Origin of the sequence: Halomonas sp. IOP_14 (genome assembly GCF_021021315.1) — a bacterium.
GTDB lineage: Bacteria > Pseudomonadota > Gammaproteobacteria > Pseudomonadales > Halomonadaceae > Vreelandella > Vreelandella titanicae.
Map to the genome: position 1 here is coordinate 1 of NZ_JAINWD010000010.1, position 170,446 is coordinate 170,446.

At 54.7% G+C, this 170,446-nt stretch carries 135 protein-coding genes, 7 tRNA genes and 1 pseudogene; 89 read left to right on the plus strand and 54 right to left on the minus strand.

The window, feature by feature from the left end; all coding sequences use genetic code 11:
• Positions 1-53 precede the first annotated feature (53 nt).
• Entirely contained in the window at positions 54-1,994 is a 1,941-nt protein-coding gene (locus tag K7H09_RS09790; protein WP_230804539.1) for an exoribonuclease II, read from the minus strand.
• 173 nt (positions 1,995-2,167) lie between these two features.
• Between K7H09_RS09790 and K7H09_RS09795 the strand changes: the two genes are divergently transcribed.
• Positions 2,168-2,965 carry a Cof-type HAD-IIB family hydrolase gene (locus K7H09_RS09795; RefSeq protein WP_039859313.1) on the plus strand — a complete coding sequence of 266 codons (798 nt, stop codon included), beginning with the start codon at positions 2,168-2,170 and terminating at the stop codon, positions 2,963-2,965.
• A 221-nt stretch (positions 2,966-3,186) separates the two neighbouring features.
• Here K7H09_RS09795 and K7H09_RS09800 read toward each other — a convergent pair whose 3' ends face one another.
• Together K7H09_RS09800 and K7H09_RS09805 are read right to left on the minus strand one after the other, a co-directional pair.
• Entirely contained in the window at positions 3,187-3,327 is a 141-nt protein-coding gene (locus K7H09_RS09800; protein WP_155705729.1) for a hypothetical protein, read from the minus strand.
• 64 nt (positions 3,328-3,391) lie between these two features.
• Positions 3,392-4,177 carry a hypothetical protein gene (locus K7H09_RS09805; RefSeq protein WP_230804541.1) on the minus strand — a complete coding sequence of 262 codons (786 nt, stop codon included), beginning with the start codon at positions 4,175-4,177 and terminating at the stop codon, positions 3,392-3,394.
• A 280-nt stretch (positions 4,178-4,457) separates the two neighbouring features.
• Here K7H09_RS09805 and K7H09_RS09810 point away from each other — a divergent pair, with 280 nt between their 5' ends.
• The 6 genes from K7H09_RS09810 to K7H09_RS09835 all read left to right on the plus strand — a co-directional run bounded on the left by K7H09_RS09810 (position 4,458) and on the right by K7H09_RS09835 (position 11,259).
• Positions 4,458-5,183, plus strand: coding sequence for a response regulator (locus tag K7H09_RS09810; RefSeq protein ID WP_009287305.1), 726 nt, complete (start codon positions 4,458-4,460; stop codon positions 5,181-5,183).
• Positions 5,180-6,691 (plus strand): ATP-binding protein, encoded by a 1,512-nt coding sequence (locus K7H09_RS09815; RefSeq protein WP_230804543.1) that lies wholly within the window; start codon positions 5,180-5,182, stop codon positions 6,689-6,691. The genes K7H09_RS09810 and K7H09_RS09815 overlap by 4 nt, the downstream gene beginning before the upstream one ends.
• A 111-nt stretch (positions 6,692-6,802) precedes the next feature.
• Entirely contained in the window at positions 6,803-8,062 is a 1,260-nt protein-coding gene (locus K7H09_RS09820) for an ABC transporter substrate-binding protein (protein WP_027959702.1), read from the plus strand.
• A gap of 93 nt (positions 8,063-8,155) precedes the next feature.
• The gene (locus tag K7H09_RS09825; protein WP_027959701.1) at positions 8,156-9,082 is read left to right on the plus strand and encodes a carbohydrate ABC transporter permease; all 927 of its coding nucleotides are present in this window, start codon (positions 8,156-8,158) and stop codon (positions 9,080-9,082) included.
• The gene (locus tag K7H09_RS09830; RefSeq protein WP_009287309.1) at positions 9,075-9,953 is read left to right on the plus strand and encodes a carbohydrate ABC transporter permease; all 879 of its coding nucleotides are present in this window, start codon (positions 9,075-9,077) and stop codon (positions 9,951-9,953) included. The genes K7H09_RS09825 and K7H09_RS09830 overlap by 8 nt, the downstream gene beginning before the upstream one ends.
• A gap of 184 nt (positions 9,954-10,137) precedes the next feature.
• The gene (locus K7H09_RS09835; RefSeq protein ID WP_230804545.1) at positions 10,138-11,259 is read left to right on the plus strand and encodes an ABC transporter ATP-binding protein; all 1,122 of its coding nucleotides are present in this window, start codon (positions 10,138-10,140) and stop codon (positions 11,257-11,259) included.
• Between the two features lie 96 nt (positions 11,260-11,355).
• On the opposite strand, the gene K7H09_RS09840 is transcribed toward K7H09_RS09835, so the two are convergent.
• The 5 genes from K7H09_RS09840 to K7H09_RS09860 form a co-directional block, all read right to left on the minus strand.
• Positions 11,356-12,996: a BCCT family transporter gene (locus K7H09_RS09840; RefSeq protein WP_190373684.1), complete on the minus strand. Its 1,641-nt coding sequence runs from the start codon at positions 12,994-12,996 to the stop codon at positions 11,356-11,358.
• A 109-nt stretch (positions 12,997-13,105) separates the two neighbouring features.
• Entirely contained in the window at positions 13,106-14,143 is a 1,038-nt protein-coding gene (locus K7H09_RS09845) for a YcjF family protein (protein WP_230804546.1), read from the minus strand.
• Complete coding sequence (locus K7H09_RS09850; RefSeq protein WP_230804548.1) at positions 14,140-15,543, minus strand: YcjX family protein; 1,404 nt, start codon at positions 15,541-15,543, stop codon at positions 14,140-14,142. The genes K7H09_RS09845 and K7H09_RS09850 overlap by 4 nt, the downstream gene beginning before the upstream one ends.
• A 188-nt stretch (positions 15,544-15,731) precedes the next feature.
• Entirely contained in the window at positions 15,732-15,923 is a 192-nt protein-coding gene (locus tag K7H09_RS09855) for a hypothetical protein (protein ID WP_022520445.1), read from the minus strand.
• Between the two features lie 61 nt (positions 15,924-15,984).
• Entirely contained in the window at positions 15,985-16,854 is an 870-nt protein-coding gene (locus tag K7H09_RS09860) for a D-hexose-6-phosphate mutarotase (protein ID WP_022520444.1), read from the minus strand.
• Between the two features lie 138 nt (positions 16,855-16,992).
• On the opposite strand from K7H09_RS09860, the gene K7H09_RS09865 reads away from it, so the two are divergent.
• The 4 genes from K7H09_RS09865 (at position 16,993) to K7H09_RS09880 (ending at position 21,824) form a co-directional block, all read left to right on the plus strand.
• Positions 16,993-17,235: a GlsB/YeaQ/YmgE family stress response membrane protein gene (locus K7H09_RS09865; protein ID WP_008958536.1), complete on the plus strand. Its 243-nt coding sequence runs from the start codon at positions 16,993-16,995 to the stop codon at positions 17,233-17,235.
• 165 nt (positions 17,236-17,400) lie between these two features.
• On the plus strand, positions 17,401-19,878 hold the full coding sequence (locus K7H09_RS09870) for a DUF1266 domain-containing protein (RefSeq protein WP_230804550.1): 2,478 nt from the start codon (positions 17,401-17,403) through the stop codon (positions 19,876-19,878).
• A gap of 95 nt (positions 19,879-19,973) precedes the next feature.
• Positions 19,974-20,606: a C40 family peptidase gene (locus tag K7H09_RS09875; protein WP_041157870.1), complete on the plus strand. Its 633-nt coding sequence runs from the start codon at positions 19,974-19,976 to the stop codon at positions 20,604-20,606.
• Positions 20,607-20,633: 27 nt separating this feature from the next.
• A complete protein-coding gene (locus K7H09_RS09880; protein ID WP_041157871.1) occupies positions 20,634-21,824 on the plus strand; it encodes an MFS transporter in 1,191 nt (396 codons plus the stop codon).
• A gap of 125 nt (positions 21,825-21,949) precedes the next feature.
• On the opposite strand, the gene K7H09_RS09885 is transcribed toward K7H09_RS09880, so the two are convergent.
• The 5 genes from K7H09_RS09885 to K7H09_RS09905 form a co-directional block, all read right to left on the minus strand.
• Positions 21,950-22,564 carry an ABC transporter ATP-binding protein gene (locus K7H09_RS09885; protein ID WP_230804552.1) on the minus strand — a complete coding sequence of 205 codons (615 nt, stop codon included), beginning with the start codon at positions 22,562-22,564 and terminating at the stop codon, positions 21,950-21,952.
• On the minus strand, positions 22,557-23,381 hold the full coding sequence (locus K7H09_RS09890; RefSeq protein WP_041157873.1) for an ATP-binding cassette domain-containing protein: 825 nt from the start codon (positions 23,379-23,381) through the stop codon (positions 22,557-22,559). Before K7H09_RS09890 ends, K7H09_RS09885 begins: the two co-directional genes overlap by 8 nt.
• Before the next feature lie 63 nt (positions 23,382-23,444).
• Positions 23,445-24,245 (minus strand): ABC transporter permease, encoded by an 801-nt coding sequence (locus tag K7H09_RS09895; RefSeq protein ID WP_009287317.1) that lies wholly within the window; start codon positions 24,243-24,245, stop codon positions 23,445-23,447.
• Positions 24,242-25,222 carry an ABC transporter permease gene (locus tag K7H09_RS09900; RefSeq protein ID WP_039859319.1) on the minus strand — a complete coding sequence of 327 codons (981 nt, stop codon included), beginning with the start codon at positions 25,220-25,222 and terminating at the stop codon, positions 24,242-24,244. The genes K7H09_RS09895 and K7H09_RS09900 overlap by 4 nt, the downstream gene beginning before the upstream one ends.
• A complete protein-coding gene (locus K7H09_RS09905; protein ID WP_230804554.1) occupies positions 25,213-26,802 on the minus strand; it encodes an ABC transporter substrate-binding protein in 1,590 nt (529 codons plus the stop codon). Before K7H09_RS09905 ends, K7H09_RS09900 begins: the two co-directional genes overlap by 10 nt.
• Before the next feature lie 107 nt (positions 26,803-26,909).
• On the opposite strand from K7H09_RS09905, the gene nikR reads away from it, so the two are divergent.
• Positions 26,910-27,311, plus strand: coding sequence for a nickel-responsive transcriptional regulator NikR (gene nikR, locus K7H09_RS09910; RefSeq protein WP_027959689.1), 402 nt, complete (start codon positions 26,910-26,912; stop codon positions 27,309-27,311).
• 53 nt (positions 27,312-27,364) lie between these two features.
• Here the strand turns inward: nikR and K7H09_RS09915 are convergent, their stop codons facing one another.
• Positions 27,365-27,847 carry an FKBP-type peptidyl-prolyl cis-trans isomerase gene (locus K7H09_RS09915; protein ID WP_022520436.1) on the minus strand — a complete coding sequence of 161 codons (483 nt, stop codon included), beginning with the start codon at positions 27,845-27,847 and terminating at the stop codon, positions 27,365-27,367.
• Between the two features lie 176 nt (positions 27,848-28,023).
• Here K7H09_RS09915 and K7H09_RS09920 point away from each other — a divergent pair, with 176 nt between their 5' ends.
• Positions 28,024-28,305: a hypothetical protein gene (locus K7H09_RS09920; protein ID WP_027959688.1), complete on the plus strand. Its 282-nt coding sequence runs from the start codon at positions 28,024-28,026 to the stop codon at positions 28,303-28,305.
• Between the two features lie 86 nt (positions 28,306-28,391).
• Here the strand turns inward: K7H09_RS09920 and K7H09_RS09925 are convergent, their stop codons facing one another.
• From K7H09_RS09925 to K7H09_RS09965, 9 genes are all read right to left on the minus strand, one after another.
• Entirely contained in the window at positions 28,392-28,862 is a 471-nt protein-coding gene (locus tag K7H09_RS09925) for a glycine zipper 2TM domain-containing protein (RefSeq protein ID WP_022520434.1), read from the minus strand.
• Between the two features lie 318 nt (positions 28,863-29,180).
• Entirely contained in the window at positions 29,181-30,779 is a 1,599-nt protein-coding gene (locus K7H09_RS09930) for an isocitrate lyase (protein WP_041157875.1), read from the minus strand.
• Positions 30,780-31,179: 400 nt separating this feature from the next.
• Positions 31,180-31,605 (minus strand): GNAT family N-acetyltransferase, encoded by a 426-nt coding sequence (locus K7H09_RS09935; protein WP_027959685.1) that lies wholly within the window; start codon positions 31,603-31,605, stop codon positions 31,180-31,182.
• On the minus strand, positions 31,605-32,795 hold the full coding sequence (locus K7H09_RS09940) for a cupin domain-containing protein (protein ID WP_022520430.1): 1,191 nt from the start codon (positions 32,793-32,795) through the stop codon (positions 31,605-31,607). The genes K7H09_RS09935 and K7H09_RS09940 overlap by 1 nt, the downstream gene beginning before the upstream one ends.
• A 63-nt stretch (positions 32,796-32,858) precedes the next feature.
• Positions 32,859-34,244 carry an adenylosuccinate lyase gene (gene purB / locus K7H09_RS09945; RefSeq protein ID WP_041157877.1) on the minus strand — a complete coding sequence of 462 codons (1,386 nt, stop codon included), beginning with the start codon at positions 34,242-34,244 and terminating at the stop codon, positions 32,859-32,861.
• Between the two features lie 83 nt (positions 34,245-34,327).
• On the minus strand, positions 34,328-34,966 hold the full coding sequence (hflD, locus tag K7H09_RS09950; protein ID WP_039860134.1) for a high frequency lysogenization protein HflD: 639 nt from the start codon (positions 34,964-34,966) through the stop codon (positions 34,328-34,330).
• Positions 34,963-36,150, minus strand: a complete 1,188-nt coding sequence (gene mnmA, locus K7H09_RS09955; protein WP_141439641.1) for a tRNA 2-thiouridine(34) synthase MnmA — start codon at positions 36,148-36,150, stop codon at positions 34,963-34,965. Before mnmA ends, hflD begins: the two co-directional genes overlap by 4 nt.
• Positions 36,151-36,232: 82 nt before the next feature.
• Complete coding sequence (locus K7H09_RS09960; RefSeq protein ID WP_230804555.1) at positions 36,233-36,673, minus strand: NUDIX hydrolase; 441 nt, start codon at positions 36,671-36,673, stop codon at positions 36,233-36,235.
• Complete coding sequence (locus tag K7H09_RS09965; protein WP_009288039.1) at positions 36,673-37,308, minus strand: pseudouridine synthase; 636 nt, start codon at positions 37,306-37,308, stop codon at positions 36,673-36,675. The genes K7H09_RS09960 and K7H09_RS09965 overlap by 1 nt, the downstream gene beginning before the upstream one ends.
• Positions 37,309-37,483: 175 nt before the next feature.
• On the opposite strand from K7H09_RS09965, the gene K7H09_RS09970 reads away from it, so the two are divergent.
• From K7H09_RS09970 to clpA, 3 genes are all read left to right on the plus strand, one after another.
• Entirely contained in the window at positions 37,484-39,718 is a 2,235-nt protein-coding gene (locus tag K7H09_RS09970; RefSeq protein WP_230804556.1) for an NADP-dependent isocitrate dehydrogenase, read from the plus strand.
• A gap of 338 nt (positions 39,719-40,056) precedes the next feature.
• Positions 40,057-40,365, plus strand: coding sequence for an ATP-dependent Clp protease adapter ClpS (clpS, locus tag K7H09_RS09975; RefSeq protein ID WP_035538640.1), 309 nt, complete (start codon positions 40,057-40,059; stop codon positions 40,363-40,365).
• A gap of 139 nt (positions 40,366-40,504) precedes the next feature.
• Positions 40,505-42,781 carry an ATP-dependent Clp protease ATP-binding subunit ClpA gene (clpA, locus tag K7H09_RS09980; RefSeq protein ID WP_022520422.1) on the plus strand — a complete coding sequence of 759 codons (2,277 nt, stop codon included), beginning with the start codon at positions 40,505-40,507 and terminating at the stop codon, positions 42,779-42,781.
• Between the two features lie 191 nt (positions 42,782-42,972).
• On the opposite strand, the gene infA is transcribed toward clpA, so the two are convergent.
• The 3 genes from infA to aat all read right to left on the minus strand — a co-directional run bounded on the left by infA (position 42,973) and on the right by aat (position 44,867).
• The gene (gene infA, locus K7H09_RS09985; RefSeq protein ID WP_007111068.1) at positions 42,973-43,191 is read right to left on the minus strand and encodes a translation initiation factor IF-1; all 219 of its coding nucleotides are present in this window, start codon (positions 43,189-43,191) and stop codon (positions 42,973-42,975) included.
• Positions 43,192-43,322: 131 nt separating this feature from the next.
• Complete coding sequence (locus K7H09_RS09990) at positions 43,323-44,057, minus strand: arginyltransferase (protein WP_039860143.1); 735 nt, start codon at positions 44,055-44,057, stop codon at positions 43,323-43,325.
• A 63-nt stretch (positions 44,058-44,120) separates the two neighbouring features.
• Positions 44,121-44,867: a leucyl/phenylalanyl-tRNA--protein transferase gene (gene aat / locus K7H09_RS09995; protein WP_009288042.1), complete on the minus strand. Its 747-nt coding sequence runs from the start codon at positions 44,865-44,867 to the stop codon at positions 44,121-44,123.
• A gap of 131 nt (positions 44,868-44,998) precedes the next feature.
• Between aat and K7H09_RS10000 the strand changes: the two genes are divergently transcribed.
• Together K7H09_RS10000 and lolA are read left to right on the plus strand one after the other, a co-directional pair.
• On the plus strand, positions 44,999-48,259 hold the full coding sequence (locus K7H09_RS10000) for a DNA translocase FtsK (RefSeq protein ID WP_009288043.1): 3,261 nt from the start codon (positions 44,999-45,001) through the stop codon (positions 48,257-48,259).
• A gap of 191 nt (positions 48,260-48,450) precedes the next feature.
• Positions 48,451-49,116: an outer membrane lipoprotein chaperone LolA gene (gene lolA / locus K7H09_RS10005; protein ID WP_009288044.1), complete on the plus strand. Its 666-nt coding sequence runs from the start codon at positions 48,451-48,453 to the stop codon at positions 49,114-49,116.
• Positions 49,117-49,214: 98 nt separating this feature from the next.
• Here the strand turns inward: lolA and K7H09_RS10010 are convergent, their stop codons facing one another.
• On the minus strand, positions 49,215-50,549 hold the full coding sequence (locus K7H09_RS10010; protein ID WP_027959677.1) for a replication-associated recombination protein A: 1,335 nt from the start codon (positions 50,547-50,549) through the stop codon (positions 49,215-49,217).
• Positions 50,550-50,846: 297 nt separating this feature from the next.
• Here K7H09_RS10010 and K7H09_RS10015 point away from each other — a divergent pair, with 297 nt between their 5' ends.
• From K7H09_RS10015 to K7H09_RS10035, 5 genes are all read left to right on the plus strand, one after another.
• The gene (locus K7H09_RS10015) at positions 50,847-51,392 is read left to right on the plus strand and encodes a hemerythrin domain-containing protein (RefSeq protein WP_009288045.1); all 546 of its coding nucleotides are present in this window, start codon (positions 50,847-50,849) and stop codon (positions 51,390-51,392) included.
• 86 nt (positions 51,393-51,478) lie between these two features.
• The gene (locus K7H09_RS10020) at positions 51,479-52,330 is read left to right on the plus strand and encodes a glutamate racemase (protein WP_041157881.1); all 852 of its coding nucleotides are present in this window, start codon (positions 51,479-51,481) and stop codon (positions 52,328-52,330) included.
• Positions 52,331-52,376: 46 nt separating this feature from the next.
• Positions 52,377-53,501, plus strand: coding sequence for a tRNA (uridine(54)-C5)-methyltransferase TrmA (gene trmA / locus K7H09_RS10025; RefSeq protein ID WP_027959675.1), 1,125 nt, complete (start codon positions 52,377-52,379; stop codon positions 53,499-53,501).
• Positions 53,502-53,659: 158 nt separating this feature from the next.
• Positions 53,660-58,483 (plus strand): NAD-glutamate dehydrogenase, encoded by a 4,824-nt coding sequence (locus K7H09_RS10030; protein ID WP_230804557.1) that lies wholly within the window; start codon positions 53,660-53,662, stop codon positions 58,481-58,483.
• Positions 58,484-58,590: 107 nt separating this feature from the next.
• Entirely contained in the window at positions 58,591-59,607 is a 1,017-nt protein-coding gene (locus K7H09_RS10035; RefSeq protein ID WP_230804558.1) for a quinone-dependent dihydroorotate dehydrogenase, read from the plus strand.
• Positions 59,608-59,731: 124 nt separating this feature from the next.
• On the opposite strand, the gene rmf is transcribed toward K7H09_RS10035, so the two are convergent.
• On the minus strand, positions 59,732-59,941 hold the full coding sequence (rmf, locus tag K7H09_RS10040) for a ribosome modulation factor (protein WP_007111057.1): 210 nt from the start codon (positions 59,939-59,941) through the stop codon (positions 59,732-59,734).
• A 351-nt stretch (positions 59,942-60,292) separates the two neighbouring features.
• Here rmf and rlmKL point away from each other — a divergent pair, with 351 nt between their 5' ends.
• Both rlmKL and K7H09_RS10050 read left to right on the plus strand, forming a co-directional pair.
• Complete coding sequence (rlmKL, locus tag K7H09_RS10045; protein ID WP_230804562.1) at positions 60,293-62,530, plus strand: bifunctional 23S rRNA (guanine(2069)-N(7))-methyltransferase RlmK/23S rRNA (guanine(2445)-N(2))-methyltransferase RlmL; 2,238 nt, start codon at positions 60,293-60,295, stop codon at positions 62,528-62,530.
• Positions 62,531-62,542: 12 nt separating this feature from the next.
• Positions 62,543-62,878: a glutaredoxin family protein gene (locus tag K7H09_RS10050; protein ID WP_022520414.1), complete on the plus strand. Its 336-nt coding sequence runs from the start codon at positions 62,543-62,545 to the stop codon at positions 62,876-62,878.
• A gap of 41 nt (positions 62,879-62,919) precedes the next feature.
• On the opposite strand, the gene K7H09_RS10055 is transcribed toward K7H09_RS10050, so the two are convergent.
• Positions 62,920-63,201, minus strand: coding sequence for a hypothetical protein (locus tag K7H09_RS10055; RefSeq protein ID WP_022520413.1), 282 nt, complete (start codon positions 63,199-63,201; stop codon positions 62,920-62,922).
• Between the two features lie 84 nt (positions 63,202-63,285).
• On the opposite strand from K7H09_RS10055, the gene pdxB reads away from it, so the two are divergent.
• Complete coding sequence (gene pdxB, locus K7H09_RS10060; RefSeq protein WP_230804563.1) at positions 63,286-64,449, plus strand: 4-phosphoerythronate dehydrogenase PdxB; 1,164 nt, start codon at positions 63,286-63,288, stop codon at positions 64,447-64,449.
• Positions 64,450-64,520: 71 nt separating this feature from the next.
• Here pdxB and htpX read toward each other — a convergent pair whose 3' ends face one another.
• The 8 genes from htpX to K7H09_RS10100 all read right to left on the minus strand — a co-directional run bounded on the left by htpX (position 64,521) and on the right by K7H09_RS10100 (position 73,041).
• Positions 64,521-65,426, minus strand: a complete 906-nt coding sequence (htpX, locus tag K7H09_RS10065; protein WP_022520411.1) for a protease HtpX — start codon at positions 65,424-65,426, stop codon at positions 64,521-64,523.
• A 95-nt stretch (positions 65,427-65,521) separates the two neighbouring features.
• Positions 65,522-66,769: a pyridoxal phosphate-dependent aminotransferase gene (locus tag K7H09_RS10070; protein ID WP_022520410.1), complete on the minus strand. Its 1,248-nt coding sequence runs from the start codon at positions 66,767-66,769 to the stop codon at positions 65,522-65,524.
• A 105-nt stretch (positions 66,770-66,874) separates the two neighbouring features.
• Positions 66,875-67,831 carry a ribosome biogenesis GTPase YlqF gene (gene ylqF / locus K7H09_RS10075; RefSeq protein ID WP_022520409.1) on the minus strand — a complete coding sequence of 319 codons (957 nt, stop codon included), beginning with the start codon at positions 67,829-67,831 and terminating at the stop codon, positions 66,875-66,877.
• Between the two features lie 103 nt (positions 67,832-67,934).
• Positions 67,935-68,333, minus strand: a complete 399-nt coding sequence (gene msrB / locus K7H09_RS10080; protein ID WP_022520408.1) for a peptide-methionine (R)-S-oxide reductase MsrB — start codon at positions 68,331-68,333, stop codon at positions 67,935-67,937.
• A 137-nt stretch (positions 68,334-68,470) separates the two neighbouring features.
• Positions 68,471-70,057, minus strand: a complete 1,587-nt coding sequence (locus K7H09_RS10085; RefSeq protein ID WP_230804564.1) for a gamma-glutamyltransferase family protein — start codon at positions 70,055-70,057, stop codon at positions 68,471-68,473.
• 40 nt (positions 70,058-70,097) lie between these two features.
• Positions 70,098-71,423: a TRAP transporter large permease gene (locus K7H09_RS10090; RefSeq protein WP_009288054.1), complete on the minus strand. Its 1,326-nt coding sequence runs from the start codon at positions 71,421-71,423 to the stop codon at positions 70,098-70,100.
• A 3-nt stretch (positions 71,424-71,426) separates the two neighbouring features.
• Positions 71,427-71,936 carry a TRAP transporter small permease subunit gene (locus K7H09_RS10095; protein WP_230804565.1) on the minus strand — a complete coding sequence of 170 codons (510 nt, stop codon included), beginning with the start codon at positions 71,934-71,936 and terminating at the stop codon, positions 71,427-71,429.
• Position 71,937: 1 nt separating this feature from the next.
• Positions 71,938-73,041 carry a TRAP transporter substrate-binding protein gene (locus K7H09_RS10100; RefSeq protein ID WP_230804566.1) on the minus strand — a complete coding sequence of 368 codons (1,104 nt, stop codon included), beginning with the start codon at positions 73,039-73,041 and terminating at the stop codon, positions 71,938-71,940.
• A gap of 333 nt (positions 73,042-73,374) precedes the next feature.
• Between K7H09_RS10100 and K7H09_RS10105 the strand changes: the two genes are divergently transcribed.
• From K7H09_RS10105 to K7H09_RS10175, 15 genes are all read left to right on the plus strand, one after another.
• Positions 73,375-73,450 (plus strand) — tRNA-Glu (locus K7H09_RS10105).
• A 54-nt stretch (positions 73,451-73,504) separates the two neighbouring features.
• Positions 73,505-73,579: transfer RNA gene (locus K7H09_RS10110), tRNA-Gly, on the plus strand.
• A 21-nt stretch (positions 73,580-73,600) separates the two neighbouring features.
• Positions 73,601-73,676 (plus strand) — tRNA-Glu (locus K7H09_RS10115).
• 41 nt (positions 73,677-73,717) lie between these two features.
• Positions 73,718-73,792, plus strand: a tRNA-Gly gene (locus K7H09_RS10120).
• Positions 73,793-73,880: 88 nt separating this feature from the next.
• Positions 73,881-73,956 (plus strand) — tRNA-Glu (locus K7H09_RS10125).
• A 20-nt stretch (positions 73,957-73,976) separates the two neighbouring features.
• A tRNA-Gly gene (locus tag K7H09_RS10130) sits at positions 73,977-74,051 on the plus strand.
• Between the two features lie 904 nt (positions 74,052-74,955).
• On the plus strand, positions 74,956-76,347 hold the full coding sequence (locus tag K7H09_RS10135; protein WP_027959667.1) for an NAD-dependent succinate-semialdehyde dehydrogenase: 1,392 nt from the start codon (positions 74,956-74,958) through the stop codon (positions 76,345-76,347).
• Positions 76,348-76,739: 392 nt separating this feature from the next.
• Positions 76,740-77,708, plus strand: a complete 969-nt coding sequence (locus tag K7H09_RS10140) for an ABC transporter ATP-binding protein (RefSeq protein WP_022520404.1) — start codon at positions 76,740-76,742, stop codon at positions 77,706-77,708.
• Positions 77,705-78,478: an ABC transporter permease gene (locus K7H09_RS10145; RefSeq protein WP_027959666.1), complete on the plus strand. Its 774-nt coding sequence runs from the start codon at positions 77,705-77,707 to the stop codon at positions 78,476-78,478. The genes K7H09_RS10140 and K7H09_RS10145 overlap by 4 nt, the downstream gene beginning before the upstream one ends.
• 38 nt (positions 78,479-78,516) lie before the next feature.
• Positions 78,517-79,350: an NADPH-dependent 7-cyano-7-deazaguanine reductase QueF gene (gene queF / locus K7H09_RS10150; RefSeq protein WP_041157887.1), complete on the plus strand. Its 834-nt coding sequence runs from the start codon at positions 78,517-78,519 to the stop codon at positions 79,348-79,350.
• Positions 79,351-79,426: 76 nt separating this feature from the next.
• Positions 79,427-79,987 (plus strand): nitroreductase family protein, encoded by a 561-nt coding sequence (locus K7H09_RS10155; protein WP_039860150.1) that lies wholly within the window; start codon positions 79,427-79,429, stop codon positions 79,985-79,987.
• A 2-nt stretch (positions 79,988-79,989) separates the two neighbouring features.
• Complete coding sequence (locus K7H09_RS10160; RefSeq protein ID WP_039860151.1) at positions 79,990-80,499, plus strand: YiiD C-terminal domain-containing protein; 510 nt, start codon at positions 79,990-79,992, stop codon at positions 80,497-80,499.
• Between the two features lie 123 nt (positions 80,500-80,622).
• Positions 80,623-80,710, plus strand: a tRNA-Ser gene (locus K7H09_RS10165).
• Positions 80,711-81,153: 443 nt separating this feature from the next.
• On the plus strand, positions 81,154-81,405 hold the full coding sequence (locus tag K7H09_RS10170; RefSeq protein ID WP_027959641.1) for a type II toxin-antitoxin system RelE family toxin: 252 nt from the start codon (positions 81,154-81,156) through the stop codon (positions 81,403-81,405).
• A 38-nt stretch (positions 81,406-81,443) separates the two neighbouring features.
• Positions 81,444-81,806 (plus strand): helix-turn-helix domain-containing protein, encoded by a 363-nt coding sequence (locus K7H09_RS10175; protein ID WP_022520397.1) that lies wholly within the window; start codon positions 81,444-81,446, stop codon positions 81,804-81,806.
• 100 nt (positions 81,807-81,906) lie between these two features.
• Here K7H09_RS10175 and K7H09_RS24595 read toward each other — a convergent pair.
• Positions 81,907-82,166 (minus strand): annotated as a pseudogene (locus K7H09_RS24595) (transposase); the annotation flags it as partial.
• A 153-nt stretch (positions 82,167-82,319) separates the two neighbouring features.
• Positions 82,320-82,691, minus strand: coding sequence for a YkvA family protein (locus K7H09_RS10180; RefSeq protein WP_190373613.1), 372 nt, complete (start codon positions 82,689-82,691; stop codon positions 82,320-82,322).
• Positions 82,692-83,360: 669 nt separating this feature from the next.
• Here K7H09_RS10180 and K7H09_RS10185 point away from each other — a divergent pair.
• The gene (locus K7H09_RS10185; protein ID WP_027959639.1) at positions 83,361-84,017 is read left to right on the plus strand and encodes a hypothetical protein; all 657 of its coding nucleotides are present in this window, start codon (positions 83,361-83,363) and stop codon (positions 84,015-84,017) included.
• Between the two features lie 161 nt (positions 84,018-84,178).
• Here the strand turns inward: K7H09_RS10185 and K7H09_RS10190 are convergent, their stop codons facing one another.
• Together K7H09_RS10190 and K7H09_RS10195 are read right to left on the minus strand one after the other, a co-directional pair.
• On the minus strand, positions 84,179-84,343 hold the full coding sequence (locus K7H09_RS10190; protein WP_155830865.1) for a hypothetical protein: 165 nt from the start codon (positions 84,341-84,343) through the stop codon (positions 84,179-84,181).
• A gap of 77 nt (positions 84,344-84,420) precedes the next feature.
• On the minus strand, positions 84,421-85,320 hold the full coding sequence (locus K7H09_RS10195; RefSeq protein WP_230804568.1) for a LysR family transcriptional regulator: 900 nt from the start codon (positions 85,318-85,320) through the stop codon (positions 84,421-84,423).
• 149 nt (positions 85,321-85,469) lie between these two features.
• Here K7H09_RS10195 and K7H09_RS10200 point away from each other — a divergent pair, with 149 nt between their 5' ends.
• The 4 genes from K7H09_RS10200 to K7H09_RS10215 all read left to right on the plus strand — a co-directional run bounded on the left by K7H09_RS10200 (position 85,470) and on the right by K7H09_RS10215 (position 91,593).
• The gene (locus K7H09_RS10200; protein ID WP_081742635.1) at positions 85,470-87,227 is read left to right on the plus strand and encodes an acyl-CoA dehydrogenase family protein; all 1,758 of its coding nucleotides are present in this window, start codon (positions 85,470-85,472) and stop codon (positions 87,225-87,227) included.
• A complete protein-coding gene (locus K7H09_RS10205) occupies positions 87,220-88,416 on the plus strand; it encodes a CaiB/BaiF CoA transferase family protein (RefSeq protein WP_027959637.1) in 1,197 nt (398 codons plus the stop codon). The genes K7H09_RS10200 and K7H09_RS10205 overlap by 8 nt, the downstream gene beginning before the upstream one ends.
• 103 nt (positions 88,417-88,519) lie before the next feature.
• On the plus strand, positions 88,520-89,647 hold the full coding sequence (locus K7H09_RS10210) for a TAXI family TRAP transporter solute-binding subunit (RefSeq protein WP_230804570.1): 1,128 nt from the start codon (positions 88,520-88,522) through the stop codon (positions 89,645-89,647).
• 32 nt (positions 89,648-89,679) lie between these two features.
• Positions 89,680-91,593, plus strand: a complete 1,914-nt coding sequence (locus K7H09_RS10215) for a TRAP transporter permease (RefSeq protein ID WP_230804573.1) — start codon at positions 89,680-89,682, stop codon at positions 91,591-91,593.
• Positions 91,594-91,653: 60 nt separating this feature from the next.
• Here the strand turns inward: K7H09_RS10215 and K7H09_RS10220 are convergent, their stop codons facing one another.
• Entirely contained in the window at positions 91,654-92,433 is a 780-nt protein-coding gene (locus K7H09_RS10220; protein WP_230804575.1) for a CLCA_X family protein, read from the minus strand.
• 93 nt (positions 92,434-92,526) lie between these two features.
• Between K7H09_RS10220 and K7H09_RS10225 the strand changes: the two genes are divergently transcribed.
• Complete coding sequence (locus tag K7H09_RS10225; RefSeq protein WP_009288080.1) at positions 92,527-93,213, plus strand: type 1 glutamine amidotransferase domain-containing protein; 687 nt, start codon at positions 92,527-92,529, stop codon at positions 93,211-93,213.
• A gap of 173 nt (positions 93,214-93,386) precedes the next feature.
• The gene (locus K7H09_RS10230; protein WP_159176450.1) at positions 93,387-94,124 is read left to right on the plus strand and encodes a glutaredoxin; all 738 of its coding nucleotides are present in this window, start codon (positions 93,387-93,389) and stop codon (positions 94,122-94,124) included.
• 998 nt (positions 94,125-95,122) lie between these two features.
• On the opposite strand, the gene K7H09_RS10235 is transcribed toward K7H09_RS10230, so the two are convergent.
• Positions 95,123-96,454 (minus strand): M20/M25/M40 family metallo-hydrolase, encoded by a 1,332-nt coding sequence (locus K7H09_RS10235; RefSeq protein ID WP_022520386.1) that lies wholly within the window; start codon positions 96,452-96,454, stop codon positions 95,123-95,125.
• A gap of 81 nt (positions 96,455-96,535) precedes the next feature.
• Positions 96,536-97,420 carry a LysR family transcriptional regulator gene (locus K7H09_RS10240; RefSeq protein ID WP_230804577.1) on the minus strand — a complete coding sequence of 295 codons (885 nt, stop codon included), beginning with the start codon at positions 97,418-97,420 and terminating at the stop codon, positions 96,536-96,538.
• 158 nt (positions 97,421-97,578) lie between these two features.
• Between K7H09_RS10240 and K7H09_RS10245 the strand changes: the two genes are divergently transcribed.
• The 6 genes from K7H09_RS10245 (at position 97,579) to K7H09_RS10270 (ending at position 105,120) form a co-directional block, all read left to right on the plus strand.
• Positions 97,579-98,544: a TAXI family TRAP transporter solute-binding subunit gene (locus K7H09_RS10245; RefSeq protein WP_089690561.1), complete on the plus strand. Its 966-nt coding sequence runs from the start codon at positions 97,579-97,581 to the stop codon at positions 98,542-98,544.
• A 21-nt stretch (positions 98,545-98,565) separates the two neighbouring features.
• On the plus strand, positions 98,566-100,476 hold the full coding sequence (locus K7H09_RS10250) for a TRAP transporter permease (RefSeq protein ID WP_230804579.1): 1,911 nt from the start codon (positions 98,566-98,568) through the stop codon (positions 100,474-100,476).
• On the plus strand, positions 100,473-101,879 hold the full coding sequence (locus K7H09_RS10255; protein WP_230804581.1) for an acyclic terpene utilization AtuA family protein: 1,407 nt from the start codon (positions 100,473-100,475) through the stop codon (positions 101,877-101,879). The genes K7H09_RS10250 and K7H09_RS10255 overlap by 4 nt, the downstream gene beginning before the upstream one ends.
• The gene (locus K7H09_RS10260; RefSeq protein WP_022520381.1) at positions 101,866-102,222 is read left to right on the plus strand and encodes an AtuA-related protein; all 357 of its coding nucleotides are present in this window, start codon (positions 101,866-101,868) and stop codon (positions 102,220-102,222) included. Before K7H09_RS10255 ends, K7H09_RS10260 begins: the two co-directional genes overlap by 14 nt.
• A 137-nt stretch (positions 102,223-102,359) precedes the next feature.
• The gene (locus K7H09_RS10265) at positions 102,360-103,583 is read left to right on the plus strand and encodes a YbfB/YjiJ family MFS transporter (protein WP_230804582.1); all 1,224 of its coding nucleotides are present in this window, start codon (positions 102,360-102,362) and stop codon (positions 103,581-103,583) included.
• Positions 103,584-103,656: 73 nt separating this feature from the next.
• Positions 103,657-105,120, plus strand: coding sequence for a sodium-dependent transporter (locus K7H09_RS10270; RefSeq protein WP_009288086.1), 1,464 nt, complete (start codon positions 103,657-103,659; stop codon positions 105,118-105,120).
• Here the strand turns inward: K7H09_RS10270 and K7H09_RS10275 are convergent.
• Together K7H09_RS10275 and K7H09_RS10280 are read right to left on the minus strand one after the other, a co-directional pair.
• Positions 105,082-106,446: a Y-family DNA polymerase gene (locus K7H09_RS10275; protein ID WP_022520378.1), complete on the minus strand. Its 1,365-nt coding sequence runs from the start codon at positions 106,444-106,446 to the stop codon at positions 105,082-105,084. The genes K7H09_RS10270 and K7H09_RS10275 overlap by 39 nt on opposite strands.
• On the minus strand, positions 106,443-106,874 hold the full coding sequence (locus tag K7H09_RS10280) for a LexA family protein (RefSeq protein WP_022520377.1): 432 nt from the start codon (positions 106,872-106,874) through the stop codon (positions 106,443-106,445). The genes K7H09_RS10275 and K7H09_RS10280 overlap by 4 nt, the downstream gene beginning before the upstream one ends.
• A 243-nt stretch (positions 106,875-107,117) precedes the next feature.
• Between K7H09_RS10280 and glyA the strand changes: the two genes are divergently transcribed.
• On the plus strand, positions 107,118-108,383 hold the full coding sequence (gene glyA, locus K7H09_RS10285) for a serine hydroxymethyltransferase (RefSeq protein WP_009288087.1): 1,266 nt from the start codon (positions 107,118-107,120) through the stop codon (positions 108,381-108,383).
• 107 nt (positions 108,384-108,490) lie between these two features.
• Here glyA and K7H09_RS10290 read toward each other — a convergent pair whose 3' ends face one another.
• Together K7H09_RS10290 and K7H09_RS10295 are read right to left on the minus strand one after the other, a co-directional pair.
• Positions 108,491-109,924, minus strand: coding sequence for a phosphomannomutase (locus K7H09_RS10290; protein ID WP_230804584.1), 1,434 nt, complete (start codon positions 109,922-109,924; stop codon positions 108,491-108,493).
• Positions 109,925-110,081: 157 nt separating this feature from the next.
• Positions 110,082-114,659 (minus strand): ExeM/NucH family extracellular endonuclease, encoded by a 4,578-nt coding sequence (locus tag K7H09_RS10295; RefSeq protein WP_230804586.1) that lies wholly within the window; start codon positions 114,657-114,659, stop codon positions 110,082-110,084.
• Between the two features lie 217 nt (positions 114,660-114,876).
• Here K7H09_RS10295 and K7H09_RS10300 point away from each other — a divergent pair, with 217 nt between their 5' ends.
• From K7H09_RS10300 to K7H09_RS10405, 22 genes are all read left to right on the plus strand, one after another.
• Entirely contained in the window at positions 114,877-117,216 is a 2,340-nt protein-coding gene (locus K7H09_RS10300) for a DUF4214 domain-containing protein (protein WP_230804588.1), read from the plus strand.
• A 157-nt stretch (positions 117,217-117,373) separates the two neighbouring features.
• On the plus strand, positions 117,374-119,128 hold the full coding sequence (locus K7H09_RS10305) for a type I secretion system permease/ATPase (protein WP_009288091.1): 1,755 nt from the start codon (positions 117,374-117,376) through the stop codon (positions 119,126-119,128).
• A 1-nt stretch (position 119,129) separates the two neighbouring features.
• Positions 119,130-120,509, plus strand: coding sequence for an HlyD family type I secretion periplasmic adaptor subunit (locus K7H09_RS10310; RefSeq protein WP_022520001.1), 1,380 nt, complete (start codon positions 119,130-119,132; stop codon positions 120,507-120,509).
• Positions 120,509-121,960: a TolC family outer membrane protein gene (locus K7H09_RS10315; protein ID WP_022520000.1), complete on the plus strand. Its 1,452-nt coding sequence runs from the start codon at positions 120,509-120,511 to the stop codon at positions 121,958-121,960. Before K7H09_RS10310 ends, K7H09_RS10315 begins: the two co-directional genes overlap by 1 nt.
• A gap of 115 nt (positions 121,961-122,075) precedes the next feature.
• Positions 122,076-123,347, plus strand: a complete 1,272-nt coding sequence (locus tag K7H09_RS10320; RefSeq protein WP_230804607.1) for an undecaprenyl-phosphate glucose phosphotransferase — start codon at positions 122,076-122,078, stop codon at positions 123,345-123,347.
• Positions 123,348-123,359: 12 nt separating this feature from the next.
• Entirely contained in the window at positions 123,360-125,210 is a 1,851-nt protein-coding gene (locus K7H09_RS10325; RefSeq protein WP_230804590.1) for a DUF6311 domain-containing protein, read from the plus strand.
• Positions 125,211-125,218: 8 nt separating this feature from the next.
• Positions 125,219-126,178, plus strand: a complete 960-nt coding sequence (locus K7H09_RS10330; RefSeq protein ID WP_051052147.1) for a glycosyltransferase family 2 protein — start codon at positions 125,219-125,221, stop codon at positions 126,176-126,178.
• A complete protein-coding gene (locus K7H09_RS10335; RefSeq protein WP_022519996.1) occupies positions 126,153-126,536 on the plus strand; it encodes a GtrA family protein in 384 nt (127 codons plus the stop codon). The genes K7H09_RS10330 and K7H09_RS10335 overlap by 26 nt, the downstream gene beginning before the upstream one ends.
• A 46-nt stretch (positions 126,537-126,582) precedes the next feature.
• On the plus strand, positions 126,583-128,022 hold the full coding sequence (locus tag K7H09_RS10340; protein ID WP_039860171.1) for a mannose-1-phosphate guanylyltransferase/mannose-6-phosphate isomerase: 1,440 nt from the start codon (positions 126,583-126,585) through the stop codon (positions 128,020-128,022).
• 317 nt (positions 128,023-128,339) lie between these two features.
• Positions 128,340-129,491 carry a glycosyltransferase gene (locus K7H09_RS10345; protein WP_039860173.1) on the plus strand — a complete coding sequence of 384 codons (1,152 nt, stop codon included), beginning with the start codon at positions 128,340-128,342 and terminating at the stop codon, positions 129,489-129,491.
• Between the two features lie 49 nt (positions 129,492-129,540).
• Complete coding sequence (locus tag K7H09_RS10350; protein WP_039860174.1) at positions 129,541-129,792, plus strand: hypothetical protein; 252 nt, start codon at positions 129,541-129,543, stop codon at positions 129,790-129,792.
• On the plus strand, positions 129,785-132,739 hold the full coding sequence (locus K7H09_RS10355) for a glycosyltransferase (protein ID WP_230804592.1): 2,955 nt from the start codon (positions 129,785-129,787) through the stop codon (positions 132,737-132,739). Before K7H09_RS10350 ends, K7H09_RS10355 begins: the two co-directional genes overlap by 8 nt.
• Positions 132,723-133,574: an ABC transporter permease gene (locus K7H09_RS10360; RefSeq protein WP_159176464.1), complete on the plus strand. Its 852-nt coding sequence runs from the start codon at positions 132,723-132,725 to the stop codon at positions 133,572-133,574. The genes K7H09_RS10355 and K7H09_RS10360 overlap by 17 nt, the downstream gene beginning before the upstream one ends.
• A 92-nt stretch (positions 133,575-133,666) precedes the next feature.
• Complete coding sequence (locus K7H09_RS10365) at positions 133,667-134,869, plus strand: ABC transporter ATP-binding protein (protein ID WP_009288099.1); 1,203 nt, start codon at positions 133,667-133,669, stop codon at positions 134,867-134,869.
• Positions 134,856-135,656 carry a hypothetical protein gene (locus tag K7H09_RS10370; protein ID WP_009288100.1) on the plus strand — a complete coding sequence of 267 codons (801 nt, stop codon included), beginning with the start codon at positions 134,856-134,858 and terminating at the stop codon, positions 135,654-135,656. The genes K7H09_RS10365 and K7H09_RS10370 overlap by 14 nt, the downstream gene beginning before the upstream one ends.
• On the plus strand, positions 135,653-136,681 hold the full coding sequence (locus K7H09_RS24540) for a glycosyltransferase family 4 protein (RefSeq protein ID WP_230804594.1): 1,029 nt from the start codon (positions 135,653-135,655) through the stop codon (positions 136,679-136,681). Before K7H09_RS10370 ends, K7H09_RS24540 begins: the two co-directional genes overlap by 4 nt.
• Before the next feature lie 630 nt (positions 136,682-137,311).
• On the plus strand, positions 137,312-140,716 hold the full coding sequence (locus tag K7H09_RS10380) for a DUF4214 domain-containing protein (protein ID WP_230804595.1): 3,405 nt from the start codon (positions 137,312-137,314) through the stop codon (positions 140,714-140,716).
• Positions 140,717-140,846: 130 nt separating this feature from the next.
• The gene (locus K7H09_RS10385; RefSeq protein ID WP_009288102.1) at positions 140,847-141,599 is read left to right on the plus strand and encodes a SapC family protein; all 753 of its coding nucleotides are present in this window, start codon (positions 140,847-140,849) and stop codon (positions 141,597-141,599) included.
• Positions 141,600-141,912: 313 nt separating this feature from the next.
• Positions 141,913-143,583, plus strand: coding sequence for a DUF4214 domain-containing protein (locus tag K7H09_RS10390; protein WP_022519986.1), 1,671 nt, complete (start codon positions 141,913-141,915; stop codon positions 143,581-143,583).
• 407 nt (positions 143,584-143,990) lie between these two features.
• Positions 143,991-144,287 carry a hypothetical protein gene (locus K7H09_RS10395; protein WP_141224355.1) on the plus strand — a complete coding sequence of 99 codons (297 nt, stop codon included), beginning with the start codon at positions 143,991-143,993 and terminating at the stop codon, positions 144,285-144,287.
• A 91-nt stretch (positions 144,288-144,378) separates the two neighbouring features.
• On the plus strand, positions 144,379-144,591 hold the full coding sequence (locus K7H09_RS10400) for a DUF6447 family protein (RefSeq protein WP_022519984.1): 213 nt from the start codon (positions 144,379-144,381) through the stop codon (positions 144,589-144,591).
• Positions 144,592-144,978: 387 nt separating this feature from the next.
• Positions 144,979-146,499 (plus strand): M14 family zinc carboxypeptidase, encoded by a 1,521-nt coding sequence (locus tag K7H09_RS10405; protein ID WP_009288104.1) that lies wholly within the window; start codon positions 144,979-144,981, stop codon positions 146,497-146,499.
• A gap of 192 nt (positions 146,500-146,691) precedes the next feature.
• On the opposite strand, the gene K7H09_RS10410 is transcribed toward K7H09_RS10405, so the two are convergent.
• Positions 146,692-152,943, minus strand: coding sequence for a DUF4347 domain-containing protein (locus K7H09_RS10410; protein ID WP_230804596.1), 6,252 nt, complete (start codon positions 152,941-152,943; stop codon positions 146,692-146,694).
• A gap of 877 nt (positions 152,944-153,820) precedes the next feature.
• Between K7H09_RS10410 and K7H09_RS10415 the strand changes: the two genes are divergently transcribed.
• Positions 153,821-154,366, plus strand: coding sequence for a phage tail protein (locus K7H09_RS10415; RefSeq protein WP_009288455.1), 546 nt, complete (start codon positions 153,821-153,823; stop codon positions 154,364-154,366).
• 63 nt (positions 154,367-154,429) lie between these two features.
• A complete protein-coding gene (locus K7H09_RS10420; protein ID WP_230804597.1) occupies positions 154,430-154,753 on the plus strand; it encodes a DUF6916 family protein in 324 nt (107 codons plus the stop codon).
• 23 nt (positions 154,754-154,776) lie between these two features.
• Here the strand turns inward: K7H09_RS10420 and K7H09_RS10425 are convergent, their stop codons facing one another.
• From K7H09_RS10425 to K7H09_RS10435, 3 genes are all read right to left on the minus strand, one after another.
• On the minus strand, positions 154,777-155,277 hold the full coding sequence (locus K7H09_RS10425; RefSeq protein ID WP_039860590.1) for a GNAT family N-acetyltransferase: 501 nt from the start codon (positions 155,275-155,277) through the stop codon (positions 154,777-154,779).
• Between the two features lie 85 nt (positions 155,278-155,362).
• Positions 155,363-155,893, minus strand: a complete 531-nt coding sequence (locus tag K7H09_RS10430; protein WP_035538611.1) for a FlgO family outer membrane protein — start codon at positions 155,891-155,893, stop codon at positions 155,363-155,365.
• Between the two features lie 64 nt (positions 155,894-155,957).
• On the minus strand, positions 155,958-156,623 hold the full coding sequence (locus K7H09_RS10435) for a hypothetical protein (RefSeq protein WP_240550038.1): 666 nt from the start codon (positions 156,621-156,623) through the stop codon (positions 155,958-155,960).
• A 210-nt stretch (positions 156,624-156,833) separates the two neighbouring features.
• Between K7H09_RS10435 and K7H09_RS10440 the strand changes: the two genes are divergently transcribed.
• The 3 genes from K7H09_RS10440 (at position 156,834) to K7H09_RS10450 (ending at position 160,694) form a co-directional block, all read left to right on the plus strand.
• The gene (locus tag K7H09_RS10440; RefSeq protein ID WP_022519975.1) at positions 156,834-157,844 is read left to right on the plus strand and encodes an OmpA family protein; all 1,011 of its coding nucleotides are present in this window, start codon (positions 156,834-156,836) and stop codon (positions 157,842-157,844) included.
• A gap of 651 nt (positions 157,845-158,495) precedes the next feature.
• Positions 158,496-159,413, plus strand: coding sequence for an HAD-IIB family hydrolase (locus K7H09_RS10445; protein ID WP_230804598.1), 918 nt, complete (start codon positions 158,496-158,498; stop codon positions 159,411-159,413).
• A 60-nt stretch (positions 159,414-159,473) separates the two neighbouring features.
• The gene (locus K7H09_RS10450) at positions 159,474-160,694 is read left to right on the plus strand and encodes a hypothetical protein (protein ID WP_009288458.1); all 1,221 of its coding nucleotides are present in this window, start codon (positions 159,474-159,476) and stop codon (positions 160,692-160,694) included.
• Positions 160,695-160,975: 281 nt separating this feature from the next.
• Here the strand turns inward: K7H09_RS10450 and K7H09_RS10455 are convergent, their stop codons facing one another.
• The gene (locus tag K7H09_RS10455; protein WP_009288459.1) at positions 160,976-162,592 is read right to left on the minus strand and encodes a methyl-accepting chemotaxis protein; all 1,617 of its coding nucleotides are present in this window, start codon (positions 162,590-162,592) and stop codon (positions 160,976-160,978) included.
• A gap of 275 nt (positions 162,593-162,867) precedes the next feature.
• Positions 162,868-164,484, minus strand: a complete 1,617-nt coding sequence (gene htc2 / locus K7H09_RS10460; protein ID WP_022519604.1) for a methyl-accepting chemotaxis protein Htc2 — start codon at positions 164,482-164,484, stop codon at positions 162,868-162,870.
• 199 nt (positions 164,485-164,683) lie between these two features.
• Between htc2 and K7H09_RS10465 the strand changes: the two genes are divergently transcribed.
• The 7 genes from K7H09_RS10465 (at position 164,684) to K7H09_RS10495 (ending at position 170,326) form a co-directional block, all read left to right on the plus strand.
• Complete coding sequence (locus tag K7H09_RS10465) at positions 164,684-165,550, plus strand: MBL fold metallo-hydrolase (RefSeq protein ID WP_041157906.1); 867 nt, start codon at positions 164,684-164,686, stop codon at positions 165,548-165,550.
• A gap of 29 nt (positions 165,551-165,579) precedes the next feature.
• On the plus strand, positions 165,580-166,047 hold the full coding sequence (locus tag K7H09_RS10470) for a YeeE/YedE family protein (protein WP_230804599.1): 468 nt from the start codon (positions 165,580-165,582) through the stop codon (positions 166,045-166,047).
• Between the two features lie 23 nt (positions 166,048-166,070).
• Positions 166,071-166,475: a DUF6691 family protein gene (locus K7H09_RS10475; protein WP_039860595.1), complete on the plus strand. Its 405-nt coding sequence runs from the start codon at positions 166,071-166,073 to the stop codon at positions 166,473-166,475.
• Positions 166,476-166,602: 127 nt separating this feature from the next.
• Positions 166,603-167,304, plus strand: a complete 702-nt coding sequence (locus K7H09_RS10480) for a response regulator (protein WP_039860596.1) — start codon at positions 166,603-166,605, stop codon at positions 167,302-167,304.
• Positions 167,301-168,620: an ATP-binding protein gene (locus tag K7H09_RS10485; RefSeq protein ID WP_230804600.1), complete on the plus strand. Its 1,320-nt coding sequence runs from the start codon at positions 167,301-167,303 to the stop codon at positions 168,618-168,620. The genes K7H09_RS10480 and K7H09_RS10485 overlap by 4 nt, the downstream gene beginning before the upstream one ends.
• A 27-nt stretch (positions 168,621-168,647) precedes the next feature.
• Positions 168,648-169,313: a c-type cytochrome gene (locus tag K7H09_RS10490; RefSeq protein WP_022519755.1), complete on the plus strand. Its 666-nt coding sequence runs from the start codon at positions 168,648-168,650 to the stop codon at positions 169,311-169,313.
• Complete coding sequence (locus K7H09_RS10495; protein ID WP_230804601.1) at positions 169,310-170,326, plus strand: c-type cytochrome; 1,017 nt, start codon at positions 169,310-169,312, stop codon at positions 170,324-170,326. The genes K7H09_RS10490 and K7H09_RS10495 overlap by 4 nt, the downstream gene beginning before the upstream one ends.
• Positions 170,327-170,446: the final 120 nt, after the last annotated feature.

The following is a 170,446-nucleotide window of genomic DNA, read 5'->3' on the forward strand; positions in this document are numbered from 1 at the left end:
ACAGGGGAGGCGACTCCCCTTCCTACTCGATATGTCTAGCTATTGCCTACCCGTCAATTGGCAGGCTTTGCCACTAGCGAGCGAGTCTCTTCGCGTGCTTCAGTGAGCACTATGCGCAGCGGATCGCCAAGCTTGTAACGCTCTTCGCCCTCGATCTGGATACGGCCCTCTTTATCGTCAATGACCACTTTGCTGCGGTCACTGTGCATCAAGGGGGCGGGCACAAACGCAGTTGCGCCATTTTCCACCAGACGAACGCGCATGCCGCCACGGTTGATGGCCATGATTTCGGCCTCAAACGTATCCTGGTTCTGTGCAGCGGGCGTTAGGTAACGCACGTAGAGCCAGTCTTTCACGTCGCGCTCGGCCATACGGTTCAGGCGGCGGCGTTCCGTCAGTTGCTCGGTGAGCTGCTGGGTCGCTTCGGCGGGGGCCTGTTCGCCTTTCAACACGCGTTTGATCAGGCGGTGGTTGACCATATCGCCATACTTACGAATCGGCGAGGTCCAGGTAGCGTAGGCGGCTAGGCCCAGGCCAAAGTGTGGGCCGGGCTGGGCCGACATGCTGGTAAAACCCTGGAAGCGGCGCAGGCGCGCATCCAGCCAGGCGTCATCGCGGCTTTCCAGCACACGCTTAAGCTCAGTGTAGCGGGCAAGCTCTGTCAGCGCTTCGCGTTCGACCACGATCTCCTGACCTGCCAAGAATTCCTGGGCGGCTTCGGCTTTCTCGGGCTCGAACGCGCGATGCACGTTAAAGATACCGTGGCCGATGTGCTGGGCCAGGAAATCCGCGCAGCAGGCGTTAGCCACAATCATCGACTCTTCGATCATGCGGTTGGCAATGCGGCGCTCTTCGGTGCGCACCGCCAATACGTTACCGGCGGGATCGAGATCAAACACGTAGTCGGGACGGTCTTTAAACACCAGCGCGTGTTCATTGCGCCAAGCGGTACGCGCTTCGGTCAAATCACGCAGCGCAGTAAGCTGCTCGGCGATCTCATCCGCGGGTGCCCAGTCGCCTTGACCTTCGATCCAGTCGGAGACGTTGTCGTAAACGAGCTTGGCGTGAGATTTAACGTTCGCCGCAAAAAAGCGGTAATCGCCCATGCTGCCGTCGGCATTAATATCCAGCGTACAGGCCAGCGCGGGGCGCTCCTTGCCTTCCCACAACGAGCAGAGATCATCTGCTAGCTGCTCTGGCAGCATAGTGACGTTTTGGCCAGGCAGGTAAACGGTAAAGGCGCGAGTGCGGGCTTCTAAATCAGCCGCATGGCCCTCTTCCACATAAGCGGTGGGGTCGGCAATCGCTACGCTCAACCGCCAGCCGCCTTCCGCACGAGTAGCCACGTGCAGCGCATCATCCATATCGCGGGTCTTCTCACCATCGATGGTGAAGAAGGGCGTGGGCGTTAAATCTTCGCGAGTCAGGCCTTCATCGATCAGCGGCCAGTCGGTGCCCGCATCGGGGCACTCTTGCTCCAGCGCATGGCGTGCAAGTGTGACGCGCCATGGCACTGCCGGATCATCGCTTTTGGCGACCAGCTCATCAATCTGGGCAAAGAAAGCGCGGTCATCGGCTTTTAGTGGATGGCGTACCAAGCGGGCAACGACCCAATCGCCGTCAGCAATGGAGTCTTCGTCAAGGCTGTTCTTAATCCGCGCCTTGATAACGTTTTTAATCGACGGATGGTCGGGGGCGACAGATAGGCGACCTTCGCGCTTCTGCACCCGGGCGACAAACCGATCAAGACCCGCTTCAATCAGCTTTTCCGGCTCAATGGACTTTTTGTCACCGTTCTCGTGAATCACGCCTTCCACGCGATCACCGTGAATCACCTGCTTCATGGCGGGCGGCGGCACGAAATAGGATTCACCGTCGTCGGTTTCGAGAAACCCGAAACCTTTGTCGGTGGCTTTGATCACCCCTTCAGCACGGGGGGTGGTTTGACGAATCTGTTGCTTGAGCTGGGCAAGCATGGCGTTGTTCTGAAGCATGAGCTCAATCAGTTGGCGAGAGTTAGGCTGCCACTATACGGATTCCCGCAGGCTGCGCCAATTGTCGCTATGCGATGTTGGCCCTGATGTTGGCTTTGGTAATGGCGAGTCAAAGGCTTACATGCGCTCAAGGGAATCGGTTAAGCTGAATATTCATACTCACGGAGCGCGCTATGACACCTCGCCTGATTGTTTCTGACCTGGATGGCACCCTATTAGGAAGCGACCACACCCTGCACGCAAGCACCGTAGAGGTGCTAAGAGCATTGGTGAAGCAAGGTCATCATGTCGCACTCGCCTCTGGCCGCCACTACCACGATATGAAGGTGTTTCGTGATCAGTTGGATATTCCGGCGCACTTGATTAGCACCAATGGTGCTTATGTACATGATCCCAACGATGCTTTGTTGGCGGCTAATCACCTTGAGCCTGAATATGCAAAGACGCTAATCGGTCTTCCGCGCCCTCCTCAAGTACGGCTTAATCTTTATCGCGAAAGCGGCTGGCATATTGATTCAGAAGCTCCACATTTATTATCTCTTCATGCCTCTACAGGGTTTGGCTATGAAGTCGTGTCCCCCGCGCAAATGGACACTAACGGTGTAGGCAAAGTGCTCTATCTAGGCGACCCAAAGGCGCTAAAGCAGTTAGAAGCACAGGCGCAAGAGGCCCACGGCGACGGGCTGCATATTACCTATTCCACCATTGATTCTCTGGAAATCATGGCCGGTGGGGTCAACAAAGGCGTGGCGCTGTCATCACTGCTGGAACGGTTGGGCTTAACGCCTGCAGATTGCCTAGCGTTTGGCGATAATCTTAACGATACCGAAATGCTCGATTTAGCAGGGGAGGCCCAGGTAATGGCCAATGCCCACCCTGCGCTATTTGATCGTGTCACCGGCGCTGAACGTATCGGTCACCATGGCGAAGCCGCCGTTGCCCAATGGCTGAAAAAGCGCTTTGGGCTGTAGGGTTACGTATTAATTAGTGGCTCTTAATTTCGTCACTTGCAGCGACTTGGGGCTGAGGTCAATCTGAAGCAGCTCAACAGCTTGGCCTAAAATTTGGCGAGCTGCCTGTTTGGGCAGAACAGCGGCTGGAGCAAGCAACGCCTGCGCAGTTGGATGAGTGGTCTGGAGCGATCTTGACCGCCAACTCCCTTGATGAGCTGTTCAAAAACTGACGTTACGCTTTATTTATTCGCTGGTGGTTTCAGCCAATCAAACATTTTCATTATAAAGCTACGTTCAGTGGGTTTTTCATCGTTTTTGCCAATAAAAGCCTCAAGCAGACTTTGATTAAGCTGTTGAGGAAGAGCGTTGGCATCGGCCATGAGCGCTTCGCGTGAAATATCTTCCTCAGCGCTAGAATTGCTTCGCATTTACTATTATCTCTTTTCAACTAACCGTTGAGTTAGCAAAGCGTTTACCAAGATTGGCAAAGTCTTCGCTCGACATCAGTATGTCAAAAATATCTTCAGGTGCCCCTTTGCCTTCGGCGCGGTGGGTCATAAAGTTGAAATCCATCTCGATCAGGTGCTCAAGGCGTGGGGCATAGAAGTCGGGATATTGTGCCTGCATGATGGGAGGCAGGTCGTTGTAATTGCCAAGCACTTCTTTGAAGAAGTCGGTCATCTTGCCTGTTTGGCTGTACTCCAGCTTGCCACGGGCTACGACGGCCTGTTTCCATACTTGCCGCTGATCATAATCTTCTTGCCAGGCTGCGCGCTGTTCATTGGCCGTAAACGTGCCACTATCGTCATAAATAATCAGTACTAATTGATCTTGAGACAAGCCGCTAAAAGGATTGCTACCTCTGCCATTAACAAAGGAGGTGGCCTGCTTTGCTCGCTCCAAGAGTTCTGGATCATCGGTGTTGGGAACTTCGGCATCATATCGAGCTCGGTTGTTATGGTAGCCTTGGCCGGTAATTTGGCTTAGCAGTGCATCGGCTTTTTGGCCTAACGCTTTACGATCCAGGCTAGCATCACGCTCTTCGGCACGCAGGGCGCTATCGCTTAACTGCTGAGCCAACGTGGAAAGTTGGCTTGATGGCTTCGATGAACCAGAAGTAGGAGTTGTGCTGCCGCCTTGTTCAGTTCCCTTGGTTGATACACCCTGAGTGCGGCTACCCGATGTAGATTGAGAGGTCACCGGAGTAGATGGCCCGATACCGATTGTCATTGCAATACCTCCTTGTGGCTTTGCTTAATCGCTATCAATATGTGGCCGATGATAGTGGCGAAAGCGCTGGTTATTGCTCTATATCTACATTATTAATCGGCTAAGCAAACAAAAGCATTAAGTAAATATTGTATTTTTTTGTTAGCATTCTTATTAATACACAGAAATAGCGTAGCCACAGGTGATTTCATCATTAGTCGAAGGGGGCTTGAGATGCACAGTTTCCTCGACCATCATCAAGGCCCAATAACGACAATAGCGTAGGGCTGAACCCGCTGAGATGACGACAACCCCTGCTACTTTGATTGTGGTCGACGATGACCCAGAGATTTGTGAACTGCTCGCTGACTACCTGGGGCGCCATGGCTATCGGGTATTCACAGCGGACGGTGCGCAGGCGTTGCATTCTCTGCGTGCAGAACACGCCCCCGACTTGCTTATTGTCGATTTAATGCTCCCCGGTGACGATGGCTTTACCATCTGCCGTGACGTCCGAAAGCACAGCGATGTGCCGATCATAATGCTTACCGCCAGCGCCGATGAGACCGATCGCATTCTGGGTCTGGAGCTGGGTGCTGATGACTACTTGGGCAAGCCGTTTAATCCCCGCGAATTGCTGGCGCGCGTCAAAGCGGTACTGCGACGCACCCGCAGTGCTCCACCAGAGTTGCCTGCGGGGCAGGCGCGCTGGGTCAGTTTTGGTAATTGGCAACTCGACCGCATGACCCGCGAGTTGATTGACCTGCAGGGCGAGCGCGCCGCGCTTTCAGGGGCTGATTTTCAGCTATTGCAGGTGTTTTTAGAGCATCCGGCGAAGGTGCTCACTCGGGATGATCTATACGCGCTTACCCGTGGGCGGGACGCGCCGCCGCTTGATCGCTCCATTGATGTCCACGTTTGCCGCCTGCGCCAACGGCTGGGTGAAGATGCCCAGCACTCGCAGTTGATTCGAACGGTGCGCGGGGCAGGCTATGTGTTAACCGCCCAAGTAGATGCATTAACGTGAGACGCGTGGAGTGGGCAACCATTCGTCGACGCTTATCCCGACGAGCTGCCCGCTGGCTGCCGGCGTCGCTGCGCGGGCGCTTCGTGATCATCATGATCGCCGGAGTGCTTGTCGCCCAAGGGGCCAGCTACGCCATCTGGACTTCCCAGGTGCGCTCCAGCCACTTGGCACAGCTTGATGAGCTGTCCACCAATATGGCGTTTAGCATCGCCTCCACCATGAAGTTTTTCCGCTCACTGCCCGTTGATTACCGCCATATTGTGCTCGATCAGCTGCGTAATATGGGTGGCACGCGCTTTTTTGTTAGCGTCAACGAACGCAGGCTGGCCATCGACGATATCGGCTCCGGGCCGGAAAAACAGGTGGTGGTGAACAATGTGCGCTCGGTGCTCACCCAGCAGCTCAATATCGACGACGTGATTGTCGAGTTCTCCCGCCCGGAAAACCTGCGTGTGCTCAATAACGAAGTACTGCTTTACGACCTACCGCCCCGCTGGGGGCAGCACAGCCTGCTGATGGAGCCACTCTCGCCGCCGATTTTAGTGGTTCAACTGGAGCTTGCCCCAGGCACCTGGCTGTATGTGGCCACGCTGCTGGGCGTACCGGATATTTTCAGCGGTTATCGCTGGCTCTCTGAAGAGCGTTTGCTGGTCGGGTTACTGGTGCTGCTGAGTGTGCTGGCGCTTTCGCTGTTAGGAATTACCAGTGTGACCCGACCATTGGCGCGGCTTTCACGGGCAGCGAATCAGTTGGGCGATGATTTGGATATGCCGCCACTACGGGAGAGTGGCCCCAAAGAAGTGGCCGCCACCGCCGCGGCGTTCAATCGCATGCAGCGGCGTATTCGCGAGCAGATTGAGGAGCGCGAACGGCTGTTTTCGGCGATTTCCCATGATTTAAAGACCCCCTTAACCCGCATGCGCCTGCGCGCCGAGATGCTCGATGACGACTATCAGCGCGAGCGCTTTTGCGCCTCATTGGATGAGTTGGATAGCTTGGTTAAAGGTGCCTTGGCCTCGGTAAAAGGCTTAGACCTGCATGAAGAGCCCGAGCCCGTTGATCTAACACACCTGCTCAAAGAGCTGGCCGAAGAGCTTAGCCTTCAGGGGGGGAAGGTCACTATTGAGATTAAAAGTGGTTCTCTTATCGCGCCGCTGATTGTCAAGCCGGTAGCGCTTAAACGCTGCCTGGCAAACCTGCTTGAGAACGCGGTGTTCTATGGCAAGCAGGCCGATGTGCAGCTAATCGATCACGGTAATGTTGTCACCATGCGTATTCGTGACCACGGCCCAGGTATACCCGAAGAGCAATTGGGGCGGGTGTTTTCGCCCTTTGTGCGCCTGGAGCCCTCACGCAGTCGACACACGGGTGGTAGCGGCCTCGGGTTGGGCATTGCCCGGCATATTGCCCGTGCCCATGGCGGCGATATCACGCTCGCCAACCATGCTGATGGTGGGCTGGTGGTAACTCTCACGCTACCCCGCCAGGAAACTATTACAGGTTTGTAATAAAACCCCAACACTATGCAGTACTCGGTAACTCCCGTTGACGCTCCCCTTGGCGTAACCTCTTGGATGTCGAACGTCCGAGAGGACAATAACAATATAAGGAGTTACTCCATGTCGACGCTTAAGAAGACGACCCTCGCGCTTGCTCTGGCAGGTGCCACGCTAGCCACCACCGCTCAAGCGAATGAAGTTGAAGTGCTGCACTGGTGGACTTCCGGTGGTGAAGCTCGCGCTGCCAACGTGCTTAAAGAGTTAATGGAAGCTGAAGGCTACGGTTGGCAGGACTTTGCAGTGGCAGGCGGCGGCGGTGAAACCGCCATGACGGTGCTTAAATCTCGTGCCATGTCGGGCAACCCACCCTCTGCAGCCCAAATCAAAGGCCCCGAAATTCAGGAGTGGGGTGAGCTTGGCTTGCTCGGTGACCTGAACGGCGTTGCCGATGCGGAAGGCTGGGATGAGCTGCTGCCGGAAGTCGTGGCCGATATCATGCGTCACGACGGCCAATACGTGGCGGTACCCGTCAACGTACACCGGGTAAACTGGTTGTGGGCCAACCCCGAAGTGCTCGAAGCGGCAGGGGTAGAGATGCCCACCACGCTGGATGAACTATTCGAGGCAGGTGAGGCTATCCGAGAAGCGGGCTTCGTACCGCTGGCTCATGGCGGCCAATCCTGGCAGGACGCTACGGTTTTCGAAAGCGTACTGTTAGGTGGTCAGGGTAGCGAGTTTTATCAGCAGGCATTGGTAGAACTAGACCCTGAAGCCCTGGGCGGCGAACAAATGATCGATGCCCTTGAGGACTTCAAGCGTACCCGCGAGCTGATGGATGAAGGCATGCCCGGGCGTGACTGGAATGTTGCCACGGCAATGGTGATTGAAGGAGTGGCAGGGTTTCAGCTGATGGGCGATTGGGCCAAAGGGGAGTTCACTGCGGCCGGACTGACCGCCGGGGAAGATTACCTCTGTGCCGCAGCGCCGGGCACCGAAGATGCGTTCACCTTCAATATCGATAGCCTGGCCATGTTCCGGGTCACTGACGACGATGAGCGAGAAGCGCAGCAAGCGTTAGCCCGCCTAGTGCTTGAGCCTACTTTCCAGGAAGCGTTTAACCTTGCCAAAGGCTCGATTCCTGCGCGGCCAGATCTGGACATGAGCGAATTCGATAGCTGTGCCCAGCAGTCGTTGGCTGATTTCCAGCGCACCGCTGAAGAGGGTGGCCTAGTGCCCAGTATGGCCCACGGCATGGCCGTACGTGCGGATATACAGGGTGCCATTTTTGATGTGGTTACCAACTACTTCAACGACGCCGATATGCCTGCTGAAGAAGCGGCAGAACGTATGGTGAGCGCTGCCGAAGCGGCCTCTTTCTAGGCTTTTCTAGCGTTAGCGTTCTTCAGGCGCCGCTGCAACGGCGGCGCCTTCGTTGCTTGGCAAGGATACTTCTCCATGAGAGATTCCCTCCCCATGAAAAATACCTCTGCGACGCCTTTAGGGGCTGGCGCTAAGCGGTCGACGCCATCCGGCGGTTTGCAGGCGTGGCTGCCTCGTCTGGTGCTGGCACCGTCGGTGGCCATTTCGTTGTTCTTTGTTTACGGCTTCATGCTGTGGACGTTCGTGCTCTCGCTAACCAGCTCGCGCATGCTGCCCAGCTATGACTTTGTCGGCTTTGGTCAATATGCACGCTTAATGGCCAATGAGCGCTGGTGGGTCGCCTCGACCAACCTGATGATTTTTGGCGTGCTGTTCGTGGTGATTTGCCTGGCAATTGGCTCGCTGCTGGCGATACTACTCGATCAAAAAATTCGCCAAGAGGGGGCACTGCGCACGATCTATCTTTACCCCATGGCGCTGTCATTTATCGTTACCGGCGTGGTGTGGAAGTGGCTACTCAACCCGCAGCTAGGCATTCAGGCGATGGTTCAAGGCTGGGGCTTTGAGTCGTTTCGCTTTGACTGGATTGTCGATCCGGATATGGCGATTTATACCCTGGTGATTGCCGCCGTATGGCAGGCGTCAGGCTTTGTGATGGCGCTGTTTTTAGCCGGGCTGCGGGGTATCGACGACAGCATTATCAAAGCAGCGCAGTTGGATGGCGCTAGTCTGCCGCGGATTTATCTGCGCGTGGTGATGCCCTGCCTGCGCCCGGTCGTGTTTAGCGCGGTGATGATTTTGGCCCATATTGCGATTAAGAGCTTTGACCTAGTCGTCGCGCTCACCGGCGGCGGGCCTGGCTACGCCACCGATTTACCCGCCACCTTTATGTACGCTCATGCCTTTACCCGGGCGCAGATAGGTTTGGGCTCTGCCAGCGCCATGCTGATGTTGGGCGGCGTGTTGGCGATTTTGATTCCTTATCTCTACTCCGAATTAAGGAGCCGCAAGCATGGCTAATGTGATTCGTCGTCAGACGCCCGCTGCGCGGCTGGGCCGTGGCCTGCTCTATGGCGTACTGATCCTCGCCGCGCTGTTCTATATTCTCCCGCTGGTGGTCATGCTGATGACCTCGGTGAAGCCGCTGAGCGAAATCAGCGCCGGTTCGCTGCTCTCGTTTCCGCAAAACCCCACCTTCGCACCGTGGACAAAAGCCTGGGGTGAAGCCTGTACCGGCATGCGCTGCGATGGCGTTGGCGGCTACTTCTGGAACTCCTTTGCGATTGTGATTCCAGCGGTGCTGATCTCAACCACTATCGGAGCCCTTAACGGCTATGCGCTGACCAAATGGCGCTTCAAAGGCTCTGAATTAGTCTTCGCGCTAATGCTGTTTGGCTGTTTTATTCCTTTCCAGGTGGTGCTGTTGCCCATGGCGCAAACCCTCGGCTGGCTGGGGATCTCCAGCTCCCGCGCCGGGTTGATCCTGGTTCACGTGGTCTTTGGCATCGCTTTCACCACGCTGTTCTTCCGCAACTTCTACGTGGGTATCCCCAACGAGCTGGTATCGGCGGCGAAGTTGGATGGCGCGGGCTTTTTCCGCATCTTCTGGCGCATTCTACTGCCGGTTTCGGCTCCGATTATTGTCGTCTCAGTGATTTGGCAGTTCACCCAAATCTGGAACGACTTCCTGTTTGGCGTGGCGTTTTCAGCCCACAACACCCAGCCCGTTACCGTGGCGCTAAACAACCTGGTGAATACCTCCACCGGCGTTCGCGAGTACAACGTGGATATGGCGGCGGCGATGATTGCCGCGCTGCCCACCCTGGTGGTGTACGTGCTGGCGGGAAAATACTTCGTGCGCGGGCTGACAGCAGGCTCGGTTAAAGGTTAATAACAATCAGATTGATGACAACTTTCTAAAGTTTGCCTTGGCAAGGTCAGATCAACCCGTAGCGGGGGTCTTTTTCCAGGGATGGAAAAAGTAGCGTCCAGGGAGGGATTTACAGCGCCCCCGCGAAGGGTTGTTCTGACCGGGCTAACAGCTTTGTCAGCAGTCTTACAATAGGATTTTCATTATGGCAGCGTTAGAAATCCACAACGTGCGCAAAGAGTTCGGCAGCGAGCGGGTGCTCAAAGACGTCAGCATCTCGATCGATTCCGGCGAGTTTTTGATTCTGGTTGGGCCGTCAGGCTGCGGTAAGTCCACGCTGATGAACGCCATTGCCGGGCTTGAGCCAGTGACGTCCGGCAATATTTATATCGATGGTGAAGACGTGACCTGGCGCACCCCCGCGGATCGGGATATCGCCATGGTGTTTCAGTCCTACGCGCTTTACCCCAGCATGACTGTACGCCAGAACATCAGCTTCGGGCTGGAGATGCGCAAGGTGCCCAAAGCCGAGCGGGAAGCCGCGGTGGAGCGGGTGGCCGACCTACTGCAAATTACCCACCTGCTGGAGCGAAAGCCTGCACAGCTCTCCGGCGGGCAGCGTCAGCGTGTAGCCATGGGACGTGCGTTGGCTCGGGAGCCAAAGGTGTACCTGTTTGACGAACCGCTCTCTAATCTGGATGCCAAACTGCGCGTGGATATGCGCACTGAGATCAAAAAGCTCCACCAGCGCCTGGGCACCACCATTGTGTACGTCACCCACGACCAGGTCGAAGCCATGACCCTGGCCGACTGCATTGCGGTGATGCGCGACGGCCATATTCTGCAGCTCGGCTCGCCGGATGAGGTCTACAACAACCCGGTGGATATGTTTGTGGCGGGTTTTATGGGCTCGCCGTCGATGAACTTTATTCGCGCCACTCTGGAAGATAGCAACGGCGGTTATCAACTGCGCATTGCCACGCCGGGTGAGGATGAACTGGTGCTGCCCTGGCCGGAGGAGCGCATCGCCGCGGATATGGCCGAACGGCTTAACCAGCCGGTCATTCTTGGCCTACGCCCAGAGCACTTCAGTGAAGAAGATGAGCGGTTAACGTCCCAAGCCGAAGGAACGCTGTTGAGCGCTAATGTGGCGGTGGTAGAGCCTACCGGGGCGGATATTTTGCTGCGCTTACCGCTGGGCGAACAGGAAGTGACTGCCCGTGTCGGGCCTAAATGCGCAGTAGTTGCAGGGGAGCGCTTATCACTGCGTGTTGATATGGGGCGGGCGATTCTATTTGATGCCGAGACCGAGCAGCGTATTGCGTAAGCGGTTTGACTTGAACCTGTTGTGAAATAGTAGGCCCCCTGCTGGTTTCAGCAGGGGGCCTCTTTTGTAGTTACCTAAAGGTTTCAACTGCAGGTATTACTTACGAATAAGCCGTAGCTCGCCATTGAGCGCCTTGATGATCGAGTAGCACATCAGCAGCATCACAATCGAGAACGGAATAGCGGTGGCGGTAACACCGGCCTGAAGGGCGGTCAGACCACCACCGATAAGCAGCACAATCGCGATGAGGCCCTCGACGACTGCCCAGAACATACGCTGTGGCCGCGGAGCATCGATTTTACCACCGGCGGTGATGGTATCGATGACCAGGGAGCCGGAATCCGAGGAGGTGACAAAGAAGATCAGCGCCAGGACGATACCCAGGGTCGACATCAGGCCCGTCAACGGTAGTTCGTTCAGCATGCCGAACAGCGAAAGCTCGGGTCTGTAGTTGTCGATTACATACTCTTTAACCAGGCTGCCCACCGGGTCAGCATAGAGCTGTTCAAGGGCGGTTGAGCCAAAGACGCCCATCCAGACAAAGATAAACAGACTGGGAACCAGCAAAACGCAGAGGATAAACTCACGCACCGTACGGCCCCGGGAGACGCGAGCGATAAACATCCCCACGAAAGGTGCCCAGCTAATCCACCAGGCCCAGTAGAAAATCGTCCAGGACTGGCGGTAGGCATCGTCCTCACGACCGAAGGGCGCGGACAGAGGAATAAACTCAGTGACATAGGTGGTAAGCCCCGACCAGAAACCCGTCATAGCCAGCAGAGTAGGGCCAGCGAAAAGCACAAAAAAGAAGAACAGAACGGCCAGGATCATGTTGATCTCTGAGAGCTTCTTCAAGCCGCCCTCAAGACCGCGCCAAACCGACACCAGCGCCACCGCCGTCACCAGAATGATGACGATGACCTGGGTCAAGGTGCTTACTTCCAGGCCGAAGACAAAGTTCATCCCCGCATTAGCCTGCTGTGCCCCAAGCCCAAGGGACGTTGCCAGCCCGAAGAGGGTGGAAAACACCGCCAGGATATCGATCACATGGCCCCACCAGCCCCAGACGCGCTCACCGAGAATGGGAAAAAACGCCGAGCGAATCGAGAACGGCAAGCCTTTGTTATAGGTAAACAGACCCAGCGCCAGCGCCATGACTATATACACCGCCCAGCCATGGATACCCCAATGGAGATAGGTACCCGCCAGGCCCATGGCGCTGGCGTTATCAACAGCGGCTGGATTCAGCGCCCCATCGGCGCCGAAGGGGGATGCGATGCCCAGAGGCAGCGAGACATTGGCGTGATAAACCGGTTCTAGTACGCCGAAGAACAGCAGGCCGATGCCGATTCCCGCGGTGAACAGCATGGCGAACCAGGAGAGATAGCTGTGATCCGGTCGCGCATCGGCCCCGCCCAGCCTGACTGAGCCATAAGGCAGAACCACCAGCGCTAAGCAGAACAGAATAAAGAAGTCGACCAGAATCATGAAATACCAGTCCAACGTTCCCGTCGAGAAGGCAACAATGGACTGAAAAGTGCTCCCCGCTCGCTCTGGAAACAGCAGGGTGAGGACGATGAAGATAGCGGAAGCAAGCGCGGATACCACAAAAACGCGGTTGTGGATGTCGAAACCGATGGGGCCAAGCTGCCCCTTGATATTGTCCTGGCCGACGACATAGTCGGTCTGCATGTCGCTCGTTACCGAAGGCGACTCAGGATCATTGGGATGGTTCATACACTACGTCTCCTCAGTGGAAGATGCCATGTCAAACCCCCATCATGAGGATAAACAGCGTTGAATCCCATTTTGTGGCCGAAAAGGAGGGGTGCCGCCGTTTAACCCTTTAGCGATTCTGCGGCACCTTTTCTTTATCGAGCCGTTTGATTTGCCGCCACAGGTCTTGGCGTAGATCGGCGATTTTGGGCTGCTCATCGGCAGTGAAGGGCACCGGACGACAGAGCCGCTGGGCGCGTAACCCAAGGCGCGCGCTAAGCAGCCCGGTGGCGAGGCCTTGACCCGCACGGGCGGAAAGGCGGCTGGCTAAATCCAGCGAGAGCATATCCATACTGGCGTCGGTGGCCAGTTCGCTGGCACCGGCAAAAGCCATGTTGTGCAGCACGTTACGAAACAGCCGCAGGCGGCTGGCGTAGCCCAGTTCAAGCCCATAAAGGCGGCAGAGTCGATCCACCATCGCCAGGCTGCGCCAAGCCACCAGCGCCATATCCACCAGTGTTAGCGGGCTGATGGCGACCATGATGGCGGTTTCGCCGGACATACGCGTAATCAGGCGCTGGGCCTCGCGGTCACGCGGCGCTAGCAGGTGGTAACGCAGCAGCGTCTGGATCTCCTCACCACTATGGTGGGGTTGGCTGGCGCGCTGAAAGGCTAGCCAGTGCGGGTCATCGTCGGCGAGCTTAAGTTGGCGCCTCAACTGCTCGGCCATGGCCCGGGCCTGCTTGGGCGAGCGTAGCGGCAGCTCGGCCAGATCGCCGCGCAGTTTGTCGTGGCGCTTGAGACGGCGCAGACGGCCCACCTCTTTGAGCAGGGAGAGGCCGCCCAAGCCAATCAGGCTGACCCCGAACAGCTGCCAGGCCATGGCTAGCCACTGCGACTGAGCCATCGCATCAGGAATGCCGGTGACCAGTTCTGCCGTGCCTAGCCCGGCACCACCCACCAGGGCAAATAGCAGCCCCCAGCGGCGTTTACGCGGCGCACCTAAACTGGCAGCAGGCAGCGCTTTATCTTCGGGAAGGGGCGCCAATGGATGATGCTCGCTGGCGCCAGCAAAGGCTTCGCGCTGACGTAGGGCTGTCTCTGCATCAGCGGCCTCTTCGGGCTGGTCATCCAGCGTGAAGTGGCGGCGTGGCTGTGGGGTGGTCATGTCAGTTTATCTCCAATCAGCCAGTCGATGGCGGCGTCCATGCGAATATGATCCAACGCTTCTGAGCTGGTTGGCATCGGGCGAAAGGCGGGGAAGTCGAAGCCCTGCTGCTGCCAGAAATTGGCAGCGGGCAGCCGGGCGGGCACATCGCCGGGGTAAACCAGCACCTCTTCGCCCTCTAGTGTGGTGCCTCGCAGAGCAGGTGAGCGCTTACCCTCATGGGTTACCTCACGGGCTTCAGTGGCACGAATGGCCGCCAGCGAGAGCGCTTTAACCGGCACGTTGGCAAAGCGAAGGTCTTTGAGAGGCTCTGCCAGCAGGGCCTCCAACAGCTGTACCAAGTGGCCGTGTTGATCGGGAGTGACGTGATCGGCTTTGGTGGCGGCAATCGCCAGGCGGTCAATTTTCGGTGCGAAGAGGCGCGTAAGTAGGCTGCGTTGGCCATAATCGAAGCTGTGCATTAACTGGCGTAGCGCGCTGGAAAGGTCTTCAAAGCGTTCTGGCCCGGCATTGAGCGCGCCAAGCACGTCCACCAGTACAATCTGGCGGTCAAAGCGGCGGAAGTGATCGCGATAAAAGGGCTTGACCACTTGCTGCTGGTAGTAGCGAAAGCGCGCCGCCAGGGTAGCGTAAAGGCTATTGGCAGGCAGTGCCTCCAGCGTTTCTCTAGAGGTGTTGAGTTGAGAGGCGTCGAGCTGCGGTAGCGGAAAAAACTGCAGCACCGGCGCACCTTCCAGTTCGCCGGGCAGTAAAAAACGCCCTGGCTGCAGGTCGGAAAAACCGGCCTTTTTGGCGCGGCGAAGGCCTTGAGCGTACTCCTCGGCAAGAGCAGCAAGCTGGGCTTCATCCGCTTCGCCAGCGGGGTCGAGCTGTTCTACTGCGGCAAGCCATTCGCTAAACAGGCTGCGGCGCTGTTCGCCCTCGTGTAACGCCTGGGCCTGGCTCCAGCTATAAAAGTCGTGCTGCAGCAGCGGCAAATCGAGCAGCCACTCGCCGGGGTAGTCGAATAGATCCAGGGTAAGGTGGGCGATTTCAGGGGTTAGCCAGCCGCTGCGGGCAGGGCGGTAGCGCAGCTGTAAGCGTAACTCGCTGATGCCGCGGGTGGGCTCCGGCCAGCGCGGCGGCGTATCGCGTAGTGCAGCCATGCCGGGGTCGTAGGGAAACCGTGGCACGCCTAAGTCGGGCTGGTTAAGCCGCTGGGCACCCAGCAAGCGGCCTTCCCGGGCAGCGGGTAGCAAATCGAGCTGCGCCTCAACGCCCGCATGACGCAGTTGATTGACCAACGACGTCAAAAACGCGGTTTTCCCCGCTTGGGAAAGGCCGGTGACCGCCAAGCGCAGCTGGCGATCTCGCCCACGCTCTAATAAATTGCTCAGTTCGCGACTTAACGGCTGGCGCATCCTTTCGATCCCTTTGTAGGAGCCTGTCTGACTTAACACTGATCTACTGCGAATCCCGGTATTTTGGCCAACTTTATTCGATCGATTTCGTTAAATAGCACGCTATTCGCCTCAATCGATCGATAAATTTGGCTCAAAATCCGCGCTTCTCGCGACGATCGGCCAAGCCAGGCAGGCTCTCTTAGCCTTTACTGGCTAAACATTAATACCAGTTGCGAAAGCATCGGTAGGGTGGCGATCAAAAAGCCAACCCCCGCCAGTGTGTAGCCTGGCCAGCGCCGGGTCATCTTCTGCGCCAAGGTTAGGCCCACTAAGCACACCACCATACCGATTAAATTAAACGCCAGCGTGGCGGCTTCTAGCCATTGTTGCGGATCCATTGGATCTCCCTAGCTCTAATGCCATTGAGCACATGATAGCAAAGCATTGATGAACCGAAGATTAACTGCGGCTGAGGGTGGTGCCTAACAGGTGCTGGGCGCCAGGCACTAGCCAGACTGGGTCTAGGCGTGTATTGGCGGCTTCAACGCAGATAAAATGTCGTGCTACGTCGACGGGAGTGTCGCTGGGAAGGTCGTTGTTGGGGTGCCACACTACCGTGGAGTCGCTGGACTGCTTGCCGATGCGCAGGCTGCGCTCACCATCGTTGAGCAGCACGGCTTCATTGGTGTGATAAATGCGGTCAACGGCGCCTTGAACGGCCAACGTGCCTTGCTGTTCGCTCTCCGCAAAGTCGCGCAGTTTGTCAAGATAGCGCGCGCCGGAAAGGCCTTCCAGACGACACTGGTGGGTATCGGCAACGGCTAAATAGGTATGCAGTGCACCGCTGGTTTTAATCGGCGTTTCGCCGATGTTCTCGCTAATCAGCTCAACGTTCAAGCGCTGGGCGTTGGCTTGTACCACCAGGCGCGCGGTAAGCAGTGTATGTAGGGGCTGTGCTGGAGAGAGGTGGAGCTCAATTCCCTCGGCGTGCTCATCAACAGCGTCTAGACGCCACTCAGCATGGCGGGCAAGGCCATGGAAAGGGCCGTTGTGGTTGGGGCTCTCATCGGAATAGCGCTCGTCGGCAAACCACGGCCAGCAGAGCGGAATACCACCCCGGATAGCGCCTGGCAGCGCCTGGGGCGTAGGCGTCAGCCATAACCAGCCGGTATCACCAGCAGGGCAGAAGTGCAGCACTTGAGCGCCCTGGAGACTAACCACCAACTCGCCCCAAGGCATATTGAAAAGCACCACGTCGCGGCCTTCCCACTGTGTCGTTTGCTGTCCTTGAGTGCTTTTAATCAGTTGATTGAGCGAGTCGGGGATCATGAATTTTCCTTTAAGAGTTGCCAAGCATCGATACCGAATAGGCGCCGAACACTAACGCTGTGTGCTATGGTAGAACAAGCGTGACTCTAAGGTAAAACGCGTAACTGCAACCCGTAATCGAGATAGTAAGGAGACTATATGGGCTTTATTGCATGGTTAATCATTGGTGGCCTGGCTGGTTGGATTGCTGGCAACATCATGCGCGGCGGCGGTTTTGGCATCTTGGGTAACATCGGTGTCGGTATCGTTGGTGCGGTTATAGGTGGTTTTTTGTTTAGCCTTCTGGGCCTTTCGTCCGGTGGCTTTATCGGTTCGCTAGTCACCGCGATCGTGGGGGCCGTGGTGCTTCTTTGGGTAATCAGTAAGGTTAAAAAAGCGTAGCGATTGAGTTGCTACCTGTATGTCACCGCCCGGCCTTTTGCCGGGCGGTGTCGTTTTATGCATACCGAGGCCTAAGGCTATCGGTGTTCGCACCACTTTCCGTTACACTAGGCAGCTTTACTTCCGGCTATTTGCTGGTGTTATTGTGCTTTTTCGAGGTGCCTCTTGATCGACGTGTTAAATGCCTGGTGGGCCCAACAGCTGGTGCTGTGTGATTGGGCGTTTACTCCTCATCCGCTGGCGGTCGATGCAGGAGCGGCAGAGCAGCGCCTGCTACAACTGGGCATTACCAATCGAGGCGAGCTGGCCGAACAGCTCTTCCACGGGCTGGGGGCTCCCGCAGGTAGCGCTGACCGTTTGCTAGGCGCTTTGGAATGGGCCGCGTTGGCGGGAGCGGCTGGCTGGTTAGAGGCTGATCAAGCCCGTCATTGGGCGCATCATCTAACCCGTCGTATCACCAGCGACTACAGCGATCTACGTGCCTGGCTAGCGGATCTACGCCGTGCGTTAGGTGCGCGGGGCTGGGAAGTAGGGGCCGATGACCGTTTTATTGACGCTTGCCAAGCGCTGGCCAAGCTTGAAACCGATGGCGAAGGGGTTACCTGGGATACGCTTGAAAATGCCCTGGCTGAACTTCCGGCTCCCGCTTCGCTATGGCCCCAGCAACCTGAAGCGCAGAGCTGGCGGCTATGCGCGCTGTTCCGGCCGGTTATTGTCTATCCCGCCAGCCAAGCCGACTGGCCCGAGGCCACCGAGTGGCTGGCCCACGTGTGGGATGTCCATGACCGTGACGCGCTAATAGGCGTGATGCTTTGGCTAGGCGCTCAAGGTGAGCGCCAGCGCTGGGATATCGAAGCACGCGAATTGCTCAGTATGGACAACGCCCAACGCATGGAGTGGCAGCGTAGCGTTGTGGAAGATTCGCCCTATGCGCCGGTGCTGAATAAGTTCGTCACTCAAGGCGAGCCCCTGGAGTGGGCGGCTTGGGATTGGCTGCGGATTGTGGAACTTGCCTGGGCTGGCGCCTGCTGTGGCTTGCTGAGCCAGGAAGAGGCTGATGACTTAGCGGGGCACGCCGCTGATTTACTCAGTCGGCGCTACCACGACTGGTATGCCGTGCTGAATGCGTACGGGCGCGGGCAGAGTCTGTTTGATGGCATTGACCGGCGGGGTAAAACACCCAGCGAGCGGCACCAGTTGTTGCTGCACAGCGCCCATAGCCCTTGGAATAGCCCCTGGAAATGCTCCCCAGGGGAGCTATTGGATGAACCTACGCGCAAGGCATCTCAAGCGCGCATTCGGCAGTGGCGCAATACGCCCCATCACTGGTTGTTGGCGCTGGCCAGCGTACGCGAACCGGATGCCATGCTGCGCCAGATAGCCCCCTCCGCGGCGCTGCCGGAAGAGCAGCGTGCCGATGCAGCGCTCTATTTGCAGGAGTCACTTGGCTTACATGCCGATGAAGGCGCTCATGCACTGGCGCGCTACTGGTTACCCGCTCAGGCGCACCATCTTAATCAGTTGGCGGCCGACGCCGTGCATGGCGTTTTGCCTCCCTCGCAAAGCTGGTTTGGTCAGCCGACCCCGGAAGAGCTTAAGCAGCGCAACGCGGTTAAAGGGGTAAGCCGCCATGCGGCGACGATCCATATGGCCGAAAAATTCGCCTTCTATCTGCATATGTCCCTCGACAGCGGCTTATTCGATCGCGCGCCGTTAATGGAGTATGCCAGCGCACTGCGAAGCTGCCTGTGCCGTTTTTATCCCAATGCCAAACGGTTGTTAGAAGCCTGGTTCGCTTGGGAGAGCTGTCTGCCCGAGCCTGAGCACGCCTCGCTGGTGAATGAAATTATTTGGCACATTGAAGATCCTGGCAGTCTGTTTCACTGGTTGGATTGGCGTCACGACGCTTGGCGCGAACCGGGTAGCCGCCCCACCTTGAGTCACTTCACCGCTATGTCGCTGGTGGGCCCGTTGAACAGTGCGGTATGGAGTGAGCCCCAGCCTGAGAGTGCCCGTGAGTGTGCCGAGATTCGCGAGTGGGTGGAGAGCCACTACCACTTGAGCAACGCAGGCGATATGCAGGAGTTTTTGACCTACATGCTCGAATCGGGGGATCGCCAGGAGTATCAGATTAACTACGCGCCCTATACCCTCAATGCTGAACGCTTAAGCGCTGAGATCGCCATTCTTGAATCCGGCGACTGTGCTGAAGATGAACGCCACCACCTGCTTCGCTTACGTCGTGTGCGCGACAACGAAGATGGCTGTAATGAGGTGGATATGGCGGCCTGGGATATTGCCCAGCTGGTTGATTTGGCCATTGCCGCGCGGCAGTTAAACTGGCTGGATAGCGCTGCTTTCGCTAAGGTGTTGGATCGTGCTTACCAACTGGCGGCAGATCACTATGCCGGATGGCAGGAGTACGCCATGGGGATGTACGCAGGCTTCTCGTTTTTTATGGGCGAAACCCCGGAGCGAGAAAGCTTTTTAGCTGGTTTTCGTCAGGCGCTGGTGGCCTGGATATGCGGTGCACCGGTCTTGGCTGGCCCATGGGTGAGCTTGGATTTTCCAGGCAATAAACCACGCCATTTTGCGCCACTGCATATTGATACCTTACCGGGCGATCAGCGCACATTACATTGATGCTCGCCAAACATATGATAATTAGCTTATAGTCGTGCTTAGAAAAAATGAGTTTTGTCATACCGCCCTCTTATTAATGTCACGAGGTTAATCGCATGGTTGCGTCGCCACGCCCCGCTGTGACCGCTGTCCGTGTCGTAAGTGTCTGTTTTTTAGTTACATTGGTCGCTGGCTGTGCAGGTTCAGCGCGACAAAACAATATTCAGGCCCCCGAGAATTACTTTTCAATGACGTTGCCGGGAATGGGGGCGAACCCGCAAATGTCCCCGGTTGATCCCATCGATGCGCATTTGCGCAGCTTGCAAGTACCACCGCCAACAGTGGTTCGCGAGGCGCTGATGGCGCAACACCAGCGCTGGGCAGGAACGCCTTACCGAATTGGCGGCACCTCAGAAAGAGGCATCGACTGTTCGGCCTTGGTTCGTAATGTTTACCGTGACACCTTTAATTTAGAGCTTCCGCGCTCCACCCGTGGTCAAGTACACGAGGGACGCCCGATCGACCGCCAAGAGCTGCAGGCGGGCGATCTGGTGTTCTTCCGACCGCCGGGTCGTTATAACCATGTGGGTATCTACGTGGGCGATGGGTATTTTCTCCACGCCTCGACCTCAAAAGGGGTCATTATCTCCAGCCTGAATAATAGTTACTGGCAGCGCTACTACTGGCAGTCACGTCGCGCGCTGGAGCCAACGCATCTGGCCCAGCTGGGTGGCAGCGTTTTCCAGTAGCCAGATCGAACACGTTTTAGGAACGGCATGATTGAAGCCAAATCGCGCGCCTGGTGGCGCGCCACCTTGGCGCTTTGCCTCGGCTCATTTCTTGTTTTTATCAATTTATACGCACCACAGCCGCTGCTGCCGGGGTTAAAGGAGACCTATCAGGTCTCGACCTTAGGTGTCAGCCTGCTCATGTCGGTGTCAACTCTCTCCTTAGCCATTGCGCTGTTGGTCTTTGGGCCACTCTCGGATGCCATTGGTCGCGAAGGCATAATGCGCATTACTCTGCTGCTTGCAGGCGGTTGTTCTATTGCCTTGGCATTCGCCCCCACCTTTGAAAGCTTGCTGTTTTTGCGCCTGGTGCAGGGCTTTGTGCTGGGCGGGCTGCCAGCGGTGGCGATCGCCTGGATGGGCGATGAGTTTGAGAAGCCTGCGCTGTTAAGCGCTGTAGGACTCTATATTGGTGCTAATTCACTTGGCGGAATCAGTGGGCGTATCGTCGGTGGCGGCGCCGCTGAAATTGGCGGCCCCACGGCGGCATTTCTAGCGGTCGGCATTATGACGCTAATTGGCTGTGGAGTGTTTTGGCGCCTGTTGCCCAATAGCCGCGCCTTTACTCCCCAGCGCTTTGAGCTGCGCAAAGCGGCAAGCGATTTAGTCAATCATTTGCGTAACCCGGTGCTACTCGCTGCTTATTGCCTGGGGGGTATCAACTTCCTGATTTTTATCAATCAATACAGCTATATCACCTTTCGGTTGGCGGCAGCGCCGTATCAATTAGCCGCCAGTGGTCTGGGGCTGATTTTTTTGACCTATCTCGGCGGCACCTTCGGTTCGATGATTTCCGGGCGTCTGGCTGGGCGGTTTTCTCCCGCAGCGTGCATGATGGTGGGGGGGGTGATTTTAATGCTGGGTACGGCGATTACCTTAGCGGATTCGCTGCTGATAATTATTGTCGGTTTAACCGTTAATGCCTTTGGCTTTTTCCTGGCTCATTCGTTGGCCTCCAGCTGGGTAGGGCGCTATGCCCAGGGCGCGCGGGGCAGCGCTTCGGCGCTCTACCTGGTGTTTTATTACGTGGGAGCCAGTTTGGGCGGCTTCTGGCTGGAGCCGTTCTGGCGCTGGGCCGGGTGGTCGGGCGTGAGCGTCGGTTCGTGGCTACTGCTGAGTATCACGCTGATAATTGCTTTCGGCTTATGGCGCTTTGAGCGTCGCCAAGTGGTTGGCTAACCTTCACCAGTTGCACGTATCGATGCCGAGCGCAGGTTTCCGCGAGGGCGCTGTGAACCCCTCCCTGGGCGCTACTTTCGACATCCATGTCGAAAGACCCTCGCTTCAACCTGCCCTGGCATCAACTACCATGGCTTCAGATGCCCTTCGCTTAAGTGCCAGCGCTGTGGGCAAAGCCGTTCCAGTAGGGCGGTGTCGTGGCTAATCACCAGCACGCCAAGCTGGCGTTGTTCCGCCTCCCGTTTTAATGCTTGCCAAAGCTCAACCTGGGTAATTGGATCGAGCATGGTGGAGATCTCATCGGCGACGAGAAAGCGTACTCCCAGCGTGAGCGCCCGCAACACGCATACCCGCTGCAGCTCTCCCCCTGATAACGACTGAGGGAAGCGCGACAGCCATTTTGCTTGCACGCCAAACGCTTGGCACTGTGCGTCAGAAGGCGTCCAGGCTTCACGCAGTATCTTACCTACCCGCCAGCGTGGATTCACCGCTAGCTCCGGCGATTGCGGTAGCCACTGCACGGGCTGCACACCGCTTTTCGGTAGCGCCTCGCCATCCAGGGTGACATCACCTGCCTGGGGCGCTAAGTAGCCCGCCAGCAGTTGGCCTAGCGTCGATTTACCCGCCCCCGAGTCGCCGCTTAACCCTAGCCACTGACCCGCGCACAGCGTTAGCGAAATGTCCTGAAGTAGCGGTACCTTGGGGGCAAAGTGAAAACTCAGTTGGCGTGCTTTAAGCAACGTGCGCCTCCTGTTCACGCCGGCTTATGGCAGTCGTTGCAAAAGCGTTGTCCGGCAGCGCCAGCCACAATGCCTGTGAATAAGCGTTGGTAAGCGAAGCGCCGCTGTCCTGAAAGGCGCAGGCGGGCGCAGTTTCGACCAGCTTGCCGTCACGCATAATGGTGACGCGGTCGGCGATTGGCAGCGCATGGCGCAGGTCATGGGTAATCAGAATCACGCTTTTGCCCTGGTTGGCCAGTTCGCGCAGCGCATCCAGCACCCGCTGACGCTGGTGGGGGTCAAGGCCTACGCTGGGTTCATCGGCAATCACCAGCTTGGCTTGGCTGACATGGGCCATGGCCGTCAACACGCGCCGGGCCATGCCGCCGGATAGCTCATGGGCATAGGCCTGCTGTGCACGGGCATCTAGCTGATAGTGATCAAGGGCTTGTTGGGAGGCGTGCCAAGCATGTGCTGATGGCTGGCCTGCGCGCTGGGCTGCCCAGGTCACCTGGCGCTGAGTACGCACCAGCGGATCTAAGGCGCTTAGCGATTGGGGGATCAGCGCCAGCTCACGGCCGCGAAGCTGGCGTTGGCGTGACGCGTTAAGCGGTTTGCCTTGATAGTAAAGCTGACCGTTTAAGCGTGCAGGTGTTGGCAGTAAACCCATAATGGCATAAGCCAATAGGCTTTTTCCGGCACCGGAGGCGCCTACCACCGCATGAACCTCGCCAGGGAACACCGTTAGTGAAAATTCATCCAGGCAGGTGGCCCAGTCGCGCTTCCACCAGGAGGCATACAGAGGTAGCTGTAGCGATAATTGATCAATCGTTAACACGGCAGGCCTCCCATTAATAGTTTTACAGCCAGTGGTTTTTACAGCCAATTTTTCTGAAAAGCGCTAAAGCGCACGGCGTAGGTGGCTTGAGAGGCGCTCGAAACCCAGCACCATCAGTAACAGCCCCAAGCCGGGAAATACCCCCAGCCACCAGTAACCGCCGCTTAAGTAGCGCATGGCATCGGCCAGTAATACGCCAATAGCGGGCTGGCTGGGGCTTAAGCCAAAGCCCAAAAAGGTCAATGCGGCTTCGTGGAGAATGGCGTGGGGAAACAGCAGTAACGCGCCAACCAGGCAGTGGGGAATAAGATGGGGAAGCAGATGGCCGTGGAGCACAAACCAGCGCGATTTACCTAGAGCGCGGGAGATGCGCACATAGGGCGCCTGCCGTAACTGCCATAGTTCGGCGCGCAGCACCCGGGCTAGGCTTGGCCAGTGGGTCACCGCAACGGCAATAATCACTGCCTGGGTACCGCCACCCAGGGCAAAAGCGATCAGCATTAATAAAATCAAATGAGGCACGCTAAGCAGCGTATCAATCAGCAGACTCACCAGCGCATCCAGCCGCGCTGACAGCGTGGCTATCGCTGCCAGGCTCAAGGCAATCAGCGTGCTCAGTAGCGCCGCCAAGCAGCCCACCCAGAAGCTTAGTGCCAGCCCCGCCAGAGTGCGCGCCCAGAGTTCACGGCCCAGCGCGTCGGTGCCCAACCAGTGGTCAACGCTGGGCGGTGCCAGGCGGGCGTCAAACTGCATCTGTTGCGGTGAATCACCCAGCAGCCACTGGCTAGCGACTAGTCCCATGACCAGCAGGGCGGTGACACCCAGGCTGAAGGCGGCACGAAGGCGCGGTTGAGCCTGACTCATAAACCACTTGCCTTAATGCGCGGGTCAATAACGCCATACAGGCTATCGGCGATCATATTGCCGACGCTGACAAACAGGGCGGTAAAGAGTGCGATGCCCAGCAGCAGTGGGACGTCACTGCGCAGGCCCGCTGCCACTGTAGCCTGACCTAAGCCGGGGTAAGCAAATACCTGCTCGATTAAAATGGAGCCGCCAAACAGTTCGCCCAGTGAGGCAAACGCTAGCGTAATCGCCGGTACACTGGCGTGGCGAAGACCGTGGCGCCAAGCCACATCAAGACGGCTGGCGCCCTGAGCAAAGGCGTGAGTAGCAACGTCTGAGCGCATTAGCTCAAGCATGCGGGTGCGGGTGTGCAGGGTGATACTGGCGATGCCCAGCAGTGCCAGGGTCGCCACTGGCAGCAGTAAATGGTGCAACCGTGTGGCGAGGGTGACTTCCTGGTTTAACGCCCCGGCGGGGCCTGCGCAGCAGGTGGGTGTCCACCCCAGGGTTACCGAAAATAGCAGCACCGCAAGTATCGCCAGCCAAAAGGCGGGCGTGGAGGCGGTAATAAAGGCGTAGGTGCTGATGATGTTATCCAGCTTGGAGCCCTCTTTGGCACCCGCCACCACACCCAGGCTAAACCCCACCAGCGCTGAAATGAGCCAGGCGCTGCCCAGTAGCGCAATGGAGCGCTGAAAGCGCTGAGCGATTACCTCACTGACCGGCTGGTTGTATACGTGGCTCCAGCCTAAGTCACCACTGACTAACTGGCGCAGCCAGTGGCCAAACTGAACGGCAACTGACTCATCAAACCCCCAGCGTTGGGCAATCAGTGCGCGCTGCTCTGGGCTCACTTGGGCCATTTGTGGGCCTAGGTAGGCATCAACGGGGTCAATGGGGGAGGCCATCATAAGCCCATACGACACTAGGGCGACGCAGGTTAATACCAGCGCCAGGCGAGCCACGCGCTTGGCGATAGGCGCAATTAGTCGCACGTCCAGCGCCACTCAAGCAGGTTGGCAGTGATTGGCCAGCCGTGGCCGTGGGGCGCTACACCTAGATCTCCGACATCTAAGCAGGTATTGGTAAAATAGACATGCTCAAGATTGACCAGCCAGGCCCAGCTACTATCGCCGCGTACTCCGTAGCCGGTGGTGCCGTCCCACTGCGCTGCCTGCCACTCGCGGTTGGCTTGCTCAAAGCTAGGCGCCGCCTGGGCGGCATCCAAGTGGGCGTCGACCTCTGGATTAGCGTAGAAACCGCTGTTGTAGAAACCGTTGCCCGCATGCTGACTGTGGAAGAGGTAGTAAATCTCCTGGGGACTATGGCTGCCAAAGCCGAACATAATGGCATCCTGGTGCAGCGCTTCGCGCTGGATTTCGTCCCAGTGGCGGCCGGTGGGTTGTATCTCAATTCCCAATGGGCGCACCATCTCAGCACTGACTTCCGCAAGCAGCTGTCGGGTAGTATCGCTGGAGGGGTAGGTAAGTCGAAAGCTAGCGGGCAGGCCATCTTTATAGCGCAGGCCATCATCGCGTAGCTGCCAGCCTGCGGCGTCGAGTATCTCCTCCGCCCGGTCAAGGTCGGGAGCGGTAAGGCGCTCATTGCTATCGCTCCAGGGGAGGCCGTCCGCCGGGCCAAAGGCGGGGCGCCCATAACCGTGCAGTGCCACTTCCACCAGCGTATCGCGGTCAACCGCAAGGTTGATCGCCTGACGTATAGCAATATCTGCCGTCACATTGTTACCAATCGGCGCGCCGGAGGCGGCGTGTTCGCCATTGGCAGGCTGCATGGGAAAAAGAATGCCGCGATTATCGACACTCTCCATAATCAACCGCTGCATATGTGCTGGCACATTGGCCGCCAGTGCAGGGGGCGTCGAGGCGATATCCACTTGGCCAGCATGGGCGGCACTTAGAGTGGCGTCTTCACCGGTAAAGAGAAATACCAGCCGTTCAAAAGCAGGCGTAGGGCCGTAGAAGTAAGGATTGCGCTCGACAATTAACTGCTCGCCTTCCTGCCACTCTACCAACTGATAGGGGCCAGACCCCAGGGGATGGCGACCATACTGATCACTGTAGCCGTTATCACGCTCGGCGCGGGGCACAATGCCCAGTGTCAACAGCTGATCAATAAAGGTAATGCGCGGGGCCTTCAGGCGGAGCGAAACAGTGTGCTTATCCAGCGCGGTTGCTTCAGCCAGGGCGCTAAGATCCGCCCGTCCGCCCGCCTGGGCCGCCGCATTAAAAGTATAAGCCACATCTTCAGCGGTCAGCGGCGTGCCGTCGGCAAAGCGGGCGTCCTCGCGAAGTGTGAGTGTCCAGGTCAGGCGGTCTTCAGAAAGCCACCACTCAGTGGCCAGCTCTGGCTGCGGCGCAAGATCCTTGCCCCGTGAAAGTAGCGTCGACTGAAACAGTGGATTGCCATACTGCCCCCAGCCCAACAGTGGGTCGAAACCCTGCTCGGGTTCGCCGCCAATGGCAAGTACCAGCTGTTCTTTTGCCTGCACAGTGGTGGCTACGACTAAACAACTTAGCGCAATACCCAGTAAGATGGGGCGAGTTGGTTTAGTCATCGCTTTATCCTTTATGCTGTTAGCGTCACTAGTATGATGTTTTTACAATAACATCATACTACCGGTGGTGGCAGCGCATGCAAAGTTAATCAGTACAGGGGGCGTGAATGCAGCGTGTAACGGTAACGCTTGATGAGGAGCTGGTGGCAGAAGTGGATGCGTTGATGCGCGAGCGCGGCTATCAAAACCGCTCAGAGGCGATTCGCGATTTGACCCGCAGCGGCTTAAAACAGGCGAGAGAAGAGGCTGCACCTGACTCGCCCTGCATGGGCGCGCTGGTGTATGTCTATGATCATGCCGCTCGGGAGCTGTCCAAGCGCTTAACACGCCACTCCCATGACCATCATGACCTGACGCTTTCGACCTTGCATGTGCACATCAACCATGACAGTTGCCTGGAAGTGGCGCTGCTCAAAGGCCAGGGGCGGGCGCTCAAGCAGTTTGCTGCTGAAGTCACTTCGTCGCGCAGCGTGCGTCATGGGCAGTTAGTGCTGATACCTGACGAGTAGGCATAAAAAAGGTGACCCTGAGGTCACCTTTTCTGATCGGTAGCGCGAGCGTCTTAGTGCTCAACGCCGCCTTCGCCGTGCACGTGGCCGTGCTCAACTTCTTCAGCACTTGCTTCACGTACTTCAGCGATCTCAACATCAAAGTTGAGCTGCTGGCCGGCCAGCGGGTGGTTGCCATCGACAACGACCGTATCGCCTTCGACTTTCTTGACGGTAACCATCAGAGGGCCGCCTTGAGTCTGGGCTTGGAACTGCATACCCGGCTCAATGCTTTCAACGCCTTGGAACGCATCGCGGGGTACTTCTTGCATCAGCTGCTCTTGCAGCTCGCCATAACCCTCTTCAGGGGATACGGCAACGTTCAGCTTCTCGCCTGCTGCACGACCTTCCAGCTCTTTTTCAAGACCCGGAATAATGTTACCAGCGCCGTGGAGGTAGGTAAGCGGCTCACGGCCTTCGGAACTGTCTAGCACTTCACCTGCATCGTTGGTCAGGGTGTAGTGAAACGCGACAACCGAGTTTTGCGCAATTTGCATGGAATAACCTTTCGGTGAGTGCATGTCCCAATATGGTAACGCGTGTGCGCTGGCTTGTCAGGGGGTAGCGACGCTTTTTCCTACTCACCACTTTCGGCGGTATTGCGCGTCAGGGTGACCAGGGATACCCTACAACCATCATTTTTTCCTTTGCCCTATCACTTTTGGAGCATGTAATGACGATCTTGATTATTTGGCTTATCGCTTTTTGCCTGATTGCTTATTTTGTCTATCAGCGCTGGAATAGCGGCGTTAGCGAGGGGTTAGATAAGGTGTTGCCCGGTTTTTTGAAAAGCCATGGCGACAATCGCTATCTATGGGTGATTACGCTGGCAGTGTTGGGGGCCACCACCCTGGTGCAGCCGGTTGAAATGCTGCTGGTCGTCATCCTGCTTGCCCTGATTGGCTGGGCAATCATGGCGCTGGCTAAATGGGCTGGGAATAAAACCCATCACTAAGCTGTTCGCGATAAAATAAAAAGCCCGGCCCTCTCATTTGATGGCCGGGCTTTTTTGATACTTAAGCGCTAGATTAACGCTCTCGATTAATAGGGTGCCACGCTCATGTTGGCGCCATTGCCAATCAAACGCACACGCTGGCCGGCTTGGAACTGGCGATCCGCACGCTGAACGACAACCACGTCGGTACCGTCATCGCGACGAATTTCCATCTCCAGCGCATTAACGCGGTTAGTCGCATCTTCAGCGGCCGTACCTGCCACAGCGCCGCCCAGGGCGCCTGCCACAGTCGCCAACTGACGACCAGAGCCACCGCCGACCTGGCTACCCAGAAGACCGCCGATAACCGCGCCACCGCCGCTACCTAAAAGGCCGCCGGCACGGCTTTCCGCTTGGATCTGCACCGGGCGAACCGCCACGATAGTGCCGTAAGTAACACTTTGACCGGTTTTGGCTTGGCTGCCGCGATAGACATCACCAGAGTAACCAGACGTATTGGCACAGCCTGCCAGCGTGAGAATGCTCAGTGCGACAACAGGTAGAAGAAGACGTTTCATTAAAACCTCCAGAGTGTCTATTTTTATAACTGTCATCCATTGGCCTGTTATCCATATAGCGCTCATAACTGGGCAGGCACAGAGTAGATTTAGTTATAGAACAGTGTTCGTTAAAGATAGCCGATGCTAACGGCTTTGACCAGCGTTCATGAAAAAAGATCAAAGTTGGTAGAGCAGTCGCCAAAAAAAGCTTAACCGAGAGTTTAACAGCGTATTAAGAAAACAGTGTGCAAATACGTATAACCAAGCAAAAACAGGAGACCCGAAGGCCTCCTGTTGCAGGGGGACATAGTGAACTATGGCGTTGAAACCTGCTAATTAGCCAAACTGGTTCATGGTGTTGTCTTTGCCACCGGCTTTGAGCGCGGCATCGCCGTGGAAGAACTCTTTATGGTCATCACCGATATTGGAGCCTGCCATATCCTGGTGGCGAACGGTTGCAATCCCTTGGCGAATTTCCTGACGCTGTACGCCTTTCACGTAAGCCAGCATCCCTTCATCGCCGAAGTAGCCTTTCGCTAAGTTGTCGGTAGACAGGGCAGCCGTGTGGTAAGTTGGCAGCGTGATCAGGTGGTGGAAGATGCCCGCTTCGCGAGACGAGTCGCGCTGGAAATTGCGTGTCCACTCATCGGCCAGCTGGCCAAGTTCGGTCTCGTCGTACTCTGCGCTCATCAGCTTGTCACGCTGGTAAGCGGAAACGTCTTTACCCTCTTCCTGCCATGCATCGAACACCTGCTGGCGGAAGTTGAGCGTCCAGTTGAACGACGGAGAGTTGTTATAGACCAGTTTGGCATCCGGCACGACCTGGCGAATGCGGTTGACCATGCTGGCGATCTGGCCAACGTGGGGCTTCTCGGTTTCGATCCACAGTAGGTCGGCGCCGTTTTGCAAGCTGGTGATGCAGTCCAGTATAACGCGGTCTTCGCCGGTGCCGGGTTTAAACTGGTAGAGGCCCGAAGCGAGGCGCTTGGGTTTAACCAGTTTGCCGTTCTGCTTGATGACCACATCGCCGTTGTTGATATCGGCGGCGTTTTCAATCACATCGCCGTCCAAAAAGCTGTTGTACTGGTCGCCGAGATCGCCTGGCTCGTTGGTAACGGCAATTTTCTGCGTCAAGCCCGCGCCGAGTGAGTCGGTACGCGCAACGATAACGCCATCTTCAATGCCGAGTTCCAAAAAGGCGTAACGCACGGCGTTGATTTTGGCCAGGAAGTCCTCGTGGGGCACAGTAACTTTACCGTCCTGGTGACCACACTGCTTCTCATCAGATACCTGGTTTTCCAACTGGATGCAGCAGGCGCCCGCTTGAATAAACTTTTTGGCTAACAGGTAGGTGGCTTCTGCATTACCAAAGCCAGCGTCGATATCAGCAATAATCGGTACGATATGAGTTTCGTAGTTATCGATTTTACCGATCAGTTCCTGCTCTTTTGATTTGTCGCCAGCCTCTTTGGCTTCATCGAGGGCGCGGAACAAGTGGTTAAGCTCCCAGGCATCGGCTTGTTTTAGAAAGGTATAGAGCTCTTCGATCAGGTTCGCGACGGAGGTTTTTTCGTGCATCGACTGGTCGGGCAGCGGGCCGAACTCGGAGCGTAGCGCGGCAACCATCCAGCCGGAAAGGTAGAGGTAGCTACGTTTGGTGGTGCCAAAGTGCTTCTTGATCGAGATTAGCTTCTGTTGACCAATGAAGCCGTGCCAGCAACCTAGCGACTGGGTGTACTGGGCGGTATCGGCATCATAGGCGGCCATATCTTCGCGCATGATCTTGGCGGTGTAACGCGCAATATCCAGGCCGGTGTGAAAGCGGTTCTGTGCACGCATGCGAGCGGCATACTCAGGTTTGATGGTTTCCCACTTGCCGCCTTGAGCTTCGCGTAGTTGGGCCATGGCTTTGATATCGTCGAGCAGTCCTGTCATGAGCTTATCCTCTTCGGGCTGGATAGTGTTTCGCAAATCAGCTTTTGCTTATGCTGCACCTGCGAAGTTGTATTTAGCATTATTGATTTTCGTGATTGTGTCTCTAGGTCAATCGTCTCTCATGCAAACGTCTTGAAAGCTGGAAGCAGTAACGCTAGAGACCTCAGCTACAGCGTTGAGCTTGATGGATTGACCCAATCCGCTTAACGCTGCAATGCAATAACTATCCACGAGGATGGCGCCTTCAACAATTGACACTTGGGGGCAGAGGCCGTTGTAACCCGACGACAGGGAGGTAGAGGAAGGGAGGGTTTGTGTAGTCGTTTTTCGTCAAGATGGCGGCAAGAGCGCATAAAAAAGCACTGCCGAGGCAGTGCTAGAGATCAATCAAGAGGGCTTGTTAATCGAGCGAAAGCGTCATTTCTCGATGAGGGATGCCTGCATCCAGAAACTCATCGCCATGGGCGATAAAGCCTAGACGCTCATAGAACGCCAGTGCGTGTACCTGGGCACTCAGGGCCACTTGGGAGTGGCCCGCATGGCGTGCCGCTTCAATCGCGGCCTGCATCAGCAGTACACCAATACCGGTGCCGCGGGCATTAGCGAGTACGGCGACGCGGCCTATATGCCCGTCGGGCAGCAGTCGTGCGGTGCCTACCGGCTGCTGATCAAGCATGGCGAGAAAGTGCTGGCACGCCGGATCCAGGCCATCCCACTCCTCATCCTGGGGCACGCTCTGTTCTTCAATAAATACCTTGCGGCGGATCTCGCTGGCCGTTGGGCCCAGCGTTTCCCAACTGCCAGTGCTAATGTGGGTAATCGCCATTAATACTCCTCGTCGTCATCACCTTCATCACTCATAAAGCCGAGGCTGCCGGTATTGACCAACTGGGTGATGAGCGCAGTTGCGCCGTCAAGCTCAAGGTCTTCGGCGTAGAGAGGGGTGGTGTCGGCTAGGCGTTTGGCTAATTCAGTTGAACAGGCGTGGCCGTCACCATCCACAAATAGCGTGGTACCGCTGGCATCGCGACGCCAGGCAAAGCGTGAGCCAGGCATATGGTAGAGCGGCTCCCCCTCTTGTAGTTGAGCAACAAGCGCCTCTTCGTCCAACGGTGTTTCAAGCGGTACCACTTGATCGACATATTTTGGCTGAGTCATCACCCGGCCAAACCACTGGGCAATCTGAGTAGGGTTATCCAGCGTCGACATAATCAGCTGACGCATACGCTCAACGGCTGCGTCGTCCAGTTCACCGACCTGCTGAGCAGGCGCCATGCCCGCATCGCTGTAACGCTGAGAGGCAGGCAACTGCTCGCCCAAATAGTCGGCGTAGGAGGTGATCGCTTCATCGGCAGAAGGAGCACGAAAGCCAACTGAAATGGTCATGCAGTCATCGCTCTGGCTAACGCCGTGATGCGCCCAGCCGGGAGGGAGATAAAGCATGTCGCCGGGGTCAAGCACCCAGTCGGAGTCGGGCTCTACGGTGAATTCTTTCAGGATGCGGAGATCGATACCTTGGATGATCGGCGCATCTTCCGTGAGCTTGCCGCCCAACTGCCAGCGGCGGTGGCCGCTGGCTTGGAGTAAAAAGACATCGTACTGATCGATATGTGCACCCACATTTCCGCCAGGAGGCGCGTAGCTGATCATCACGTCATCGAGCCGCCAACGAGGTAGGAAGTCAAACTCATTCATTAGCGCAGCCACCGATGGAACATAGTGGTCAACCGCTTGCACCAGAAGGCTCCAGTTTTTTTCCGGGAGCCGTTCAAAAGTGGCTTCATCGAAGGGGCCGTGGGAGACCTGCCAAGGGCCATCCGGGCCCTCCTCTTCAACCAAACGCGCTTCTACGCCAGGCTCGCAGGCGAGTCCAGCCAGTTCATCGGCTTCAATCGGGCTGATGAAGTCGGGCATGGCGCCACGAATCAGCAGCGGCTTTTGCTGCCAATAATTGGCCAGAAAGTCTGCAGCGGTAAGATCGCCCAGCAGTGTTAGCGGCTTATCGTGATGGTTCATGGCGTGTCCTGGTGTAGTGGTCGCAGCAACGTTGGTCACAGCAAGTTGGTCACAACAAATGGGTTACAGAGAGTTTAGCTGATGTGTCAGTGCTTCGGCTTGCGCCTGGGCATTACCAATATAGTTGGCCGGTGAGAGCGCCTTCAATTCGGTTTTGACCTCGCTGGGCAGTTCAAGGGTATCAATAAACGCCGCAAAGCCTGCTTGGTCAATACGTTTGCCACGAGTCAGTTGCTTGAGTTTTTCATAGGGCTTTTCAATACCGTAACGGCGCATCACCGTTTGAATCGGCTCGGCGAGCACTTCCCAGCTGTTATCCAGATCAGCATCTAAACGCTCAGGGTTGGCTTCAAGCTTGCTGATGCCTTTGAGGCTGGCGTGGTAAGCAATCAACCCATATGCCAAGCCTACGCCAAGGTTACGCAGCACGGTGGAGTCAGTCAGGTCGCGCTGCCAGCGGGAGATCGGCAGCTTTTGCGCAAGGTGGCTAAGCACAGCGTTGGCCAGGCCCAGGTTGCCCTCGGAGTTTTCAAAATCAATCGGGTTAACTTTATGTGGCATGGTCGAGGAGCCAATTTCGCCCTCAACCGTGCGCTGCTTAAAGTAGCCCAGTGAGATATAGCCCCAAACGTCGCGATCGAAGTCGATCAGGATCGTATTGAAGCGGCAAATGGCGTCAAACAGTTCGGCGATATAGTCGTGGGGCTCGATCTGGGTAGTGTAAGGGTTAAAAGTCAGCCCTAAGCCTTCCACAAAGGTGCGGGCATTGGCTTCCCAATCGATCTCCGGGTAGGTGGTCAGGTGGGCGTTATAGTTGCCCACAGCGCCATTGATTTTGCCGAGCACTTCCACCGCTTCGATCTGCTTCAGCTGACGCTTAAGGCGGTACGCCACGTTGGCCATCTCTTTGCCCAGCGTGGTCGGGGTGGCGGTTTGACCGTGAGTACGCGACAGCATCGGCTGGGCGGCGTGGGCAATGGCTAGCTTGGCAATGTCATCGGCAACCTCGTGCATGGTGGGCAGCATGGCGTTCAGGCCGTCGCTGAGCATTACGCCGTAAGAGAGGTTGTTGATATCTTCGCTGGTGCAGGCAAAGTGAATGAACTCGGTCACTGCATGTAGCTCGGCCTGACCTGCGATCTTCTCTTTGAGGAAATACTCCACTGCTTTGACGTCGTGATTGGTGGTGCGCTCGATCTCTTTGATGCGTTCGGCATCCGCGATAGAAAACTCACGAATCAATTGCTCAAGGAACGCGGTAGCCTCAGCAGATAAGCGCGGTACCTCGGTAATCTGAGCATGCTCAGCCAGGCGCTGTAGCCAGCGAACCTCCACAATCACACGGGCGCGAATAAGGCCGAATTCACTGAAGTGTTCGCGCAGGGCGGCGGCTTTAGAGGCGTAGCGGCCGTCGACGGGGGAGAGGGCGGTCAAAGCGGAGAGTTGCATGGCATCGTTTCCAGGAGGTTCGAAAGAAAATTAGTCGAGAGCAAGTTAATTGAAAAGACGTCGATCGAGAACAGAGTAGCCGTCTAGTCGAGGCTATCCAGTGCCCGGCGTAGCGCTTTACGCTGGAATACCAGTTTCCAGCGGCGCCCGCCTTGCTGGTGCCACAATAATCCAAAGCGAATCCCCGCCATTAAGCAAGCGCGTACACGCTCAGGCATCATGCGGCTCTGCAGCAGTGATGGATCCCCTTGCACCACAATGCGGGTTTTAAAGGTGGATATCGTCTCTTGGTACGCTTCCCCAAGACTGGCCACCACGTTTTCATGGGTAGTGCCAAAGTGCTCGGCTTGACCCTGAATGCGGGTTAATTTTTGGCCCAGTGAATCCATCATGTCGTTATTGGTACGCAGCTTATTCATTAGCATCAGCAGCGAAAAACCGTAGCGCAACACCACCGGGTTCGCCTGCTTACGCCCCACCAGGGCTTCTAAGGTATCCAGGCCGCGGCGCAGATTATTGGGGTGCCCGCCATAAATCGCCTCGAAGCTTTCCGGGTTAGTATCCACAGTGGCCTCAATCAGCGTTTCCCAGGCGCGGGTGTCGACCTGCCCGGTGCGAGCCAGCTCATCGACCAGGCTGGCGGCTTGAAAGACGCCAGCAAGGGCAAGTGCTTGGCGGACTGCCGGAGAATCGGGGGCGCGATGAATCGGGGTAGGATTCATGCAGCAGCCTCCGCGGCTTTCTTCCAGGTAGCGCGAATAACGCCGCCGCCCAAGCATATGTCGCCATCGTAAAGCACCAACGACTGGCCAGGGGTGACCGCCCACTGCGGGTCGTCAAACGTGACCTCAACGCCACCGTCGGGCAGCGCGCGCATTTCACAGCTGCAGTCGCTTTGCCGATAGCGCGTCTTGGCGGTAAAGCGCCCCTGCTGAACCGGCGGCTCACCCGCCACCCAATCCATGGCCTCTGTGACCAAGGTATCGGAGTAGAGCAACTGGTCATGCTTACCCTGCACCGCGATCAGTACATTGCGATCAAGATCTTTTGCCGCCACGTACCAGGGGTCTTCGGAGTAGTTGGCAAGCCCGCCAATGCCTAGACCCTGGCGCTGGCCCAGGGTGTAGTACATCAGCCCCATATGTTTGCCGATGACATCGCCATCCGGCGTTTCAATGGTACCGGGCTGGGCGGGCAGGTACTGCTGGAGGAAATCGCGAAACCGGCGCTCGCCGATAAAGCAGATGCCGGTGGAGTCTTTTTTCTTAGCGGTGATCAAATCGTGCTGTTCTGCAAGCGCGCGTACGGCGGGCTTTTCCAGCTCACCTACGGGAAACAGAGTACGGGCAATGGCGGCTTCTGGCACTGCATGCAGGAAGTAGCTTTGATCTTTATTGCTATCCAGGCCTTTCAGCAGGCGCGGGCGAACATCGCCATCGCCTTGGCTAACATGCCCTTTACGAACATAGTGCCCGGTGGCGATTTTGTCGGCTCCGAGCATTTCAGCGTACTCAAGGAAGACCTTAAATTTGATCTCCCGGTTACACAGAATATCCGGGTTGGGCGTGCGGCCCGCTTTGTATTCGGCTAAAAAGTGCTCGAATACATTATCCCAATACTCGGCGGCAAAGTTAGCGGTGTGCAGTTTAATGCCCAGTTTGGCGCAGACCGCCTCGGCGTCGGCGAGATCCTCTTTGGCCGTGCAATATTCGGTTCCGTCGTCTTCATCCCAGTTTTTCATAAACAGGCCTTCGACCTCATAGCCTTGTTGCATGAGGAGAAGGGCCGAAACGGACGAGTCGACGCCGCCGGACATACCGACAATCACTTTGCCATTAGCGGCTGTGGCGGATGACTCAGTGGTGGATGAGCCTGGCGTAGTTGGTTCAGTGGATGACATGGGCATCCTCAGTTGAAGTAGGGTGCAAATAAGCAGTGTGCAGTTGGGCGAGGATTATACACGATGGGGGGTAATGGCTTCGAGTGCTTCACTCGCGAATCACCGACAGGGGATAGCCAGGCCCGCTGAGTGCATCCTCGATACGTTTGAGTACCAGCGGGCTGCGTAGGCGCGCCTGCTGATCTAACGACCGTATTTGCTCAATGGTAAGCCAGTGGGTGGCGAAGATATCCGGGTCGAGGGGAAGGTCGAGTTGATGAAGCGGCGCAGCAATAAAACCGTGGCTGTGAAACGTTTGCCCTTCGTCGGTATGAAATACGTATAAACCCAAATATCCGGTGAGCGATACCTGCCAAGCAGTCTCTTCCACTACTTCGCGTAGAATGGCTGCTATGGGACCTTCGCCGGGTTCAATATGCCCAGCGGGTTGGTTAAACACACTTTGCGGGCCGCCACGCGGCTCTTCTACCATCAAAAAGCGCTCGCCCTGCTGGATGACGCAGGCAGCCGTGCTGCGAATAAGGCTCATCAGGGTTTCCTGCGTTTTGTGGTGGGCCGCCTACGCTGATCTTTTTGCGGAGCTATTCGTCGCTGACTTGGGGGTGTATTCGTCGGTCTGGGCGCGTGTAGGGCTTCTTTGCGCCATTCGCCAGGTGCCAAACCATCCAGCCGCCAGGGGCCGATCGCTACGCGAATCAAGCGCAGGGTGGGGTAGCCGACATGAGCAGTCATACGGCGAACCTGGCGGTTACGGCCTTCGCTTATGGTTAGCTCCAGCCAGCTAGTCGAGGGGTGGCGTTTGGGGTCGATGGGAGGGTGGCGTGGTGCGGTCGTAGGCGGATCTATTCTGTGCGCTTTGGCCGGCTGCGTTGGGCCATCTTTCAGCGCAATGCCTTGGCGCAACGCCTTCAATGCCGTGTCATCGATTTGCCCTTCCACCTGGGCCCAGTAGGTTTTGGGCTGCTTATGGCGCGGATGAGAAATGCGGTGAATCAGCTCGCCATCATCGCTGAGCAGCAGTAGGCCTTCAGAGTCGTAGTCAAGCCGTCCTGCGGGGTAAATATCTTTCACATCGACATACTGTGCAAGGGTTTGCCGCCCCTCACGGTCGCTGAATTGGCTCAGTACCTGGAAAGGCTTATGCAGTAAATAAAGGTTGCTCATGACTTCTCGTTGCCCTTTTTACTTTCTATTCACTCTCAGGAATGGGTATGTCGACAATGCGCATGGCGGGCAGCGCTGGTATACTCCGGCTACCTGATGGGGCGCCCATCGTTGAGCTCGCGCTCCGCTCAAGATTTCTTGCCATCGCAGCGAAAAGAGAGAGGTTAACGCAAAAATGACCAAAACGCCGAAGATCATCTATACGCTCACTGACGAAGCGCCCGCGCTCGCGACGCACTCCCTACTGCCGATTATCGATGCCTTTACCGATTCTGCCGGCATTCAGGTAGAGACCCGCGATATTTCCCTGGCCGCTCGCATCATTGCTCAGTTCCCTGACTATCTGAGCGAAGAGCAACGGATCGGCGATCACCTGGCGGAGCTTGGCGAACTGACCAAGACCCCAGAAGCTAATATTATCAAATTGCCCAACATTAGCGCCTCTCTGCCTCAGCTAAAGGCGGTGATTAAAGAGTTGCAGCAGCAGGGTTACAAACTTCCTGACTACCCTGAAGCGCCCCAGAGCGATGAAGAGAAAGACATTCAGGCGCGCTACGACAAGACTAAAGGCAGCGCCGTTAACCCGGTGTTGCGTGAAGGTAACTCGGATCGCCGCGCTCCGCTGTCGGTCAAGAATTACGCTCGCAAATATCCCCACCGCATGGGTGAGTGGAGCAGCGACTCCAAGTCCCATGTGGCGCATATGAGTGAAGGCGATTTCTACGGCAGCGAGAAGTCCGCGCTGATTGAAAAAGCCACCGATCTCAAGATCGAGCTGGTCGCTAACGACGGCAGCACCACGGTGCTCAAGCAGAAAACCTCGGTACTGGAAGGCGAAGTCGTCGACGCTGCGGTCATGAGCCGTAACGCGCTGCGTCGTTTTGTGGCCGACGAAGTCGCTGACGCAAAAGCCAAAGACGTGCTGTTCTCGCTGCACCTTAAAGCGACCATGATGAAGGTCTCTGACCCGATCATGTTCGGTATGGTGGTCAGCGAGTTTTATCAGGACGTGCTGAGTAAGCACGCGGATGAACTCCAGCAGGCGGGCTTCGACCCCAATAACGGTATCGGCGATCTCTATTCGGCCATTAAGTCACTGCCGGAAGAGCGTCAGACCCAGATTGAGGATGAGGTTCAAGCACTTTATGCCGAGCGCCCGCGTTTGGCGATGGTGAACTCCCATAAAGGGATCACCAACCTGCACGTGCCCAGCGATGTGATTATCGATGCTTCCATGCCGGCGATGATCCGCGATTCCGGTAAAATGTGGGGCGCCGACGACCAACTGCACGACGTCAAAGCCGTCATTCCTGATCGTTGCTACGCCGGTATCTATCAAACGGTCATCGACGACTGCAAACAGCACGGTGCCTTTGATCCGACGACTATGGGCAGCGTACCCAACGTAGGCTTGATGGCCCAGAAAGCCGAAGAATACGGCTCCCACGATAAGACCTTCCAGATTCCTACCGACGGTACCGTACGTGTCACCGATACCAGCGGCAATGTAGTGCTTGAGCACAGAGTTGAGCAGGGCGACATTTGGCGGATGTGCCAGACCAAGGATGCTCCGGTTCGCGATTGGGTGAAATTGGCGGTTAATCGTGCCCGCGAAAGCGGAACGCCGGCTATCTTCTGGCTGGACGCCCAGCGCGCCCACGATGCTCAACTGATCAAGAAAGTCGAGAGCTACTTAAAAGAGCACGATACCGCTGGCCTGGATATTCGTATCATGACGCCAGAAGAGGCCATGCGCTTCTCTCTGGAGCGTATCCGCAAGGGCGAAGACACTATCTCCGTCACCGGTAACGTACTGCGCGACTATCTGACTGACCTGTTCCCGATTATGGAGCTCGGCACCAGCGCCAAGATGCTCTCAATCGTACCGTTGATGAATGGCGGTGGCCTGTTTGAGACCGGCGCTGGCGGCTCTGCTCCCAAGCACGTTCAGCAGTTGCTGGAAGAGAACCATCTGCGCTGGGATTCGCTGGGCGAGTTTTTGGCCCTGGCGGCATCCCTTGAACACCTGGGCAGCACCTTCGATAACGCTCGGGCAAAAATGCTGGCTAAAGCGCTCGATCAGGCTAACGGCAAGTTCCTGGATAGCAACAAGTCGCCGTCGCGCAAAGTGGGTGAGCTGGACAATCGCGGCAGCCACTTTTATTTGGCGCTATACTGGGCTGAAGCGTTGGCAGAGCAGAGCGAAGATAGCGAAATGCAGACGCTATTCGGACGCCTAGCTGACGAGCTAACGGCCAAAGAAGCGACCATTGTCGATGAATTGAACAGCGTTCAGGGCCAGCCTGCGGATATTGGTGGCTACTTCCACCCGGATCACGAGCTGACGGCTCAGGTGATGCGTCCCAGCCAGACTCTCAACGAAACGCTTGCCATGGTCGCAAAAGGCTAATAGAGCCCGCCTGTGATTAGGCTGAATGACCCCCGTCCGCTTGGCGGGCGGGGGTTTTGCATTGCACTCGCTATTGCGCGCTGTAATATTTTAAGTTTTCCATGAACCCTTGCTGATCGAAAGCGTCTTACGTTTAGGCTAATAAGCTATAGTAGTTAAGAAATTATAGTAGTTAAGAGGCTACAGTTAAGAAACTACACTAGTGAATTGGCGATGTGAGGTCTGATAAACGCTTCCATCGGTCAGTGTCGAGACAACCAACCGTGCAGCTTATGCCCAACCAAGATAGTTCATACTTGACCGTGTTACCCGTAAAAGCGGGGATGACGCGGCCAGATATGCCCGATGAAGATGGTGATATAGCGGTACAGTCAGCAGAACCGGCGCTGGCGCAACCACCGCTTTATAAGGTGGTGCTTCACAACGACGATTACACGCCGATGGAATTTGTCATTGAAGTGCTGCAAGATTTTTTTAACATGGACAGCGAGACGGCCGTTCAGGTCATGCTCGCCGTACATACCCAAGGAAAGGGCACTTGTGGCGTGTTTACGCGCGATATAGCCGAAACAAAAAGCTATCAGGTAAATGAATATGCCCGTGAGTGTGAGCACCCGTTGATAAGTGATATTGAGGCCGCCAATTAAAAGCGTTGAGAAATAATTGGTGGTGAGGCTTGCAACCGTGCCATTTGTACCCGATGTTGAGAGTGCCGGTCGACTAAATTGATCCGACGCAAGCCCTAGGTGGCGACACGCCCTAGGTAGTAGCGAAAAGGGGACTGCCATGCTGAGCAAAGAACTTGAAATGACCCTGAACACGGCCTTCACCGTGGCGCGTTCAAAGCGCCATGAGTTTATGACCGTTGAGCACCTGCTGCTAGCGTTGCTAGATAATGCCTCAGCGGTAGACGTACTGAAGGCCTGCGGGGCTAACCTCGACAAGCTGCGGTCCGATCTGCAGGATTTTATTAACTCGACTACGCCACTGATTCCAGAAGGCCAGGGTGATCGTGAGACCCAGCCCACGCTTGGTTTTCAGCGTGTTTTACAACGGGCGGTCTTCCACGTTCAGTCATCTGGCAAAAGCGAAGTGTCCGGTGCCAATGTGTTGGTGGCGATCTTTTCCGAGCAGGAGAGTCAGGCGGTATACTTCCTTAAGCAGCAGAACGTTGCGCGGGTCGATGCAGTCAACTACATCGCCCATGGTATCTCCAAAGTGGCCGGTCACGGGCCGTCTCCCTCGCCTTCTTCACCTGAGAGTGAAGACGCGGAGGAGGGTGGCAGTGAGGGCGCTGCGCATCCGCTCACTGGTTACGCTACCAATCTCAATGAACAGGCACGTCTGGGTAAAATTGATCCGCTGATTGGCCGCGACCACGAGCTTGAGCGCGTGGTACAAATTCTGGCCCGTCGGCGCAAAAACAACCCGTTGTTAGTCGGTGAGGCGGGTGTAGGTAAAACCGCCGTGGCCGAAGGCCTTGCCAAGCGTATCGTTGAAGAAGACGTTCCCGATGTTATTGCCGATGCAGTGGTCTACTCGCTGGACATGGGTGCGCTACTGGCCGGTACCAAGTACCGTGGTGATTTTGAAAAGCGCCTCAAAAGCCTGCTGAGCGAACTACGCAAGCAGCCTAACGCTGTGCTATTCATTGATGAGATTCATACGGTGATTGGTGCAGGTGCCGCGTCTGGTGGCGTGATGGATGCGTCCAATCTGCTCAAGCCGCTGCTTTCTTCGGGCGAATTGCGCTGCATTGGTTCGACTACGTTCCAGGAGTTCCGCGGCATCTTTGAGAAAGATCGTGCTCTGGCACGGCGCTTCCAGAAGGTGGATGTGATGGCACCGTCGGTGGAAGACACCATCAAAATCCTCAAAGGGTTGCGTTCACGCTTTGAAGAGCACCACGAACTTAAGTACACCGATGGTGCGCTTGAAAGTGCCGCACGCTTAGCGGATCGCTACATCAATGACCGCTTCCTGCCCGACAAAGCGATTGACGTGATTGACGAGGCAGGGGCTCACCAGCGTCTATTGCCGCCAGAAGTGCGCGCCAAGACGATCGATGTCGAGCAAGTGGAAGCCGTGGTAGCGTCCATTGCACGTATCCCACCGAAGAGTGTTTCAAGCTCCGACCGTAAGCTGCTCGAGAAGCTGGATCGTGACCTGAAGATGCTGGTGTTCGGTCAGGATGAGGCGATTGATAGTCTCTCTGCGGCTATTAAGCTGTCCCGGGCCGGGCTTAAATCTCCCGATAAGCCCGTTGGTAGCTTCCTGTTTGCAGGCCCCACTGGTGTGGGTAAAACTGAAGTAGCCAAACAGCTTGCGCATATCATGGGCATTGAACTGGTGCGCTTTGATATGTCCGAGTATATGGAGCGCCATACCGTATCGCGCCTGATTGGCGCGCCTCCGGGCTACGTCGGTTACGACCAGGGTGGTCTACTGACTGAAGCGGTGACCAAGCAGCCGCACTGCGTGTTGTTGTTGGATGAGATTGAGAAAGCGCACCCGGAAGTCTTTAACCTGCTGCTGCAGGTCATGGATCATGGCCGCTTAACGGACAACAACGGGCGTGAAGCGGACTTCCGTCACGTTATCGTGATTATGACCTCTAACGCTGGTGCGGAGCAGGCGTCGCGTCGCTCCATTGGCTTCCAGCACCAGGATCACTCCACCGATGCCATGGAAGTGATCCGCCGTACCTTCTCACCGGAGTTCCGCAACCGCCTGGACGGTATTATTCAGTTCCACTCGCTGCCGGTCTCGGTGGTGCGCAATGTGGTCGACAAGTTCTTGATCGAACTACAGGCGCAGTTGGATGAGAAGCGTGTTCAGTTGGATGTAGACGACATGGCGCGGGATTGGCTGGCCGATAAAGGCTACGATCCTGACATGGGTGCACGTCCAATGGCGCGCCTCATACAAGAGAAGCTGAAGAAGCCATTAGCCGAAATGATTCTGTTCGGAGAACTGGCTGATCAGGGCGGTATTGTCCACGTTAGCCTGGAGGAGGGCGAGTTACACCTTTCCACAGAGACTGAGATGGCAGATGCGCCCTGAAAAGGGCGCTAAGCCGTGCTAAAAGCTATCTTTCTAATACTCATGCTATATGCATAAAAACGCAGCGCCCTGTCATCGACGGGGCGTTGTCGTTTTTAGTGAACCGCCATTGACGCTGATCGGCGCTGTCGTTAAAGGACAGTCTAGCTGGGGCAGTTAAAATCAGCCGAACGCGTTAATGGTGTAACGACTTAGCGCGAGCGGTAAACGATACGGCCTTTAGACAGGTCGTAAGGTGTCAGCTCAACTTTTACCTTGTCGCCGGTCAGAATGCGGATATAGTTTTTGCGCATTTTGCCGGAGATATGAGCGGTAACAACGTGACCGTTTTCCAGCTCAACCCGAAACATGGTATTCGGAAGGGTATCGACGATAACGCCTTCCATTTCAATATGATCTTCGCGTGCCATATAGGCATGTCCTCACTGATGAGTTAGTAATGTCATTATCGGTCAGAATTTGAGTGCCGCTAGGTGGGCACTCAAGAAACAGCGCTATATTGTGCCGTAAGCCCGTCGTCAAGGCAAAAAAGCTGGCATTTTTAGCGAATCAGCGGCCGCCAATGGCGTCCATCGAGTATTTCCAATGGCGCGAAAGCCTGCTTGTAGCGCATCTTACGGCACTCTTCGATCCAATACCCTAAATAAAGGTGCGGCAGCGCTTTTTCGCGGCTGAGCTCGATGAGCTGAAGAATGGCAAAAGTGCCTAGTGAGCGCTTATCCAGCGTCTCGCTAACGGCAAAGAAGGTGTAGATTGCCGAGAGCCCATGCTCCAACTGGTCGAATGCAGCCACACCAACCAGCTCTTCGTCGAGGTACATCTCCATCAGATGGGCATAGGACTCATCAAGGGTAAGGAAGGTGCGGTACTGCTCGCGGCTGGGCGGGAACATATCGCCGTCAGCATGGCGCTGACGAATGTAATTCGCGTAAAGCGAGTAGTGGGTAGATGCAAAGTGAGCAGGCACAATACGGATGCTTATATCGGCATTGCGGCGCCAAATTTTTCGTTGCGTGCGGTTAGCCGCAAACTGGTCAACCGGAATACGCACCGAGCGGCAGGCGTTGCAGCCCTCACAGTGAGGGCGGTAAAGATGGCGCCCACTGCGACGAAACCCTAGCAGCGCCAGCGAGTCATAGACACCTGGAACGGGCGACTCCTGCGGGTCGAGAAACAGCGTTGTCGCTTCCTTGCCGGGTAAATAGCTACAGGCATGCGGCACGGTAAGGAAAAAGCGCAAATCCCGCACCGGCCGACGCGGAGTGTTACTACTCACGGCCTGCCTCCTCGTTGTAAAAAAATGGTTGGAACAGAATAAGTTCGTCACTATGGTTCATCACTACGCATTACCCTCGGTGGCAATCGCCTTAAGCCAGAGCGATGCAGGAACAGTGGGTGTTTCAGTGGGTGACGTGGTAAACGTAAATGCCTTATCGGGTAACCAGTTTTTAAGATAGTTGATGAATGCCTCGCGAGCGACTGTAATAGCGCCCAGGCTTGCCAGATGAGGCGTGTGCATTTGGCAGTCGATGAGTTTTCCGCCATGTTCGCGCATGGCCCTGGCGAGATGGGCCAGCGCTACCTTCGAAGCATCCGGGGCGTGGGAGAACATCGACTCGCCAAAAAACACCGGCCCCATGGCGATGCCATACAGCCCGCCCACCAATTGGCCGTGTTGATGGACTTCGATGCTATGAGCAATGCCTAGAGCATGCAGTAGCCCGTAGGCCTCGCGCATTTCGTCTGTAATCCAGGTGCCCGCCTCTTCACCACGCGGGGCGGCGCAGGCCTGAATCACCTGATCGAAGTGTTGATCCAGGGTGATATGAAAGCCACCATGGCGTAATCGTTTGGTGAGGCTACGACGCTGCTTAAATTGCTCAGGTAGGAGTATCATGCGCGGGTCTGGACTCCACCACAAAATGGGGTCGTCGTCGCTGAACCAGGGAAATATGCCCTGCCGATAGGCTTCTACCAGCCAAGCGGGCGAGAGCTCCCCTCCGGCGGCCAGTAGGCCATTGGGGGAGGCCAGCGCTTGGGAGGTAGTTGGAAAATTAGGATGTGGCGAGGAAAGCCAAGGTAGCATTACTTGCTCCTGTTACGACGTTCTTGTACTGAGCGCTTTACGATAGCCTCTGTGACGGCGGAAGGATGCTCGGTATCATGCAAACTCGCAAGTGGATTAAAGACGCCATTGAGGTGTAAAGGGAGAGTCGCTTGAAAGTGAATAAAGCAGTAAACAAGCGAACGCAGCGTAGCGCGCGTCAAACACCATCATCGGCTTCAGCTGCGCGCGTTAACGCCGCAAAGGATAAGGCTCGTCGTTTTGGCCTGCGCTTACAAGGCTCCGTGCGCGAAGGCGTAGTGGTGATCCTGCTGGCGCTGTGTGTTTTCTTATTATTAGCGCTATTTAGTTACCAACCCTCTGACCCAGGCTGGTCTTATCAGGGCCCTGAGACAGATGTGGGTAACTGGATGGGGCAGGTTGGCGCTTGGCTGGCCGATGTTCTCTACTCACTGCTTGGCGCCAGCGCTTTGTGGTGGCCGGGTATGTTCGGCTTTGCCGCTTGGTGGCTGATTCGCTCACGCCAGGTACGTTTTGAACTCGACCCCGTGGCAATTGCTGTCCATGCGGGTGGCTTAGTGCTACTTATTTTCGGTACTACCATGTTGGGGGCGCTGCACTTTTATCACCCTGATAGCATGCTGCCCTATGCCTCAGGCGGTATTTTGGGCGAAGGTTTGGTCGGTGCGTTAAGGCCTTTAGTGGGAAGTGGTGGCGTTGGTTTAATCGCTGCGGCGTTAATTTTAAGCGGCTTTCCGCTGTTTAGTGGTATGTCGTGGCTGCAAGTGGCTGATGAGCTCGGCAAGCGCATATGTCGGTTGGGTAGCTGGTTATCGGCACGACGCCAAGCGCGTCGTATGCGCGCTGCTCAGCGAGCGGCTGCTAAAACTGCCAAAACTGCGGCCAAGCCTCAAGCAGCGCCTGAAGCGCAGTCTCAAGAAGCTAAACCTGAAGCTGCACCCGCTGAGATAAAGCCTGCGGCAGAGCCAGTAGGCAAAAGCCCCAGTGGCCGCGAACGCCGTGAGCCAGGCTTCTCTGTACCACTTTCCAGTCGTGAGGCGAACAGCTCTTCAGAGAGCAATGCGTCAGAAGCGAGTCCTTCAAATAGCAACGAAACCACGGATACTTCGATTCCCTGGGAGGCCGCAGCGTTTTCAAGTAATAAGCATGTGCCTGCTAAAACACCCGCGCCTATCTCTTCGACACCTACCGCGGAGCCGACGGTTTCAGCGCCTGGGGCAGCCCCGTCAGTGACGCCAGCGGCTAAAACGGCAGAAGAGGAGGGAGCAGCGGCACCCCCAGCGCCGCGGGAAAATGCCTTTGTCCAGGCAGAGGTAACGTCAGCAGCGCCTGAGACTCAAGCACCTGCGCCCGGTGATGAACCCAAAGAAGCCGAGACTTCCTTCCCGCTGCGTGCTACTCGTCAAGAAGAGCCTCCGGCGCCTGCCAGGAGTAACTTCTTTGCCAGCGATGAGGCGCCCGCCGAGAAAGAGACTGTTCATGCCGCGCCCGTTGAGCGTCGCAGTGAGCCATCACTCACCGCTGATCCCAGCAGCAGCCAAGCTGAACCACGTGTTGGTGAGCCACATATTGGTGACACTGATGCTGCCTGGAGCCCTGAGCGCGTCACCGCGCCTGAGCCTGCACGTAAACCTGAACGTGTAGCGGAAGTAGTGCCTGAGCCGGTGTGGGACGATGAAGAGATGGATGATGAGCTGTATGCCCAAGGCCGCGATGGAGGAGCGCACTCAACGACTACTCCTCCGTCCACGCCCACCCCAGCAGCTCGCCAAGAACCCAGCTTTGCGCCCGAAGAGAGCACGCCAGAGGCGGATGAAGGCCCCGCCCTGTGGACCGTGGAGCATTTGCAGAGCCAGCGGCCTGCTTTTGAAACTCTGGACGAACCTGAGGGCGACGTGCCGAGCTTGCAGCTGTTGACACCTGCAGAACCGTATCAACCCAATTATAGTGACGAGCAGTTGGCTGATATGGCTGAGCTGCTTGAAGTGCGGCTGCGCGAATACGGTGTGAAAGCGGAAGTGGTGGATACCTGGCCTGGGCCGGTGATTACCCGCTTTGAGATCAAGCCCGCCGCGGGCGTCAAAGTGTCTAAAATCAGTAACCTTGCCAAAGACCTGGCGCGCTCCCTGATGGTGAAAAGTGTGCGAGTGGTCGAGGTTATTCCAGGGCGTCCCACGGTGGGTATTGAAATACCTAATCCCAACCGGGCCATGATCCGCCTGCGCGAAGTTATCGACTCCGACCGTTACCAGCAGGAGACGTCACCACTCACCATGGCGTTAGGCCAAGATATTGGTGGCAGCCCTGTGGTCGCCAACCTGGGCAAGATGCCCCACTTGCTAGTAGCCGGTACCACCGGGTCGGGTAAGTCGGTGGGCGTTAACGCCATGCTGATCTCAATGCTGCTTAAAGCGAAGCCTAGTGAGCTAAAGCTGATCATGGTCGACCCGAAAATGTTGGAGCTGTCGGTATATGACGGCATTCCCCATCTGCTGGCGCCCGTGGTCACCGATATGAAAGAAGCGGCCAACAGCCTGCGCTGGTGCGTGGCCGAGATGGAGCGCCGCTACAAGCTCATGGCGGCCATGGGTGTGCGCAACATCGCGGGCTTCAATGGCCGTTTGGATGAAGCGGAGCGCGCCGGTGCCCAAGTGGCAGACCCGCTCTGGGAACCGCAGCCCTGGGAAGTGCATCAGCCGCATCCAGTGCTGGAGAAACTGCCCTACATCGTCGTGGTGATCGACGAGTTTGCCGATATGTTTATGATCGTCGGCAAAAAAGTCGAAGAGCTGATTGCGCGCTTGGCGCAAAAGGCACGCGCCGCAGGTATCCATTTGATTCTGGCTACCCAGCGCCCCTCGGTGGATGTTGTGACTGGCTTGATCAAAGCCAACATTCCTTCGCGGATGGCGTTTCAGGTCTCATCCAGAATTGATTCGCGCACCATTCTGGATCAGGGCGGCGCTGAAAGTCTGTTGGGGCATGGTGACATGCTCTATCTGCCTGCAGGTTCCGGACCACCTAACCGCATCCACGGTGCCTTTGTGGACGATGACGAAGTACACCGCGTGGTCGATGACTGGAAGCGCCGTGGAGCACCCGAGTATATCGAAGAGATCCTTTCTGGTGGCGTATCCGCCGATGCCTTAACGGGTCTTGAGGCTGAGGGGGGGGATGGCGACGATGCGGAGCAGGATGCGCTCTACGATGAAGCCGTGCAGTTTGTCACTGAAACGCGCAAAGCCTCGATTTCCGCCGTGCAGCGTCGCTTTAAAATTGGCTATAACCGGGCCGCTCGCTTAGTTGAGGCAATGGAGGGCGCCGGTGTGGTGACCTCTATGGGCTCTAACGGTGCTCGGGAAGTGCTTGCCCCGCCTCCGGTGGGCCACTAACCGCTTGATGAAAGCCACAATTATGCAATAAGCGTGAAAGTAGCGCCGCGGGTGAAACCCTGCGGCGTTTTTCTCGTCTGATTGTTACGTTTTTGAGTTAGCCATGGCCGGTTAAGCCGACCTCACTGCTTGATTTTTAAGCAACAGTTTTGAGCAACAGTTACCGGGCAACGGTTGCCTAGGGAGATTATATGCGCGATACGCAAACAAAACGCACTTCAGCAATGGGCGCTTCGCCACTGGCATTTGCGGCAAGTGCCTTGGGTTTAACCTTTGGTGCTCCCGCTTGGGCAGACGATGCTGCCGAGCGTTTGACTGAACGGCTGGATCCGCTTGAGCGTTATCAAGCGGATTTTGAGCAGCAAATTCTTGATGGCAGCGGGGAACGCCTCCAAAGCGCGCGTGGTGAGATGTGGCTGTCTCGCCCCGGTATGCTGCGTTGGGAAGTGGAAGCGCCTTACTCTCAAACCGTGGTCTCTGACGGCGATGATGTGTATATGTACGATCCCGACCTTGAACAAGTCACCGTTCAAGAGATGGACGATCGAGTAACCCATACCCCTGCGTTACTGCTGTCGGGAAGCGTGGACGATTTAACCGAAAGCTATGAGGTGTTCTACGAGCAGGACGGGGGAGAAGATGTCTTTACCCTAGTGCCTATCTCGGCCGATACGCTGTTCGAAGAGCTAAGCATGGTGTTCGATGCCGATACGCTAACCGAGCTGTGGATGATGGACAGTACCGGCCAGCGCACCGCCATCACCTTTAGCAATATTACCCTCAATGGCGAGATTGCTGAGGACATGTTTGATTTCGAAATTCCCGAAGGCACCGATGTTATTCGTGAAGAGCTTTAAGGGTTGGGAGTGAGGAGTGAATGGTGAGGAGTTGGTAAAGAGTTGCTGGAGGGTGGCGGTTAATCAATAACCTGCCACTGGTTTAACCATCAGGCGCCTTAGGGCGCCTGATCTGCTTCCTGGTCAAGATTTTCCCGCCATGCCATGATTTCCCCAAAGCGCTTCTCCTGACCAAAGGCACTTGGCTTGAAGAAGGTGGCTTTAGGCAGCTCTTCAGGCCAGCAGTCGTGGGCGCTTCCCGCCGGGTAGCCGTCTGGTTCGTTATGCGCATAGCGATAGCCTTCGCCATGACCCAACTGCTCCATCAGCTTAGTGGGCGCGTTGCGCAGGTACGTCGGTACCTCAACCTGGGGCTGCTGGCGTACGTACTGCTTGGCTTCACTCCAGGCGCGGTCAATGCGGTTACTCTTGGGCGCCACTGCTAAATGAATTGCCGCGTGGGCAATTGCCCGCTGGCCTTCGTAATCGCCCAGGCGTAAATAAGCATCCCAGGCGGCAATCACCAGCGGTAGCGCGCGAGGGTCAGCATTGCCGACGTCTTCTGAGGCAATCGCGGTCAGTCTGCGCACTACGTCCAACGGGTCACCGCCGCCCTGCATAAAGCGGGCCATATACAGCAATGCCGCGTTAGGGCGTGAAGAGCGTATCGACTTATGAATGGCCGAAAGTAGATCATAATAAGCGTCCCCCTGCTTATCGAAGGCGCTGGCCTGATGGCCGATCACATCGGCGAGTACCTCTTTATGCAGTACTTCGCCGTTTGCTTCCTGAGTAGCGAAATCGCAAGCGGTTTCCAGTAATCCCAGCGCCCGTCGTGCGTCGCCAGCGCTAGCGTGGGCCAGAGCAGTTAATACTTCGTCATCAACCTGAATGTCACGCTTGCCCAGCCCTCGCTCTACGTCGCTGAGTGCCTGGCGCATCACCGTGATCAGTTCCTCATGGGTAAGCGATTTCAGCACATATACCCGCGCACGGGATAGCAACGCCGAGTTGACTTCGAAGGAGGGGTTTTCGGTGGTGGCACCAATCAACGTTAACAGGCCCGACTCCACGTGGGGCAATAATGCGTCCTGCTGGCTCTTGTTGAGGCGATGAATCTCATCTAAAAAGAGGATAACCGTGGAGGACATCTGTTGGGCCCGCTCCACCACAGCGCGAATCTCTTTTACTCCGGCCATCACCGCGCTGAGGTGCTCCAGATGGGCCTGGGAGGCTCGGGCCAACAGCTCTGCCAGCGTGGTTTTGCCAACCCCTGGCGGCCCCCATAAAATCATTGAGCGCACAATGCCTGACTCCGCCATGCGACGTAGGGGTTTATCTGGCCCCACCAGCGCTTGCTGGCCCACGTAATCGTCCAGTTGGCGTGGCCGCATACGAAAGGCTAACGGAGCATCGTCAGCCGGTGTCGCCTGAGCGCTATCAAAAAGATCCATGTAAGCTTCCGTTATAAATCAGTACGTTGAGCAACAAATTGCCAACAAGTATAGGTGGTAAACTGCGTCTTAGAGAACTACCTTAGACGTAACCTATCAGAAAGATACACTTGCGAGGATAGCTTGAGAGGGGCATTGTTTATGATAACTGTTGTTGATAACCCCCGTTAGTTACGACACGCTCAGGTTACGATATGTTTTAGCGACACAACATGTTTGTTACCTCGCGCTTATTATCGCATGCCGTCAATCACGAAGGCTCGACGGTAGGCATGACACAATAAAGGAGACAGTTCGATGTTAAACCAACTGCGTCTAGATCATGCCAACATGGCGAGATTACTCCATGTGCTGCAGCTTAAGCAGAAAACCCTTGCCCAAGGTGAGCGGCCCAACTTCCAGCTTATGCGCGAGGTCGTCGACTATATTTTGTCCTATATGGATGGTTTTGCAGCCCCTCTGGAACGCGTCTGCGTGGAGCGATTGCAAACCCAGGCCCCAGAGCACGTTGCCCTGACCGAACAGATGGCGAATGACTATCGTGAGTTAAAGCCGCGCTTACAGCGCCTCTCCAACGACATTGACATGGTGTTAATGGATAACATCATTCCGATGGATCGTTTTGCCGACGACCTGAAAGATTATTTGGAAGCGCATCGTGCCTATTTGCGTCACGAACGCGAGGGGCTGTTCCCGCTGATTGACGAGCACTTTAGCGAGGAAGATATGGACGAGCTGCGTCAGGCGCTCCCCGAAGGCGCAGAGAAAGAGCTAGAGCGCCTACAGGACGCTTATCCCGAGCTCTATGCTGAACTGCGTGGTGCTGACGTGCCTGTGGTATAGCGCTAGCGGACAAGTGGCCGCTACGGGGCATCAATAAAATGACGGAGCATGCTAAAATAGCGGCTCCGTTTTTTTTAGGCAGAGCCATGATAGGCAGAGTCAGGAAAGGCCCCGTGTTAATTTTTGATTCCGGTGTCGGCGGCCTGTCGGTGGCGCAGTCGCTGCGCCAACACTACCCTGATGCTGCCCTGTGCTATGCCTGCGACAATGCTTGGTTGCCCTATGGGCTGCGCGAAGATGCAGCCCTGACCGACCGCATTGTGGCGGTATGTCGTTCCGCTGTGGAAGCGTGCCAGCCGAGTGTTTTGGTTGTCGCCTGCAATACCGCGAGCACTCTGGCGCTGGAAAACTTGCGCGAGCAGTTGGCGATCCCTGTCGTGGGCACCGTACCTGCTATCAAACCTGCCGCAGCGATTAGCCAGACACGCCATATTGGGCTGTTAGCCACCAAGGCCACGGTAGGGCGGCCCTACACCCAGCGCTTGATTGATAGTTTTGCCAGCGACTGTGTGATTACTCGCGTCGCCGCCGATGCCTTGGTGGTCGAGGCGGAAGCATACCTGGCTGGTGTCACCCCCAATATTGATCGCATGCAGGCGGCGCTGGCGCCGTTATGGCACGCCGTTGCATCTCCATCGTCTGCGCATTGTTTATCGTCTGCTCATCAAGCGCTGGATACCCCAGAGCTAGATACAGTGGTACTGGGCTGCACTCATTTCCCGCTGCTAAAGCCCTGGCTGATGCAGCTGGCCCCCGTGCCGCTACATTGGGTCGACTCCGGCGATGCGATAGCCCGACGGGTTTCGCAAGTCGTTTCTGAGCTAAACAGTGATCAGCAGGATGGCCGCTGCTTTACCACTGCCCCTGCTGCCAATCTGACCGCTGGTCTAGCCCGCTATGGGTTTAAGGCGTCCCAATTGCTTAATGTGGGCGACTGAGCACTATTTACTACTATTGCTGATCGAATTATTCAAAGGAGCAGCCTTGGCTATCCCCGTTGTAGAACCTGAACGCTACGCTGAGCAGCTAGCCGCCAAACGCGACTATCTGGAAAGTACCTTTGCCGCTTTTCAACCACCGGCATTAGAAGTGTTTGAATCGCCGCCAGGCTATTACCGTCAGCGCTGCGAGTTTCGCATATGGCACGAAGAGGACGACCTCTTCTACGCCATGTTCGAGGTAGACCCTGAGAATCCGAAGAACAAGAGGGTGATTCGGTTAGATCAGTACGCAGTCGCCAGTGAGCGAATCAATCAGCTAATGCCGCAGCTACGCGAAGCTTGCCTTCGCTGTGATGAGCTGCGTCGGCGGCTGTTCCAGGTAGAGTTTCTAACCACGCTGTCAGGTGAGGCGCTGATAACGCTGATTTACCACCGCCCGTTAGGCGATGAGTGGGAGCGCGAAGCCCGCGCTCTGGAGGCTGAGCTGGGTATTATGATTATTGGCCGCTCCCGCAAGCAGCGTATCGTACTTACCCGAGACCACGTATGGGAGCGGCTAGAGGTGGATGGCCGCACGCTGCACTACCAGCAGGTCGAAAACAGCTTTACCCAACCCAATGCGCATATCTGCCAGAAAATGCTTAGCTGGGCGCGAGAAGTCACCGCTGGCCAGCAGGAGAGTAATGCGAAGAAAGACCTAGTCGAACTCTATTGCGGTAATGGCAATTTTACCATTGCCCTGGCGGATAACTTCCGCCGCGTGCTGGCCACAGAGATTTCCCGCACGTCAGTGGCTAGCGCCAACGTAAACCTGGAAGCCAATGGGGTAACGAACGCGCAGATTGGTCGTATGTCAGCGGAGGAGTTTTCGCTGGCGCTGAAGGGCGAAAAAGCCGGGCGTCGCGTGGCGGAAATGGCGCTGGGAGAGTACGATTTTTCCACCGTGCTGGTCGACCCGCCCCGTGCTGGTTTAGACGAGCAGAGCTGTGAGCAACTCAGCGAGTACGCTCAGATCGTCTATATTTCATGCAACCCAGCCACGTTAGCTGAAAACTTGACCATACTGACCAACACTCATCGGATAGAACGCTTTGCGCTATTTGACCAGTTTCCGTTTACCGACCACTGTGAGTGTGGAGTGCTGTTGAAGCGGCGGACAGGCGAGTAAGCATACGACCTAATGCGTAAACGGTATGTGCCATGAACAACACGTCAAGTGATTAGGGACGCGACGATAGGTAGCGTAAGCTAGTCGTTATGTTGGCCTAAAGGCCTATTGTCCTTCGTTTTTTGGCCGTTTAATGGCCTAGGCAGTCGAGGTGATGGATGCACTACGTTGCGATTGAAGAGAGTCGGCAAGATCTTTTGAAGCAGCTCCAGGAGCGGCTACACGCGCGGTTAGACCCCGCTCGCGCCGCCACTGTGGACGCTTTTGCTCGGCACTTTTATGCCACCGTGCCGGTGGAAGACCTAGTGGATCGTCGCCTGGACGATCTGTATGGCGCAACGCTGTCGGTCTGGCAGTTTTTGCAGCATCACGACCCACAAAGTCCCAAGGTAAGAGTATTTAACCCTGATTTTGAAGAGCACGGCTGGCAGTCGACGCATACTTTTGTCGCCGTTCTCCATGAAGATATGCCGTTTTTGGTCGACTCGGTGCGTATCGAGCTCAACCGCCGCGGCTTGACGGTGCACGCCATTCAAAACGCCGTGCTGGCGGTCGCCCGTGATGAGCGCCATCAGTTGCAGGCGCTGGCCTCGCCCAGGGCAGAAAACGCGCCAGAAGCGCGCGAGTCGCTAATTGTCATCGAAGTAGACCGGCACACCGACGTAGCGTTGCTTGAGAAAATCGAAAGCAACCTAAATGACGTGCTTCGCGATGTACGTACCGCTGTGGGCGATTTCGACGCCATGTGTTCGCAAATCACCGCCTCGATTCAAGAACTCGAGAAAAACTGCCCGCCGCAGATCGATCCTGACGACCACGAAGAGGCGATTGCCTTTTTAGAGTGGATGCTCAAAGATAACTTTACTTTCCTGGGCTACGACGAGTACCTGCTGGAAGGCAGCGAGTTAAAGCGCGACGCAGATAGCGTGCTGGGCGTCTTCCGCCTGGATCAGCCGCGCTACTGCGAGCGTATTCGCACCGAAGAGGGGGTGGATGAGCACAATGATTATGTGCTGGTGCCGCAGCTACTATCGTTTGCCAAAAGCGCCCATCACTCTCGGGTGCACCGTCCTACCTACCCTGACTACATTACCGTTGATCGCTACGACGACGACGGCAATGTAATTGGTGAGCGGCGCTTCTTTGGTTTGTTTACCTCTACGGTGTATAACGAATCGCCACGCAATATCCCGCTGCTGCGCCGTAAGCTAAAAGCGGTGATGGATATTGCCGGATTCAATCCCCAGGGTCACAACGGCAAGCAATTGCTCCAGGTGCTGGAAGTTTACCCCCGGGATGATCTTTTTCAGATCGATACCGAGTCACTGGCCAGCACTGCGCTGGGCATCCTCAATATTCGCGAGCGCCGCCAGGTGCGGCTGTTTATCCGCGCCGATATCAGCGGCAAGTTCTACTCTTGCCTGGTGTTTGTCCCCCGGGACGTGTTCTCCACGGATCTGCGTCAGCGGATTCAAAACGTGTTGTGCGACGAGTTAGACGCCCACTTTGGCGACTTCAATACCTATTTATCTGAGTCGGTGCTGGCGCGTATTCAATTGATTTTACGCTTTAATGGCGACGCGCCCAGCGACTATGACCTCAAGCGTTTGGAAAGCAAAGTGTCACGGCTGGCGCGCAGCTGGCGTGACGAGCTGCAGAACGCCATGATCGAAGGCTTTGGTGAAGAGCGCGCCAACAACCTGATGGATCGGTTCCGCGAGGCGTTCTCGGCCAGCTACCGTGAAGACTTCTCTGCGCGCACCGCGGTGTTTGATGTTCAGCACCTGCTGACACTGGATAGCGAGAACGACCTCTCGCTGTCGCTCTATCGGCCACTAGAAGAACAGGGTGGTGGCGTTAACCTGAAACTGTTCCACCGTGAATCGCAGATTCCGCTCTCTGACGTGCTGCCGATGATGGAAAACCTTGGCCTGCGGGTAATTGGTGAACGCCCCTACGATATTAACGCCCCTGAACAGCGCTACTGGATTCACGATTTTGAGCTTGAGCACAGCGGTGCGGATGTCAGCCTGGGCGATATGCGTGATGTATTCACGGAAGCCTTCAAGCGCATCTGGACCGGCGAGGCCGATAACGATGCGTTTAACCGCCTGATTATCGGCGCTGGGCTGGATTGGCGCGAAGTGGCCATGCTGCGCGGCTACGCCCGCTACCTCAAACAGATCCGCTTCGGCATGTCCCAGGATTACATCGCTGCTACGCTGGCCAACTATCCTGCCATTACCCGTGAGTTAGTTGAATTATTCCGCCTGCGTTTTGATCCTGAGCAGCAGAGCCACGCCACCGACGAGTGCATCGCGAGCTTAAATGAGCGCTTGGAAGGAGTTGCCAGCCTTAACGATGACCAGCTACTGCGCCGCTTTATGGAGCTGATCCTCGCCACCCTACGCACCAACTACTACCAACTGGCTGAGGGTGGGCGCTTTAAAGATTACATCGCCTATAAGTTGGAGCCTTCCAAGGTTACCGGCATGCCCAAGCCGCGACCAATGTTTGAAATTTTTGTCTGCTCGCCGCGGGTGGAAGGTGTCCACCTGCGGGGCGGCAAAGTGGCCCGCGGTGGCCTGCGCTGGTCGGATCGCTTTGAGGATTACCGTACCGAAGTGCTGGGGTTGGTGAAAGCGCAGCAGGTTAAGAACGCCGTTATCGTACCGGTTGGTGCTAAAGGCGGTTTTGTCTGTAAACGCATGCCGGAAAATGCCAGTCGCGATGTCGCCCAGAAAGAGGGCATTGCCTGTTACCAAATCTTTATCCGTGCGCTGCTGGATGTCACTGATAACCTGATGGGCGGCGATGTTGTGCCGCCGGAAAATGTTGTCCGCCACGATGAGAACGACGCTTATCTCGTGGTAGCTGCCGACAAAGGCACCGCTACCTTCTCAGATATCGCCAACGAAATTTCCATTGAGTATGGCCACTGGCTGGGTGATGCCTTTGCCTCTGGCGGTGCTAACGGCTACGACCACAAGAAAATGGGCATCACCGCTCGCGGTGCCTGGGAATCAGTTAAGCGCCACTTCAAAAATCTGGATCTCGACACCCAGCGCGACCTGTTTAGCGTGGTGGGAATCGGCGATATGGCTGGCGATGTCTTCGGCAACGGCATGCTGCTTTCCGACAAGATCCAACTGGTGGGTGCCTTCAACCACCTGCATATCTTTGTAGACCCCAACCCGGACGCCGAGGCGTCCTTTGCCGAGCGCAAGCGGCTGTTTGCACTGCCACGCTCTAGCTGGGAAGACTACAGCCAGGAACTGATCTCCGCCGGCGGCGGCATCTTTAGCCGTAGCGCCAAGTCGATTAGCATCACACCGGAGATGCAGCAGGTATTTGGTATCAAGGAAGAGCGCCTGTCGCCTAATGAACTGATCCGAGCCATGCTCAAATCCAAGGTCGATTTGATCTGGAACGGCGGTATCGGTACCTATGTGAAGGGTTCTGACGAAACCGATGCCGATGTGGGCGACAAAGCCAATGACACCCTGCGCATCAACGGCAATGACTTGAATTGCCGTGTGGTCGGCGAGGGCGGTAACCTCGGCTTGACCCAGCGCGGACGTATGGAAGCCGCCGCCAAAGGCGTGCGGGTGTATACCGATTTCATCGATAACGCCGGTGGGGTGAACTGCTCCGACCACGAGGTCAATATCAAGATTTTGATCGATGAAGTGGTCAAGCGCGGTGACATGACCGAGAAACAGCGCAATCAGCTGTTGGCGGAAATGACCGATGAGGTGAGCGATCTGGTGATCCTGGATAACTATCGCCAAAGCCAGGCGCTGGATCTATCGGCCACCCTTTCCGACCAGTCAATGGGCCCTTACCGCCGTTTTATCAGCGAGCTGGAGGCTGCCGGACAGATTGACCGCGAGCTGGAATTCCTGCCTACCGATGATGTGCTCAAAGAGCGGGCCAGCAACAATCAAGGGATGCGCCTGCCGGAGCTGTCGGTACTGATCTCCTACGCCAAGAGCACCCTGAAAGGCGACTTGATCACCTCTGACGTACCGGACGATCAATATATTCACCGCCACCTGGAGCGGCTGTTTCCATCAGTGCTGGTCGAGCGCTTTAAAGACGAAATGTACGAGCACCGTCTGAAGCGTGAAATCGTTGCGACACAGGTCGCCAACGACTTGGTCGATCATATGGGGGTCGTCTTTGTACGCCGCCTGATGGACTCCACCGGAGCGGGACGCGCCGATATTGCGCGAGCCTACATCGTGGCCCGTGATAGCTTTAACTTGCCCAGTCTATGGGCGCAAATTGAAGCCCTCGATAATCAGGTGCCCAACCGCATTCAGTACTCGATGATGCTTGACCTGATGCGCTTGATTCGTCGTGCCACGCGCTGGTTTGTGCGTCAGCACTTAGGGCTTTCGACACAAGATACCATTGAGTACTTCGCTCCTCGCTTGGCGCAGTTGCAGGAAGGTATTGGTGAGCTACTCAGTGGTGAAGAGCTTGGCGCCTGGAACTCGCGTCGTGACGAGTTGTTGGAGGCGGGTGTGCCAGATGCACTGGCATCCAGCGTGGCGGCGTCATCAAGCCTTTATGCGGGGCTAGGTATTATCCAGGCGGCGCGCCTGACCAATGAAAAACCCCAGCGGGTGGCGGAAGTGCTGTACGAAATTGGCAGCCGCCTGGAGCTACCGTGGATGATTCAGCAGGTAACCCAGCTGGAAGTGCGCGACGCCTGGCAGGCTCAGGCTCGTGAGACTTTCCGCGACGACATCGAGCGTCAGCAACTGGCACTGACCACCAGCGTGTTGAAGCTCGACGCCGGCAGCCGCGATACCCAAGAGCGGGTTGCGCAGTGGTTGGATCAGCACGCCGATCTGCATCGCCGCTGGTGCCGCCTTATTGAAGAGGTGCGCGGCGGCAGTGAAGGAGGCTTTGCGCTCTTCGCCGTGGCGGTACGCGAGCTGGTAGATCTTGCCGAGAGCGATAGCGAAGCGTAGACGTACCCTAATCCACTTAATGAAAGCGCGCCCTGGTTCTCCACCAGAGCGCGCTTTATTGCGTTATACTGATGCCCGTTTTCAGCCCCCGCTTCAAGAGATCCGCTATGTACAACCTCGCTCGCTCACTGTTTTTTCGCGTTGACCCAGAGACCTCTCACGGGATGGCCTTGAGCGCTCTGGATGCACTGCATCGGGTGGGTGGGGTAGCACGCCTGTTTGGCCAGTCGGTGAGTGATCCCGTCGAGCTGATGGGGCTGCGGTTTGCCAATCGGGTGGGTCTCGCCGCTGGGTTGGACAAGAATGCTGACCACCTGGATGCCCTTGGCGCGTTGGGGTTTGGGTTTGTCGAAGTTGGCACGGTGACGCCTAAGCCGCAGCCAGGCAATCCTAAGCCTCGGCTATTTCGCTTAGCGCAGCATGAGGCGATCATCAACCGCTTTGGCTTTAACAATAAGGGGGTCGAGCACCTGACCCAGCAGGTCAAACAGCGCCACTACGGCGGCATTGTGGGCATTAATATTGGTAAAAACCTGACGACTTCAGTAGAACACGCGCTGGATGACTACTTGGTATGCTTAGACGCGGTGCACTCTTATGCGGATTACATTGCCGTTAACGTCTCTTCACCGAATACCCCTGGGCTGCGCAGCCTACAGTTCGGCGAACAGCTGGATGCGCTGTTGGGGCCGATTCGAGCACGAGCCTCAGAGCTCAATGAACAAACGGGCCGCAACGTACCATTGCTGATTAAGATAGCCCCGGATATGAGCGCTGAAGAAGTAGCCTTGATGGCAGAAAGTATTCAGCGCAATGCACTTGATGGCGTGATTGCCACCAATACGACGGTTTCCCGCGCAGGAGTAGAGGGTGATTCACAAGCGGAGGAGGCTGGAGGGCTCTCTGGGAAACCGGTCTTCGAGGCATCCAATCGCGTTATTCGCCAACTGCGTGAGCATCTACCATCGTTACCTATCATAGGTGTCGGTGGGATCGATAGTGCTGCTGCTGCTCAGGCCAAAATCGCGGCGGGAGCTGATTTAGTGCAACTCTACTCGGGGTTGATCTATCAAGGTCCTAAACTGGTCGGTGAATGCGCGAGGGCACTGAAAGCTAAAGGTTGAGCGCAAAGATGATTAGCGAAGCAGTGTGGGCATAAAGGCGCACTAAAAAGCCCACTTGAAAAAGTGGGCTCATTGAAAACCTCTCGCTTAAAATCTTTCTTTTAAAACCTTGAAAAATAAAACGTTAGGCCATGACTAAGGGATTTTTGTGGATGCCCGAGATGCCGGTCATCCCATCCCACTGGTCGCCGCGACCTTCACGCCAACCGCTCATCCAGTATTCGCGTAAATTGATATCTTGACTGGGACAGTCGTCACGAGAACGACCCGATACACCCGCTTTGTAGCCGTGGACATAAGCCCGCTGGAAGCGATCACGTTTTTGCCGTTTCATTGGCTAACCTCTTTTCACGAAAGCCTTTGATAAGAAATAGGGTGTTATCGACTTATGTTATCAACAACAACCACTATTCCGAGAGCTTGCTTCAAGAGCGAGACGCCGCTTCAGCCCTGTTGTTTGGCACTCACGGGCGGAACGAGCCGAGCGGCAATCTCTTACAAAGAACACTTATACGCCATAGGTCTGGTCTTGAACCGACCCTGACAAGAAACGCATGCGTTTTTCAGTAGCTACTCTCTTATTGTTAGACCATGATGGGGTCATCTGTCGACTACCAATTTGTCATAAAACGTAAACTCATTTGTTATATACAGGAATATTGCGCCTTTACGCGCCGTTATTATCATGACCGAGTTGAATCAAAACGCCCCCTTGAGTCTGCTAGCCACTTGCCCGAAAGGCATTGAAGGCTTGCTTCACGATGAACTAGTGGCATTGGGCGCCACGCCGGGTAAAACCACTGTGGCGGGCGTCTATTTCACTGCCAGCCAAGCGATCGCTTATCGTGTCTGCCTGTGGTCTCGGTTAGCTAACCGGGTCATTTTGACCCTGGTACGCGAATCGATGATCGATACCGCTGAGCAAGTGCGCGATGTGGTTGCCCGTATTGCCTGGACGCAGCACCTGGCGCCGGGTAACACCTTGGCGGTCGATTTCCACGGCCGCAGCGATCATATTCGCCACACCCGCTTTGGTGCCCAGACCGTTAAGGACGGCGTAGTTGATGCCCTTCAACTGGCAGGGCAGGAACGTCCCAACGTTGATACTAAAACCCCGCATTTGCGCATATACGCCCACCTCCACCGGATGAACCTGACTATTGGGTTGGATCTCTCTGGTGAAAGCCTGCACCGTCGCGGTTATCGCCGGGATGTGGGTCATGCGCCGCTGAAAGAGAATTTGGCCGCCGCGCTGCTGGTGCGCGCAGGCTGGCCTGAGCGCCTCAAAGTCGGTGAACCGCTGATTGATCCGCTTTGTGGTGCAGGCACGTTACTGATCGAAGCCGCCATGATGGCCGCTGATCAAGCACCTAACCTGAACCGCGAGCGGTTCGGCTTTCACGGCTGGGCAGGGCACGATGACGAAGCGTGGCGGGAACAGAAGCGTGAAGCCGAAGCGCGCGCGTCGATTGGTCGCAAGCGCTGCAAAGCCCAGCTATTAGGTTTCGACCAGAGTCCCGCGGCGCTTACGGCGGCGAAGTCCAATGCTATGCGGGCAGGCATCCCAGCCTTGATTACCCTGCATGGGCAGAGCCTTGCCCAGTTAACGCGTCCCGAAACACTGACTGCTGAGAGCGGCCTGCTGATCACCAATCCCCCTTACGGCGAGCGGCTGGGCGAGCTGCCCGAACTGGTGCGTCTCTACGCCCAGCTAGGTGATAAAGCCAAAGCGCTGTTTCCCGGCTGGACCCTGGCGGTGTTTACTGGCAACCCGGATTTAGGCCATCGGCTGGGTATGCGTGCGCACAAACAGTACGCACTCAAAAACGGGGCCCTGGAGGCCAAGCTACTGCTTATGGAGATTGGTGGCGCCGAGCATCCGCCTGCCGCGAGCGATACAAAGCCCGTTCAGAACGAGAACAGTGCAGTAGCGGCACCTAATGAAGAGGCTAGCGAAGAGCAAGCTGTTCACAAAAACCAAGACAATGCCCAGATGTTTGCCAATCGGCTGATCAAAAATCAGAAGCGCTTGAAGAAATGGCTGAAGCAGAGTGGTGAGACCAGCTATCGTGTGTATGATGCCGATATGCCCGAGTATGCACTAGCGGTAGATCGCTACGGTGACCGCGTGCACGTGCAAGAGTACGCGGCGCCCAGTTCGATCAATCCGGCTCAAGCGCAGAAGCGTTTGTACGATGCCTTGGAAGTCATGCCCGAGGCGCTTAACGTTGACGCCAGTAAAATCTATATCAAGCGCCGCGAGCGCCAAACCGGCAGCGCCCAGTATCAGAAGCGTGCCGCTAGTGGCGAGCGTTTTGAGGTGCAAGAGGGCAAGGCACGGCTCTGGATCAATCTGCGCGACTACCTGGATACCGGGTTATTCCTTGACCACCGCCCGGTACGTCGGATGCTGGGCGAAATGGCCAGCGGCAAGCGCTTTTTAAACCTGTTCTGTTACACCGCCACAGCAACGGTGCAGGCCGCCTTAGGCGGCGCCAGCGACAGTGTGAGCGTGGATATGTCCAACACCTACCTGGAGTGGGCCAAGGACAACTTTGCGCTGAATAAGCTCGATACACGACTGCACCGAGTGGTGCGCGACGACTGTTTCCGCTGGCTGGAAACCGCCAATGCTGAGTTTGACCTGATCTTTATGGATCCGCCGACGTTCTCTAACTCGAAGAAAATGCGCGATACCCTCGACGTGCAGCGTGATCATCCGCGGCTTGTGGAGCTCGCCATGGCGCGCTTGGCACCCGGTGGAACCTTGGTGTTTTCTAATAACCAGCGGCGCTTTAAACTCGATGAAGCGCTTAGCGAGCATTACGCTGTTGAGGATATCACCGGGCGTAGCTTCGACCCCGATTTCCAGCGGCGCACCAACCTGCACCACGTGTTTTTACTTCGTCATAAGGCGTCATAAGAGAGCTTTTGCATGATTCAGCTATCGCTTTACACAACGATGGGCTGCCACCTATGCAGCCAGTTAGAGGCTTTGGTGGCGGCACTAGCGAATCAAAAGGTGTGGCTGCACCACATCGAGATTAGCGACGACGACGCCCTGGTTGAGCGCTACGGCCTGCGGATACCGGTGCTGGTGGATGGTGACGGCAATGAGCTGGATCGTGGCTTTGAGCTGGAGCGATTAAGTGCATGGTTGCGCGAGCGCGGCTGGCTGGATGAAGACGCGCTGGCGGGGTTCACAGTACCGCCAGACACTACGCCGCCTAAAGGCGCCCATAAGCGTCATGGGCGGCGTTTCTTAGGTTAACAAGTGCATGGTTAACAAGTGCATGGCTGGGTTCGAGTGGTTTACATCACGTCCAGTAGCGATAGTTGACGCATGGCTTCTTGGCCTTCGGGGGTATGGTCGGCCACTTCCAGCACCTTGCGAAAGCCTCGTGAGGACTGGATAGTGGTCTCGTCCTCCAGCCACATATGGGCTTGATCCAGCGTATCGGCTAGCTGATGTTTCAGACCGCCAAACTGAGTGCCGATTTGGCCCCAGGCGCGGCTGAAAATCCAGTCACCAAACATATCCTGGTGAATATGAACCAACACATAGTCATGGTTGGTTTCCCAGCGTACGATCACAACACTCTCCTTAAATACCCTTTAAACACGCCTGCCCATCAAGCCGTCGCGGGCATATTGTAAAGCCCGGATACCCAAACGCCTATGAAACTTGTCGTCGACGCCAATATCCCCGCTGCCGAACGTTGTTTCGGCCATTTCGGTAAGCTCATCCGCGTGCCAGGGCGGGAGATAAACGCCGCCCACCTGCAGGACGCCGATGCGCTCATCGTCCGCTCCATTACCCAGGTCAACGATCAGTTGCTTGCCGATAGCCCCGTGCGCTTTGTTGGTACTTGCACCATCGGCACCGATCATATCGATCAGGCAGCGCTCGCTCAGCGCGATATTGCCTTCGCCAGTGCGCCAGGCTGCAACGCTGAAGCGGTGGTTGATTACGTACTAAGCGGCCTGCTAACGCTGGCGGAACGCGATGGCTGGGTACTTAGCGAGCGTACCGTGGGTATTGTGGGGGCGGGCAATGTCGGCAGCCGGCTGCAGGCGCGGCTAACCGCCATGGGCGTGGCAACGCTGGCCTGTGACCCGCCCAAGGCAGCTGTAGAGAGGGCAGAAGAGGAGCCTGAGCAAGGCTTTCACTCCTTGGGCGCCCTGATCGAGCGCTGTGACGTGCTCTGCCTGCATACACCACTAACCCGTGAAGGCCCGCACGCGACTTATCAGCTACTCAACGCCCAGCGTATCGATGAGCTGGCGCCAGGTAGCGTAGTGCTGAATGCGGGGCGTGGGGACTGTGTGGATGGTTTAGCGCTGCGTAGTCGTCTTGCGGGCAAGGGCGATATCAGTGCCATACTGGATGTGTGGGAGGAAGAGCCCGATATTGACGCTGGCTTGCGTGATTTGGTCTCTCTGGCAACGCCGCATATTGCCGGGCATAGCCTAGATGGCAAGCTGCGCGGTACCTGGATGATTGAGCAGGCGCTAGCCCGCTACTGCGGCCAGTCAAGCGATCTCACGTTTGCTGATATTTGCCCGCCGCCTGCGCTGGCGTCCCTGCATCTGCAGCACGCACTTCCCCCGGAAGACGCCCTGCGGCTCTGTATGAGAGCGGTATATGACGTGCGTCGTGATCACGATGCTCTCCAGCGCCAAACGCTGAATTATGGAGTGCGTAAAGGCTTTGATGACTGCCGCGCCAACTACCCGCTGCGGCGTGAATTCGCCACGCTCAATGTGCAGTTATCAGGGGAGGCGGTAGCGCTAGAGGGCATGCTGCGTGGGGCAGGGTTTGTAGTAACGCTAGCTAAGTAGTGAAAAAAAAGTAGTGAAAAACAGTAAGGCCCGCAGATGCGGGCCTTAAATGTATAAACAGCAGAGAAAACTTACTGACGATAAGCGGCTTCTTTTAATGCCCGGATGCGCTCATCCAGCGGCGGGTGGCTGGCAAATAGCTTTTCCACCAGCGAGCGTGTTTGGCCTTTGGTGATCGCCATGGCACGCAGCGTATCCGGCATTTGGTCGGGCAGTTCGGTTTCGGTTTTCAAGCGTGCCAGGGCGCTGACCATCGCGTTGGTGCCCGCTAAGCGCGCACCGGCTTCGTCGGCGCGGTATTCGCGGTAGCGCGAGAACCAGGCGACGATAGCCGAGGCCAGAATACCAAACACAATTTCAGCGACCATGACCACCGCAAAGTAGCCCATAAAGCCCAGGCCGCCTTCGCCATCGCTGCGGCTGCGCAGGAAGTTATCGACTAGATGCGCCACGACCCGGGCAAAGAACATCACAAAGGTGTTCACCACGCCCTGAATCAGCGCCAGCGTTACCATATCACCGTTAGCGACGTGACCAATTTCGTGAGCCAGTACTGCACGCACCTCTTCTGGACGCATGCGATTCATTAAGCCTGCCGAGACGGCTACCAGCGCATCGTCTTTGTTCCAACCCGTGGCAAAGGCGTTTGACTGCTGAGCCGGGAAAATACCCACTTCCGGGGTTTTGATACCCGCCTCGCGGGAGAGCTCAGCCACTGTGTCCAACAGCCACTGTTCGGTAGAGTTGGAGGGCGTTTCGATAATCACCGTGCCGGTGCTGCGTTTAGCCATCCATTTGGAGATAAACAGCGAGATAATGGAGCCCGCCATACCGAAAATAAAGCAGAAAATCAGCAGGCTGGTGAAGTTGATGCCCTGGCCGCGCAGGTAACCCTCTACGCCTAGCAGGCGCAGGGTAATGCTGGCGACCAGCAAGACCGCTATATTGGTGCCTAAAAACAGCAGAATTCGCATCATGGTGCAGGTTCTCCCCTAAAGTTCATCGAAGCATTACTAGATTAATGGCTTAGATACGTGCTGTTCATGGCAGTTTCAAGTCATGGCTACAAAAGCTACTGCCGATAGCGTGACAAGAAGTTGGCAAAACGGTCGAGTGCATCGCCTAATTGGTCGGCCCAGGGCAGCGTGACGATGCGCACATGATCCGGCTCTGGCCAGTTAAAGGCCGTGCCTTGTACCAGTAAGATTTTTTCCTGTAGCAGCAGATCCAGCACCATCTGCTGGTCGTCTTTGATATTGAAGACCTTGGGGTCGAGCCGTGGAAAGGCGTACAGCGCGCCTTTAGGTTTTACGCAGGAGACGCCGGGGATTGCGTTCAGTTTCTCCACCGTGATGTCTCGCTGGGCCAACAGCCGCCCGCCGGGCAGGATTAAATCATTGATCGACTGGTAGCCCCCCAGCGCGGTTTGAATCGCGTGCTGGGCGGGTACGTTGGCACACAGTCGCATAGAGGCCAGCATATTCAGCCCCTGGATATAGTCCTGAGCGTTTAGCTTGGCCAAGGTGCCGGAGATAGTCATCCAGCCCGAGCGAAAGCCTGCACAGCGATAGCTTTTGGAGAGACCGTTCATGGTGATGACCAGTTGGTCATCGTCCGCTAGTGCGCCCGTGGCAGTATGTTCGACGCCGTCATAAAGGATCTTGTCGTAGATTTCGTCTGAGAACACCACCAGGTTGTGCTGTTTGGCGATCGCCAATACCTCTTTCACCACGGCGGGTGGATACACCGCGCCGGTGGGGTTGTTGGGGTTGATCAGCACAATGGCACGTGTGTGGCTGGTGATCTTGGCGCGAATATCCGCTGTGTCAGGCGTCCAGTCCGCCTGCTCGTCGCATAGGTAGTGCACCGCGTGACCACCGGAAAGGTGGGCGGCGGCGGTCCAGAGCGGGTAGTCCGGCGCGGGAATGAGTACTTCATCGCCGTCGTTGAGCAGCGCCTGCATGGTCATCACGATCAGCTCAGAGACGCCGTTGCCGATGAAGATATCTTCGATACCTACGCCGGGAATCTGTTTGCGCTGGCACTCCTGCATAATCGCTTTACGGGCAGAGTAGAGGCCTTTGGAGTCGCAGTAGCCCTGGGCCGTGGGCAGGTTGCGCATCACATCCTGGAGAATCTCTTCCGGCGCCTCAAAACCAAAGGGCGCAGGGTTGCCAATGTTTAGCTTGAGAATTCGTTGACCTTCCTCTTCCAAGCGCTTGGCGTGGTCGAGTACCGGGCCGCGAATGTCGTAGCAGACATTGTGCAGCTTATGAGATTTCTTTAACGGTTGTGATTCGTGCGACTGCGGGGTATCCATGAGGTGTCTGTCCAAAAGTAGCTAGAGGCCCAAAAGTGTCCAAAAAGCATGAGTGACTAAAAACAGCGTCCACAAGCCATCGTCGGCTATAGAGCTATTAGGCCATTATGCGTCGGAAAGTGCTTGATTGTCTTCGTCGTTTTGCACGGGCGGCGGAGGAATGTCTGCCGGGGTTTCAAGCGTTAGCCTGCCCAGCTTGCCATCACGCAGTTCGTGAAGCAGCACTTCCGCGCCGCGGTGCAGATCAACGGCGCCGCCGGGACGCAGGCCGCCTCGGCGGGCAGCGATATCTTTTAAGATGGCGTTACCGTCGAAGCCAGCAATAGCGAGAAAGTCGGGCTTTTTCGGGCCATCCGCATCAATGTCATGGGGGATATCCGGCGCGGTGTAAGAGGGCAGCTCTTTGAGCTTATAACGCTCGGTGAGCGCTTCGGGGTAGCGTTTGGCCAGCTCTGCGCTGGTAACAATGGCTACATCGGCGTACTCGATAGCGGTATCGCGAATGGCGCCGGTGGCGGCAAGCCGATAGGCGCTGGCCTGGTCCTCAATCTTCGGCCACAGCACTCCCGGGGTGTCGGTGAGTGCCACACGCCCATCGATACGCACCTTTTGCTGGCGCTTGGTGACTGCTGGCTCATTGCCGGTTTTAGCGATTTTTCGCCCGGCCAGGCCGTTAATCAGCGTGGATTTTCCCACGTTGGGAATACCCATCACCATCACGCGCACATCCCGGTCAGCACGAACGGCACCGGCCAGCTCATGGCACAGCTTGGGAATTTTCTTTAGCTCGCGGGTGTTGGTCGTCGTGACTGCCAAGGCACGCATATTCTCTTGGGCATCGAAATAAGCCACCCATTCGGCCGTTCGCTCCGGGTCAGCGAGATCTGCCCGGGAGAGAATTTTCAGCACCGGCTTATGGCGGGTTAGCTCGGCCAGCATTGGGTTGGCGCTGGAGTAGGGCAGACGCGCATCGAGTACCTCGATGACTACGTCAATTTCAGGCAGCACCTCCTTAATCTGGCGGCGGGCCTTGTTCATATGTCCGGGGAACCAGCCGAGCATGGGTTTCTCCTGCAAGTACAAAATAGCGGCACAAAAAAGCGGGCTGCCATTCTAGCAGATGGCGCCCGCCTTGCTGGGTTTCCTTGAGAGGATTTATCAGCGATTACTCGTCGGGGTGAAATTCCAACGACACTGAGTTAATGCAGTAGCGCAACCCAGTAGTCTCCGGTGGGCCGTCGGGGAACACATGGCCCAGATGAGCATCGCAGTGGGAACAAACTACCTCCGTGCGCTGCATGCCGTGAGTGGTATCCGTATGCTCCTCAACGCAGCGGCTACCCAGTGGCCGATCAAAGCTTGGCCAACCGCAGCCAGCATCGAATTTGTGCTCATTCTCAAACAGCGGCGCATGACAGCAGACGCAGTGGTAAATACCCTGCGCATCACGCACCTGATAATCGCCAGTGAATGGGCGTTCTGTGCCTTTCTCACGTGCTACGCGGTACTGCTCTGGGGTTAGCTGCTGTTGCCACTCGTCAGGGGATTTTTCTATTTTCGCCATGCTCTGTTCCTCTCCCTTATGCATTGCGCTTACATCGCTGAGGCCAAGTGTTGTTTGGACTCACTAGCCTAGTGACACCACTTGATCATCATGAGTTTCAGCATGGGCGATTATACATCGCTGTGCCAGTGTAAGCGCTATACGCTAGCCGCGCCGCCGTTACTGCGCGGGTCGTGGGCGCTCTCTATCAACCCATCCGGATGGTGCACAATACCGCCTGCATGGCCCATGGTGTCACTGAATGCCTCGGGCAGCACTTCCACATCGTGGCCTGCCGTTGCCAGGGCGGTGACTAGGGTGTCGTCAAAACGCGCTTCGAGTTTCAAGTTAGTGCTGGTTTCGCCCCAGGTGCGCCCCAGCAGCCAGCGGGGGGCCGTAATCGCCTGCTGCAGCGGCATGCCATGCAGCGCGTAGCGCGAAAATACCGCTGCCTGGGTTTGCGGCTGGCCTTCACCGCCCATAGTGCCGTAAACCATGGTGCGGCCATCGTTAAACTTGGCAAGCGCCGGGTTAAGAGTGTGGAAAGGTTTACGTCCAGGGGCTAAGCCGCGCAGGTCGTCGGGGTTAAGCGAGAAGCTGATGCCGCGGTTTTGCCATAGCACGCCGCTTTCTGGCAGCACCACGCCACTACCAAACTCCCAGTAGATGCTCTGAATAAAGCTCACCGAACGTCCTTCGCTATCCACGGTGCCCATCCAAATGGTATCGCCTGGCGCTGGTTCGTGGGGCCAGGGTAGGGCGTGCTGCGGGTCGATCTGAGCCGCTTCTAAGCCAATGTTCTCTTCGCTGAGCAAATCTTGCAGCGGTGTTGGCACACGGCCGGGGTCAGTGATGTTTTGGTCGCGCAGGATAAAGGCGCGTTTGGTGGCCTCAATCAGGCCATGCAGGTGGCCAAAACCGTTGGGCTCGGCGGCTTTTAGGCGCTCGTAGATACCTAAAATCATTAACGAGGCCATGCCTTGGGTCGGCGCAGGCAGGTTATAGAGCGTGGCATCCTGAAGCGTTACTTCCAGCGGTGTGACTCGCTGGGCGCGGTAGGCGTGAAAGTCTGCCAGGCGCAGTGGGCTGCCTACCGCCTCTAAATCTCGCGCCATGCTGGCGGCCAACTCGCCGCGGTAGAAATCATCCAATCCCGCTTCCGCCAAGCGCTTAAGTGTCGTGGCCAAGCGCGGCTGGCGCAGCCGTTCGCCTTCACGGGGTACCTGGCCGTTAAGCAGCAGGGTGTCACTAAAGCCTGGGCTTTGGGTTAAACGCTCAAGGTGTTTGGCGGTAAGCGCTTCCTGGCTCTGGGAGACCGCAATACCCCCCTCGGCATGATGAATGGCGTCAGCCAGTAGTGTGGTGAGAGGCAACTGCTTGCCCCATGCCGACGCCACGTTCAGCGCTTCATGCCAGCCGCCAATGGTACCGGCCATGGTGAGGGCGGCTTTGGGGCCGCGCTCGGGAATCTGCGTTTCACCGGCGTAGAAGTCTGTGCTGGCAAGCCCCGCCGCAGGGCCGCAGGCGTCAATGGCAATGGGCGCTTTGCCCGGTTCATGAATTAACCAGAAGCCATCGCCACCCAGGGCGTTCATATGCGGGTAGACCACCGCAATGGCCGCGGCGGCTGCGACCATGGCTTCCACCGCGTTACCACCCTGTTTAAGCACATCTCGCCCGGCACTGGCAGCTAGGTGATGAGGAGCGACGCAGCTGCCGCCGTAACTACGTTGGGTGTGGAGCATCTTTGAATCCTTATTGTTAAATAAATGCTAAGGCAGATCGTTACCAGCCAATTGCTTCGGGCAACCAGGTAGCAATGCTGGGAAAGATAAAGACCAGCGCGACGGCGACAAACTGTAAGCCGATAAACGGTAGGGCGCCTTTATAAATATCCAGCGTCGAGACTTCTTTCGGCGCTACACCCTTGAGGAAAAACAGCGACCAGCCAAAGGGTGGGGTAAGAAACGACGTTTGTAGCACCAGCCCCACCAGAATGCCCAGCCACACCATATCGACGCCCATCTGCACAAAGAAGGGTAAAAATAACGGTAGGGCAATATAGCTGATCTCAATCCACTCCAGGAAGAAACCCAGCACAAACATCAGCAGCAGCATGAATAGCATCGCGCCTAATTCGCCGCCGGGCACCCAGTCGAACATACGGGCAACCAAATGCTCGCCGCCCAATCCGCGAAATGCCAGGCCAAATACCTGGGCGCTGATCAAAATAAAGAACACCATGGCCGAGATCACCAGCGTGGCCTTGGCAACTTCTTTGAGTAGCGCAAAGGTTAATCGCCCCGAGCAGGCTACAATTAGCAATGCTCCTAGCGCACCCATTGAGGCTGCTTCAGTAGGCGCGGCAATGCCGCCAATAATCGACCCTAATACCGCAAACACCAACCCCACTGGCGGGCCTACCACGGTAATCACTTTGCGTATCAACTGACCCCGGCCCATTTCTGCACGCTCCTCGGCAGGAATAGGCGGCATTAAGTTGGGGTAGAGCTTGGCGATCACCAGAATGGCAATAATATACACCGCCGCCAGGGTTAGTCCCGGCACCATGGCGGCGGCGAACATCGTACCGACTGATTCACCCAGAATTTCCGCGAGCAGAATCAGCACCAGGCTGGGCGGAATAATCTGCCCCAGGGTGCCGGATGCGCAGATCATCCCGGTGGCCAGGGTTTTAGGGTAACCGCGGCGTAGCAGCGTCGGTAGCGTGAGCAGGCCAAGGGTAACGATAGTGGCGCCCACAATGCCTGTGGCGGCGCCTAACAGCACTCCCACGAGGATGATCGCCACGCCCATGCCGCCTGAAATGCCGCCGAACAAGTGGCCGATGACATCGATCAACTCCTCTGCCAGCTTCGACTTCTCCAGCATCACCCCCATAAACACAAATAGCGGTATGGCCATAAAGGTGTAATTGGTCACTACGCCGTAAATACGTGATGGCAGCAGATTAAACAGCATTGGCCCAAAGCCAACGTAGCCAAAGAAAAAGGCCGTCGCCGCGATACTGATACCGACCGGAATACCTATCAGCAGGAACACAAAAAAAGCCACGATCATGCCGATCGCGAGCCATTCATTGGGAGACATGCGTTATTCACCTCGTGTGGGTAGGGCGAAAGCCTGACGCAGCGCGTGGGCCAGCCCTTGCAGCGCGAGAAGGAGAAAGCCGAATGGGATCAGAGATTTGAGAAGCCAGCGCAGAGGCATGCCACCGGGGTTGGGCGACGCCTCGCCGCGGGCGAACGACTGGGCGATCCAGGGCAGCGTCAGCCAGGCGATATACAGCCCCATCACCAGCAGCAAGAGTCCGCCGATCACTTCAATCACCCGTTGCAGGCCTACAGGGAAGCGCTCGTAGAAAACATCGACGCGCACCTGCTCGCCCATCAATAGCAAATACGACATGCCAAACAGTGCAATAGGTGAGATCAAGTGCCACTGCAGCTCCTGCAGCCATATCGCGCCAATGCTGAACACATAGCGCATCAATACGTCGCCAGCGACGAGTCCGACTAAAACCACGCAGGTCCAGGCGGCGATCCAGCCAAATAGCCGAACCACCGCCTCAACTCCGTGGACAAAAAATGCCACGGCGCGCATATCAGACTCCGATAATGTCGTTTAACCAGGCACGCTCACTGGCGCCCGCCCAGCGGTCATGATTGGCTTTAAACGCCATGTAGCTATCGTGCACTTTGCGTACCAGAGGGTCGGCGTTGGCCTCTGTTGCCAGGGTATCTTGAGTGGCTTCGTGCAGCGCATCGATAACGGGTGCGGGAAGCATGCTGGCAGTGACGCCTTCGTTCTCCACTAGATCTGTCATGGCTTCGCCATTGACCGCTTCAGACCAAGTCACACTCTCTAAGCAGGCGGCCATACAGGCGGTTTTGACAATCATCTGCAGATCTTCTGGCAGACTATCCCAGTGGGTTTTCGAGATAAGCAGTTCGCCCGTGGTCGAGGGTTCGTGCCAGCCTGTAGTGTGGTAGAACTTGGCGGCGTTATGCAGGCCCATGCGACGGTCTTGGAAGGGGCCTACGAATTCAGCTGCATCAATCACGCCACGCTCCAGCGCGGGGAAGATTTCACCACCGGGCAGTACACGGGCATCCACGCCAAGCGAAGAGTAAACCTGGCCCGCCAAGCCAGGAACGCGCATGCGCAGCCCGTTGAGCTGGCTAATGTCCTCGATCGGTTCGCGGAACCAGCCGGTCATTTGCACGCCGGTATTGTTCAGCGGGAAGGCGACCATGCCGTAGGGCTCATACACTTCGTGCCAAAGCTCCAAGCCGCCGCCGTGGTAAAGCCACGCCATATGGCCCATAAAGCTCATACCAAATGGAACAGTAGTGAAGTACTGAGCGGCAAAGGTGGTGCCTGACCAGAAGTAACTATTGGCGGCATTCATCTCGATGGTGCCGCTTTGAACGGTTTCAAAGCCTTCAAAGGCTGGGATCAGCTCGCCGGATGAAAAATGCTGAATATTGAGTCGTCCGCCGGACATGGCGTTGATTTTGGCGATCACGTCAGTGGGGCTGCCAGGGCCTGCCACGTAAAAGGGCGAGCCGGGCGGGTAAGCATTGGTCATACGCCAGTTGAAGCTCTCAGCGGACTGCGCACGGGCGATAGACGGGGCGCCCAATACAAGGCCTGCCGTGGAGGAGACGGCAGCTGTGGTGAGAAACTTGCGACGGGATAAGGACATAGCACACCTCATTAATGGTGGAATTGGTCAGCCAGGGAACACAAAGAAGTAGCAAGGGGTGTGCCATAAAAATCGATTTTATTTTAAATAAAAGATTTTTAAGGGTTTTGTCGGTCTCTAATGAAAAGGTTAAGTGTAAGAAAAATAACCGTTTGCACCGTTATGGCGCTGAATGAGTGCCCAGGGCACCCTCGGTGTGCATACGGACTTTGCAAAAGTTGGACGTAGAGGTAGGTGATTGAAAGCGGGCCAGTTAGTTTGGTGATGGCAGGGAGCTTGACAGCTCAATAAGGTCTGAGTAACATACGCGCCACCTCGACGAGGCAATGCAACGTCCCATTCGTCTAGTGGTCTAGGACACCGCCCTTTCACGGCGGTAACAGGGGTTCGAACCCCCTATGGGACGCCACTTATTCTTTTTCTTTCTAGAGCTAGAGTAAGCGGTCGTCAGGGTTATCGGAATGCGGGAATAGCTCAGTGGTAGAGCATCGCCTTGCCAAGGCGAGGGTCGGGAGTTCGAATCTCCTTTCCCGCTCCAAGCATTAAAGTGCTTAATAGTGTCCCATTCGTCTAGTGGTCTCGGACACCGCCCTTTCACGGCGGTAACAGGGGTTCGAACCCCCTATGGGACGCCACTTCCGGTAAGTTAGGTAAAAGCTAAGTAAGTGTTCTATAAGCGGGAATAGCTCAGTGGTAGAGCATCGCCTTGCCAAGGCGAGGGTCGGGAGTTCGAATCTCCTTTCCCGCTCCAGTTTTAGTAGTACCGGATCGGTAAGCGATGGGTCGGGAGCTGGAACGCCAGCCCGGTCGATTTCCTTTCCCGCTCCAGGTTTGATTTAGTCCCATTCGTCTAGTGGCCTAGGACACCGCCCTTTCACGGCGGTAACAGGGGTTCGAACCCCCTATGGGACGCCATCTAGTATGTTGTTTGCGTTGCGGGAATAGCTCAGTGGTAGAGCATCGCCTTGCCAAGGCGAGGGTCGGGAGTTCGAATCTCCTTTCCCGCTCCATGTAAGCAGTATCAGGTAGCTACGCCAAAGTCGGGAACTGGAATGCCAGTCCTGCGACATGCCAGCCCTATAGCTCACCTTCTCCGCTAAGCTTCTATTATCCCAAACTTCTCCGATCTCACTGCTTTATATGCAGTCTTGGTCTAGGTTCTTTTTGCTGATACTGAGTCAGTGGCTTTCAGCACAATAGGGCTCTGACTAAAGGTCGTGGATGGCCGTGGGCTGATCTGCTTTGGTTTTTAGCCCAAACTCAGCTGGTTCGCCAGTACTCCCGCCTGTCAGGTTATCATCGTCGTTCAAGATCATGTGAAGCTTGTGGCTTCCATGTTGGCGGTTAGGAATCTTATTAATTTGAAGATAAGCCAGTAACTAACGCTCTCACTTACTTATTACCGTCAGCGGCGGCCTCCACTGAGGTACGGCGGCTATTGCGACTGTGTGCGTTCACAACGGAAGCGCACGCAGACATGATCCATGACAATATACAAATGCTTAACCTTGGCTATGATGGTGACCCAGCGGTGCATGGTCGTGGGTACATCTACCACTCAGATCGCGATGACCAATGTGCGCGCTGACTTTTATTCCCACATGCAGTGAGGCTTCGATGGCCGACGATCGCAGGCAGCTGCCGGGCGCTTTGACTCACCGAGGCTGAGGCATACGGTATCGACTCGATTGGTGGTGTGCCACCGTGAGGGTCAGGCCGTCATCGACGAGCTGCTCTGCTCACCAATTTGTGTCCGCCACCATGTCGATGAATATCAAAACTGCAGGCATAGGACGGGGATGTCTGCTGGAGAGGGGGTAGTCCAGGGTAATCGTTTCTTTTCACAGTGATTTTGGGGGACCTGCGCGCTGACCTGATGCACACAGATAACCCGAGTAACGGAGGGTTAAAAGAATGGCTTATGCAACGACCAATCCCTATACTGGGGAGACAATCAAAAATTTTCCCAGCGCAACCGATGCAGAGGTCGCTCTGGCGCTGGATCGCGGCGATGCAGCATTCGGCAACTGGAAGAGCACCCCCATCCAGCAGCGGATCGCTATCCTGCAGAAAGCTGCCGACTTGTTGCGAGCCAATAGCGAGGAGTATGCGAAACTGCTGACCCTGGAGATGGGCAAGCTGCTGGGCGAGGCGCAGGCGGAGGTCGAGCTGTCAGCTGCGATCTTCGAGTACTATGTCGAGAGCGCCGAGCGGCAGCTGGCACCTGAGAAACTGCCGTCCAAGGATCCGGTGGTGACCGAGGCCTGGCTGGTACACGAGCCGCTGGGCATTATCCTTGCGATAGAGCCGTGGAACTTCCCCTATTATCAGATCGCCCGCATCATCGCTCCTCAGCTTGCCGCCGGTAACGTGGTCGTGCTCAAGCATGCATCCAACGTTCCGCAATCGGCTGCGCTTTTCGAGAAGCTGATGCTTGACGCTGGCTTGCCGGTTGGCGGATTCAAGAATCTCTATGCAACGCGCGAACAGCTGGAAACCATCATTAACGATCCACGCGTTCACGGTGTCGCTTTGACCGGTTCTGAAGGAGCTGGCGCGGTGGTGGCTGCACAGGCTGGCAAGGCGCTGAAGAAGTCAACGATGGAGTTGGGCGGCGCCGACGCGTTTGTGGTGCTGGATGATGCCGACATCGACAAGGCGGTGAAATGGGCCGTGTTCGGCCGCCACTGGAACGCTGGGCAGGTGTGCTGTTCGTCCAAGCGGATCATCGTCGTCGAGGAGGTTTATGACGCCTTCCTGGAGAAGTACAAAGCCAGCGTCGCCGTACTCAAGGCGGGGGATCCCATGGATCCGACGACGACATTGGCGCCTTTGTCGTCTCAGAGCGCAGCGGATGATATCCAAAAGCAAGTGGAAGATGCAATTAAGCATGGTGCTACGGCGACCGTAATCGGTGCCGCAATACCCGAGCGCGGTGCATTCGTGCAGCCCGTGCTGTTGACGGACTTGACGAAGGATAACCCTGCCTACTACTGGGAGTTCTTTGGTCCGGTATCTCTGGTGTTCAGAGCCAAGGGTGAGTCCGAAGCCATCGAGATCGCCAACGATTCTCCCTTTGGATTAGGCGGATCAGTGTTCACGCAGAACATTGAGCGAGGTCGCCAGGTGGCGGCTCAGATATCCACCGGTATGGTTTACATCAATCACCCAACGGCAGTGAAGGCCGACTTGCCTTTCGGCGGCGTTCGTCGCTCCGGCTATGGCCGCGAGTTGATCGGCCTCGGGCTGAAGGAATTCGTCAACCACAAGTTGATTGGAGTTACCGACATCGACGGTCAGTTCTGATCGTCATGCTCGGGAGTGCATTGTTAATGTGAATTTTCTTGCCAGTACGCACGAAGTGGGGTTATCGGTCACAGCATGTTTTCAAGGTTTTGAAACATGCTCTAAACGACTCTTAGGGGCATGTGACTGGTGGTCTTGCACTCCGCAGGGTCGACGAGCTAAAGTACGGCTACAGTATTATTGAGAACCTTATTGAGGGGGAGCGCTGACTGCAAAAGCCTCCTTTCCCACTCAAAGCGCTTCTAGTTTCAATTTCTTCCCTGATGCATCAGCTATTTGCTGGGCGTCTTTTTTTGCGTGTCTGGCGTTCGGCTCGATTGCCCACCTTGAAAAAAGTCGTTTGCGCCCTAATGTTTCTCCTTCTCTTCTTATTTTGCTGACAGGACATGTTCATGGCCGAACCGGCATTGTCGATCCGTGGCCTTACCAAAGTGTATGGCAACGGCTTTCAGGCGCTCAAAGGTATTGATCTCGACGTCCAGCAGGGCGATTTTTTTGCTTTGTTGGGCCCCAATGGCGCCGGCAAGTCCACCACCTTGGGGGTGGTCTGCTCGCTGGTGCAAAAGACGGCGGGCAAGGTCTCCATATTCGGCATTGATGTGGATAAAGACTTCGCTAAAGCCAAGTACCAGCTAGGCGTAGTGCCTCAAGAGTTCAACTTCAATCAATTTGAGAAAGTGCTCGATATCGTACTGGCCCAGGCAGGTTACTACGGCATGACCAGTCGCGAGGCTTTGCCCCGAGCTAAACAGCTACTGACCGATCTGGGCCTATGGGAAAAGCGCAACGGCAGCGCGCGCATGCTGTCAGGTGGAATGAAACGCCGCCTGATGATCGCTCGAGCGCTGATGCATCGCCCCAAACTGCTGATTCTGGATGAGCCAACCGCCGGGGTGGATATCGAACTGCGGCGCAGTATGTGGGAGTACATGCGGCGGATTAACCAAGACGAAGGCACCACCATCATCCTGACGACGCACTACCTGGAAGAGGCTGAGAGCCTGTGCCGTAATGTGGCGATTATCAATAATGGCGACATTGTGCGGAACACTAGCGTGCGAGGCCTGCTGGCTGAGCTGAATACCGAGACCTTCCTAATTGATACCTCCGAAGCCATTACAGACATACCCAAGATAGACGGGTTTGAGATAAAACAGCTGGAGTCTACTCAGCTATCACTCGTGGTGCATCGCGGGCAACGTTTAAACGATGTCTTCAAGGCGTTGAGTGAGCAGGGCATCCAGGTGGTTTCCATGCGTAATCGTGCTAACCGCTTAGAGGAGATGTTTGTGTCGATGGTGGAAGGTAGTGGGCTAGGGGCGATAGACCAGCGTGTTGAGAAGACGGAGGAACGCGTATGAATGCTACGCAAACATTGATTGCCCTGTGGACGCTGGTGCTAAAAGAGATCAAACGTTTCACCCGCATTTGGCCACAAACGCTGCTGCCTCCCTCTATCACCATGGCGATGTACTTTATTATCTTCGGCAACCTAATCGGTTCGCGGATTGGTGACATGGACGGCTTCAGCTACATGGACTTTATTGTTCCAGGGCTGATCATGATGTCGGTGATTACCAACAGCTACTCCAACGTGGCGTCGAGTTTCTTCTCCAATAAGTTTCAGCGTTCGATCGAAGAGATGATGGTTTCGCCCATGCCCAATTGGGTGATACTGGCCGGCTTTATTTTAGGCGGTATGGCACGTGGGTTGGGCGTCGGGCTGATTGTGACGGTCGTTTCACTGTTCTTTACCCGCCTAACCATGGAACACCCGCTGCTCACGGTATTAGTCGTAGTGCTCACGTCTGCGCTGTTCTCTATTGGCGGCTTTATTAATGCGTTACTGGCCAATAAGTTCGACGATATTTCTATCGTGCCGACGTTTATCCTTACGCCGCTGACCTATTTGGGTGGGGTGTTCTACTCGATCTCAATGTTGCCTGACTTCTGGCAGGGTGTTTCCATGCTCAATCCAATTTTGTACATGGTCAACGTTTTCCGTTATGGCTTCTTAGGTGTGTCGGATATTCCCGTTGGCTGGGCGCTCGCTGCCATTTTTGCCTTTATCATTGTGTTGTTTAGTATTGCACTGGCGATGTTAGAGCGCGGCAAAGGTATCCGCAGCTAGACGCATCAATCCGATTGAGAAGAGAGAGCTTTTATACAATGGCACACCGCCCAGACACGTTAGAGCACGCGCCGTTAGGGCGCGATTCCGCTTACCCTGAGCAGTATGACGCGGGGCTGTTATATCCCATTCCCCGCGCGGCTAATCGAGTGCCGCTGGGGATCGAAGAGGGGGCTCTGCCGTTTGTGGGGGAAGATGAGTGGCACGCCTTTGAAGTCTCCTGGCTGAACAGCCGCGGTAAGCCTATTGTGGCCGTGGCGCGCTTTCGCTTGCCAGCAGCCTCACCCAATCTGATTGAGTCCAAATCCTGGAAGCTCTACCTCAATAGCTTCAACCAAACCCGTTTCTATAGTCGTCAGGAAGTGATGGAAACGCTTGCCCATGACCTTGCTGTTGCGGCAGGGGCTGAGGTGAGTGTCGAGCTGTTTGATGTGGATGCTTCAGAGCTTTCACCACAGCTCTTGCCGGGCGAATGCCTGGACGATTTAGATATCGCAGTAAGCGACTATACGCCTAGCAGTGACCACCTCACGGTAGGGGAAGAGGTCGTCGAGGAGACGCTCTACTCCCACCTGCTCAAATCCAACTGCCCGGTTACCGGCCAGCCAGACTGGGGCAGCGTGCTGATTCGCTATAAAGGCCCGAAAATCGACCGCGAAGGGCTGCTGCGTTACCTGATTGGGTTTCGCCAGCACCAGGATTTTCACGAGCACTGCGTTGAGCATATTTTCTGCGATTTAATGGCCCAGGCAAAGCCTACGCAGCTGCTGGTACTGGCGCGTTATGTGCGGCGCGGCGGGTTAGATATCAGCCCCTGGCGCGCAACCCCAGGGTTAACGCCCCCCACGCCACTGCGCCTAGCAAGGCAGTAAGCGGCAATGTTATAAATGACAATGCTATAAATGATGGTGCTAAAGTAGCCTCACACAATTGGACTTGGAGTCATCAATGGACGCACTCACGCTGCTTCACGAGCGTAGCTCAATGGGCAAGCTGATGGAGCCAGCGCCCAGCGGCGAACAGCTCAGCGCCATTTATCAGGCCGCGCTACGTGCCCCGGATCATAAAGAGCTGCGCCCCTGGCGCTTTATCGAGTTTAGCGGGGAAGGGCGAGAACGCTTGGGCGAGCTATTCGCCGAGGCGGAGTTTCAGGAGGATCCTAGTGCCGATGACGAAACGCTCAACTCGGCGCGCAAAAAGCCGCTGCGGGCGCCGATGATTATCGCCGTGATCGCCAAGGTCACGCCCAAACTTGAAAAAGTACCCAAAATGGAGCAGGTGATCTCCGCCGGGTGCGCCGCCCACGGCATACTGCTAGCCGCCCACGCCTTGGGGTTGGGGGCAATGTGGCGCAGCGGCAAGTACGCTTTCGACCCCGTAGTTCGCAAAGGGCTGAATCTGGATGAAGATGACGAAGTCGTCGCGTTTATCTACCTGGGCACCCTGGGGGGGCGCCATAAACCGGTACCACAGCATAATGTTGCTGACTTCGTGGAGCGTTGGGACTAGCGATGAGTCTCCCTCGTCAGCCAGGCATCCCTCATCCACGATTGCCATTGCCAAAAGGCCAGCCGGAAAATCTGGCCGTTTTTCAGCAGTGGCTGAGCGACGCCATACCCATGGTGGGCGCGTTAGGTATTAGCAAAATGACGCGTCAGGGTGATTCACTAGCCTGGCAGTTAGCGCTGGAGCCCAACCTTAACGATAAAGGCACGGGCTTTGGTGGTGCACTGACGGCGCAGACGACGCTACAAGGCTGGTGCTGGGTAACGCTATGGCTACGTGAGCGGGGCATTGCGCGCGATGTCGTCGTTGCTGAGGCCCGTCAGCGTTTTCTGGCGCCAGTAACAAGTGACTACCGCTTGGTATGTACGCCAGCCGTGTCAGAAGGCCCTACTCAGCTTGCCAACAAGCTCGCTGAGCGAGGAAAAGGCCGCATAGCGCTAACCCAGCAGCTCTATTGTGGCGAGACGCTCTGCCTGGAAGCCAACGGCAGCTACGCTGTATTGTCTGAACGATAACCGGGGTATGCCACTAACCTAAAGGTTCGTCAGCCGGAAAAGGCTTGCTATTTCGAGGCTTAGCCAATAGTATATGCGCCGTTCTGTCGCGAAAGGTTCAGCCTTTCAACAGCGCCAAAACGCGGAGGGGTGTCCGAGTGGTCGAAGGAGCACGCCTGGAAAGTGTGTAAGCCGCAAGGCTTCGAGGGTTCGAATCCCTCCCCCTCCGCCACAGAATTTTTAAGGCCGTCAAGCAATTAGCTCGACGGCCTTTTTTGTTTTGGCTCTCAGGGACTAACTTGGGAATGCTTCCAGATTTAATTGCTTCTCAATGGCGCTGGAATATCTGGGCCGTCGCTGCGAATCCACTTACCATAACGCTGTTGGATCATGATGATCGTCGCGTGGCCAACGTGGTTAGAGATCCAGTGCAGCGGCACCACTTTTCCAATGAGAGCAGCTGGCTTATGAACGGGTGCCGGCACTGGTTGGGGCCGCGGTAGCGAACGCCGGCGTGTTTTAGGTGGGTTTTCCAGAAGCGCTCGCGGATAGCGTTCTCGTAAAAGGGCGAGTTAGCCCAACTGGTCACCATGGCGATATTGACCTTCTGTGGTGTTTGTTAGCTTACAGCTAAAAAATTTCTATATTTATTCTCTATTAGCTATAATGCTAGTAATGAAGACGATCACTTACCGTAAAAGTGCACTAAAGGTGCTGCAGCGAATGCCGCGGCCTGAGTCGAAGCGCATACAAGGTAAAATCAAGGCCTACGCGGAAGACCCGGAAAGCCAACGCAATAATGTGAAGGCGTTGAAGGGGAGCGATTATATTCGCCTGCGGGTAGGCGACTGGCGGGTGATCATCGACGAGCGTGGCGATGTGTTGGACATCATTAACATCGGTGCCCGTGGTGCTATTTATCAATAAAGCATCAATAATGCACCCGGCAATTAACAGGAGGCGGCATGAGTGCACCTCAGATTATTCAAACGCCCACTGGCGAGCGGCTGGTGGTACTGCCCGAGCAGGAGTACCACGCATTGCTTGCGCGGTTGGAAGACCAGGACGATATCGACGCTGCCAACGCGGTTGTGGCGCGTGGTGAAGAGTCATTTCCCGCAGCGGTTGTGGATGCGCTGCTGGACGGCGTGGCACCCGTGAAGGTGTACCGTGAATACCGTGGCCTACGCGCAGGTGAACTGGCGGAAAAAGCAGGGATTAGCCAGGGGTACCTCTCCGAAATAGAGTCAGGAAAAAAGAGCGGCTCGTTGAGTGTGCTGACCCGCATTGCGGCTGCGTTGGATGTGGAGTTGAGAGATATTACCTGACGGTCACGGCCCTCTCGGTGAGCAATGAACAGCGGCCTGCTTTTTGATATTGGCTCGCATGATCCTGAATAAACGCTTACCTCAGTCAGATCCTCTAGCGAAGCACGCGGCGGCCTTTTTTAATAGGCCCCGCCCTTCGATACGCGTTTTAGTTCCGTCTTCAAGCGTCGTCTTTCAGCTTAGATCATCATCTTTTTTTCCGGAGTTCTACAGGTCTGTCGTAGCGCTTGATCAAATGGTACAAACTGTGGTCTGAGACGCCTAACCGAGCAGCAACTTCAGCGACTCGATGGCCCCACGCTCTACCACCTGTTGGACGGCTTTGATTTTGAATTCTTCAGTATAACGGGGATGGCTCATGTATCCTCTAGATGCCTTTAGTATAAGGCCTAGAGTTGTCTACTAAACCCAAGGCGATTCAAGCTGATTAAACATGAGTGATTGGTTAGAAATCAAAAATGGCGTGAAAGCCAATAAAGGCTTTCACGCCATGGGTGTACATTGGTGGATAGATCAGTTAAACCAGCGCTTGAGGGTCTGTTGTGCCTGTTCATAGTGTTCATCTTTTATATGCGCTGCCACTATTGCCAGTGCACCGGCAAGAACGCCTATGTCGTCAGTATAGCCAAGAACTGGAGTTAGATCAGGTATGGCATCAACAGGAGAGATGAAATATCCAAGCGCACCATAAACCGTAGTTTTTGCCCACATTGGGGTGTCGCTATCCTTGGCTGAGTAGTACATCTTCAATGCTGGTGAGAGTGTTTTTTCACCAGCCTTCTTGGCGTACTTAGTCGTCTTGTTCCAGAAACTCTCATCTGAATAACTGTCTGCATGTGCGTCGATCTTTTCATCCAGTGATGCTTGTGGTTCGCCCTTGCTCACGTTGCCCCCTATAGTTAAATACTTGATATTATTTCATTTATCTTAGTCGTTAAGTTCCTTTGCTGGCAGTGATTGAGATTCACGGGTCAACCCAGGCTCAATCACCTTAGGTAATCATCCAGTAGATGAAGAAGCTTGTCACCCCCTGCCTGAAGAAAATTCAACTCAGCACCAATGATGCTCACTGCATTCGACTCATATCAAACGAACGCAATGAAGTTGCTCGCATTGACTTGGAAACATTTATCTGGAGGATTTAATTTGCTGGGTTTACGCTGCCTCCAGTTAAGCGAGCAATTATTGGCTTATTTTCATGCAGTTCATGACAGCCGTTCAGACTCAAGTTGCATCAACATCCGGTAAACCCTCAGCATGGCGGATGTATTTGCAGGTAGCTCTGATTTCAAGGTTGCTTTTAAAGATGTACTTGACCATGCTCGATATGCCTGGGTAGTGAGTTCAGGCAGTGCAGACCGACATCGGCATTGGTGGTTTTCGGAGCAGTAACGACAAGTGCGGCTACGTCATATTTTTAAATGAAGCAATTCCCCACAAGCACCCTAACTAGCGGGTGGCTTAAAACGCTAAGATGGATTAGCGAATTTTAGATGAATTCGGGATTAAAAACGTCCCTCCGAGAGGGCTACTCTAATAAGCAAGGGATATAGAATGAAAAAAGCGATTTTTGTTTTACTAAGCCTCATTTCTCTAACGGGCTGTACAACAGTTTCCTACAATGGGGGGGAAGAGTTGGTTAATCGGGTGAGTTATCCTGAGATCGGTGAAGTTATGACCGTGGGCGTGGGAGAGCACATGGTTGAGAAAGGCTCGATGGTTGAGGTGGGCGTTCTCCGAGTAAACCAAATGATTGATGGGGCTATGTATGACATCCCTAATAGAACCTATCGCCAGATTGGGCACGATACGGAAAATGATTTTTATGAACCTACAGGCGTGGTCAGAGGAGCCTTTGCTGATCCAATCCAAGCGCTAGCAGTTGCCAAAAAAGACAATGCTGAAATATGTGTCATAACTACTTTTGGAGGTAGTGCTTGCTATGCTGGTGACTACACAAAGGCGAAAAGGCTATCTGAGCAAGAAGACAGCTTCCAGCAGACGCTCATATATAATGGTCGCATTGGAGATAAAATCAACATTGGTTACAGAGAATTTAGCTCCAGTCTTGCCAGGCCAGCTTTCAATAACGAAGTAGAGTATGATTTAAGCACCTCCGACGAGATAAGTTACAAAGGAGCCTCCTTAGAGGTAATTGAAGCTGGAAACACAGGTATTACCTACAAGCTAATCCGGAACTTCCCTGATTGATGTAACTGTTACCTTTGAACCCGCCGCGCCGCCACTGAACTGCACCTCAAAAGTTGGACACTCATCCAACGATTGGGATGCAGTTCACAATCAGCGGGCTTTTTTTGTGCTCAGGTCAGATGCTTAGCGTCGAGTTCCTGAGAACCCTCTGTTCACGACGTTTAAAAAGGCAGCACTCCGCCGAAGCCAATACCCAGCACGGCAACGATAACCACAACGATAACGACGATAGTGGTAGTAGACATATTCTCTTCCTTTGAGTAGTGAGCGTTGCTATAGCGTAGTCGCGAAAGCGTTATTTCGCACGTAGGCGACAACGACTGCACTGCGGTTTCCTCACGACGGAATGAGGTGGTCGGCGGGAGTAGGGCAGGTAGGGGGGCTGCTGGGCTTGGCGCCGTGCTTACCTGACTTGCTGTTGTTCTTTTAGGCAGTTAAGCAGCAACTGACGGATTTCTTCATGTTCCTCCGAATCGCTGCGCCATATGCAGTGCGACTGATGTCGTGTCGTTGAATCGGTCAGAGGGAGAAAGCTCACATTGGAAAACCCGGCTTTGGCAAGTGATTGGGGTACCAGGGCAACGCCCATCGCATTGGCTACCAGAGCAAGAATGGTCAACCAGTGGGAGACTTCGTGACAAATATGGGGTTTAACATCGGCGTGGTGAAACAGGCCGATGATCCTGTCGTAATAGTGAGGGGCAAGGTCGCGACCAAACAGGATGATGGGCTCATTGGCCAGTTCCTTGACCGCCAACTCGCGTCGGCCTGCTAGGTGGTGATGCGCTGGCAAGCAGCACAGGAAGGGTTCGTCCGACAGGATGACCGACTCGATTCCCTCGGGTAACGGCATCGAATGGATGAAGCCGATATCGAGCTGCTCTTGCATCACTGCTTCTACTTGATCTGCCGAGTTGCGTTCGATCAATTGTATTTCGATGCCGGGATAGCGGGATTGCAGGCGTTTGAGCAGTTCTGGCAGGCCGCGAAAGAGCATGGCGGGTGTAAACCCGACGCGCACCAGGCCGGTGGTGCTTGAGGCAATGCGCTGCACCAGCGTTTGCGAGTCTTCTAGCTGCTCGAGAATCCGGCGTGCCTGGCGCTGGAAGGCTTCTCCGGCGGGCGTGAGGGTAACGCGTTTGCTATTGCGCAGCAGCAGCTTGACCTTTAGCTCCTCTTCCAGTTGACGCAGGCTGGCACTTAGCGGTGGTTGAGAGATATGCAGACGCTGTGCTGCTCTGCCGAAATGCAGCTCCTCCGAGAGCACTAGAAAGTAACGCAACTGTCGAAATGTCAGCGCCATTGGCTTCGTTCCTTATCGTTTCTTGTTCTTCAATCATACATAAAACTGAATCAATGGATCCTAAAACAGTATTGGAGACGGCCTCCATACCGACCTAATGTGACGATAAAACATATAATAAGTCCAAGAGGTACGCCGTCGTGAATGAAATGATACACCGCAATATCCCCGATTCCTGGGGGCAGAACAGTTACCATAACGATCCCACCCTTTCCCAACTTCTGGATCTCTATTTGCCGGCGGCGCTACGTCAGCATCTGGAGCGCCACTTCAATGAGATGGGAGCCCTTGCTGGCGGTGAACTGGAAACGCTGGCTATCGAGGCTGACAAGCATCCACCTGAACTTGCCCTGCGCAGCCGAAATGGCGCCGAGCGTCAGCAGATCCTCAAACATCCAGCCTATCAACGCCTGGAAGCGTATGCCTATGGGCAGTTCGGGCTGGCGGCCATGTCGCACCGCGGTGGAGTGCTTGACTGGTCGGAACCCATGCCGCCGGTAGTGAAGTATGCGCTGACGTACCTGTTCGTGCAGGCAGAGTTTGGCCTTTGCTGCCCGCTTAGCATGACCGATGCACTGACTCGCACGTTGCGCAAGTTTGGCGACGAAGCGTTGGTGAACCGCTACCTGGAAGCGTTGACCTCACAGGATATGGATCTGGCCTATCAGGGAGCCATGTTCATGACCGAGCAGGATGCAGGCTCTGATGTAGGGGCGATTACTACGGAAGCGAGGCAGGAAGACGGCAAATGGCGCCTTTATGGCGACAAATGGTTCTGTTCTAACCCCGATGCCGCGTTGGCGATGGTGTTGGCGCGCCCCGAGCAGGGGGAGCGGGGCACTCGCGGTCTCACGCTGTTCCTGCTGCCCCGGTATCTGGAAAATGGTGATCTTAACCATTACCGCATCGTACGCCTGAAAGACAAGCTGGGTACTCGCTCCATGGCGAGCGGTGAGATCCTGCTCGAAGGCGCCGAAGCCTATGTGGTGGGAGAGCCGGGGCAGGGCTTCAAGCAGATGACGGACATGATCAACATGTCTCGTCTCTCGAACGGGGTGCGGTCGGCGGGGCTAATGCGTCGCTCACTCAACGAGGCGCTTTTCATTGCCCGCCATCGGCAGGCGTTCGGTAGCCAGCTCATCGAGCTGCCGCTTATGCAGCGTCAGCTCAGCAAGATGATGCTCACTGCCGAGCAGGGGCGCACGATGGTCTTCCACACAGCCGAGTGCCTGCGGCGTGCCGATGCGGGGGATACCCAGTCAGCCAAGCTCTTGCGCATCCTGACACCCATGATCAAGTTCCGCACCACGCGGGATGCACGCAAGGTGGCTGGGGATGGCATGGAAGTACGTGGTGGATGTGGCTACATCGAGGAGTGGTCGGATGCCCGCGTGCTGCGTGATGCCCACCTTGGCTCAATATGGGAAGGCACCAGCAATATCGTTGCCCTGGATGTTTTCCGGGCGATTCGGCGTGAACAGACCTTGCCGGTACTGGCTGACTACTTGCACCAACAGTTGCAGGCGTCCGCCATTGAGAATCACGAGCGCCACCTGTTGCAGGTGCTCCTCGACAAGGCAGTAGAGAGCGCGAATGCACTGGCAGAGGATCCTGCCTGCGAGCACGACGCGCGGCGGATCGCCAGCAGTCTCTACCACATTACCTCCGCCATTCTTATGGCCTGGGAGGCGTCCCGGATCACGGGAGACAGGCGGCGATTGGCACTCGCTTGGCTGGTGGTACGCCACAAGCTACTCCCTCCCGATCCGCTATCGGTCAGTCGAGCGTCGCCGGAAGCGCTGGCGATGCTGCTCAGCGAAACGCCGATGACCGACGAACAGGTCGTGGCGGTTGTGAATACCCAAGCACTGGCGCGTTCTCACGGGCTGGGGGGGGGGCATGGATAAGCCAAATGGCGCACTGAGCGGAATCAGGGTGATTGATCTTAGCCGTGTGTTGGGAGGCCCGTACTGCACCCAGGTGCTGGGTGACTACGGTGCGGATGTGATCAAGATCGAGCCTCCCGGGGGGGATGAAACCCGCGGCTGGGGGCCTCCTTTCGAAGGCGATGCAGCTTCCTATTTCCACGGCTTGAACCGCAGCAAGCGCGGGATGGCGCTGGATCTTCGTCATCCTGACGGCAAGGCACTGTTACTGCAGTTGCTGGAGGGCGCCGATGTGCTGGTGGAAAACTTCAAGCCGGGAACCCTGGAGAAGTGGGGGTTGAGCTATGACATTCTCAGCGCGCACTTTCCCCGCCTGATCCAGTGTCGAATCAGTGGGTTTGGTGCTGATGGTCCGATGGGCGGTTTGCCTGGCTATGACGCCATCATCCAGGCAATGGCGGGGCTGATGAGTGTCAACGGTGAGAAACAGGGGGAGCCACTGCGAGTGGGGCTGCCCATTGTCGATATCGTGACCGGCCTCAATGCCGTCATCGGTATCACCTTGGCTCTCCATGAGCGTACGCGCAGCGGGCGTGGGCAGTTTGTCGAGACAGCACTGTTCGACTCCGGGCTGTCCTTGATGCACCCCCACTTTCCCAACGTGTTCTACGGTGGACCGCCGCCGGGCCGCACGGGAAATGAGCATCCCAACATTGCCCCTTATGAGGTCTACCGGACGGCGACACAGCCGATTTTTCTGGCGGTTGGCAATAATGTGCAGTTCGCGCGCTTATGCGAGTTGCTCGAATGCCACGACGTTAGCCAGGATGAACGCTTTGCAACCAATGGTGCCCGCCTGGGTAACCGCGATGCACTGCGTGATGTGCTGGAAAGTGCCATGGCCAGGTGGGAAGGCGATAAGCTTGCCGACCGGTTGATGCGTATCGGCGTTCCCTGCGGGCCCGTACTCGATACCACGCAAGCGCTGGCGCATCCGCATACCCAGCACCGCGATATGATCGTCAATATCGGTCATTACAAGGGCACTGGCTCGCCGATCAAGCTGGCTCGTACGCCCTCACGCTATGAAACGCCACCCCCACGCTTTGCCGAACATACCGACGCCATCCTTCATGAAGCAGGATTGACCGTGCAACAAATAGAACACCTTAGAGCGAAAGGCGTGCTGCCGGATGTGCCGGTGGCATGAAGCCTTTTGCACAACACGCTGTACATCATTGCCCAATCCTAAGGGCTGAAAAAGAAGCACAATTAACGTTACGCCAATAACAACACAATATGAGAGCAAACCCATGAAACGCACGCACCTGGCCACTGGCCTTATCTCCACCGTTTTTGCCGTTCTAGCCAATACGGCATCGGCCGCAGAGCTTCCCAGCACCATGACATGGACCGCCTATGATGTGGGCTCGCAAGGACACTCGGAGGCCTCTGCTATCGCCGATGCCTTTGGCAAGACCTACAACACCCGCATCCGTATCCAGCCTGCAGGGTCAGCCATTGGGCGACTGCAGCCCCTGGTAAGTGGCCGGGCTGACTATGCCTACCTGGCCACGGAGTCCTTCTTTGCAACGGAAGGAATTTACGACTTCAGCGAGCGCCGCTGGGGGCCCCAAGACCTCAGAGCCGTTGCCGGAAGACCGTCTACCTTTGGTGTGCCATCGGCTGCCGACGCCAATATCCACACGCTCGAAGACTTGCGGGGGCAACGGGTTGCCTACGTGGCAGGCAACCCTTCGGTCAATGTGAAATGTGATGCGATCCTGGCCTTCGCAGGGCTGAGTCACGACGATGTGGAGGCGGTGATGTTCCCGACTCACGGCGCCGCCATGAGCTCGCTGGTCGAGGATCGGGCCGATGCCACCTGCACGACCACCACCGCCAGCCAGCTTTATGAGCTGGAAGAGTCTTCTCGTGGTATTCGCTGGGTAGATATTCCTGCCGATGACGAAGAGGGCTGGGCGCGCATGAACCAGGTGGCCCCTGTCTTCCAGTCATTCCGTGAAACCATTGGCGCTGGGCTAAACGAAGAATCTCCCGCCAACATGCTTGCTTACCGTTACCCGATCATCGTAGCCATGGCTGATCGTGACGAAGAAGAGGTCTACCAGTTCATCAAGAGCCTGGATGAGAGTTATGACCTTTATCGTGACGCGACCGCTGCCATTCACCGCTGGGCAATCGAGGACTCCGGCGTGCCACCTATCGATATACCTTTCCACCCTGGGGCTATCCGCTATATGGAAGAGAAAGGGCTATGGAGCGAGGAGATGCAGACATGGAACGATAACCGCCTCGCCCGCCTGGAAGCACTGAAACAAGCTTGGGATAGCCTGCTGAACGAGGAGCCAGACCTCGAAGGGGATGCGCTTGCCGAACGTTGGGAGGCTCGCCGGCAAGAAGTGATTGGCGCGCTTTGACCACGGGTGGATATGTCACTGGGAGCGACATCATGAGCAATTCAAGTCAAGAGCGATTGGAAGGTTCGGCAAGGTGGATAGTGATGGGGCTGGGAGCCGTCGGTCTGTTGATGACGATCAACCAAACCTTTGCCCTCAATCTGTTGGGGTTCTATCCGATCGGTAATGCCTTTATCTACTATCTGATAGGGCTGTTCCTATCGGCGGCACTACTGATCTTTCCGGCTCGTAAGGCTGATAACGAACGCCTGCCCTGGTATGACTGGGTGCTGGCGGGGGCTGCTCTTGGTGGCGCCATCTACCTTGGCCTTAATGGCCTGCGCATGACCCAGCAAGGGTGGGAGTATTTCGCCCCGCTCGAAGCAACGCTGGTGGCAACAATGATGCTGCTACTGGTGCTGGAGGGCGTTCGCCGCTGTGGTGGCTGGGCGATTTTTGCCGTGGCACTGCTATTTGGGCTCTATCCGCTCTATGCAGGCCACATGCCTGGTTTCCTGTGGAGTAATGGTTTTGGATGGGGGGAAACCATCCGAGCCCATGTCATGGGGGCGGAAAGCATTGTGGGCGTGCCGATGCAGGTCGTCGCCAACCTGATTATCGGCTTTGTCGTGTTCGGGATAGCGCTGACCATCACCGGTGGCGGTGAGTTCTTCATGAATTTCGCCACTGCATTGATGGGCCGAAGCCGCGGCGGGCCCGCCAAGGTGGCCGTCGTTTCCAGTGCCTTCATGGGCAGCTTATCCGGTAGTGCGGTATCCAATATTCTGACCACAGGGACGATTACCATTCCTGCCATGAAGCGCAGTGGCTATTCACGCGAATATGCCGCTGCCGTAGAGGCGTGCGCCTCCACGGGCGGAACCTTGATGCCGCCCGTTATGGGGGCCGTTGCCTTCATCATGGCTTCCTTCCTAGGCGTCAGTTACGGTGAGGTAATGCTGGCGGCGTTGCTGCCTGCGGTGCTCTTCTACCTGGCCCTGCTGCTTCAGGTAGATAACTATGCTGCCCGCAAAGGCCTCATGGGCATGCCCGCCAAGGATATTCCCAGGGTGCGTGACACGCTGCTCTCTGGATGGCCGTACCTACTCAGTTTGGGCGTGCTGATCTACATGCTGCTTGTCATGCGTCTGGAAAGTCAGGCGCCTTATTATGCCACCCTGATATTGCTGGCGATTGCACTGGTGCGCCGTCAGCAGCGGCTGCGTATCAGCCAACTGCTGGATTTTTTCTATCAGTTGGCACACGGGGTGGGGAGTCTGGTCGCCGTTTTGGCCGGTATCGGTTTGGTGGTCGGTGGGCTTTCCTATACGGGGGTTGCAGGGGCTTTCTCTCGCGAACTGCTGTTGTATGCAGGTGACAGCATTCCCCTGATGCTGGCGGCGGGGGCGATTACCAGCTTTATCCTCGGGATGGGAATGACGGTCAGCGCATGCTACATCTTCCTGTCGATTCTGCTTGCGCCAGCGCTAGTGGGTGCTGGCCTCAATCCTCTTGCCAGCCACCTGTTCATTCTTTACTGGGGAATGCTCTCCTATATCACTCCACCCGTGGCGCTAGCCGCCATTACTGCTGCCGGTGTTGCCGGCGCCAACAGCACCCGAACGAGCCTGTATGCCGTGCGGTTGGGAGCCGTGCTGTTCGTACTGCCGTTCCTGTTTGTGCTCAACCCATCGCTGATTTTGCAGGGCCCCCTGTTGAGCGTGATGGCCTCCGCTTTTACAGCCATGACCGCGATCTGGTTGGTGGCAGCGGCGATGGAAGGATACCTTTATCGAATAGGTTCGGTGGGAGTGCGCATGCGTTGTGCGCTGCTGCTGCCTGCCGCACTGATGATCTACCCCGAATGGATCAGTGACCTGCTGGGCTTTCTAGCGCTTGCATTGTGCTATCTGATGGCGGTGCTGCACACCACGAAACGCGCAGATATTACGAAGTGCTCTACCTAGGTGAAGCTGCTTTATACACCCACGGCGTTCGGCAGCAGAGCCTGTCGAGCGCCGTCATGCTTACTCTGCATTCCGCAACGCTTTCCCCAGCCTGCCAAAGTAGTCGCTGAACGCTGCATTGATCTGTTCCCGCTGTGCACCCCGTGGGTAAAGACCTCTTTCCGCTTCAGGAGAGGTCTTGGTGCCTTTGACCAGGAAGTGATTGGTGATGGCCGCATCCTGCACAAACCCTTCAAAGGCGCGTGCGCAGAGCTCTTCGGGTTTACTGTAATAGAGCTGTCCAAGTTTTTTATCCATCTGTACTGAACGTTGAAACAGCTCGCTAGGCTGATCACCCGCTGGTCGAAGCAGTACGGCCTTGAAGCAATGCATCAGCAGTTGATTCAGAGGGTGTGCAATGGGCGTTGCATCGGCGAGCCAAGCGGTAGAGGCGAACATACCGACGGGTGTGCCGCGAAAACACTTGCTGACGATGTAGTGATCAAAAGCATGAAACCACTCGTGGGCAATGCTGCCGGGGCCAGCGTTTTTGGCCAGCGCAAAACTGCGTTGGCTGGGGTCGTAGTGGGCAGAAACACCAGGTCGACCACCGCTGCCATATTGCAGCGCGATTGAGCCGCGTAGTGAAATCAGCGCCTCTGGTCCCTGTAGAATCACCATGAGATCGCACAGTGCATCATGAAACAGCTCGGCGGCACGGTCGCGCTCAGCGTTGGTTACCCAGCGTCCAATCTCAATGGAGCGAAAATCAAACTGACGCCGGATCAGGGCAAAACTGCTGGCTTGCCCCTGGCGATGGTCAGGACCACTGCGATAAAAATCCCGCGCTTCGATGCTCACTTGTCGTTTCTCCTTGCATTCCGCCATCCAGACCCCCACTAACTAACCGTAACGCATTTTAATTGCCTCATTTTCCACCGCCAGGAGAGAGATATGAGCAAGCGTATTTTAGTGGTACTGACGTCTCACGATCAGTTGGGTGATACTGGTAATAAAACCGGTTTTTGGCTCGAAGAGCTGGCAGCCCCTTATTATGTCTTTAAAGACGCGGGTGCTGAAGTAACGTTGGCATCGCCCAAGGGTGGGCAGCCGCCGCTTGACCCAAAAAGTGACGCAGACGATAGCCAAACCGATGAAACGCGCCGCTTTAAGCAAGATGAAAAAGCTAACGCGGAGCTTGCCGCTACCCATCGCTTGAGCGACATGAAGGCTGATGATTTCGATGCGGTATTCTACCCTGGGGGCCATGGCCCGCTATGGGATCTCGTTGACGACGCGGACTCGATTCGCTTGATCGAAACCTTTATCGCCCAAGGCAAGCCGGTTGCCACGGTTTGTCACGCGCCGATAGTGTTGGTAAATGCTAAAGACAGCGCTGGTGAACCGCTAGTAAAAGGCCGCCAAGTAACGGGCTTTACTAACGGCGAAGAGGAGGCTGTGGGCTTGACCAATATCGTGCCGCATCTCGTTGAAGATGCCTTGCAAAAGTGTGGCGGGATTTATAGCAAAGCGGATGATTTCACTCCTTACGTACGTGAGGATGGCCAACTGATCACAGGGCAAAACCCTCCTTCCTCAGCGCTCACGGCTGAAACGCTAATGGCGTGGCTGACGAAATAACCCGCCGGTATTAATACCGGGTTTGGTGACGACGGCGAGGCTCTCCTCGCCGTTTGTATTTTTGGGTGCCGATTAGATTCTGACTATGCTTATAGGGAGATAGGTTATTTATTTTTAATTAGCTATGTTCTCAACAGCGCAGTTCTCAGCAGCGCAACAAGGAGGCGACTAACATGGAGACAGCACGCGTCTATCGGATGAAAACCGCGGAACATCTCTGCCCATTCGGTATGAAAACAGTCGATTTGTTAAAACGCAAAGGCTATCAGGTTGATGACCATCCGCTTACATCCCGAGATGAAATTGAAGCGTTCAAGGCCCAGGAGAATGTCGATACCACTCCGCAAACCTATATAGGTGATAAACGTATTGGCGGCTATGAAGAGGTGCGTGAGCATTTAGGCATGAGCGTGCCGAGTGCAAAAGAGACCGCATATCGGCCAGTGATCGCGATTTTTGTTACCGCTTTGCTCATCGGTCTGGCGATTAGCTGGGTTGCCAATGGCACCTTAGTGGCGGCACGAATGCCCGAATATGCGGTGGCCACGGCCATGGTGCTGCTGGGTTTGCAGAAGCTGCAGGATGTAGAGAGCTTTAGCTCGATGTTCCTTAACTACGACTTACTGGCTCAGCGCTATGTCCCTTACAGTTATGTGTACCCCTACGCAGAGACCCTGGCAGGGGTACTAATGCTGGCCGGTGCCATGCTTTGGCTGGCAGCACCGCTGGCACTGTTTATTGGCACGGTAGGTGCGGTGTCGGTCTTTAAAGCCGTGTATGTGGATAAGCGTGAGCTGAAATGCGCCTGCGTTGGCGGAAGCAGCAATGTGCCACTAGGGTTTGTATCGCTGACAGAAAATATCGCCATGGTGCTGATGGGACTATGGATGCCGCTGAAAATGTTGCTATAACAATCGTCGTCAAAAACTTGCTTGGCTAAAATGCTGTTTAAAATCCAAAAATCCGTTAAAAAACAATTTATTTGCCGCTACATATCACAGGTTAGATAAACCTGCTGTTATAAAGCGCACTGTGTGTGCACAGCGAAGGGAACTCGCGACAGGGAAGAACAAGCAAGGATTGCTTGTGTAGCACAAGGATGCACAAACAGGATGTTTGTGGTGCAAGATCAGGGAAGAACAGATGAAAACCCGGCCAAGGAGTGGCCGGGTTTTTTTTACCCTGAAATAAATAAAAATTTAATTAAGCTCTTATGACGCTTTCGTTAATAATGTATTGCTATTGATAGTAAAAAGGCAGCGGTCACAAAGATAAGCCTTTTTTATAATAACCGCTTAAGTTGGTAAGCGATTGTTTTAACAAGCATAGTGATAATAAAGCGAGCTTAATTCACTCAAGGGTATTTCAACCGCTGTTTGACAGTTCAGGCAGCGTACGGTGGTACTGTTTTTACCGGTGCCTTCTAAACGGAAGCGGTTCAAAAACGGGTTTTTGGGTGACTCATTGTTGCCACAATGGCGACAGATGACATCCAGCCCGTTGACTTTGCTGCTAATAATAATGTCTCGCACGCTGACCTCCTACCATTAGGTTAGATGATGGTTCAGGCGTGGTAACGTTCGTGTAGAGTAGCATCGTTGCCAATACTTTTAATAGTATAGCGCTGCAAGGCATATGTGCCATATAAAAAAGCGTGCTTTAAATAGGTGCAGTTAATCTGAATAAAAAAAGATAAATTTTTTCCGGTTTAATAACATAGGTTAGATAAATAGAGTGTTTTAAGGTTCACTGTGAGTACACAGCATAAGGAAGTGGCAACAGGGAAGATAAAGCTAGGGAAGCTTACGCTCATGGATGCACAAACAGGATGTTTGTGAAGACGAATCAAGGAAGGTTTGATAAAGCCCCAGCCAGGGAGTGGCCGGGGCTTCTTTTTTATACGCTTGTTTTATTTCTTCGCTTTTTTCTTACTTTTCTTACTGTCGTTGCCTTGGCTAACTGTTTTGCCTTCGCTGCTCTCGTCTTTGCTGTCACCCTTCTCACTGTCAGGCTTGTCGCCGCCTTGATGGGTGAGCGGGCTCGCTTGGTCTAAGCGCGGGTGGTTATCCAGGAATTCACGCTGTAGGTCAGGCATGGCATCCAGGGCTTGCAGGGTATGGGTGAGGGCATGGATGGCCGCCAGCACGTCCTGGGTATGGCCTGTTTCTGAGATGGTGTGCATGTTGCGAATAGGGAAGCCAATTGAGGTAGCGGCACTATCGATAGACGCCAATACGCCTGCCATGCCATCGGTACCCGTATCCACACCGACAATATCGCGCTGCAGCGGAATGTCCTGCTCTTTCGCGGCCGTGGCGATAATGCGGTTGAGCTGTTCACTGGCAATCGAGCCCACCGCCATGGTGAAGCCTTTGCCCATCTCCAGTGGCTGCATGCGCTTGTCGCCAATACCGGGCGCAGCCACATAGTCGTGGTTTACATCGACGCCAATTAAGGCATCTGGCTTCATTTCGCCCGCCATCACGCGGCTGCCGAAACGGCCAATCTCTTCGTAGCTGGCAATCGCAAACAGCACGCGCACATTTTGGGTGCCACCTGCTTCGGCGATCAAACGCGCCACTTCGGCGGTCACAAAGCAGCCTAGGCCGTTATCCAGGTAAGCGCCGTAGAAGGTATTGGGACTAAAGCCGGGGCGGATAGGGCGGTCGAAAATAATCGAATCGCCGGGCCGTACGCCCAGGTTCAGCACCTGTTGCTTTTTATTCTCGCCGTGGATCTGTAGATCCAGGTAGATCTGCTCTTTTTTCAGGCCTTTGCTGCCATCGCGCTGAGCAGGATCGGAGAAGTGAATCGCGCCCAGTGCCTCGACCGTGCCACCTTCAATGCAGCGGTAGCTACCGGGGGCGTCGGGGTCTTCGCTGAACAACTTCACTTCATGGCCGATAAGCACGGTGGGCAGAAAGGAGTCGGTGTTGATCCAGATCTTGCCGTCTTCGCCAATCGAGCGCACCTGCATGCGGATTTTATCCGCATGGCCGATCAGCATGACCTTGAACATGTCGTCGCGGCCGGGGTGAGTGTCCAGCACAACGCCCGCGTTGCCCTTAAACTGGTGAAGGTGCCAGCTTTTAGGCGCGAAGCTCTCAAAATGCGGCTTGAGCACGCCGTAGGTCATGGCAGCTTCCAGGCCTACGGGGCTGGGGGCGGCAAGAATATCGCGCATTAGTTTGAACTGCGCGTCGGGCATTGGTTGTGTCCAGGGTTTTGCACTATCGCTCATCGTTGTCGCTCACTCATTTTTAGGTGGATGTTAATCACCTCTAGTCTGCCAGATTCCCGCACTGTGTGTAGAGAAAGACGCTTATTCATGGTGATGAATTAGCTCGCGCAGGGCGCTGGTGGCGGCGGATGGAGGGTGACGGCGGCTCAATATAATGCCCAGCTCACGGCGAATGGTCGGCTCCACCAGCGGGCGGTACTCAATACCATCGGCGGCAATTTGCCGAAAACTGAGCGAGGGCAGCACGCTAATACCTAATCCCGCAGCTACCATGCGGCCTACCGTGGCGATCTGGCGCGCATCGCACAAGATATCCAGCCGTTCTCCTACGCTCTGCATAATGCGGTCAATATCCTGGCGCGAGCTGGAAAGGCGATTGATACCAATAAACGGATAAGCCGCGAGTTGGCTCCAGGCGACGGCTGATTGCGCCAGCAATGGATGCCCGCAGGGGCAAACGACCACATAGCTGTCTTCGAGGACGGGGTCAAACGTCAAGTCGTCTGCGTCGCTTGGCGGCACGGAAAGACCCAGGTCGGCGCGACCTTCGCGCACCATTTGATTGATTTGATCGGCCAGCACATCGTGCAGGCTGAGGTTAATACGTGGGTAAGCCTCGTGAAAAAGCTTAATGACCCGCGGGAATAGTCCTGCCGCCAGAGTAGGCAGGGCGGCCACGGTTACCTTTCCGCGCTGTTTGGAAAATTGGTCGTTGAGATCCTCAAAGGCTTCGTTCCAATCATTCAGGAGCCGCACGGCAACGGGCAGAAAGGCTTCGCCTTCCGGTGTTAACGCGAGCTGCCGCGTGGTACGGGCAAACAGTGCACCACCGACGTTCTCCTCAAGTTTACGCAGGGCGATCGAAATCGCCGGTTGGGAAAGGTGCACGCGCTCGCTGGCCTCTGCAAGGCTGCGCGAGTGGGCGACGGCAACTAAAACACGCAACTGCTGGATGCTTGGATTCATTTAGAAAGTAAAACATAAATTAAAAACTATTCAATATACAAAATTAAACTGGCAGACCATGCTTGCTGTATCGCATGCAAACAGCGTCGCGATCACCGTTTTACATAAAAAGCCGCTCTACAATAACAATAGCTCGCTTTGCGAGCTTCGGAGACACAATGAAAACGCTACTTACTGCCATGGTGGCCAGTGCCACGGTGCTGGCCGCTGCTGCTACTCACGCTGATGAGCGCCTGTTGATTGGCTCTACCTCAAGCTCCTCCAGCCACTACAGCTACTTTGTGGCAGTCAATCAGATTATTAATAATCAAGTCGAAGGGATCAGTTCTTCGGTTGCCGAAACCGGTGCCACTGTGGATAACCTGCGCCGTTTAGGCCGCAACCAAATCGATATGGGCCTGGTGACCACCAATACGGGTTATCACGCCTACGCCGGTGAGGAGGATTTTGAAGGCCGCCCCGTCGATAACCGCCTGCTCTGGGTCTACACCGTGGCACCGCAGAATGCCGTGATGCGCCAGGATGCAGGGGTGGAAACCTTCGCTGATTTAAACGGTGTGCGCTTCAATCCAGGCATTACGGGGTCAGCTACTGAGAAAACCACCGAAGCGGTAATGCGCGCACTTGGCATCGAACCGGATTATGTACGTGGTTCCACCACCGATATGGTCGACGCCATGAAAGATGGCCGAGTGATGGGGTCGGTAAAATCGGGTGTCGGAGAACGCCTGGATGGCTCCTCCATGGATATCGCCACTTTCACACCGATTAGCGTGCTGTCGCTTGACCAAGAGCAGGCCGACACACTGCGCAGCGAAATGCCCGATGTGGCGATTGTCGATGTGCCGGAAGGGGCCGCAGAGGGTATTCCTGCCTACACCACTTGGGCCTTTGGTGTGGCCGTGCACGCCCATCCGGATATGGATGAAGAAACCGCCTATCAAATCGTCAAAGCGGTGATGGAAAACCCAGAGCCGCAGGTTAACGCCTTCGCTGCCATGCAGGATGCGGATATGGCGAAGATGACCCTGGAGGTTGGCACCGTGCCACTGCATGCTGGCGCTGCGCGCTATTTCGAAGAGCAGGGGTATGACATCCCCGATGCCTTGCAGCCAGTCCAGTAAGGCCCATTGGAGAAGATGATCATGCGCGAGACAGTTACCAAAGGCTTGGCGCTCCTGCTGGGCGGGCTAATCCTTTATACCTCCGCCACTGGGCCGTTCGAGAGCTTGATTCAGCGGAGTATCTTTCTCGCGCTGGTCATCCTGCTAGGGCTTGCCGTCTATCCACTAGGCGCAGGCAAGTGCTGGCGCCCGCTGGGCATTGCGATTGATGCGGTGCTGGCAGTGGGGGTGGTGTTTGCCTGTGGCTATGTGGCGCTTAACTATGAACAAATTCTGGTCGAACTCCCCTGGGCAACACCTCGGGATATGCTGCTGACCGGCGTACTGCTGGTGGCGATTCTGGAGCTTTCGCGGCGCGCCATCGGCGTGATCTTTCCACTGTTAGTGTTAGTGGGATTAGCCTACGCGTGGTTTGGGGCCGCCATTCCAGGGCCGCTTGGCCACCGCGGGTTTGATCTTTACTACATGACCGAAACCATTTACCTCGGTGACTTAGGCGTGTGGGGCATGCTGGTGGGCGTCGCTGCGACTACCATCGCCGCTTTCGTACTGTTCGGCTGTTTGCTGCTACATACCGGAGGCGGCAATACCTTTATGGATCTGGCGTTGCGTATCAGCGGCCGTTCACCGGGCGGTGCTGCCAAAGTGGCCACGGTGGCCTCCGGGCTGTTTGGCATGGTCAGCGGTAGCGCGGTGGCCAATGTCGCCACCACGGGCAACTTCACCATCCCCATGATGAAACGCTTGAACTACCCACGCCCCTTCGCGGCTGGGGTAGAAGCGGTGGCCTCGACCGGCGGCCAAATCGCACCGCCAATCCTGGGTGCTGCGGCATTTATCATGGCGGAAATTCTAGGCGAAAGTTACCTGCGTATCGCCTTGGCGGCCTTGTTGCCAGCGATTCTTTTCTATCTCGGGGTGTTTGTCACCATTCACCTCGTCGCCAAGCGCCGCCAACTGCAGGTAGTGCCTGATGATGAGCTGCCAAGCTGGTCAGACGTGATACGCCCTGAACGTATCATTCCCATTCTGGCTGCATTAGGCGGACTGTTTTACGGCGTGCTCAGCGGTCGTTCGATCCAAATGTCGGCGTTCTACGGCATCTTGATGACCGTGCTAACGTTCGTGCCTTTTGCGCTCATGGCTAAGATGCCGCTGCGCGAGATCCTCGGCAAGCTGGTGGCAGGCTTAGTCGATGCAGGCAAGGGCATGGTCATTATTGGCGTGCTGCTGGCCGGGGCGCAGATACTGGTGGCGATGATCGGTATGACCGGCATCGGTGTGACATTAGCCAGCTTGATCGTCACGGTAGGCGGCGAATCGCTGTTCCTGGTCGCCTTTATCGTCGGCGGCGTGTGTCTGATTTTGGGCATGGGGATCCCGACCACGGCAGCGTATGTTCTGGTGGCATCAGTGCTGGCGCCTGCGCTCACCACCATCGGTGTTGAGCCGCTGATTGCCCACCTATTCGTTTTCTACTTCGCCACCCTGTCGGTGATTACACCGCCTGTCTGTATTGCGGTCTTTGTGGCCTCAGGCATTGCCGACACCAACTGGCTGCCTGCGGCGGTTGAATCAGTGCGCTTGGCGGCGGCTATCTACGTCATTCCCTTCCTGCTGCTGATCTACCCAGCCCTGGCAGGGTTTGGTTCTGCCCTGGAGATCGTCTTGGCCAGCTGCCAAGGGGTCGTGTTTGTGATGGCCTTCGCCGCGCTGATGTCCCGGGTAGCCATGACGGGTAAGCGCGTGATCGATGTCGTGGGGCTGATCGCGGTCATTGGACTGGCGCTGACACCCGGCTGGCTGACCACGCTGGCGGCGCTAGCCCTGATCATTGGGCTATTTATACGCCGCCGCTCGCTGCTGAGAGACGAGCAGGGGGCCGTCGCGGGCGACCACCACTCTCTTCAGGCCAAGGAGACACAGCTATGAGCTTTTTATTAGGCAGTGGTGCGGGTTTTTCTGGCGACCGTACCGATGCGGCCGTGGCGGTGGTGGCAGAGTTGATCAAGCGACAGCAGCCCTCCGCTTTAGTATTTGAAACCCTGGGCGAACGGACATTAGCGGCAGCTCACCGCGCGATGCGTGATGATCCCGAAAGCGGGTTTGAACCGCTGTTAGACGAGCTGCTGGCGCCAGTGCTGCGTGACTGTCTGGATCACGACATTAAGATTTTAGGCAACTTTGGTGCGGCGAACCCCAGTGGTGCTTGTCAGGTAATTGCTGACTTGGCTACGCAGCTTGGGCGCGGGGATGCATGCATTGCCCAGGTGCATGGTGACGATATCCGTCAGCAGCTACATAGCTTGGACCTACAGCGCTGGGAGGCCGAGCGGCTGGATATGCCCGGCGATGAAGCCCTGATTTCAGCCAATGTCTATCTGGGGGCCAAGGCGCTGGCTGAGGCGTTGGCCATGCAGGCGGATGTGGTGGTTACAGGCCGTGTTGCCGACCCGGCTCTGTTTTTAGCGCCGCTGATGCACCACTTCGATTGGCGTTGGGATGACTGGGATCGCCTGGCCTGCGGGATGATGGCGGGGCATTTAGCAGAGTGTGGCGCCCAGGTGAGCGGCGGCTACTTTGCCGATCCGGGCTTTAAAGAGGTGCCCGGACTCGCCACGGTGGGCTATCCGATTATTGAAGTAGAGCAGGATGGCAGCCTTATTATTACCAAGCCCGCCAATACTGGTGGCTGTGTTACCGAACAGACGGTGAAAGAACAGCTGCTTTACGAAGTTCATGACCCGGCGAATTATCTGACTCCGGATGTCACGGTGGATCTTTCCCACGCCGAGGTGCGTCAGTTGTCACCCAATCGCGTGGCGGTGACAGGAATTCGCGGCAAGCCTGCGCCTGAGCGGCTAAAAACCACCGTGTGCTATGAAGGCGGTTGGCAGGGCGAGGCGGAAATCTCCTATGCCGGCCCGAACGCCTTGGCACGAGCCCAGCTTGCAGCGCAGGTACTGCGTGAACGATTGGTGTTTCGAGCCCCTGCCGAGCTGCGTACCCGCTTGGATATCATTGGCTTGGCCAGCGTATTCGATAGCGATAGCGGTGAGCTGCAGCGTAGCGCTTCAGGGTCTGCCAGCGGCGATTATCGGCTGCGGCTGGCGGCCGAGCACAGCGAGCGGCGCTGGGTAGCCCGCGCCACCCAGGAGCTATTGGCGCTTTATTGTGCCGGGCCCGCGGGTGGCGGTGGCGTGCGGCGCCAATTTCAAAGGCGAGTATTTACCGCCTCTTATTTGGTCAAACGTAGCGACGTTAATGCTCATGCCAGCCTGTTTGAATCGTCGCCGCTCGGCGAACGTAGGAGTGAACGTTATGCTGCAAGCTGACCACACGCAAACAACGGTGCGCCCGGATACCTCAGTCGCTCTTCATCAACTCGCCCATGCCCGCGCAGGTGATAAGGGGGAACGGCTAAACGTGGCACTGTTTGCCTATGACCCAGACCATTACACCACCCTGCTGGAGCAGGTAACCGAGGAGCGTGTGCTGGCGCTGTTTGCTCATCGTGGTGCCAGCCGAGTGCGGCGTTACCCTTTGCCTAATTTGGCGGGCATGAACTTCGTGATCGATGACGTGCTGCAGGGCGGCGTTAATGGCGCGCTCAACTTGGATGGGCATGGCAAGACGCTATCGTTTTTGCTGTTAAGCATGGAGGTTGATGCGAGCTAGGCCTTTTTAACCTCGCTCCTCGACTTAGGTGGTCATGACCCGCTGCCTGAAAGGCCTTACTATGACGATAAAATACGCACGCTAATTAACATAACGTCCGCTCAGTCGTCGTTAAAGAGCCGTTCAGGAGTAGCCCCATGACCGTCGCAACGCTAGGTGCCCAGCGCTTCAAAGTGCTGTTGGCGGGCGTTTTTAGCCAAATATTATGTGTTGGCATCGCGCGCTTTGCCTATACCCCATTGCTACCGGTGATGCAGCAGCAGACCTGGATGGGTGATGCCGGTGGCGGCTGGCTGGCTGCGGTTAACTACGCGGGCTATATGCTGGGGGCCGTGCTGGCCGCCTCTATTCACAGTATTTATATCAAAGACACGCTATTTCGCTGCGGGTTAATCCTGGCGGTAATCACGACTGCGGGTATGGCGCTTACCGATCACTTCTGGGTTTGGGCGGGGTTGCGTTTTCTGGCGGGTCTTTCAAGCAGCGCTGCAATGCTATTAGCGTCAGGGCTGATTCTTCACTGGTTAATCCAACATCGCCAGCGCGGCGAGCTGGGAATTCATTTTGCCGGTTTGGGGCTAGGCATGATTGTCGCGGCGGTGGCAGTGGAGATGATGCTCCAGTTTTCCTTTAGCTGGCAGACCCAATGGTGGGGCTTTAGCCTGCTGGGTGCCGTGCTGCTGGTGCCTGCCTGGCGCTGGCTGCCGCGGCCGGAAAGGCCGCTAGAGGGGGCTCACGTGGCGAGTAGCCGAACCGCTACGCCGCCAACACGTACTTTTATGCGCTGGATGCTCGCCGCCTACTTTTGCGCCGGTTATGGCTATGTGATCAGCGCTACCTTCTTAGTTGCCATCGTTGAGCGTGAGCCGCTGCTGGCGGGGATGGGCAACTGGACGTTCGCTCTGGCCGGTTTAGCCGCCGCCCCAGCGGTGATGCTGTGGGATCTGGTCGCCCGTCGAGTGGGCTATTTAGGGGCGCTTATTCTCGCCATGGGGATTCAGGTAGTGGGGATCGTACTGCCTGCGATTACCGCGAACTCAGCAGTGGTACTGCTCAGTGCGGTGCTCTATGGCGGTACCTTCCTTGGTTGCGTCAGCCTTGTGCTGACCATGGCAGGTAGGCTCTATCCTTCCAGCCCCGCGCGGCTAATGGGGCAGATGACTCTGGCATACGGCGCCGCCCAGATATGCGCCCCGGCATTAACCGGTATGTTGGCTGAAACCTCTGGCCACTATGATGTTGGGCTGTGGTTGGCGGGCGGTTTTGTAACGCTTGGCGCGGTGCTGCTGGCCTGTTTGCGCCGGGTAGATCAAACCGCTCAACGCTTGGATGCCGCCGCAAAAGCCACGGTGTACGCCTAGGAACTGGGGCCTAGTGGGCATTACCCTCGAAATCCTTTAGGATGAGCGCCTTTTTCTTACGGGATATGGGCAAATGACCTCTTCTAGGCAACCTCGCACCCAATGGCTAGGCCGCTGGGGGTTTATGTTGGCGGCCACCGGTTCGGCGGTGGGGCTAGGCAATATCTGGAAATTCCCCTACATGACTGGGGAGTTTGGCGGCGGCGCCTTCGTGCTGGTCTATCTAACGTGCATCTTTGCCGTGGGTGTGCCGGTGATGATGGTCGAAATCGCGTTTGGTCGGCGGGGACGTGGTAGCCCGGTGGATGCCATACGGCGCGTGGTCAATGAGTCTGGCCGTTCATCGGCCTGGTCGTTGATTGGTTGGATGGCCATGCTCTGCGGCTTTATGATCCTGTCGTTTTACGTGGTGGTGGCGGGCTGGTCGTTCTCGTATCTGTGGAAGATGCTGACCGGGGGGCTCGCGGGCAGCAGCGTTGATGAGATGGCCGCTGTGTTCGGGGCCAATAACGCCAATCCGCTGAACCTCGGTTTCTGGAGCACCCTGGTTACGCTGGCCACCATGTTGATCGTGGGTAAAGGCGTGCAGCAGGGAATCGAGAAGAGCGTTAGCTGGATGATGCCGGGGCTGGTGATCATGCTGGTGGTGTTGATTGGCTTTGGTATGTTTTCCGGTGGCTTTGGCGCTGCGGTTAACTTTCTGTTCTCCTTCAATGCGGGCAGCCTCTCTAGCGAAGGCCTTCTGGCAGCGCTGGGTCATGCGTTTTTCACCCTCTCGCTGGCCTCTGGGGCGATTCTGACCTATGGCAGCTACTTGCCTAAAGACGCTTCTATTGGCCGCACCACGGTGAGTGTGGCGGTGGCGGATACCGTTGTTGCCTTGATGGCGGGGCTTGCGATCTTCCCGGTTATTTTCGCCAATGGCATGAACCCCGGCGAAGGCCCTGGGCTAATTTTTATGAGCCTGCCGTTGGCCTTCCAGGCGATGCCGCTGGGCACCCTGTTTGGCATTCTCTTCTTCCTGATGCTCTCTATGGCAGCGCTGACCTCTTCGATCTCTATGGTCGAAGCCACGGTTTCCTGGCTGTGCGACAACAAAGGTATCTCGCGTTCGGCAGCCGCCTGGGGCACAGGTATTGTGCTGTGGTTGATTAGCACACTGGCGATGCTGTCGTTTAACCTGGGCGCGGATTGGACACTGGCCGGTAAGAACTTCTTTGACTGGCTGGATTATTTAACCTCGCGCTGGATGATGCCGTTGGGTGGTCTGGGCACGGTAGTGGTAGCGGGGTTTGTGCTGAAAAGCGAGACCTTCCGCGACGAGCTGGGGCTTGCCCCCTTGCCTTATGCGCTGTGGCTGACCATGGTGCGCTACGTTAGCCCGCTGGGCATTGTGGTGATTTTTGTCGACGCGCTGGGCGTTTATCAGGTCTCGTTTGCGGCTCACTGGCCCTGGTTGCTGGGGATTCTGTTTACCATGGTCGCGCTTGGAGAAACCTTAAGCCCGCGGCTGCGTACTGCGCTTAGGGCTGGTTAACGCCTGCTGTTTTTTCTGCTTCTCTTTCTGCTTTGCCTCGGCGGCGGCGACTGCGCCGGGGTGAGTGCCCACTTTCATCAACTCGTCCCAGCGCGTGGTATAGCGGTCTGAGCGGTGGGCGCAGCGCAGTTGCCAAGCAGCAGGGGCATCCGTCATACCAAAGCTGATAGTGCCTTGCCCCATGCGCTGGTTGATCTGATCCACGGTTGCCATTAAAAACGGATGGCGATCACGGACTGGCGGATGCAGCAGCGAAAGCTGGTGCTGCTCTGCATCCACTAAATCCAGCAGCATCACGCCAGCTTTCATGAACTGGTAGCGGGGGCGATGAATCTGCTCAAGGCCTTGGCGTACGGCATCAAGGATCACCCGGGTATCGTCGCTGGGTGAGGGCAGGGCGATCAGCGCCTGCGGGAAGTATTGCAACTGATCGCGGCGATGACGGTTAGTGTTGAGAAATACCATCACCGCACGAGCTAAGCTACGTTGCTCGCGAAGTTTTTCAGCGCTGCGCTGGGCGTGGCGCCGCAGTGCATTATGTACTTCTGCAAAAACGCCGGTGGGCTGGCCGAAAGAGCGCGAGGTCATAATGCGTTGGCGCGGTTGATCCAGGGCGTTCATCTCCATACAAGGCGTGCCACGCAGCTCGAGCGCGGTGCGCGCCAGCACCACAGAGAAGCGCTTGCGCAACTGCTTGTCGTCGCTTTGACGCAAGTCCCAAGCGGTGGTCACGCCGCCAATCGCTAAGCGCCCGGCAAGCCGATGGCCGACGCCCCACACGCTGCCCACCGGCGTACGTTTGAGCAGCGCCTGCGTCGTGTGATCTTGTCCATTAAGCAGGCAAACGCCTTGGTAATGTGGGTCTTGCTTGGCAAGGTGATTGGCTAATTTGGCGAGCGTGTGGGTGGGTGCCAGCCCAACACACACCGGTAACCCTAAATGGCGGCGAATACGATGGTGCAATTCTCGCCCCAGCCTCTCACACTGCTCTGTGGTTAATCCTTCCAGGTAGACGAACATTTCATCTATTGAGTAGGGCGCAATTGCAGGGCAGGCATCGCGTAGTAGTTGGGTCAGCCGTGCCGACATATCTCCGTAGAGTTCATAGTTAGACGACAGCAGGTGGATCTCGCCGCGCTGACGCATTTCTTCAAGCTTGAAGGCTGGCGCACCCATAGGGATACCCAGCGCTTTTAACTCGGCGGAGCGGGCGATGACACAGCCGTCGTTGTTCGACATTACCCCCACGGGCCTACCTTCCAGCTTGGGCTGAAAAACCCGCTCGCAGCTGACGTAGAAGTTGTTGGCATCGACTAGACCGATCATCGCAAGTACTCGTGCACGACGGCGCGCACTACCCCCCATAGCTGGCAGTCGCTGCCTTCAAGTGGCAGTGGCGGATAGTTAGGATGTGTTGAGCACAGGTGCGGCGTTCCCCGATAGAGCGCATAGCGTTTAATTAGCGCCTCGCCCTCTAGCATAGCGACCAGAATATGTCCCAGTTGCGGTTCAATACTGCGATCAACCACCAGCAAATCACCCTCAAAAATTCCCCAACCCTCCATGCTGTCGCCGGTGGCGGTGACATAAAACGTCTCAGTAGGGTTTTTAACCAGCCGTGTGTTGAGATCCAGCGTGCATGGCTCGTAATCCTGGGCTGGCGAAGGAAAGCCACTAAAACCAGCGCGGCCACAAGGCTGCGGCTGAGAGGTTAACGGCAAGGCAGGGGTAAAGTGAGAAGACTGGCCCGGCATCGTCGGCATCCTGGTGCTTAAAATATTGTATAAATATACAGTATTTTGCATGGCGAAGGAAAACGCAAATTGACGCCCCCTGAGATCGCTTCATTGTGTTCGCGATGACACTTTCTCTGTCATTACATGAATCACGCTCATGCAAGACCTGACGAGGATGCGATGAAAGTCGCGTCAGGCTGCGTTATGATAGCGCCCTCGCTTCTTCCATGATGACCCTTTCTCGTTACGAGGTTCCCGCCGATGTTCAGCCGCGATATGACAATTGCCGGATTTGATGATGTGCTGTTTGATGCCATGCAGAAAGAAGTGGAGCGCCAAGAGGCCCACATCGAACTGATCGCTTCCGAAAACTACGCCAGCCCCCGCGTACTCGAAGCTCAGGGCAGCCAGCTGACCAATAAATACGCTGAGGGCTACCCCGGTAAGCGCTACTACGGCGGCTGTGAGTTCGTCGATATCGCTGAAAACCTGGCCATTGATTACGCCAAAGAGCTGTTCGGCGCCACCTACGTGAACGTTCAGCCCCACTCAGGCTCGCAAGCCAACAGCGCGGTGTTCCAAGCGCTGGTTAAGCCAGGCGATACCATTTTAGGTATGAGCCTGGATGCGGGCGGCCACCTGACCCACGGTGCCAAGCCTAATTTTTCTGGCAAACACTACAACGCCATTCAGTACGGTCTGGATGAGCAGGGGTTAATTGATTACGATCAAGTGGCCCAGCTTGCTCGCGAGCACAAGCCCAAAATGATCATCGCCGGCTTCTCAGCCTATTCACAAATTGTTGATTGGGCCAAGTTCCGTGAAATCGCCGATGAAGTAGGCGCTTACTTACTCGTTGATATGGCCCACGTCTCTGGTCTGGTCGCGGCAGGCGTATACCCCAGCCCCTTGCCCCATGCCCATGTGGTCACCTCCACCACCCACAAAACCCTACGCGGCCCCCGCAGTGGCGTGATTCTCTCAGCGGAAAACGACGCTGATATCGAGAAGAAGCTACAGTCAGCGGTTTTCCCCGGCGGCCAGGGTGGCCCCTTGATGCACGTAATCGCCGCCAAAGCGATCTGCTTCAAAGAGGCTATGGAGCCCGAGTTCAAAACCTACCAGCAGCAGGTAGTTAAGAACGCTCAGGCAATGGCCAAGGTGTTTATCGATCGCGGTTACGACATCGTCTCTGGTGGTACCGAAGACCACCTCTTCCTGCTTTCGCTGATCAAGCAGGGCGTAACGGGCAAAGATGCCGATGCTGCTTTGGGGCGTGCTCATATCACCGTGAACAAGAACGCTGTTCCTAACGACCCGCAAAGCCCGTTTGTCACCTCTGGCCTGCGTATTGGCACCCCAGCGGTGACCACGCGCGGTTTCAGTGAACAAGAGTGTAGTACGTTGGCAGGTTGGATCTGTGACATTCTGGACGTACTGGCCAAGGGTGAAGACACCAGCGCCATCGAAACCCAGGTGTTGGATAAAGTGGCCGAGGTTTGTGCGCGGCTTCCGGTTTATAAATAAGCAGCTGTAACCATTCTCCTTGGCGAAGGATAGCCACAAAGAACGGGCGGCCCATTAGGGTCGCCCGTTCTTTGTTAGTGCTCTGTTCTTTGCTAAGAGTAAGGCCCCTAGTTCAGCTTTTCGAGAGCGGCCAAGCTCTGTTTTACCAGTGCCGATGCGTCTGCTTGTGAAGCAGATTCGCTATAGCAGCGCAGCTCCGGTGCATTGCCAGAGGGGCGAAGGTGCACGATATCGCCATTTTCAAGCGTGGCTCTCAAGCCATCAGTGCTATTGACTGCTGAAATGCCAGCTTGTAAACCTAATGTTTGCTGCATCAGTTCAGGTGAGGTTTGCCATTCGGTCAGCAACGCATGGCTTTTCTCCGTGGCGAAATCCTTGAGTCGGTCGCTTGCCGTATAGCGGGCAGGTAAGTCAGCGATTAGCTGCGAGAGGTTAATCCCGCGTTGGGCGGCCATCACCATCAAAGTAAGGGCGGGGAGCAGCGCATCGCGGGTGGGTAGGGCGGCTAATTGACGGCCATCACTCTCCAATCTGCTTCCCAATAGAAAACCACCGTTGGCTTCAAACCCAGCCACTCGCGTAAACCGCTTACTGAGCTTAGCCATACTGGCCAATACATACGGTGAACCAATGCGCGTGCGCTCAACTAGCTGGAAGGCACCGCAGGCTTCTATCGCTGTATTGCAGCTTACCGGCACAGCCAGCGCTTCGATTCCCAATGCACGGGCGCAGAGTAACCCGACAATATCACCACGCTGCCACGTACCCGTTTCATCTCCAAGCAACGGTCGATCTCCATCGCCATCGGTAGAAAACAGGGCTTGTAGTTGGTGTTGGTTTGCCCAGGCACGCCCTTGAGCCTGATCCTCGTCGCTAACGGCCTCGGTATCTACAGGCACAAAGGCTTCGCTGCGGCCTAGTACCACTACATCCGCACCTAACTCGCTCAAAATATGCGCATTCAAATCGCGCCCTGCGGCCGAGTGTTGGTACAAGCCTACCCGCCAACCTTTCAATGGCTCACCTGGAAACCAGGTGGTGAAGCGCTCTGAGTAGGCCTGATTAGCGGCTTCAGAAACCTCCCCGCGCACTGGCGCGGGGAGGGTAGGCATAGCCGCCTCAGCATTAAGAATAGCGGTTTCATCAGCTTTGGTAATCTCGCCATCAGGGCGGTAAAACTTGATGCCGTTACGGTTAAACGGTATATGGCTGCCGGTAATCATGATGCAAGGTATGCCATCCGCCATTGTCTTTAACGCCAGGGCAGGCGTAGGCAGTACGCCATAGTCATTGACCTTCACTCCTAGCGTATGGGCCGCACTGGTACAGGCGGCTGCCATCGCCGGGCTGCTGGGGCGGCGATCCATACCTAGCGCAATACGTTCTACTGGAAAAGAGTCCCGCATGGCGGTAATAAATGCCACGGTGAAAGCTGCACATACTTCATCGGTAAACTGTTCAACCAGCCCTCGTGCGCCGCTGGTACCAAAAGCAATGCCGCTGTCATGAATAATAGCAGTAGTGGAACGTACTGAACTCAATGTATTTCTCCTGAAAAAAGTGCTTGCGGTGAGTTTAACACCCTAGGCGGGAAGCGCTACGGGGCGCTTTGAGCGCTGAAGCGATCAGGGGTAATGGCTAGTAAGACAAAAAATGGCCCCCGCAAGCGGAGGCCATCTCAAAAGGTAGTACGTTTAATTAAGCTTCAGCTAGGCCTAAGTTCAGGCCTACTAAGATAGGATCGTGGTCTGAACTACGGAACGCATCATCGGCGTATAGGTTGTCATCCTGACGATCATTAGTGAAGTCGGTGTTGTAATCCAATGCCGATGCTTCATCCGCATTGATATGCCAAGTCGTGGTGCCCGTGACCTGTGTTGCGAGCGTTTCACTGGCTAACGCATGATCCAACGAACCCCAGAATCCATCAAAGACATAGCTGTAATCATCGTCCTGAAGGGTATAGCCCGCATCGGTCAGGGTCATGATGGGGTCTTCCATGGCATAAGAGTTCAAGTCACCAAGAATCAGCACGTCGCTGTCATTGCTACCGGTGGGGTTGGTGGATAGCCATTCAAGCAATTCCTCCGCGGCCTCGACCCGTGTGGGGTTGTTGTTGGCCTGTCCGTCGCCGATAGCGTCTTCACCATTGACGACACTGCCTTTGGATTTAAAGTGGTTAACCACCACCGAAAAGGTTTCACCATTACTATCTTCAAAGGTTTGCATCACCGGTGCACGGTTTGCAGTGGCGAAAGCTCCATCGGTTTTAGTGGCTGCAGCGCCAGTAGGTGTCACCGCCTGACTATTGTAGATGACCCCAACCGCAATGGCATCATCCCCAGGGCTAGTGGTGTTGCCATTCCCATCTTCGGGGACGCTGTAAGCCCAAGTGACATCCTGAATGTTTTTATCCTGCACATCTGCATTCAGCGCATCAACCAACGTTGCAATGGCGCTATCGTCACCATAACCGTTGTTCTCGATTTCCATGAGCCCCACCACATCAGCACCGCTGGTATTAATTGCCTCAACGATTTTGGCTTCCTGACGGGCAAACTCTTCAGCATTATTGGCGCCGCGTGGATCATGCAGAGTGCCATTTAAGGTCTCTGTTTTGTTGCCGTTTTCATCCAGTGTAGTGAAGTAGTTCAATACATTGAAAGAGGCCACTGTAATATCGGCATCACCCAGAGCATCTGTATCAGGTGTTGCCGGACGCTCAGCGCCGGTAAAGTCCAGGCCTTCGACGTTTTGGACTTTCCACTCTTCGAAGTTGTAATCAAGCACGCCTTCGAGAGTCTGAAGCTCATCTCCACCGCGCAGCGGGTTAGAACCAGAAAGCTCCTCACCGTTACGACCATAAATAATCGGATCAGCGTTTTGTGCCGAATTCGCATCATCGATTTTAATGGTGCGTGCCTCGGCGTCGTCAAGCCAAGCGCTATAGCCTGCCACATCAGGCTCGTTGACTTCCGTGAACTGCTCTAAGCGGCCCCCTGATGCAAGCGTAACTTCGCCGTAACGGCCCAGCTCGTAAAGCTCAGTGACCACCAACGGCTCACCGTCCAGCGCTTCAATGGCTACGCGCATACCTTCAAAGGCTTCCAGGCCTTGTTTGTCGGTAAACGGCATGATGATTCGCTGGCTTTCAGGCAAAGGCACATCGTTAGCCAGCACCTCAAGGCTGTTGCGTTCGGCAGTTAACTGCGTTTTCTCGAAATACTCTGAGACCTCGCCGCTAATGCGAATTTGATCACCGGCAGTGAGCTGCTCCAGCCAATCGCCACTACCGCTACCCGCGTACACAAAAATACCTTCTGACGTCTCGGCATTATTGTCGTTATCGCTATCTTCCTCTTGCAGGAAGAAGCCATCCAAACCAGGCGCTACCATAGTGACGATGGCTTCAAGCGTAACGTTTTCACCCTCTAAAGTGCTACTGCTCGAGTCACCCTGTACTGCAGAAATCAGCGTAATATCTACCTGGGGCTGATTAGCTAGCCCAGGTGACGCTACGGCGGGTACATCACTACCATCACCGCCCAGTGCATCAGAGCTAATCGCCCCCTCAGTATCAGTGGTGGTGAATTTGCCTAAATTCACATCCCAGGAAGCGGCGTCAAACCCGTCGGTATCTGGGTAGGCTTCCATTGCCACCTGGTTGCCATCAACACGTGGGTCACCTTGCCACAGCGTTACGGCATCGCCGCCACCGCCCAGGCCAGAAGCATTCTCGGCATAACCGATTTTCAAGGCATCGATATTATCCAGGTTGCTCCACGCTGAACGGAATTCCGCAACTGATTCGGCATCGCCATCGACCATAATAATCGCTGATTCACCAGGAGCCAGCGAGCTTAGCCCCTTAATTTCTATAGCATCTATGGGATCGGCACTGTCATCATCGTAGTAAAGCGGCATATTGCTGAAATCAAGCGCTTCAGACGAACGGTTGGTTACTTCAAACCAATCAGCGGTGACGTCAGAACCGCTTTGGCCCGACCATATCTCGGTGATGGCTAAACCAATATCGCGCTCGCCCGGCACATAAGGAGCTTCCATCGTGCCCACATGAAAGTCAGTGGTGGCATTGGTGGGTAATTCAGCGTACTCAAATGACCAATTTTCAGGGTTGCCAACGGCGCTTAATAGCTCCTCCGCCGTGCCGAAGCCATTACCGGTAAAGGCGGCGTTGCGTGCGCTGCCAACGGCAACCGCCGTGACACCCTCTTCAAGGCCAGGCGGCAGGGCAGAATTATTAGAGGAGTCAGCAGTTTCCTGCCACGCATCGCTGTTGGTTTGAGCCGCGTAGATAAATGTTGGGTCGCTAGCCTCGCCGACGAAAGCAAGTACTTGGTCACCGCTGACCGAAAGATTAAACCCGTTATTACCCACCTCGCTGCTGTTAGCAGTAGTGAATTGCGGAGAATCCGCAGTGTAAGTAACAACCGTGCCTGCAGGTACGCCGCCTTCAGGCGCAGTCCACTGAACGGCGCCTTCGCTGGCACGGAAGCCATCGCCTGCCCAGCCTGAGTCAGTAAAGGTAATTTCCGCACCTTCGCTGATACCCTTCAATGCTACGAACTGGAAGGATTTTTCGCTACCACTGACCGCAGTAATCGCAATGTCACCGGCCTGAGGTGCAAAATCAGGCAGGTTGAACTCAATGTCTGTGCTCACAAAGCGCTGCTGTTCGGCGGGCAGATCCTTAGACTCTTGACCATCCTCTAACCAATCCACCGTACCGCTATCAAACAGCACGCTCGCAGTAACGCCCGAATCGGTAATGGAAACATCGAAAAGTGATTCCGGCTTCGCCGTCAGTGCGTCCGGTAGGGTATTGAGATCCGGGCCGTCTATTTCACGAACGGCATAATCGCCATCCCATAGGTAAAGACCAAAACCTACGTCGTCGTCATCGTTAACCGGGCCCGCCAGGATCAGATAACCTTCATCGCCAGCAGATTCAATAGAGCGCACAGCGCGACCATCCAGGTCTAAACGCAGGGGATCGCCAAAGGAAGCTTCGTTAGCCTCTCCAGCGACTAGGTCAATCACATTTTCAACGGGCACTAATTGTGCGAAGTCATCATCCAACGGCGAGCGTAGGCCAAGATAAAGGGAATCACCGATAAACACAGCGCCTTCAATATTGACCCCTAACGAGAGGCTCAGCGCATTTTCACCAAGCCCATGGCCATTTTGGGCATCCCAGTCGTTAAGCTGGCTGGCTAAATCGGTAAACTGGCCCGTCACCTCGATGCTCAAACTCTCAGCGTTATCACCTGTCACTTCAGTGGCGAAAATCATTGAGCGCTGGCTGCTCTCGTGGGAGCCTAGCCAGTAGTGGGTACCCTGATAAGTCGCCACCGCTTCCAAGTCCACCTCTTGGGTGTCATTCAAACCCAGAGCAGTATTTAGGTTAATTTCCGCCAGAGGGGCGCCGTCAGTGTCGCGCTCATAGAGGCGTAACACTTGGTCTTCGTCATCCGCCACCAGCATGAAACCCTCACCCACGGCAATCGCTGCTGAAGCGTCAGAAGTGCCCGTGTGGTAGCGCTCTCCCAGATTGAAGTTTGGGTTGCTTGGCTCAGGCTGACTGGGGTCAGTTGGGTTGTTGGGCTCTTCAGGTTCTGTTGGCTCTTCAGGTTCTGTTGGCTCTTCAGGTTCTGTTGGCTCCTCAGGTTCTTCTGGCTCACTCTCAAGCTGCTCAATATAACGACTCAGTAGCGATGCAACATCATCCACGCTGGAGCCATCGCCGAGTAAAGGAGCTAATACACGTGCTGGTTGCTGTTCAATGCTTTCGCTGCTGTTCATAAATGCTGCGGCAAGCTCCTCACGAGACAGCCCGTCCGCCAGCAGCGCTGACCAGTACACTAAACCTTCTGGGTCAGGCTCGCGGTTCAAAACACTGTTGTAGAGTTGATTTAGCCAAGTGGTATCGTTCAAGTTGGAAACGGTGGCTTCGAACTCATTAGACGCTTGAAAACTATTGGAAATCTCTTCCAATGCTAAGCCGTTGCGGTACTCATTGACCCAGTACGCGAGGCCTGCAGGGTCGGCCGTACGTAATAGGTGAACACTATAGAGCGTAATAATAGGCTGGATTTGCAGCTGAAATTCATCGCTGGTCACCATTGAGTCAAGAGTGGTTGCAACATCGACAGTTCCGCTATCCAGGGCGGCAGTCCAATAATTAGCGCCAGCCTCATCCGGCTCACGCAATAAAATATCGCGATATAACGTAGAAACAAGCTCAAAGTTGGTCATTTAACCAGCCCTCACAGGATGAATGGAAAGGTTGAATTTATTACTAAGTCATAGCAATTAAATGACTTAAATGTTTTATTTTAATGATGCTTGGATTACGAAGTGATTTTTTGGCGACGCTAGAATACTTTTTCTTTAAAGCGTCACGTATTTGCAATGGTTGATTGCGTAATCTCACGTTTGCCTATTTTTCCACGGATTAAAAAAGGGAACCGCCATGAGTAATTTCCAGCTTCAACTCCTGCACGCAGCCGATATGGAAGGGGGCGGTGGAGATCTGCTTAACGCACCCAATTTCATTTCTATCGTGGATCACTTAGAAGATCAGTACGCCAACTCGCTGTTTGTCGGTTCGGGTGATTTAGTTCTGCCCGGGCCGTATTTGAACGCCGCCGCTGATTCAAGCTTACAAACGGCCTTCCAAGCCGTGGTTGAAGAGATTTATGGGCTAGAAGCGGGTTCCATGAGCGGAATCACGGCGGCCTCTGGGCGTGTTGAGACTCTGTTGATGGATCTGGTCGACGCTGCGGCCGTGACATTGGGCAATCACGAGTTTGACCTAGGCACTGATCTAATTGCTGCAATGATCGCGCCTGTGGTTAACGGCGCTACGGCTGCTGAAATTGAATGGCTGGGCTCGCAGTTCCCTTACCTCTCAGCCAACCTGGATTTCTCCGCTGATGCCGCCCTAAGCGAGCTGGCTACCAATGAGTTATTCAGCCAAGACGCTTTCCAAGCTACTTTGGAAGAGCTATTAGCTGGCGCTAATAAGCCTAAGCTAGCCCCGGCGGTGATTGCCGAGCGTGGTGGTGAAAAAATTGGCATTATTGGCGTAACTACCCAAATCCTTGAAAGCATCTCTTCGCCAGGTGATGTAGACGTGCTGACAGGGGGTAGTAACGACATGCAGGCCCTGGCCGACCTGATTCAGCCAGTCATTGATGACCTAGAATCGCAGGGCATCAATAAGATCATCCTCAGTTCGCACCTTCAGCAAATTCAGTTTGAAGAAGAGCTAGCGACACTGCTGGATGGGGTCGATATCGTCATTGCCGGTGGTTCCAATAGCCTGCTGGCGGATCAAGAAGATCAAGACCGCGGCTTGTTTCCAGGAGCGGGCGAACCCTATGACTCATACCCCATTGTTACCCAGGACGCCTCAGGTAATGATGTCGTGGTAGTGAATACTGATGGTGGCTGGCGCTACGTTGCCGAGCTGGTGGTGGAGTTTGACGAACAGGGGCGGGTTGTTGCCGATTCAATCGATGAGAACACCTCAGGCGTTTATGCCACCACTGACGAACAGGTAGAAGCGCTGTGGGGCGACCTGGAAAGCGCCTTTGCTGAAGGCACCAAAGGGGATGTGGCCAACGACCTAGTCGGCGCCGTAGGGGAATTCGTTGCTGAACAAGACGGCAACATCCTTGGTTTAACCGATGTTTATCTGGTGGGGGAGCGGGGCGCAGTGCGTACCGAAGAGACCAACCTGGGTAACCTGACTGCCGACGCCAACCTCTGGTACGCCAAACAGCTGGATGCTGAGGTACTGGTATCGTTTAAGAACGGCGGTGGTATTCGTGAGCCGATTGGTGATGTCGTGGTGGAAGGAAGCGATAGCGAGCCCAGCTATCAGGTGCCGGGCGCCAACCCCGCTATCGGCAAGCCGGAAGGGGGTGTATCCCAGCTGGATGCAGCGTCATCGCTACGCTTCAATAACGACCTGACCATCATTACCGTCACGCGTAGCACGCTATTGGATATCCTGGAGCATGCGGTAGCAGCGTCAGCGCCGGGTGTCACTGCTGGTCAGTTTGCCCAGGTGGGCGGTATCCAATACAGCTTTGATGTAAGTCAACCCGCTGGCGAGCGCATCCAAAATGCGGTAATCGTTAATGAGGATGGCAGTGCAAACGATGTACTGGTCGCCAATGGCCGCTTGGTAGGTGATGCTGAAGAGAGCATCAAAGTCGTTACCTTAGGCTTTTTAGCCGACGGCGGCGACGGTTATCCGTTAGATGAAGGCAGCTATCAAGACCGCGTGGATCTTATGGACGCGTTTGTAGATGATGGCCAGTTTACCTTCGCCGATAAGGGCACTGAGCAGGATGCCTTTGCTGAATACATGGCCAGCATGTTCAGCGAAACGCCATTTAGCGAAGAAGAAACCCCTGCCAGCGAAGACCTGCGCATCCAAAACCTTGATGAGCGTAGCGATGCAGTCTTCAGCGCGCCTGTTGACCCACTATTGCGCCTTTACGATGCTGCCTTTGATCGCGATGCGGATGGTAAAGGGTTGGGGTACTGGTTGGAAATTAAGGAGACTACTGGTTTAGGTGATATTGCCAACAGCTTTATTGCGTCAGCTGAGTTCAATAGTCAAAACGGGAATCTAGAAGACGACGCCTTTATTGAACTGATGTATTCAAACGTACTCGAGAGAACGTCTGATTCGGCAGGTAAAGAGTTCTGGTTGGATCAGTTGGATAATGGTGCTGAGCGAGGCGCCGTTATGGTTGGTTTTACCGAGTCAGATGAGAGCATGATGCTGTTTGGTTAACGGTTTATTTGCAGACCTTGGGTTGGGTATAGATAAGCTCGACCCCCTTCCTGACAGTTTTTACTCTCATAACGCCCCTACCCTAGGCAGGGGCGTTTCTGTTATGCTGCCGCGATAATCTTCGCGTGACTTCTTTTGATTCAACGGTGATCCCTCCATGGCAAAGCAACAGGAAGCAACGGATCTACAGCGTGCATTAAGCGCCTGTAAGGGTTCGTTTGTATCGGTGGGCTTTTTTAGCATGTTCGTCAATTTGCTGATGCTAGTTCCCCCCATGTACATGCTCCAAGTGTATGACCGCGTGCTCACCACGCAAAGTCTCGATACGCTGATCATGTTGACGCTCGTCGTCGTATTTCTATTTATGGTGATGGGCGGGCTGGAACTGGTACGTTCAAGGATGTTGGTGAGGATAGGGAACCGTTTAGATACCACTATCAATCAGCGCCTCTACAGCGCCATGTTTCGACGTAGCATAATGTCCCCTGGCAGCCAAAGTGCCCAGCCGCTTAATGACCTGACCAGCTTGCGACAATTTCTTACCGGAAATGGCCTGTTTGCTTTTTTTGATGCCCCTTGGGTGCCGGTTTACCTAGGTATTCTGTTTATTTTCCACCCCTGGCTCGGGGTGTTTGCTACCTGTGCGGGTATTATTTTATTTGCGCTAGCGGTGGCTAATGAGAAGTCTACAAAAACCTTGCTTGCTGAAGCTAATAGTGAACAGATTCAAGCGCAAAACCTAGCCAACTCTAACTTACGTAACGCTGAAGTGCTTCATGCAATGGGCATGCTGCCTGGCATTATGGGGCGCTGGTCAAAGCGCCATCATGAGTTTCTTGCTAAGCAGTCGCAGGCAAGTGACCGAGCCGGCGCGTTAACGAATACATCTAAAGTGATGCGCTTACTGTTCCAGTCATTGATTCTTGGCCTGGGTGCGCTCTTAGTGCTCAGAGGCGAAATGACCCCCGGCATGATGATTGCTGGTTCTATCCTTATGGGACGTGCGCTGGCCCCTATCGATCAAATGATAGGTGGCTGGAAAGGCTTTGTATCGGCGCGTGGTGCCTATGGCCGGTTAAACGAGCTTCTAGTACAGATTCCAGGCGAACAGCCCCACATGTCGCTGCCTGCTCCACAAGGTGTTGTTGATATAGAAAACGTAGCTGCTGCTCCTCCAGGTACGCGTATGGCCACCATCCGAGGCATCAATTTTAGTGTCGCTAAAGGTGAGCATGTTGGCATCATCGGCCCTAGTGCGGCAGGCAAATCAACGCTTGCCCGCGTGTTGCTGGGGATATGGCCAACACAGGTGGGCGACGTAAGGCTTGATGGCGGAGCAATTAATCAATACAACCGTGACGAGCTAGGCCCCTATATCGGCTATTTACCCCAAGATATCGAACTCTTTGATGGCACCATCAGCGAGAACATTGCCCGGTTTGGCAATGTTGATCCAGAGAAAGTCGTTGCAGCCGCCAAAAAAGCAGGCGTTCATGAAATGGTGTTGGAACTGTCTGATGGGTACGACACGATTATTGCCTCAAATAGCGGTGCACTCTCTGGTGGTCAGCGCCAGCGCTTAGGGTTAGCACGCGCCTTATATGGTAACCCAGTGTTGGTAGTGCTAGACGAGCCAAATGCCAATCTCGATGACGCTGGTGAACGAGCGCTGAGCCAAGCCATTGCTCAATTAAAAGCAGAAGGTACAACGCTATTTGTAATAAGTCATCGAACTAGCGTACTAAAAACAATGGACAAGCTTTTGGTCATGAAAGAAGGCCAAGTCAGTATGTTTGGCCCCCGAGACCAAGTACTTGCCCAGTTTGCCAAAAAGCCACGCCCTCAAGTAGGCCAACAGGGTTCAGCTCGCCTCTCCGCCATTTCAGGTGGTCGTGGTAGTGAGGAGTCGTAATATGAGCAGTCACAAAGATCAGCTCCCAGCCAAAAGCGAAATTGATGTAACGCCACAAGGCCCAGCTACCATTGAAGGTGAGGCTCAAGAGAAGTTACCAACCAGTGATAAAGGCTATCGTAAGCTCGGTTACGCTATTCTAGGTATAGCGCTTGGCGGGTTCGTATTGTGGTCTGTGACAGCTTCATTGGCGGTAGCTGTGGTAGCCCCAGGTAATGTATCTATGGAGTCGTTTAAGCGCACGGTGCAGCACCTTGAAGGTGGCATTGTGCGAGAGCTTTTGGTGGAAGATGGTGACAAAGTAAAGGCCGGGCAGCCTCTAGTTATATTGAGCGATACTCAGGTGCGCTCGCAACTTGAAATTGCTCAATCTCAATACTATATAAACCGAGCGATGGAAGTGCGCTTACTAGCAGAACAGCAAGGCGCCGAAACGCTTGAGATGCCCGAAGAGCTGATGTCGGTGGATAACGATAGGATCCAACAGGTAACAGCTGTTCAGCAAAGTTTGTTTCATGCGCGCCGTCAATCGCTGCTCAGTACACTAGACTCAATGGATCAGCAGATCATTCAAATGCAAGAGCAGATTGATGGTCTAGAAGCGCGTGAACGAGTTAATAACCAGCGCATTAACTCATTGCGTTCAGAAGCGGAAGACTTCCGTTCGTTGTATCGCGAAGGCCTCGGCGACAACCAGCGCCTGCGCGAACTCGAGCGTCAAGTGTTGCAATACGAAGGCGACAATGCTGAGTTCCAATCTAATATTGCTCAGCTTCGTTCGCAAATCAGCGAAATTCGTATGCAAAAAGAGATCACTCAACAGGAGTTTCAGGCCGAAGTAGGTGAACAGCTGCGCAATGCTCAAGCGCAAATAGCGGAAGCGGAGGAGCGCATTACCTCGTTGACCGACCAAGTCAATCGAACCGTTGTGAGCGCCCCAGTTTCGGGTACCGTGGTGGGCCGCCAAGTTCATACAGTCGGTGCTGTTATTCGACCTGGGGATCCCATCATGGAAGTGGTTCCGTCAGATGACGGCTTTGTGGTGGAAGCTCGTGTTCCAACGCGTGATATCGATAACCTCTTTATAGGCCAGCTTGCTGAAATTCGTTTTTCTGCTTTCAACCAGCGGCTAACAAATATAATTGATGGTGAGATTATTCACATCAGCGCCGATAGTTTCGAAGATGAGGCGACCGGTCAGAATTACTATAAAACGCGCATTCGGGTAACTGACGAAGGAAAAGAGGACATGACGGAGCAAATGCACCTGCTTTCAGGTATGCCTGCTGAAGTCATGATCCGTACTGGTGAGCGTACTTTTGCTAGTTACATCGCCAAACCAGTTACTGACATGCTATCGCGCGCTATCCGGGAGGATTAATGACACGGACGACACCTTTTAACCTGAGTGCGCTTGTACTTGCAGTTGCGCTGCTTAGTCAGCCGGCATTGGCACAAAGCGATGTTACCGCAGATGATCAAGCGCTTACTGAACTAGAAGCGTTGGCTAATTCGGAGTCACAACCCCAAACGCTGCCATCACTGCCTGAGCTATTTGCCCGGGCACTGCGTCACGACTCAGACCTTACTCGTCAGCGATACGAGCTAGATGCTACTCAAGAAGAAGTACCTATGGCCCGCTCACAGCTGCTGCCCCAAATCAGCGCAACTGGAGGGTATTTATGGCAAGATTCTACAAATATCCAAACCGTTGGTGATGAAGATTTGGGTCAACCCGCAACAAGGCCCGGTGAAATTGATGAAACTTACTATCAAGTTCAGCTACAGCAACCACTTTTCAGCCTAGAGCGCTGGAGGAAAATGGATGTTGCCAGTGCTCAGGTAAGTGCTGCTGAACTACAGCTTGCCGTTGTAGAACAAGAGCTGGCGATACAGGTAAGCGAAGCTTATGTAAAAGCCTATTTAGCTGCACAGCGTTCTGGGCTGCTGGAAGCCCAGCAAAAGTCACTTGATCTGCAAGTCCGCCAAGCAAGTCGTGCGTTTGATTTAGGGGTGGGGAATCGAGTAGACCTATTGGAAGCCCAATCCAGGTATGATCAGGCGGTATCCGATGCTGTTGAGGCAGAAAACGAGCTAGATAATGCTTTAAGCGAATTAGAGCGCCTCACTGGCGTGATGCCCGAATTTCAAAGCTCTGCGCCTGGCGAACTTACGACGGTTACCCTCAATAATGATATTGGTGATCCCGAAGCGTGGATCGCCCGCACTAATCAAAACTTGAATGTCCTATATGCTAGCGAAGAGCAACAGGTCGTCCAGGCTGATAGTAGCGTCAGGCGCTCTGGTTACTACCCCGAGCTAAACCTAAATCTTAGTTATTCAGATCGGGTCAGTGACGATGAACTGAGAGAAAGCGAAGACTACCGGGCGAGCGTGGAATTAAGCGTACCTATATATCGTGGTGGCTACACTAATGCCAGCGTTCGGCAAGGTGAAAAACGTATAGAGGCAGGGTTGGCTGCTCTCGATAATGAACGCAACCTTGCGATCCAAGAGGTGCGGCAGCGTATCAGAGCACTTAACGGTGGCGAACGTCGCTTGGAGGCGTTGAATCAAGCTATTTCATCGAGTCAACTGTTTTTAGATGCCGCCGAACGAGGTGAACAATTAGGACTACGCGATCTTGTCGATGTGCTTGATGCTCGTGCGAGTCTTTATGATCAGCGTATTCAGTACGTTGATACCGTGGGCAATTATGCCTTGGACACGCTGGCGCTGCATGCTGCAGTCGGGAGCTTGGAAAGCGATGACTTGGCTCGCATTATGGAGCTACTGGCCTCAATGTCCACATCAGCGCAGGTAGCTCGGTAGCCATCATACTATGGCCGTTATAAAAACAAGCCAAGGTAGTGAGTGGTTGCGTCGCGCGATGCGTTGCTTTGATGCGGGTATAGCCACGTTAGTAGCATTGGCTACTCTTTGGCTGATGCCCGATATCGACCACGATGGCAATGACTACCTTTTCTTGATACTTATTGGCAGTCTATTGCTACCCGCTGTAGGTGAGCTATTCGGGCTCTACCAGCCTTGGCGTGGGCGCAGCCTTTACACCATGCTCGGTATTTATCTTGTGACCTGGGTAGCGACTATTGCCCTGCTCAGCCTATTGCTTGTTGCCATTAAAGGCACACAGAGTTTCTCTCGTTTGTGGATGGGTGTTTCTGCATTATCGGTGCTAGCAGTGGGCAGTGTAATGCGTACGTTGCTGTACGGATACTTGAGGCGCCTGCGCGCACAAGGGCATAACTTAAAGCGAGTGCTGTTAATTGGTAAAAAGGATAATATCGCCCTATTAGAAAAAAAAGTCATTGAAACACCCCATGCGGGGTATGTAGTGGTAGGTCATTATATTGATGAAGACGACACGACTTTTTTTCACAAAATGGCTGCTTTCGCCCAAGAGAACATTTTTCAGCGCAATTTTGACGAAATATGGATAGGTTACCCCCTGGTTCAAGGTAATCGCGTGCGCCACTTAATGCGCCTGCTTGCCGGTATTCCCTCTAGTATTCGCTTTTTCCCCGACTTACCTGATATACGCTTGTTGAACCACCGTATTACGCAGGTGGCGGGCCTCTACTCATTAGAACTTAATTACACCCCGCTTAGTGGCTCCATGCGTTTTATTAAAGCACTGGAAGACCGCGTGCTAGGTCTAGTGCTCTTTGTGCTTTTTAGCCCGATAATGTTAGCAGTTGCAGCGGCAATTCGTTGGCAAATGGGTGGGCCGGTATTATTCAAGCAAGAGCGGCATGGCCTAGACGGAAAGCGCTTCAAAATTTATAAATTTAGAACCATGCGTCTGCACAAAAGCGATACAACGCAGCAGGCTGCCTACGATGATGACCGTGTAACGCCATTGGGACGCTTTTTACGACGTACCAGCTTAGATGAGTTTCCCCAGCTTTATAACGTACTACAAGGCCGAATGTCGCTTGTTGGCCCAAGGCCCCACGCCATGGATCACAACGACCACTATAAAGACCACATTGATATCTACATGCAGCGTCATCGCGTCAAGCCGGGTATGACAGGTTGGGCCCAGGTAAACGGCCTGCGGGGCATCACGGACGACGTCAAGTTGATGGAAAAGAGGGTAGAATACGATATTTATTATATAGAACGGTGGTCGTTGGGGTTTGATCTCAAAATACTCGCCATGACCATCACGCATGGATTTGTGAATCGACAGCCTTAGAGTAAGCGACCAATGAAGACGACAGGGACGTGGCGCTGGTGGTACGAAAAGCACGGGGCGATCACGGCAGTTGGTGCTGGCATTCTATCAGCACTTTTAGCTGTTTATTTTTACCGTGGCATGCTGGACCCTCGCGATGCTGATTGGCTTTTACACGAAGGTGATTCTTTTCAACATTACATTGGTTGGCAGTTTTTCCGTCAGGAGCCGTGGGGTTGGCCCCTAGGGGCCGTGAAAACGCTAGCCACTGAACTATCCACAAGTATTGTCTATACTGACTCAATACCGCTTTACGCTATTCCTCTAAAATTGTTCCACCACTGGCTGCCCGACACTTTTCAATATTTAGGGCTAGCCATTGTCATTAACTATTGTTTGAACGGTTTAGTAGCTTGTCGGTTACTACTGAGCGTCGGTGTTCCCGCCTATGCAGCGCTAGCTGGCGCATTGCTCATCAGCAGCTTGCCCATCGTTATTTTGCGCGGTATCGGTATTCAAGGCCACGAAGCCTTAACTGCGCATTGGATAATTCTAATCGCCATTGAGCTTACGCTGACAACCGAAAAACAACGCCTCAAGGGGGCCGCTTGTTGGCTGTTACTGCTCACAGTGGCTGTTTTGATGCATTTCTATCTTTTTTTTATGGCAGGCGTGTTTTGGGCGGTTTGGTGGTTATCGATTAGCTATAGGGTGGTGAAAGGGGCGATTGACGCAAAAAGCAAGCCAGTACGACAGCATATAATGAGTGTGCTCTACAGCTATCAAGCGTGGTGGCTGATGGGGGTGGCGACACCCTGCATTATCCTCGTTGTGATGTGGGGGGCAGGCTACTTTCATTTAGATAGCCAAAGCGCCGCGTCGGGTGGCTACGGCTTTTATTCCGCTGAACTACTGACGTTTTTCAATCCGCGTTCATCGGCATGGTTTTTTAACGACAATTTTACGTCACTATCAGTGCTTTTTCCCGGCTGGCCGCCCGCTAAAGAAGGTCAATACGAAGGTATGGCCTATGTTGGCGCAGGTGTTTTGCTGCTGTGGTTAGCGCTGATAGTCAGCACCTGGTTTAATCGCGAGGTAAATCTAGCAAGCGTTAATGCAGTAAATAATGATGGCTACCATCAAGAAGCGTTAGTTGATCACCGCTGGCTACCAGCTTGGATAGCCTCCGTTGGCCTGTTTGGATTCGCTATGGCTGGAGAAGTATCGATAGGCCAAGGCAGTATTCCGCTCTACTACGACATGTTGTTTGAGCCGTTCAAAGATTATCTACGGTCAAGCGGTAGAATGGTATGGCCGCTACTTTACTTACTATTGGTTATTACGTTTATCCAGCTTGCCCAAAATATGAGAGCATGCTGGCTGTTACCGTTGCTGGTTCTAGCCATGGTGGTGCAAAGAGAAGATTTGCGCGAGCTTTACAGTTTCATGCGCAACAAGGTTAAAAATCAAGTCGAAGCCAGTCGTGTTGACCCCCGTGCTTACGACGTATTGAAGGATGACGAGTTAAGTCAGGTATGGGCATCACACGACAGCTTGATCGCCTTTCCAGCACATGACCTTGATGCCATTAAACCCTACTTGTGGTTGGCAGCAGAACACCATCTCTCGATCAACGTTGCCTACCTTGCCAGGGCAAATCAACAAATCATCGACGCAGCAACACAAACTTATCGCCGCCATTTGGCACAAGGTGAATTGCCCGAAGGGCATGTGTATTTGATAACCGACCACGAGCTCTCGCAACAAGCGTGTCGATTAGCCAGCTGGGCCTGTGTGACGCATGAAAACGTCACCATTCTATGGCAACCCGTTGCGGTTTCGTCAGGCCGTTACTCACCGTTGTCATCACAAGCCACCCAATAAAGGTTCGCATGGACGTTAATACTCCCCCTCTCATTACGCTTGTCGTTCCAGTGTTTAACGAGGTCGATACTGTAACGACCTTTGTTCAACGAGTGCACAGCGTGCTGGCCGACGCTCCGTGGCAGTGGCGTATTTTGATGGTTGATGACGGTTCAACAGATGGAACCCAGCGCGAGATAAAACGGCTATCTGAATGCTACGAAAGCGTTGGGTTTATTGCGCTAAGCCGCAATTTCGGTAAAGAAGCAGCGCTCTCGGCTGGCTTGCTCAACGCACATGGCGATGCGGCGGTGCCCATTGATGTGGATCTCCAGGACCCGCCCGAACTCATTCTGGAATTTGTCACGATTTGGCAGCAGCAGCGTGTCGATATGGTTTACGGTATTCGCAGCGAGCGCCCTGATGATACGGCCGCTAAGCGCCATTCGGCCAGTGGCTTCTATCGGCTTTTTAACCGTATTACTGAAACGCCAATCCCTGAAAACGCTGGTGATTTTCGTTTGATTGATCGTCGCATGATCGAAGCCCTGCGCTCAATGCCGGAGCGTAACCGCTTCATGAAAGGGCTCTATGCCTGGGTCGGTTATCGAAGTATTGGCGTTCCCTATCGGCGTCCCGCACGGCTGAAGGGAGAATCTAAATTTAATTATTGGAGATTATGGAACTTTGCCTTAGATGGCATGTTTAGTTTTAGTACGCTGCCGCTGCGCATATGGTCGTATATTGGCGGGCTCATCGCCTGCTTGGCGTTTATCTATATTATCATCATCATTAGCCAAGTGTTGTTTCTCGGGCGCGATGCGCCAGGCTATGCATCATTGATGACAGCTGTTTTATTTTTTGGCGGTATGCAGCTGCTCTCTATCGGTATTTTAGGTGAATACATCGGCCGTCTTTTTATTGAAAGTAAACAGCGGCCCTTATACATCGTGGCGGACACCAGTGACGAATACACCTCCACTCGCTGAACTATGGCAGATGCTGCGCTTCGGCCTTATTGGGCTAGCGGCATCAATGACCCATATCCTGGCGGCAGCGTTGATGATAATGGTATTCCCAGCGCTCCATGAGTTTATCGTCAATGCGCTGGCCTATAGCGTCGCCTTTGGCATCTCATTAGCAGGCCATCAGCGGGTTACTTTTCGTCGCAGTGCAAGTCTATGGCGCTTTACCGTCATGTCTCTCGCTGGATTTAGTATTAACAACCTAGTGCTAGCGGGTGCCTTAGGGGTGGGGGTAACCGGGCTTTGGGCCATCGCCACGGCGGTGGTAGTCGCCGCTGTGGCAAGTTACGTGCTAGCACGGTGTTGGGTATTCACCCAGTAATACCAGCCCCTTTTTGATGTTTGTAAAATACGTTTTCGAGGAAAATATGGTTATACCGGTGATTTTATCTGGCGGCTCTGGTTCGCGCCTTTGGCCTGTATCGCGTGAGCATTATCCAAAGCAGTTTCTGAATTTGCATAAAGACAACGTCAGTTTGCTTCAGGAGGCGGCGCTACGTCTAAAAGGTGTCACCAACGCAGGTGACCCCATCATCGTATGTAACGAGGAGCACCGTTTTTTAGTTGCTGAGCAAATGCATCAACTCGGCTTTAAGAAGAGCCAAATCATTCTGGAGCCCTGCGGTAGAAACACAGCTCCCGCATTAGCGCTTGCCGCATTAGCAGTAGCCAAAACCGACCCGGAAGCCGAGTTACTGATAATGCCTGCTGACCATGTCATTAAAGACGTAAAGGCATTTGCTGACGCCGTAGAAAAAGGCCGCTTACTGAGTCAGCAAGATAAGTTGGTAACCTTCGGTATTGCGCCAACCTCGCCGCACACAGGCTATGGCTATATAAAACGTGGGCAGGCGCTGGAGGGAGGTTTTAGCGTTGAGGCCTTTGTCGAAAAACCTGATCTAGGGGTAGCAGAAAGCTACTTAGCCAGTGGCGACTATCTATGGAACAGTGGCATCTTCTTGTTCAAGGCTAGCAATTATTTAGCTGCTCTCAAAGCTTATGCCCCCGACATTTTGACCAACTGCCAGGCCGCTTATGAGCAGCGCTCAGAAGACATGGACTTTCTGCGTGTTGCCGAAGAAGCCTTTGCACAGTGTCGCAGCGAATCCATTGACTATGCTGTAATGGAGCATACTAATCAGGCGGCCGTTGTGCCCATGTCTCCAGGGTGGAGTGACATAGGCGCCTGGGACGCGCTCCACGAGCTGCGCTCCAGCGAGGATAAAGAGAACGGCAATGCAATACATGGTGATGTAATGCTCCATGAAACCAACGACAGCTTGGTATATAGCGAATCTCGCTTAGTGGCGGCAGTGGGGGTTAATAACCTGATTATTGTCGAAACAGACGACGCAGTGCTGGTAGCCGATCGTCGTCAGGCGCAAAATACCAAATTAATTGTTAATGCCCTTAAGGCAGCGGGACGAAAAGAGTGTCAGTCGCATCAGCAGGTTTATCGCCCCTGGGGGCATTACCGCACCATGGTGTTAACGGATAGCTTTCAGGTCAAAGAAATTGTCGTTAAACCAGGTGGTCAACTTTCGTTGCAAATGCACCATCACCGTGCCGAGCATTGGGTTGTGGTTCAAGGCACTGCCCAGGTAACCCAAGGCGAAGGTCATGGGGACGTCTCTAATTTACATAGTTTCCTGCTTTCCGAAGATGAATCCACCTATATACCATTGGGAACTGTACATCGCCTGGAAAACCCTGGCGTGATTCCTCTCAAACTTATTGAAGTGCAAACGGGATCCTACCTTGGGGAAGACGACATTGTGCGTTACAACGACAAGTATGGGCGAGAGTAGAAGGCGGGCGAAAGCATGTTCTTTACACAATCCGTCGGTGTGTTTGCCAGAACTATCGCAGTTGGAAATGACTTCTCCTGCAGTATTCGATAACGAGCGCTAGGGCAGGTTGAAGCGAAGGTCTTTCGCCCAAGGACGGTGAAAATAGCGCTCAAGAACGCGTTAACAACGCCCTCAAGGATCTCTGTCCTCAACACAGCGATGTGCAAATCACCAACGGCACTAGCTCTGGTTGTTTGCCGTATTCACTGGAGCTAGTGCCATGCTTACTTTAAGCTATGGCGCTTTATTCCGTTCGACATGGAAAGCTGTCCATCATGCAAGTAGCCCCTACACGTTTTCGGCACCTTCGCGTCGCCATTGTACATGACTGGTTGGTGGTTAATGGTGGGGCTGAAAAAGTGCTCAAAGGGTTGGCAGAAGTCTTCCCACAAGCTGAAATATTCACCTTAGTGCATACGCTTGAGCGCGCTAGCATCCCATGGTTAACCCAGCACCGTATTCATACTAGCGGTCTTCAACGTCTACCCTTCATTAGTCGTTTTTACCGCCATTGTTTACCACTGATGCCCTATGCCATTGAGCAGTTCGACCTGCGCGGCTTTGATCTGGTCATCTCCTCTAGCCACGCAGTGGCAAAAGGCGTGATCACACATCCTGGTCAAACCCATATCTGCTATTGCCATACGCCGATGCGTTACGCCTGGGATATGAAAGAGGCTTACCTGGAAAATAGCCACTTTCGGTTGCCAGGCATGACTGCGTATGTGCGTAAAACGCTTAAGCGCCTGCGCCAATGGGATTACTTTACGTCCACCCAGGTGGATTTCTTTCTAGCTAACTCCCACAACGTCGCACAGCGTATTGCCAAGTATTACCGCCGCGACGCAGATGTGCTCTACCCACCGGTAGACACCGACAGCTTTACATTACATATCGGCCAGAGGGAGCCCTACTACCTGGCGGCATCACGGCTTGTGCCTTATAAACGCATGGATTTGATCATACAAGCCTTTGCCCAGGATCCATTAAAACGCCAACTGAAAGTGGTTGGTGACGGACCTGAGTTTCAGCGCTTAAAACGGCTGGCAGAAGGAAGCCCGCACATTGAGCTTATAGGCTACCTGCAAGGGGAAAAGCTGCATCAGCTTATGCAACGCGCCCAGGCCTTTGTATTCGCTGCTGATGAGGACTTTGGTATTGTGCCACTGGAAGCTCAAGCCTGCGGTACGCCGGTCATTGCTTATGGGCATGGAGGCGCTCTTGAAACTGTCAAAGGTTTGGAGCATCACCAGCAAGCCACCGGTGTTTACTTTACTGAGCAAACTGTAGCGAGCCTAAGCGCGGCTATCGAGGCATTTGAGGCGCACGAATTCTCGCCGCAGGCTTGCCGCCTCCAAGCTGAGGCATTCAGCAATGCCGTGTTTACCCAGCGTCTGGAAACACTCGTGAGTGAAAAGCTCAACTAAACGTCCAAGAAGTACCGCTGAAACGTACCTTATTACCAAGGAGTGACGTGTGATTCAGATTGCCGTCAAACGAGTGCTGCGCCCCGTAGTGAAAAAACTGATCAGCTATCCACTAATTAGGCGCTTGGGGCAGCGCATACTTCAGCCCTTTCCAAAGCTAAAAGGCTGGGTGATTCGTCTAGTCCAGGCAGGTACATTCGGAGGTGGAGTAACGCCAAATCGCACCGAAGGCTATGGAGAACGTCAACAGCGTTTAATGAACGGGTTGGAACAGCGTAGGAAGCCGCATCTGCATGAATAACGATACCCTTTATATAGTTGATGCCCGTAAGAAATCACAGTTCAACCAGCTAGAGGATTGGCTGGTGGCATTGTCAGAGGTTTTCACGCCAGATAATCCTGCTGGCAGCGCTCACGTTTTGCTGCTTGGTTTTGATGAAGTTAGTCTGGTTGCCTGCCACCGCCATCTGTTTCGCCTTGGCGTGGCTCCTAGAAGGTGTCACACGCTGTTGCCCGACCAGGAAGAAACGCTGGCATCGGTGAGTGCCGCTTTGCCTGATATCGTTGTACAGCATATGATTAATGCGTTGATGCCCTCAGCGATAATAGATATTGCCACGGGTGAAAGGCGACTGACGCTCGAACTGACGTCTACGCCTTCAAGTATTGATGCTGACAGACCGACGCTGGCCTTTATTTCGCCACTGCCGCCTCAAACAACGGGCATCGCCAACTACAGTGCAGAATTACTACCTTATCTAGCCACGCATTTTACTATTACGCTGGTAGTTGATCAGCCCGAAGTAGATCGCGAGCTAAGCAGTGTTTTTGAATGTATCAATGCTGACACTTTTCTGCAGCGAGCTGAATCCTTCGATTACACCCTTTATCAGGTGGGGAATTCACTTTACCATGCCTACCAATTCGGTTTGCTACAGCGGCATCCGGGGATTGTGGTCTTGCACGATTACTTCCTGTTTGATGCTGTTTGGTGGCTTAACGAAAGCGGTTTGAAGCCTGACGCGCTAGTACAGCAGCTTTATATTGATCACGGCTACCCGGCACTGCTGGCACATGCCGAGGCGGCACAAAATGCGCGTGGAGCGGAGCAATACCCAGTGAATGGTATGGTAACTCGCCCAGCAGGTGGTTTGATTTACCACTCCGCCTTTGCCCGCTCATTGGCCGAACGGTGGCAGCAAGGGCAAGCCGGTCCAACGTATTTAATTCCGCATTTACGCCAACTCCCAGCCCCCTTTGACAAGCAGGCTGCTCGCAAGGTGCTGGGAATCGCCAGCAATGAGCGAGTCATTGCCAGTTTCGGCGGCATTAACCCCAAAAAACTGTCCCATCTTTTACTGGACGCCTTTTTAGGTGATCTCGAAGAGAGCGAGCCGCCGTTAGTCAATGCCACGAGCCAGCCGGTGCGACTGGTCTTGGTAGGTGCGCAGCACAGCGGTGAGTACGGCCATACGCTAGCGCGTCGGATTAAGCGCCATCCCTTTGGTTGCCAAGTGACTGTCACTGGCTATGCTTCTCGCCAGGAATACCAGCGTTGGCTGCAAGCCGCCGATATCGCCGTACAGCTACGCACCCAGTCTCGTGGTGAGACATCAGGCGCTATTATTGATGCGATGGCCCATGGACTAGCAGTGATTGCCAACGCCCATGGCAGCAGTGCGGAACTGCCTTCGCAAAGTCATTGGCAGTTGGCCGATGACCCCGAGCAGCAACTGTTAGCACCGCTGCGTCAAGCTCTTTGTCAGCTAATTGCTGATGATGACGAGCGTGAACGGCTGGGACAGGCAGGGCGGGCTTACGTGACCACCATGCTGGCACCAGAGCGGGTGGCCGAGCAGTATCGGCTTGCGATTTTGGAGGCACCACTGATCGCGCCCCGTTACCAGTACGAACGATTTCTTGACCAACTGGCAGCGCACGAGCCGCTAAGTGACAAGTTGCAAGAGGCTGAGTCTGCCAAGCGACTAACAAAAGTGCTAAGCGAGGTGGATACCACACCCGATGAAAACGCACCGCGGCTACTGTTTGATGTTAGCACTATTGCCTGGGAAGACCTTAAAACCGGGATTGAGCGCGTTACCCGCCGAGTAGCCGACTATCTTCTTCGTTACCCACCTGCCGGTTGGCGGATAGAGCTGATTCGCTGGGGGGGGGATGATTTCTATCTTGCCCGCGGTTTTGCCAGCCAACACTTAGGACTAGCGCCACCGGGCCCCGATGTGCCAGTAGAAGCACGCCCCGGCGATCGCTATGTATCCTTGGAGTGGGCGCCGCCGCTACTCAAGCAGGCAGGTCACATTATGCGCCGAATGCGTGCCAGCGGCGTTAGGTTTTATTTTACTGTGCATGATTTACTGCCTTTATCACTGCCTGCATGTTTCCCTGAACATATTCCAGCGACGATGAAGGAATGGTTTACATCGGTCAGTGAGCTGGCAGATGGCATTACTTGTGTCTCTCGCCAAGTAGCCGAGGAAGTTGATGCCGCGCTCGATCGGCAGGGCTTTCAGGAAGGGCAGCGGCCCTGGGTCAAGCACTTCCACCTTGGAGCCGATTTTCAACCACCTACGAGCGCGGTATTAAGCACAGCAGAGCAACAATGGTTGCAACCGCTGGCTAGGTGTCGTGGGCCGATCCTATTAATGGTGGGCACCATTGAACCGCGCAAGGGGCATCAACAAGTGCTAGACGCGATGGAGCAATGCTGGGCGGAATGCACTGATATTAATCTGGTGGTGGTGGGCAAGCAAGGCTGGCAGGTAGAAGGCCTGGTTCGCCGCATCAAACGGCATCCGAGGCGTGGCCAGCAGCTGTTTTGGGTGGAAGGTGCCAGCGATACGCTGCTGGAAGAGCTCTATCGGCGAAGCGATGTGCTTGTGGCAGCCTCTTACGGTGAAGGGTTTGGGCTGCCACTGATTGAGGCTGCTCGCCAGGGTATTGCTATTTTCGCCCGAGATATTCCGGTTTTCCGCGAGGTCGCGGGTGACTATGCGACTTACTTCGACGCCGATACACCTCAAGCGCTAGCGCAGGCGCTGCAAGACTGGGCTAGCGACTGGCGGGAAGGTCATACGATTGCTTCTGATGGCATGCCTTATCTCGGCTGGCAGCAAAGCAGCGAGCAGTGGTTAGCTGCGGTGCTTGGAGACCAATTATTAACCGAACAATGTTCGTCAGAAAACACAGCGACCTATCCAAGGAGCCATGCCCATGGCATTGCCAGGTAACCGCGAGATGCGTCCGTTATTGAAAAAACGAGTACGTCAAACCCTGAGCTGGTGGCGGCAGCATTTACCACTGATTATTCTGCTAACCCGCCAAGAGCTGGTGGATCGCCACAAAGGCTCGGTGCTGGGACGAATCTGGACGCTGCTCTCACCGCTAATAAATATTTTGGTCTTTGTGCTGATTTTTTCTGCCATTATGGGCGCACGGCTTGAAGGCTTTGGTGCCGAGGTGGAACGCTTCACCTACAGTATCTATCTGATCAGCGGCATTCTCGCCTGGACCGCCTTCGCCAAAAGCCTAAGCACCATAACCAACCTATTTATCGAACGCGCGGGCATGATCACCAAAGTGAATACATCGCTAGCCGCGCTGCCGCTCTCGGTACTATTGGCTGAAATTGTTGTTTACCTGATCAGCATGGGATTCTTCGCGGTATTCCTGCTAATGATCGGTTTTCCCATCGATTGGCACTGGCTGGCAATACCCGTGGTACTCACCCTACAACTGGGATTTACCTATGCGCTCGGCTTTTCGCTGGCAATTCTCGCCGTATATTTAAAAGATATTCGCGAAGGCGTTGCGGTGTTACTGCCGGTATGGTTCTGGCTGACACCGATTGTTTACGTTGACGACATTATACCTGACTGGGCGCTGGGGCTGATCAGCTTGAATCCCATGTTTCAGTTTATTGATGCCTATCGAGAGCTGATTTTATACCAGCGTCTTCCTGGGGCTACCGGGCTGCTGGCCATGCTAGCGGTAACACTTGTGTTACTGTACGTCGGATTTTGGTTGCTAAAACGCACCGAGCGCGACCTGCGCGACTCGCTTTGACGACGACGCCTATAGCACGTGTACAAGTACTTGAGTTAGCGACGTGTGTTAGCCATGTGTGCTAGCCGCGTGCAGCGTTTCTGGAGATAACAGTGATTGTTGTTAAAGACCTGCATAAATCCTTCAAATTGTTTGCCTCACCGCGCGAACGCTTGAAAGAAGCCCTTACTGGCAAGAGTCACCATACCCAGCATACCGCCTTGGACGGCGTCAGCTTCGAGGTGGCGGAAGGTGAAGTGCTTGGCGTATTAGGACGCAACGGCGCGGGCAAGTCGACGCTGCTAAAACTGCTCACTGGCGTATTGATGCCTGACGCAGGCAGCTTACAGATCGATGGTCGAGTAACCGGGCTTCTAGAGCTTGGTACTGGCTTTAATTCAGAGCTCAGCGGCATCGACAATATCACTATCAATGCACTGATGCTGGGTATGACGCATGGGGACATCGAGCGTCACAGAGACGCCATCATCGAGTTCTGTGAGCTAGGCGAGTATATCCATGAACCACTGCGGACATACTCCTCCGGCATGGTCATGCGGCTAGGCTTTGCCATTGCCATTCACGCCGATCCCGCCTGCTTTTTAGTCGATGAAGCGCTTTCGGTTGGAGATGGCTACTTTCAACAAAAGTGCATTCAGCGTATCCGCCAATTTAAGCAGGAGGGCGGCGCTATAATGTTTGTGTCTCACGACCTCAATGCAGTCAAAGTACTTTGCGACCGCGCGATTGTATTAGAAGGAGGGCGTTTAATTCATAACGGCGACCCGGAAGGCGCTGTTAATCATTACAACCGAATTATGGCCGAGCAGGCAGAAGGCGATGACCTGCGAGAAGGTGAATCCGGTGCCTTCGGTACCCAAGAAGTCGTGGTAACCCACTGCCATGTACAGGGGCAAGATAGCCAAAGCTCAATGCTTGCTAGTGGCGAAACACTGGAAATTCATTTGCGCTTAAAGGCCAGCGCTGCACTTGATGACATCGCCCTTGGAGTACTGTTGCGCGATCGGTACGGGCAGGATGTGTTCGGCCAAAATACCCATCAGCACAAGCAAACGCTGGTCATGAGTGAAGGTGAGGAGCTCGATGTAGTAGTGCGTATTAAGGCCAACATCGCACCCGGCAAGTACACCCTCTCTGCCGCACTTCATTCAAGCGACCACCACCTGGAAAACTGTTACTGGTGGCATGACAGTCTCGATACCTTTGAAGTGGCGGGCTACCGCTTCAGCAAGTTTTCAGGTATGTGTCGCCTAGACTGCGCTTTTGAAATAGGCCGCCAGCATGACAAATGTTGAGCAGGATATAGACACGTTGGTTAAGCGTCTCAAAGATCAAGCGATGTTGGCGGATACACAAGATTCGCTGGCAATTGAAAGCTGGCTCTGGTTATGGCAGCAGCGCCTTGTGCCTATTTTGCAAACACAACAACATCGACTTTACGATCCTCGTGCGCCGCGCCTAGCCGAGCTATTGAGTGCTCATCTAGATGACCAGGCATTTGTCGAACGCGCCTATAGCTTCCTAATGGGGCGTATGCCAGACCAGCAAGGGGCTCGTTATCATAGCGAGCTTGCAGCCCGTGAAGGTCGAGTTGCCACGTTAATGATTCTGCTGCAAGCGACTGAAACCCAAGACTACATAAAGCAGGAGCGGCTAGAGTTGCCCCGTGGACTGCTCCGGCTCAACCGCTGGCATCGGCGGTTAACGGCGCTGTCTGGCGTTTGCCGTAGGGGGTTGTGGGGGTGGAAAGTGATTGTCAACTTACTGTGGCGCCGTTATCAACAACGCTGGAAAGAAGAGGGCGAATTTTATGATATTTTAGTTCATCAAGGGCAGCGCCGTGAGGAGTATCAAGCGTTAGCTATAACGCTCACTGAAATGGCTGATATACAACAAAAAATGATGACTCTAGGCATTGCACTGCCAGATACTTCACGACCGGGAGCATCATTATCACAAGCGGCATCATCGCAAGCAAAGCCACCGATTAAATGGCTAAGCGACGAACAGGCTGCTGCCATGATTAAACTGTTGCGCGATGCTCTACGAGGGTTAAAGGCCAACCACAAGGAAGCACCGTGAAGCTACTCGTGACAGCTAACCATACGCCTTTTATCGCCGGCGGTGCCAACTATCATGTGGAAGGATTAGTGGCGGCGCTAAGGCGTTATGGGCACCAAGTGGAATGCCTACGCCTACCGTTTCACTATGGCGAAACACAGATTGAACGCCAAATGATGTTTGCTGAGCAACTCGACCTTACTGCTCCAAACGACGTGTTGGTTGATCGTGTTATCAGCCTGCAATTTCCTACCTATGGCTTACACCACCCCGCACATGTGGTTTGGTTAATGCATCAGCACCGCGTTTGCTATGAGCTTTACGACCCCAAGCAGGCAAGTCCCGCACTGGCCGCATTAAAACCCCAGGTAGAAGCGTTTGACCGGCGCCACCTTAGTGGGGCCAAACACCTGTTTGCCAACTCCCCCCGTGTGGCCGAACGCTTGCACTATTATAACGGCTTAATGGCGGAACCGTTGTACCATCCTCCTCACCAAGCTGAACACTTTACCTGCGGTGATGACTGGGGCTATGCATTTTACCCTAGCCGACTGGAGCCGCTGAAACGTCAGATGCTATTGATAGAGGCCATGGCGAACACCCGGACGCCCATAAAGTTATTGCTCACCGGTGAAGGCAGTCAGCGTCGCCAGCTTGAAGAACTGATTGAGCGCTTAGGTTTGGGTAACCGAGTGCGGCTATTAGGGCATATTTCCGAGCAGGAGAAGCGCACACTATACGCCCATGCGTTAGCAGTAGCGTTTCCTCCCTTTGATGAAGATTATGGTTATGTCACATTAGAAGCAATGCTAGCCTCCAAGCCCGTCATTACCTGCACTGATAGTGGTGGCCCCACAGCATTTGTTGAGCACGGCGTGACAGGCTGGAAATGCGAACCATGCCCTCAGGCACTCGCTGCGGCGTTGGATGATGCTTATGCACACCGCGCTCAGGCTAAGCAAATGGGTAAGCAAGGCCGTGAGGCCTATTACGCGGAGAAAATTTCTTGGCATCAAGTTGTCACAAAGCTGGTATACAGTGAATAAATGGGGCGAACAAACGGTTGGGCGCTGAGCTCAAAGCGAGAACTGGATCGGTAGCTCGATACCGCAGCAGTGGTTGCGTTGGGTCAGTTATTTGTCAAAAAAAAGCAATAAAACGCCCAGCGGAATTTGACCTAAAGGCTCAAGTAGCTATTTTGAGACGAGTTTATGCACCAAGTTAAAGAGGGCGCCTTCTCAATCTAAGTATTGCAAGAATTGCTCGCATCGCTTTATACTGATTATTAGCGATCAGTGTTCGAAAACGTGGAGTTTAGTAAAAAACTCCACGCGAGGGTTCTGACACAGCTGGCTCGACGTTAGCGCGAAAACCTAAAACGGGTTCCCTGTAGTAGGTTTTGACGTTGAGTGCTTATTGTAGTAGGTGTTCACGCGGGTAGCCTGTGTTGCTTTTGCAACCTTGCCACGGTCACAGCAATTGACTTATCTTGATGTGTGACATTACATTAGGCGTGTTCCAGTTGATGTTAGTAGTGTAGGAGGATCAGCCAATCTGCTTAGTCAGTACGCTGAAAACTATGCTATTTAAGGAACCTAAAAATACCTTGAGCGCTCAAGGTGATAAGAGCCGCCTTTGTAGGTGGTATCTTTCTTAAGCAAGGAGACTATAGTCCCATGGCAACACAAGAGAATTTGAATCTGGCTCAACAATTATACGTAGCCTATTATGGCCGCCCTGCTGATGCAGAGGGTCTAGAATTCTGGGCAGAGGAAATTGAAGCCCGCGGCGCGCAAGCAGTTGTTGGTGCTTTCGGTACTTCCGAAGAGTACACCACTCGTTTTGGCGACCTTGAAAACGAAGAACTGGTAAACGGCATTTATCAGCAGTCTTTTGGTCGTGATGCTGACGCTGAAGGCCTGGCTTTCTATGTAGAGAAGTTAGAAAGCGGTGAGCAAGATTTGGCGAGCATTGCATTAACCATCGTACAGAATGCAACCAACACTGATGAGCCAGATGCCGATACGCTGGCAAATAAAGTTGCTGCAGCCGACCTCTATACCGAAGCGGCAGGTGATGATCAGTCAGGCACCGCAGCTGATAACTATGCTGCTGAATTCCTAGCCGGAATTGACGCAAGCACTGACCTTGGCGAGTTGGACATCGCTGAAGTTGTTGCAGGTATTCCTCAGCCGACTGAACCTGAAGAGCCGACTGAGCCTTCTAATCCTGGCGAAACGTTCGTCCTGACTGAAGGTCGTGATAATTTAACTGGTACTGACGCAGACGACACCTTTGTGGGTCTCGTTGGTCAAAACCAGAACGGTGCCGTTTCCAACGCACTGTCTACTGGTGATATTCTTGACGGCGGCGCTGGTCGCGACAAGATTGAAGCTAGCCTGATTAACGATCAGAAAGTAGATGCTGGAGACGTTAATTTCGGTACTGATGCTTTATATGTCGCGCCGCGTACTACTAACATCGAAGAAACACACATCGAAGCATTGGATGGCGTGGTTCTGGATGCTGGTCGTATGGACAGCGTTGAAGAGTTCTGGTCTGACAACAGCGATCGTTCAGGTCTCTTCATTGATGACGTGCGTCTGGGTAGCAAACTGTCCGTCACCAAAGACATCACTTTCGGTATGCGCAGTGTTGATACTGATTCCGACCTGCGTGCTGCATTCGATACCAACTCGCTGACCAAAGAAGGTCCTCAGCAGAGCAACTCTCAGTTGATGGTTCGCGTTGCTGACGTAACCACCGCAACGCCTGAGACGCCGCTAACTAACGTTGAACTGACTATCGGCTTCAGCGTTGACGGTGAAGACTACGTTCTAGAAGACGTGCGCTCTACTGACGGTACTTATGCTGGCTTGCAAGAAGCTGTAAAAGCACAGTTGGACGAGCTGGGTCTTAATGGCTACAACGTTGAACTGGCTAACCCTTACAACCAAGTAACTGTAGCCGGTAACACTGTGAACCTGCCGTTCACTGCCCAGGAAATCCTGGTTACCGATCCAGAAGGTAACGCATTCTCTGACGTTAGCTTCGACTACAACAGCGTTGAGTCTGTTGACGACGAATTCCTGGTAGCCGGTACTGCACAGCCGGTTGAGCCGGACGTCAGCACTACCTTGATCGAAACCAACCTGATTCTCGACAACGCTGGTCGTGGCTCCACAGCTGGCGATGCCATCATCGGTGGTATGTCCAACTCTCAGAAAGTTATCGAGAAGCTGAACCTGGAAGTTGATCGTAGCAGCAAGGTAGACAATGTTCTTACTGCTCACGGCATGACTGCAGCTGGTCAATCTGAGCTTGTTGCTTTCGAACAGATCGAAGTAACTTCTGGTGCTGCTGAAGGCGACCTGTCTATCGAAAACGTAGGCAATGTCTACAACTTCGACGCTACTGCTTTTGCAGGCGAGAACCTTTCTGTAGCTGGTCAAGCAGGTTTGGATTCAACTGCTAATGACTGGGCGCCGAACGCTGAAAACAAGGCTCACGTCTATAACACCAGTGCCAGTAACGACAGCATCACTGTAGATTACTCCCTCGACAAAGCTGCTGAGTTCAACGGCTTCTCACTGGGCATTAATACAGGTGCTGGTAACGATACTGTTCACACCATTGCTCAAGGCGCTGACGACTTCAGTCTGCCTAACCAGCAAGATCTGCAACACAACGTTGTGATCAACACTGGTGAAGGCGATGACGTTGTTTGGACTGAAGGCGCAGGCGGTGTATTGATCAGCACTGGTGCTGGCAACGACACCATCTACAGCGACAACAGCGGTTTGTCTCAAATGAACAGCGATTTGGGTGCCACTTGGTTGGTTAACACTCAGAACACTGCATTTGATGACCTACGCGGCAACGCGGCTGGCCTCTCCTCTGGTCAAACCACACCTGCTGGCAACGATATTCCTGCTGTGCTTTACGGCGCTCAGCTGACTGTAACACTGGCCGGTGCTAGCCTTGGTGGTGCAGTAACTTCTGCTGCAGCTGATTCTTTCGACAATGGTTTCGAAGGTATCATCAACCTGAACGATATCCTGGGTGACCGCGTCTTCGGTGATCAGCGTGATATCAATGCTGCAATTGCACAGGTTGTTAACAACCACAAAGTGCTTAGCAAGCTGCTGGTTGCTGAAAACGGTCCAGACAACAGCCTCGTGATCCGTTCACAGGTTGATGGCCAGTTTGAAGCCGATGATCTGCAAATCACCTTGTCACCTGCTGGCGTAAGCGGCATGAGTGATTCGGCTAAAGGTCGTCTCGAGTCCGCCATCCGTGAAGAGTCTAATGACTCTAACTTCGACGGCACTGATGCGAACCTGCAAGCCGTATTGAATGGCTCTACCAGCGCTGCTCACGGTATTAACGGTATCGGTACTGGTGGTGGCGTTCAGGCTGACACCTATACTGGTACAGCCTCTACTGCTGACAACACCGGCAACGAAATCAATGCTGGTTCTGGCGGCGATGTTATCGTTCTGTCAACTAACGATGTCAGCAACGAAACCATCGTATTTGAAGATAACTTCGATCGTAACACCGTTGTTAACTTCGACGCCGACGGCACTAGCACTGGCGCTGATACTCTGGACTTCACTGCCTACTTAGGCAACGAAGAATTCCAGGGCAGCACTTCTGCAGAGTCGCGTGATACGTTCGCTACTGTTGGCGTTAACGGTGGAACTACCGTTACTGCTAACAACGTTATCACCATCAACGACTTTGCTGCTGGTACTGGTAATGCTGCAGATGAGACTTGGGGTGGCTTGACAGCAGAAAATCTGTTGGCTGCTATCCAAAACGGCAACAACGCTGGTTACGGCAGCATCGTCGACGGTACTCTCGACGTATCTGCCAATGTAGCTGACCTTGTTGGCAATACCGTTAAATCTGTAGTGATGATCGAGAACGATAACAACGCTGGCGAATACAAAGTGTTCGAACTGACCGGTTCTGGTGTCAACGACGCCAATACCGCCAACGAGTTCACTGATGCGTCGCTGGTTGGTATCGTTGATTTCGGTAACGAAATCGATGCTTCTGCTGTTAACCTTGCGTAATAGCGGACGCACTCCAGGTGTCGGTCTTGTACCGACATCTGGTTCCTAAACGTTATATCTTTGTTGATATACGTATGGGATAAACTGAACCCCGATCCTTGGATCGGGGTTTTCTTGTAAAGGAGATAGCATGTCAAATTGGGTTACTTTATCGCGTCAACAGCATGCATCCATGCGTTATTCGCCGCGCCAGAACTATCGGTTCACCGCGGATCAGGCAGTAGCACCGATTCTGGCAGGAGAACTGCGACAGGCTTTGACGCAGTTCGTTATGGGTTTTATTAAGCGTGAAGAGCGCTATCATCTTGTTGCGTTGCTTGGTCGAGCAGCGCATTCACACCACTATATCCACCCCGAGGATGGTCGTTGGCTAGGGACGTATGTTCCCGCCCATTTTCGTGGTTATCCTTTTGCAGTAGCGAGGCGGCAGGACTCAGATGAAATGGTGCTGCAAGTCCATGCCGATCATCTGTTGCAACAGGGGGGGGAGCCACTGTTCGATGAGCAGGGAGAGCTGACAGAGTCGGTAAGGCAGCAACTCGACTTCGTTGGTGAGTGCGCCAAGAACCGCCGCCTTACTGACACTGCCTGCCAGACACTTGCTGAGCAGGGCATCTTGAAGCCATGGCAAACTACTGAAGACGGGCCAGGCATTAAAGGGCTTTATAAAGTCGAAGAGGAGGCCCTGAATAGATTGACAGCGCAGCAGTTGCATCAACTGCAGGGAGTGCCTTTGGCGGTAGCCTATGGTCAGATGTTTTCCATGGCGCAGCATGACCAGTTGGCACAGCGTGCTGCACTGCATGCCAAAATAGGCATGACTGAATCAGTCGATGAATTATTTGCAGACGATAGCGATGATCTGCAATTCGATTTTGGATAGTAATTTAATTGCATGCGCTTGTTTCTGCATTGTTTGAGTTTACTTATTAGACATTCAAACAATGTATGCTATACAGCTAACGTTTTGTCAATTACAGACACGCAAAGATACAATGTTGGTAATGCCCAGCACGGGATAACAGCATAATTGGGTTGCGGTGAATAATTAAGCTCATTCCGAGAATATCAGAAAAATTTTATTGGCTTTTAACGAAAAGTTATGAGGCGGCATCTCGCAGCGTAGAAAATATTCTTAGCAGTCCAATGTTGCTTTATAAGGTAAGCCATTACTGGCTTGTTAAAGAGGTTTATCCATGACCCGTTATGTTGGTACTGATAGCAATACCTTTCCTTTCTCAGCCGTGGCTTACTTAGAAGCTACCTTTCATGATGGTACACGGGTCTCAGGCTCGGGTACGTTGGTCGGTCGTAACGATGTACTGACGGCTGCCCATGTGCTTTATGATCCCGTATTGGGGGCTGCTACTGATGTAGAAGTGGAGTTTGGCCGCGATGGTGGGGCACGTCCTTATGGCACCTTTCAAGCGGCTGGGCTTAATTATTATGAGTTAGATGTTGAAGAACCAGGGTTTTTGTCACCGTCCGAAAGCGAGTATGACCTTGCTTTAGTCTCGTTAGGCGATGCCATTGGTGATGATATTGGTTGGTTTTCATTGGGGGATTATGCCTCTGGAGAGACCTATCGTGTGACAGGTTATCCCGGTGTATATCGTGATGCCAGTGGCCCAAGGCTTATGGAAGACAATAGTGCCACAACACTTATGTCTGGTTATGACTTAATAGACCTCAAGAACTTTGAAATTAATCCTGGCAATAGCGGTGGGCCAGTATGGTACTCATCAAGTGACGGCCCAGTGGTAGTAGGCGCCGTTTCGACTGATGAATGGGCGGCTGACGTGAGTGCTCACTTAGCAACACTTGATCAATGGATTAAAGATAATGACAGCTTGATTTCTCCACTGCCAAGCCAAGACGTTGAGAATAGCGCGTCTTATGTGGAGACGTTTGAATCCCTGCTAGCTGCAGCGGGTTGGGAGTGGTCTGAGACGCTTGATCAAGCGCTGCAAAGTCGAGATGAACTACTTCGCTACCCTGGTTTAGAAAGCACTATCGATCCAGTGCTACGACTCTATACAGGTCTGCTAGGGCGAGAGCCGGATAAAGAAGGTGTTGAGTATTGGGTATCACAATTCAATGCGGGGAGTAGTTTACGCGTTTTGGCGGATAGCTTTGTGGTATCGGAAGAGTTTACCTACTTGTCAGACCAGCTAGGCGGTGGAATGCAGGGGCGTATTGAGGCGCTTTATAACAGTGTCCTTGGCCGCGATCCGGATTCAGCGGGTCAGGCATACTGGTTAGAGCAGCTCGCAGGGGGGCAAGTAGAGCTGGCAGACATTGCGTTAGCGTTTACCAACTCGGCAGAGTATGTGACCAGTAGCTACTCTCTGGTTCAGGGGGCAAAGCTGTTAATGTGGGGCGTTGATTTGCAGGCTTTAGACCCAGAAGCGCTTGGGTTTGACAGTCGGCCGACGGCAGCTGAGGAGGAATTGGCTACTGCATTGGTACGTTTGTATACCGGTGTGCTAGGGAGAGAACCTGATGAGGAAGGCTTCGACTATTGGCTTGAAGCGTTAGCAGGTGGCAAATCACTTACGTCTACCGCTGCAGACTTCTTTGCAAGCAGTGAGTTTTTGGATAGCCAAACTGAGACGACGGCAGAGGTGCTGATCGACTCTCTCTATGAGCAGGTTTTAGGACGTGCCCCAGATGCAGAGGGAGCCGTCTATTGGCAGACGCAACTACAAAAAGAGGCATTTGATGGGGGGGATTTGGTGTTAGCGTTTACGAATTCTGATGAATACATCAATGCAACTCAAGCTAATGTTGATGCATATGTTCAACAGCATTACGAGCAGGGTCTTATTGGGGTGCCGGAAGATATCGAGACATACCTGCTGGGCTAGAAAACATAGCGACTGAATGAATCCGACTGACTAACGCCAGAGGCGCAGGACGAATCTTTTTACCGTGCTGATTGAATTGAGTACAATGCCGCGTTGATTTTAAGCGACGAGATTGGGAAGTGATGGCGAAATTACCGAAAAGTATCGTTATTGAAGGGCGTCGCTACCCCACGTGGGCATTAAGTGCCAAAGCGCGAAAACAGCTGATCAATTTAGGCCTTGTAGATGCGCACATTGCAGAGCTCCATCAACGGTTGGCGCATCACCATGTCGCTCGCAAGCATTATCAATTACTGTTGGCAAGCGCGTTGCCAGATCCTCATCGACAGCCTTCGGTATCCGAATCCCCCCGATACTTCTGGCAAAGCGTTTCAAAAGAATGGGCGCAAAAGCATTGGCCCATCAGAATGGCTACATTTCGCCTGAGCGATTTTGAATCGACTAACGATTACCGGCAAGATGATCGAGTACTATGCTACGTGAAAGGTCATGGGGTAGTGGGTTGGGGAGTGGTTGAGGAGGACACTCACTCAACCAAAAGGCATTTGGTCTGGCAAGTCGGCGTGCCAACGCTGGATGCCGCACTGCCTGCTAAAACGCTAAAAGAATTTTCGCTACGCCACCCTAGTCGCCCATCTCAGGCGTTGCCAGCTACGGCCGATATTGATGGGCTGTTGACAGCGCTTGATACCAAAGCAGCGTAGTAGAAGGTTTGTTAGGTGCACACCGCTTCGACATTTATGCGCGTAGCTGCAATAATTCACCGCTAATTTGTATTACCCTAAGGAGCTTTGTATGGCGAAGGATAAAGCACAAACCGTTACTATCGACGGCAGTGAATTCAATGTGTCAGATCTATCTGAAAATGCACGTAATCAGCTACTCAACCTGCGCGTGACTGATCAAGAAATTCAACGTTTGAATCAGCAGTTAGCTATCGCCCAAACGGCTCGTACAGCCTACGCGCGTGCGCTAAAAGATGAGCTTCCTGAGCAAAAGACACACTAAAAGAAGACATTGGTCAGGTATGGCCATCTTGATCTACAAGCCAGTCAGCTAATGTTGACTGGCTTTTTTATTGTGCTTCTGGGTAGGTGGAAGCCAGCCATACTGTAATGAAAAAGAGGATAGAAATACTCGTGCTGGAGCATAGAGGTCTCTGACGATGACTTAGCCAGCACATAAGCCCAGGGTGAATATTGACAAATAGGGTGCTTGTCTCTATTCCTTAAAGGGGTGTGAAAAGGATGGCTGTCACTTTCAGCCTTCTGCGTGAAAAATATAAAGGTGCTTAGTAAAGTGCTGTGACTAGCGGTAGCTGCCTATTTTCAGCTTCGCTAATGACGCTCCACCGGCGATACAGGGAACGATATGTAGTGATGCCTGGAGGCATTAATGATGACAACTCTTTCCATTGAAAAAAATCTACAAACTCTTTATTTGGGTGTCCTAGGGCGCGCGGCTGATCCAGACGGGTTTAATTATTGGCTAGAGCAGGTAGAAAGCGGCTCAGTGGATATGGATGGTGTGTCGGCGTTTATGTTGCAGTCTGAAGAGTTCCAGGCAAGGCGCATTGAACTGTCAGGGCTGGAAGATAATGAGTGGATAAACGAAGTTTATCAAAGCCTGTTTGCTCGTGAAGCAGAGGCAGAGGGTATTGAATATTGGTCGGAGCAGGCTAGTGCTGGGCTCTCTCCCCAAGCGCTGTTACAGGCTCTAATTGGGGGCGCTAGCCCGACAGATGCAGAGGCGCTCGAGGCCTATGCCTCTATTGCTAATTTTTATTCGTCCAGTGTTGATGCTGATAGTTACGATGCAGAACGCTCTCTTGTGCAGGATGGCTTTCGCAGCAATGAACAGCTTTATCAAGACCTGGAAGCGTTAGATGCCACCTATGATACGTTGAGCTTAGAGCAGGCGGGTGAGTCGCTGGAAGGCAGGCCCTTATATAGTGCCACGGTAGGCGAAGGGGCGCGCCAATTAATGATCGTGACCCAACAGCATGGTGATGAACCAACTGGGACAGAGGCGGCCATGCATTTTCTAGAGTGGCTGAGCGGTGACAGTGAAGCTGCTCAAGCATTGCGTGAGCAAGTGACGTTAACCGTGATGCCACGAGTAAACCCTGACGGTTTTGAGCGCTGGGAGGGGCTCGTTGCAGGTGAATTAGACCCTGAAACAACCATCGATCCCCGTCGTAACTCCGAGGACATTGACCTCAACCGTACCTGGGATTCTAGTGAAGTGATTGATGCATCATTAATCCCAGAAACCACCGCTGTTAGGCAGGTGGTCGAAGCGATTCAACCTGAATTAATTCTTGATTACCATAACCAAAATAACTACATCAACGAGTCAGGCAAGCTCGACACGATGTCAGTCTTGTGGCCAACCAATGATGACGTCGATCCCACCATTACCGCAACAGCACAGCAAGCGGCGGTAGCTATATCACAAGGGCTCGATGATTTTGATTATGGCTACTTGTCACTGTTTCCCGGTGGCGACACGCCACAAATAGCACGCAATGGAATTGCTATTGATGGTGTGCCTACGCTCCTCATTGAGCAACGGGGCCTGGAAGAGCTGAGCTTAAAAGCGCTGGAAGGGCTAGAGCTAGATTTTGATGCGGTTTCTAGTGCCATAGTACTTGAGGGCGTACTGAGTATGCTAGGCGTTGTAGAGGCTATGGGGCAAAACAGTTTTGATAGCATTGATCCTGCTTTGGCAACACTGATACCTGAGCGCGGTGAGCGAATTGAATTTGACGAGATTTACGCTGAAGAGATCGAATGGGCAGGCGAGGGTGAAGAGTCTCATCAAGGCGAGATAGTCGCAGGGCTGGATACGCTGATGGAAAGTACGCCCATTATTGGCACCTCTGAGCCTCTTCACCAAGAATTGCTAGTGGCTTAAGGATAGATTTGTAGCCCATTAGGATTGAGTATCAAAAAAGCTTCCCCATAAGCTCTGAGTTTGAGTAGGGGAAGCTTTTTTATTACCTCACCAAGCCACTTGGCTCTCAAAAAAACTGCATGTATTGAGCGACGGGAGGAAATCGGCACCGCCACTTACTTAGTTGCGGTGCCGTTGGGTTAGTCCATAGCCCTAGCCGAACAGGTAGGACTCAAGGTCAGTTTCGACGCCTACCAGGTTGGCGGCATCAAGATAATTATCCACTTCTGAACGACTGAGCTGCTGGTGCTCGTTTGAGTCAGTAAACGCCATCACCATTTCAGTCAGGCTGGCATCTCCGTTTTGCAGCACCTCTTGCCAATACTGCTCACCTGCGGTGTCCGGTGAGCGATTTAGCACCCGCTCATAAAGCGTATCGATCAATATCTCAAAATCTATCGGTTCTCCGGTGGTTAGCAAGTCTTCGCTTTCTAGCAGGCTTGCCGCTAGTGCTTCTGGCGTTTGGCCACTCTCCAGCCATTCATTAAACGTCGCCTCATTAGGTGACTCTCCGGCTAAGCCGGTATAAAGCCGGACTAACGTCTCCGCTAAGTCGTCTTGATCGGCCGTTACGCCGGTATCAAAACCCAGCGAGCGCATTTCCATTTGTTCTAGGTTCACGCCCCAGGCCAGCAGCTTATTGCCGTTCACTAGAGGAGGGTTGGCGTTGATATACTCCTGTGATTGGACAAACCAACGGGCGACCTCACTACGATCCCCGTTGTTGCTCTCAAGGATGTCTACCCAGTAATCGCGGCCGCTCTCATCCGCGGCACGGCCTAGTGCGGCTTGATAAAGCGTATCCACAAAGGTGGCATTATCGCTGCCCATGGCTTGTAACGCGGTGCTCACCTCTTCTGCTAACATAAAGTCCTGAACAATATCGTTGAAGCTGCCTTCTGCATTTTGCTGTGCCACCCAGTACTCCAAGCCTTCCCGTTCAGCAACGCGATCAAGAATGCCGTTGTATAAACGGATAATGGGTGTCAGCACCGTATCGAACTCAGGGTAACGCACAAAGGTGGCGGTATTACGCAGCTGTTCCAAGAGCTCAGATGGCAATTCCCATCCCTTTTCAGTGAATATATCAACAAAGTTGGCGAGCTCAATTGGCTCGGGTTCAGGCTCAGGCTCGGGTTCAGGTTCTGGCTCGGGTTCAGGTTCTGGCTCGGGTTCTGGTTCAGGCTCTGGCTCTGGCTCAGGTTCTGGCTCTGGCTCTGGCTCTGGCTCTGGCTCAGGTTCTGGTTCAGGCTCAGGTTCTGGTTCAGGTTCTGGTTCAGGTTCAGGTTCTGGTTCAGGCTCAGGTTCTGGCTCCGGTGCTGCTTCCACCGTAAAGGTCACAGTTCCAGAGACCCTTTCCACACCATCCTCGCCACCATCAGCCAGGGTAAAGTCAACGCTGGCATTGCCCGCACTGCTGCCCGCGGTAAATGTCACCAAGCCATTGTCGATGTCTTGTTGGGTAAACGTCTCGCTCGCGGCTAAGGCGGTACCATCGAGCAATAACGTACCGGACGTTGGCAGGGTGTTCAGTGTATAAGTGAGCTCATCGCCAGCATCATCCGGATCGCCTTCATTCAGGTTGGCCGTCGTTAATGTGACGCTACGGCCGGCTTTTACGCTGGGGCCTGCGTTGGTGGCGATGGTAGGTGCATTATTGACGCCTTCCACTGTCACACTAAGGGTGGACGTGCTGGTATTGCCTGCGGTGTCTTGAATGTCGACGGTGACATCGGTGGTAAGCGTGTCACCGTGGGCAAGGGCTTCAAACTCGCCATTGGGGTCGAAGCTAGCCGTGCCATCGGCTTCGATAATAAAGCGCCCGCCGTTGCTGCCCGCCACCGCGCTACTCAGGGCATCGGCACGGTCATTCACAGCGGTGATAGGGGCCGTGTCGTCTGCGCCTGTGTCGTTATCGGTGAGCTTGTCGCCTGCTCCGTTAACGTTGGTTAGCAGGGTCTCCCCCGCGTCTTCGCGGACCGTGGCTGTCGTGTCGTCATTGGCGGTGGGCGCGGTGGTATCCAGGGTTAGCGCAAGATCCGCAGACGCACTGCTGGTATTACCTGCGCTATCGCTAACCAGCGTATCGATCGTGTTGAGGCCTTCGCTCAGATCGCCTTCGGTCAAGGTGAAGGCCCAGTCACCGCTGCCATTGGCGGTGGCGCTACCCACGCTGATGCCGTCGACCCGTATTGTAACGCTGGCTCCCGCTTCGGCCCCGGTGCCGGTCAGGGTGGGCGTTGTGTGGTGGGTGAGATTATCGCTATCGCTCACACCGCTATCGGAATCAGCTGCTAACGTGGGTGCTGGGGTAGCCGCGGGCGAGTTGGCATCAACTGCCAGCTCAGCACTATCGGCAAGGTTTTGACCGCTGGGCAGCGTAGCAAGGTTCGCCGCAATGCCGTTATCATGGGCGACCAGCGTGGCACCGCCGGTCAGGGTTAGCGAGTCGACGTTAAGCCCCGTAGTGTCGGTCTCACCCTCTTGCACCGTATAGCGGCCACTAAACTGCGTTTGATTAGCGGCGTCACTATTGGTGAGAAGGATCGTGGCGCCGGTGTTGAGTGTAGCCGTTAGCGCGCCGCCGTTGGCAGTAAAGTCGACCGCTTTATCGAACGTCACGGTGATATCAATGCTGCTGCCCACCGCAAAGGTGCCATCGGCGGTGGGCGAGGTAATCGCCTGAATCGCCGGGCTGGTGGCGGTCACCACGCTGAAGAGGTCGTTTTGCGTTACGGCGGCAAGCGTATTGCCCGCCGCATCCTGAGCATCGCTGACTCGCACATCCACGTTATTGATCACTTCATTGGCATCGGCAGTGTCAAAGGTGGCGATATAGGTCTTGGCATCCGTCCAACTGCCGGCGTTAAAGGTAAGCGTGTTTGTGGGATCTTCCGTTGGGAAGGTGATCGTGGGTGCAACGCCAGTATTCATCGCTTCGTTGAAGTTCAGCGTCAGGGTAAAACGACCGCTGCCTATTTGATCATCAGTGATGGTGGTGAGCGACGGTACAATAGCGCCATCCAGGGTGGGGCGAGCAGCGTCGATGACATCAGCACTCTGGCTGATTGCGGTGTTGTACTCCGAGCTGTTGCCTGCCGCATCGGACAGCACAAAGTTAACGGGAATATCGTCGCCTGGGGCGCGGGATGTATCCCCCTCCTGTACCGTGTAAGTGGCGGTATAGCTGCCGCCGCCCTGATCGGTAAAATCGGTGACCGCTACCCCGTTCACCGTACCGGCGTCCAGCGACAAGCCTGGCTCTCCCGCGGTAATAGCGACGGTCACGGTATCGCCGATTTTATGACTGCTATCCGGAATAGAAACGCTGGTGATGACGGGGGCGACGGCATCAATGACGATGTCTTTGTTGGCGCTCAGCGAGTTGGCAGTACCCGGTGTGGGCAGGGTGAGTTCGCTGTCGTTGCCTGCTGCATCGCGAATTGAGCCGCCATTGAGGATGATTCCAGCGTTGGTCAGCGCCAGATCACTGGACTCATCCCCCGCCTGGACGGTATACGCAAACGTCAGCTCGTCGGTACCTGAGCCAGCCACATAATCGATGGTGCGATCCGTTGCCCCGGTTTCCAGCGTCAACTGCGGTGTACCGCTGACCGTCACGGCTTCGCTGAACGCTAGGGTGATGTTAACGGTGTCGCCCGCTTTATAAGTACCGTTGGCATTCGTCGAGGTGACATTGGTTACACTCGGGTTCATCACGTCAACGGTATGTGCAGTGCCGCTGGAGAAGCCCTCCGAGGCATTGCCTGCACCATCATTGATGTCGGTGCCGTCGTTCAGGTCAAGGCGCAAGTCGCCTTCGCCAGTAATGGTATCCACAGTGACGGTGTAGCTACTGCCGGAACCTGAAATGGAGGCGATATTACCCGAAGCGCTGCCGGTGGTGTTGAGTAGGAAGTCATCGATAGAAACATCGTTGACATCTTCGCTAAAGGTAACGGTGTACTCCACTGAGGCAGCATTGGCCGCAGGCGAACCACTGGGCGCAATACTCGTAACGCTGGGCACGACGGCATCGATGACAATGTCCTTGTTAGCACTTAGCGAGTTCGCGTCCCCCGGTGTGGGTAGGGTGACCACCGCGTTGTTGCCTTCGGCATCCTGAAGGGTACCGCCACTGAGCAGGATCTCGCTGCCCGCCAGCGCCAGATCGCTGGTTTCATCGCCTGCTTGAACGGTATACGCAAACGTCAGCGTGTTAGTCCCGGAGCCCGCCGTATAGTCAATGACTCGGTCAGTTGCCCCGGTTTCCAGCGTTAGCTGCGGCGTCCCGGTTACGGTCACAACTTCACTAAAGGTCAGCGTAATATCAACGGTGTCACCCGCTTTATAAGTCCCGTCGGCCGTCGGCGAAGTGACGTTGGTGACGCTCGGCTTGACCAGATCAACGCTGTGAGCCGTACCGCTGGTGTAGCCTGCCGGGGCATTGGTGGCCCCATCGTCGATATCGGTGCCACTGTTAAGATCCAGGCGCAGGTCGCCTTCACCGCTAATACCGGTAACGCTGACCGTATAGCTGTCACCGCTGCCAGCAACCGCACTAATCGTGCCAGAGGCGGTGCCGGTGGAGGTAAGGGTGAAATCATCGGCAGAGACATTGCTGACGCTTTCGCTAAAGGTAACGGTGTAATCGACGGATGCAGCATTGGCATCGGGTGAACCGCTGGGGGCAATACTGGTAACGCTGGGAGCCACATCGTCGGTGACGTTGATGGTGACATCTTGCGTTGATGCGGTATTGCCATCGGTGGCTTGTACGCTGAGCGTATAGCTGCCGGTCGCACTGGCATCGAGCTGGCTGGTATCGCTCAGGGTGATTTCGCCCGTGGCGCCATCGATAGTGAAGGCGTTGCCAGTGTTGCCGGACTCGATGGAGTAGCTCACCGAGTTATCGTCACCGGTAGTAGCGACAGTGCCCAGTACCGTGCTGTTATCATCGCTCTCTTTAACGCTAAAGACTTGGCCGGTGGTGATGGCCGGGGCGATATCGTTGACGGAAATGGTGATGTCTTGAGTAGCCGTGTTGTTGCTGCTTTCACCGTCATCGGCCTGGATAGTCAGGGTGTAGCTTGCGGTGGCTTCATAGTCGAGTGCGTCAGGATCCGCTAGACGAATCTCGCCGTTATTGCTATCGATCTCAAACGCGCCGTCGACGTTGCCAGCGGTGATCGAGTAGGTGACAGAGTCGGTTCCACTGCTATCGCCATCGTTGGCATTGACATCGTGGATGACGGAGGTGGTATCAGTGGACGTTTCGTCGACGACCAGGCCGCCTGGATCCGTATTTTCAAAAACGGGATTATTATTCGTGACAGCCGGTGACGCGACAAGATCATCCATTTCGAGCACGGCGACGTCGCTAAATGTAATCCTGACTTCATCAACGTTGTCGTAGCCAGACTGAAAATCTATCGCGCCATAAGCACCACCCGCTGTAGTTTCGTTGTAGGTGTAGTGGGCGTCTCCTTGTGTATCGGAAGCTGTAAAGTCAAGTGATTCAGCAGAAGTTACTGCGGCACCGTCACGGAACCCCTGAATCGTTGCCACGGGATTAGTGTCAGTTGTTGTCTCAGATATGCCAATGGCAGCCGAGGCAAGGTCAAATTCAGATCCATCGGTCGAAGAAAAGGTGAATTGACGAATATCTGGATTCTCAAAGTTCATCCAAATTACTCGGTCATTAGGATCCCCTGAATTATTCAAGTTGACCGTGAAGTCTGAAGGGCTGGGGGTAGCTATCCTGTCAGCACCATCCATTGCAAACGTCCAATCTCCAACGTTTATTGATGTAACCGGTTTTTCATTGATAAGGCCTACATCATCAAAATTCTCATTGGATATTGCCAAGGTCGACTGAAATAGCCCCGGTGCGGGTGAAAAAACGGCTGTTTCGATCAGGCCTGTTTGTTGTTCCAGATCCCAGTCCCCACCAAGATCGCTGGCCCCGGTTAGGTCATCGGAGGCGGCCACATCTGCGCCCGTTACCTGCGCTAGCGATTCCACAAACCGCAGTCCCTGCTCGCCCGCGCCAACATCACAGCCGTAAATAAGGATGTCGCCGTTTGGCCCCAATGCTTCGCCCCATTGTTCCAGGAAGCGGGCATAACTCGGCAGAGTCTCGCTATCAAGCGTGCTGTTACCAAGCGCTATACGCCCCTCACTGCCGTGGGAAACCAAGTGGATGGCGTCAAATTCGCCGCGCTGTGCTAACGCCTGGGCGATTTGTTCAACGCCGTTAGCGCTGGGGTCTAACAGTATGACCACGGTATCGTCGGCCACGCCGTTAAGCAGTGTTTGGTAATCGTCAACTCGGGGGTCGACGAAGATAACTTCGTTACGACCAGTCGATTGGCTTGGGGGCGTTTGGCGGGTGGGAGTATTCATAAAGAGTACACTCTTTAAGTTGTGTAGAGATTTGGTTGTTTGTGTATATTTTATCTGTAGGTATTTGTTTATACGTCTTTTTTATATGGCTTTTCCTATACGGCGTCGATCCGGTAATAGGCAAGTGACAGGCCGGAGACGCCGCCGTCAAAGATAGCAACCCGAAGCGGTGAAATGTCCATCTTAATGCTCCTTGTGCAGTTCTTTACTCTAGGATCTTTCGAGAGCACGTCGCTGACAAGGGGTTGCGAGAAGTTGATACTGAAGTGATCCGTTGTGCTATGGGTGGCCGCTCTAGTGATTTCGGTGATACCCAACTGATACTGTGATGCTGCGGCATCTAAGCTGAAATGCTGAATATGACAGCCGTCACTGAGTAAGCGACACTGTCTGTGATTGATATAAAGACGCTCACAGGGTGAAAGATGCATACATTGGATTTCCCTATTTCAACACTGCTGGATGATCTGGTCGCTAGATGAGGCCCATCTTCCCATGTTCAGAAACACGTGATCGCGCTCTTCGCTACATCAAAGAGCTCCACTGATTTGTGAAGTGCTCTAAGCTTTAATCCAATTTTTGCTTGTTTAACTTTTGTTTATTTATATTACTGCTTATACAGTTTTTTGGTTTCTTAACTATGTAAAAGCAGTCTAGGTTTATTGAGGAATTAGCACAGTAATACTAAAATTATGATCGTGACCCTAAGCATATGCAAGATTTTACTACTAGGTTTAATGAGTCTATGGTTACTGTGCGTGCAGCCGGATCGTCCTTTCCAATCATGCGCAGCCGCTAATGGTTGAGTAACCGCCATAAGCATTAACGATACCTTTATTAAAGATATCTTTATTACAACAGTGACAAGGAGTATTTTATGGATCCATTCCTCGGTGAAATCAAAATGTTCGGCTTCGAATGGGCGCCTCGAGGCTGGGGGGTGTGCAATGGTGCCCAGTTGTCTATTGCACAGAATACCGCCCTCTTCTCTTTACTTGGCGTTGTGTATGGCGGCAACGGCCAAACCACCTTTAACCTGCCAGATCTGAGAGGGCGAATGCCCAGAGGGCAAGGTCAGGGAGCGGGCATGGCAAATGTCGATATCGGGGAGCTGGCTGGAGCGGAAAACCGCACACTGACTATCAATGAAATGCCTCAACATACGCATGCCGCAGGGGCAATGACTACGCCGGATGACGCCAATCAAGCTACGCCTGCCACAGGGGATTATCTAGCCAGCGGTAAAGTGGGCCTAAGTGACTCTGTACGTAATTACTATAGTGGCACCCCCTCTGGCACGGTTGAGTTAGGCAATGGCCAAACGGGCATTAGCGGAGGGAGCCAACCGTTTAACGTTATGAACCCTTATCTCGCCCTGAACTTCAGTATTGCATTGCAGGGTATCTATCCATCCCGCCAATAGGTAGGGCAACAAGTGATGGTGGCCGAACGTTTGGAGGTTCGGCCTCTTATCGTAGGAGTCACGATGTTAGGCACCATTACGGCGGCGGATTTTCAGCCGCTACAAGGAGAAGTGTGTATCTTTGAGACGACGACCCCAACGCTTTCGGTGAGATTAACGGTCGAGCAAGTCAACAGCCGCCCCGACTGCCAAGTGCCGGGGGCAGGCGAAGCGCGGGAGCCTTTCGGTGTTCTTCTGTCTGGGCAGCAAGACGAGGTTGATTTTACCAGCGCCACCGGGGTCTTGCGCTTAGGCGACGGAGCAACGCTGGAAGGAGTTTACATTAACCGTGTGTTACCCCCAATGGGGGGCGACCCACGGCCCTGGTATCAACTGGTTTTTAACTAATATTTTTACTAACTAATAGTTGACTAGGGCGTTTGCGGATACCAGACCCAGCGTTCTACTGCCCCCATTAATCTTTCAAAGCGGAACCCTAGCTGCTGGTAAAGCTGTTTGGCATAAACATTAAATGGATCGACGGAAAGGGAAACGGGGCTCATAACTTGAGCCCCTGCTGCCTGGACTGCCCTAAGAACGACAGCACCATAGCCTTTATTACGTGCTCCCTTGATCAGCGCGAGGTCGAGAATATGCACTTCGTTGGCACCGAAATCCACGGTGACACGGCCGATCCGCTCACCCTGTTTCTCGACGATATAATACAAGGCATTGGGGTAGGCAGTTCCATAACCGATTGCCTGGGCCTTAACCTGCATCTCAAGCAGCGCCTCAATCATGTCTTGATCAGCCAGCGCTAGTTGCAGGTCTTGCCGGATATCTCGATAAAGCGCTTCAAGAAAAAGATGATCTGAATCTCTAGAGGGTCGAAGTTGCAACCCATCGTTTAAGTGCCCGCCAATACCTGCCATTCGTTTGCCATTGCCCAAGGATATAAGTTGATTGAATCGCCCACCACTACAAGATAAACGTGAGCTTGCCAAAAATCGTGAGTGCTCACCAACCCCCTTGGCCCTCTAACAAGCTTCGGGTGTTGTTATTGAGCGGTAAGCGGAAATCGGCGCTGCCGAGTACCATGGCATCACCTGCTCGAACGACCCGAGCACTTACATAGACGTAGTCCTGGCCCTGTGCATAGGTGCCCATTAGAATTGAACGGGCGTTGTGCTGAGCGGTTAGGCGCTGAACTTGCCGTGATAGAATCAATTCCCCCACGCTCTCTTCGATAAACATGCTGTCGCGCATTTTGACTTCGCGTACCTGCATACCCTGGCGGGCCAGTGCGGAGGCCATAATTTCAGAGCTAATACGCCCAAGCGTAGACGACTGGCTTAGATTGTCGATGCTCACAAAAGTGGCGGCAATCATGGGGCTATAGCGCGTGAGCTCTGGATTGCTGGCAACCATCTGCTCGGCAGCGGCATGAACCAATTCAGAGAGATCGGGTTCCGGTTCGGCGGGCGTGTTGTTAGCATTGCCCAGCGCGCTGCAACCAGCCAGTAACAGTAGCGTTATGCCCATGGTCATCCCACGGGTAGCATGGCCGATAGAGCGAGCGCGCCAAGTAGTTAAAAGTGTCATCAGCATGAAATTACCACGTATCAGTAAGGGGAACGGAGGGTGTGGTAGGTGCCTGAGGCACGCGATGAGGGGCATATTGACGACGGTCACCGGCATTGATGTAGTAAATGTTGGACGAAGAGTAGAGAATTCGTTCGCCATCGATAATTTGCGTGGTCACGATGATCTCTTCGTCACCGGTGTATGTCCAACTACCGCTGGTGGTATCGGCAAGCATGCCGGCGGGGATTAATCCCAGCGCAGGTTCGCTCCACTGATTAAACGGAATCGTGGCTACCGCAATGCCCGCGGTGAGTGCGGTAAAAGCGCCAACCGGTGGGCGGATAAAGCCGCGGTCACGGTGCTCGACAACTTCGACGTCGATAGTGATATTGGCGCTGTTTGCAGTGGGGACGGTGGTAAGGTTAGCGCCCCGTGACACCAGTTCGCTGGTCAGCAGTGCGCGAAAGCCACGCCCAAATTCACCGCCACTGTAGGCGTGCAGTGCTTCACTGTCTGACTCGCTGATGTGTAAATCGCGATTGCGAACGCGCTCGCGTTGTAAAATGCTGGTAGCTTCATGGCGGGCCAGCACATCCCAGTGGTGAGCTGCCTGCATACGTTGCTGTTCGGTATAGGGGTAGGTAGTGGCGATCGGCGCTTGAGATGTGTTGGCATAAAAGCAGCCGCTAAGCATTAAGCTTGCCAGCCCCAAACTAACAGGACGTATGAAATAGGGTAATGGAAATAATCGGGGACGGGTGCGCACCTGCTGGTTCCTTTTTCGCTACAAAACGGCTTTTGATAGACTATGTGCTTTGCTTAGTTTGCCATGCCTAATTCGACGTATCTAATTCATCATACCTAGCAAGATCGGCCACGAGGTTAAAAACTTGAATGAGCGATAATGCCAATGCTTGAAGATCACCGCGGCGGTCCGCGCCATGATTCGCTGATGTCGGCCTATCATGAAAGTGATAGCGGTAGCGGTTGGATGATCAGTTATCTCGATATCATGACCTTGTTGGTGGCTCTGTTCGTGGTCATTATCGCCGCTGCAGGGCCGGTTATTCCTCAATTGAACCAGAAGGATAGTGTGAGCGAGGACGCGAGCACATCCTCGCCTACTTTGGGAGTCCCCCTGCCTGAAGCATTGGCCCAGGTAAGCCATGAGCGTGAGAGTGTCGCCCGGTGGAGCAGTGCAGGATTGAACCCCATGGCGATTAGTGCGGCACTTGGCGTGGCAGGGCTGCCCAAGCTGGCCGATCTTCCTCGACGAGTCAGCTTCGGTGTTCCACCGCTTTTGGCAGCACCATTGCCGCCTGCTGAGCCGGTTATTTCTTTACCAAAACTACTGATGCCCGCGGGCAGCGATGATTTTACATCGCCCTTAGCTGACTACATGGTGGTGTTAACCGACCACCCCCCGGCAAATGTACAAGCGGTGAGCGATGAGTCAGTAGCGGGGGCGACTGCGCTAAATCAGGCGCTTTCGGAACGCGTTGAAGAGTCTACCTATTTGCCCGACCTGGAGGGTGTTGAAGTATCGCGGGTGGCTGAGGGGATTAGCCTGCGTGTACAGGATCAACTGCTGTTTCCCTCTGCCACGGCTGAGCTAACCAACGATGGGTCGTCACTAGTGAGCAGTTTGCTCGAGACTATTCAGCGCTACGATGGCGAAGTGTGGGTGGAGGGCCATTCGGACAGCCAGACCATTAGCACCGAGGAGTTCTCATCTAACTGGGCGCTGTCGAGTGCTCGTGCCATTGCCATTGTGGAAGCGCTGGAAGCGGCGGGCGTGGATGCTGAACGCCTTCGCGCAGTCGGCTTGGCAGCAACAAAACCGCTAGAGAGCAACGCCACCGCGGAAGGGCGTGCACGTAATCGGCGGGTTGAGGTGGTGATTCATGTGGAGTAAGGGGCAGTTAATAGAGGAGTAAATAGCTGCTCAGCTATAAGGAAAATGTCATTGCGAGAAGCGCAGCGACGCGGCAATCTGATTTGTCAGTGATAGCTAACCCCGAGATTGCTTCTCTATGTTTGCAATGACGGCAACATGATCGCCACGCTTCGCTCGCGATGACATAAGAGGGGCAATGACATAGAAAAAAGCCCGCCGGGGGAGGCGGGCATTAAAGGGCTTGGCTCACTGCAGTCCACTGGCATCAGGTGAGGGGGTGTACAGGGTTGCCAGTGAGTACAATATCAGTATAGCTATTTATTAAGCGTTGCCAAGTGCGGTAAAGCTTTTTTTACTTTTTATCATCTTAGTTATCGCTAATGCTTATTCTGAAAGGGGCTGTACAAAGCGCACCGATCTGCTTCATGCACTTTTGTGGTGCGTTTTAACTGCCTCTTTTTGGTGCTTGCAAGTACTCTGATTTATTTATCCCGTCAAATTCCACGTAACCCTCTGTTGAATAGACACTTCTCTGTTTTGGCTTATTAATTGCTATGCTTTACGTAGCAATTAATAGCTGGTCATAGTAGTTAATAGCTGGCCATAGCTATTTAGGCGTTCTAGACATGACGTCTTAACGAAGCGTTAAGGCCGAAGAGAGGTAGTGCTATGCCTGAACCCGCTCGTCTTTCAGCGTCAACCCCTTCGGTTGATCCGGCTCTGCAGCCGCGGCTTGTCTTGACCGATTTAGATGGCTCACTGCTCGACCATCACAGTTATGACTTCAGCCCTGCTGCTCCCTGGCTTGCCCGCTTAAAGCAAATGGGGGTGCCGGTGGTTCCGGTGACCAGTAAAACCCGTGCCGAACTGATACCGCTGCGCGAAGCGCTGGGCCTCACGGCAACCCCATTTATTGCTGAAAATGGTGCGGTTATTGGTCTCCCCCCTGGCTGGTGTCATGCACGCTTAGACCGTCCAGGCAGTGGCCGTGATGGTGTCGTTATCAAACATCCTGGTGTGGATATTGGCTTTATACGTGCCCGATTAAAGGTGTGGCGTGAACGCTTGGATATTCGCTTTACCCGCATGGGAGAGATGAGCGTAGCTGAGGTGATGGAGCTTACCGGGCTCGACGCAGTTCGCGCCCGGGATGCTCGGCAGCGGGAAGGTAGCGAACCGTTGTTGTGGGAAGACTCGGCCGCGGCCCTTGAGACGTTTCGCGCCGCTTTAGAGGGGGATGGCTTACAGCTTACTCAAGGTGGGCGCTTTTGGCATGTAATGGGGCGCTCCGCCGATAAGGGCAATGCCGTCGAGTGGCTGGTTAAACGCTTCACGGCATTAAGAGGGCGAATGCCTCTTTCATTGGGTTTGGGAGATGGGCCAAACGATATCACCATGCTCGAAGCAGTGGATCAAGCGGTCGTGATACGAGGTTGTCACGACTTAGCCGTAGAACCCCGCAACGCTTCGCTCTATCGCACGGATGCCACAGGGCCAACTGGCTGGGCTGAGGGAGTGGCCTACTGGTGGGGGCGAGATGACCGCCGTTTAGCGACGGCGGAAAAGGGCGATGCCGCTCTCCTTTGAGTACAGTTATTTGAGTCCAGTACTTTGACCCCAGTTCTATGAATCCAGGGAGGTAAGTGAATGAGTGACTTTCATCAAAACGGAATTATTACCGACTTTCACAACCTTACCCGGCGCTCGGTGGAGGCGCTTGAACAAGAGCTGTGCCAGTTTGCTCGACGACGTCCAATGGGGCTGATTCTACCGTCGCTGTTTTCGGAGCTGGAAGGGCCAGCGCTGTCGGCGATCGTCGATGAGCTGGTTAAAGTCCCTTATCTCAACGAGATTGTCATTGGCCTGGATAGAGCCGATCGCGAGCAATTTTTATATGCTCGGGAGTTTTTCTCACGCCTGCCGCAACACACGCGCATCTTATGGAACGATGGCCCACGGCTGCGCGCCCTGGATGCGGAGCTGGAAGAGCACGGTTTAGGCGCTTTAGAGCCTGGGAAAGGGCGCAATGTATGGTATTGCGCAGGCTATATGCTGTCGTCAGGGCGCTCGACGGTGGTAGGGCTTCACGACTGCGATATTTTGACCTATGAGCGTGGGCTGCTTGCGCGCTTGATGTATCCGGTGGCGCACCCCAATTTCAATTACAGCTTCTGCAAAGGTTATTACCCCCGTATTGCCGAGGGCAAACTGAATGGGCGCGTCTCACGGCTGTTAGTCACACCGCTGCTGCGGGCGCTTAAAACTGTCTGTGGGCCGATGCCCTACCTTGATTACCTGGATAGCTTTCGCTACCCACTGTCAGGTGAGTTTGCGATGCGCAGCGAAGTGCTTGAGGGGATTCGTATGCCTGCGGATTGGGGGCTGGAAATTGGCGTTTTGTCGGAGTTACAACGCAACTACTCCCTGCGCCAGCTCTGCCAGGTAGATATTGCCGATGCCTACGACCACAAGCATCAGCCGGTTAGCGAAGATGATCCTGATAGCGGCTTAAACCGCATGAGCCTGGATATTTCAAAAGCGCTCTATCGCAAACTAGCCACCCAGGGGGTTACCTTTAGCAGCGAAGACTTCCGCACGCTTAAAGCTACCTACTACCGCTTTGCGCTGGATTTGATCGAAGCCTACGACCACGATGCGACGATGAACGGCCTAAGCCTTGATCGCCACAGCGAAGAGCAGGCCGTGGAGCTGTTTGCCAGTAACCTGCTCGAAGCGGGCAATCTTTTTATGGATAACCCACGTGAGCGACCCTTTATCCCCAGCTGGAACCGTGTTCAGGCCGCGGTGCCAGATCTGCTCACGCGTATGCACGAAGCGGTAGAGCTGGATAACCAAGGTAAGGTTTAGCGCCTATTCATATGTCATTGCAAGGAGCCTACTCATATGTCATTGCGAGGAGCGCAGCGACGCGGCAATCTCGATCTGCGATGGCAGGTAACCTCGAGATTGCTTCACTGCGTTCCCAATGACAACACCGCGATCGCCACGCTTCGCTCGCGATGACACCCATTTGTCATTGCAAGGAGCCTACTCATATGTCATTGCGAGGAGCGCAGCGACGCGGCAATCTCGATCTGCGATGGCAGGTAACCCCGAGATTGCTTCACTGCGCTCGCAATGACAAGACATCAAAAATCGCTGTGCTGGAGGGCTGCACGCGGAGCCGATGACGAGGCGGGTAAATTTGCTTGTGCATGTCCCGTGCTCTGGTTAATGCGGAAGTGGGCAACCAGTTGACGCAGCTGAGCACTGAGCTGTGCGAGCGTTTGGGTGGCGTGGTTACTCTCTTGCACCAGGCCGGCATTTTGCTGGGTCATTTGATCCATCTGCGTTACCGCCTGATTGACCTGCTCAATGCCGCTGCTCTGCTCAATGGTGGCTGCAGAGATTTCCTGAACCAGTGTACTGAGCTGTTTAATGTCATCGACCATGCCATTGATCTCATCGCCGGTGTCATGCACTTGACGGCTGCCTTCCACCACTTTGCTATCCGACGCTTCGATCAGCGTTTTGATCTCTTGGGCGGCAGCAGCCGAACGGCTGGCTAGTTGGCGAACTTCATTGGCGACAACGGCAAAACCGCGCCCCTGCTCGCCGGCTCGGGCGGCTTCCACCGAGGCGTTAAGAGCCAAAATATTGGTTTGGAAGGCGATGCCGTCAATGGTGTTAACGATGCTGCTCATTTGGGTGGCGCTTTCGTTAATCGTCGCCATGGTGGAGATCACCGTGGACATTGAGTCACTGCCGCGTTGAGCGCTGTCAGCGGTGCGTGTGGCAAGTGTTCGCGCGTGATCCGCATGTTCGGCATTTTGTTTAACCGTGGCGGTAAGCTGCTCCATGCTGGAGGCCGTTTCGGCCAACGACGCTGCCTGCTCTTCGGTGCGTGTGGAAAGCTCTTCATTAACACCCACAATCTGCTCTACGCCACTGTTAACCTGGTTTGCGCCGTGGTGAATATCGCCAATGGTATTGGCCAGGGTTTCACGCATCCGGTTGATATCAAATAGTAAGCTCTGCTGATCCTTCGGCGAAAGCTGAGTGGTTTGGGTCAAATCTCCATCAGCAATATGGCGTACTACGCTAGCTGCATAGCGTGGGTCGCCCCCCAGCCTGCGAGCAACATCACGAATGACCCAGCCCATTAGCAGCGTTACAGGAAGGCCTATAATCAGCAGTACCATTACCGAGTAAATTAAACGTGTAATAAAAGCTTCGTTTATATCATCTACATAAACACCCGTGGCCAGCGACCACTGCCATTCGGGAAGATAGGCCACGTAACTGATTTTCGGTACCTGCTCATCACCAGTGATACGACGGGAGTAGTAGTCAACGTGCCCACCGCCAGCTTGAGCTGCTTCTCGAAAAGCAGCGTAAAGATCCATGCCGCTGGCATCCTGGTAAGCGCTCATGTCTTCACCGCGGGGGCGCTTGGGGTGGGAAACGATCTTTAGGTCATCATCGAAGGAGAAGATATATTCTCCACCGCCAAAACTGACGCTAGACATATTGTCGATGGCACGCTGTTGGGCTTCTTCAAGGCTGAGCTCTCCAGCAACTACCCGCTCTTGTAGCGCTTCAATTTGGCTCTGTACGCTTTCCACTACGTATTGAATACTGTCTCGGCGTTCACTCTCAATCGTCTGGCGATTCTCCCAGGCCAACCAGCCTACCAGCAGTAGCATGGCAACCCAGATAATACCCAGCGTTCCCCAGAGTTTTTGCGTCGTCGTTAAGCGTGTCATTTTTTTCCTAGCCGATGTAAGTAAGCAACGTTGTTCCCTATCGGCCTAAGGCACCAATACCTTAGCAAAATTTAAAGTAAATGCTGCCGCGGCAATTTCGCTTGCCGAGGCAGCATATTCTGAGATGTGTTTCACATCGCTCGCAATGACACCCAGTTGATCATTGTGAGGAGCCTACTCATATGTCATTGCGAGGAGCGCAGCGACGCGGCAATCTCGATCTGCGGTGGCAGGTAACCCTGAGATTGCTTCACTGCGCTCGCAATGACAAAACATCAAAAATCGCTATGCTGATGAGCGGTCTGCGGGGCGGGTGAGGAGGCGGGTAAGCTTGCCTGTGTATGCTCCGTGCTCTGGTGAATGCGGAAGTGGGCAACCAGTTGGCGCAGTTGGGCGCTGAGCTGGGCCAGGGCTTGAGTCGCGTGAGTGCTTTCTTGCACCAAGCTGGCATTTTGCTGGGTCATTTGATCCATTTGCGTTACCGCTTGGTTGACCTGCTCAATGCCGCTGCTCTGTTCAATGGTAGCCGCAGAAATTTCCTGAACCAGCGTACTGAGCTGTTTGATATCATCGACCATGCTGTTAATCACATCACCGGTGTCGCGTACTTGGCGGCTGCCTTCAACTACTTTGCTGTCCGACGCTTCGATCAGCGTTTTAATCTCCTGTGCCGCAGCAGCTGAGCGGCTGGCAAGTTGACGAACCTCATTGGCGACAACCGCAAAGCCGCGCCCTTGATCACCTGCTCGGGCGGCTTCAACTGACGCGTTCAGTGCCAAAATATTGGTTTGGAAAGCGATACCGTCAATGGTGTTAACGATGCTGCTCATCTGTGTGGCGCTTTCGTTAATCGTCGCCATAGTGGTCGTGACGGACGACATCGAGTCGCTGCCGCGCTGAGCGCTATCGGCCGCTCTGGTGGCAAGCTTACGCGCATGGTCAGCGTGTTCAGCATTTTGCTTAACAGTCGCGGTGAGCTGTTCCATACTGGAAGCGGTTTCAGCTAGTGATGCTGCCTGCTCTTCGGTGCGGGTCGAAAGCTCTTCGTTTACGCCCACGATCTGCTCTACGCCACTGTTGACCTGGCTTGCGCCGTGGTGGATGTCACCAATCGTCTCGGCAAGAGCTTCACGCATCCGGTTGATATTAAAAAGTAAGCTCTGTTGATCCTTCGGCGAAAGCCGTGTGACCTGGGTCAGGTCGCCGTCGGCAATATGACGTACTACGTTGGCTGCATAGCGTGGGTCTCCACCTAAACGACGAGAAACATCACGAATAACCCATCCCATCAGCAGCGTTACCGGCAGGCCAATGATCAGTAGTATCACGATCGAGCGAATCAAACCGGCAATAAAGGCGGCATTAATATCATCGACATAAACGCCGGTCGCCAGTGACCAGTCCCATTCGGGAAGGTGCGCTACATAACTGGTTTTCGGCAGCTGCTCGTCGCCACCCGCGCGGGTAGAATAGTAATTGACGTGACCACCACCTGCTTGCGCGACACGCAGCAACTCGGGGTACAGCGCCATCCCGCTGGCGTCTTCATAATTGGTCATGTCAGTGCCGGGTGTGCGGCTAGGATGCGATATAATCAGTAAGTCATCGTTGAATGAAAAGATATACTCGCCCGCCCCAAAGCTAACGCTAGACATATTATCGATCGCACGCTGCTGCGCTTCTTCCAGGCTAAGTTCACCGGAGGCTACCCGTTCTTGCAGGGCTTCAATTTGGTTTTGCACGCTTTCCACTACGTATTGAATGCTATCGCGGCGTTCGCTCTCAATCGTCTGGCGGTTCTCCCAGGCAAGCCAGCCAACCAATAGCAGCATGGCAACCCAGATAATACCCAGCGTTCCCCAGAGTTTTTGTGTCGTTGTTAAGTGAGTCATGTTCTTCCTAATTTTTGTAATTGAGTAACTCCTTCATTATCGGCCTAAATGGAGCAGACCTTAGCAAAAATAGTCTTGAACACTCTTTTGGGATATATAGCACCCTTATATTCTAAAATAATCTAAATATAGAACTTAAAATGCACTATGCTGTCTTTATAGCATGAGATTGAGATCACCACCCCTATGGGAGGCAACGATGCAACGCCCAATCGTTACGCACTTTTTTGATGAGCCTACGAACACCTTTAGCTATGTCGTCCAAGACCCTGATAGCCGTGCCTGCGCAATTATAGATTCGGTACTCGATTTTGATTATGCCGCTGGGCGAACCGACGTGCGATCTGCTAACACCATCATCGCTTTTATTCGCGAACACGATCTCGATGTAGTCTGGATTTTGGAGACCCATGTACATGCAGACCACCTCTCGGCAGCGCCATACCTACATGAACAGTTAGGGGGTAAAACCGGCATTGGTGCCAACATAGTGAAGGTGCAGGAGATATTCGGTAAGGCATTCAATGCGGGCAGTGAGTTTGCTCGGGATGGCAGCCAGTTTGATGCGCTGTTTGAAGAAGGGGATACGTTCGCCGTTGGCCAATTACAGGGCCAGGTGCTGCATACCCCAGGACATACGCCCGCTTGTTTAACCTACGTAATAGGCGATGCCGCCTTTGTAGGCGATACGCTATTTATGCCGGATTATGGCACCGCGCGGTGCGACTTTCCCGGTGGAGATGCGCGCACTCTTTATCACTCTATCCAAAAAGTATTGGCGCTTCCCGAGCAGACGCGGCTGTTCTTATGCCATGACTATAAAGCTCCCGGTCGCGATACCTTTCAGCATGAAACCAGCGTTGCGGAACAGCGCAGTGAGAACGTCCATGTTCATGAAGGTATCAGCGAAGACGAGTTCGTGAAGATGCGCACTGAGCGCGACGCCACCTTAGGCATGCCACGGCTCATTATTCCTTCGGTGCAGGTCAATATGCGTGCGGGGGAACTGCCTCCTGCGGAAGAGAATGGCACTGTCTATCTCAAAGTGCCGCTTAATTTTTTCTAATGGTGTAAGTGCGAACTAAGGAGTGACCCGTGGATTGGACAGCAGGCTTACAAGGGCTGGTTGGGGGTGTGTTGATCGGGCTTTCCGCTACCTGGTTGATGGCAACGCTGGGGCGTATCGCCGGTATCAGTGGCATCGTGGGCAATTTGATAACCCAATGCCCCAAGGGCGATAGCGCTTGGCGAGTGGCTTTTCTGTTAGGGCTGATAAGCGGCCCGCTTCTGCTTATGGCGCTAGGTGGTGGTTTGGGCAACGTTGCCGGAAGCCCTGGTGAGGTGATTGGCGCGCCGGTGGGAGGCGTAGGGTTAATGCTGGTGGCTGGGCTGTTAGTGGGCGTAGGCACGGGGCTGGGCAGTGGCTGTACCAGCGGCCATGGGGTATGCGGGCTGGCGCGCTTGGCACCGCGCTCCATGGCGGCCACCGGTATGTTTTTGCTGACGGCGCTAGTGACCGTTTATATCTCGCGCCACATGCTAGACCTAGGCGGTGGAGTATGAGTCAGTCAAACAAGAGTCATTGGATGAAAACAGCGGCAGGCTATGCGGCGGGGCTGCTTTTCGGTATCGGCTTAGCTGTTTCAGGCATGACCGACCCCGCGCGAGTAGTGGGGTTTCTAGACGTAGTGGGCGCCTGGGATCCAACGCTAATGTTCGTATTGGGCGGGGCCGTCATCACCACCTTTGTTGGCTATCGGCTGGTATTCAAGCGTACTGCACCATTGTTGGGTGGCGTCTTTCAGTTACCGACCAAACGAGAGTTAGACGCGAAGTTATTAGGGGGCGCTGCCCTGTTCGGCATCGGCTGGGGGCTTTCCGGCTACTGCCCAGGGCCAGCGATTGCCTCCATTGGAGGTCTTTCCTTACCGCTATTGGCCATGCTGGTGACCATGGTGTTGGGGTGGTTTGCTGCTAAGCGTCTCGCCTAGCCATTCGTCCTTATTCGGCGATTGCCATGCTCACGCCCTTGCCATCACAGCAAGGGCGTTTTTATTTGTCTTAACGCTGGGTTAATGCCCGTCCGCCATGCTGAGGGGTAATAAATAGGAAACCGCTATGCACGTCTTGTTGATTGAAGATGACCCGCTGGTTGCTTCGGGTATTCGCGCTGGATTAATGACCTTCGACTTTGTGGTCGATCACGTCTCCACGGGGAGCGCTGCCCGTCAGGCGATGCGAACGGTGGCCAGTGATGTGGTCATTCTTGATCGCGGATTGCCCGATGGCGATGGTCTTCAATTGCTGGCCGAGTGGCGCGAGCAGGGCAACGACGTTCCCGTGCTGGTGTTAACCGCAAGGGATGCGGTGCGTGACCGAGTGGATGGACTACAGGGCGGCGCCGACGACTATCTGGTGAAACCTTTCGATTTAGATGAGTTGGTAGCGCGTTTGCACGCCTTGTTACGCCGAGTAGCAGGGCGCAGCAGCGGCCTGATTGCCCATGGCGCACTCTGCTTAGATCCAACGGCTAGGGAGGTCTACGTCGATGAACAGCTGATTATGCTGTCTCGCCGGGAGCTGGTGCTGCTTGAAACCTTCCTGCAATCGCCACGCAGCGTCCTGTCAGCCGACCAGCTTAAAGATAGCCTTTACGGTATGAACGACGATGTTGAGAGCAATGCGCTGAATGTGCATATCCACCACCTGCGCCGCAAGTTGGGGAGCGGCGTGATTGAAACAGTGCGCGGGCTTGGCTATCGGTTGGGCAAACCCGAGGCGGTACATGCGGCCGGTACGCCCTATAAGGGGCAGCTATGAGTTTACGTGCGCGCTTGCTGCTGACTCTGGGATTAACGCTGGCACTGCTCTGGGGTGTGGCGGCGGCGTGGCTGATGCGCGACCTGGAAGAGAAGTTTGTGGAAACCCTGGATCAGCGCTTAGCGCAGTCGGCAAGAATGGTGGCCGGGTTAGTCCTGCAGCTGCCGTTTGACGTATGGGAGGATGCCGAGCATCCAGTGCTGTCTATTCCACCCATTGAGGGTCTGGCCTGCCAAGTGCACTCGCCCCAAGGCGAAATCATGGCGCGCACCCATGCCGATATGGACGCTATTCTCGCCCCGGGAGAGGGCGGCCACACTTATCGCCAGGCAGGCGACGTGACTTGGCGGGTATTTACCTACGAGCGCGGTGGCATCGTGATTACCACCGCTGATCGTATGGATGAGCGCGATATGCTGCTCGGCGGCGTTATACGCATGACCGTGGTGCCCTTTATCGTAGCGCTGGTAGGCAGCATGTTTGCGCTTTGGCTGGGGGTTTGGCGTGGCTTAGCACCGCTAACACGGCTGCGCGAATCGCTGGCCAATCGCCACCCCGATGCACTGGCCCCTGTCGCTACCTATGGCCTGCCTAAAGAGATTCGTCCGCTGATTGAAACCTTAAATACGCTTCTTGAGCGTGTACAGCAAACCATTATCCGTGAGCAGCGCTTTACAAACGATGCCGCCCACGAACTGCGCACACCGCTTACCGCGATCAAAACCCACCTGCAAGTGACTCGCCGGGTCGAAGGTCAGGCCGCAATAACATCGCTCAACTATGCTGAAGAGGGAGTGGTGCGGTTGAGCTCAACCCTTGACCAACTGCTCACGCTGGCTCGCGTAGAGGGGCGTGTGCGCTTTGATGATGGTGAGGCTAGTCGCGTCGCAGATGTAGCCGAACACGCCCTGGCGGATAGCCAGCACAACAAATCAGCCCGCTTTGTAGTGTCGCCCCATTGGCCCGATGTCGCCCTTGCGATGCCCCGCGAATTGGCTATCACCGCGCTGCGTAATTTGCTCGATAACGCTATTAACCATGGGCCCGCCGATGCCCCCGTTAACTTTGATGCGCAGTGGGAGCCAGGGGAGCGCCATCTTACCTTTAGCGTTAGCGACCAAGGCCCAGGTGTTGATGGCGCGACGCTTGAACAATTAACTCAACGATTCTGGCGCGCCAGTAAACAGCAAGGCAGTGGACTGGGGTTAGCCATTGTGGCTGCTATCGCCGAACGTTTTGGTGGCGAAGTGACGTTTGTCAGCCCTGCTGGAGGTGGTTTTACCGCCCGTCTGGTGGTGCCAGTGGCGGGTAGCTAACAACGATAACGCAAGGGAGAAACCGAGATGAATAAAAAATACTTAAGCAGGTTTGGCCTGCTGATAGGGATTAGCTTAGTCACTGGAGGCGCGCTGGCGCAGCAGGGTGACGCGGAGCGAGGCCAGGCTGCAGCGGCTACCTGCACAGCCTGTCATCAGGCCGATGGCAGCGGTATGAATGTGCCCAATGGTGAGTCATGGCCGCGCTTAGCGGGGCTGAATGCGGACTATATCGCTAAGCAGTTGCACGACTTTAAAGCCGGGCAGCGTCAAAATGCGACCATGATGACGTTTGCCAATATGCTCGACGATCAGCAAATAGCCGATGTTGCCGAATACTATAGCCAAATGCCGGTAACGCCGGGGCAAGGCGGCGATGAGGCCGACGAAGCGCTGCTGGCGCGGGGTCAACAGCTTGCCGAACGCGGCGATTGGAACGCCTACATTGTTTCCTGCCAAAGCTGCCACGGGCCCGGTGGTACGGGCGTTGGCAGCACCTTCCCAGGTGTCGCCAGCCAGCATGCTGGCTATATCAGCGCTCAGTTGAGGGCGTGGAAAAACGAGACACGCATCAACGACCCACAGAATCTCATGGGGGCCATTGCCAAACGCATGAGCGATAACGACATTCAGGCGGTGTCTGCCTGGTATGCCATGCAACCCGGTTCAGAAGAACAGGAGACAGCACAATGACCATCTGTCGTCGCTCCCTCGTCATAACCCTGACCGGCTGCTCGCTGGCGTTCGGTACCATTTATACAGCCACGGTTTTTGCCCAGCCAGAAGAGCGTCCAGACGCTGCGCTGAATATGCTGGTACACGAGCCCCCCACCATGGAAGACCTTGAGAATTCCGAACTTCATCCGGAGCTGAAGAAAGTCATCCGCTATGGGCATGATCTATTCACCAATACGCAGCAGTTGCGTGGTGAGAACGTGTTCAATGATATGAACTGCTCTAGCTGTCATTTGGGCGAAGGGCGGGTGCCGTTCAGTGCGCCAGTGTGGGCCGCGGCTATCACGCTGCCGGATTTTCGTGGTAAGAATCAGCATGTGAATAACCTGGAAGAACGTATCGCAGGTTGCTTTGCTTATTCCATGAATGGCGTGCCACCGGAGTATGGCAGCGATGAAATGCTGGCGCTGAGCGCCTACCATCAATGGCTGGCCACCGGTGCACCGATGTATCCAGACAAACCGATCTATGGGCGTGGCTTCCCCGCACCGGATGAGCCAGCTGAAGAGCCCGACTACGCTAGGGGCGAAGCGGCTTACCAGGAAAACTGTTCGATTTGCCACCAAAAGGATGGATCGGGCCACTATGAAAACGGCGAATACGTATTTCCAGCCCCTTGGGGCGACGGCTCTAATAATTGGGGTGCGGGAATCGCGCGAGTAGAAACCATGGCGGGCTTCATTTACCAAAATATGCCGCTTGGTCAGCCGCGGTCGCTCAGCGATCAAGACGCCTGGGATATTGCTTACTATATAAACAGCCAAGAGCGCCCCCAGGACCCCCGCTACACGGGCGATGTCGCCGAGACAGCCGAGCGCTTCGGCCCGACCTTTCATAACCGCTCACTGTATGGGCAAACCCGTGAACACGATGGCCATGTGCTCGGTGACCACGACAACTTCGGGGAGAAGAGCGACATTAAACCCTGGAACGTCGGTATGCCACGGTTTGAAAACCTTTCCGAGGAGTAATACCGTCACGAAATGTGATTATGAGGAACTTTCATTTTTTGTCATTGAGAGGAGTCCTCTTTATGTCATTGCGAGGAACTTGCGACGAAGCAATCTTTGGCGGCGGTGGCAGATTAACCC

Bases quoted from the DNA above. Each gene is read 5' to 3' on its own strand.
- clpS (WP_035538640.1), top strand. From the start codon at position 40,057: ATGCCCGATGAAGATGGTGATATAGCGGTACAGTCAGCAGAACCGGCG.
- K7H09_RS09825 (WP_027959701.1), top strand. From the start codon at position 8,156: ATGAAAAATACCTCTGCGACGCCTTTAGGGGCTGGCGCTAAGCGGTCG.
- K7H09_RS09940 (WP_022520430.1), bottom strand. From the start codon at position 32,795: ATGAACCATCACGATAAGCCGCTAACACTGCTGGGCGATCTTACCGCT.
- K7H09_RS10450 (WP_009288458.1), top strand. From the start codon at position 159,474: ATGAGTGACTTTCATCAAAACGGAATTATTACCGACTTTCACAACCTT.
- clpA (WP_022520422.1), top strand. From the start codon at position 40,505: ATGCTGAGCAAAGAACTTGAAATGACCCTGAACACGGCCTTCACCGTG.
- K7H09_RS10170 (WP_027959641.1), top strand. From the start codon at position 81,154: ATGAAGACGATCACTTACCGTAAAAGTGCACTAAAGGTGCTGCAGCGA.
- K7H09_RS09810 (WP_009287305.1), top strand. From the start codon at position 4,458: ATGACGACAACCCCTGCTACTTTGATTGTGGTCGACGATGACCCAGAG.
- K7H09_RS10225 (WP_009288080.1), top strand. From the start codon at position 92,527: ATGAGCAAGCGTATTTTAGTGGTACTGACGTCTCACGATCAGTTGGGT.
- K7H09_RS10145 (WP_027959666.1), top strand. From the start codon at position 77,705: ATGAATGCTACGCAAACATTGATTGCCCTGTGGACGCTGGTGCTAAAA.
- K7H09_RS10085 (WP_230804564.1), bottom strand. From the start codon at position 70,057: ATGCTCCACACCCAACGTAGTTACGGCGGCAGCTGCGTCGCTCCTCAT.
- K7H09_RS09845 (WP_230804546.1), bottom strand. From the start codon at position 14,143: ATGACCACCCCACAGCCACGCCGCCACTTCACGCTGGATGACCAGCCC.
- pdxB (WP_230804563.1), top strand. From the start codon at position 63,286: ATGAAACTTGTCGTCGACGCCAATATCCCCGCTGCCGAACGTTGTTTC.
- htpX (WP_022520411.1), bottom strand. From the start codon at position 65,426: ATGATGCGAATTCTGCTGTTTTTAGGCACCAATATAGCGGTCTTGCTG.
- K7H09_RS10135 (WP_027959667.1), top strand. From the start codon at position 74,956: ATGGCTTATGCAACGACCAATCCCTATACTGGGGAGACAATCAAAAAT.
- K7H09_RS09835 (WP_230804545.1), top strand. From the start codon at position 10,138: ATGGCAGCGTTAGAAATCCACAACGTGCGCAAAGAGTTCGGCAGCGAG.
- K7H09_RS10390 (WP_022519986.1), top strand. From the start codon at position 141,913: ATGACCCGTTATGTTGGTACTGATAGCAATACCTTTCCTTTCTCAGCC.
- K7H09_RS10325 (WP_230804590.1), top strand. From the start codon at position 123,360: ATGAAGACGACAGGGACGTGGCGCTGGTGGTACGAAAAGCACGGGGCG.
- K7H09_RS10015 (WP_009288045.1), top strand. From the start codon at position 50,847: ATGTTAAACCAACTGCGTCTAGATCATGCCAACATGGCGAGATTACTC.
- K7H09_RS09805 (WP_230804541.1), bottom strand. From the start codon at position 4,177: ATGACAATCGGTATCGGGCCATCTACTCCGGTGACCTCTCAATCTACA.
- K7H09_RS10260 (WP_022520381.1), top strand. From the start codon at position 101,866: ATGCTGCAAGCTGACCACACGCAAACAACGGTGCGCCCGGATACCTCA.
- K7H09_RS10355 (WP_230804592.1), top strand. From the start codon at position 129,785: ATGAATAACGATACCCTTTATATAGTTGATGCCCGTAAGAAATCACAG.
- rmf (WP_007111057.1), bottom strand. From the start codon at position 59,941: ATGAAACGGCAAAAACGTGATCGCTTCCAGCGGGCTTATGTCCACGGC.
- K7H09_RS10300 (WP_230804588.1), top strand. From the start codon at position 114,877: ATGAGTAATTTCCAGCTTCAACTCCTGCACGCAGCCGATATGGAAGGG.
- K7H09_RS09915 (WP_022520436.1), bottom strand. From the start codon at position 27,847: ATGCAAATTGCGCAAAACTCGGTTGTCGCGTTTCACTACACCCTGACC.
- K7H09_RS10255 (WP_230804581.1), top strand. From the start codon at position 100,473: ATGAGCTTTTTATTAGGCAGTGGTGCGGGTTTTTCTGGCGACCGTACC.
- K7H09_RS09875 (WP_041157870.1), top strand. From the start codon at position 19,974: ATGGTTGCGTCGCCACGCCCCGCTGTGACCGCTGTCCGTGTCGTAAGT.
- K7H09_RS10425 (WP_039860590.1), bottom strand. From the start codon at position 155,277: ATGGCAGGTATTGGCGGGCACTTAAACGATGGGTTGCAACTTCGACCC.
- K7H09_RS10240 (WP_230804577.1), bottom strand. From the start codon at position 97,420: ATGAATCCAAGCATCCAGCAGTTGCGTGTTTTAGTTGCCGTCGCCCAC.
- K7H09_RS09965 (WP_009288039.1), bottom strand. From the start codon at position 37,308: ATGAGCAACCTTTATTTACTGCATAAGCCTTTCCAGGTACTGAGCCAA.
- K7H09_RS10340 (WP_039860171.1), top strand. From the start codon at position 126,583: ATGGTTATACCGGTGATTTTATCTGGCGGCTCTGGTTCGCGCCTTTGG.
- K7H09_RS10305 (WP_009288091.1), top strand. From the start codon at position 117,374: ATGGCAAAGCAACAGGAAGCAACGGATCTACAGCGTGCATTAAGCGCC.
- K7H09_RS10195 (WP_230804568.1), bottom strand. From the start codon at position 85,320: ATGGCGCTGACATTTCGACAGTTGCGTTACTTTCTAGTGCTCTCGGAG.
- htc2 (WP_022519604.1), bottom strand. From the start codon at position 164,484: ATGACTCACTTAACAACGACACAAAAACTCTGGGGAACGCTGGGTATT.
- K7H09_RS10275 (WP_022520378.1), bottom strand. From the start codon at position 106,446: ATGATCGGTCTAGTCGATGCCAACAACTTCTACGTCAGCTGCGAGCGG.
- K7H09_RS10230 (WP_159176450.1), top strand. From the start codon at position 93,387: ATGGAGACAGCACGCGTCTATCGGATGAAAACCGCGGAACATCTCTGC.
- K7H09_RS10480 (WP_039860596.1), top strand. From the start codon at position 166,603: ATGCACGTCTTGTTGATTGAAGATGACCCGCTGGTTGCTTCGGGTATT.
- K7H09_RS10415 (WP_009288455.1), top strand. From the start codon at position 153,821: ATGGATCCATTCCTCGGTGAAATCAAAATGTTCGGCTTCGAATGGGCG.
- K7H09_RS10360 (WP_159176464.1), top strand. From the start codon at position 132,723: ATGGCATTGCCAGGTAACCGCGAGATGCGTCCGTTATTGAAAAAACGA.
- K7H09_RS10175 (WP_022520397.1), top strand. From the start codon at position 81,444: ATGAGTGCACCTCAGATTATTCAAACGCCCACTGGCGAGCGGCTGGTG.
- K7H09_RS10495 (WP_230804601.1), top strand. From the start codon at position 169,310: ATGACCATCTGTCGTCGCTCCCTCGTCATAACCCTGACCGGCTGCTCG.
- K7H09_RS10200 (WP_081742635.1), top strand. From the start codon at position 85,470: ATGATACACCGCAATATCCCCGATTCCTGGGGGCAGAACAGTTACCAT.
- mnmA (WP_141439641.1), bottom strand. From the start codon at position 36,150: ATGCCCATGTCATCCACTGAACCAACTACGCCAGGCTCATCCACCACT.
- K7H09_RS09895 (WP_009287317.1), bottom strand. From the start codon at position 24,245: ATGAGTCAGGCTCAACCGCGCCTTCGTGCCGCCTTCAGCCTGGGTGTC.
- K7H09_RS10250 (WP_230804579.1), top strand. From the start codon at position 98,566: ATGCGCGAGACAGTTACCAAAGGCTTGGCGCTCCTGCTGGGCGGGCTA.
- K7H09_RS10030 (WP_230804557.1), top strand. From the start codon at position 53,660: ATGCACTACGTTGCGATTGAAGAGAGTCGGCAAGATCTTTTGAAGCAG.
- K7H09_RS10295 (WP_230804586.1), bottom strand. From the start codon at position 114,659: ATGACCAACTTTGAGCTTGTTTCTACGTTATATCGCGATATTTTATTG.
- K7H09_RS10485 (WP_230804600.1), top strand. From the start codon at position 167,301: ATGAGTTTACGTGCGCGCTTGCTGCTGACTCTGGGATTAACGCTGGCA.
- K7H09_RS09865 (WP_008958536.1), top strand. From the start codon at position 16,993: ATGGGCTTTATTGCATGGTTAATCATTGGTGGCCTGGCTGGTTGGATT.
- K7H09_RS09820 (WP_027959702.1), top strand. From the start codon at position 6,803: ATGTCGACGCTTAAGAAGACGACCCTCGCGCTTGCTCTGGCAGGTGCC.
- K7H09_RS10160 (WP_039860151.1), top strand. From the start codon at position 79,990: ATGAGTCTCCCTCGTCAGCCAGGCATCCCTCATCCACGATTGCCATTG.
- K7H09_RS10140 (WP_022520404.1), top strand. From the start codon at position 76,740: ATGGCCGAACCGGCATTGTCGATCCGTGGCCTTACCAAAGTGTATGGC.
- K7H09_RS10035 (WP_230804558.1), top strand. From the start codon at position 58,591: ATGTACAACCTCGCTCGCTCACTGTTTTTTCGCGTTGACCCAGAGACC.
- K7H09_RS10185 (WP_027959639.1), top strand. From the start codon at position 83,361: ATGAAAAAAGCGATTTTTGTTTTACTAAGCCTCATTTCTCTAACGGGC.
- K7H09_RS09855 (WP_022520445.1), bottom strand. From the start codon at position 15,923: ATGGATCCGCAACAATGGCTAGAAGCCGCCACGCTGGCGTTTAATTTA.
- K7H09_RS09935 (WP_027959685.1), bottom strand. From the start codon at position 31,605: ATGGCGATTACCCACATTAGCACTGGCAGTTGGGAAACGCTGGGCCCA.
- K7H09_RS09905 (WP_230804554.1), bottom strand. From the start codon at position 26,802: ATGACTAAACCAACTCGCCCCATCTTACTGGGTATTGCGCTAAGTTGT.
- K7H09_RS09790 (WP_230804539.1), bottom strand. From the start codon at position 1,994: ATGCTTCAGAACAACGCCATGCTTGCCCAGCTCAAGCAACAGATTCGT.
- purB (WP_041157877.1), bottom strand. From the start codon at position 34,244: ATGCAACTCTCCGCTTTGACCGCCCTCTCCCCCGTCGACGGCCGCTAC.
- K7H09_RS09860 (WP_022520444.1), bottom strand. From the start codon at position 16,854: ATGATCCCCGACTCGCTCAATCAACTGATTAAAAGCACTCAAGGACAG.
- K7H09_RS10215 (WP_230804573.1), top strand. From the start codon at position 89,680: ATGAGCAATTCAAGTCAAGAGCGATTGGAAGGTTCGGCAAGGTGGATA.
- K7H09_RS10205 (WP_027959637.1), top strand. From the start codon at position 87,220: ATGGATAAGCCAAATGGCGCACTGAGCGGAATCAGGGTGATTGATCTT.
- K7H09_RS10280 (WP_022520377.1), bottom strand. From the start codon at position 106,874: ATGCCGGGCCAGTCTTCTCACTTTACCCCTGCCTTGCCGTTAACCTCT.
- K7H09_RS09930 (WP_041157875.1), bottom strand. From the start codon at position 30,779: ATGACAGGACTGCTCGACGATATCAAAGCCATGGCCCAACTACGCGAA.
- glyA (WP_009288087.1), top strand. From the start codon at position 107,118: ATGTTCAGCCGCGATATGACAATTGCCGGATTTGATGATGTGCTGTTT.
- K7H09_RS10490 (WP_022519755.1), top strand. From the start codon at position 168,648: ATGAATAAAAAATACTTAAGCAGGTTTGGCCTGCTGATAGGGATTAGC.
- infA (WP_007111068.1), bottom strand. From the start codon at position 43,191: ATGGCACGCGAAGATCATATTGAAATGGAAGGCGTTATCGTCGATACC.
- K7H09_RS10310 (WP_022520001.1), top strand. From the start codon at position 119,130: ATGAGCAGTCACAAAGATCAGCTCCCAGCCAAAAGCGAAATTGATGTA.
- K7H09_RS10070 (WP_022520410.1), bottom strand. From the start codon at position 66,769: ATGGATACCCCGCAGTCGCACGAATCACAACCGTTAAAGAAATCTCAT.
- K7H09_RS09880 (WP_041157871.1), top strand. From the start codon at position 20,634: ATGATTGAAGCCAAATCGCGCGCCTGGTGGCGCGCCACCTTGGCGCTT.
- K7H09_RS10445 (WP_230804598.1), top strand. From the start codon at position 158,496: ATGCCTGAACCCGCTCGTCTTTCAGCGTCAACCCCTTCGGTTGATCCG.
- K7H09_RS09800 (WP_155705729.1), bottom strand. From the start codon at position 3,327: ATGGCCGATGCCAACGCTCTTCCTCAACAGCTTAATCAAAGTCTGCTT.
- K7H09_RS10370 (WP_009288100.1), top strand. From the start codon at position 134,856: ATGACAAATGTTGAGCAGGATATAGACACGTTGGTTAAGCGTCTCAAA.
- K7H09_RS10435 (WP_240550038.1), bottom strand. From the start codon at position 156,623: ATGCTTAGCGGCTGCTTTTATGCCAACACATCTCAAGCGCCGATCGCC.
- K7H09_RS10430 (WP_035538611.1), bottom strand. From the start codon at position 155,893: ATGACCATGGGCATAACGCTACTGTTACTGGCTGGTTGCAGCGCGCTG.
- K7H09_RS10400 (WP_022519984.1), top strand. From the start codon at position 144,379: ATGGCGAAGGATAAAGCACAAACCGTTACTATCGACGGCAGTGAATTC.
- K7H09_RS10440 (WP_022519975.1), top strand. From the start codon at position 156,834: ATGCCAATGCTTGAAGATCACCGCGGCGGTCCGCGCCATGATTCGCTG.
- K7H09_RS10155 (WP_039860150.1), top strand. From the start codon at position 79,427: ATGGACGCACTCACGCTGCTTCACGAGCGTAGCTCAATGGGCAAGCTG.
- K7H09_RS10465 (WP_041157906.1), top strand. From the start codon at position 164,684: ATGCAACGCCCAATCGTTACGCACTTTTTTGATGAGCCTACGAACACC.
- K7H09_RS10100 (WP_230804566.1), bottom strand. From the start codon at position 73,041: ATGTCCTTATCCCGTCGCAAGTTTCTCACCACAGCTGCCGTCTCCTCC.
- K7H09_RS09960 (WP_230804555.1), bottom strand. From the start codon at position 36,673: ATGAGCCTTATTCGCAGCACGGCTGCCTGCGTCATCCAGCAGGGCGAG.
- K7H09_RS10395 (WP_141224355.1), top strand. From the start codon at position 143,991: ATGGCTACATTTCGCCTGAGCGATTTTGAATCGACTAACGATTACCGG.
- queF (WP_041157887.1), top strand. From the start codon at position 78,517: ATGGCACACCGCCCAGACACGTTAGAGCACGCGCCGTTAGGGCGCGAT.
- K7H09_RS10090 (WP_009288054.1), bottom strand. From the start codon at position 71,423: ATGTCTCCCAATGAATGGCTCGCGATCGGCATGATCGTGGCTTTTTTT.
- K7H09_RS10210 (WP_230804570.1), top strand. From the start codon at position 88,520: ATGAAACGCACGCACCTGGCCACTGGCCTTATCTCCACCGTTTTTGCC.
- K7H09_RS10455 (WP_009288459.1), bottom strand. From the start codon at position 162,592: ATGACACGCTTAACGACGACGCAAAAACTCTGGGGAACGCTGGGTATT.
- K7H09_RS10020 (WP_041157881.1), top strand. From the start codon at position 51,479: ATGATAGGCAGAGTCAGGAAAGGCCCCGTGTTAATTTTTGATTCCGGT.
- rlmKL (WP_230804562.1), top strand. From the start codon at position 60,293: ATGACCGAGTTGAATCAAAACGCCCCCTTGAGTCTGCTAGCCACTTGC.
- K7H09_RS10095 (WP_230804565.1), bottom strand. From the start codon at position 71,936: ATGCGCGCCGTGGCATTTTTTGTCCACGGAGTTGAGGCGGTGGTTCGG.
- K7H09_RS10050 (WP_022520414.1), top strand. From the start codon at position 62,543: ATGATTCAGCTATCGCTTTACACAACGATGGGCTGCCACCTATGCAGC.
- aat (WP_009288042.1), bottom strand. From the start codon at position 44,867: ATGCTACCTTGGCTTTCCTCGCCACATCCTAATTTTCCAACTACCTCC.
- lolA (WP_009288044.1), top strand. From the start codon at position 48,451: ATGCGCGATACGCAAACAAAACGCACTTCAGCAATGGGCGCTTCGCCA.
- K7H09_RS10010 (WP_027959677.1), bottom strand. From the start codon at position 50,549: ATGGATCTTTTTGATAGCGCTCAGGCGACACCGGCTGACGATGCTCCG.
- K7H09_RS09925 (WP_022520434.1), bottom strand. From the start codon at position 28,862: ATGAAACGTCTTCTTCTACCTGTTGTCGCACTGAGCATTCTCACGCTG.
- K7H09_RS10385 (WP_009288102.1), top strand. From the start codon at position 140,847: ATGTCAAATTGGGTTACTTTATCGCGTCAACAGCATGCATCCATGCGT.
- K7H09_RS10265 (WP_230804582.1), top strand. From the start codon at position 102,360: ATGACCGTCGCAACGCTAGGTGCCCAGCGCTTCAAAGTGCTGTTGGCG.
- K7H09_RS10235 (WP_022520386.1), bottom strand. From the start codon at position 96,454: ATGAGCGATAGTGCAAAACCCTGGACACAACCAATGCCCGACGCGCAG.
- K7H09_RS10475 (WP_039860595.1), top strand. From the start codon at position 166,071: ATGAAAACAGCGGCAGGCTATGCGGCGGGGCTGCTTTTCGGTATCGGC.
- nikR (WP_027959689.1), top strand. From the start codon at position 26,910: ATGCAGCGTGTAACGGTAACGCTTGATGAGGAGCTGGTGGCAGAAGTG.
- K7H09_RS10330 (WP_051052147.1), top strand. From the start codon at position 125,219: ATGGACGTTAATACTCCCCCTCTCATTACGCTTGTCGTTCCAGTGTTT.
- K7H09_RS10345 (WP_039860173.1), top strand. From the start codon at position 128,340: ATGCAAGTAGCCCCTACACGTTTTCGGCACCTTCGCGTCGCCATTGTA.
- msrB (WP_022520408.1), bottom strand. From the start codon at position 68,333: ATGGCGAAAATAGAAAAATCCCCTGACGAGTGGCAACAGCAGCTAACC.
- K7H09_RS10270 (WP_009288086.1), top strand. From the start codon at position 103,657: ATGACCTCTTCTAGGCAACCTCGCACCCAATGGCTAGGCCGCTGGGGG.
- K7H09_RS10405 (WP_009288104.1), top strand. From the start codon at position 144,979: ATGATGACAACTCTTTCCATTGAAAAAAATCTACAAACTCTTTATTTG.
- K7H09_RS10420 (WP_230804597.1), top strand. From the start codon at position 154,430: ATGTTAGGCACCATTACGGCGGCGGATTTTCAGCCGCTACAAGGAGAA.
- K7H09_RS10315 (WP_022520000.1), top strand. From the start codon at position 120,509: ATGACACGGACGACACCTTTTAACCTGAGTGCGCTTGTACTTGCAGTT.
- K7H09_RS09830 (WP_009287309.1), top strand. From the start codon at position 9,075: ATGGCTAATGTGATTCGTCGTCAGACGCCCGCTGCGCGGCTGGGCCGT.
- K7H09_RS10245 (WP_089690561.1), top strand. From the start codon at position 97,579: ATGAAAACGCTACTTACTGCCATGGTGGCCAGTGCCACGGTGCTGGCC.
- K7H09_RS10380 (WP_230804595.1), top strand. From the start codon at position 137,312: ATGGCAACACAAGAGAATTTGAATCTGGCTCAACAATTATACGTAGCC.
- hflD (WP_039860134.1), bottom strand. From the start codon at position 34,966: ATGAATCCTACCCCGATTCATCGCGCCCCCGATTCTCCGGCAGTCCGC.
- ylqF (WP_022520409.1), bottom strand. From the start codon at position 67,831: ATGCTCGGCTGGTTCCCCGGACATATGAACAAGGCCCGCCGCCAGATT.
- K7H09_RS09920 (WP_027959688.1), top strand. From the start codon at position 28,024: ATGACGATCTTGATTATTTGGCTTATCGCTTTTTGCCTGATTGCTTAT.
- K7H09_RS09850 (WP_230804548.1), bottom strand. From the start codon at position 15,543: ATGCGCCAGCCGTTAAGTCGCGAACTGAGCAATTTATTAGAGCGTGGG.
- K7H09_RS09840 (WP_190373684.1), bottom strand. From the start codon at position 12,996: ATGAACCATCCCAATGATCCTGAGTCGCCTTCGGTAACGAGCGACATG.
- K7H09_RS10320 (WP_230804607.1), top strand. From the start codon at position 122,076: ATGCCCGATATCGACCACGATGGCAATGACTACCTTTTCTTGATACTT.
- K7H09_RS09795 (WP_039859313.1), top strand. From the start codon at position 2,168: ATGACACCTCGCCTGATTGTTTCTGACCTGGATGGCACCCTATTAGGA.
- K7H09_RS09970 (WP_230804556.1), top strand. From the start codon at position 37,484: ATGACCAAAACGCCGAAGATCATCTATACGCTCACTGACGAAGCGCCC.
- K7H09_RS10410 (WP_230804596.1), bottom strand. From the start codon at position 152,943: ATGAATACTCCCACCCGCCAAACGCCCCCAAGCCAATCGACTGGTCGT.